General features: G+C 55.0%; 198 protein-coding genes and 1 pseudogene (1 of these 199 running past the window's edge). 114 read left to right on the top strand and 85 right to left on the bottom strand.

Going from position 1 to position 230,686, the window contains the following annotated elements:
• From cpaB to PVT68_RS11610, 10 genes and pseudogenes are all read left to right on the top strand, one after another.
• A protein-coding gene (gene cpaB / locus PVT68_RS11655; protein ID WP_280318232.1) for a Flp pilus assembly protein CpaB crosses the window boundary here: on the top strand, positions 1 to 222 show its 3' portion. Its footprint begins 681 nt before the window's first position; only the last 222 of its 903 coding nucleotides appear in the window; its start codon lies off the left edge, out of view; it ends in the stop codon at positions 220 to 222.
• Entirely contained in the window at positions 209 to 1,516 is a 1,308-nt protein-coding gene (locus PVT68_RS11650; RefSeq protein WP_280318230.1) for a pilus assembly protein N-terminal domain-containing protein, read from the top strand. Before cpaB ends, PVT68_RS11650 begins: the two co-directional genes overlap by 14 nt.
• Positions 1,517 to 1,518: 2 nt before the next feature.
• A complete protein-coding gene (locus PVT68_RS11645) occupies positions 1,519 to 3,231 on the top strand; it encodes an ATPase, T2SS/T4P/T4SS family (RefSeq protein ID WP_280318228.1) in 1,713 nt (570 codons plus the stop codon).
• Positions 3,228 to 4,079 (top strand): type II secretion system F family protein, encoded by an 852-nt coding sequence (locus PVT68_RS11640; protein ID WP_280318226.1) that lies wholly within the window; start codon positions 3,228 to 3,230, stop codon positions 4,077 to 4,079. Before PVT68_RS11645 ends, PVT68_RS11640 begins: the two co-directional genes overlap by 4 nt.
• Before the next feature lie 3 nt (positions 4,080 to 4,082).
• The gene (locus tag PVT68_RS11635; protein WP_280318224.1) at positions 4,083 to 4,961 is read left to right on the top strand and encodes a type II secretion system F family protein; all 879 of its coding nucleotides are present in this window, start codon (positions 4,083 to 4,085) and stop codon (positions 4,959 to 4,961) included.
• Between the two features lie 311 nt (positions 4,962 to 5,272).
• Positions 5,273 to 5,704 carry a tetratricopeptide repeat protein gene (locus PVT68_RS11630; RefSeq protein ID WP_280318222.1) on the top strand — a complete coding sequence of 144 codons (432 nt, stop codon included), beginning with the start codon at positions 5,273 to 5,275 and terminating at the stop codon, positions 5,702 to 5,704.
• A 2-nt stretch (positions 5,705 to 5,706) separates the two neighbouring features.
• A complete protein-coding gene (locus PVT68_RS11625; RefSeq protein ID WP_280318221.1) occupies positions 5,707 to 6,522 on the top strand; it encodes a TadE/TadG family type IV pilus assembly protein in 816 nt (271 codons plus the stop codon).
• Between the two features lie 48 nt (positions 6,523 to 6,570).
• Complete coding sequence (locus PVT68_RS11620) at positions 6,571 to 7,074, top strand: hypothetical protein (RefSeq protein WP_280318219.1); 504 nt, start codon at positions 6,571 to 6,573, stop codon at positions 7,072 to 7,074.
• Position 7,075: 1 nt separating this feature from the next.
• On the top strand, positions 7,076 to 8,011 hold the full coding sequence (locus PVT68_RS11615; protein WP_280318217.1) for an OmpA family protein: 936 nt from the start codon (positions 7,076 to 7,078) through the stop codon (positions 8,009 to 8,011).
• 864 nt (positions 8,012 to 8,875) lie between these two features.
• Positions 8,876 to 9,058, top strand: a pseudogene (locus PVT68_RS11610) (IS256 family transposase); the annotation flags it as partial.
• 37 nt (positions 9,059 to 9,095) lie between these two features.
• Here PVT68_RS11610 and PVT68_RS11605 read toward each other — a convergent pair.
• The 4 genes from PVT68_RS11605 to uvrD form a co-directional block, all read right to left on the bottom strand.
• Positions 9,096 to 9,578, bottom strand: a complete 483-nt coding sequence (locus PVT68_RS11605) for a hypothetical protein (RefSeq protein ID WP_280318215.1) — start codon at positions 9,576 to 9,578, stop codon at positions 9,096 to 9,098.
• Positions 9,579 to 9,594: 16 nt separating this feature from the next.
• A complete protein-coding gene (locus PVT68_RS11600) occupies positions 9,595 to 14,277 on the bottom strand; it encodes an RHS repeat-associated core domain-containing protein (protein WP_280318213.1) in 4,683 nt (1,560 codons plus the stop codon).
• Positions 14,278 to 14,515: 238 nt separating this feature from the next.
• Positions 14,516 to 15,664, bottom strand: a complete 1,149-nt coding sequence (locus tag PVT68_RS11595) for a TRAP transporter substrate-binding protein (RefSeq protein WP_280318211.1) — start codon at positions 15,662 to 15,664, stop codon at positions 14,516 to 14,518.
• Positions 15,665 to 15,833: 169 nt separating this feature from the next.
• Positions 15,834 to 18,062 carry a DNA helicase II gene (uvrD, locus tag PVT68_RS11590; protein WP_280318209.1) on the bottom strand — a complete coding sequence of 743 codons (2,229 nt, stop codon included), beginning with the start codon at positions 18,060 to 18,062 and terminating at the stop codon, positions 15,834 to 15,836.
• A gap of 337 nt (positions 18,063 to 18,399) precedes the next feature.
• On the opposite strand from uvrD, the gene hexR reads away from it, so the two are divergent.
• The 3 genes from hexR (at position 18,400) to PVT68_RS11575 (ending at position 22,468) form a co-directional block, all read left to right on the top strand.
• Complete coding sequence (gene hexR, locus PVT68_RS11585; RefSeq protein ID WP_280318207.1) at positions 18,400 to 19,254, top strand: transcriptional regulator HexR; 855 nt, start codon at positions 18,400 to 18,402, stop codon at positions 19,252 to 19,254.
• A 12-nt stretch (positions 19,255 to 19,266) separates the two neighbouring features.
• Positions 19,267 to 21,057 carry a DUF4153 domain-containing protein gene (locus PVT68_RS11580; protein ID WP_280318205.1) on the top strand — a complete coding sequence of 597 codons (1,791 nt, stop codon included), beginning with the start codon at positions 19,267 to 19,269 and terminating at the stop codon, positions 21,055 to 21,057.
• A gap of 157 nt (positions 21,058 to 21,214) precedes the next feature.
• Positions 21,215 to 22,468 carry a multidrug effflux MFS transporter gene (locus tag PVT68_RS11575; RefSeq protein ID WP_280318203.1) on the top strand — a complete coding sequence of 418 codons (1,254 nt, stop codon included), beginning with the start codon at positions 21,215 to 21,217 and terminating at the stop codon, positions 22,466 to 22,468.
• A 10-nt stretch (positions 22,469 to 22,478) separates the two neighbouring features.
• On the opposite strand, the gene gstA is transcribed toward PVT68_RS11575, so the two are convergent.
• Positions 22,479 to 23,078 carry a glutathione transferase GstA gene (gene gstA / locus PVT68_RS11570; RefSeq protein ID WP_280318201.1) on the bottom strand — a complete coding sequence of 200 codons (600 nt, stop codon included), beginning with the start codon at positions 23,076 to 23,078 and terminating at the stop codon, positions 22,479 to 22,481.
• Positions 23,079 to 23,229: 151 nt separating this feature from the next.
• Here gstA and PVT68_RS11565 point away from each other — a divergent pair, with 151 nt between their 5' ends.
• Positions 23,230 to 23,955, top strand: a complete 726-nt coding sequence (locus tag PVT68_RS11565) for a sulfotransferase family protein (protein ID WP_280318199.1) — start codon at positions 23,230 to 23,232, stop codon at positions 23,953 to 23,955.
• Positions 23,956 to 23,976: 21 nt separating this feature from the next.
• Here PVT68_RS11565 and PVT68_RS11560 read toward each other — a convergent pair whose 3' ends face one another.
• From PVT68_RS11560 to PVT68_RS11550, 3 genes are all read right to left on the bottom strand, one after another.
• A complete protein-coding gene (locus PVT68_RS11560; protein WP_280318198.1) occupies positions 23,977 to 24,960 on the bottom strand; it encodes a glutathione S-transferase family protein in 984 nt (327 codons plus the stop codon).
• 46 nt (positions 24,961 to 25,006) lie between these two features.
• Positions 25,007 to 25,435, bottom strand: a complete 429-nt coding sequence (locus PVT68_RS11555) for a DoxX family protein (protein ID WP_280318196.1) — start codon at positions 25,433 to 25,435, stop codon at positions 25,007 to 25,009.
• A gap of 188 nt (positions 25,436 to 25,623) precedes the next feature.
• Positions 25,624 to 26,511 carry a LysR family transcriptional regulator gene (locus tag PVT68_RS11550; RefSeq protein WP_280318194.1) on the bottom strand — a complete coding sequence of 296 codons (888 nt, stop codon included), beginning with the start codon at positions 26,509 to 26,511 and terminating at the stop codon, positions 25,624 to 25,626.
• Between the two features lie 164 nt (positions 26,512 to 26,675).
• Between PVT68_RS11550 and PVT68_RS11545 the strand changes: the two genes are divergently transcribed.
• From PVT68_RS11545 to PVT68_RS11535, 3 genes are all read left to right on the top strand, one after another.
• Entirely contained in the window at positions 26,676 to 27,599 is a 924-nt protein-coding gene (locus PVT68_RS11545; RefSeq protein WP_280318192.1) for a pirin family protein, read from the top strand.
• A gap of 130 nt (positions 27,600 to 27,729) precedes the next feature.
• On the top strand, positions 27,730 to 29,028 hold the full coding sequence (locus tag PVT68_RS11540) for a cation:proton antiporter (protein WP_280318190.1): 1,299 nt from the start codon (positions 27,730 to 27,732) through the stop codon (positions 29,026 to 29,028).
• 48 nt (positions 29,029 to 29,076) lie between these two features.
• Positions 29,077 to 30,978 carry a monovalent cation:proton antiporter-2 (CPA2) family protein gene (locus PVT68_RS11535; RefSeq protein WP_280318189.1) on the top strand — a complete coding sequence of 634 codons (1,902 nt, stop codon included), beginning with the start codon at positions 29,077 to 29,079 and terminating at the stop codon, positions 30,976 to 30,978.
• Positions 30,979 to 31,004: 26 nt separating this feature from the next.
• On the opposite strand, the gene PVT68_RS11530 is transcribed toward PVT68_RS11535, so the two are convergent.
• Together PVT68_RS11530 and PVT68_RS11525 are read right to left on the bottom strand one after the other, a co-directional pair.
• Positions 31,005 to 31,547 (bottom strand): lipocalin family protein, encoded by a 543-nt coding sequence (locus tag PVT68_RS11530; RefSeq protein ID WP_328517446.1) that lies wholly within the window; start codon positions 31,545 to 31,547, stop codon positions 31,005 to 31,007.
• Positions 31,548 to 31,568: 21 nt separating this feature from the next.
• Positions 31,569 to 31,808, bottom strand: coding sequence for a VF530 family protein (locus tag PVT68_RS11525; protein ID WP_280318187.1), 240 nt, complete (start codon positions 31,806 to 31,808; stop codon positions 31,569 to 31,571).
• Between the two features lie 137 nt (positions 31,809 to 31,945).
• Here PVT68_RS11525 and PVT68_RS11520 point away from each other — a divergent pair, with 137 nt between their 5' ends.
• From PVT68_RS11520 to PVT68_RS11510, 3 genes are all read left to right on the top strand, one after another.
• Positions 31,946 to 34,279, top strand: a complete 2,334-nt coding sequence (locus PVT68_RS11520) for a TonB-dependent receptor (protein ID WP_280318185.1) — start codon at positions 31,946 to 31,948, stop codon at positions 34,277 to 34,279.
• A 64-nt stretch (positions 34,280 to 34,343) separates the two neighbouring features.
• Positions 34,344 to 35,210: an oxygenase MpaB family protein gene (locus PVT68_RS11515; RefSeq protein ID WP_280318183.1), complete on the top strand. Its 867-nt coding sequence runs from the start codon at positions 34,344 to 34,346 to the stop codon at positions 35,208 to 35,210.
• A 24-nt stretch (positions 35,211 to 35,234) separates the two neighbouring features.
• A complete protein-coding gene (locus PVT68_RS11510) occupies positions 35,235 to 36,122 on the top strand; it encodes an oxygenase MpaB family protein (protein ID WP_280318181.1) in 888 nt (295 codons plus the stop codon).
• Here the strand turns inward: PVT68_RS11510 and PVT68_RS11505 are convergent.
• The 11 genes from PVT68_RS11505 to PVT68_RS11455 form a co-directional block, all read right to left on the bottom strand.
• Positions 36,119 to 37,108 (bottom strand): 2-hydroxyacid dehydrogenase, encoded by a 990-nt coding sequence (locus tag PVT68_RS11505; RefSeq protein ID WP_280318180.1) that lies wholly within the window; start codon positions 37,106 to 37,108, stop codon positions 36,119 to 36,121. The genes PVT68_RS11510 and PVT68_RS11505 overlap by 4 nt on opposite strands.
• Positions 37,109 to 37,318: 210 nt before the next feature.
• Positions 37,319 to 38,092: an alpha/beta hydrolase gene (locus PVT68_RS11500; protein WP_280318178.1), complete on the bottom strand. Its 774-nt coding sequence runs from the start codon at positions 38,090 to 38,092 to the stop codon at positions 37,319 to 37,321.
• Between the two features lie 152 nt (positions 38,093 to 38,244).
• The gene (gene glmS / locus PVT68_RS11495) at positions 38,245 to 40,074 is read right to left on the bottom strand and encodes a glutamine--fructose-6-phosphate transaminase (isomerizing) (RefSeq protein WP_280318177.1); all 1,830 of its coding nucleotides are present in this window, start codon (positions 40,072 to 40,074) and stop codon (positions 38,245 to 38,247) included.
• Positions 40,075 to 40,196: 122 nt separating this feature from the next.
• The gene (locus tag PVT68_RS11490) at positions 40,197 to 40,958 is read right to left on the bottom strand and encodes a DeoR/GlpR family DNA-binding transcription regulator (protein ID WP_280318175.1); all 762 of its coding nucleotides are present in this window, start codon (positions 40,956 to 40,958) and stop codon (positions 40,197 to 40,199) included.
• A gap of 207 nt (positions 40,959 to 41,165) precedes the next feature.
• Positions 41,166 to 42,335 carry a dihydrolipoamide acetyltransferase family protein gene (locus PVT68_RS11485; protein WP_280318173.1) on the bottom strand — a complete coding sequence of 390 codons (1,170 nt, stop codon included), beginning with the start codon at positions 42,333 to 42,335 and terminating at the stop codon, positions 41,166 to 41,168.
• On the bottom strand, positions 42,332 to 43,387 hold the full coding sequence (locus PVT68_RS11480; RefSeq protein ID WP_280318171.1) for an alpha-ketoacid dehydrogenase subunit beta: 1,056 nt from the start codon (positions 43,385 to 43,387) through the stop codon (positions 42,332 to 42,334). Before PVT68_RS11480 ends, PVT68_RS11485 begins: the two co-directional genes overlap by 4 nt.
• Positions 43,388 to 44,518 carry a pyruvate dehydrogenase (acetyl-transferring) E1 component subunit alpha gene (pdhA, locus tag PVT68_RS11475; RefSeq protein WP_280318169.1) on the bottom strand — a complete coding sequence of 377 codons (1,131 nt, stop codon included), beginning with the start codon at positions 44,516 to 44,518 and terminating at the stop codon, positions 43,388 to 43,390.
• Between the two features lie 129 nt (positions 44,519 to 44,647).
• Positions 44,648 to 46,009, bottom strand: a complete 1,362-nt coding sequence (glmU, locus tag PVT68_RS11470; protein WP_280318168.1) for a bifunctional UDP-N-acetylglucosamine diphosphorylase/glucosamine-1-phosphate N-acetyltransferase GlmU — start codon at positions 46,007 to 46,009, stop codon at positions 44,648 to 44,650.
• A gap of 142 nt (positions 46,010 to 46,151) precedes the next feature.
• Positions 46,152 to 48,104, bottom strand: a complete 1,953-nt coding sequence (locus PVT68_RS11465; RefSeq protein ID WP_280318166.1) for an alpha/beta hydrolase family protein — start codon at positions 48,102 to 48,104, stop codon at positions 46,152 to 46,154.
• Between the two features lie 84 nt (positions 48,105 to 48,188).
• On the bottom strand, positions 48,189 to 51,458 hold the full coding sequence (locus PVT68_RS11460; protein ID WP_280318164.1) for a TonB-dependent receptor domain-containing protein: 3,270 nt from the start codon (positions 51,456 to 51,458) through the stop codon (positions 48,189 to 48,191).
• A 552-nt stretch (positions 51,459 to 52,010) separates the two neighbouring features.
• Positions 52,011 to 52,808, bottom strand: coding sequence for a formate/nitrite transporter family protein (locus PVT68_RS11455; RefSeq protein ID WP_280318162.1), 798 nt, complete (start codon positions 52,806 to 52,808; stop codon positions 52,011 to 52,013).
• A 296-nt stretch (positions 52,809 to 53,104) separates the two neighbouring features.
• Between PVT68_RS11455 and PVT68_RS11450 the strand changes: the two genes are divergently transcribed.
• A complete protein-coding gene (locus PVT68_RS11450) occupies positions 53,105 to 56,431 on the top strand; it encodes an amidohydrolase family protein (protein ID WP_280318160.1) in 3,327 nt (1,108 codons plus the stop codon).
• Between the two features lie 79 nt (positions 56,432 to 56,510).
• On the opposite strand, the gene PVT68_RS11445 is transcribed toward PVT68_RS11450, so the two are convergent.
• From PVT68_RS11445 to rpmH, 20 genes are all read right to left on the bottom strand, one after another.
• On the bottom strand, positions 56,511 to 57,998 hold the full coding sequence (locus PVT68_RS11445; RefSeq protein ID WP_280318158.1) for a tetratricopeptide repeat protein: 1,488 nt from the start codon (positions 57,996 to 57,998) through the stop codon (positions 56,511 to 56,513).
• A 48-nt stretch (positions 57,999 to 58,046) separates the two neighbouring features.
• Positions 58,047 to 59,120: a patatin-like phospholipase family protein gene (locus tag PVT68_RS11440; RefSeq protein WP_280318156.1), complete on the bottom strand. Its 1,074-nt coding sequence runs from the start codon at positions 59,118 to 59,120 to the stop codon at positions 58,047 to 58,049.
• A gap of 135 nt (positions 59,121 to 59,255) precedes the next feature.
• The gene (locus PVT68_RS11435; RefSeq protein WP_280318154.1) at positions 59,256 to 59,675 is read right to left on the bottom strand and encodes a F0F1 ATP synthase subunit epsilon; all 420 of its coding nucleotides are present in this window, start codon (positions 59,673 to 59,675) and stop codon (positions 59,256 to 59,258) included.
• A gap of 65 nt (positions 59,676 to 59,740) precedes the next feature.
• Complete coding sequence (atpD, locus tag PVT68_RS11430; RefSeq protein WP_280318152.1) at positions 59,741 to 61,138, bottom strand: F0F1 ATP synthase subunit beta; 1,398 nt, start codon at positions 61,136 to 61,138, stop codon at positions 59,741 to 59,743.
• Positions 61,139 to 61,176: 38 nt separating this feature from the next.
• Positions 61,177 to 62,037 (bottom strand): F0F1 ATP synthase subunit gamma, encoded by an 861-nt coding sequence (atpG, locus tag PVT68_RS11425; RefSeq protein WP_280318150.1) that lies wholly within the window; start codon positions 62,035 to 62,037, stop codon positions 61,177 to 61,179.
• 89 nt (positions 62,038 to 62,126) lie between these two features.
• Positions 62,127 to 63,671, bottom strand: a complete 1,545-nt coding sequence (atpA, locus tag PVT68_RS11420; RefSeq protein WP_280318148.1) for a F0F1 ATP synthase subunit alpha — start codon at positions 63,669 to 63,671, stop codon at positions 62,127 to 62,129.
• A gap of 48 nt (positions 63,672 to 63,719) precedes the next feature.
• Positions 63,720 to 64,253 carry a F0F1 ATP synthase subunit delta gene (locus PVT68_RS11415; protein WP_280318146.1) on the bottom strand — a complete coding sequence of 178 codons (534 nt, stop codon included), beginning with the start codon at positions 64,251 to 64,253 and terminating at the stop codon, positions 63,720 to 63,722.
• A gap of 11 nt (positions 64,254 to 64,264) precedes the next feature.
• Positions 64,265 to 64,735 (bottom strand): F0F1 ATP synthase subunit B, encoded by a 471-nt coding sequence (locus tag PVT68_RS11410; protein ID WP_280318145.1) that lies wholly within the window; start codon positions 64,733 to 64,735, stop codon positions 64,265 to 64,267.
• 54 nt (positions 64,736 to 64,789) lie between these two features.
• Positions 64,790 to 65,038 (bottom strand): F0F1 ATP synthase subunit C, encoded by a 249-nt coding sequence (atpE, locus tag PVT68_RS11405; RefSeq protein ID WP_010131056.1) that lies wholly within the window; start codon positions 65,036 to 65,038, stop codon positions 64,790 to 64,792.
• A 100-nt stretch (positions 65,039 to 65,138) separates the two neighbouring features.
• Complete coding sequence (gene atpB / locus PVT68_RS11400) at positions 65,139 to 66,080, bottom strand: F0F1 ATP synthase subunit A (protein WP_280318140.1); 942 nt, start codon at positions 66,078 to 66,080, stop codon at positions 65,139 to 65,141.
• A gap of 104 nt (positions 66,081 to 66,184) precedes the next feature.
• Positions 66,185 to 66,667, bottom strand: coding sequence for an ATP synthase subunit I (locus PVT68_RS11395; RefSeq protein ID WP_280318139.1), 483 nt, complete (start codon positions 66,665 to 66,667; stop codon positions 66,185 to 66,187).
• A gap of 155 nt (positions 66,668 to 66,822) precedes the next feature.
• Positions 66,823 to 67,731 (bottom strand): ParB/RepB/Spo0J family partition protein, encoded by a 909-nt coding sequence (locus PVT68_RS11390; RefSeq protein ID WP_280318138.1) that lies wholly within the window; start codon positions 67,729 to 67,731, stop codon positions 66,823 to 66,825.
• An 18-nt stretch (positions 67,732 to 67,749) separates the two neighbouring features.
• On the bottom strand, positions 67,750 to 68,565 hold the full coding sequence (locus PVT68_RS11385; protein WP_280318136.1) for a ParA family protein: 816 nt from the start codon (positions 68,563 to 68,565) through the stop codon (positions 67,750 to 67,752).
• A gap of 194 nt (positions 68,566 to 68,759) precedes the next feature.
• Positions 68,760 to 69,404, bottom strand: a complete 645-nt coding sequence (rsmG, locus tag PVT68_RS11380; protein ID WP_280318134.1) for a 16S rRNA (guanine(527)-N(7))-methyltransferase RsmG — start codon at positions 69,402 to 69,404, stop codon at positions 68,760 to 68,762.
• 199 nt (positions 69,405 to 69,603) lie between these two features.
• The gene (gene mnmG, locus PVT68_RS11375) at positions 69,604 to 71,493 is read right to left on the bottom strand and encodes a tRNA uridine-5-carboxymethylaminomethyl(34) synthesis enzyme MnmG (RefSeq protein ID WP_280318132.1); all 1,890 of its coding nucleotides are present in this window, start codon (positions 71,491 to 71,493) and stop codon (positions 69,604 to 69,606) included.
• A gap of 797 nt (positions 71,494 to 72,290) precedes the next feature.
• On the bottom strand, positions 72,291 to 73,664 hold the full coding sequence (gene mnmE / locus PVT68_RS11370; RefSeq protein WP_280318130.1) for a tRNA uridine-5-carboxymethylaminomethyl(34) synthesis GTPase MnmE: 1,374 nt from the start codon (positions 73,662 to 73,664) through the stop codon (positions 72,291 to 72,293).
• Between the two features lie 79 nt (positions 73,665 to 73,743).
• On the bottom strand, positions 73,744 to 75,414 hold the full coding sequence (yidC, locus tag PVT68_RS11365; protein ID WP_280318128.1) for a membrane protein insertase YidC: 1,671 nt from the start codon (positions 75,412 to 75,414) through the stop codon (positions 73,744 to 73,746).
• 1 nt (position 75,415) lies between these two features.
• A complete protein-coding gene (gene yidD / locus PVT68_RS11360) occupies positions 75,416 to 75,691 on the bottom strand; it encodes a membrane protein insertion efficiency factor YidD (RefSeq protein WP_280318126.1) in 276 nt (91 codons plus the stop codon).
• A complete protein-coding gene (gene rnpA, locus PVT68_RS11355; RefSeq protein ID WP_280318124.1) occupies positions 75,688 to 76,179 on the bottom strand; it encodes a ribonuclease P protein component in 492 nt (163 codons plus the stop codon). Before rnpA ends, yidD begins: the two co-directional genes overlap by 4 nt.
• Before the next feature lie 45 nt (positions 76,180 to 76,224).
• The gene (gene rpmH, locus PVT68_RS11350) at positions 76,225 to 76,359 is read right to left on the bottom strand and encodes a 50S ribosomal protein L34 (protein ID WP_105102590.1); all 135 of its coding nucleotides are present in this window, start codon (positions 76,357 to 76,359) and stop codon (positions 76,225 to 76,227) included.
• Between the two features lie 546 nt (positions 76,360 to 76,905).
• Here rpmH and dnaA point away from each other — a divergent pair.
• The 4 genes from dnaA (at position 76,906) to gyrB (ending at position 83,563) form a co-directional block, all read left to right on the top strand.
• The gene (gene dnaA / locus PVT68_RS11345; protein WP_280318119.1) at positions 76,906 to 78,588 is read left to right on the top strand and encodes a chromosomal replication initiator protein DnaA; all 1,683 of its coding nucleotides are present in this window, start codon (positions 76,906 to 76,908) and stop codon (positions 78,586 to 78,588) included.
• Positions 78,589 to 78,673: 85 nt separating this feature from the next.
• Positions 78,674 to 79,783 (top strand): DNA polymerase III subunit beta, encoded by a 1,110-nt coding sequence (gene dnaN, locus PVT68_RS11340; protein WP_280318117.1) that lies wholly within the window; start codon positions 78,674 to 78,676, stop codon positions 79,781 to 79,783.
• Positions 79,784 to 79,934: 151 nt separating this feature from the next.
• Positions 79,935 to 81,041 (top strand): DNA replication/repair protein RecF, encoded by a 1,107-nt coding sequence (gene recF / locus PVT68_RS11335; RefSeq protein WP_280318115.1) that lies wholly within the window; start codon positions 79,935 to 79,937, stop codon positions 81,039 to 81,041.
• 101 nt (positions 81,042 to 81,142) lie between these two features.
• Positions 81,143 to 83,563 carry a DNA topoisomerase (ATP-hydrolyzing) subunit B gene (gene gyrB, locus PVT68_RS11330; RefSeq protein ID WP_280318113.1) on the top strand — a complete coding sequence of 807 codons (2,421 nt, stop codon included), beginning with the start codon at positions 81,143 to 81,145 and terminating at the stop codon, positions 83,561 to 83,563.
• An 88-nt stretch (positions 83,564 to 83,651) separates the two neighbouring features.
• Here the strand turns inward: gyrB and PVT68_RS11325 are convergent, their stop codons facing one another.
• Positions 83,652 to 84,140 (bottom strand): GNAT family N-acetyltransferase, encoded by a 489-nt coding sequence (locus tag PVT68_RS11325; protein WP_280318111.1) that lies wholly within the window; start codon positions 84,138 to 84,140, stop codon positions 83,652 to 83,654.
• Between the two features lie 186 nt (positions 84,141 to 84,326).
• Here PVT68_RS11325 and PVT68_RS11320 point away from each other — a divergent pair, with 186 nt between their 5' ends.
• Positions 84,327 to 84,767 carry a DUF1330 domain-containing protein gene (locus PVT68_RS11320; RefSeq protein WP_280318109.1) on the top strand — a complete coding sequence of 147 codons (441 nt, stop codon included), beginning with the start codon at positions 84,327 to 84,329 and terminating at the stop codon, positions 84,765 to 84,767.
• A gap of 45 nt (positions 84,768 to 84,812) precedes the next feature.
• On the opposite strand, the gene PVT68_RS11315 is transcribed toward PVT68_RS11320, so the two are convergent.
• Entirely contained in the window at positions 84,813 to 86,039 is a 1,227-nt protein-coding gene (locus PVT68_RS11315) for a class I SAM-dependent rRNA methyltransferase (protein ID WP_407666093.1), read from the bottom strand.
• A gap of 278 nt (positions 86,040 to 86,317) precedes the next feature.
• Between PVT68_RS11315 and rimO the strand changes: the two genes are divergently transcribed.
• On the top strand, positions 86,318 to 87,691 hold the full coding sequence (rimO, locus tag PVT68_RS11310; protein WP_280318107.1) for a 30S ribosomal protein S12 methylthiotransferase RimO: 1,374 nt from the start codon (positions 86,318 to 86,320) through the stop codon (positions 87,689 to 87,691).
• Positions 87,692 to 87,956: 265 nt separating this feature from the next.
• Positions 87,957 to 89,045 carry a hypothetical protein gene (locus PVT68_RS11305; RefSeq protein ID WP_280318105.1) on the top strand — a complete coding sequence of 363 codons (1,089 nt, stop codon included), beginning with the start codon at positions 87,957 to 87,959 and terminating at the stop codon, positions 89,043 to 89,045.
• A gap of 32 nt (positions 89,046 to 89,077) precedes the next feature.
• Here PVT68_RS11305 and gmhB read toward each other — a convergent pair whose 3' ends face one another.
• From gmhB to glyQ, 3 genes are all read right to left on the bottom strand, one after another.
• Positions 89,078 to 89,641: a D-glycero-beta-D-manno-heptose 1,7-bisphosphate 7-phosphatase gene (gene gmhB / locus PVT68_RS11300; protein WP_280318104.1), complete on the bottom strand. Its 564-nt coding sequence runs from the start codon at positions 89,639 to 89,641 to the stop codon at positions 89,078 to 89,080.
• A 132-nt stretch (positions 89,642 to 89,773) separates the two neighbouring features.
• A complete protein-coding gene (glyS, locus tag PVT68_RS11295; protein ID WP_280318102.1) occupies positions 89,774 to 91,855 on the bottom strand; it encodes a glycine--tRNA ligase subunit beta in 2,082 nt (693 codons plus the stop codon).
• Positions 91,855 to 92,847 (bottom strand): glycine--tRNA ligase subunit alpha, encoded by a 993-nt coding sequence (gene glyQ / locus PVT68_RS11290; RefSeq protein ID WP_280318101.1) that lies wholly within the window; start codon positions 92,845 to 92,847, stop codon positions 91,855 to 91,857. Before glyQ ends, glyS begins: the two co-directional genes overlap by 1 nt.
• Positions 92,848 to 92,957: 110 nt before the next feature.
• Here glyQ and PVT68_RS11285 point away from each other — a divergent pair, with 110 nt between their 5' ends.
• The gene (locus tag PVT68_RS11285; protein ID WP_280318099.1) at positions 92,958 to 93,890 is read left to right on the top strand and encodes a lysophospholipid acyltransferase family protein; all 933 of its coding nucleotides are present in this window, start codon (positions 92,958 to 92,960) and stop codon (positions 93,888 to 93,890) included.
• Between the two features lie 21 nt (positions 93,891 to 93,911).
• Here the strand turns inward: PVT68_RS11285 and PVT68_RS11280 are convergent, their stop codons facing one another.
• The 6 genes from PVT68_RS11280 to PVT68_RS11255 all read right to left on the bottom strand — a co-directional run bounded on the left by PVT68_RS11280 (position 93,912) and on the right by PVT68_RS11255 (position 102,231).
• Positions 93,912 to 94,634: a hypothetical protein gene (locus tag PVT68_RS11280; RefSeq protein ID WP_280318097.1), complete on the bottom strand. Its 723-nt coding sequence runs from the start codon at positions 94,632 to 94,634 to the stop codon at positions 93,912 to 93,914.
• 202 nt (positions 94,635 to 94,836) lie between these two features.
• A complete protein-coding gene (locus tag PVT68_RS11275; protein WP_280318095.1) occupies positions 94,837 to 97,650 on the bottom strand; it encodes a GlyGly-CTERM sorting domain-containing protein in 2,814 nt (937 codons plus the stop codon).
• A 350-nt stretch (positions 97,651 to 98,000) separates the two neighbouring features.
• Positions 98,001 to 99,191 (bottom strand): ABC transporter permease, encoded by a 1,191-nt coding sequence (locus PVT68_RS11270; RefSeq protein WP_280318094.1) that lies wholly within the window; start codon positions 99,189 to 99,191, stop codon positions 98,001 to 98,003.
• Between the two features lie 4 nt (positions 99,192 to 99,195).
• A complete protein-coding gene (locus tag PVT68_RS11265) occupies positions 99,196 to 100,353 on the bottom strand; it encodes an ABC transporter permease (protein ID WP_280318092.1) in 1,158 nt (385 codons plus the stop codon).
• The gene (locus PVT68_RS11260; RefSeq protein ID WP_280318090.1) at positions 100,350 to 101,048 is read right to left on the bottom strand and encodes an ABC transporter ATP-binding protein; all 699 of its coding nucleotides are present in this window, start codon (positions 101,046 to 101,048) and stop codon (positions 100,350 to 100,352) included. The genes PVT68_RS11265 and PVT68_RS11260 overlap by 4 nt, the downstream gene beginning before the upstream one ends.
• Positions 101,049 to 101,181: 133 nt before the next feature.
• Positions 101,182 to 102,231: an efflux RND transporter periplasmic adaptor subunit gene (locus PVT68_RS11255; RefSeq protein ID WP_280318089.1), complete on the bottom strand. Its 1,050-nt coding sequence runs from the start codon at positions 102,229 to 102,231 to the stop codon at positions 101,182 to 101,184.
• A 239-nt stretch (positions 102,232 to 102,470) separates the two neighbouring features.
• Between PVT68_RS11255 and PVT68_RS11250 the strand changes: the two genes are divergently transcribed.
• Entirely contained in the window at positions 102,471 to 103,115 is a 645-nt protein-coding gene (locus tag PVT68_RS11250) for a CDP-alcohol phosphatidyltransferase family protein (protein ID WP_280318088.1), read from the top strand.
• 33 nt (positions 103,116 to 103,148) lie between these two features.
• Here PVT68_RS11250 and PVT68_RS11245 read toward each other — a convergent pair whose 3' ends face one another.
• The 5 genes from PVT68_RS11245 to def form a co-directional block, all read right to left on the bottom strand.
• A complete protein-coding gene (locus PVT68_RS11245; RefSeq protein WP_280318086.1) occupies positions 103,149 to 104,600 on the bottom strand; it encodes a TrkH family potassium uptake protein in 1,452 nt (483 codons plus the stop codon).
• 14 nt (positions 104,601 to 104,614) lie between these two features.
• Positions 104,615 to 106,000, bottom strand: a complete 1,386-nt coding sequence (gene trkA, locus PVT68_RS11240) for a Trk system potassium transporter TrkA (RefSeq protein WP_280318084.1) — start codon at positions 105,998 to 106,000, stop codon at positions 104,615 to 104,617.
• 253 nt (positions 106,001 to 106,253) lie between these two features.
• On the bottom strand, positions 106,254 to 107,564 hold the full coding sequence (gene rsmB, locus PVT68_RS11235; protein WP_280318082.1) for a 16S rRNA (cytosine(967)-C(5))-methyltransferase RsmB: 1,311 nt from the start codon (positions 107,562 to 107,564) through the stop codon (positions 106,254 to 106,256).
• Positions 107,557 to 108,525, bottom strand: a complete 969-nt coding sequence (gene fmt, locus PVT68_RS11230; protein ID WP_280318080.1) for a methionyl-tRNA formyltransferase — start codon at positions 108,523 to 108,525, stop codon at positions 107,557 to 107,559. The genes rsmB and fmt overlap by 8 nt, the downstream gene beginning before the upstream one ends.
• 206 nt (positions 108,526 to 108,731) lie before the next feature.
• Positions 108,732 to 109,238, bottom strand: coding sequence for a peptide deformylase (gene def, locus PVT68_RS11225; protein ID WP_280318078.1), 507 nt, complete (start codon positions 109,236 to 109,238; stop codon positions 108,732 to 108,734).
• Positions 109,239 to 109,506: 268 nt separating this feature from the next.
• Between def and PVT68_RS11220 the strand changes: the two genes are divergently transcribed.
• The 3 genes from PVT68_RS11220 (at position 109,507) to PVT68_RS11210 (ending at position 113,048) form a co-directional block, all read left to right on the top strand.
• A complete protein-coding gene (locus PVT68_RS11220) occupies positions 109,507 to 110,574 on the top strand; it encodes a LysM peptidoglycan-binding domain-containing protein (protein WP_280318076.1) in 1,068 nt (355 codons plus the stop codon).
• A 97-nt stretch (positions 110,575 to 110,671) separates the two neighbouring features.
• Positions 110,672 to 111,829, top strand: coding sequence for a DNA-processing protein DprA (gene dprA / locus PVT68_RS11215; RefSeq protein WP_280318074.1), 1,158 nt, complete (start codon positions 110,672 to 110,674; stop codon positions 111,827 to 111,829).
• A 67-nt stretch (positions 111,830 to 111,896) separates the two neighbouring features.
• Positions 111,897 to 113,048, top strand: coding sequence for a PQQ-dependent sugar dehydrogenase (locus PVT68_RS11210; protein WP_280318073.1), 1,152 nt, complete (start codon positions 111,897 to 111,899; stop codon positions 113,046 to 113,048).
• Here PVT68_RS11210 and rrtA read toward each other — a convergent pair.
• Both rrtA and PVT68_RS11200 read right to left on the bottom strand, forming a co-directional pair.
• Positions 113,039 to 113,680: a rhombosortase gene (gene rrtA, locus PVT68_RS11205; protein WP_280318071.1), complete on the bottom strand. Its 642-nt coding sequence runs from the start codon at positions 113,678 to 113,680 to the stop codon at positions 113,039 to 113,041. The genes PVT68_RS11210 and rrtA overlap by 10 nt on opposite strands.
• Positions 113,681 to 113,701: 21 nt before the next feature.
• The gene (locus PVT68_RS11200) at positions 113,702 to 113,935 is read right to left on the bottom strand and encodes a hypothetical protein (protein ID WP_280318070.1); all 234 of its coding nucleotides are present in this window, start codon (positions 113,933 to 113,935) and stop codon (positions 113,702 to 113,704) included.
• A 63-nt stretch (positions 113,936 to 113,998) separates the two neighbouring features.
• Here PVT68_RS11200 and PVT68_RS11195 point away from each other — a divergent pair, with 63 nt between their 5' ends.
• The 8 genes from PVT68_RS11195 (at position 113,999) to PVT68_RS11160 (ending at position 120,051) form a co-directional block, all read left to right on the top strand.
• The gene (locus PVT68_RS11195) at positions 113,999 to 114,586 is read left to right on the top strand and encodes an L-threonylcarbamoyladenylate synthase (protein ID WP_280318068.1); all 588 of its coding nucleotides are present in this window, start codon (positions 113,999 to 114,001) and stop codon (positions 114,584 to 114,586) included.
• 112 nt (positions 114,587 to 114,698) lie between these two features.
• Positions 114,699 to 115,604, top strand: coding sequence for an oxygen-dependent coproporphyrinogen oxidase (hemF, locus tag PVT68_RS11190; protein ID WP_280318066.1), 906 nt, complete (start codon positions 114,699 to 114,701; stop codon positions 115,602 to 115,604).
• A 94-nt stretch (positions 115,605 to 115,698) separates the two neighbouring features.
• Positions 115,699 to 116,130: a hypothetical protein gene (locus tag PVT68_RS11185; RefSeq protein WP_280318064.1), complete on the top strand. Its 432-nt coding sequence runs from the start codon at positions 115,699 to 115,701 to the stop codon at positions 116,128 to 116,130.
• 21 nt (positions 116,131 to 116,151) lie between these two features.
• Positions 116,152 to 117,018 (top strand): shikimate dehydrogenase, encoded by an 867-nt coding sequence (aroE, locus tag PVT68_RS11180; protein ID WP_280318062.1) that lies wholly within the window; start codon positions 116,152 to 116,154, stop codon positions 117,016 to 117,018.
• Positions 117,019 to 117,369: 351 nt separating this feature from the next.
• Positions 117,370 to 117,861 (top strand): 5-(carboxyamino)imidazole ribonucleotide mutase, encoded by a 492-nt coding sequence (gene purE, locus PVT68_RS11175; protein WP_280318060.1) that lies wholly within the window; start codon positions 117,370 to 117,372, stop codon positions 117,859 to 117,861.
• 41 nt (positions 117,862 to 117,902) lie between these two features.
• A complete protein-coding gene (locus PVT68_RS11170) occupies positions 117,903 to 119,018 on the top strand; it encodes a 5-(carboxyamino)imidazole ribonucleotide synthase (RefSeq protein WP_280318058.1) in 1,116 nt (371 codons plus the stop codon).
• Between the two features lie 210 nt (positions 119,019 to 119,228).
• A complete protein-coding gene (locus PVT68_RS11165) occupies positions 119,229 to 119,630 on the top strand; it encodes a hypothetical protein (RefSeq protein WP_280318056.1) in 402 nt (133 codons plus the stop codon).
• A 31-nt stretch (positions 119,631 to 119,661) separates the two neighbouring features.
• Positions 119,662 to 120,051, top strand: coding sequence for a c-type cytochrome (locus PVT68_RS11160; RefSeq protein ID WP_280318055.1), 390 nt, complete (start codon positions 119,662 to 119,664; stop codon positions 120,049 to 120,051).
• Positions 120,052 to 120,140: 89 nt separating this feature from the next.
• On the opposite strand, the gene PVT68_RS11155 is transcribed toward PVT68_RS11160, so the two are convergent.
• Both PVT68_RS11155 and PVT68_RS11150 read right to left on the bottom strand, forming a co-directional pair.
• Positions 120,141 to 121,052 (bottom strand): dimethylarginine dimethylaminohydrolase family protein, encoded by a 912-nt coding sequence (locus PVT68_RS11155; RefSeq protein WP_280318053.1) that lies wholly within the window; start codon positions 121,050 to 121,052, stop codon positions 120,141 to 120,143.
• Positions 121,053 to 121,242: 190 nt separating this feature from the next.
• Positions 121,243 to 122,505 carry a Zn-dependent hydrolase gene (locus PVT68_RS11150; protein ID WP_280318051.1) on the bottom strand — a complete coding sequence of 421 codons (1,263 nt, stop codon included), beginning with the start codon at positions 122,503 to 122,505 and terminating at the stop codon, positions 121,243 to 121,245.
• Between the two features lie 134 nt (positions 122,506 to 122,639).
• On the opposite strand from PVT68_RS11150, the gene PVT68_RS11145 reads away from it, so the two are divergent.
• The 5 genes from PVT68_RS11145 to PVT68_RS11125 all read left to right on the top strand — a co-directional run bounded on the left by PVT68_RS11145 (position 122,640) and on the right by PVT68_RS11125 (position 130,814).
• A complete protein-coding gene (locus tag PVT68_RS11145; protein WP_280318049.1) occupies positions 122,640 to 123,617 on the top strand; it encodes a LysR family transcriptional regulator in 978 nt (325 codons plus the stop codon).
• Between the two features lie 326 nt (positions 123,618 to 123,943).
• A complete protein-coding gene (locus tag PVT68_RS11140) occupies positions 123,944 to 125,371 on the top strand; it encodes an aldehyde dehydrogenase family protein (RefSeq protein ID WP_280318047.1) in 1,428 nt (475 codons plus the stop codon).
• 69 nt (positions 125,372 to 125,440) lie between these two features.
• A complete protein-coding gene (locus PVT68_RS11135) occupies positions 125,441 to 126,844 on the top strand; it encodes an APC family permease (RefSeq protein WP_280318046.1) in 1,404 nt (467 codons plus the stop codon).
• A gap of 187 nt (positions 126,845 to 127,031) precedes the next feature.
• Positions 127,032 to 129,359 (top strand): TonB-dependent receptor, encoded by a 2,328-nt coding sequence (locus tag PVT68_RS11130; protein ID WP_280318044.1) that lies wholly within the window; start codon positions 127,032 to 127,034, stop codon positions 129,357 to 129,359.
• A gap of 39 nt (positions 129,360 to 129,398) precedes the next feature.
• Positions 129,399 to 130,814, top strand: a complete 1,416-nt coding sequence (locus PVT68_RS11125; protein WP_280318042.1) for an NAD(P)/FAD-dependent oxidoreductase — start codon at positions 129,399 to 129,401, stop codon at positions 130,812 to 130,814.
• A gap of 136 nt (positions 130,815 to 130,950) precedes the next feature.
• Here PVT68_RS11125 and PVT68_RS11120 read toward each other — a convergent pair whose 3' ends face one another.
• Entirely contained in the window at positions 130,951 to 131,799 is an 849-nt protein-coding gene (locus PVT68_RS11120; protein ID WP_280318040.1) for a helix-turn-helix transcriptional regulator, read from the bottom strand.
• Between the two features lie 206 nt (positions 131,800 to 132,005).
• The gene (locus PVT68_RS11115) at positions 132,006 to 132,476 is read right to left on the bottom strand and encodes a gamma carbonic anhydrase family protein (protein WP_407666150.1); all 471 of its coding nucleotides are present in this window, start codon (positions 132,474 to 132,476) and stop codon (positions 132,006 to 132,008) included.
• Between the two features lie 215 nt (positions 132,477 to 132,691).
• On the opposite strand from PVT68_RS11115, the gene PVT68_RS11110 reads away from it, so the two are divergent.
• The 3 genes from PVT68_RS11110 (at position 132,692) to PVT68_RS11100 (ending at position 135,959) form a co-directional block, all read left to right on the top strand.
• Entirely contained in the window at positions 132,692 to 134,788 is a 2,097-nt protein-coding gene (locus tag PVT68_RS11110; protein WP_280318039.1) for a M3 family metallopeptidase, read from the top strand.
• 70 nt (positions 134,789 to 134,858) lie between these two features.
• Positions 134,859 to 135,131, top strand: coding sequence for a YheV family putative zinc ribbon protein (locus PVT68_RS11105; RefSeq protein WP_407666092.1), 273 nt, complete (start codon positions 134,859 to 134,861; stop codon positions 135,129 to 135,131).
• A gap of 21 nt (positions 135,132 to 135,152) precedes the next feature.
• Positions 135,153 to 135,959, top strand: coding sequence for a hypothetical protein (locus PVT68_RS11100; RefSeq protein WP_280318038.1), 807 nt, complete (start codon positions 135,153 to 135,155; stop codon positions 135,957 to 135,959).
• Positions 135,960 to 135,980: 21 nt separating this feature from the next.
• Here the strand turns inward: PVT68_RS11100 and PVT68_RS11095 are convergent, their stop codons facing one another.
• Together PVT68_RS11095 and PVT68_RS11090 are read right to left on the bottom strand one after the other, a co-directional pair.
• Positions 135,981 to 136,649 (bottom strand): hypothetical protein, encoded by a 669-nt coding sequence (locus PVT68_RS11095; protein ID WP_280318036.1) that lies wholly within the window; start codon positions 136,647 to 136,649, stop codon positions 135,981 to 135,983.
• A gap of 150 nt (positions 136,650 to 136,799) precedes the next feature.
• Positions 136,800 to 138,074: an MATE family efflux transporter gene (locus tag PVT68_RS11090; RefSeq protein WP_280318035.1), complete on the bottom strand. Its 1,275-nt coding sequence runs from the start codon at positions 138,072 to 138,074 to the stop codon at positions 136,800 to 136,802.
• Positions 138,075 to 138,563: 489 nt separating this feature from the next.
• On the opposite strand from PVT68_RS11090, the gene coxB reads away from it, so the two are divergent.
• From coxB to PVT68_RS11070, 4 genes are read left to right on the top strand one after another with little or no spacing between them, the layout of a single operon-like run.
• On the top strand, positions 138,564 to 139,724 hold the full coding sequence (coxB, locus tag PVT68_RS11085; RefSeq protein ID WP_280318033.1) for a cytochrome c oxidase subunit II: 1,161 nt from the start codon (positions 138,564 to 138,566) through the stop codon (positions 139,722 to 139,724).
• 24 nt (positions 139,725 to 139,748) lie between these two features.
• Positions 139,749 to 141,299: a cytochrome c oxidase subunit I gene (gene ctaD, locus PVT68_RS11080; RefSeq protein WP_280318031.1), complete on the top strand. Its 1,551-nt coding sequence runs from the start codon at positions 139,749 to 139,751 to the stop codon at positions 141,297 to 141,299.
• A gap of 28 nt (positions 141,300 to 141,327) precedes the next feature.
• Positions 141,328 to 141,900, top strand: a complete 573-nt coding sequence (locus PVT68_RS11075) for a cytochrome c oxidase assembly protein (protein WP_280318029.1) — start codon at positions 141,328 to 141,330, stop codon at positions 141,898 to 141,900.
• A gap of 6 nt (positions 141,901 to 141,906) precedes the next feature.
• Positions 141,907 to 142,797, top strand: coding sequence for a cytochrome c oxidase subunit 3 (locus tag PVT68_RS11070; protein ID WP_280318027.1), 891 nt, complete (start codon positions 141,907 to 141,909; stop codon positions 142,795 to 142,797).
• Between the two features lie 100 nt (positions 142,798 to 142,897).
• Here PVT68_RS11070 and PVT68_RS11065 read toward each other — a convergent pair whose 3' ends face one another.
• Positions 142,898 to 143,122 (bottom strand): DUF2909 domain-containing protein, encoded by a 225-nt coding sequence (locus PVT68_RS11065; protein WP_280318025.1) that lies wholly within the window; start codon positions 143,120 to 143,122, stop codon positions 142,898 to 142,900.
• A gap of 32 nt (positions 143,123 to 143,154) precedes the next feature.
• Between PVT68_RS11065 and PVT68_RS11060 the strand changes: the two genes are divergently transcribed.
• The 5 genes from PVT68_RS11060 (at position 143,155) to PVT68_RS11040 (ending at position 147,493) form a co-directional block, all read left to right on the top strand.
• Positions 143,155 to 143,994: an SURF1 family protein gene (locus tag PVT68_RS11060; protein ID WP_280318024.1), complete on the top strand. Its 840-nt coding sequence runs from the start codon at positions 143,155 to 143,157 to the stop codon at positions 143,992 to 143,994.
• Between the two features lie 72 nt (positions 143,995 to 144,066).
• Positions 144,067 to 144,711 (top strand): hypothetical protein, encoded by a 645-nt coding sequence (locus PVT68_RS11055; protein ID WP_280318022.1) that lies wholly within the window; start codon positions 144,067 to 144,069, stop codon positions 144,709 to 144,711.
• Between the two features lie 18 nt (positions 144,712 to 144,729).
• A complete protein-coding gene (locus tag PVT68_RS11050) occupies positions 144,730 to 145,779 on the top strand; it encodes a COX15/CtaA family protein (RefSeq protein WP_280318020.1) in 1,050 nt (349 codons plus the stop codon).
• Between the two features lie 134 nt (positions 145,780 to 145,913).
• Positions 145,914 to 146,822, top strand: a complete 909-nt coding sequence (gene cyoE, locus PVT68_RS11045) for a heme o synthase (RefSeq protein WP_280318018.1) — start codon at positions 145,914 to 145,916, stop codon at positions 146,820 to 146,822.
• 2 nt (positions 146,823 to 146,824) lie between these two features.
• Positions 146,825 to 147,493 (top strand): SCO family protein, encoded by a 669-nt coding sequence (locus PVT68_RS11040; protein WP_280318016.1) that lies wholly within the window; start codon positions 146,825 to 146,827, stop codon positions 147,491 to 147,493.
• A 15-nt stretch (positions 147,494 to 147,508) separates the two neighbouring features.
• On the opposite strand, the gene PVT68_RS11035 is transcribed toward PVT68_RS11040, so the two are convergent.
• The gene (locus PVT68_RS11035; RefSeq protein ID WP_280318014.1) at positions 147,509 to 148,810 is read right to left on the bottom strand and encodes a hypothetical protein; all 1,302 of its coding nucleotides are present in this window, start codon (positions 148,808 to 148,810) and stop codon (positions 147,509 to 147,511) included.
• Between the two features lie 321 nt (positions 148,811 to 149,131).
• Between PVT68_RS11035 and PVT68_RS11030 the strand changes: the two genes are divergently transcribed.
• From PVT68_RS11030 to PVT68_RS11020, 3 genes are all read left to right on the top strand, one after another.
• The gene (locus tag PVT68_RS11030) at positions 149,132 to 150,586 is read left to right on the top strand and encodes a UbiA family prenyltransferase (protein ID WP_280318012.1); all 1,455 of its coding nucleotides are present in this window, start codon (positions 149,132 to 149,134) and stop codon (positions 150,584 to 150,586) included.
• The gene (locus PVT68_RS11025; protein WP_280318010.1) at positions 150,583 to 150,948 is read left to right on the top strand and encodes an EamA family transporter; all 366 of its coding nucleotides are present in this window, start codon (positions 150,583 to 150,585) and stop codon (positions 150,946 to 150,948) included. The genes PVT68_RS11030 and PVT68_RS11025 overlap by 4 nt, the downstream gene beginning before the upstream one ends.
• A 223-nt stretch (positions 150,949 to 151,171) precedes the next feature.
• Positions 151,172 to 151,744 (top strand): CPBP family intramembrane glutamic endopeptidase, encoded by a 573-nt coding sequence (locus tag PVT68_RS11020; protein ID WP_280318008.1) that lies wholly within the window; start codon positions 151,172 to 151,174, stop codon positions 151,742 to 151,744.
• A 12-nt stretch (positions 151,745 to 151,756) separates the two neighbouring features.
• Here PVT68_RS11020 and PVT68_RS11015 read toward each other — a convergent pair whose 3' ends face one another.
• Positions 151,757 to 152,569, bottom strand: a complete 813-nt coding sequence (locus PVT68_RS11015) for an iron chelate uptake ABC transporter family permease subunit (protein WP_280318006.1) — start codon at positions 152,567 to 152,569, stop codon at positions 151,757 to 151,759.
• The gene (znuC, locus tag PVT68_RS11010) at positions 152,566 to 153,372 is read right to left on the bottom strand and encodes a zinc ABC transporter ATP-binding protein ZnuC (protein ID WP_328517471.1); all 807 of its coding nucleotides are present in this window, start codon (positions 153,370 to 153,372) and stop codon (positions 152,566 to 152,568) included. The genes PVT68_RS11015 and znuC overlap by 4 nt, the downstream gene beginning before the upstream one ends.
• 185 nt (positions 153,373 to 153,557) lie before the next feature.
• Here znuC and PVT68_RS11005 point away from each other — a divergent pair, with 185 nt between their 5' ends.
• Entirely contained in the window at positions 153,558 to 154,466 is a 909-nt protein-coding gene (locus tag PVT68_RS11005) for a metal ABC transporter substrate-binding protein (RefSeq protein ID WP_280318004.1), read from the top strand.
• Positions 154,467 to 154,485: 19 nt separating this feature from the next.
• Here PVT68_RS11005 and PVT68_RS11000 read toward each other — a convergent pair whose 3' ends face one another.
• Positions 154,486 to 154,908, bottom strand: a complete 423-nt coding sequence (locus PVT68_RS11000) for a hypothetical protein (RefSeq protein WP_280318002.1) — start codon at positions 154,906 to 154,908, stop codon at positions 154,486 to 154,488.
• A gap of 196 nt (positions 154,909 to 155,104) precedes the next feature.
• Here PVT68_RS11000 and polA point away from each other — a divergent pair, with 196 nt between their 5' ends.
• The 3 genes from polA to PVT68_RS10985 all read left to right on the top strand — a co-directional run bounded on the left by polA (position 155,105) and on the right by PVT68_RS10985 (position 159,502).
• Entirely contained in the window at positions 155,105 to 157,873 is a 2,769-nt protein-coding gene (gene polA, locus PVT68_RS10995; protein WP_280318000.1) for a DNA polymerase I, read from the top strand.
• Between the two features lie 914 nt (positions 157,874 to 158,787).
• A complete protein-coding gene (locus PVT68_RS10990; RefSeq protein WP_280317998.1) occupies positions 158,788 to 159,255 on the top strand; it encodes a hypothetical protein in 468 nt (155 codons plus the stop codon).
• 67 nt (positions 159,256 to 159,322) lie between these two features.
• Positions 159,323 to 159,502, top strand: coding sequence for a hypothetical protein (locus PVT68_RS10985; protein WP_280317996.1), 180 nt, complete (start codon positions 159,323 to 159,325; stop codon positions 159,500 to 159,502).
• Here PVT68_RS10985 and yihA read toward each other — a convergent pair.
• A complete protein-coding gene (gene yihA, locus PVT68_RS10980; RefSeq protein WP_280317994.1) occupies positions 159,496 to 160,167 on the bottom strand; it encodes a ribosome biogenesis GTP-binding protein YihA/YsxC in 672 nt (223 codons plus the stop codon). The two genes, PVT68_RS10985 and yihA, sit on opposite strands and share 7 nt — an antisense overlap.
• 136 nt (positions 160,168 to 160,303) lie before the next feature.
• On the opposite strand from yihA, the gene PVT68_RS10975 reads away from it, so the two are divergent.
• The 26 genes from PVT68_RS10975 to PVT68_RS10850 all read left to right on the top strand — a co-directional run bounded on the left by PVT68_RS10975 (position 160,304) and on the right by PVT68_RS10850 (position 184,906).
• The gene (locus PVT68_RS10975; protein ID WP_280317992.1) at positions 160,304 to 160,954 is read left to right on the top strand and encodes a c-type cytochrome; all 651 of its coding nucleotides are present in this window, start codon (positions 160,304 to 160,306) and stop codon (positions 160,952 to 160,954) included.
• Between the two features lie 183 nt (positions 160,955 to 161,137).
• The gene (locus PVT68_RS10970) at positions 161,138 to 161,815 is read left to right on the top strand and encodes a thiol:disulfide interchange protein DsbA/DsbL (protein ID WP_280317990.1); all 678 of its coding nucleotides are present in this window, start codon (positions 161,138 to 161,140) and stop codon (positions 161,813 to 161,815) included.
• A 141-nt stretch (positions 161,816 to 161,956) separates the two neighbouring features.
• Complete coding sequence (locus PVT68_RS10965) at positions 161,957 to 163,174, top strand: hypothetical protein (RefSeq protein ID WP_280317988.1); 1,218 nt, start codon at positions 161,957 to 161,959, stop codon at positions 163,172 to 163,174.
• A gap of 140 nt (positions 163,175 to 163,314) precedes the next feature.
• Positions 163,315 to 163,860, top strand: coding sequence for a hypothetical protein (locus PVT68_RS10960; RefSeq protein WP_280317986.1), 546 nt, complete (start codon positions 163,315 to 163,317; stop codon positions 163,858 to 163,860).
• Between the two features lie 144 nt (positions 163,861 to 164,004).
• Complete coding sequence (locus tag PVT68_RS10955) at positions 164,005 to 164,898, top strand: hypothetical protein (RefSeq protein ID WP_280317985.1); 894 nt, start codon at positions 164,005 to 164,007, stop codon at positions 164,896 to 164,898.
• 47 nt (positions 164,899 to 164,945) lie between these two features.
• Positions 164,946 to 165,356, top strand: coding sequence for an ACT domain-containing protein (locus PVT68_RS10950; protein WP_280317983.1), 411 nt, complete (start codon positions 164,946 to 164,948; stop codon positions 165,354 to 165,356).
• A 61-nt stretch (positions 165,357 to 165,417) separates the two neighbouring features.
• Entirely contained in the window at positions 165,418 to 166,164 is a 747-nt protein-coding gene (locus PVT68_RS10945; protein ID WP_280317981.1) for a hypothetical protein, read from the top strand.
• A gap of 109 nt (positions 166,165 to 166,273) precedes the next feature.
• The gene (locus PVT68_RS10940) at positions 166,274 to 167,950 is read left to right on the top strand and encodes a M28 family metallopeptidase (RefSeq protein ID WP_280317979.1); all 1,677 of its coding nucleotides are present in this window, start codon (positions 166,274 to 166,276) and stop codon (positions 167,948 to 167,950) included.
• Between the two features lie 306 nt (positions 167,951 to 168,256).
• Positions 168,257 to 169,012: a beta-ketoacyl synthase chain length factor gene (locus PVT68_RS10935; protein WP_280317977.1), complete on the top strand. Its 756-nt coding sequence runs from the start codon at positions 168,257 to 168,259 to the stop codon at positions 169,010 to 169,012.
• Entirely contained in the window at positions 169,005 to 169,841 is an 837-nt protein-coding gene (locus PVT68_RS10930; protein WP_280317975.1) for a lysophospholipid acyltransferase family protein, read from the top strand. Before PVT68_RS10935 ends, PVT68_RS10930 begins: the two co-directional genes overlap by 8 nt.
• Positions 169,838 to 170,098, top strand: coding sequence for a phosphopantetheine-binding protein (locus PVT68_RS10925; RefSeq protein ID WP_280317973.1), 261 nt, complete (start codon positions 169,838 to 169,840; stop codon positions 170,096 to 170,098). The genes PVT68_RS10930 and PVT68_RS10925 overlap by 4 nt, the downstream gene beginning before the upstream one ends.
• 33 nt (positions 170,099 to 170,131) lie before the next feature.
• Positions 170,132 to 170,383 carry an acyl carrier protein gene (locus PVT68_RS10920; protein WP_280317971.1) on the top strand — a complete coding sequence of 84 codons (252 nt, stop codon included), beginning with the start codon at positions 170,132 to 170,134 and terminating at the stop codon, positions 170,381 to 170,383.
• Positions 170,383 to 170,964, top strand: a complete 582-nt coding sequence (locus PVT68_RS10915) for a COG4648 family protein (RefSeq protein ID WP_280317969.1) — start codon at positions 170,383 to 170,385, stop codon at positions 170,962 to 170,964. The genes PVT68_RS10920 and PVT68_RS10915 overlap by 1 nt, the downstream gene beginning before the upstream one ends.
• A 15-nt stretch (positions 170,965 to 170,979) precedes the next feature.
• The gene (locus tag PVT68_RS10910; protein ID WP_280317966.1) at positions 170,980 to 172,764 is read left to right on the top strand and encodes an ApeI family dehydratase; all 1,785 of its coding nucleotides are present in this window, start codon (positions 170,980 to 170,982) and stop codon (positions 172,762 to 172,764) included.
• Entirely contained in the window at positions 172,757 to 173,509 is a 753-nt protein-coding gene (locus tag PVT68_RS10905) for a glycosyltransferase family 2 protein (protein WP_280317964.1), read from the top strand. The genes PVT68_RS10910 and PVT68_RS10905 overlap by 8 nt, the downstream gene beginning before the upstream one ends.
• The gene (locus PVT68_RS10900; protein ID WP_280317962.1) at positions 173,506 to 174,432 is read left to right on the top strand and encodes an LpxL/LpxP family acyltransferase; all 927 of its coding nucleotides are present in this window, start codon (positions 173,506 to 173,508) and stop codon (positions 174,430 to 174,432) included. The genes PVT68_RS10905 and PVT68_RS10900 overlap by 4 nt, the downstream gene beginning before the upstream one ends.
• Positions 174,429 to 175,991 carry an HAL/PAL/TAL family ammonia-lyase gene (locus tag PVT68_RS10895; protein ID WP_280317959.1) on the top strand — a complete coding sequence of 521 codons (1,563 nt, stop codon included), beginning with the start codon at positions 174,429 to 174,431 and terminating at the stop codon, positions 175,989 to 175,991. Before PVT68_RS10900 ends, PVT68_RS10895 begins: the two co-directional genes overlap by 4 nt.
• On the top strand, positions 175,981 to 176,454 hold the full coding sequence (locus PVT68_RS10890) for an acyl-CoA thioesterase (RefSeq protein ID WP_407666091.1): 474 nt from the start codon (positions 175,981 to 175,983) through the stop codon (positions 176,452 to 176,454). Before PVT68_RS10895 ends, PVT68_RS10890 begins: the two co-directional genes overlap by 11 nt.
• A gap of 20 nt (positions 176,455 to 176,474) precedes the next feature.
• Positions 176,475 to 177,158, top strand: coding sequence for an outer membrane lipoprotein carrier protein LolA (locus PVT68_RS10885; RefSeq protein WP_280317957.1), 684 nt, complete (start codon positions 176,475 to 176,477; stop codon positions 177,156 to 177,158).
• Positions 177,159 to 177,167: 9 nt separating this feature from the next.
• On the top strand, positions 177,168 to 179,498 hold the full coding sequence (locus PVT68_RS10880; protein ID WP_280317955.1) for an MMPL family transporter: 2,331 nt from the start codon (positions 177,168 to 177,170) through the stop codon (positions 179,496 to 179,498).
• Complete coding sequence (locus PVT68_RS10875) at positions 179,495 to 180,724, top strand: NAD(P)/FAD-dependent oxidoreductase (protein ID WP_280317954.1); 1,230 nt, start codon at positions 179,495 to 179,497, stop codon at positions 180,722 to 180,724. The genes PVT68_RS10880 and PVT68_RS10875 overlap by 4 nt, the downstream gene beginning before the upstream one ends.
• 25 nt (positions 180,725 to 180,749) lie before the next feature.
• Positions 180,750 to 181,931 (top strand): beta-ketoacyl-ACP synthase, encoded by a 1,182-nt coding sequence (locus PVT68_RS10870; RefSeq protein WP_280317952.1) that lies wholly within the window; start codon positions 180,750 to 180,752, stop codon positions 181,929 to 181,931.
• Positions 181,931 to 182,401: a hotdog family protein gene (locus PVT68_RS10865; protein WP_280317950.1), complete on the top strand. Its 471-nt coding sequence runs from the start codon at positions 181,931 to 181,933 to the stop codon at positions 182,399 to 182,401. Before PVT68_RS10870 ends, PVT68_RS10865 begins: the two co-directional genes overlap by 1 nt.
• Positions 182,402 to 183,130 (top strand): 3-oxoacyl-ACP reductase FabG, encoded by a 729-nt coding sequence (gene fabG / locus PVT68_RS10860; protein ID WP_280317949.1) that lies wholly within the window; start codon positions 182,402 to 182,404, stop codon positions 183,128 to 183,130.
• Positions 183,130 to 184,356 carry a beta-ketoacyl-ACP synthase gene (locus PVT68_RS10855; protein ID WP_328517445.1) on the top strand — a complete coding sequence of 409 codons (1,227 nt, stop codon included), beginning with the start codon at positions 183,130 to 183,132 and terminating at the stop codon, positions 184,354 to 184,356. Before fabG ends, PVT68_RS10855 begins: the two co-directional genes overlap by 1 nt.
• 13 nt (positions 184,357 to 184,369) lie before the next feature.
• Positions 184,370 to 184,906 (top strand): acyloxyacyl hydrolase, encoded by a 537-nt coding sequence (locus PVT68_RS10850; protein WP_280317947.1) that lies wholly within the window; start codon positions 184,370 to 184,372, stop codon positions 184,904 to 184,906.
• A 236-nt stretch (positions 184,907 to 185,142) separates the two neighbouring features.
• Here PVT68_RS10850 and PVT68_RS10845 read toward each other — a convergent pair whose 3' ends face one another.
• The 5 genes from PVT68_RS10845 to PVT68_RS10825 all read right to left on the bottom strand — a co-directional run bounded on the left by PVT68_RS10845 (position 185,143) and on the right by PVT68_RS10825 (position 189,037).
• Positions 185,143 to 185,574 carry an excinuclease ABC subunit A gene (locus PVT68_RS10845; protein ID WP_280317946.1) on the bottom strand — a complete coding sequence of 144 codons (432 nt, stop codon included), beginning with the start codon at positions 185,572 to 185,574 and terminating at the stop codon, positions 185,143 to 185,145.
• 442 nt (positions 185,575 to 186,016) lie between these two features.
• Entirely contained in the window at positions 186,017 to 186,514 is a 498-nt protein-coding gene (locus tag PVT68_RS10840) for a hypothetical protein (RefSeq protein ID WP_280317945.1), read from the bottom strand.
• A gap of 242 nt (positions 186,515 to 186,756) precedes the next feature.
• Entirely contained in the window at positions 186,757 to 187,155 is a 399-nt protein-coding gene (locus tag PVT68_RS10835; RefSeq protein WP_280317944.1) for a hypothetical protein, read from the bottom strand.
• 28 nt (positions 187,156 to 187,183) lie between these two features.
• Entirely contained in the window at positions 187,184 to 187,789 is a 606-nt protein-coding gene (locus PVT68_RS10830) for a hypothetical protein (RefSeq protein ID WP_280317943.1), read from the bottom strand.
• A gap of 114 nt (positions 187,790 to 187,903) precedes the next feature.
• Positions 187,904 to 189,037: a GNAT family N-acetyltransferase/peptidase C39 family protein gene (locus PVT68_RS10825; protein WP_280317942.1), complete on the bottom strand. Its 1,134-nt coding sequence runs from the start codon at positions 189,035 to 189,037 to the stop codon at positions 187,904 to 187,906.
• A gap of 200 nt (positions 189,038 to 189,237) precedes the next feature.
• On the opposite strand from PVT68_RS10825, the gene PVT68_RS10820 reads away from it, so the two are divergent.
• On the top strand, positions 189,238 to 190,710 hold the full coding sequence (locus tag PVT68_RS10820) for a RimK family protein (protein WP_280317940.1): 1,473 nt from the start codon (positions 189,238 to 189,240) through the stop codon (positions 190,708 to 190,710).
• Here PVT68_RS10820 and PVT68_RS10815 read toward each other — a convergent pair whose 3' ends face one another.
• The 3 genes from PVT68_RS10815 to PVT68_RS10805 all read right to left on the bottom strand — a co-directional run bounded on the left by PVT68_RS10815 (position 190,711) and on the right by PVT68_RS10805 (position 193,901).
• On the bottom strand, positions 190,711 to 191,634 hold the full coding sequence (locus tag PVT68_RS10815; protein WP_280317939.1) for a hypothetical protein: 924 nt from the start codon (positions 191,632 to 191,634) through the stop codon (positions 190,711 to 190,713).
• A 1-nt stretch (position 191,635) separates the two neighbouring features.
• Entirely contained in the window at positions 191,636 to 192,814 is a 1,179-nt protein-coding gene (locus PVT68_RS10810; RefSeq protein WP_280317937.1) for a glycosyltransferase, read from the bottom strand.
• Between the two features lie 193 nt (positions 192,815 to 193,007).
• Positions 193,008 to 193,901, bottom strand: coding sequence for a LysR family transcriptional regulator (locus PVT68_RS10805; RefSeq protein ID WP_280317935.1), 894 nt, complete (start codon positions 193,899 to 193,901; stop codon positions 193,008 to 193,010).
• A 122-nt stretch (positions 193,902 to 194,023) separates the two neighbouring features.
• On the opposite strand from PVT68_RS10805, the gene PVT68_RS10800 reads away from it, so the two are divergent.
• The 10 genes from PVT68_RS10800 to PVT68_RS10755 all read left to right on the top strand — a co-directional run bounded on the left by PVT68_RS10800 (position 194,024) and on the right by PVT68_RS10755 (position 204,869).
• Complete coding sequence (locus PVT68_RS10800; RefSeq protein ID WP_280317933.1) at positions 194,024 to 194,800, top strand: ferredoxin--NADP reductase; 777 nt, start codon at positions 194,024 to 194,026, stop codon at positions 194,798 to 194,800.
• 465 nt (positions 194,801 to 195,265) lie between these two features.
• Complete coding sequence (locus tag PVT68_RS10795; protein ID WP_280317931.1) at positions 195,266 to 196,273, top strand: glycosyltransferase family 2 protein; 1,008 nt, start codon at positions 195,266 to 195,268, stop codon at positions 196,271 to 196,273.
• Positions 196,270 to 197,193: a sulfotransferase domain-containing protein gene (locus PVT68_RS10790; protein ID WP_280317930.1), complete on the top strand. Its 924-nt coding sequence runs from the start codon at positions 196,270 to 196,272 to the stop codon at positions 197,191 to 197,193. Before PVT68_RS10795 ends, PVT68_RS10790 begins: the two co-directional genes overlap by 4 nt.
• Complete coding sequence (locus tag PVT68_RS10785; RefSeq protein WP_280317928.1) at positions 197,183 to 198,271, top strand: glycosyltransferase; 1,089 nt, start codon at positions 197,183 to 197,185, stop codon at positions 198,269 to 198,271. Before PVT68_RS10790 ends, PVT68_RS10785 begins: the two co-directional genes overlap by 11 nt.
• A 10-nt stretch (positions 198,272 to 198,281) precedes the next feature.
• Positions 198,282 to 199,043, top strand: coding sequence for a WecB/TagA/CpsF family glycosyltransferase (locus tag PVT68_RS10780; protein ID WP_280317926.1), 762 nt, complete (start codon positions 198,282 to 198,284; stop codon positions 199,041 to 199,043).
• Positions 199,044 to 199,082: 39 nt separating this feature from the next.
• Positions 199,083 to 200,114, top strand: coding sequence for a glycosyltransferase family 2 protein (locus PVT68_RS10775; RefSeq protein WP_280317925.1), 1,032 nt, complete (start codon positions 199,083 to 199,085; stop codon positions 200,112 to 200,114).
• Positions 200,111 to 201,385: a glycosyltransferase gene (locus PVT68_RS10770; protein ID WP_280317923.1), complete on the top strand. Its 1,275-nt coding sequence runs from the start codon at positions 200,111 to 200,113 to the stop codon at positions 201,383 to 201,385. Before PVT68_RS10775 ends, PVT68_RS10770 begins: the two co-directional genes overlap by 4 nt.
• On the top strand, positions 201,361 to 202,725 hold the full coding sequence (locus tag PVT68_RS10765) for a hypothetical protein (RefSeq protein WP_280317921.1): 1,365 nt from the start codon (positions 201,361 to 201,363) through the stop codon (positions 202,723 to 202,725). The genes PVT68_RS10770 and PVT68_RS10765 overlap by 25 nt, the downstream gene beginning before the upstream one ends.
• 13 nt (positions 202,726 to 202,738) lie before the next feature.
• Complete coding sequence (locus PVT68_RS10760) at positions 202,739 to 203,482, top strand: hypothetical protein (protein ID WP_280317919.1); 744 nt, start codon at positions 202,739 to 202,741, stop codon at positions 203,480 to 203,482.
• Between the two features lie 13 nt (positions 203,483 to 203,495).
• The gene (locus tag PVT68_RS10755) at positions 203,496 to 204,869 is read left to right on the top strand and encodes a glycosyltransferase family 4 protein (protein ID WP_280317917.1); all 1,374 of its coding nucleotides are present in this window, start codon (positions 203,496 to 203,498) and stop codon (positions 204,867 to 204,869) included.
• Here PVT68_RS10755 and PVT68_RS10750 read toward each other — a convergent pair.
• Positions 204,847 to 206,046, bottom strand: a complete 1,200-nt coding sequence (locus tag PVT68_RS10750) for a glycosyltransferase family 4 protein (protein WP_280317915.1) — start codon at positions 206,044 to 206,046, stop codon at positions 204,847 to 204,849. The two genes, PVT68_RS10755 and PVT68_RS10750, sit on opposite strands and share 23 nt — an antisense overlap.
• A 677-nt stretch (positions 206,047 to 206,723) precedes the next feature.
• Here PVT68_RS10750 and PVT68_RS10745 point away from each other — a divergent pair.
• Complete coding sequence (locus PVT68_RS10745) at positions 206,724 to 208,592, top strand: immunoglobulin-like domain-containing protein (RefSeq protein WP_280317914.1); 1,869 nt, start codon at positions 206,724 to 206,726, stop codon at positions 208,590 to 208,592.
• A gap of 19 nt (positions 208,593 to 208,611) precedes the next feature.
• Here PVT68_RS10745 and PVT68_RS10740 read toward each other — a convergent pair whose 3' ends face one another.
• Positions 208,612 to 210,597: a PKD domain-containing protein gene (locus PVT68_RS10740; RefSeq protein ID WP_280317912.1), complete on the bottom strand. Its 1,986-nt coding sequence runs from the start codon at positions 210,595 to 210,597 to the stop codon at positions 208,612 to 208,614.
• A 325-nt stretch (positions 210,598 to 210,922) separates the two neighbouring features.
• Between PVT68_RS10740 and PVT68_RS10735 the strand changes: the two genes are divergently transcribed.
• From PVT68_RS10735 to PVT68_RS10725, 3 genes are read left to right on the top strand one after another with little or no spacing between them, the layout of a single operon-like run.
• Positions 210,923 to 211,285, top strand: coding sequence for a hypothetical protein (locus PVT68_RS10735; RefSeq protein ID WP_280317911.1), 363 nt, complete (start codon positions 210,923 to 210,925; stop codon positions 211,283 to 211,285).
• Positions 211,282 to 212,664, top strand: coding sequence for an oligosaccharide flippase family protein (locus tag PVT68_RS10730; protein WP_407666090.1), 1,383 nt, complete (start codon positions 211,282 to 211,284; stop codon positions 212,662 to 212,664). Before PVT68_RS10735 ends, PVT68_RS10730 begins: the two co-directional genes overlap by 4 nt.
• Positions 212,665 to 212,683: 19 nt before the next feature.
• Positions 212,684 to 213,898 (top strand): sulfotransferase family protein, encoded by a 1,215-nt coding sequence (locus PVT68_RS10725; RefSeq protein ID WP_280317907.1) that lies wholly within the window; start codon positions 212,684 to 212,686, stop codon positions 213,896 to 213,898.
• Here the strand turns inward: PVT68_RS10725 and PVT68_RS10720 are convergent.
• From PVT68_RS10720 to PVT68_RS10705, 4 genes are all read right to left on the bottom strand, one after another.
• On the bottom strand, positions 213,890 to 214,852 hold the full coding sequence (locus tag PVT68_RS10720; RefSeq protein ID WP_280317905.1) for a hypothetical protein: 963 nt from the start codon (positions 214,850 to 214,852) through the stop codon (positions 213,890 to 213,892). The two genes, PVT68_RS10725 and PVT68_RS10720, sit on opposite strands and share 9 nt — an antisense overlap.
• Before the next feature lie 53 nt (positions 214,853 to 214,905).
• Complete coding sequence (locus PVT68_RS10715) at positions 214,906 to 216,546, bottom strand: MBOAT family O-acyltransferase (RefSeq protein WP_280317903.1); 1,641 nt, start codon at positions 216,544 to 216,546, stop codon at positions 214,906 to 214,908.
• 61 nt (positions 216,547 to 216,607) lie between these two features.
• Positions 216,608 to 219,286, bottom strand: a complete 2,679-nt coding sequence (locus PVT68_RS10710) for an AMP-binding protein (protein WP_280317901.1) — start codon at positions 219,284 to 219,286, stop codon at positions 216,608 to 216,610.
• Positions 219,287 to 219,439: 153 nt separating this feature from the next.
• On the bottom strand, positions 219,440 to 220,102 hold the full coding sequence (locus tag PVT68_RS10705; RefSeq protein WP_280317899.1) for a VOC family protein: 663 nt from the start codon (positions 220,100 to 220,102) through the stop codon (positions 219,440 to 219,442).
• Between the two features lie 576 nt (positions 220,103 to 220,678).
• Between PVT68_RS10705 and PVT68_RS10700 the strand changes: the two genes are divergently transcribed.
• From PVT68_RS10700 to PVT68_RS10665, 8 genes are all read left to right on the top strand, one after another.
• Positions 220,679 to 222,091, top strand: coding sequence for an undecaprenyl-phosphate glucose phosphotransferase (locus PVT68_RS10700; RefSeq protein ID WP_280317874.1), 1,413 nt, complete (start codon positions 220,679 to 220,681; stop codon positions 222,089 to 222,091).
• 51 nt (positions 222,092 to 222,142) lie between these two features.
• Entirely contained in the window at positions 222,143 to 223,357 is a 1,215-nt protein-coding gene (locus tag PVT68_RS10695) for an outer membrane beta-barrel protein (RefSeq protein ID WP_280317872.1), read from the top strand.
• Positions 223,358 to 223,382: 25 nt separating this feature from the next.
• Positions 223,383 to 223,931, top strand: coding sequence for a polysaccharide biosynthesis/export family protein (locus tag PVT68_RS10690; RefSeq protein WP_280317870.1), 549 nt, complete (start codon positions 223,383 to 223,385; stop codon positions 223,929 to 223,931).
• An 8-nt stretch (positions 223,932 to 223,939) separates the two neighbouring features.
• Positions 223,940 to 226,123, top strand: a complete 2,184-nt coding sequence (locus PVT68_RS10685) for a GumC family protein (protein ID WP_280317869.1) — start codon at positions 223,940 to 223,942, stop codon at positions 226,121 to 226,123.
• A gap of 127 nt (positions 226,124 to 226,250) precedes the next feature.
• On the top strand, positions 226,251 to 226,988 hold the full coding sequence (locus PVT68_RS10680; protein ID WP_280317868.1) for a tyrosine-protein phosphatase: 738 nt from the start codon (positions 226,251 to 226,253) through the stop codon (positions 226,986 to 226,988).
• Positions 226,989 to 227,441: 453 nt separating this feature from the next.
• Positions 227,442 to 228,536, top strand: a complete 1,095-nt coding sequence (gene hppD / locus PVT68_RS10675; RefSeq protein WP_280317866.1) for a 4-hydroxyphenylpyruvate dioxygenase — start codon at positions 227,442 to 227,444, stop codon at positions 228,534 to 228,536.
• 25 nt (positions 228,537 to 228,561) lie between these two features.
• Complete coding sequence (locus PVT68_RS10670; RefSeq protein WP_280317864.1) at positions 228,562 to 229,110, top strand: VOC family protein; 549 nt, start codon at positions 228,562 to 228,564, stop codon at positions 229,108 to 229,110.
• A gap of 39 nt (positions 229,111 to 229,149) precedes the next feature.
• Positions 229,150 to 230,157, top strand: coding sequence for a fumarylacetoacetate hydrolase family protein (locus tag PVT68_RS10665; protein WP_280317862.1), 1,008 nt, complete (start codon positions 229,150 to 229,152; stop codon positions 230,155 to 230,157).
• The last annotated feature ends 529 nt before the right edge of the window (positions 230,158 to 230,686 follow it).

Genomic DNA, 230,686 nt, shown 5'->3' with positions numbered 1-230,686 from the left:
GAGCGGAATACTGTGACCGTTTACCAGGCAGGTAATGAAGATAATGGAGTACTTGTCGCGAAAGTGGAGAAAGCTTCTGTCAACGCTGTTCAGAACAACTCAGCAAAGATTGTTCGAAATTCCAACGGACGGCTTGCACAGATTGCACGAGACATACCGATTTCAATCGTAGCTGGACAAGAAGAAAGTATACCGGGAAGGGTAATAGATGAAAGCCTGTAGAAAATTTTATGCGGTAATTTTCTTGCTGTTGGCGTTCGTCTGCAGTGACGTGTTTGCGAAAAATGGAGCCAATAACCTCGCCTTGCATACAGGTGAAGTACACATATTGAACATCGAGGGTATTACCAGAGTAGCAATAGGTAGACCGGATGTGATCAGCTATAAGACCCTGGACAATGGTCAGATAATGATCATTGCGGGAAAGGCCGGCAGTACCAGCTTGCATCTGTGGAGAAATGGCGGGCGCGAGGTTCGCTACTGGGTAGACGTTGAGGATCGCTATGTCTCGGATGATGTCCGCATAGCGCAGATGCTTACCAAACACCTCCCGGCATTAAGGGCATATTCCCTGGATCACAGGCTGGTTGTCGAGGGGGAAATTGACCAGGGAGATATTCCTGTTATTGAAGCCATAAGAGCAATGGTACCCAATACCGTGTTTTTGTTACGTGAACGACCATTCGCCAAAAAGCCGCTGATACGTGTCGATGCATTACTCATCGAAATTGGTAGCAACGATGTCTCGAAGCTCGGCATTGACTGGAACACATCAATGTCGGGTCCAGCATGGGGATTCCATAAAACAATCACTCCGGGAGATTTTATTATTTATGAATCAGATCCAAACGATATCAACGAACAGATCGTCCAGACAGTGCCGATCGGCGATACAAGTTTTTTTCAGTATTTCGGCATCACCTCCCACTTGCTATCAACCATAAACTTCCTGGAAAGCTCGGGTCGAGCGCGCATACTTACCTCTCCAAAATTGACCTCAGCAAGCGGAGAACCTGCGACTTTCCACGTTGGTGGAAGCTTTCCTATACCCGTTATTAACGCCGTTGGCGCAGCGAGCGTACAACGGGAAGATTACGGTGTAATTCTCGAAGTCTTGCCAACTATGTTCGGCGATGACATCAATTTGGAAGTGTCCGTAGACTTGAGTGACATAGATCCTTCAGTTTCCGTCAACGGTGTTCCCGGAACCAAAAATCGGCGCACAGAAACCGTTGTACAACTAAAGCATAATCAGACCGTCGCAATATCCGGGCTATTTGCAACCGCCGATTCCCAGGCTAACAGTGGAATCTCATACCTGAGCCAAATGCCGGTATTGAAGTACCTCTTCGGCGTTGAAGACAGTGATATCGAAGACCGACAAGTGGTTGTGCTTTTGACGCCAAAAATAATCACACCCGGAGATAATGAAGATGTTTTTCTTAGTGATTTTGCCAGGGAAATGATCACAGAATATGAGGCAAAGCTAACCGTCGATGCGGCTCTCAAGGAGTAGCAATGAAGATCATTGTCGAGACACGTAAAGGTACATTAGTCGGTCGCTACCACAGTGAACGTGATCGGTTCATCATCGGAAAGGGTAAAGAAGCACTGATTGACTTGGCAGGCTGGCGTATCGCGAAGCAACATGCGGTGGTGTCAACAACAGATAACCGGATATTTATTGAGGCCGCCGACAAACGCGCCGAAGTTCAGGTAAATAATACCAGGATTAACCAGAAGTACGGGCCGCTCAAAGATGGCGAAAAAATTTCCATCGGTGACTATCTCGTTACCATTGAAGATAGCAGATTACTCGGGAATAACCCGATTTCACAGCCGGACCAGACCTGCAATACCGATGAATCCATTCCGCATGTAATCAATTCATCTTCGCCCGCCACAAATCAAGCCCAACCCCTCTCTACACCGTTGAATCTCGAAGTAGTAGCGTTGGCGAGAGAATGGAAACTAAAGCTACACGCAGGCTTGATAAAAACCATGGACCTCAGACGGACAAATATCTCGAATTTGTCCGTCGACGAGCTGAGAGATTTGTCCGCCGGAATCCTGAAAGAAGTATTGGATACAGAGCACGAATTCCCGGCGGAAAAACTTGATCGGGGAGACATTCTCAAGCAGGTTCTCGAGGAAGCAGTGGGTCTGGGACCACTGGAAGATTTACTGGCCGATCCTGACATCAGTGAAGTGATGGTGAATGCTTACGATGAAATCTATTTCGAGAAGTCCGGTACTCTCCAAAAATCGGAGATTTGCTTCTCCGATGACAGAGCTGTACTGAGCGCCATTGATCGTATCGTTTCTCCTCTTGGACGCAGGATCGACGAAAGTTCACCAATGGTGGACGCGCGTCTTCGTGACGGCTCTCGGGTAAATGCCATTATTCCACCACTGGCGATAAGAGGCCCCTCGATTACCATCCGGAAATTCATGCAGGAGAAGCTCACAATGGAGCACCTGAAGAATTTTGGATCAGTAAATCGAGCAATGATTGATTTTCTGGAGATGGCTGTTACCCAACACCTGAACATCATTATATCCGGCGGAACCGGCTCCGGAAAAACCACCCTGCTAAATGCATTATCAAATTTCATCCCCGATGACGAGCGTATTATTACCGTCGAAGATGCCGCAGAACTCAAGTTGAACAAACCTCATGTTGTCTCCCTGGAGGCGAGACCACCGAATCAGGAGGGTTCTGGAGCAGTGACCATCCGTGATCTGGTTAAAAACTGTCTTCGTATGCGGCCAGATCGAATCGTCGTTGGTGAGTGCCGTAGCGGTGAGGCACTCGACATGCTTCAGGCAATGAATACTGGCCATGACGGATCCCTGACCACAGTACACTCAAACTCCCCCCGCGATTGCATTTCACGCCTTGAAGTTCTGGTAATGATGTCTGGAATGGACCTTCCGGTTACCGCAATCAGAGAACAAATCGCTTCGGCAGTACATTTAGTTGTGCAACAGTCACGCTTTGCTTGCGGCGCCAGAAAGATCACTAGCATATCCGAGATCACGGGAGTAGAGGGAACTACCGTTCAGATTTCAGAAATATTCCGCTATCAAGAATTGGGGTTTGATGCCAACGGAAAAACCAAAGGCTATTTCGAAGCCACGGGTAATGTTCCTGAATTTTACGAGAAACTGGCAACACGCGGGATCCCGGTGGACATGTCGATTTTCAGAGTTCAGGAACGTACGCTGTGAATCCGCTTATTCTCATAAGCATATTGTGTGTCGCTGCGCTCGCAACTTTTTGCTACGCATTGTTCGGGTCCGCTAAAACCGCCGTAGAACAGTACAATAACGACATTAAACACACCGCCAGTAATTCTCTGGCGGAAATGTTTATATTTATCGATGATAAAAAGCTCAAATGGATCAGCTTTGGGGCATTTACATCAATCGTATTAATTTCATTTCTATTGTCCGAATCGGTGCTGATATCACTTGGATTCGGATCCGCGGTCTATTTTCTTCCTGGCATAGCGGTTTCAATTTTACGACGCCTTCGCTATCAGAAATTCAGTAAAGACCTTCCCGACGCTTTGCTGTCAATGTCGAACATGATGCGATCTGGCCTGAATCTATCGGGAGCACTCGGCCTGGTGGTCAAGGAAACGGGAGGGCCATTGAGCCAAGAGTTCGGAATGCTTTTGAACGAGTTAACAATGGGCCGAAATTTCGATGAAGCATTGGACGAAATATATCGCCGGGTTCCAATACCAGATCTCGAACTCGTTGTTGCGGGAATGAAAATATCGCGCGAAGTCGGAGGTAGTCTCGCGGATGTACTTGAGCGACTCGCAGATACAATCCGCAAACGTCTTGAAATGGAAGGGAAGATAAAAAGCCTTACGGCCATGGGCGTACTCCAAGGTTGGGTTATGACCTTGCTACCCATTATTGTAGGTGTGGGTATCTATGCGATTGAGCCAGAGACTATGTCCTTACTTTTTACCGATTGGCGCGGATGGATTGCTTGCTCTGCCGTAGTAATTCTTGAATTTGCAGGATACAAGTTCATAAAAAAGATCGTAACCATTGACGTATAAGTAATGAATCTTGAATTTTATAAATACTGGGTACTCATACTAATACCTATTTCCCTGGTGTTGCTTTATACGTCTATCAGGGGAATTAAAAATGAGATACCTGAGGAGGAACGAGAATACCTGGATCCAGTCCCCAGAAGACTGAGAAAAATATGGCCTCTTGTGAATCTGGTTTCGTTCTATATCGGCGAAAGACTTCCAGTGGAATGGCTGGTGCGCTATCAGAAATCTCTCGTTAAAGCGGGATTGAATTATGTAATGTCGCCCGCTCAGTATTTTAGTCTACAGCTTACGTCAGCCACGCTAATGGCATCGATGGCTACTTTTCTATCGATGATGCTCGGAGCATACGACTACCTATACACCGTATTTGGCGCCGCCATCGGTTACGTCATGCCGATGATGAGCGTGAGGGATATTCGTGTGAAGCGGCAAAAAGATCTTGTCCGCTCACTGCCAATTTATCTCGATTTTTTGACGCTATCGACACAAGCCGGGCTGAATATATCCGGTGCAATCATGCAATCGGTAGATAAAGGGCCAGAGTCACCAATGAAAGTAGAATTCAGGAAATATTTGCGTGACCTGCGCGCCGGAATGTCTCGTGATGACGGTCTTAGAACAATGGCTGAACGCCTCGATATCGCGGAAATTAACGCGTTTGTTTCTGCCGTAATTCAGGCAGAGAAGACCGGTGCGTCGGTGGGAAATACCCTGAAGATCCAGTCTGATCAGCGGAGAATCGAGCGGTTTCAAAAAGCAGAAAAGCTCGCGATGCAGGCACCTGTAAAACTTATCTTTCCGTTGGTCGTTTTTATTTTTCCGACCACTTTTATCGTTATTTTCTTTCCAATTGCGATGAAGTTAATGGAGGCACTATAAATTGAAGCGAATAGATAACAATGGTATTCCAGACCTCTATATCGCTGACACATTCTTTAAGCGCTTGCGTGGTATATTCCCTAAGGCCACTAAAACTTACGATGGTGTCTGGATCAAGCCTTGTAATTCAGTACATACGTTTGCGTTATCCGATTCGATAAACGTCTATTTTATTGATAACAACAATTTCGTTATAAAAGCTTTGATCCCAATGAAAATGAACCGGGCTGCGTTTTGTTTCGGCGCCAGTTCGGTGATAGAAGTCTACAGCGATAGATCTTCTCCAATATGGAAAGTAGGAGACAAAATTGATGTATAAATTACTAATTATCTTTACAACTATCCTCATCGTATCCGGTTGCGCAGGCAACAAGCACAAGACTCTGGCTGAAGATATGGAGCTTGCTGAACATTTTTACAATCGTGCGCTATATAGCGAAGCAGAACGAATTCTTTTGGGGCTTCGTGACACAATGCCAGAAAATTACGACATTCATTTTCGTCTCGGAAACATATATGTGAGGACAGGTCAATTTCCCGCAGCGGAATCAATGTATAGAAAGTGCATAGATTTGAACCCCGAAGAGCCCAAGGGTTGGTATAACCTGTCGCTTTTGCGTGTAAAGCAGGCTATCGCCATTTCAGAGCAGGGGAGTCGAAAAACAGCACTGACAGATGCCAACTACTCACGGCAATTTGTAATGCTGCGTGAGGGCCTTATTACGGCAATTACCGGCAAATAGCGATGCTACCTTTTTTACGTGACCAGAAAGGCCAGGCTCTGCCAGAAATGCTGATCGTATTTCCGATCGTTGTTATTCTCGTAATGGGAATTATACAGGTATCTCTTCTGTATAGAGGAAAGGCAACCCTAAATAGCGCGACTTTTCACGCTGCGCGCGCCGGAGCCCTTAACCACGCGTATCTTTCCTCCATGCGATCGGCATTTTTTCATCGGATGGCTGCGCTTGGTCATGTTGCTGACAGCCGTAAAACAGCAATCACTGAAGAAATGTATGATGATCCGGACCTTATTTCTTTAACCGCGATGCGCACAGCGGTGGAAACTTCGCATCTTTATGATCCTGTAAAACTGGAATGGCCCACAAAGGCTGTATTCGATCACTTCGCGGTACGCTATCGACAACTAGAGGCTTGCTCGGGAAACAACTGCCCGTTTTCAAATTTCGGCGGCCGCTTTCGGGTTAGCAATAGTAGTGGTGTGTTCCAAATCCCACACGAAAACCTCGATGCACGTATAAATACTGTACAAACTATAGACGGTGGAAATGTCGACCTCCAGGATGCAAACCTGTTGCGGATACGAAGTATGTATTGTTACGACCTGGAAGTTCCTGTGGCCAATTTTATTATCTGGCGTACATTGCGAATGAGCCAGTCTACTGATCCAGATTGGCAGGTCTGCGAGACTCTACGTCAAACTTATGGTAATTCGAAATACCTGATGCCTCTCCGAAGCTATAGTGTCGTGCGAATGCAATCAGGTATTCGCTGCGAGGGCGATGAGCAGCAAGGACGTAACTGCCAAAATTTACATTAAGTCATCTCATTCGGTCTCTCTTATCTCAGCACAAGAATCTTGATTGATATGAATATAGTTAAGCCTTCTATGCGATATCTGTTATTTCTTTTATTCATTAGTTCACATGCAGAGTCTTCCGGCATTTTGGAATCGGAAGATTTTATCGACCGCCAAACAAAGTTTGTTCGCGAATTAGAAAAGCTTGGCTCAGAAATGCAACAACATGTCCAGGAAGAATTCAATAGAGTAATGTCCATTCCCGACTACGTTATTGACTATAGAAATCCTTCGATCAGAGCGCGAACACATGTACTCATACTCAACGCCATTCGCTTCAAGGAGGAAACACTTAGTAAAGTTAAAAAAGACGATAATCGTCTATGCCAAAAAAAAATTAGCGAGTACCGAACTGGTGAACTATCGGATTTGAAAGAGATTCTCAATCGTTACATCGAAGATGAACATCATGTTTTGTTTCCAGTGCTGGTCGCTGGGTATGCGAAAAGCCAAGGCAGGCTTATTCATGCATTGACCACATGCGAATACTATAAAGAGATAACTTTAGATTAACATGCATATTTTCAACACATTTATCGCCATTTTACTTTACACATTCTCCACGTTGGCATACGCAAGCTCTGTTGAACATAGTTTACTAAAGCGTTTTCCGGCTTCAAAACTCTTTAGCACAAACCATCTCTATCATGCGGAACTCCCTCTACCTGCAGATTCGGTTTCGTATCGAGATAGCAAAGAAGATGATGAAGGTTACTATTCGGAAAAATTGCTTACGGTTTCCGGCGAGCTAACCACTTTCGTACATGACTTTAGTAAACAACACACGAGTGAGTATCTTTATAAAGAGTTTCTTGAATCACTTACCGACAGTAATTTCGAAGTCCTTTACAAATGCGAAGCGGAAGATTGCGGTGACATAACTGGCTGGAAGCTTTTTCTATCTGAACACGTTTTTGGTAGTGAATTGAGTCAAAAATATATTCTGTCACGGCGACAGGATTCTGACGGGAAGCACTGGCTTGTACAATTTTATGCGATTGATCTCGATGGGGAACCTCGTACCGTATTGAGGTTCATAGAGGTAGATTCCGTACCCGAGTTGGATATCGTATTTTCAAATGATATCGAAGGCGCTCCAAATTTTTCAGCGTTCAAGGCGTTGCCTCAGGAGATCGCTCCAATATACTTTGAATTTGATAAGGCCGATTTGACGGAGCAGAGTAGGTTTACAATTGGCAGCATGGCTGATGAAATCTTGAAATCTCGTGCAACGAAGATTCTTATCACCGGGTATGCCGACAAAAATGGGCCTAGTTGGTATAACAAACTTCTAGCGACCAGAAGGGCAGAAACACTTCGTGACGCTCTTAGACAATATCCTGAGTTATCTGCTCTTGATATATCAACGTATGGATATGGAGAGGTCGACAAGGAAAACGTGGTTTCTCCTGATTCGATGCAGCGACGAGCTAACGTATTTTTCAGATGACGGCTACTCACGTCGCTTTAAAACCCCCAACCAAGTGCGCCGCTCGCTTCGTCAAGTCAATTATTTTCAAATATTGTAGCGGCGTTCATGGCTATATTTTGACTCCTTTATAACTCCAACGCCCCACCGCAGTGCTTCGTCGGCAAACAAGAAGATAAATGCATACTGACTGTCACTCCGTCAACCGTTTATGGAATTCGTCAATTGGAATCTATCGAAAAATCTATTTTTGTATTGCTAGATATTGTTCCAATCTGGCTTAGGGGTATCCTAATTTTGTGTTGCGGAATTCTTGCCAAACGTAAAAGCAGAAATATATTTGTATGGTTAGCGCTTTCACTTATCAGTGGTGTTTTTGCATTCATTCTTATTGCGCTACTTCCTGCGCTTTGCCCTTTGTGTAAAAACAGGTTACGGGTTACTGACGGGAAGATTTGTCTAAAATGCGGACAACCCGTTCATTTGAATAGTTATGATTTGTAATTATTGTTTGAATACGAGAAATATGACCATTGAGTGATCTGGAGCTTTGACTCTATTTACGAGAACTTTCATCAGATTCTGTCAATGTTAAATAGATGACACAGAATTCTGAACACCCTCGTCAACGGCGGTGATGTAGAGGATTTCGCCTCAGTTGTTCTGCACTTCGCTGAGTTGGCGGGCGTCGTTGCAGTGGTAACACTGCCTTTTGCTTCGCCGAACTTAATTTAATGTCGCGTCTTGTTTGGTGTCAGAATGTTACTCCGACCCCGGTTTTAACCCCGGTTTTACCCCGGTTTTCTTACTCCGACCCCGGTTTTCCGGTTTTCCGGTTTTCCGGTTTTCCGGTTTTCCGGTTTTCCGGTTTTCCGGTTTTCCGGTTTTCGCAAGTTGACCAAAACCAAGGGCGGCTTCGCCAGCGAGAACGGCTTACTCAAGCTCCTGTACGCCGGTATACTCAAAGCCTCTGAGCGCTGGACGCACCCGATTCAGAACTGTAACCTGACGCTGTCGCGGCTCTCGATCCACTTCCCTGAGCGACTGGAAAAACACATTAACCTATGAGGCTATTGGCTGACACAGAGTTTTGAACACCCTCTGTTTATAGCTGGCTAAAATTAAAAATCGACTGAATAGTAAATTTAGTTGAATTTTCATTATTCTCATCCATCCCCTCTATTGCTAAAGTAGCGTGAATATCTCTATCTATGGGGAGAGTTTTCGGGCCTATTTCGTTCGTATAGTAAAGGCATGGATTTTTTCCATACAGAATTATATCTGGAAGTTTAGTAGGCTCCATCAGAGGGTCATCTTCAAATCCCAAGCAATTAACTTCCCAATATACGTCCTGAGACGAATCTGTACTCTTGAAGATTATTTTCCTAATAAGATATTTATCTTTCTTAAACATAAATTCCGACTCAATTTTTTTCTGCAAGTTGGTGATAGAAACTTCTCCATCCTCAATTTTTGCGTCAACGAGAATATATCCAGAAGAGGGCGGTATTTTATAGCAAGACACGAAAATGCAACCCAAGAATGGAAACAGCTTTTTCCATTTTTTTAGATTTAAAGCAATGTTCATACGATAATGTAATTTCTTAATCACGCTTTCCGTTTTTTTTCGCTAAATAGTTGGGATCATTCAAAAAGTCTTCCAGCGCGACCTCATAGTCAAATAGTGTGTACAACTGGAGGTAGGTCTGAGACCCCCAATCAGCTGTCAAGTATCCATTTCTCATGAAAAAAAAGTCCATTATCAGATTTCCTTGAGCCTCTAATGGCTGGTCATCAAATCGACCATCCTCAGTGCATATTCTGCTACCTATTACATATTCATAGTCTCTCTCAACCATACCTCGGCCTATAACACTTTCCCCACTCTGATACTGCCATACATGCGTCATTTCGTGGATAAATAGTCCTTGTAGCGACAGCCCAGATTTTGAAAAATCTTCCCTGTAGCTTTTATTTTCCGGATGAAAATATATTTTCCCAGAAGGGGCCATAGCTCTATTTCTTGGAACAGGTATTATTCCAGCAAATCGCTCTTGCCGTATTTCTACTTTTTCATATTCTATAGAATCACCAAAAATACTCTTGGCTAATGTAATCTCACCTTGAGTTAGGGCTCTCAGTCCCAGGTTATCAAAAAATGAGAGCGGGCTCGCCCCTACATAAGCGAATATATTTAGACCGCCATTTAACCCTATCGGATCACTCTGAATATAACGCCCCAAGCCAGGGTCGTAATCTCTGAAGTAGTTGTAATGTAGCCCGGATTCCTGATCGTAGTATTGCCCCGGGAATCTCAGGTTAATTGTGATTTGGTTTTCTTTGCTGGATGTTGATTTTTTCATCGGCACACCGAACGCATCACTTTCCCAGCGCCAGGTGATGTTATTGGTTTTGTCGGTTCCTGCTCGCGGTGTGTTTAGGTGGTCGGCATGGAGATAGGTGATCGCCTGATTTTCGTTACTATCTTTGATGTGTGCTATCGGAGTTGAACCCAACCAAAGATAGTGGGTTTCTTTTGTATCTACCGCTTCTTCTATTTCGATTTCCTGTGTCAGCTGGGTGGTGAGTAGGTACTGGTAGTAGATGCGTTTTGATTCTGTTTGCTTAACTGTGCGTTGACCATTCCCGGTATAGCGGTATTCGGCGATTTGCTTCCCATTCTTGAAATAGGCAGCCAGCCGGTTTTTCTGGTTATGCCGGTGCTCTTCCAGATCTCCTTCTTCATTTAGCTGCAATCTGACATTGGGAGACTGGAGCGGCGGGTTCTCAAAGCTTTCGCTTGCTGATGTCGGTACAGATTTCTTATTTTTGTATTCGCTTTGTTTGGGTTGATGTAGATATTTTACTTGGCCCCATTGTGTCAACCGGTTGCCAGTTTCGTATTGGTATTCTGTTAGTTCTCCGTTATGCGTCTTGGTGAGGCGGTTGCCGACACCATCATAGGTATAACCGGTGGTGTAGCTATTTTCTGGACTTGAGGCCTGGTGCTCCTCGCCGGTCAGTCGGTGCAGGTCGTCGTAATCGTAGTCGGTTTTCTGCCTCTGGCCCTGTTCGATTTTTTCAATCTGGGTGATGTTGTTGCTGGTATCGTGCTGGTATTTTTGTTGCCAGAGGATTTCCTCGTCATCGGTGAGCCGGATTTCGGTAATGCGTCCATCCAGGTCGCTTTCCCGGCGGTAGTTGAGGCCGTTACCGGTTTGCCATGCCTTGGGTCCGGCAAATGCTTGGTATTCGATGTCATCCAGGATGGGGTGTTTTTTACCGGTGTTGTCGATGTAGTCGACGGCGGTGATACGGTCTTTTTTATAGTGGTACCTTGCCTGGGCACCGTTGTTGTACTGGATATATTCGAGGGCGGCGGTGTCGTTGTAGCCGTAGCGCAGGATCTGGGTGTCACTTTCGCTGGGATTGTCGTTGAAGGTACGGATTTCGGCGGTGGTCTGGCCGTGGTCGTTGTACTGGTAGTCGGTCTGGCTGTGGTGATCGATCAGGCTGGTGAGTTTGCCGATGCCGTTGCCGTGGATGTCGTCGCGCTGGTCGTACCGGTACTGGCTGTCTTCGGTTTCCCCAGGATAGTCGGCGTGGGTGAGGCGGTTGAGGTGGTCGTAGTGCCAGAGGGTGTGGTTCGGGTTTTCGCCGCTCTGCTGGCGAATGATGTTGCCGGCAGGGTCGCGCCAGTAGGTGCTTTCGCCGGTGGAGTCGCTGCCGCGCCAGATGACTTCGCCGAAGCCGTTGTGGATATAGCGGGTTTTGCTGCCCTCGGCGTCGGTGACTTGGGCGACGGGGCCCTGGAGGCTGTATTCAATCTGGGTTTTGCCCTGCAGGGCGTCGATGCTGGTAACGAGTCGGTCGAGACTGTCGTAATGGCGCTCGCTGGGGTTGTCGATTCCTTGTTGAGTGACGGTTTTGATCTGGCCGGTGCGGGTGTAGCCGAATTCCGTGTGCTGGCCGTAGTTACCGATGATCTGGTGGACCCGCCCGAGGGCGTCGAGCATGCGCTGGGATTTGCGCACCAGCTGGCCGCTGGCATCGTAGATTTCCTGGGCGGTCCAGTTGCCACTGATGTCACCGGGGGTGATGTAGAGGGTTTCGCCCCAGTTGTTGTTGACTTCGGTGAGTTGGCGGGCGTCGTTGTACTGGTAGCGCTGCCAGCTGCCGTCGGCGAAGGTGATGCGCTCCAGGGTGCCGTTGGGGTTGTGTTGGAAGGTGGTGGTGATCTCTTTGTCTGAGCTCTGCTTGGTAAGGCTTTGCAGCCGACCCTGGTGGTCATAGCCGAGCAGGATGTTCAGGCCGTTGGCGAGTTGCGCGGAGGTGGGATTGCCCTGCGCGTCATAGCCGTCGATTTCGGTGGTGTGGCCGAGGGGGTTGGTGACGCGGGCGATCTGTCCCCGGTCGTTGAATGTGTAAACGTATAGATCGTCACGACCATCCGCGTCCGGCGCCCTTGGGCCATCAATCGTGAGACTGGCGAGCACTCCGGGGAGGTTCGGGTTTTCGGTGTAGTCGTAACTCCAGCTGCGGGTATCGCCGTAGGTACTGTAAGGAAAACTCTGCTGGCTGATGTCGGTTTGGGTGGTGCTGACACGGCGGCCGCTGGGGTCGTAGCGGTGGTCGACCTTGAGGTAGCTCTGCCATTGCCCTTCGTGAAAACGGCTGTGGGTCACTTCGGTCATCAGCGGCAGCTCCGGGTGCCACTGGCGATCGACACGGCGGCTGCCCTCTGTGGCGACCCACTGGCCCTGTTGTTGCACTAGGCCGTCTTCCTCCAGTTCCACTAGTCCCCGCGGGTTGCGCTGCAGGCGCAGGGCGTGGCCTTCACCATCGACCGACAGGGCGAGAAAGCCGTGCTCGTCGTATTGGTGATTTTCCCGCACGTCGGGACAGGTGGGGGTTGCCTTGCCGTCGACGCGCACCAAGCGGCGGTAGCCCGGGCGGGCCGGCTCCAGGTGATAGGTGGTCTGCAGGCCCATGGCGTTGGTGGTAGTGACGGTGCCGTCTTTGTTGTAGGCGATTTTTATCTGATTGGTGTTGTCCCCGTGGCGACTGAGGGTCGCGCGGCCGAGGGCGTCGTAATCCCAGGTGGCGAACCGTTTGTCGTCAGCGTCGGTGATGCCGGTCAGGGCGTGGGGGAATTTGGAGTGTTCGTAGTGGTAGGTGGCATCGCTGCCGGCCAGCACCCGCGAGAGGGATTGCCAGGCGCTGGTATCGGTTTTCCGGTACCCGCTCAGGTTGCCATGGGTATCGTAGTCAAAATACAGGCTCTGCTCGCCGGGGAGGGCGACGCGCTCGAGTGTTCGGGATGCGCCGTAGTAAAACTGGAGCGCCGGGCCGCGGTTATCCTCGACCCGCTGTAGCAGACCACCCTGATAGGTGAGGCTGTGCCTGGCACCGTCTATGTATTGCACCGACTGCAGGCGGCCGCCTGCATCGTAGTCTTCGGTGGCGCCTTGCAGGGTGGTGTATCGCCAGCCGTTGTCCGTTCGGGCAAGTCGGTCTACGACGCCCTCGGCCTGCCATTGCTGGTTGTCGAAGGTAAACCGGTAGTAGCTGCCGTCATCCCGGAAGGCGTGTACCACCTGCGTATCGCTGTCCTGCTGTTCACTATCCTGCTCGATATCCAGACGCCGCTGGAAGCTGTGTCCCCAGCCATGGCCCAGGGTGCGGGACTGATCTTGCTGCAGGCTGTTGTAATAGCGGGTAAAGACCAGCGGGTTGTTCAGGTAATGGCGATAATCGGTTTCCGCCTGATGCTTGTTGCCGTTGCCAAAGTTGATCGGGTTGCCGACAAAGGTGTTGGTGGGGGCAGCGCTCGGGAAGGCTCCGCCGTCGCCGCCACCGTCTGACATGCACATACCCAGGCCGCCGCCACCGGTGCCGGGGGGCAGGGGATTGCTGACGGGTGGCGGGGAAATCGGGTCCTCACCGGGGTCGAGGGGATTGCCCGGGTCTGCAGGATCTCCCGGTTGTGGGTTCGAGGGATCGCCGGGGTCTGCGGGGCCACTGGTAGGCGGATTGCCCGCGCCACCCCTGACCGGCGGAAGTGCTTCCTCCGCTTCCGGATAAAACCATCCCTTGTAATAGTTCGAGGCAATTTGCTCGGAGGCCTCGGCAATATGCTCCCGTACCACGCCGCCATACTGCTGCACGCCGATTGCGCCCATGAGTACGCCGATGGAAATAATGGGGAGATATTCTGCGAGGGCGGCACCGCGAATTTTTCGGAACGAAAAACGGAACCCTTTTGACAGAAAAGAGTAATTGCGCACGAACACATCCTTGTGTTTTCTAAACAGGTCGCGTTGTGTCACAGCGTGTGACAAAGAGGCTGCGAACTTAGAGAACTGGATGCCAGTCAGGTGTGCGCAGTTTCACATTCTCTGAGATTGGTACGTAACTAAAGACGAAGAAAATCTAATTGAGACGATCGTGTAACGTATTTTTGTTCAATTCAATACGCTAGTACAAAGTACCGTGAAATTAACCAGGTGCTCTGCGAGCATCCGTTTATTCGGCACTTATTTCTCGCGTCTCGTAATAGGCTTCTTCACTAATCCGATGGTAGGGAATCACCTGGGATTCAAATTCCAGGAAAGCGTTGTAGACACGCTTGAACTGGGGATCCTTCGCCGCCGTTTCCTGCATGATGTGTTGATTGATTTGTTTTAAATGTGCGATGACATCGTCCGGCAGCTTGCGCAGCTCTATTCCGTGTTCTTCCACCAGTTCTTTCAGCGCGCGGTTGTTGCGCGCGGTGTATTCGTCGAGCATGTCCTGGTTGGCGTCGCGAGCGGCGGTGCGGACGATGGCTTGCAGATCCTTCGGCAATTTTTCGAACGCGGTTTTGTTGATGATGATTTCGAGGATGGAACCCGGTTCATGCCAGCCTGGGTAATAGTAGTATCTGGCAATCTGGTGAAACCCAAACGCCAGGTCGTTGTAGGGTCCGACCCATTCGGTTGCGTCGATCACGCCGGTCTGTAGCGCGGTGTAGAGTTCGCCACCGGGAATCGTGACGGCGGTACCGCCGGCGCGGTTCAGAACCTCACCGCCCAGTCCCGGAATGCGCATTTTGAGGCCCTTCAGATCCTCGACGGAGTTAATTTCCTTATTGAACCAGCCGGCCATCTGCACGCCGGTAGAGCCGCCGGCCATCGGGATCAGATCAAACGGCTCGTACAATTCTTCCCACAGCGCCAGTCCGCCGCCGTAGTGCAGCCAGCCATTCATTTCCTGGGCGTTCAGGCCGAAGGGTACCGCGGTAAAAAACTGTGCAGCGGGGAGTTTTCCCTTCCAGTAATAGGCCGCGCCGTGGCCCACCTGCGCCGCGCCATCGGATACCGCGCCAAACACGCTCATCGCGGGTACCAGTTCACCGGCGCCGTAGACTTTGATCTTGAGGCGACCATCGGACATTTTTGCCACATTTTTTGCGAAACGTTCGGGGGCACTGCCGAGGCCGGGGAAATTTTTCGGCCAGGTGGTGACGAGTTTCCACTCGAAGATCTGCTGGCCTGAGCTTTTCAGCGACTGGTCTTTGAGGGTGGACACGGTTTGTTCCTGGTCGCTGCGCGAGACGACGAGGGCACCGAAGGTAAGGACCAGCAGGGCGAGCAGGCCGAGGATTACGGCGGGGTACCAGTTTATTTTTTTCATATCCGTTTGATTTTTATTCTTTGTTTTATTCCGTCATCCCGGTACCGGATCGAGTCCGGCATGACAAAAGCATCCGGGATCCAGTGGGAATGGCAGGGTATTTGAGGTTTCTGCCGATCCTGTGGTTTCTGGATCCCGGCCTTCGCCGGGATGACAGTGTCGATACTACTTACAGGGGCTGCAGTTTCGCCATGGATACTACCAACCATTTACTGCCGGCATCGTCGAAGTTGACTTGCACTCTTGCACGCGGGCCGCTGCCCTCGAACTGCACCACGGTGCCTTCACCGAACTTGGCGTGGTCGACGCGGCCACCCAGTGCCAACGGTGGCAGATCGTCGTCAAATTCCGGGGCGGCATCGGAATAAGGGTTGATACCTCCACCAAATTTACCGTAGTTCGGCTGAAATAGCGGCTTGGAAATTTCCGTCTTGAGTCGCACCTCATGGATATATTCCACCGGGATTTCACTCACAAACCGCGACGGTTTGTTGTAGGTCTCGCTGCCGAACAGGCGGCGGCTTTCCGCGTAGGTGATGTACAGCTTCTGCATGGCGCGAGTGATGCCCACGTAGCAGAGGCGGCGCTCCTCCTCCATACGCCCAGGCTCCTGGGCGGACATTTTGTGCGGGAAGAGGTTTTCTTCCACGCCGGCCATAAATACCAGCGGGAACTCCAGGCCCTTGGCGGAATGCAGAGTCATCAACTGCACCGCATCTTCAAATTCGTCCGCCTGGCCTTCACCGGCGTCCAGCGCGGCGCTATCGAGGAACTGGTTGATCAGCGGGATTTCTTCCTCATCCACTGCCTCACCATCGGGATCGACGGTAGGGATGCCGTCGAAACTGCGGCAGGCGCTCACCAGTTCCTGCAGGTTTTCCACCCGGGTCTGGCCCTTCTCACCTTTTTCTTTGCTGTGGAAATCGATCAGGCCGGTCTGCTCGATGGCCAGCTCGGCGATATGGTCGAGGGTTTTATCGGTGCTCTCTTCGTCGAGCGCGTCGATCAGGCTGAGGAAGTTGGCCAGCGCATTGCCGGCGCGGGCGGCGAGGACTTTCTGTTGCAGCATTTTGGCGGCCGCGTCCCACATGGAGCTACCGTGCTCTCGGGCGAATTCCCGCACAAGATCCACGGTGCGCGCGCCAATGCCGCGGGTCGGGGTATTCACCACACGTTCGAACGAGGTGTCGTCGTGGCGATTGGTGATCAGGCGCATATAGGACAGCGCGTTCTTGATCTCCATGCGCTCGTAGAAGCGCTGGCCACCGTAGATACGATAGGGGACCTGTTCTCGCAACAGTCCCTCTTCCAGCACCCGCGACTGGGCGTTGGAACGGTAAAGGATCGCGATGCTGTCGCGGCGGTTGCCGTCGCGCACCCAGTCCTGAATACGTTCGACGATAAAGCGCGCTTCGTCCTGTTCGTTGTAAGCGGAGTAAAGGGCAATCGGCTCGCCCTTGTCGCCTTCGGTCCACAGTTGCTTGCCGAGGCGGCCGGTGTTCTGCGCAATGACCGCGTTGGCGGCGTTGAGGATAGTGCTGGTGGAGCGGTAATTCTGCTCCAGGCGCACCGTCTGCACCTCCTTCAGATCCGCTTCGAAGTGCTGGATGTTCTCGATCCTGGCACCGCGCCAACCATAAATGGACTGGTCGTCGTCGCCCACCGCGGTGATATAGCACTGGTCGCCGGCCAGCAGGCGCAGCCAGGCGTATTGAATGGTGTTGGTATCCTGGAACTCGTCCACCAGGATATACGGGAAGCGGCGGCGATAGTGGGCGAGGATGCCGTCGTTGTTCAGCAGCAGTTCGTGAGCGCGCAGCAGCAGCTCGCCAAAGTCCACCACCCCGGCGCGCTGGCAGGCCTCTTCGTAGGCGCTGTAGATACGCACCATGGTCTGCAGCCAGGGGTCGCCGGTGAGCTGGATATACTGGGGGCGAATGCCCTCATCCTTCTGTGCGCCGATCCACCACTGGGTCTCCCGCGGAGACCACTTCTTGTCGTCCAGGCCCAGCTCGTTCTGCACCCGCTTGATCAGGCGCAGCTGGTCGTCACTGTCGAGAATCTGGAAATTCTGCGGCAGCTTGGCCTCCTGCCAATGGGCGCGCAGCAGGCGATGGGCTAGACCGTGGAAAGTGCCCACCCACATGCCGAAGGTATTTACCCCCAGCAGCTCCTCGATACGCCCGCGCATCTCGCGCGCGGCTTTGTTGGTAAAGGTCACTGCCATAATGGAGTAGGGCGACGCCCCCTCCACCTGCATCAGCCAGGCGATACGGTGCACCAGCACACGGGTCTTGCCCGAGCCGGCGCCGGCCAGAACCAGTTGATTGCCCGGCGGCGCCGCGACGGCTTCGCGCTGGGGGTCGTTGAGGGGGTCTAAGAGTTCAGATACGTCCATGGGGGCGGATTGTATCAGGGGTTGTGGGGAACTGTGGATATAAACAGGGGTTTCCTGGATTTGTTGGGCACGCTGCGCTTTGATTCGCGCCTTCCCTGGCGCTCACCCGATGGGCGCCTACGGCGTCCAAATCGGCGATCCTGCCGATTTGTGCCCAACTACCGGCGTCCCGGGGTTACCTCTAATGGTAGGAGCCTGCTTGCAGGCGAACAGCACGGGACTTTGCAAATGTTCGCCTGCAAGCAGGCTCCTACAAAGTCGGGGACAGAGCGGCAATGCTCGCCAGCACCCCGCCATGCCGCTAAACTGCACAGCTTGAACCACAGAAGGTGTAGTCGTGAAGCCAGCGGAAGTCACGCAGAAGATCAGCGAGCAGCTAAGCGCCATGCGCAAATCAGAGCGCAAGGTTGCGGAATATATCCTCGCCAATCCCGGTGAAATCATTCATATGCGCATTGTCGATCTGGCCACGGAAGCCCAGGTCAGCGAGCCGACCGTGGTGCGTTTCTGCCGCGCGGTAGGCTGTTCCGGGTTCCAGGAGTTCAAGCTCAACCTTGCCCAGCAGCTGGCCTCCAGCCCCAGTTTCGGCCAGATTGCGGTAACCGAAACCGATACCATCGCCGAGTACAAGCGCAAGGTGTTCGACTCCACCGTCGACACCCTGCTGAATGTACGCGACAAGATCGACAACCGTGCGCTGGAGGCGGCCATCACCGTCATCGCCGCGGCCAAACGCGTCGAATTCTTCGGTTTCGGCGCCTCCGGTGCCGTCGCCGCCGACGCCAAACACAAATTTTTCCGTCTGCAACTTGCCGCCGCTGCCCACTCCGATCACCATATGCAGAGCATGTCCGCGATGGGCATGGAGCCCGGGGATGTGGTAGTTGCCATCTCCCAGAGCGGGCGTACCTCATCACTGCTACGCTCGATGGAAATGGCCAAGGCCCAGGGCGCCACGGTAATCGGCCTGGGTCCCAGCGGCTCTCCGGTCACTCGCCAGGCCAGTATCCCCCTGGAGGTGGATGTGGAGGAAGACATCGAGCTCTACACCCCGCTGTCCTCCCGTATCGCCCACCTGGTAGTGATTGATGTCCTGGCCATCGGCGTCGCCCAACGCAAGGGGCCAAAACTGCAGGAGCACCTGCTGAAACTGAAGAAGGGGCTGTATAACCTTCGTGAGGAAAAGCACTAAACAGGACGTCAAATGCAGGGAAGCAGCGACGAACACGGGGAAAATCTTTCTGATTCAGAAAGTCTCGGCGCGACCGAAAAGCGCCTGATACTCGCCGCAGCCCTGATTCAGGGGCTCAGCCTCTACGCCCTCAAATATTTCGATGCCGTCGACGCCTGGTCGCCGGTGTGGCAATACCTCTGTTATACCCTCGCCGTTGCAATCCCGGCGCTGGTCATCGTTACCATCGCCCCGCGCCTCGCACGGGGTTACTGGCTGCTGGTGGCCGGGTATATGCTGCTGCTGGCACTGCTCGCCATGTACCGCGGCTACCAGTGCACCCCCGCCAGTCTGGTGTATTGCGGCTGGCCCCACGGTTATGAAACCGTCGTCGGCATCGCCACTTTTATTGTCGCTTTCCTGCTGCGCGCCTGCGCTACCGGCGTGGAACAGCTGCAACGGCCGCAGTATCCGGCGCTGTTTCACTTCTCCTGGGACAATGCTCTTACTATCGGCCTGACACTGGTGTTTACCGGCATCTTCTGGCTCATCCTTTTCCTGTGGCAGGCGTTGTTCAAGCTGGTGGGGGTCGGATTTTTTCGCGAGCTGTTTGAGAAGGACTGGTTCATTTATCCGGTGACCTGGCTGGTGGCTGGTTGCGGGGCGATACTGTTCCGCTCCCAGCCGAGCTTTGTGCTGACCCTGAAGCGGTTGTTGCGCACCATGCTGGTGGCGCTGCTGCCGTTACTCGCCGTTCTTACCATCGTGTTTCTCGCCACCCTGCCGTTTACCGGTCTGCAGCCCATCTGGGATACCGGGCGCGGCAGCGCTCTGCTGTTGTGGTTGCTGGCGCTGCTGCTGTTTTTTACCAACGGTGTTATCCAGGACGAATTTCCGTTTGCGCGCTACCCCACCTGGATCAACCGCATTCTGTTGCTGGCGCTGATCGTGGCGCCACTTTACGGTGCCTTTGCAGTGTACGGGCTGTGGCTGCGGATAGCCCAGTATGGCTGGACCCCCGAGCGGCTGTGGGGATTCGTCGTGGCGCTGACCCTGTTTATGCTGGCGGCGGCCTACTGTATTTCCATCCTGCGCACGGGCGGTCACTGGGCCGGATGGCTACGACGAATCAATACTGGACTGGCGTTGTGGGTTCTGGCGGTATGTATCGTCACCCACTCACCGCTGGCGAATTTCTGGCGCATCAGCGCCGACAGTCAGGTGGCGCGACTGCGGGACGGACGAATGGCGCTGGCGGATTTCGATTTCTATTTCCTGCGCCGGAATCTGGGGCGGGAAGGGCTGGAGGCCCTGCGGGAAGTGCAAACCCTGCCAGTCGTGAAGCAGAGCCCGGAGATTTCCGATTACGTCGACCGACTGCTGGCAGTAGATAAAAACTCCAGCCGGCAATTGCGCAAGCACCCGTTGTCCGACGAAAAAACGACGCGCAGGCTACACGACATCCCGGTGCTTCCGGACGGCAGTGTTCTTGTCACGGAATTTGATGCAAAACATGAAGCGCGCGACTGCGTACACGTCAATCGCAACTGCCTGTGGCTGATTCAGGATCTGGATGGAGACGGCACCAGTGAATACCTGCTGTTCCTGCATACCACACGACGGGACGACAACAACTGGCTAAAGGTCAGCGCATTCAGTAAAACCGAAGGCAAATGGCGCAACTTTGCCAGCGACAGTCGCGAAGTGACGCTGGGATTCACCGAACTGCAGCAACAACTTCGACAACAATCGCCGGAACTGCGTCCATCCCGCTGGCATAGCCTGTACCTCGGCCACGAGCTGCTTTTCGATCCCACGGAATAGGGTGGATTAACGCAAATATTCACCGCTTTCATGGAATCCGCCCTCGGCGCCCGCTAAGATGCCGGCGCACGCACACCGCAGACACCGGCAACTAAGCTTGCCGGGCTAATGGGCGTTTGCCCGCAGACGTAACAAGCTTCAATTTTTCTGAATCACTATGCCCCCGAATTTTTTTGATGCCGACGGTCAGCCACCGCGCTGGCTGGCCCCCTGTCTCGCCGCGCTGGTGGCTCTGACGCCCTTTGCCATCGACACCTACCTGCCGGCGATTCCCGCCATGGCGCAGGCCCTGGGGGTCGAGGTAGCACTCGTGCAGCACTCGGTATCGAGCTACCTGCTGGGCTTTGCGGTGGGGCAGATTTTCGGCGGACCGCTGTCCGACCGTCTGGGGCGGATTCTGATCGGCACCATCGGTCTCGCCATCTTTATTGCCAGCACCGCCATGATTCTGTTCACCAACAACGCCGAGCTGCTGGTGGCGCTGCGTTTCTGCCAGGCACTGGGGGGCGGTTTCGCGACGGTAATCTGCGGCGCCATTGTGCGCGACCTGTACCACGGGCGCGACGCCGCGCGGGTCATGTCGATGATCGCCACCATGATGCTGATCGCGCCCATGGTGGCACCGGTGATCGGCGCCACACTGCTCAACTTCGGCGACTGGCACGCGATCTTCATCTTCCTGTTGGTCTACAGCGCACTGATGATGGTATTGGTGCGCGGGGTGCTGCCGGAAACCGTATCAAAATTCCGCCGCGCACGCCGCCAGCGGGAATCCCGTACCGCGCTTGTGCGCAACTATGGGCAGATTTTCCGCTGTCCGCGGGCTCTTGGCTTCCTGTTCGGGCAGGCACTGGTGAGCGGCTGTATGTTCATCTACATCACCACCGCGCCCTTTGTGTTTATGGAGCACTTTGGCGTGTCTTCGGGGAGTTTTCCGCTGATGTTCGGCAGCTGTGTGCTGGGACTGGCGCTGATGATGCAGCTGAATATCCGCCTGCTGAGGGTGTTCGAACCGCGCCAGCTATTGCTGGCAGGAATGACGCTGCTGACCCTTGCCTGCGGACTGCTGCTGGCCAGTACCCTGTACTTTGGCAAAAGCCAGTCGCTGCTGGCGTGGATGGTACCGCTGGTCATGGCGATGGGCAGTATCGGTATCATTGCCCCCAATTCCGCGGCCTGTTACCTGGAGTTCTTCCCCAAGATCAGCGGCACGGCCAATGCGCTTTACGGCGCGTCGCTGTTTATTTCCGGCGGCCTGCTGGGCGGGCTGGTGAACGGTATCCACACCGGCACCCTGGTTCCCATCGCCGCCGGTATGCTGTGCTGCGCCGCCGCCGCGCTGGCCATGGCCCTGTTTCTGGCCAAAGCCCTGCAGCCAATCGAAATTCCACAGCGGGCTGCGCGGGCCTAGGGCTTCATGCTCAGATCAGCCCCTCGTCCTGCATCGCTTTCTGCACCCCCGGGCGCGCTGCCATGCGCTCGGCGAAGGCCTTGAGTTTCGGCCAGCCACCGGTATCCACACCCGCGTTGTCACACCAGCTGTACACGGTGAACAGGTAGGCATCGGCGATACAGAAATCGTCCCCGGTAAGGTAATCGCTGGCCATACGGTCTTCCACAAACTGGAAGCACCGGCTCACCTGCTTGCGGGCCTTTTCCTTTTCATCGCCGGAGCCGTCCCAAAACAGGGGCACGAAGGATTTGTGAATCTCGGTGGAGATGAAATTCAGCCATTCCAGCACCCGGTAGTGGGCCAGAGTTCCATACTCCGGCGCCAGTTTTGCGGTTGGCATCTGCTCCGCCAGGAACTGCACGATCGCCGGGCCCTCGGTAAGTACCTCGCCACCTTCCAGTTGCAGCGCCGGCACATAGCCCTTGGGGTTGATCTCGGTGTAGTCACCGCCGGTTTCGGTCTCCTTGGTCTTCAGGTTGACCCGGCAAAGTTCCAGATCGATGCCTGCCTCACAGGCGACGATGTGCGGGGACAGGGAACAGGCCCCGGGGGCATAATAAAGTTTCATGGCAGGGACTCCTGCTTGAGTTGCTGATATTTGGTTACTGGACTCTGGCTGGCGTCAGCGGCGGTCCGAAGCCTGCGCTCAACCAAGAGGGGCTATGTTAGAATTCGCGCCAACCAAACGCCCCGAATAACCGCCGATAGTGGCCCTCGACATGCATCAACTGCTCGACAAACTACTGTTCAACCGCGCCACGCTGCCCTTGCGCCCCTTCTACCGGCGCTATCCCTTCAGCTCTGCCGCTTCCATGCGCAGCGCCAATGACCGCGGCATCGTGGATATGGAGCTGGGTTTTTTCTACAACCGCATGCCCAAGGCGGCCAATTCCACCATGGTGACCAATCTGGTGCGCCTGAAGCTGGGCCACGATCTGCCGTCCCCACAGGCCAAGCGGGCCTTTCCCCATCCCGGCCGCCTGGGCAGCTCGGATATGGCGGCGTTCCCCGGCCTGTTCAAGTTCACCGTGGTACGCAACCCCTACAGCCGCCTCCTGTCCGCCTATCTGGACAAGGTGGTGCGCTTCTCTGATCGGCCGGGTAACGGCATTACCTTCGAACAGTTTGTAGAGAAGCTGGCGACAGACCGCAAATACCTCTACAGCAACGCCCACTGGGTTCCGCAATCTGACCTGCTGCTGCTCCCCGCCGCCGAACTGGACTTTGTCGGCAAGGTGGAATCTCTCGACCGGGATCTGACCGAAATCAAGCGCCGCTTGCAGCCGGGCAACAGCGACCAGATCACCAGTGCCGGTCCTCCCGCAACCGGCGCGTCCAACAAGTTGCGCCGTTACTACAGTAATGAAGCGCTGGTGAAGCAGGTAGCGCGTATCTATCGCGCAGATTTCGAGACCTTCGGTTACGACGTCGCATTCCCCAGCTGATCCGTACCAAACCCCACCGGCTCAACCGCGGCGGTGGGGTGCGGCGTAATCCAGCTCCGGCCCGAGGGGCACTATCCCGGTGGGATTGATATTGCGATGGCTGGCGTAGTAGTGGGTTTTGATATGGTGAAAATCCACCGTCTCCGCGACCCCGGGCCACTGGTATAGCTCGCGTACAAAGTCCCAGAGATTCGGGTAATCCGCCAGCCGCTGCTTGTTGCATTTAAAGTGGCCGTGATACACCGCGTCGAAGCGGATCAGCGTGGTAAACAGGCGCCAGTCCGCCTCGGTAATGACCGCACCGGTAAGATAGCGGCTCCCTCCATGCTGCTGTGCGAGCCGCCGCTCCAGTTGTTCCAGCACCTCGAACAGCCGGTGGTAGGCCGCCTCGTAGGCCTGTTTACTGGTGGCAAAACCCGCGCGATACACGCCGTTGTTGACGTTTTGATAGACGAGTTCATTGGTGGCGTCGATATCACCGCGCAGGGCCTGTGGATAGAAGTCCTGGTCATCTCCCGTCAGCGCATCGAACGCAGAGTTGAACATGCGGATGATCTCCGCGGATTCGTTGCTGACAATACATTCACGCTCCTTGTCCCACAGCACCGGCACGGTAACGCGGCCGCTGTAGTCCGGGCGGTTGCGGGTGTAGATCTGATGCAGAAACTCACTGTGGTAGATCCCGTCGCCGCTGCTGCCTTCCTGTTGATCGAAGGTCCAGCCGTTCTCCCGCATATAGGGGCTCACCACCGACACGCTGACATAGTCCTCGAGCTTTTTCAGCTTGCGGAAAATCAGCGTGCGGTGTGCCCATGGGCAGGCGAGGGAGACGTAAAGGTGGTAGCGGTCCTTCTCTGCGGCAAAGCCACCCTCGCCACTGGGACCGGGGGCGCCGTCGGCGGTAATCCAGTTGCGCAGCTGTGCCGCCTCGCGCTCGAACTCGCCACCGGATTTATCGGTGTCGTACCAGCGATCCTTCCACTCACCATCTATCAGCAATCCCATCGGCGCTCCATTTCTATAGTTGTACTTTTTACAGGCCTGTACCCGGTCAACGACGCTTCGCTTTAGCCATCGCGTGATCAAAGCTGAAGCGACCAGCCCCGGCACAGGCGAGGATCAGGAAACCGCCGGCGATGGTGATGTTTTTCATAAACAGGATCTGTTGCATCTGATCGCCTGGGACATTGTGGAACAACCAGGCCGCCGCCAGGCAAAAAGCCGCCAGCGCCACTGCCACCCAGCGAGTGCAGAAACCGAACAGGATCGCCAGGCCGCCGCCCAGCTCCAGCAGAATCACCAGCGGCAGGAGCACCCCGGGTAATCCGGCGGACGCCATATATTCCTGGGTGCCGGCATAGGCGCCGATCTTGCCGTAGCCGGCGACGATAAACATCACTGACATCAGAATGCGCGCCAGCAGTTTGCTGAAATCACACAGCACGCCGGGGGCGGCAGTGTCGTTCAGGGTGTGCTTCATGACAGAGTCCTCTGATCTGAGTTCCGGAATGGAAAGTGTATGCAGTGACGGTGACTTGCGGTAACCGCCCCGGAACAAGTGCAGAACAATGCATTCCGAACACCCATGCCATGCAGTCTAATTCGTATTTACGCAACTAAAACCGCATATTTTCGCTTGGAATGATCGAATTTATCGATTGAAAGGCACTATTCCAGCTCTGGCAGGCCTTCACGCAACGCCTGCAGCAGCGCACAGGCGGCGGGTCCGGCGCGGTCCTGATCCGCGTACACCAGATACACGGTCACCTCCCGCTCCCAGGGCTCATCGGTGCGCAGGGGCAACAACCGGTCGGCGGACAGGGAATCGCGAATGCGGGTCTGCGGCAGCCAGGCGAAACCCAGGCCGCGCTCGATCAGCTCGATGGAAGTGTGCACATTGCTGACGGTGATGCGCTGGTCCGAGCCGAGCCAGCCCGCATCCTGGCGGTTCTTCAGCGCCGAGTCCCGCATCACGATCTGCCGCGCGGCCTTGAGATCCTCGCGATTCACCGGGCGTCCCAGCTGGTGCAGCGGATGTTCGGGATGGGCTACCGGCACGAACTTGACCCGCGCGACGGGCTCGCCGACAAATCCCTGTGGCACCCGCGCAGAGAGAATAAAATCCACCTCCTGCTGCAGCAGCAGCTCTTCGCCACCGGAGAGTACCGTTTCGCGGATCTCCAGCCGGGTGTGGGGGAACTCTACGGCAAAGCGCTCCACCGCATTTAGCAGCGCCTCGTAATCGAACAGCACATCCACCGCCAGGCGCAGCCGCGCCTCGGTACCGGCCGCCAGACTCGCGGCCACGGATTCCAGCGCCTCGGCTTCGTCCAACAGGCCACCGGCACGATTCAGCAGCACGCGCCCCGCGTCGGTGAGCTCCGCCTTGCGCCCGCGCACTTCCAGCAGGGAAACGCCAAGGCTCTCCTGTAACTTGTGCACGGCGTGATTGATAGAAGACTGGCTCTTGTGCACGGCGTCCGCGGCCTGGGAAAAGCCCCCGTGCTCTACCACCGCCTGAAACATGCGCCACTGTTCCAGTGTTACCTTGGCCATAGACTGTCCCTTGTCTGATTTCGATGTCTGATTTCGAGTACTTGTGATTTTACGAGGTCGATGAGCTGCGAGATCTGTCGAGCTGATCGAATATTAGTTGCGATTATTTGCCATTTTCTGGCGATTTTATCGGCCTATACTGCCGGAAACAGAGGAGCAGAACCATGGACAACTTCACACACAAAGGTACAGAGAAGGTTACACAGAGCAGTAATTCCAGCACCGGTATCCGCCCTGCAGTACGGGTGATCGCGGGCCATCCGTCCGCCGACGGCGCCGGGGTGAAGATTCACCGGGTTGCGGGATTTCAGTCCGCGGATTTCAGCCCCTTCCTGATGGTGGACGAAATTCGCTCGGAAAATCCCGACGACTATATCGCCGGTTTCCCACCGCACCCGCACCGCGGCATCGAAACCCTGACCTACATGCTGAACGGCGAATTCGAGCACCGCGACCACCTCGGTAACCGCGGCGCCATCGCCCAGGGCGGGGCTCAGTGGATGCGCGCCGGGCGCGGCATCATCCACTCGGAAATGCCGTCCCAGTCCAGGGATGCCACGGGCATGCACGGCTTCCAGCTGTGGATCAACATGGCGGCGAAGGACAAGATGAGCAAACCCGGCTGGCGGGATATCCAGCCCGAACAGGTACGCGAAGTCGCACTGGATGATCACGGCTCGCTGATCCGCATGATTGCAGGCCAGTGGCAGGTGCATGGAAATCCCGAGTCAGCGCCGTTGCTGGATGCGGCGGCCGAAGCGTCAGTGGCGGATGTACGTTTAGTGGCGGGCGCGGAGGTCAATCTGCCACTGCCAGCGGACCACAGTGTGCTGGTGTACATCTATCGGGGTGCGTTGGATACCGGGCGCGGTGCGGTAAGTCGCGGCAATCTGGTGTTGTTTGGCGGCGGCGAATCGCTTAAATTGCGCGCGCCTGAGGATGCACCGGAACAGGGCACCGGGATGCTGGTACTGCACGGCAAGCCGCTCAATGAGCCGGTTGTGCACTATGGTCCCTTCGTCATGAACACCCGCGAACAGATCGAACAGGCCGTGCGCGACTACAATAACGGCACCCTCGCCGAGTAACAGCGCCTTCGCCACTGCTTTTTGTAGGAGCCTGCCTGCAGGCGAATTTCCCGCTACCGGGTGTTCGCCTGCAGGCAGGCTCCTACAGTTAGAGGTACCCCCGCACCGCACCGGAGACCCCGCGCCCACAATGGACGTCTATTACACCTTCTGCTTTCTCGCTGCCGTCTCCGTTTTCCTCGGTTTCCTCAATCAATATGTGCTGCGCACCCAGACCACCATCGCCATTACCGCCGGCTCGCTGGCGTTGTCGCTGATTGTCATCGGCCTTGGCAAGCTGGAAATCGTCGAACTGCGCGACTGGGCAGCGCAACTGCTGCCGGTGCTGAATCTCGAGGACCTGTTGCTGAAGGGCGTGCTGGGCTTCCTGCTGTTTGCCGGCAGCCTGCACATCGACCTGTTGATGCTGCGCAACCAGAAAGTGGAAATCACCTTGCTGGCCATTTTCGGCACCCTGATTTCCACATTTGCCATCGGCTATATGCTGTATTACTTCTTCGGGCTTATCGGCATGCCAGTGGAACTGGTGTACTGCCTGCTGTTCGGCGCGCTGATTTCTCCCACCGACCCCATCGCGGTGCTCGCCATCATCAAGAGCATGAAGGCGCCCGAGCAGATCTCTATTCAGGTGGAAGGGGAGTCACTGTTCAACGACGGCTTCGGTATTGTGGTGTTTGCGGTGATCTACGCGCTGGCATTCGAAGGGACCGAGCCAACGCTGCCCGCCATCAGCCACCTGTTTATGGTGGAGGCGCTCGGCGGTATCGCCCTTGGTCTCGCGATTGGCGGCCTGTTCCACTGGCTGATCTGCTCCACCAACGACCACAGCCTGGAACTGCTGCTGACCCTGGTGATCCCCACCGCGGGCTTCGCCACTGCCAATATACTCGGTGTTTCCGGCGCCCTGGCGATGGTGGTTTCCGGCATCATCATCGGTAACTACACCCGCGAACGCGGTTTCTCGCGGGTGAGCCAGCACGAGCTGGACCACTTCTGGACCATCACCGAGGAATTCCTCAACGGCATTCTGTTCCTGCTGGTTGGCCTGTTCCTGATCACCATCAATTTCCAGCCCATCGACTATGTACTGATTGTGGTCGCCATTGTGGTCGTGTTGCTGGCTCGTATCCTGGCAGTGAAAATCCCCTTCCTGCTCCTCAAGCGTCACCGCAAATACCACCCGTACACCGAGCGCATCCTGATCTGGGGCGGACTCCGCGGCGGCCTGGCGCTGGCACTGGCAATGTCGATTCCCGCCGGTTATACGGTGGTTGGCGATCACGATCTGCGCCACTTGTGGATTGTAATGACCTACGGCGTGGTACTCTTTTCCATTGTGATTCAGGGGTCCACCATTGCTCCGCTGATTCACCGCAGCCGCGCCGCCGTCTTCCCGGAAGGCGACCCCGCCACGCCACTGCCGGATTGATACCCGTCGGCGCGGCCAAAATACCCATAAACAAAATACAGACAGGCCATGCCCCACGATAACCCCCTGATCCAGGCTGTGATATTCCTCGCCGCGGCGGTAATTTCCGTACCGCTCGCCAAGCGTCTGGGCTTCGGCTCGGTGCTCGGCTACCTGGTGGCGGGGGTGCTGATCGGACCCCACGCCTTCGGCCTGGTGGGCGACACCAGCGACGAGCTGCACTTCGCGGAATTCGGTGTGGCGTTGATGCTGTTTCTGATCGGCCTGGAACTGCAGCCGCGCAAACTCTGGGCCCTGCGCGGCGCCATCTTTGGCACCGGCGGCGCCCAGGTGCTGCTGACTGCGGCCGTGGTATGCGGTTTTGCCATGGTACTGTTCGGCTTCAACTGGCGCACGGGCACCGCGGTGGGTCTGATCCTGGCGCTGTCTTCCACCGCCATCGTGTTGCAGTCCCTGTCGGAAAAGAACCTGCTGAAGACCGAGGGCGGGCGCAATGCGTTCAGTGTGCTGCTGTTCCAGGACATTGCGGTGATCCCGATCCTGGCACTGCTGCCGCTACTGGCGACGGTGGAAATTGCCACCGATCCCGACCGGTTGCAGGGCTGGGTCTACGCACTGGCAGTGCTCGGTGCCATCGCCGCACTGGTTCTGGCCGGGCGCTATCTGCTCACGCCGCTGCTGCGACTGGTGGTGGGCACCCGCACCCGCGAACTGTTTACCGCCTGTTCACTGCTGATTGTGCTGAGCGCCGCTGCGGTGATGACCTGGCTGAACCTGTCACCGGCACTCGGCACCTTTATCGCCGGTGTGGTACTGGCGGAGAGCGAGTTCCGCCACGAACTGGAAGCGGATATCGAGCCGTTCAAGGGCCTGCTGCTGGGGCTGTTTTTCCTCGCCGTCGGCGCCAACCTGGATCTCGCGCTGGTGATGCAAAAGCCGCTGCTGCTGCTCGGGTTGCTGGCAATGCTGGTACTGGTGAAATTCATCATCCTGTTTGCCCTGGCGCGGGTACGCGGTATGGCGCGCGGGGAAGACTGGCTGTTTGCGGTATCCCTGGCACAGGCGGGGGAATTCGGTTTCGTGCTGTTGGCCTACGCCAGCCAGAATGAGGTGCTGCCGAGCGACGTGAGCAGCCTGCTGATCGCGCTGATCGCCCTGTCCATGGCGTTCACACCGCTGCTGCTGATGTTCTATGAGCAGCTGATCCAGCCGCGCTTTTTTACTGGCCCCCGCACCCCGGATATTCCCGGCAGCGCTCCTCAGGACGACGGCACGCCGGTGATCATCATCGGTTACGGTCGCTACGGGCAGATTTCCGGACGCCTACTAAATGCCTGCGGCTTCGATACCACGCTGCTGGAACACAACGCCGAGCAGCTGGAGCTGGTGCGCCGCTACGGGATCAAGGCCTATTACGGGGACGCCTCGCGGGAAGACCTGTTGCATGCCGCCGGTGCCGAAAACGCCAGAATCGCCATCCTCACTTTGAGCGACCAGGCCGCATCACTGGAAATCGTCAGCCGCATCCAGAAGCACTTCCCGCACCTCACCATCCTCGCGCGTGCGCGCAATCGCATGCACCAGTACGCACTCATGGAAGCGGGGGTGCAGTACATCTATCGCGAGACCGTCGACAGCGCACTGGATATCGGCGCCGGCGCGCTGCAGGTGCTGGGCTGGTCCAAACACCGCGCGGCCCGCGCGGCGCGCAAATTCAAACAGCACGACCAGCGCATGCTGGAATCCCTGTTCCCATACTGGCGCGACGAGTCCCAGCATATTGCCCAGACCAGAATCTACCGCGAGCAATTGCTGCAGGCGCTGCGGGAAGACCGCCGCGACCCCGATCTGCACCTGGATCATCACTGGAGCGATCACGACAAGCAGCCAAATCGCAAATCGGGAGATCGCAAACAGAAGGCTGGAACGACCGCCAAGCCGGGGCTCTGAGGCCCGGTTAACGAACCTGACAGGGCTCAGTCAGTATCCAGCGGCGATTGCTCGACAAAAATGAGCGCCCCGGTGTCAAAACCGAGTTCATCCGCACGCTGCAGAAACCGTTTTTTCACGGATTCATCCACCGCAGGCGTGCGCGACAGCAGCCAAAGATAGGAGCGGTTCGGCCCGGACACCATCGCGTAGCGATAGTCCTTGTCCAGCTCGAAAATCACATAGGAACCGTAAAAGGGACCAAAGAACGACACTTTGAGGTGGCCCACGTCCGGCGTACCGATAAAGTACGCCTTGCCCACAGACTCCTTCCAGCTGGCGTGTTCCGCGTCGAAACCGCGATTGACCACCTTCACCCCGCCGTCGTCACGCAGGCTGTATTCCGCGGTGACCCGGCTCAGCCCGCGCTCGAACGAGTGGTCCAGGCGCGCAATTTCATACCACTTGCCCAGATAGCGCGGCAGCTCGAAATCATCGATGGGCTTCACGCCTTCCGGGATCCCGGTACAGGCCGCCAGTACGCCAGTGAACAGCAGCAGTAATGTTTTCAGAAATCGGTTGTGCAGCACTCGACCACCACCTTCACAGATTCACTTCTTCCAGGGATTGTTGTCACTGAAGGTCGAGATATACAGCGCCTCGACCTTTTCCCGGGCCCATGGGGTTTTACGCAAAAACTTCAGACTGGATTTCACCGACGGGTCATTGCGAAAACAGTTTGCCGGAATCCGCTGCGCGAGCCCGTCCCAACCGTAGTGTTGCTCCAGCTCGATGACGATGGTTTCCAGCTTGATGCCGTGCAGGGGATTATTGGGTTGTTCGTGGTGCATGGCTGTTGTTACTCCGATTAATCACGCGACAGGGTATTAGCCCACAATTCATCCAAACGGACGAATCAATTTTTCCCCACCTCTCCATACTGGCTCAACTCAAAAAAAATAATGCAACGATGAGAGGGAAACTCGCCATGGCAATCACTTCGCCCCAAAACAGCCATCCACTCCGCGGTATCTCCCTGGCCACCACCGCGCTCGCCTCGGTGATCGCCGCTGCACCCGCAACCGTATCCGCCCAGGAAGGGCCGCAGCTGGAAGAAGTCGTGGTTACCGCCCAGCGCCGGCAGGAAAACCTGCAGGACATTCCGGTGGCGGTCACCGCCATCACCGGCGATGCGCTGGCCGAGGCGCGCGTGGACAGTATCGAGAATGTGCAGCAGCTGTCATCCAGCGTGCGCTTCGCCGTGGTCAACAGCGCCGCCAACAGCGCCAATATCGTAATTCGCGGCATCGGCACCGTCGGTAACAGCCGCGCCTTCGAGGGTGCGGTGGGTGTGTTTGTGGACGGTGTCTACCGCACCCGTGCCGGCCAGGCGATGCAGAACTGGCTGGATATGGAGAGCCTGGAAATCCTGCGCGGCCCCCAGGGCACCCTGTTCGGCAAGAACACCTCCGCCGGGGCACTGATTCTCAACAGCAAGGCGCCCGATACCGAAGCGGTCAGCTTCGATTACGAAGTCGGCGTGGGCAACTACGGCAGCCAGATGGTACGCGGCGCCGCCAATCTGCCCCTGGGCGACAACGCCGCGGTGCGTGTGGCCGCGCTGTGGGGCAGTGAAGACGGCTATATCGAGGACCCCAACGGCGGCGACTACAATGGCCGCGAACCCCGCGGCGCCAAGGTCCAGTTCCTGTACGAGCCGTCGGACACCTTTTCCAGCCGCCTGATCCTCGACTGGTTCGACGAGCAGAACAACTGCTGTTACGGGCAGGTTAACGCCATCGACGGCCCCACCCAGCCGCTGATCAACGCGCTGGTACAAATGCAGGGCAAGGAACTGCCCTCGGACGACCTCAAAGACTACCAGCAGGTACTGAGCAACCCCACGGACCAGGCGATTGAAGACAAGGGCGCAGTGCTGCATATGACCTGGGCGCTGGATGGCGGGCGCACGTTCAAATCGGTGTCCAGCCTGCGCGACTGGCGCATCTCCCAGGAGGGCATGGATGGGGATTTCGTCGGCGCCAACATTCTCGGCATCAGTGAGTCCCTCAGGACCAAGATGCTCTCCCAGGAATTCACCCTGCACGGCGACCTGGAGCAGGTCGGCCCCTTCGCCGGCGCGGACTATGTGGTGGGGCTCTACTATGCGGATGAAGAAATCGACGCACACCACGAACTCTGGTGGGGCGACCAGGCCCAGTTCTACTGGGACACCCTGTTTTTCCAGCTTTACGGCGCTCCCGCCGGTTTCGTCGACGCCACCGAAGGTCAGTGGAGCGATGTGGATATGCCCGCAGACAGCGTGTCCTACGCGGCGTTTACCCACTGGAACCTGGATATCACCGAACAATTTGGGCTGACGATGGGCCTGCGCTACTCGCGGGATGAGAAAAACGGCGCCATGTTCCGCAATGACTTCACCACCGCACCCAACGCGGTGTTCCGGGTGCTCACCGCGCAGCCGGGGCCGGAATTTGACGACCACTACGAGGAAGACGCCTTCAGCGGCTCACTCGCCGCCCAGTACCAGTTTTCCGAGCGGGTAATGGGTTACGCCTCCTACAGCCGCGGCTACAAGTCCGGTGGCGTCAACATCGACAACAGCGGTGCCGGCACCAACCTGAACAACCCGGAAGAAACACCCGGGGCGATTCCCGAAGACCCGGTCTACCGCGCGGAATACATCGACGGCTACGAGCTCGGCCTCAAGTCCGAATACTGGGGCGGTCGCGCGCGCAGCAATCTGGCCCTGTTCTACAACGACATGACCGACCTGCAGCTGGCCCAGTTCCAGGGCACCCGCTTTAGTGTGGACAACGCGCCGGAGGCCACCGTCTACGGGCTCGAACTGGAGAACCAGTTCCTGCTGAGCGAGGTATTCGCACTCAACGTCGACCTCACCCACCTGGCGGAGGCCCGTTTTGGCGATGACCCGGTACTGGGTTTTCTGGCCGACCGTCGATTTGCCCTGGCCCCGGAGCTCTCAGCCAGTGTAGCGCTGAGCTTCGAGCAACCCCTCGGCAGCAGCCTCAACCTGTTCGGCCGTTTGGGGACGCTGTACAACTCCGAGGTCTACTCCAATACGTCCAATGACCTGAAGGTGAAAGGACAGAGCGAGTACACGGCCAGTGTCGGCCTGCGCCCGGACGCCGCCAACTGGTCGCTGTCCGCCTGGTGCCAGAATTGCGGCGATAACCGCTATGCCGCCGTTCACTTCGACTCGCCACTGCAGTCCGGAGACTACAATGCGTACGTATCTTACCCACGTACCTATGGTTTAACCCTGCGAGGCAATTTTTAAGGCCTGCCCCGCAGGGCGGGCCCTGGGGCCCAACCTTGCGAGGCGACTTCTGAGACTGATGGATTTGATTGAACAAGCAATAAACCGGCGGATGGGCGACGAGCGGTTCGACTTCCGCCAGCCCCGGGGGGAAGAAGCACTGATCCCCGCGAACTCCATCACCTGGCGCATTTTCAAGAACCCGGTTTCCATGTTTGTCGGCGGTATCACCGCCGTCATTCTGGAACTGGCGGAGCCGCGGGTGCGCGACGGGGTGTGGCACAACACTACCTTCCGTACCGACCCCATGGGGCGCCTGCGCCGCACCGGGCTCGCCGCCATGGTCACCGTGTACGGCCCACGCACTAAAGCAGAGGCCATGATCGCCGGCATCCGCGGCATGCACGGGAAAATTTCCGGCGTTACCGAGGAGGGGTTCACCTACAACGCCAACGACGTGGAGCTGCTGAACTGGGTGCAGGCAACCGCCAGTTATGGCTTTCTGGAGGCCTACAGCCAGCTGGTGAAACCCCTCTCCAGCGAGGAAAAGGACATCTTCTATGGCGAGAGCGGTATTCCTGCAGGGCTCTATGGCGCCAAGGGCTCACCGCGCTCACTGGCCGAGCAACAGGCCCTGTTCGAGGCTATGCAGCCGAAACTCAAGCCCACGGATGTCATCGATGAATTCCTCGAGCTGATGTTGCACACCCCGGTATTCCCGAGAATCCTGCGCCCTTACCAGTACCTGCTGGTACGCGCCGCCGTGCAAGTCCTACCGGACGATACCCGCGCGCACCTGAAACTCGACACCCGCCGCTGGCAACTGAAACGCTGGCAGCGCGCGCTGATCCGGTTGAGCGGGCGGCTGGCGGACCGGATTGTGATCAAGGCAAGTCCCGCCGTGCACGCCTGCCAGCGACTCGGCCTGCCGGATGGTTTTCTCTACAAATAAAAACCCAGCAAGGAAACCCGCCCGATGCCGGAAAGAAACAGGATTCGCAGAGAAATCGACCGGCTGAAGCTCCCGCAAGACCACGGCGAAATCGTCCGCCTGATCGTGTGCGACGGATTTCTGTGGGATTTCAACCGCTCCCTTGAGCTGGCCCTGTTCCGGACCTTTGCCTCGCCATCGATCGGCGGCCTGCTGGCACGCACCGGCGAGTTTGCCCGCAGTGGCCAGAAGCGCTATGACGATACCTCGCTGCTGATGCTGCAGCTATTGCGGTTTGGCTACGACAGCCCGCGGGGCAAAGCCGCACTGCAACGTATCAATCGCACCCACGCACATTTCTCCATCCGCAACGAAGACTACCTGTTCGTGCTCTCCACGTTCATGCTCGATCCGATCGACTGGATCCAGCGCTTTGGCTGGCGCACGCTGACGGACAAGGAACAGGACGCACTGTTTATTTTCTGGCGCAATGTCGGCAGGCGTATGGGGATAGAGCAGATCCCGACATCCCTGCCGGAAATGCGCGAGTACAGTGATGATTATGTGCGGGCGAAATTCGAATACAGCGATAGCAACCGGACCGTATCCGGCGCGACCTTCGGCGTGGTGGAATCCTGGCTTCCTGACCCGCTGCGCCGCTTCGTACGCCCGGTATCCGCGGTGCTGCTGGATGAGGCAACGCGCAGGGCGGTGCAACTGGAACCTCCGGGGCGCTTTTATTCCGCTGTAGTACCCCGGGTACTAAAGCTGCGCGCAACGTGGCTTTCCCTGTTTGGCAGATCCGGCGAACCGAAATGGCCCGATGGCTATCGCACTTATCCACAGGGTTATGCCATTGAAGACCTGGTCCCCGCAAAATTGCAGGAAGCGGAAAAGCGGCAAATCGAGCAGGCCGCGGATTTACCGGGCTAGCGCTCGATCCTCGTTGCCAGTGGCCGACCCTGCTCAAAATCGGTAAACGCCTGCAGGGTTGTTGTCGCGATATCCGCAAGGGCGTGGTCCGTCAGGAAGGCCATATGGGAAGTGACGATCACGTTCGGGAAGGTGAGCAGGCGGCAGAAGGTATCGTCCTGGAGAATGTCGGCAGAGCGGTCGGCGTGAAACAGGTTGGCCTCATCCTCGTACACATCAATCGCCGCGCCGCCGATATGACCGGATTTCAGCCCTTCCACTAACGCTCCGGTATCAATAAGCCCGCCGCGCCCGGTATTGATGATCAGCACACCCGGCTTGAGTTGTGGCACGCTACTGGCATTTATGGTGTGCCGGGTGTCCGGTGTCAGCGGCAGATTGAGCACCAGGATGTCACTCTCCCGGGTCAGTTCGGGTACCTCACAGCAGGTTGCTATGTCATCGAGTTCCGGCTGCCGGTGCAGGTCGTGGTAGAGAAGGCGGCAACCAAAGCCACTCAGCGCCTTGAGCACCAGCCCACCAATCTGGCCGGCGCCTAAAACGCCCACGGTCTTGTCTGAAAGCTGGGTGCCGGTCAGACCTTCAATACTGAAGTTGAATTCCCGACTGCGCAGGAAAGCGCGGTGGATTTTGCGTGTCAGCGACAGGATCAGCCCCACGGTGAATTCCGAAACCGAATGCGGGGAATAGTGCGGCACGCGCGCTACAGGAATCCCGGCTTTGTCGGCAGCATCGAGATCAATCTGATTGAAGCCGATGGAGCGGGTGACCAGAATCCTGCAGCCAATCTCTTTCAGTGCGACTATCGCTGCCCCATCCACCCCGTCATTCACAGAAACGCAAACACCGTCGCAGCCTTCCGCCAGTTCAACCGTGGCCGCTCCGAACAGTTCCTCAAAATAGAGAATCTCGTGTCCCAGCTCTTGGTTAATCGAGTCAAATGCGGTGCGCTCGCACTTGAGCGCACTGAATAGCGCTATTTTCATAAAGTCTTCCCTGAATTTTCAAAACGAATACCTGTGCTCAGTGCAGCTTAGCGAACCGGGGATGTGAAGAATTTCGATGCGTGGCGTACGTGCACCACCGGCAGCTCAGCAGCGGCAGCGTGTACAGAATCGGCTGCAAGCTTTCCGGAGTATCGGGCACTTCCACAAAAACTGGGGTCGGCTAATGGGTGACCCCAAATTTCGCAAATTTCATCGGGCCGGCGAGTGGGCGTCGAAGAACATCAGCATATCGTTCTTGACCGGCGCCTTATCTTTTAAAACCCAGCTCAGTGCGCCGATGATATCGATATGGTCAACTTCCTCATACAGGCGAGTTTCAACGATACCACCGGTGGCCTCAATCTTGGCTCGCAAACGGTTCAGGTTGCGCTGAATCACCTGTTCATCATCGGCGCCATGCAGTAACAGCATCGGGGGTTGCTTTCCATTTACAAAGGTTGGCACCTGCATATTGGGATAATTATCCGGTGGGCCAAAAATGTCTTTCAGGTCTGCCGCCTCGGGAACAAAATCATAGGGTCCGGCCAGCCCGGCAAAGGCGGCAATGATCGCCATCGGCTTCCCCTCGTTATTTAAGTAACTGGGATTCACGGAGATCAGTGCACCCATATGCGCACCCGAGGAATGACCGGATACATAAAGCCGCGCGCCATCGCCCCCGTACTCATGGATATGGTCATGGATCCAGGCGACGGCTTTGGCGGCATCTTCGATAAAGGTCGGAAACCTGACCTCGGGATACTTGGCGTAGTCCGGTAGGACAACCGTATATCCGGCATCTGCGAATGTTTTGCCGACAAATGCATACTGCTCTTTTTTTCCAAAGGTCCAGCGCCCTCCGTAAAAAAAGACCAGCACCGGGGCCGAGGTATTCGTTTTTTCCGGCAAGTAGATGTCCAGCTTCTGCCAGGGTTCCGGGCCATAGCTGATGTCCCGGTGGACCTTCTGGTGACTGATTTTCACCGGAAGATTTGCCAGGAAAAATGCTGTGGACGAGCATGCCGACATCAAGATCAGTGAAAGCCCTGTCAATAAAGTTACAGCCAGCTTTCGCATAGTTACTCGCTTTATCTCCCAACCTTTATAGATACCGGGACAAGCCCTCAACCCACAAGCTACTCCACGGTGACAGACTTGGCCAGATTCCTGGGTTGATCCACATCGGTGCCTTTCAACAGGGCGACGTGATAGCTCAGCAGTTGCAGCGGCACCGTGTACAGAATCGGCTGCAGGCTCTCCGGTGCATCGGGCACTTCCACCACCGTCAATCCCGCTTCGCTTTTGAAGCCCGCTTCGGGGCTGGCAAACACAAACAGTTCACCACCGCGTGCGCGCACTTCCTGCAGGTTGGATTTCAGTTTCTCCAGCAGTTCATTATTCGGTGCGACCACGATCACCGGCATATCTGCATCCACCAGCGCCAGCGGACCGTGCTTGAGTTCGCCGGCGGGGTAGGCTTCGGCGTGGATGTAGGAAATTTCTTTCAGTTTCAACGCGCCTTCCAGGGCAATCGGGTATTCCACGCCGCGCCCCAGAAACAGGGCGTGATTTTTTTCCGCAAAGGCTTCGCTGGTGGCCTGCACCAGTCGATCCAGACCGGTGAATTTTTCCATCAGCTTCGGCAGCTGGTGCAGGGCACTGACGAGCTCTGTTTCGCGCTCTGCGCTCAGACCGTTGGCCTTGGCGAGGGCGATACAGAAAATCTGCAGGGCGACCAGCTGGGTGGTGAAGGCTTTGGTGGAAGCGACACCGATTTCCGGGCCGGCTTCCGTCATCAGGTGCAGTTCGGATTCGCGTACCAGGGAGCTGTTGGGCACGTTGCAGATGGTCATGGAAGCGAGGTAGCCAAGTTCTTTGGCCTGGCGCAGTGCGGCGAGGGTATCGGCGGTTTCTCCGGACTGGGAGATGGTGACAAACAGGGTGCCCGGGCGCACCGCGGTTTTGCGGTAGCGGATTTCGCTGGCAACTTCGACGGAGCAGGGCACGCCGGCCCAGTCTTCGATCCAGTAGCGGGCTACAAGCCCGGCGTGATAGCTGGTGCCGCAGGCGACGATCTGCACCTGTTGTACCTGGGGCAGGATTTCGTTGGCGGCGGTGCCGAGTGCCTGGGACAGAACCGAGTGTTCGCCAATGCGGCCGGCCATGGTGGCTTCCACCACACTCGGTTGCTCGAAGATTTCCTTCTGCATGTAGTGACGGTATCGGCCCTTGTCGGCAGCGTCATGGCCACCCTGCAGTTTGTTCACCGGGCGGCTGACTTCTTCACCGGTTTTGTCCCACACGGCGATGCTGTCGCGGGTGACTTCGGCGATATCGCCTTCCTCCAAAAAGATAAAGCGGTCAGTGACCTGCTGCAGGGCCATGGGGTCTGAGGCGATAAAGTTTTCTTCGTAACCGACGCCGATCACCAGTGGGCTGCCGAGGCGGGCACATACAAGACGCTCCGGTTCGGTGGCGCAGACAACGCCGAGAGCGTAGGCGCCGTGGAGTTTTTTGGTGGCGGCGGCCACCGCCTGCAGCAGGTCGCGGTTATCTTTGGCGAGGTCGTGAATCAGGTGGACGACGACTTCGGTATCGGTTTCAGACTGGAATTCGTAGCCTTTGGCGATGAGCTGGTCGCGCAGCTCCTGGTAGTTTTCGATGATGCCGTTGTGCACCAGGGCGAAGTTGCCGGAGGTGTGCGGGTGGGAATTTTTGTCGGAGGGGACACCGTGGGTGGCCCAGCGGGTGTGGGCGATGCCCAGTTGACCGGCAGTGGGGTTGCTGTCGAGGGCGGACTCCAGGTCGGCGACCTTGCCCTGGGTTTTGCGCAGCTGCAGTTTGCCGTCGCCGTTGACCAGGCATACACCGGCGGAGTCATAGCCGCGGTATTCCAGTCGGCGCAGACCTTCCAGCAGGATTCCAGTTACATTGCGTTGGCCCAGGGCACCTACGATTCCACACATCTTTTCTTACCTCGGTTTTTTGGTCTGTGCCACTACAGTTTGGTTTAGTGGCATCGCCGCCTTCTCGTCATAGTTCAGAATGTTGAACACACTCCGTAACTTTTGTTATTTCAGTTCTGCCGTTATTTCACTTCGGCGCAAATGACTCGCAGTCCTCGGCTTTCCAGCTGCGCACAAACCTTGTCTTCTATTCCACTATCGGTCACCAGGGTGCCGAACATGTCCCAGCTCAATTCCAGGTTGGGAATTCTTCTGCCGACCTTGCTGGACTCGGCCATCACCACCACTTCCCGCGCCACTTCCGCCATCACCCGCGACAGGCCAATCTGTTCATTGAAGGTGCAGGTGCCGCGCTCGAGGTCGATGCCGTCGGCGCCGATAAACGCCTGGTCGAAGTCGTAGCCACGCAGGACCTGTTCGGCCACCTGGCCCTGAAAGGCTTCGAAGTGGGGATCCCAGGTGCCGCCGGTCATCAGCAGGGTGGGCTCGTTTTCCAGTTCCCGCAGCTGGTTGGCAACATGAAGGGAGTTGGTCATGACCACGAGGCCGCGCTTTTTATCCAGTTCCGGGATGAGTCCGGTAGTGGTGCGGCCGTAGTCGATGACGATGCGATGGTGGTCGCGAATGAGTTCGGCGGCGGCGCGGCCGATGGCGCGCTTGGTGCGTGAGAGGGGGTCTTCCGCCACCAGTTCCCGCGGCAAGGGGATGGCGCCACCGTGGCGGCGCAGCAGCAGGCCGCTGTCTTCCATCGCTCCCAGGTCCTTTCGGATCGTAACTTCCGAAGTTTCGAACATCCGCGCCAAGGCTTCGACGCTGGCCTCACCGGCGTCGTTGATCTGTTGCAGTATCTGGTGGCGACGTTGTTGGGTGTTACGTTTGGACATGGGACTATAAGTTTCGATTCGTAAGAAAATCATAGCAAACCGAAAGTTTAATTCACACCCTCCACTCGCAATCCCCCTGTAGGAGCCTGCTTGCAGGCGAAATATCCCCGGAGGTTAACCGCCCTGTGGAATTCGCCTGCAAGCAGGCTCCTACAGGGGGTTTTTCTCTCCTGTGCCACCCGTTGGGCACGCTCCGCTTTGCCCAACCTACGCTTGTGTCAGGTGGTTTTTCAGGGCGGCCAGGAATCTGGCCAGTTCGCCGCCGGTGACCGCCCGGTGGTCGGCGGTGATCGAGAGGGGCAGCAGACGGCGAATTTTGGCCTTGCCCTTGTGGGGAAGCACCGCTTCATGGCTGCGGCCGGCGCCGACGATACACACCAGTGGCGGAACCACCACCGGGGTGGCAAAGCGGCCGCCGAGACTGCCGAAGTTGGACAGATGAATGGTGGCACCCTGCAGATCCGGCTGCGGTATGGCGCCTGCCATCGCCTGCTTTCTGAAGCTCCGTACCGCATCCAGCAGCTGCTCGTCACTGTGACTGTCGACGTCTTTCAACACCGGCACAAACAGCCCTTTCGGCGCATCGACTGCGAGACCGATATTGACCGGGCTTTGTGGCGCCAGTGCGTCGTCAACAAAGTGCGCATTCAGATTGGGTACCTCTGCAGCGGCGGCGGCGATGGCGCGCAGCAGGCGCAGGGTGGCGGGTTCGCCCTTGGGCCATTTGCTGATATCGGCCTCGTCGCACAGTGTCATGGGGCACACCAGGTCCCGGGCACGGCTCATGGCCAGGGCCATGGCGCGGCGGGCAGGCTCTGTGTTGCCGGTATTTGTTGGCACCGGTCGCTTGCTGGTTTGTGGTTCCGGTGGTTTTGAGGAAGTCCGCGGTGCTGCAGCGCGCACTTCGGCCTCGGTAAAGCGGGCGCCGGCCGGGTGCAGTCCGGCGAGGTCTACCCGCAGCTGGCGGGCGAGGGCGCGGACCGCGGGGGTAGCGTTGCGCGGGCGGATCCGTATCGGCCGGCTCTCCGCGTGCAGCTGCTCGCTACCCTGATCGATCCTGCCCACCACGGTGCCCGAGTCCGTGGGCGGTTGGCCCGCTGAGGCGTCTCCGGGCTGGCTCGGTGCCGGCTCCGCGCTACCGGTGCGGTCTTTGAACCCCACCAGTGGTTGTCCGGTTTCCAGGGTATCGCCTTCGCCGGCAAACAGTTTCTCAACGCTGCCGCCCCAGGGGGCTGGCACTTCTACCAGTGCCTTGGCAGTTTCTACGGTTACCAGCGCCTGATCGGCAGCAATGCTGTCGCCCTCGCGCACATGCCACTGGCGGATTACCGCATCCGGCAACCCCTCTCCCAGATCCGGCAAACGGAACACCTTCACGCCGCACCTCCCCGCCGGTAATCCAGCGCCGCACGGGCGCCGTCGAGAATGCGCTCGACGCCCGGCAGATAGACATTTTCCAGCTGGTAGTAGGGCATTACCGTGTCGTAGCCGGTCACCCGCTGCACCGGTGCATCCAGCAGGTCGAAAGCGTACTCCTGGATCTGCGCGGCGATTTCCGCGCCCATGCCACCAAAGCGCGCGGCCTCGTGGACCACCACACAGCGGCGGGTCTTTTCCAGGGAGTCGATGATGGTGTGGATATCCAGAGGTTTGAGGGTGGCGGGGTCGATGACTTCCGCTTCGATGCCTTCGGCAGAGAGCTGCGCGGCGGCGGCAAGCGTCTCTTTGACGCTGGCGCCCCAGGCAATCAGGGTCAGGTCGCTCCCCTCACGCAGCACAAACGCGCTGTCCAGTGGCAGGGCCTCGCCGTTGTCCGGTACCGGCTGCCTCGCCGCGCGATAGATACGCTTCGGCTCCAGAAAAAGTACCGGATCCGGGTCGCGGATGGCGGCCAACAACAGGCCATACGCACGCGCAGGAGAGGAGGGCACCACCACCCGCAGCCCCGGGATATGGGTGAACAGCGCCTCGGTGCTTTCACTGTGATGCTCCGGCGCGTGAATGCCACCGCCATAGGGCGCGCGATACACGATCGGGCAGCTCAGCCGCCCGCGGGTGCGATTGCGCATGCGTGTGGCATGGCTGAGGATGTGGTCGAGTCCGGGGTAGATAAAGCCCATAAACTGGAACTCGGCGACGGGCCTGAGCCCCTGGGTCGCCATGCCCACGGCAATACCGGCAATCATGGTTTCCGCCAGCGGTGTATCCAGTACCCGCTGCGTACCGAACTGCTTCTGCAAGCCATCCGTTGCCCGGAATACGCCGCCGTTCGCGCCAATATCCTGACCAAAAACCACTACTTGCGGATCATTTGCCAGTGCATGGGCCAGCGCCTGGTTAACGGCTCCTACCAGGGTAATCGGCGCTGAGTCGCGCAATTCCGTGGCCTCCTGCCGCTCCCCCATTTCGTTGCCCGTCCGGTTTTCCATCTATTGCACCGCTCCCTCTTTTTCCCAGAGTTTTTCCCGGAGCTGCTCGTCACGCAGCTGGTCGTACTGCTCATAGAGCGATTCCGGCAACTGCGCATAAAGATGGTCGAAAATGGCGGTTGCGGGTTCCGGCGTGCGGGACTCCCAGTCGTTCAACGCGGTTTCCATCACCTGGGCCAGCTCGCGGTCCAGATCCTGCTGCTTGCCGTCGCTCCACAGGTTTTCACTGCGCAAATAGGTGTCCAGCCGTTTCAGCGGTTCCCACTGCCAGGCCTGCTCCAGCTCTTCTGCGCTGCGGTAGCGACTGGCGTCATCGGCGGTGGTGTGATCGCACAGCCGGTAGCTAATGGCCTCGATTAGTGCCGGACCTTCACCGCTGCGCGCCCGTTGCAGTGCATCCCGCACCGCCCAGGCCACCGCCAGGATGTCGTTACCATCTACCTGTAGCGCGGGAATACCGGCGGCAATCGCCTTCTGCGCGATCGTCTGGCTACCGGTCTGCGCAACGCGCGGCACCGAAATGGCCCACTGATTGTTATTCACCACGAACACCAGCGGCAGTTTCCACACCCCGGCTAGATTCATGGCCTCGTAAAAGTCCCCCTTGGAGGTGGCCCCCTCACCGGCGCTGGCGATGGCGACCTGTAGTGGGGAACCCTGTTGCTGATGGCGATATTTGAGGGCAAAGGCAACGCCGGCGGCGTGCAGCATCTGGGTGGCAATAGGAATACAGATGGGCAGATCCCGGGGCGCGTGCTGGTAATTCTGCCCGCGCTCGTCGCCACTCCAGTTGGCGAGAATTTCTTCGATCCGCACACCGCGCTCGAGAAAAGCACCGGTTTCCCGGTAATAGGGGCAATAGACGTCTTCCGCCATCAGCGCATTGCCGGTGGCAACACCGATGGCCTCCTGGCCGAGACTGGAAGGGTAGGTACCTAAACGTCCGGTGCGCTGCAGCTTTACCGCGCGATCGTCCACCAGCCGCGCCAGTTGCATCTGACGGTAGCAATGGGTGAGCCAATCGGGGCTGGCGAATTCCGGCAGGGGTTGGGTGGCGCGTCCTTGTTTGTCCAGATACTGCAGCCAGGCGATATCGAAAGACGCCTGGAGCTGCAGGCGGGGCTTGTGCATCGGCGGGTTTCCTTTTCTTTCCGATGCGATCAAGTGTAGTTCGAAAGGATGGTCTGTTTTGGGCGGGTACGAGTCTCCGGGCAGAAGAGTGGAAACGCCGCGGCGTTTCCATCCTCGGGTTATTGGCTGCTAGCTTTTCTTGGTCGGTCGCTGCCAGCCGGAGATGTTGCGCTGCTTGCCGCGGGCCACGGCCAGTTCGTCAGCACTCACTTCGCGGGTAATGGTGGAGCCAGCGCCAATCGTGGCACCGGCACCAATCTCCACCGGAGCTACCAGCGAAGAGTTAGAACCGATAAAGGCGCCATCACCAATGGACGTCTTGAACTTGTTCACGCCATCGTAATTACAGGTAATGGTACCGGCGCCGATATTTACGCCTTCGCCCACCTCGGCATCGCCGATGTAGGACAGATGGTTCACCTTACTGCCGAGCCCGATCTTCGCTTTCTTGGTTTCTACAAAATTGCCAACTTTTGCCCCGTGGGCGAGTTCGGTGCCGGGCCGCAGTCGCGCAAAAGGCCCGATGGTACAGGCTTCGCCGATGGTCGCTTCCTCAATGATGGAGTTGGCTTCAACCACGGTGCCCACAGCCAGCTCGCAGTTGCGCAGTACACAGTTCGGACCGATGCGCACATCGGCGCCCAGTTTCACATTGCCTTCAAACACGCAGTTGATGTCGATTTCCACATCGGTGCCACAGGTCAGGGTACCGCGGATATCAATGCGGGCCGGGTCTAGCAAGGTTACGCCGGCGTGCATCAGCGATAGCGCGCGGCTGTGCTGCAGGGCCCGCTCCATTTGCGCCTGTTGTGCGCGACTGTTGACGCCCGCCACTTCGAGAGGATCGCTGGCGCGTACACCGGTGACGGCGATTTGCTCACTGACCGAGCGCGCGATCACGTCGGTCAGGTAGTACTCGCCCTGGGCATTGTCGTTGGAGAGTTCCGGTAGCCACTTGGCCAGCAGATCTGCCGGTGCCGCGAGGATGCCGGTGTTCACTTCGCGGATGGCCAGTGTGTCCCCGTCGGCGTCTTTTTCTTCCACAATTGCCAGCACCCTTCCTGCCTCGTCGCGCACGATACGGCCGTAACCGGCGGGGTTGGCCATCTCCACCGACAGCAGGGCAGGGCCCCTGTCCGACGCGGAAAGCAGGGACTGCAGGGTGCCGGTTTTGACCAGCGGCACATCCCCATAGAGAATCAGTACCGTGGCGCCAGGGCGGAAATTCGGAATCGCCTGGGCCACGGCGTGCCCTGTGCCCAATTGTTCTTTCTGCTCCACGAATTCAACGCCGGTGCCGGCAAAGCGCTCTTCTACCAGCCCCGCGCCATGCCCCACCACCACGGTGATCCGCACGTCCCCCAGTTGCTGCGCAGCCTCGATCACGCGCCCCAACATAGGCACACCGCCAATAGGGTGCAGAACTTTGGGCAGGTCGGAGCGCATGCGGGTGCCTTTACCGGCGGCGAGGATGACAACGTCAATGGTCATGAGATATCCCATGTTCACGAAAATTTGGCGGGCAATTGTGTCGACCGCTGCCGATAAACTCAAGAGCCTTAAGGTTTGCAGAATACAGCTAACAAAAAACCCGGCAAATTGCCGGGTTTCCTGGTCACAGCAATTCAGCCCGTTAAAGACCGCCAGCGCCACAATCTGATTTCAAGTACGAAATCATAGACTCATATAGCGTTTTCTGGTGTTCATAAAACAGGGTATTGCTGAAATGGTCCGCGCCGTCCAATTCCACATACTTGTACTCTTTTCCGTACTTATCCAGCGCCTTGCGGTAGCGCTCAGCGTGCGCCGGCGGCACCCGCTGGTCCACACTTCCGTGAATCAGCAGAATGGGAACATTCACTTCGGCCGCGGTTTCTATCGGTGAAATACTGTCATCCCACATACCCAGTTGCTCGATTTTCTGAGCACCGCGCATCCGATCGCGGTAGTAGTTCACTTGCATTTGATTGTCAGAAACCGCCGCGCCGGCAATAACACACTGATAAATTTGGTCTTTGCGTGCCGCAGCCACCAGTGCCGCGTAACCGCCATAGGACCAACCAAACATTGCCAGCCTGTCCGGTTCAGCCCAGCCCTGCTCGACCAGATATTTCATGCCATCGTCTTTATCGTCCTGCATTTTGTAGCCGCCCTGGCCACCATCAATAAACGCGGACGTGTAGTGATCCAGCCCAAACCCCCTGGATCCGCGGTATTCCGGCTGCAAAACGATATAGCCATTGTTTGCCAGCATCTGGGCCCACTCGTCGTACAGCACCACTTCCGAAACAAAGGGACCTCCATGAGGCATAACAATCGCCGGAAACGGCGGCTTGCCGTTGGGTATGGTCAGGTAAGCGGGAATCGTACGGCCATCGCGGGCCTTGTATTCGATATACCGAACATCGGCCAAATTTTCCGGGTCCATCAAAGGCTGACGACTGCCGACCTTACTCAGTTTTCCCTTGTGCAAAAGATAATATGTGCCAGGATCCCTGGGTCCTACGTTATAAATTGTCAGGCTGCCACCATCGCGACTGCGACTGTTTATCCGCACATAGTGAGATTCGGGTATTATTTTCTCGAGCTGTTGAGTCGTTGCCATTTCCAGCTCGTCGAAATATTCAACTTCGACATTTTCCTTTGTGTATACCACACCAACGACGGTATCCAGGTTTTTCCATGGATTACTGTGATACCTGACACTGGCGACGTCGACATCGCCCCGACGATAGATCAGCTCACCAAATTTGCGTGTTTTGACGTTGAACTCCCACAATCCAACCTTATCGTCGCCCCGATTGGCTCGAACATAAAAAATATGCGGTTGCTTATCGTCAAAGCCCTCAACATCGAATGTTTCGAAGCTGTCCTCGCTTAAACGATGGAATTCATTCCAGTTTCGCTTGTCCGTGATGCGCTCATACCAGACATATTCACCTTTACCAATATCAAAGCCACGCGCCAACCAGGGATTACCGTCGATATCGAATTCGACTTGCCCCATATCCAGCTTGCCGTGAAGAATAAGTTTTTTAGCGCCGGATTTAATATCGAGCTCATAATAAGTCCGGGGACGAAACGCCTTATTCAGGCGATTGTCGTCACCACCAGGCAAGTAGGAAAAAATAATTCTCCGATCGTTATTCGGTAAAACATGTTCCAGATCAGCTCCAAGCTGATCGTACTTTTTCATTTTTTTGCGTTTGATATCCACCGAAGCAAGTAGGTATTCGTAAACACCTTCATTAAAGCCCTCAATTTTATTGCGAACCTTCTGACGCAGGTTCATACCGATAACATCATCACTGAGCCAGAAAAAACTCTGGATTTCCATCGGATCAGAGTTTATCCGGTATGGTTCGGCTTCGAGGTTATCCGAAGGGTAAACTTCAATGATGGGGTTGCCATCTTTGGTCGGAATTTTTAACAGCGCGAGATGCTTTCCATCTGGAGATATCTCTACGTTGCTGATGACGTCGCGAAGCGCCCAGTAATCCAGTGGATAAGGCTCGGCATTTTTAGAAAAAACATCAACACTTACTAATATGAGTAGTGATGTGACCAGAGTTTTGAGCATTCCCATCGCAGCACCCTAAAATACAACAAACGTGAAATTTTTTGTTTATGAAAAAAGCCCGTATAAATACGGGCTTTGTAGTCTATCAAATTAAAAGTTCTTTTGAACATTCATGAAAATGGTACGACCTTGGAGGTCATACCCATAGCCAATAGGAGTGTTGTTGATCGAAAGAATTTCATTTCCATCAACCTCGGGAGGTGCTTCGTTGAACACATTATTGACCCCCAATCCGGCTGTCCAGGTATCGGCGTAATAATACAAAGACGCATTGTGAACGAAGTAGTCATCTGCAAACCCTACGTCACGGCAATCCGTACCGCCATTTGCAGTACCTACACAGGTATCAGAGTAAAATCCGGTTCCATTGGTATCAAAAATATCACTGAATTCATCGATATACTCTTCTCCCTGTTCAACTGAACCAATATATCTGGTCGCCCAGGTCAGACGGTACTTATCGTATTCAACTCTAAATTCGCCTTGACCGGTCCATTTCGCGTACCCGAAATCACCGGTGTAATCCTCACGATCCTCCACGCCATTGTCATCAACGTATGTGAGAGAACGTTCAAGAACACGGTTAAGTCTCAAGTTCGCAGACAGATCCAGGGGAACGCCAAACAGATTGGCAGATTGTTCATACCGGATATTGTAGTCAAAGCCCCTCGCAACCTCGCTATCGCGGTTAACAAATCCTGCATCAATTCTGTTAATGAAACCTTCGCTATTGCGAGACACCAAAGAACAGAAAGCGCTGGGATTAGGACTTACATAACAATCATTAACAAGAAATTGGCCACTCGGCTCGATGATTGAATTGGATATGTCAATATCGTAGTAGGTCATGCCAATTGATAGACCAAAACTGTCAAAGAACGGTTGCTCCCAGGAGAAACCAGCAGTATACGAATCCGAGGTTTCCTCTAACAGCTCACGAGAACCCCCACGCGCTATTTCAACACTATAGAAACCATTATTATTTTCTAGCTGTGTTGGATCTACACCATTTGCAATACAGTTTTGCAATACTTCCGGGGAACGGTTATCCAAATCCGGGTTATAACCGGTCAGGTCATCAATTGCGTCAGCTGGGATCAAACATGGATCGGTGATGTTGTTAAATCCGCTCTGATTTTGCAGGAAGTTCTCACGCAAATTTGGGGCTCGATAAGAAGTGCCATAGGTCGTACGGAGCAATAATGAAGCTACCGGACGATAACCAATCTTTGCTGCCTTCGTCCATGCGCCACCGTAGAACTCGTCTTTTGTATAGCGGGCGGAAAGGTTGGTTGTCAGTTCCTCGGCAAGGAAAGCCCCGGATACGATCGGAATCTCGATTTCACCGAAAACTTCTTTGGTATCTTTATTACCGCTAGCACCACCATCAGTGAAAAACCCGAAGAACAAGCCATCGCGGGCGATATCGTCCGGAATAGATTTAATACGATCGTTTCGAAATTCGGCCCCCACACCCAATACAACATCGCCAGCAGGTAGACTCGCTACAGTACCGGACGCATAGGCTGAAAATATTTTTTGATAGTAATCGGTATCAAAATCTCGACTATCAAATAAGTAGTCGCGTTCAGCCTGGGTGGCAAAATCACCAACAACACCGTCATACAACGACGACGCGAACATATCGATCGGCACACAGGTCGACTCGCCCGGCAGAGGTTCACAAATATATGAACCAGGATTGTTCGGATCTTCGATAGTGGTTGCCAGTGACTGATCGAGGCGATCTTCTCGAATACCCAGGCGGCTAGAAGCACCACTGGACTTGCTGTAGGAAGCGGACAACTCAAATGACCAGTCCGACATCGTGCCGACGTTCAGCATCGGCAGATCGCCACGTGCTCCGGTAACAAACCGGAAGTGCTCGACCTCGGTATTGGCAGTATTGCGATCACCAAACACTGATACTACGGGCTGTACTGTGACCGCCCCGAGAGGGCCGGTAAGCAGTCCCGCTTGCTCTGGAGTGACGCCATATATTGCTGTGAAATCGGATACAAAATTTGGGTTGGTCAAAAGTGCGTCATTGGCAAGACCACAATCGACACCTCGCACCCCATCAGGATTACAAATACTGAACGGGTTGCTTCCCGGAACAAGGGGAAACAGTTGCGAAGCACCCGCATTAATAAAGGTTTCCCGTTTGGAATAAAGTGTTTCAAAAAACGGGGTCAGGTTCATATCCCCTTCAAAGGTATATTCACCAAATGCCATGTAGCTCATTCTTTCCTGCTCTGGCAGCAGGTGCGCAAACTGCTCGCGCCCATTCATATCCAGATCGCGATAGTTGACATCGGTTACGCCATCGCCATTACCATCAATGCCACTGACGTACTGGGCCATATCGGAGAAGTTGCCCCAGCCGCCGTTACTGTAACCGGGCGTATAGAAAATACTCCGTGCTCCGGGTACGCCGTTTACATACCCACCCAACCCGCCACTGAAGTTACACCCCCCAGAAAAATCCATTCCGTAGACGGTGCTGTAGTAGAGATCATCGCGGTAAATTTTTCCGTCTCGGCCAACTTCAATATTCTGGCGGCAACCTTGGGTCCACTCCCGATCATCCAGGGTAACCGCTTGCATATCGTAATATTCGGCACCCATGCCGATAAATCCGCGATCGAAGTTCTTACCCCAGCTCAGACTGAGAGTATTTTCTTCCCCGGCGTCCTGCTGCGGGTTACGGCTGAACATCTCAAAATCAAAGCCATCAAAATCCTTCTTGAGGATGATGTTTGTTACACCGGCCACGGCATCCGAACCATAGACGGATGAGGCACCGTCTAACAGCAGGTCGTATCGCTGAACCAGTGAAGCAGGAATCAGATTCAAATCGGGGGAGGTTGGCGCACCCTCAACCCCTGATGGCGCCAGTCGGCGGCCATTGAGCAACACAAGGGTGCGGCCAGCGCCGAGACCGCGGAGACTCACGGTAGATGCACCCGGGCCGTTATCCAGCACGTAACCGGAAAAGGTCAGGTCGATCTGCTGACCCGATGCCGCGCCGCTATTTTGCAGAATGGAGGAGGTATCGATAACTCCCGCCTCACGAGCACCCTCGGTGTCGATAATTTCTAGCGGAGCGATACTGGAAAAGCTATCGCGCTTCAGGCGAGAGCCCGTGACGGTGACCTCTTCTACCGAACCGTCTGCTTCGCTGCTCTTGGAAATGACTGCGGAAGCACTTTCTTCTGCAACGACATCCGACTCTGTAATTGCTCGGTCATCCTCTTGTGCAAAGGTAACCGGCGATAAAACAGCTGCAAGCACTGCCAAAGACACACTCGCCTTAAGCGGTGAGTGAGCGCTTCCAAACATTTTTGTTCGCTTTATCATTTGTGTAACCCCAAAGGTAGATCCCCAAGAAAAAGTTTATGGAGTAAATCCATACAGTTATGTAACGACTGACCTGCCTAACCCCTCATATATATTTCTTTATTTTTTCCACCCTCATAAATGAATCGTCTTTTGAGTTGGAATTTTTTGGTGCCAAATATCTGGATTTTTGTACCCCCTTTAAAACGTATCTATATTTCTTGCGCCCCTGATCTAAAAGATACTCATCCTTAAAAGTAGAAAAAATAATTAGAAATAATCTACGTTATCTGCGATATATAGTTAACCGCTCATTAAGCGCAGGTTGTTGCAACCCCATAAATCTTCTGCAAATTCAGAGCCAAAAAACAAAAAAATCAATGTAGGCGAAGGGCGTGTAGGGGGAGCGTTCGGATAGTTCTATCAGGAAGAGGATTCGTTGAGCGAAAAATTTCAGGGCACCCTGCAGACCAGTGGTACCAGGGCAAATGAAATGAAAGACTCTACGAGAATGCGGTATCCGCAAAACAACGGACACAGCAAGACCAGGTTGTGCCGGTCTTTGAGCAGTTTCTAGTGGCGATTACCGATAAAACTGTACTTCATTCGGCCCACAAATATCGAACCACCGATGGTATTGCCGATCGTGGCGACCACCAGAAACTGAGCAACATCCATAAAGCCTACGGTTGTACCCTCAGAAAACCAGGCGCAGAACATTCCGACGGCGCCGGCAATGCAGTGTGGCAATCCGCCGAGGCCGATAACAAAGGTGATCACCGCGACTGCCGCAATACGGCTGATGGTTTCGGTGGCTGAGGTGACCATCCAGGCCAGCAGTCCCATCAACCACCCGGCAAATATTGCCCCCAGAAACTGACCACCCACATAGTCAGCCATCATTTTTTCGCCGTAATAGGCAAACGCACCGCTGTCGAAGCGATCCGTCATTCCCACAAACTGCACGAACAGAGCACTGAACAATGCGGCCCCCAGCAGGTTTCCGGTGTAGATGAGGGCCCACACCCGCAGCAGTTGCCGCGGTGTCTTGCGGCCATCCAGGACCGGCAGTATGGCGAGGGTGGTATGTTCCGTGAACAGGTCCGAGCGACCGATAATTACCAAGATAAAACCGACGGGATAACTCAGTGCGGTGAGCAGGTACAGCAAATGATGCGAAATATTGGCGTGAAAATGACTGTAAAACGCGGCGATCAGGAAAATGCTGAAGCCAATTTCCATGCCCGCCGCCACTGACGAAAGTATCAGCGAGCGATTGTTGCGCTGGTATTCTCGCAGGCTCTCGTCGATCTGTTCCCACAGAATCTGACGATCACTCTTGGCCCGGTCGTGATCCTTGTGCTGGCTCACTTTTGCTGACTCATAAGTACACCGCCATTGAAGAGGTGTCCAATAGCGGCACCTTTAAACCAATTCCCTATTTCCAGTCTAGCCACTGCTTCCTGTGGAGCGTCGCCACTCCAGATGGGCCTGTGGCAGGCAAAAATCCGGCATTCACCGGATATCCGGAGTTTTCTCCCATTCCGTCCATATTCGTTGTGTTTTACCGACATTGCGGTAATTTGCCGTCATATTAATTTTCACTGGCACCGCCCTATCCGGGCCGTTGCGCAACCTGAAACAACTCCACTAACCCGGGAGCCCTAATGATAAATAGCAAAGTCAGAATACTGGCGCGCCTGATCGGCGGTGCCGGTCTCGCCCTGGCCCTCCCTCTCTCCGCCGCCGCGGAAGAAGTGAGCAAAAAAGCCGACAAGTGGGACGTTAACCAGCCGCCGTATGAGCTCAAGTCCGTTCCCCTGGACACCCGCGAGACAACCTGGAGCAACCTCGACATCAGCCCGGACGGCGCGACGATCATTTTCGACATGCTCGGGGATATCTACGAAATCCCCGTGGATGGCGGTGAGGCCCGCGCGCTAACCAGTGAAATCGCCTGGAATACCCAGCCGCGTTTCAGCCCCGATGGTAAATCCATCGTCTTCGTAAGCGACCGCGACGGCGCTGACAATATCTGGGTGATGGACCGCAATGGCGAAAACCTGCGCCAGCTGACCACCGAGAAAGAAAACCTGGTGCACGGTCCGAATTTCAGCCCGGACGGCCAGTATCTGGTGGCGCGCAAGGGTTTCATGTCCGGTCGCAGCATCCCCGCCGGGGAGATCTGGATGTATCACTACGGCGGTGGTGAAGGACGCCAGATCAAGGCGCGTCTGGGCGGCGACAGCGCCCAGAAAAACATCTCCGACGCCGCTTTCTCTCCGGACGGGCGTTACATCTACTACGCCATCGATACCACGCCGGGCACCCGCTGGGAGTACAACAAAAACTCCACACAACAGATCTTCGCCATCAACCGCTACGATCTGCAGGATGGCAAGGAAGAGACGTTCATCACCGGCCCCGGTGGCGCCATAGCCCCGGTACCGTCACCGGATGGCAAAAAACTGGCATTTATCCGCCGCCAGGATTTCAACACCTCGCTGTTCCTCAAGGACCTGAGCACCGGTCTGGAAGAGCCCATCTACACCGGCCTGGAGCGCGACCTGCAGGAAATCTTCGGGGTGCACGGCAACTACGTGCAATACGACTGGATGCCAGACAACAAGTCCCTGATTGTCTGGACCAAGGGCAAGTTCCTGCGTATTGCTGCCGACGGCAGCAGCCTGGAGCAGGGCGCGCGGGAAATCGTGGCGCATATCCAGACCGAGAAAAAAGTCGCCAACGCGGTGCGCTTCCCGGTGGATGTGGCGCCGGAACAGTTTGATGTGAAGATGATCCGCTGGGCGCAGAAGTCTCCGGACGGCAAGCAGATCGCCTTCCAGGCCCTGGGCAAGATCTACATTCAGGACGTGAACAGCGGCGAACGTCGCCGACTGACCCGCCAGGACGAACACTTTGAGTTCTATCCCAGCTGGTCCCGCGATGGCAAACAGATCACCTATGTGACCTGGGACGATGAATCGCTGGGGCAGGTGCGTGTCGTTTCTGCACGCAACGGCCGCGGCAAAACCGTCACCCGTGAACCCGGTCTGTATGTGGAGCCCGGCTTCTCGCCGGATGGTGAAACCGTCACCTTCCGGCGCTTCACCGGCGGTTATCTGCTGAGCCCGGAGTACTCCCTCGAACCCGGTGTTTACCTGGCGGACGCCTATGGCAACTGGCAGCGCCGCCTCACCAAGTCCGGTTACGAGCCGCACTTTGGTGCGGACAGCGACCGCATCTACTTCTCCGAGTATGACTACGCCGACGGTGGCAAGCGCGTGTTCAAGAGCGTTGATACCAACGGCAAGGACGAGCGCGAGCATTTGCACGGTGCGGAAATCACCTCTTTCCGCCTGTCTCCAGACGGCCGCTGGGTGGCCTTCACCCAGGACTTCAAGGCGTATGTGGCGCCCTTTATGCACACTGGCAAGTCCGAATCCATCGGCCCCAACGCCAGCGCTGTGGCCGTCTCGCAGGTGTCCAAACGCGCCGGTGAAAACCTGCACTGGTCCGCAGACAGCAAAACCCTGGGCTGGGCCCACGGCCCGAAACTCTATGCGCGCGAACTCAAAGACGCCTTCAGTTTTGTCATCGGCGCACCGGAGCAATTGCCGGAACCGGTAGCGGAAGGCATTGACCTCAGCTTCCCGCAGAAATTTGCTCACAGCGACAAGCTGGTGGCGCTCACCGGCGGTACCGTGGTCACCATGCGCGATGCGGAAAACACCCGGGAAGTGATCGAGAACGGCGTGGTGCTGTTCCGCGGTAATCGCATCCTGGCGGTGGGCGCGGCCGATGAAGTCGCCATTCCCGCCGGCACCCAGCGTATCGATGTCACCGGCAAGACGGTTTTGCCAGGCCTGGTGGACGTGCACGCGCACGGCGCCCAGGGTCGGGAGGAAATCATTCCGCAACAAAACTGGAACCTGTATTCCAGCCTGGCATTCGGCGTAACGACCATCCACGACCCGTCCAACGACAGCAGTGAAATCTTCTCCGCAGCAGAAATGCAGAAGGCCGGCGTCATCAACGGGCCGCGGATCTTTTCCACTGGAACCATCCTCTACGGCGCCAAGGGTCCGGGTTACAAGGCCAAGATCAACAGCCTGGAAGATGCTGAGTTCCACGTCGGCCGCCTGAAGGACATGGGCGCCATTTCAGTGAAGAGCTACAACCAGCCGAGAAGGGAGCAGCGCCAGCAGGTACTGGAAGCGGGCCGCAAGCACGGCATCATGGTGGTGCCGGAAGGTGGCGGTAAGTACCAGCACAATATGAATATGGTGGTAGACGGACATACCGGCATCGAGCACTCCCTGCCTATCGCCAATATCTATACCGATGTGGAACAGCTGTGGAGCCAGACCGAAGTGGGCTATACACCAACCTTCGTGGTGGCCTATGGCGGTCTGTGGGGTGAGGAGTACTGGTACGACCGCACCGAGGTGTGGAAAAACGAACGCCTAACCCGGTTTACCCCGGACTTTATCGTCAACCCGCGCTCCATCCGCCGTCCCACCGCGCCGGATCACCACTACAACCATGTCAGCGTCGCCGCACATGCCAAGCAACTGCGCGACAAGGGTGTCACTGTGCACATCGGCGCCCATGGCCAGCGCGAGGGCCTCGGCGCCCATTGGGAACTGTGGATGATGGAGCAGGGCGGATTTACCCCCTGGGAAGCCTACCGCGCCGGCACTATTGATGGTGCCCACTATCTGGGTATGGACAGGGATCTGGGCAGCCTGGAAGTCGGCAAGCTGGCAGACATCATTGTGGTAGACGGCAACCCACTGGAAAATCTGCGCCTATCGGAGAACATCAAGTACACCGTGATCAACGGCAAGGTGTTCGACGCCGCGACCATGAACGAAGTGGAAGGCGACGAGCGGCTGGCGTTCTTCCACGAGCGTTTGCCCGTAAGCGCCATGCCAACTCCCACCGCGGAGGCGATTCAGGAGAAGCAGGAGCGCCACCACTGGGTACACTGATTATTCCTGACGACTGAAACAGAAAACCCGCGGCTGTATTCGAAAAACTCAGACCGCGGGTTTTTTTATATCCCCAAATTCATTCCGTGCGCTGCAACAGCGTCTGCGCACTGGATCGGAGCTGATCGGAATGGCTCCAGGCAACCACCCGCTCGAGATATTCCCGGGCAACGGCGTTCCTGCCCAGGTGGGCAAGATAAAAGCCAATCGCCGCGTTCAGATTCAGGTGATTGGGTTCCTGCTGGTGGGCTGCAATCATGATCTGCAGCGCCGCTTCGCTTTCACCTTTCAACTGATATGCCATCCATAGCGTGCGATATCCGGGTAAATAGTCCGGTCCCATCTGCACGGCGAGTTTTCCGTATTTCACCGCCTGCTGGTAAAACTCATCATTCCACTCGCGGGTAACCGTCAGAGACTGCAACCGCAGCAGGTAGAATTGGGCGAGATTGGCCGCTGTAAGGTGGCTTATCTGTCCGTGCTCGCCAATTTCCTTGAGCGCTGCTTCGCCCGGCTTGTAGTTATTGTCCTCGGCTGCCAGGACAGCGAGCGCCGTCAGGTTTTCCTGCCAGCCCAGGCCAAACTGGTCGCTTTGCTTCAGGTAGTCCATGGCGAGTTTTGGTTTGCCAAAATCGGTGGCTTCGCTCGCCATAAGAAACAGGCGTTGATTGTTATTGAGCGCGCGACGGGGAATAGAATACTTGTATTCGGGAACGTTCAGTTTGTGGCGATGAATATCGTCACGCATGTAGGCAAGTATTTCCCGCTGTATTTCCGCAATCGCTTTGCCGAAATGCTCCTCGAAGATTTCCGCAGGGTCCTCTCCCGCCGCAACCGCCTTCAGGTAACTTTCCGTGGCGCTGCGGTAATCCGGGTTGCCGGCGTTGTAACCCAGCTGCAGGTAATGCGTCAGCAGCCAGGCGCTGGCATAGTAGTTGTTCCAGTAGCGACTGTTGTCCTCGCCGTGTTGCGCGGAGAGGGGCGGCGGAGCCAGCAGCTGGTCGATGGGGAGAGGATCGTCTTCCGCCCAGGCGCTCAATCGCCATTCCGGCAGGCCGCCGACAACGACTTCTTTTTGACGTAACTCGGCGCTGGCCAGCAATTCCGCAAAGCCCTCGGAGTACCAGCGCGGGTAGGTCATACCGCTGCGTTCGCGCATCAGGTGATGCACGTATTCGTGAAAAATCAGACCGGAACCGGAAATACCGTGGTCGCCGTCGCGGGAAAAGATAATCGGCCCCTCCCAGGTTTCCCGATACAGACCGGCAATCTTGCGGTCACCGGAAAATTTCTCGAACTCACCGGAATTGCGGAAGTGGAATACCCTCAGGTTTTTGTTTTCCGGGATTTCCTGTTGTCCGGTAAAGGAGAGGGCGGCACGGCGGAAGCGCTCCAGGTCGCGCATCAGACTATTGACCCGGTGCTGCGGCACATCGGAATAGACGGTGAAGTTTTCCGATTGGTATTCGTACCAGTCGGCGGCAGAGGAGCACAGACTGAACAGTGCGATGATTCCCAGCATGCCTGTTTGCAAAATACGCCGCATGCCGTTGCCGTAATTGCTCAATGGATGCTCCATTATCACCAACGGTGTTTATTGCCGGTTCTCAGGGTGTCACGCACGTTCAATCATATCCTCGATCCAGGTCCGCAGCCGGCGGGTTTCTATCTGGCCGGCTTCGATGGCTTGCGCGGCGTGAGCGTAATCGGTGCCGCTGATGGCGCCCACCTTGGGCATGATCAGTACGTCCGGCGGTGACCCCATCATGCGGGTACGTTTGTGGCGGCGCTCAAGTACTTCCATGGCCTTGCGCATGGTGTCGAACATACCGGGAGGGGTGCTCTTGTGATCGCGGCGGGAACGGATCTGGTTCAGTTGTTCCATGCCCTGTTCCATCAGGCGGCTGAAACCGGATACGCCCGGCGGGGCGCGGTCTTCCGCATTTTCTTTTACCGGTGGCCGGGGGAGATTGGCAGACGGATCCAGTTTATCCCCGCTCGCCGTCTCAGCAATTTCCTCACTCTCCCGCTCCAGCTCCGATTGCTGGGTATAGGTGGAGCGCTGACTGACGACCCGCTTGACCTCGCCGTGTTCGCGATCAATTTTCGGACGGCCATCTTCGGTGACGTCCACGGCAATCACCACCGTGGCGCCCATGGCGCGGCACACATCCACGGGCACCGGGTTTACCACCGCCCCATCGACCAGCCAGCGCCCGGCGAGGGACTTGGGAGAGAGCAGACCGGGAATTGAGCAGGAAGCGCTGACCGCATCCTGCAAGTTGCCCTCCTGTAACCATATTTCCTGGCCACTGTGCAGATCCGTGGCGACAGCAGTAAAAGGCAGGGGGAGATCCTCGATATTCTCGTAATCAAACCCTTCGAAAAATGCCCGAAAGGGTTTGATACCGCCGATAACCCCACCGTTCAAGGTCCAGTTGATATCCAGCAGGGAGAACACTTTCCAGTTGTCCAGCTGGCGCACCCAGCGTTCGAGTTTATCCAGGCAACCGGCGGAGTATGCCGCGCCGACAAACGCGCCCATCGATGTGCCCGCGATGACCTGGGGGCGAATGCCCATTTCGTCGAGTTCCTTCAGCACCCCGATATGCGCAAACCCCTTGGCCGCGCCACTGCCGAGAGCCAGGCCGATACAGGGTTCGCCGTTACTGCCTGTCATTTTATTCATGGTTTCATTTCATACGCCGCAGTTGACCAAACTATGATGGCGCCAGCGTTGGGGAAATGAAATAACGGGCACAAAAAAAGCAGCCGAAGCTGCTTTTTTCGATCGCCTGCGAGCAGGCACCTACAGAGTAGGGTATTACTTGCCTGCGGCCTTGCGGATCGCCTGCAGGGTACGCAGGCGCGCTTCGGCTTCGGCCAGTTGCGCGGAGATACGGACATAGTCGATATCCGCCGGGGCGCTGCGCAGGGCGTGTTCCGCCTCTTCGCGCGCCTTCTTGGCTGCTTCTTCGTCGATTTCGCGCTCGGCGATGTCGGCGAGGATGGTCACCATATTCGGCTGGATTTCGGCATAGCCACCGCTCAGGAACAGCACCTCTTCATCACCATTGTCCATGATGATGCGTACCGGACCGGGCTTGAGGGCGGTGAGCAGCTGCGCGTGACCGTAGGAGATACCCAGTTCCCCTTCGACGCCGCTGACGATCACCATCTTCACCAGACCGGAGAAGAGGGATTCCTCTGCGCTAACGATGTCGCAATGTACTGTCATAGCCATAAGGCTACCTCATTCTCAGCTGTTTGCCTTGAAGCGCCCGCAATACTGCGGGCGCCACGCGTGCCTTACTTCTTGGTGGCTTTCTCGACAGCTTCGTCGATGGTGCCGACCATGTAGAAGGCCTGCTCCGGCAGGTGATCGTAGTCGCCGTTCAGGATGCCCTGGAAGCCACGGATGGTTTCTTTCAGGGAAACGTATTTGCCCGGTGCACCGGTAAATACTTCAGCAACGTGGAACGGCTGAGACAGGTAACGCTCGATCTTACGCGCGCGGGCTACGATCTGCTTATCTTCTTCAGACAGCTCGTCCATACCCAGAATCGCGATGATGTCCTTCAGCTCTTTGTAGCGCTGCAGTACGGACTGTACGCCGCGGGCCACGCTGTAGTGCTCCTCGCCGATCACCTGCGGATCCAGCTGACGGGAAGTGGAGTCGAGCGGGTCAACAGCCGGGTAGATACCCTTGGCGGCGATGTCACGGCTCAGTACTACGGTGGAGTCCAAGTGCGCGAAGGTGGTTGCCGGAGACGGGTCGGTCAAGTCATCCGCCGGTACGTATACCGCCTGGATGGAGGTGATGGAGCCGGTCTTGGTGGAAGTAATACGCTCCTGCAGAACGCCCATCTCTTCCGCCAGGGTCGGCTGGTAACCTACCGCAGACGGCATACGGCCGAGCAGTGCGGATACTTCGGTACCGGCCAGGGTGTAGCGGTAGATGTTGTCGACGAACAGCAGTACGTCACGACCTTCGTCACGGAACTTCTCGGCCATAGTCAGGCCGGTCAGAGCGACGCGCAGACGGTTGCCAGGCGGCTCATTCATCTGGCCGTAAACCATCGCTACCTTGGACTTGGAGAACTCTTCGACGTTAACAACGCCAGCTTCCTGCATCTCGTGGTAGAAGTCGTTACCTTCACGAGTACGCTCACCAACACCTGCGAACACGGACAGACCGCTGTGCTCGGTGGCGATGTTGTTGATGAGTTCCATCATGTTTACGGTTTTACCTACACCGGCACCACCGAACAGACCAACCTTACCACCCTTGGCGAACGGGCAGACCAGGTCAATTACCTTGATGCCGGTTTCCAGCAGTTCGGTGGAGTTTGCCTGCTCTTCGTAGGTCGGTGCAGCGCGGTGGATAGAGGAACGCTCTTTCTCACCGATCGGGCCACACTCGTCGATGGGGTTACCCAGTACGTCCATGATGCGACCCAGGGTCTCAACACCAACCGGTACAGAAACCGGCGCACCGGTGTTCTTTACCTTCAGACCGCGGGAGATACCCTCGGAAGAACCCATGGCGATGGCACGCACGATGCCGTCGCCCAGCTGCTGCTGCACTTCCATGGTGAGGTTTTTGTCCTCAACCACCAGTGCATCGTATACATTCGGTACGGCGTCGCGCGGGAATTCCACGTCGATGACCGCGCCGATAACTTGCACAATTTGCCCGTTACTCATTTCCCGATCCTCAAAGTTCAAATCTTTCGGCGGTCTGATCAGACCGCTGCGGCGCCGCCAACAATCTCAGACAGCTCTTGCGTAATCGCTGCCTGGCGCGCCTTGTTGTAAACCAGCTGCAGCGCATCGATCAGCTCACCGGCGTTGTCGGTGGCGCTTTTCATCGCAATCATGCGCGCTGCCTGTTCACAGGCCTTGTTTTCAACGACCGCCTGATACACCTGGGATTCGATGTAGCGAGTCAGCAGACCGTCGAGAAGCTCGACCGGCTCAGGCTCGTACAGGTAGTCCCATTCGTGCTGCAGTTGCTCATCTTCGTCTTTCTTCAATGGCAACAGCTGCTGAACCTGCGGCTTTTGGGTCATGGTGTTCACGAATTCGTTGGACACCAGGAAGAGACGGTCGATTTCGCCACTGGCGAAACGATCGAGCATCACTTTAACCGAGCCGATCAGCTGCTTGGCCTGAGGCTGGTCGCCCAGGTCGCGCACTGCCGCTACGACGTTGCCGCCGATATTGTTGAAGAAGCTGGTCGCCTTGTTGCCGACTGCGCAGATGTCCACGCCTACACCCTGTTTGTCCCAGGAGTGCATGTCGCGGATCGCAGCCTTGAACACGTTGACGTTCAGGCCACCACAGAGACCGCGATCGGTGGATACCAGGATGTAACCCACGCGCTTAACTTCGCGCTCCTGCAGGTAGATATGCTGGTATTCCGCGTTGGCGTTGGCCACGTGGCCAATCACTGCGCGAATGCGGCTTGCGTAAGGGCGCCCCAGTGCCATGCGATCCTGAGCCTTGCGCATCTTGCTCGCCGCAACCATTTCCATGGCTGAGGTGATCTTCTGCGTGCTCTTGATGCTGGCAATTTTTGTGCGTACTTCTTTTCCGCCTGCCATAGTCAGTTACCTTTTTGCCGGAAGTTAACCTGCAGGAGCCTTGCTGCTCGCGAATGTTCGCCTGCAAGCAGGCTCCTACACATGGGTACTTACCAGCTACCGGTAGCGACGAATTTTTCGATCGCGGCCTTGAAGGCGCTGTCGATTTCGTCGTTGTAGTTACCGGTGCTGTTTACCTGCGCCATCAGCTCTGCGTGTTCGCTGTTCATGTAAGCGAGCAGGGCGGATTCGAAATCCAGCACTTTGTTAACTTCTACGTTGTTCAGGTAACCCTTGTCCGCGGCGTAAACGGAAACAGCCATCTCGGCGATGGACATCGGCGAGTACTGCTTCTGCTTCATCAGCTCCGTAACGCGCACACCGTGGTCCAGCTGGGCTTTGGTGGCTTCGTCCAGGTCGGAGGCGAACTGGGAGAAAGCCGCGAGCTCGCGGTACTGGGCCAGAGCGGTACGGATACCACCGGACAGCTTCTTGATGATCTTGGTCTGGGCGGAACCACCAACACGGGATACGGAAATACCCGGGTTGATCGCCGGACGTACGCCTGAGTTGAACAGGTCGGTTTCCAGGAAGATCTGACCATCGGTAATGGAGATTACGTTGGTCGGTACGAATGCGGAAACGTCACCCGCCTGGGTTTCGATGATCGGCAGCGCGGTCAGGGAGCCGGTTTTGCCTTTCACTTCGCCGTTGGTGAATTTCTCTACGTACTCGGCGTTTACACGCGCGGCGCGCTCCAGCAGACGGGAGTGCAAGTAGAAAACGTCACCGGGGTAGGCTTCACGGCCCGGGGGACGCTTCAGCAGCAGGGAGATCTGACGGTAGGCCCAGGCCTGCTTGGTCAGGTCATCGTAAATGATCAGGGCGTCTTCACCGCGGTCGCGGAAGTACTCGCCCATGGTGCAGCCTACGTAAGGCGCCAGGAACTGCATCGCAGCCGGGTCAGCAGCGCCAGCGGCAACCACGATGGTGTGGTCCATTGCGCCGTGCTCTTCCAGCTTGCGTACAACGTTGGCAATAGAGGACTGCTTCTGACCTACGGCAACGTAGATACACTTAATGCCGGTGCCTTTCTGGTTGATGATCGCATCGATCGCAACCGCAGTTTTACCGATCTGGCGGTCGCCGATGATCAGCTCGCGCTGGCCACGACCGATCGGGATCATGGTGTCGACCGCTTTAAGACCGGTCTGAACCGGCTGGTCAACGGACTGACGGGCGATTACGCCGGGGGCTACTTTCTCAACCGCGTCGGTCAGCTTGTTGTTGAGCGGACCTTTACCGTCGATCGGGTTGCCCAGGGCGTCAACCACACGACCCAGCAGTTCCGGACCTACCGGCGCTTCCAGGATGCGGCCGGTACAACGGCACTTCTGGCCTTCCGCCAGGGACTTGTAGTCACCGAGTACGATGGCACCAACGGAGTCGCGCTCCAGGTTCAGTGCCATACCGGTAACACCGCCTTCGAACTCGATCATCTCGCCGTACATCACATCGGCCAGGCCGTGGATGCGGATGATACCGTCGGATACGGAAACAATGGTGCCCTCGTTCTGGGCCTCAGTGCTCACATCGAGATTGTCGATGCGGCTCTTGATAATTTCACTGATCTCAGAGGGATTCAGTTGCTGCATGCTCTGTTCCTCGATTTCCCGGCAGGCTCTGCCCGCCGGGAAGATAATTTAGGAGTTCATCGCCTCGGCGAGTTTGGCCAGTCGACCGCGTACGGTTCCATCGATCACCGTATCGCCAGCGCGAATGATCGCGCCACCCAGCAGACTTTCGTCCACCGCGCTGTGCAGGTGCACCTCGCGAGAGAACTTCTTGCTGAGAGCCTGGGTGAGGCGCTGGGACTGTTCGTCGCTGAGCGGGCGGGCAGAGATAACTTCCACTTCCAGAGTGGCTTCTGCCTGGGCCTTCAGGTCTTCGAACAGTACGGAAATTTCCGACAGCAGCGGCAGGCGGTGGTTTTCCGCCAGCAGCTTGATGAAATTCTGTTGCGACGGGTTGAAATCGCCACAAACAGTCAGGAATTTTTCCGCGCGCACTTCACTGGTCAGCTGCGGGTTATCCAGCAGCTCGCCAACTTTTTCGTTCTGGCTGACCGCCGCTGCGGTTGCCAACGCCAGGCTCCAACCGGAAAGGTCGGAAGCTTGCTGGGCGTGGGCAAAAGCCGCTTTTGCGTAAGGCCGGGCCAGAGTGCTGAGTTCCGCCATGGGTTCCTCGCTTACAGCTCGGCTGCCAGTTTCTCGATCATGTCATCGTGCACTTTGGCATCGATGTTGACTGAGAGGATTTTCTCGGCGCCGGCAACAGACAGGGCAGCGACTCGACTGCGAAGTTGTTCCTTCGCGCGGTTCACTTCCTGTTCGATTTCCGCCTGGGCGGCAGCTTTCAGGCGATCGCCTTCACTGCGCGCAGCCTCTTTGGCTTCATCAACGATCTGGTTGGCGCGCTTGTTGGCGCCCTCGATGATTTCTGCAGCCTGGGCCTTGGCTTCTTTCAGTTGCTCGGCAGCTTTGCGCTGCGCCAGTTCAAGATCTTTCTCCGCGCGCTCGGCTTCCTGCAGACCGGTAGCAATTTTTTGCTCACGTTCCTGCATGACACCCAGCAAGGCCGGCCAGACATACTTCCAGCAGAACCATACAAAGGCGAGAAAGGTGATCGACTGGCCGATCAGAGTCAGGTTGATATTCACACCGACACCTCTTGCTCTTTCAAAAATGGGTTAAAGGGCAATTGGAACGGGGAATTAACCAGCCAGACCAGGAGCAACCGCGAAAATCAGGTACATAGCGATACCAACACCGATCATCGGTACGGCGTCGAGCAGACCAGCCATCAGGAACATTTTGCCCTGCAGAGCCGGAGCCTGTTCAGGCTGACGAGCAGAACCTTCCAGCAGTTTGCCACCCAGGGTGCCGAAACCGATAGCAGTACCCAGTGCGCCCAGACCGATCAGCAGTGCAGCAGCTACGTAAACCAGACCTAATGCTTCCATTGTTTTCTCCAAAAGTAAGTTGAGAGTTGTTGAAGTTGAAAGTGAATGAAAAATTTAAAGTACGAACGAAATCTTTTCTTCCGGCAATCGCAGAACGACCTCAGTGGTCGTTCTCGTGCTCATCTTCCCGGTTGTGCGCCATGGCCATGTACACAGTGGTCAGCACCATGAACACGAACGCCTGCAGCGTAATAACCAGGATGTGGAAGATAGCCCAACCCATCTGCAGCAGGCCGGCGCCAATAAAGCCCAGCACGCCCACGCCAAACACGATGGCGATCAGGATGAAGATCATTTCACCGGCGTAGAGGTTGCCGAACAGACGCAGACCGAGTGATACGGGTTTGGCAATCAGGGATACCGCTTCCAGCAGGAAGTTGAACGGGATCAGGAAAATGTCCACATACCATTTGCCGGAGTGGAAGGGGTGCAGGGTCAGCTCTTTGACAAAGCCCAGCGCGCCTTTTTCCTTGATGCTGAAGAAGATCATCAGTACGAATACCGCCAGTGCCATCCCCAGGGTGGCGTTCAGGTCGGTGGTCGGTACAACCTTGAAGAACACGTGATGCGGATCCGCACCAGTGACGGCGGAGGTGCCATGGGCAAAGGCCAGAGGCAGCCAGTCAACCGGGATCAGGTCCATCAGGTTCATCAGGAACACCCACACGAAGATGGTCAGCGCCATCGGGGCGACCATGCTGTTGCGGTGGGGAAAGGTGTCTTTAACGGTCTTGTCGATAAAGTCGACAATCACTTCGACAAAGCTCTGGAAACCCGTGGGAACTCCGGCGGTCGCTTTCTTCGCGGCGCGCGCGAACAGCAGGCAGAAGATCAGACCCAGGCCGATGGACCACCCCAGGGTGTCCAAATGCACAGCCCAGAAACCCATGTCCGCCGCTTCCTGCGGGCTGTGGGCAATGGTCCAGGTGGAGTCGCTCAGCACAGTTCCGTCGGCACGGGTGTAACCCGCCGGAAGTTTACCGTAAGCAAGATTTTGCAGGTGGTGCTGGATATAACCCGTCGCGGTTTGTTCGGCAGCCATAGTTCCTCAACACGTTCTAAGATTAAAAACTTTTCTGGAACCCCCTGCCTGCGCGGCATTCACTATCCTGACGCAGCCACTCTTCAGGGGCTCCGGGGCCGCCGCTACTTCGTTGTATGCAGGCGCGCCACGAGAATCCATTGCAAAATCACGCACAAGCCGTAGCTGATAAACAGCGCCGCCGGATTCAGGGTTTTCACCATGGTAAACACCAGGGCAAACCCCACCAGGGTCATAGCGAACTTGCCGGTTTCGGCGCGGTAGAAACTCCCCACCGCGCGCTGGCTTGCGCGCGCTCCGCGTAACTTGCCGCGGTTCGGCCCCAAAAGCTCAAAGGCGCGCACACCGAAATACAAATTGGGCAGCACACACAGAAGGCTGCCGAGCAGGGCGGAGAGGGCAATCGTCCGCCCCAGAGTCACGTCGAGCGCGACCGCAACCAGCACTACAACGGCCAGCTGAATCAGCGAAATCTTGATTACCGGGGGATTGCGCATAGGCGGGAACAGACCGGCCAGATTTTGATCTCCGCCCAAAATTTGGGCGTGCGAATTATGTCGGAACGGGGCCGCCGATTCAACTGGCAAATCCCGTCAGATCCCATGTCTTTCGCGGGCTTTGGCCGCAGGAAGCCCTGAAAGTGAGCGCCCACTTGCTGTCGAGGTGGGCGCCATTTTGGTGCACTGGATTGATGCGGATATGACGAAACCGTTGCAAAGGCAACGAATCCCGGGGGTTTCGCTCAGTCTTCGCGGTAACCGAGGTGGGCGAGAATTCCGTCCAGTTCATCCAGACTGGTGTACTTGAGCACCAGCTTGCCAGCGCCTTTGTCGCCGTGGTCGATGGTAACCGGCACGCCAATTTTTTCTGCCAGACGCTCGCTCAGGCGGCGGATATTCGGATCCACCGCAGGTTTCGCTGCCGCTGGCTTACCCGCTTGCTCTTGAATGCGGCGCACCAGGGCCTCGGTCTGGCGCACCGTAAGACCTCGTTCAACCACCTGGCGAGCAGCCGCTTTCTGGTCTTCGCCGGCGAGTCCCAGCAGGGCCTTGGCATGGCCGGTCTCGATATCGCCGCGCTCGAGAAAGGTTCGCACCTCTTCGGTGAGGCTCAGCAGGCGCAGCAAGTTAGTCACCGCGGTACGGGATTTACCCACCGCTTCAGCAACCTGCTGCTGGGTCAATTCAAACTCGTCCTGCAGACGCTTGAGCGCCACCGCTTCCTCGACCGGATTGAGGTCTTCACGCTGGATATTCTCAATCAGCGCCATGGCGATGGCGGCTTCGTCGGGGACTTCTCGTATCAGAGCCGGGATTTTGTCCAGTTCCGCCAGCTGGGCAGCTCGCCAGCGTCGCTCACCGGCAATGATTTCGTACTTGTGCTGCCCGATCGGGCGCACCACGATCGGCTGCATGATGCCCTGGGCACGGATCGAATCCGCCAGCTCTTGTAGCGACTCCTGAGGAAAATCTCGGCGCGGCTGGTAGCGACCGCGCTGCAGGAATTCGATGGGTAGCTCTTTCAGCTCACCATCCACGCGCTCCGCGATATCGCCGTTGCGTTCACCGGTAGCCACCGCGATGGCTTCGCTGGCATTGTTGCTGATCAGATGGGAAAGTCCTTTCCCGAGGCCCTTGCGTTTCGCGGCCATAAGTCTCTTACCTCAGTCTCAAACCGCTTCCGCTACCGGGCGGGGACCACTATTGTGATTGTCGTGCTTGGCCGTACTTTCGCGACGGGTGATCTCGCCGGCAAGGGCGAGATAGGCGATGGCACCTTTGGAAGTGCGGTCGTATTCCAGCGCCGGCTTGCCGAAGCTGGGCGCTTCCGCCAGGCGCACATTGCGGGGAATGCACGTACGGTAGAGGCGGTCGCCGAAGTATTCATTGAGCTGATCGGACACATCGCCGGTAAGGCTGTTGCGCGGATCGTACATGGTGCGCAGTATGCCCTCGATCTTGAGACCCGGATTGGCGGCCTTCTGGATCTGGGTGATGGTATCAATCAGTGCCGACAGCCCCTCGAGTGCGTAATACTCACACTGCATGGGGATCAACACACTGCCAGCGGCACACAGTGCGTTGACGGTGAGCATGTTGAGAGACGGCGGGCAGTCGATGATGATGTAGTCATAATCGTCACTGATCTCCACCAGCGCCTGGCGCAGGCGGGATTCGCGACCGTCCATTTCCAGCAATTCCACCTCGGCGGCCGAGAGGTCGATGTTGGCCGGCATCAGGTCATAGCCACTGGAAGTCTGGACAATGGCCTTGCGCGGCGGCAGCAGGCTGGCAAGCACGTCATAACTCGATAGCTGCAGCTCACTCTTGTCGACACCGCTGCCCATGGTGGCGTTACCCTGGGGATCGAGGTCGATCAGCAACACCCGCCGCTTGCTGGCGACAAGGGAGGCCGACAGGTTGACGCAGGTGGTGGTTTTGCCAACGCCGCCTTTCTGGTTCGCTACCGCAAAAATCTTGCTCAAGGTTCTGATCCTGTTATTCCCGGGAGGGCAGCTTCCTCTGTCCTTCCGGGCTCGCCGCTAGGCCGGGTTCACCGGAAGACGCGGCAGCTAAGCGCACCCAGGGACGTTGGCCCGGTGCGCAGGTGTTGAATTCACGCCCTGTCTCGATGACGCCTGACTGTGCATTCCGCAGAAGCTGTCGGCGATTCGCCGGTTCACGCCTCGCGGGAAAGGACGATCAGGTGGCGCTCTGCATCGCAGCCCGGCACTTGCAGGGTGTGCAGCTCGACGACCTTAATCCCTTTTGGCAATGCACTCAACTCATCTTCCGGGATCTTGCCTTTCATCGCATAAAACCGCCCTCCAGGGGCAAGCAAGTGCTCACTGCCGCTCACCATATCCTGAAGCGAAGCAAAGGCTCTGGAGACCACACCGGCGTAGGGGGTCTCGGGCTTGTAGGCCTCCACCCGCTGGTTTACCACGTTGATATTGGCAAGCTTGAGCTGGCTGGCGACCTGGAACTGGAAACGGGATTTCTTGCCGTTGCTGTCAAGCAGGCTTATAGGCCTCTCAGGGTGCACGATGGCCAGGGGAATCCCCGGCAGACCGCCTCCAGAACCGACATCGATCAGGGGGGACTGGTCTTCGGCGCTGGTGCCGCACAGGTTTACCACGCTCAGGCTGTCGATGATATGGCGCTCGAGCATCTCCGCGGGATTGCGTACGGCGGAGAGGTTGTAGGCGGAGTTCCAGCGGGCAAACAGGTCCAGGTAGTCCAGCAGTTTGTCCTGCTGTTCCTCGGTCAGATCCAGGTTTAACTGTTCTGCGGCTTGGTTCAATCGGGAGCGGAAATGTTCCATTGGGATTTCGAGGTTCCAGGCCCTATAGATCGGGCTTCGTCGCTGGTTCTGTAGCGGCTCAGCTATGGGTGATGGTTTCCGAGACACGCCGTGAACCCATCCATGGGGGCTCTTCCGCGAGGTCCCTCTCGCGGAAGGTCTCGGAAACCATTACCGGCAGCTGAGCCTTCCGTTCAAATTTCAGTGGTCTGCCGCTGGCTCAGACTGCCTTCTTGCGAGTGAGCAAGCCGCGCTTCTTCAGCTGGATCAACAACAGCGAGACCGCTGCGGGGGTTACCCCGGGCACACGACCGGCGCGCGCTAGGGTGTCCGGGCGCGCGTCGGACAGTTTCTGGATCACCTCGTTGGAAAGCCCGGAAACCGCGGCATAATCAAAATCGACGGGCAAGGGCGTGTCTTCGTAGGCCTGCAGGCGCTCGATTTCATCCCGCTGGCGGTCGATATAACCAGCATATTTGACCGATATTTCAACCTGCTCCGCAACCTGCTCGTCCGTCACCGGCTCACCTCTGAGGCTCGCGACATCGGCGTACTCCAGCTCCGGGCGCTTCAACAGGTCTATCAGGCTGTATTCCCGACCCAGTGCCTGGGGCAATTTCTGCTCGACAATTTTGGCGGCGTCACTACCGGGCTGAATCCAGGTCTCTTTCAACCGCTGCTGTTCACGCTCGATGGTTTCGCGTTTCTCGCAGAACGCCTGCCAGCGTACATCGTCCACCAGCCCCAGCGCGCGACCGGTCTCGGTCAGGCGCAGGTCCGCGTTGTCTTCGCGCAGCAGCAGGCGATATTCCGCACGGCTGGTGAACATGCGGTAAGGCTCTTTGGTGCCACTGGTGATCAGGTCATCCACGAGCACGCCGAGATAGGCCTCGTCGCGGCGCGGGGACCAGGCGTCTTTGTCCTGGGCGAGCAGCGCAGCATTGGCGCCCGCCAGCAGTCCCTGGGCCGCTGCTTCTTCGTAGCCGGTGGTGCCATTGATCTGTCCGGCGAAGAACAACCCGGCAATGAATTTGGTTTCCAGCGACGGCAACAGGTCCCGCGGGTCGAAGAAATCGTACTCGATAGCGTAACCCGGGCGGGTGATATGCGCGTTTTCAAAGCCCTTGATGGAGCGCACGAGATTCATCTGCACGTCGAAGGGCAGGCTGGTGGAGATGCCATTGGGGTAGAGCTCGTGGGTGCTCAGGCCCTCTGGCTCGATAAAGATCTGGTGGCTGTTCTTGTCCGCGAAGCGGTGCACCTTGTCCTCGATGGACGGGCAATAGCGCGGGCCTATGCCCTCGATTACCCCGGAGTACATGGGCGATCGGTCCAGGCCGCCGTGGATGATCTCGTGAGTCCGCTCATTGGTGTGCGTGATCCAGCAACACACCTGGCGCGGGTGCTGGGCGCGATTGCCCAGGTAGGACATCACCGGCAGAGGCGCATCACCCCACTGCTCCTCAAGGCCGGAGAAATCCACCGAGCGCGCATCGATACGCGGCGGAGTACCGGTTTTCAGACGCTCCACACGGAACGGCAGCGCGCGCAGGCGCTCGGCCAGGGCAATGGAGGGGGGATCGCCGGCGCGGCCGCCAGAGTGGTTTTCCAGGCCGATATGGATACGCCCGCCAAGGAACGTACCCGCGGTGATCACCACCGTGTTGCCGCGGAAGCGGATGCCGGCATTGGTTATCACACCGCGGACACGGTCGTTTTCGACGATCAGATCGTCCGCAGCCTGCTGAAAGATATCCAGGTTCGGCTGGTTCTCGAGAATATTGCGAATCGCCGCCTTGTACAGCGCGCGGTCGGCTTGGGCGCGGGTGGCGCGGACCGCCGGTCCCTTGCGGGCATTCAGAACCCGGAACTGGATACCGCCGAGATCGGTGGCGGTGGCCATGGCGCCGCCCAGGGCATCCACCTCTTTGACCAGGTGGCTTTTGCCAATACCGCCGATGGCAGGGTTGCAGGACATCTGCCCCAGCGTCTCGATGTTGTGCGTCAGCAGCAGGGTGCGTACCCCCATGCGCGCAGCTGCCAGGCACGCTTCGGTACCGGCATGGCCGCCGCCTATGACGATGACATCGTACTGTGTGGGGTAGTCCATAAGATTCCAGCTCTGGGATAGCGACACGCAAATTTGGATTTTCGAGAGCAGCAGTACGCTGTGGCCTCGATGGGTAACCAGATGATATGGGTTACCTCAGTGGGACAAGTAAAAATTCGGCCGCACATTATAGGCACCTTACGCTGTGCAAAAAAGCGGCACAGTGAATTTTCCTTTCGATCTGTTTTCTTATTCATAAATAAAGTTATACATACCTAGGTATATGTATGTGTTTATATTTATTGTAATTATTAGGGGCGGCCATTTTATGTATAAGGATAAAAATCTCTTATAAAACAACATCTTATGATGATGACAACTGGTGCAGTAACCCCTGCATCGGAGCAGGGATAAGCGTTGTAGAGGGATGTGGACAGACGGGATAACTTTGGGCAGATATCCGTGATTGCCAACTTATCCCCGGCGCCGTACCCGGAATCCCCTGCTTTTCTCCCCCAGTTTATCCACACACCTTAAAAAGCAGGCACTTTCCTCGCTGTGTTGTGCATAACCATGTGGGTTTCCGGGATAACTAACTGTTAATGGGTGCCACACAGGGCGGCCATCTGGATAACCTTGTGGATTTGTGTGGGCAACTCCTGTGGTGTTGCGGGGGAGTGGATGTAGACGGTTTCAGCACGTGACAGTCGTTCTGGTGATCGCGTAATTGGTATCGCGTGACACAGGGGTAAGAGGTGTCTTATGAGGCGTTGTAGTCGGGCGTGGCCAGCGAGGCGGAAGGGGGCCGGTGCAGGTTTGTTTGGGGGTAGACCAAACGGTCCACCCCAAAGTGGGGATTACTTGCCGATGCAGAAGCTGCCGAAAATCTTCCCCAGCAGCTCGTCTGCGGACATGGCACCGGTAATTTCTCCCAGGGCCTGCTGGGCCTGGCGCAGATCTTCCGCCAAAAGCTCGCCTGCGCCGCTGGCGGTTAACTGCGCCTGGCCTTCGAGGATGTAGGCGCGGGCTCTGGCCAGCGCGTCGAGATGGCGCCGGCGTGCGCTAAAGCTTCCCTCGGTACCGGCCTGATATCCCATACATTGTTTCAGGTGCTGTTGCAGTGCTTCGATTCCCGCACCGGTCTTGGCGCTGATGGCAACCGTTGGCACGCCGTCACTGTGCGCCTGCAGGCCTGGCGTGTAGTCCGTCAGATCGATCTTGTTCACCACCAGGGTGAGCTTCTCCAGGTCCGGTAGCTGACGGGTGAAGTCCGGCCAGGCGGCGTCTGGATCCAGGCTGTGCAGCTCGGCGGCATCCACCACCAGCAGTACTCTGTCCGCATGGCGTATTTCCTCCCAGGCCCGCTGCATACCAATCTGCTCCACCTGGTCCGGTGATTCCCGCAATCCCGCGGTATCGGCGATATGCAGCGGCATTCCCTCGATATGAATGTGCTCTCGCAGTACGTCCCGGGTGGTGCCCGCGATATCGGTGACGATGGCGGTGTCTTTGCCGGCGAGTGCATTGAGCAGGCTGGACTTGCCGGCGTTGGGTTTACCGGCAATCGCCACCTGCATCCCCTCGCGCATGATGGTTCCCTGGCGGGCCTGGGCTTCCACCCGGTCCAGTTGTACAAGGAGCGCTTCAATATCTGCCGCCACCTTGCCGTCAGCGAGGAAATCGATTTCCTCTTCCGGAAAATCAATCGATGCTTCGACGTAGATGCGCAAATGGGTAAGTTGAGTGGCTAATTCTTCGATTTTTTCGGAAAAAACACCCTGTAGGGAGCGCAGTGCGTTTTGCGCCGCCTGAGCGCTGCCGGCGTCAATCAGGTCCGCAATCGCCTCGGCCTGGGCCAGATCCAGCTTGTCGTTGAGAAACGCGCGCTCGGAAAATTCTCCGGGTCGGGCCTGGCGTGCACCCATGTTCAGCAGGGCGGAAATCAGCGTGTCCAGAATCACCGGGCCACCGTGACCCTGCAATTCCACCACGTCTTCACCGGTAAACGAGTTGGGCCCTGGGAAGTACAGCGCCAGCCCCTGATCCAGGAGTTGCCCGGCGTGGGTGAAGTCGCAGTAGTGGGCAAAGCGGGGTTTGAAGGTTTTGCCACACAGCTGCTCGCCGATTTCCCGGGCCCGTGGGCCGGACAGGCGGATCACACCAATGCCCCCGCGCCCGGGCGGGGTGGCAACGGCGGCGATGGTGTCTTTGTTGAGGCTTTGCTGGGACATGTTCTGAGTTTATCCAAAAGTCAGATAGAAGAAGGGCCGCTTGTTGCGGCCCTGGGGAATCTTCCTGAAATGAAGTGATTTACTTGCTCGCCGCCTCAACCTGCTTGTTGATAAACCACGTCTGTGCAATCGAGATCAGGTTGTTCGCGATCCAGTAGAGTACCAGGCCAGCCGGGAACCACAGGAAGAAGAAGGTCATCATGACCGGCATCAGCTGCATGATCTTCGCCTGGGTTGGGTCGGTGGGCTGCGGATTCAGCTTCTGCATAAACCACATACTCGCCCCCATGATCACCGGCAGGATGAAGTAGGGGTCTTTTACCGACAGGTCATGGATCCAGCCGATCCAGGGTGCATGACGCAGTTCAACCGTCTCCATCAGCATCCAGTACAGACCGATAAAGACCGGCATCTGCAGCAACAGTGGCAGACAGCCGCCCACCGGATTGATCTTCTCCCGGCGGTACAGCTTCATGGTTTCTTCCGCCAGCTTCTGGCGGTTGTCCTTGTACTGCTCCTGCAGTTTCTTCATCTGCGGAGCAAACTTGCGCATACGCGCCATGGACCGGAGGCCTGCGGCGGACAGCGGGAACAGTAGCGCCTTGATGAACACGGTCAGCAGAATGATTGACCAGCCCCAGTTATCCACAATGTGTTCGTGGATCCAGTTGAGCACCCGGAACATCGGCTTCGCCAGCCACCACAGCCACCCGTAATCGACGGTCAGGTCCAGATAGGGGGAAATTTCCTCCAGGCGGTAGACGTCCTTGGGGCCAACGTAAAAGGAGGCTTCAACGGTACCCTGCTGACCCGGCTCGACGCGCAGCTGGGGGCTGGTAAAGCCCATGTTGTACAGGCCGTTGCCGGCGGAGCGAAGCTCAAAAGTATTCTGTTCCTGCTGATTCGGAACCCAGGCGCTCAGGAAATAATGCTGCACCATGGCGACCCAGCCGCCCTCAATCGTCTCGGTGGTGGGTTTCTTGGTGATGTCCTCGAAATCCTGCTTGTAGTAATTCTCTTCGCTGGTATGCAGGGCTGCGCCGAGGAATGGCGATACGCCGATGCCCACGTCGACCGGCGGCTCAAGGCTGTCCCGAACGATCTCACCACAGATGCCGGCGAGCAGAGGTTTGCTGCGGCCGTTGTCCACAAGATAGGAGACCTTCACCAGGTAATCACCGCGGGTGAACGTGAAGCGCTTGGTGAAGCTGATGTCGTTTTGCGTCTGCTTCAGGTCCACGGTGAGTGTGTCCTTGCCTTCCTGCAGCGCGTATTCGGAGGCATCGCTGCTGAACAGCGGGCGTCCGGCAGTACAGCTACCGTTACCGCCAACCAGGCCACTTTTGGCGATGTAGGTATGGCTGCGGGTTTGGTTAAGCAGGATCAGCGGTCGGTCCGGCGTGTTGAGCTTTTCGTAATACTTGCGCAGCGCGACTTTAACGATGTCACCGCCATTGGGGTCGATCAGCAGGCTCAGGGTATCGGTATTTACCGCGATCAGTTTCGCCTGCACACCAGCGCCAACTTCCGGCACGGAGTTACCTTCCGGCAGAGCACCGCCGGTACCACTGGTGGTGATCGTCGGGGATTGGCTGCTGGGCAGAGTGTCGGTAGCGTCTGCCTGGTGGCGCACTACGGTTTTCTGATCCAGAGCGGGGGTGTGCTGTTCCTTGAAATCGTTCCACTGGTAAACCAGCGCCAGTAGAACTGCGGCGATTCCGCCGACCAGCGTATAGCGTTGCCAATCCATTCTATTTGTTAGCCTTGTTGCAGGGCGGTGTTTGTTCTGCCGCCGTGGTTTTTTGTTGGTGCGGTGCGGAGGGAACATAATCCAGCCCCCCCGGGTGCCAAGGGTGGCATTTTATAAGCCGACGCACGGTTAAATAACCCCCTTTACAGAATCCGTGGGTATTTAGTGCATCTTCGGCATAGCGGGAGCAAGTGGGATAAAAGCGACACTGGTTGCCCACCCAGGGACTGGCAATCAGTCTGTAGAGGTGGATCAACTTGATCGCTAGCCAGGTCACTGGGTGCCTCCAGGCTGTTCGGGGGTTGGCTGAGGGGCCGGTGCCGGAGACGTCTTCTTTTTGTCCCGGCGGGCCTTGCCGCGGGATGGCTGGGGTGGCCTCGCATTTTCCGGTTGCGGGTTGCGGGCCCGCTGATCCAGTTTTCGCCACAGCTTGTTGAAGATTTTGCCCAGCGCGGCATTGTCCAGTTCGCCGGCACCGCCACGGGCGAGAACTACAGCGTCCAACGGAAAGAGTTCATGCTGGCGCAGACGAAAGGTTTCCCGCGCAATACGCTTGATGCGATTGCGGTCGCAGGCGTTGCGAACGTGTTTTTTGGCAATAACCAGACCGAGTCTCGGATGATCGAGATCGTTGGGGCGGGCGAGGATCAGGAATTGGGGCTGTGCTGCGCGTACGGGAGCACAGTCAAAAACGGCGCGATATTGCGCCGCATTGAGCAGCCGCAGCGGCTTGGCGAAGGCGAAGTCGCTGCGTGGGCACTGCATAAGGATTCAGATGCGGTATTTAAGCTTGCTCGCGGAGCGGCAATCTTAGGCGCACAGAACCTTGCGGCCTTTGGCGCGACGACGAGCCAGTACTTTACGGCCGTTCTTGGTGGCCATACGAGCACGGAAACCGTGGGTGCGCTTGCGCTTCAAGTTGCTGGGCTGAAATGTACGTTTCATGTTGTTACTACCTGGAGGTTGGTCCCGGAGTTAATGTCCTGGATGTTTGCGTAATCTGGACCGCGTGCGGCAATAGCCCGTTGCGGTGTGCCCTTTGGGCAGACTTCGGAGCGGGCTATGCGCTGCGAAGGCGGCGGATTGTATAGAAAGAAACCAGCTAAAGCAATGCAATCGGTGGATTGTGATGCAGGAAATGCCCCTTTATCTGATTGGGTTTGGTTGCTTCCTTTATAAGGTACGGAAGCTGGAAGTTGGCAACACTTTCGTAAACTGTTGTTAATACGTGGGTATTCGTGACGGTTCACCGGTTTACCCCAAGATATCCACAGCTGCTTGTGGATAATCCATTGTGGTTATCCGCACCGCTTGCTCGCTTTTTGTTCAAGTGTTTGAAATTGCAAGGCTTTCTGTCGAAAAAGTTGTCCCCATTTTCTGAAAAATTGTGGATAACCCAGGGTGCAACCGATATACTGTCGGCCACTTTTTCGGGGGTGGTTGCGGTTTTTTGCGCAATTTTTGCACTCCGATTCATCGTTAGGGGGTTCCTTGTCTGATTCCGTCTGGAAGCAGTGTGCTGCCTGTTTACAGGATGAGCTGCCGCCGCAGCAGTTCAATACCTGGATTCGGCCGCTGCGCGTCAGCGACGACAGTTCCGAGGCGGAGCTGCGTCTGGTGGCGCCAAATCGCTTTATCCTCAACTGGGTGAGCGATAAGTTTCTTGATCGCATTCGCGAGCTTACCCAGCAATTTGCCGGGCGTGCCCTGTTGGTTGAAGTGATTGCGCTGGATCGTCGCGCGTCCCGTTTTCGCCGCAATCTGGGTGCGGTCGATCAGTCTGGAGGAGCTTTCTCGCCTGAAGGGCCTGGCTATACGGGTTATGGCAATGGGCGCAGTGATTACGCTGCACCCGCGGCGGCATCGCAGCGTGGTCACGGTGGTGGCAATTCCTTTTCATCTTCGCATGCATCCTATCCCGTGTCGGGCAATGGCTTTGGCGGTGGTATGGGCGGCTCTGGTGGATCGATTTCCGCAGAAGTCCGGAACGAAGTGCGTAATCTCGCCGCAGAAGAGGCGGGCGTTGATTCGCTGACGCCCGCAGAGCGCCTTCCTGCAGATTTACAGACCGGTAGTGATGTGGTCTCGACGCCGATGCAGACAATTCTGCCCGTGCCACAGCGCAAGGTTGAGGTGGAGGGGGCGATCAAGCATGGCAGCTCCCTCAATCGCGGCTTCACGTTTGCTTCTTTTGTAGAGGGCAAGTCCAACCAGTTGGGATTGGCCGCTGCGCAGCAGATTTCCGATAACCCGGGTGGCGCTTACAATCCACTATTCATCTATGGCGGTGTGGGCCTGGGTAAAACCCACCTGATGCACGCGGTGGGCAACGCGCTGGTGGATCGTAACCCCAACGCGAAGGTGGTGTATCTGCACTCCGAGCGCTTTGTGGCGGATATGGTCAAGGCGTTGCAGCTAAACGCGATCAGCGACTTCAAGCGCTATTACCGTTCGGTAGACGCACTGTTGATCGACGATATCCAGTTCTTTGCCGGCAAGGAGCGCTCCCAGGAAGAGTTCTTCCATACCTTCAATGCACTGCTGGAAGGCGGGCAGCAGATCATCCTCACCTGTGACCGCTATCCCAAGGAAATCGATGGACTCGAGGAGCGGCTCAAATCCCGTTTCGGCTGGGGGCTCACGGTGGCCGTTGAGCCGCCGGAGCTGGAAACCCGGGTCGCCATCCTGATGAAAAAAGCGGAGCAGGTGGGTGTCGATTTACCTCATGATTCCGCTTTCTTTATCGCTCAGCGGATCCGTTCCAACGTGCGGGAACTTGAGGGTGCGCTGCGCCGGGTGATCGCGAATGCCCAGTTCACCGGTCGCGCGATTGACGATATTCTGGTACGCGAGGCACTAAAAGACCTGCTCGCCCTGCAGGACCGGTTGGTGAGTATCGATAATATTCAGCGGGTAACGGCAGAGTATTACAAGATCAAAGTGGCGGACCTGCTCTCCAAGCGGCGCAGCCGCTCTGTGGCGCGGCCGCGACAGGTGGCGATGGCGTTGGCGAAAGAGTTGACCAACCACAGTCTGCCGGAAATCGGTGATGCCTTTGGTGGTCGGGACCACACTACCGTGTTGCACGCGTGCCGCAAGATTAAGGAGCTGCAGGAGTCTGATGGTGATATTCGCGAAGATGTTCGCCTGTTGACCCGCTCCCTCACTACCTGATTAACGAAACTTTGTATTGGCTTCTGCGGGTAGCGGGGGCCGTTGCTAAACGATTAAAGACCAGAACAAGATCAAGGCAATAATTATGAAATTTAGCGTAAGCCGTGATGCCCTGTTGAAGCCACTGCAGCTGGTTGCCGGCGTGGTGGAAAAACGTCAGACATTACCGGTACTGGCTAACGTGCTCCTGCAGCTTCAGGGGCAGGAGCTTTCGCTGACCGGCACCGATCTGGAAGTGGAGATTGTCGGTCGTCTACCGCTTGAGCAACCGGTAGAAATGGAAGGCGAGGTTACGGTTCCGGCGCGCAAGCTGCTGGACATCTGTCGCTCGCTGCCAGATGGCGCCGAACTCAAGTTCGAGCGCGACGGCGAGCGCCTGGTATTGCGCAGTGGTCGCAGCCGCTTTCAGTTGTCGACACTGCCGGCCAGTGATTTCCCCAATCAGGATGAAACCACCGCGCAGAGCCGTTTTTCCATTTCCCAGCGGGAGATTCGTCGCCTGATCGAGGCCACCGGCTTTGCCATGGCGCAGCAGGATGTGCGTTATTACCTGAACGGCCTGCTGCTTGAATGTCGTCCGCAGCAATTGCGTGCGGTAGCCACCGATGGCCACCGGCTGGCGCTTTGCGATCGCGATGCGCCGGGGTTGAATGTAGAAGCGCCGGTTCAGGCCATCGTGCCCCGCAAGGGCGTACTGGAGCTGGCCAGACTGCTGGAGGATACTGATACCAGTGCCGAGGTGGTCCTGGGTAACAACCACATTCGTGTGAACAGTGGCCCCTTCACGTTTACCTCCAAGCTGGTGGATGGCAAGTTCCCGGATTATGAGCGGGTATTGCCAAGGGGCGCGGGCAATGAAATTTTTGCCGACCGATTGGCTCTGCGGCAGGCGTTTCAGCGTGCTGCTATCCTGTCCAATGAAAAATACCGCGGCGTGCGTCTGCAGGTCTCCGAGGGTTTGCTGCAGATCGTGGCCAATAACCCGGAACAGGAAGAAGCGGAAGAGCAGCTGGTTGTGGATTATCACGGAGAGCCACTGGAAATCGGTTTCAACGTCGGGTATCTGCTGGACGTAACCGGTGCTATTCACAGCGATCAGATCCGTATTGGCCTGGGTGATGCCAACAGCAGTGCGCTGCTGCAGCAACCAGAGAACGGAGACTCTGTCTACGTCATCATGCCTATGCGGCTCTGATGACGCCAATGGGTGTTTTTCTGGCTGGCTGGCGGCTGTTTGTGCTGATTTTTCGCAATAATCGAGCCGCCTACAGGCCTGGATTTAAAACCGCCGCCCCGTAAGGGTGGCGGTTTTTTTATGTCGAATTCTTGTAGATCAGGGGTTGCCAATGGCATTGAGCCGGTTGGTGCTGAGTAACTTTCGTAATATTTCTGCCGCAGATCTGCAGCTCGCACCGGCGGTGAATCTGTTTTGTGGTGCCAACGGTGAGGGTAAGACTTCATTGCTGGAGGCGGTTCATATGCTTGCCAGTGGTCGTTCATTCCGTTCCCGGCAGGCGCAAGCGGTCATCACTCATGGCGCTGACGCGCTCGCAGTTTTCGGACGGCTTTACAGTGGCGTGACCATGGGTGTGGAGAAACGTCGAGATGGTCAGGGGCGTATCCGGATCAACCAGTCACCGGCAGAAACCAGCTCACAGCTGGCGGCCTGCCTGCCGCTACAGGTTATCGACAGCGAAAGTTTTGCGGCATTGGATGGTGGTCCCGGCGTGCGCCGGCAGTTGCTGGATTGGACAGTGTTCCACGTGGAACATTCGTTTGCTTTGCACTGGAAGGTGTACCAAAGCGCATTGAAGCAGCGCAATGCACTGCTTCGTCGTGGTAAAATCGACACCAATTTGCTTGCCCCCTGGGACCAGCAGTTGGTTGCCAGTGGAGAGCAGGTAGACGGTCTTCGCCGTGGTGTATTTGACCGTCTGGCCGATCTATTTCGCGAGCGCCTGGAGGACCTTCCTGGGGCCGTATTTGGCGATCTCGAACTGCATTATCGCAGTGGTTGGAAAAAGGGTACCGGTTTACAGGCTGCCTTGTCCGAGTCTTTGTCCGGGGATGTTGCGCAGGGATTTACGCGGTCCGGGCCGCACCGTGCAGATCTGCGATTCGTGATTCATGGTCAGCCAGCGCATGCGGTTCTTTCGCGGGGGCAGCAAAAAATGGCCGTCTGCGCATTGCGAACGGCGATGGCGGCGGTAGTAGTCAGCGGTGACAACAAGCCGGTTTTTCTTGTCGATGACCTGCCTGCAGAGCTCGATCAGCACAATCAGCAGCTGTTCGCCCGCTGGGTAAGTGATTGTGCCAGCCAGGTGCTGGTAACCGGGATTGAGGCTCAGGTGACGGTGCAGCCTTGGCTAGCGTTGCCGCCCCCCTGGGATACCCCAAAAATGTTCCACGTGGAACATGGAAAGATACGAACAGTAGATGATCTGACGGAATAAACGGATTCGGCGTGACTTGGGGACTGCGGACCTTGAGACTCACCTGAGAGAATATTTAAGACTGAATGGCCTGGCAGTGCCGGCGTTAATGGAGCAACAGAATGTCGCAAGAGAATAACTACGATTCCAGTAGCATCAAGGTGCTGAAAGGCCTGGATGCGGTGCGCAAGCGCCCGGGAATGTATATCGGCGATACCGATGACGGCACTGGCCTCCACCATATGGTGTTTGAGGTCGTGGACAACTCCATTGATGAGGCCCTGGCGGGACACTGCGACGAAATTCGCGTGATTATCCATCCGGACGAATCCGTCAGCGTTTCAGACAACGGTCGTGGAATTCCTACGGAACTGCATCCGGAGGAGGGGGTTTCCGCCGCGGAAGTGATCATGACTGTACTCCATGCCGGTGGTAAGTTTGATGACAATACCTATAAGGTGTCTGGTGGCCTGCATGGGGTGGGCGTATCGGTAGTGAACGCCCTGTCCGCAGATCTCAAGCTGACCATTCGTCGCGGCGGCAAGATCCATGAGCAAGTCTATCGGCACGGTGTGCCTCAGGCGCCACTGGCGGTCGTTGGGGACAGCGAGAGCACCGGTACCACCGTTCACTTTAAGCCTTCCGCGGAAACCTTCTCCAATATCGAGTTCCACTTCGAGCAACTGGCCAAACGCTTGCGTGAGCTTTCCTTCCTGAACTCCGGCGTCCGTATCGTGCTGCGGGATGAGCGCAGTGGCAAAGAGGAAGTGTACGAATACGAGGGCGGTCTGCGTGCATTTGTGGAATTCCTGAATCAGAACAAGACCCCTATCAACAAGGTTCTCCATTTCCAGAATCAGCGCGAAGACGGTATCTCCGTCGAAGTTGCCCTGCAGTGGAATGATTCCTTCCAGGAAAATATTTTCTGTTATACCAACAATATCCCCCAGCGCGATGGTGGTACCCACCTGGCAGGATTCCGCGCCGCGTTGACCCGGGGTTTGAACAACTACATCGAAAAAGAGGGTGTTGGTAAAAAAGACAAGGTTGCCACGACCGGCGACGATGCCCGTGAGGGCCTGACCGCGATTATTTCAGTCAAGGTCCCGGATCCCAAATTCTCTTCCCAGACCAAAGACAAGCTGGTTTCCTCAGAAGTGAAGGCTGCGGTGGAGCAGGAGATGGGGCAGTCGTTTAACGACTATCTGCTGGAAAATCCCCAGGAAGCGAAGGCGGTTGTCGGCAAGATGATCGATGCCGCGCGCGCCCGTGAAGCCGCGCGCAAAGCCCGTGAGATGACCCGCCGCAAGGGCGCCCTGGACATTGCCGGACTGCCTGGCAAGCTGGCGGACTGCCAGCAGAAGGATCCCGCGCTGTCCGAACTTTACCTGGTGGAGGGTGACTCCGCCGGTGGTTCCGCCAAGCAGGGGCGTGATCGCCGCACCCAGGCGATTCTACCGCTGAAGGGTAAGATCCTGAACGTGGAAAAGGCCCGTTTCGACAAAATGCTGTCCAGTGCCGAAGTGGGCACACTGATTACCGCGCTGGGCTGTGGCATCGGCAAAAGCGAGTTCAATCCGGACAAGTTGCGCTATCACTCCATCATTATCATGACGGATGCTGACGTCGACGGTGCCCACATTCGTACACTGCTGCTGACTTTCTTCTTCCGGCAGATGCCTGAGCTGATCGAGCGCGGACATATTTATATCGCCCAGCCACCCCTGTACAAGATTGGCAAAGGCAAGCAGGAGCAGTACCTGAAGGATGAGGCGGCACTGACGCAGTTCCTGACCAATGCTGCCCTGGAAAGCGCCACGCTGTTCGTCAATCCGGAAGCGCCGGGCCTTTCCGGCACCGCACTGGAATCTCTGGTCAAAGAGTACCGCTCGGTAATGGCGACCATTGATCGCCTGTCCCGCCTGTACCCACAGGAAGTGCTGCAGAGCATGGTTTACCTGCCCGCTGTGAAGCCGGAGGAGCTGCAGTCAGAGGTCGGGATACAACAGTGGACCCAACAGCTGCAGGAGCTCCTGGAGCGTCAGGGAGAGGGTGGTGGTCGCCGCCATCAGGTCTCGGTGACCCTGGATACTGAACGCAATCTGTACCTGCCTACGGTGGATATCGTTGCCCACGGTGTCAGCAGTAAATACACCGTCAGCCATGAATTCTTCGAATCCGCTGAGTACCGGGCCATCTGCCAGCTGGGCGAAAAAATGCAGGATCTGCTGGAAGAGGGCGCCTATATCCAGCGCGGTGAAAAGCAGCAGCCGGTCACCAGCTTCCCGGAAGCCCTGTTCTGGCTGATGAGCGAGAGCCGCCGCGGGTACAGTATCCAGCGCTATAAAGGATTGGGTGAAATGAACCCGGAGCAGTTGTGGGATACCACCATGAATCCGGAAACCCGTCGTATGCTGCAGGTAACCGTGGAGGATGCCATTGCTGCCGACCAGATCTTTACCTGCCTCATGGGGGACCAGGTCGAGCCGCGCCGGGAGTTTATCGAGAGCAATGCCTTGGCGGTGGAAAACCTGGACGTGTAACCCGGTTTTCTGTCTGCGCTGAAAAACCCGGTGGGTCTTGGCCTATCGGGTTTTTTTATACCTGAAAATTGGGTGGCAATGGTGCAGGTCAGGCGACCGCAGGAATGGAAATCTTACAGTTCATCCATATTTCGTGCTGTCCTGCATCTGTGCTGAAGCGGCGCTCGGTTTCCGTGAACCCGTGCTGCTGCAGGAAATAGCGGCCGTGCAGGTTTTCCTCGAGTACCCGGGTTTCCAACTGTAGCCGCCCGAACTTGGCCTGCGCCATCAGTTCACTGCCCACGCCACAGCGCTGTACTGCGGGAGAAACAAAAATGGTTTGGATCAGAACGTTGTCAGTAATGGTCACCATTCCTTCCGCGATATTGCTTCCGGCGCGGGTATATACCCAGTGGTTGCTACCTGTTGATTCACCCAACAGCCGCTGGTTTCGGCACTGGGTCACCAGCTGCCGACGAAACGCGCGGCCCTGTAGTGTCCAGAACCTGACTGGCAGGCTGGGGTGGCTGCCGCAGGCCAGATGCAGCCACAACTGTGAAAGGCGCTCGATATCTGCTTCCTGAAGCGGTCTCAGCATGGGTACTCCGCAGTGTTCACGGACAAGGAATCGTAGCTTGCCGGCGATCTACCCCCAAACCCGGATCGTGAAGCAGCGTACTTGTTGAACCCGAAGTCCGGGGTTATGGCCAACGCAGTGAGCCGGTGTAACCATCTTGAAGCAACCACAGTCCCCGCCCCTGATGGAGAGAATGGATACAACGACATGACGCATACGCAAGAAGATGAAAGCTATTTGCACCCTAAGCCGGAGGCTGATGAAGTGCTACGTGCTTCGGAGGCCGATGGCCCGGTGGTGATGTTGAACCTGTTGCGCTTTCGCGAAATTGCCGACTACCGGGGGAATCCGGATCTCGCGCCCGACGTGCCTGTGTCAGGTGCAGTGGCCTACAAACGCTATATGGCGCACAGTGGTCCGATTCTGGCGCGGTATGGTGGCGAAGTGATTTTTATGGGGGAGGGGGGCGCGATGTATATCGGCCCCGATAATGAGCATTGGCACCTGATGATGCTGGTGCGGTACCCATCCCGCCAGGATTTTCTCGCCTTCACCAGTGATGCAGAGTATCTGGCGGGGCTGGGGCACCGGGTCGCCGCGCTGGCGGATTCGCGGTTGCTGCCCCTGAACCCGAAGCTGGGTCAGTAGCAACTCGGGTTAATAGCAACTCAGGTTTATAGAATCAGCGTCAGGTCAGAAATTGCCACCTGCTGCCAGATGGACAAAGTGCGCCTTGAGGTAGCGGGTTTCCGGAATCGCCGGATGTACCGGATGATCGGCGCCCTGGCCGCCGCTGCCGAGAATACTGATATTTTTGTCCAGGTGACGACCCGCACCGCGCAGGATCTCGAGCAGTGTGTCGGATTCCAGATGCATGGAGCAGGAAGCACTCACTAACAAGCCGTTCTTCTCCAGCAGGCGCAGCGCGAGTTCGTTAATGTGGCGGTAAGCGGCCTCCCCGGATTTCTGGTCCTTGCGGCGCTTGATGAATGCCGGTGGGTCCAGAACGATGGCGTCGAACCGCTGGCCCTCGGCGATGAGCTGTTTCATGGCATCCACTGCCTTGCCCTGGATGGTTACCAGGTCATCCTTGCGGCCATTTAGTGCCGCATTTTCCTCACACCAGTCCAGTGCCTGGCCGGAGGCATCCACACAGGTAACCTGCGCTGCCCCGTTAGCAAGTGCTTGCACACCCCAGCCACCGGCGTAGCTGAAGAGGTCCAGGACGTTCAGTCCGTTTACCCACTGATTGAGACGGGCACGGTTGTCGCGGTGGTCGTAGAACCAGCCGGTCTTTTGGCCCTGGTACACCGGTGCCAGCAGCGCTACTCCGTTTTCCTCGAAGGGCACCATCTGCGGTACGTCTCCGTGCGCCACCTCGCATACTTCCGGCAGTTCCTCCACCTTGCGACCCTGGTGATCGTTGCGCAGCAGGATGCCTTTTGGGTTAACCAGTGCCACCAGTGCGTCGACAATATTGCCGAGCATGCGCTCCATGCCCCAGCTGCTGACCTGTACCACCAGGTAATCCCCGAAGCGGTCCACCACCAGGCCGGGCAAACCGTCGGAATCACCGTAGACCATGCGGTAGCTGGGATGGGGGAAGTAGCGCTGACGCAACGCCAGCGCTGCTTCCAGGCGGCGCTTGAGTTGCTTGGCGGTAAAGGGATCCTTACGGGATACCAGACGCCCGCAGATCAGCTGGTTGGGATTCACCAGCGCGTAACCCAGACCCTTGCCACTACTGTCTAAAATCTCGCACTGCTCCCCGGGTTCCAGACCCTTGAGCGGGCTGCGCTTGGTATCCACCTCATTGCTGTAGATCCACAGATGGCCCATCTTGAGGCGGCGTTCGGCACGGGGATTCAGTATCAGTTGGTTCACGGCGAGGGCTCCGGTGGTTAAGGCGGGGGGCGCCATTGTTGTTATCCGAACCGGGGAACACAAGTAGCAATTGCACCGTCGGTCGGGTATTCATGACTGCGCGTACCTGAAGAGACTATCCCCGCGCTATCCCCGCGCTATCCCCGCAACGATAACCCCTATAAAAAAGAACCATAGACCCGCATCCGCCGTTTTCCCCCGATTGCAGAGATGTCGCGCGACGGCGCGCTATGCAAGGCCACGGCCTGCCGTTAGAATTGCCCGCTTTTTAAACAATGTTGTCGGCTGCCAAATGGCACCGCTAGAGGACGCTCATGAGCAGTGCAGATAAATCAGTGACTGGTGGCGCGACCGTCGTAGAGCCGGGGAAAACCGGACCGGGTAAAGTGGGTTTCGTATCCCTCGGCTGCCCCAAGGCGACGGTGGACTCCGAGCGCATCCTTACCCAGCTGCGCATGGAAGGTTACGAGGTGGTGCCCTCCTACGAAGACGCCGATGTGGTGGTGGTAAATACCTGCGGCTTTATCGACAGTGCGAAGCAGGAGTCCCTCGATGCGATCGGTGAGGCGCTGCACGAAAACGGCAAGGTGATCGTCACCGGCTGCATGGGTGTGGAAGAAGACACCATTCGCCAGGCGCACCCCAGTGTGTTGTCCGTTACCGGACCGCAACAGTACGAGCAGGTGGTGAACGCAGTACACGAGGTGGTGGCGCCGAAGACCGATCACGACCCGTTTATTGATCTGGTACCGCCCCAGGGCGTGAAGCTGACGCCGCGCCACTATGCCTATCTGAAAATTTCCGAGGGCTGTAATCACTCCTGTGCGTTCTGCATCATCCCGAGCATGCGCGGCAAACTCGTGAGTCGTCCGGTGGGTGAAGTACTGGGCGAGGCCGAGCGTCTGGTTAACGCCGGTGTGCAGGAGCTGCTGGTCATTTCCCAGGACACCAGCGCCTACGGCGTGGACCTGAAATACAAGCTGGATTTCTGGGATGGGCGTCCGGTGAAGACCCGTATGCTGGAGTTGTGCGAGGCGCTGTCTTCCATGGGCGTATGGGTGCGCCTGCACTATGTATATCCGTATCCGAACGTGGACGATGTGATCCCACTGATGGCCGAAGGCAAACTGCTGCCCTATCTGGATATTCCGTTCCAGCACGCCAGCCCGAAGGTGCTCAAGGCCATGAAGCGCCCGGCGTTTGAAGACAAGACGTTGGCGCGGATCAAAAAATGGCGCGAGATCTGCCCGGAACTCACTATCCGCTCCACCTTTATCGTCGGTTTCCCCGGCGAGACCGAGGAAGATTTCCAGTACCTGCTGGACTGGCTGAGTGAGGCCCAGCTGGACCGGGTTGGCTGCTTCAAATACTCCGCGGTAGACGGTGCTCCGGCCAATGAACTGGAAGGCGCAGTTCCCGAAGACGTCAAACAGGCGCGCTGGGAGCGCTTTATGGCCCACCAGCAGCAGATCAGTGCCGCGCGCCTGCAGCAGAAAATCGGCCGCAAGATCGAAGTGCTGATCGACGAAGTAGACGAGGAAGGCGCTATTGGCCGCTCCTGGGCAGACGCCCCGGAAATTGATGGCATGGTATACCTGAACGGCGAGACATCACTGGCTCCGGGCGACAAGGTATGGGCCGAAGTCACCCACGCCGATGAATACGATCTGTGGGCCGAGCTGTTATAACCTCAGCATACAGCCCGAAAAGAAGAAGCCCGGAGATCGCACGATCTCCGGGCTTTTTTTATGGCTCGGGTGCGGCTTAAAGGGTGTCGATCATCGATGCGCTCTTGGCGAGCGCTTGGCGAGAGAGCCTCTCCCATTTCCGCAAAAAGTAGTCCGCCCATTTCGTCGTACCATCGACCTCAGATCCGGAAAACCGATCAACCAGCCAATCCTTGTGGACTAAAGTAGATGCGACGACCCCAATCAGTGTGACAGGAAACCGGTGATGAATCCCCGAATAGCCCTCATGATACTGTTGACGATGTGGATAAATGCGTCGGCATTTGCCGGAACAATTATCGATCGAAGAAATCACGAGGTATACATCGGCGACCTGAACGACGATGGTCGCGCAGATCTGTATATCCGGCAGTTTGATGTGGAATTTGTACTGGAAGGTCAGGGCGATGAGATCTATGAAACCACCATGCAATCCATGGTGCTGATACAGGGTGAAGATGGAAATTTCCACGCAACGGCGGATCTGGCCGAATGGCAGTGGCAAAGCCTGAAAACCTGGCAAAAAACCACCATTCATATGACGTCCCTCGACTTCAATGAAAACGGGTTGTTTGACTATCTGCTGAAAGACATCGACAACTTTATCGAGGGTGCTCCCAATCAGCTATTGATCGCAAAGGCGGACGGTCCGGGATTACCGTCCAAAATCATTCCATTCAACAAAGGTGTCCGAAGATTTTTTGCTGAGTACTACGCAGCAAATTATGACGAAAGTTACTTCCACCAGTACGGCCTACCGGTTTTCGAAACAGTGTCGATGAAGGAAGTCTTCCGTATCCCGATCACCTGCGGCAATTCGGCAACGAATATGGAGCCTGAGTTGAGAGCGTTGACGGCCGATCTTACGGACAGGCCCAGCATCGATAAACTCCTTGAGCAGGAAGTAACCTCCTGCGTAGCGACACTCGGCGTGACTGCAGAAATTGATTACCGTGAAAAAGAAATTGCATGGCAAGAAAGGAAACAGATCGGTGTGGACACATCCATGTTCAGCCGCGACGCGATGGACTTGTCCATGGTATTGAATACTGCAACCAAAAAGTGGTCATTCGAAAAGGAAGATCCGGATCGCCTGATTGTAAAAATGATTCTGGAACGCGTCTTCGGTATAAAAATGCTGGAAGGTCCCCAGCAGGGAACAACAGAAGAACTCATCGGGATCAACACCACATTGGGTTATCTGGGCCGAATATACAAATTTACCGAATCGGTCGGGTTCTATGAGTGCCCATGGGAATACAAGGGGCAACTGGTGAACAGGTGCTACCAGGAAAAAATAGCCGCTGATAAATAAATGAATGAAAACAGAAGGGGGAGGGAACGAGGCTAAATTTTCGGCGAATGCTCGAGAATGAACGCGGCAAACTCAGCGAGGTCTGACATCAGCAGGGTTTCTGACAGCATTGGATCGGGCTCGCGGATAATTCCGGCGAGCGTTGTTTCACCCAGCCCGGTTTTTACCAGCACGGGTTTACACCCTTTTGCCACGGCGCATTGCAGATCCGGGATTCGGTCGCCGACAAAATAGCAGTCGTGCAGGCTGGTATCGAACTCGGCCTCAATGGCGTCCAACAGACCGGTTTTCGGTTTGCGGCAGCGACAGTTGTCTTCGTCGCTGTGGGGACAGTAAAAAATCGCGGCTATCTCGCCGCCCGCATCTTCCACCAGCGCGCGCATTTTTGCGTGCATGGCTTCCAGGTCGTCGAGATCGAAATGGCCGAGAGCAAGGCCGCTCTGGTTGGTAGCGATGACCAGCTGGTGGCCGGCCTGGCTGAGTTGTGCCATGGCTTCGATACTGCCGGCGATAGGAATCCATTCCTCGGCACTGCGGACGTGGTACTCCGAGTGCTGATTGATGACGCCGTCGCGGTCGAGAATGATGATGGCCATGGGATTGTGTTGCTCAAAAGGTAAATCCGACCTTGTAGGAGCTTACCGGTAAGCGAACCGATCTCTACTACGAAACCGTTCGCTTGCAGGCAAGCTCCTACAAAGAGGGTGCCAGATATGGGAAGTGACGATTTACTTGGCCGGTGCCAGCAGCGAGATATCTGCTACTTCCAGGAAGAGGCCGCGCAATTGCGCCAGCAGTGCCAGGCGGTTGTTGCGCAGCTGTTCGTCGTCCGCCATTACCATCACGCCGTCGAAGAAGTTGTCGACCGTTTCCCGCAAACCGGAGAGGCCGGCGAGACCTTCCTCAAATCGAGCTTCCGCATACAGTGGCGCCACCGCGCCCTGCGCATCTGTCAGCGCTGCGTAAAGGGCTTTCTCTGCATCTTCCTGCAGCAGTGCCTGATCCACCTGGTTCGGCGCCGGGCCCTCCAGTTTGGCGAGAATATTCGACACCCGCTTGTTGGCCGCGGCCAGTGCTTCCGCCTCCGGGAGTTGGCTGAAGCTGTGTACCGCGTTTACCCGGTTGTCGATATCCAGCGGGCGAGACAGTTTGCGCGCGGACACCGCCAGGAATACTTCAGCCTTGATACCGGCATCTTCATAACGCGCGCGGAAGCGCTCGATCATATAGGCCAGGGTCTGCTCAACCACCGTGTCGTATTCGGCAAGCGCGGTGCGCGGGTAGCCATCGCGGGCGAGCGTCAGCAGTTCGCGCAGATCCAGGTCGATATTTTTTTCCACCAGCAGGCGCAGTACCCCGAGGCTTGCCCGGCGCAATGCAAACGGATCGCGAGAGCCGCTCGGCGGCTGGCCGATTCCGAAAATACCGACCAGCGTATCGATACGGTCGGCCAGGGCGATAATGGTGCCTGTTTCGGTGGCCGGCAATTCGTCACCGGCGAATTTCGGCATGTACTGCTCGTACATGGCTTTGGCCACGTCCAGCGGTTCGCCGTCATTTTCCGCATAGTAGTAACCGGCAATTCCCTGCATGTCGGCAAACTCGAACACCATTTCGGTGACGAGGTCGGACTTACACAGTTGCGAGGCGCGTTGCGCCAGTGCGGAATCGCCATTCATTTTTTCGGCAATCGCCGCCGCCAGTTTGGCCAGGCGCTCAGTCTTGTCGTAGACGGTACCGAGTTTCTGCTGGAACACGATGGACTTGAGTTTTTCCCGGCGCGCTTCGAGACTGGTTTTCTTGTCGGTCTCGAAGAAGAAGGCGGCGTCCGAAAGACGCGGGCGGATTACCCGCTCGTTGCCCTCGATAACCTGTTTGGCATCGGTACTTTCAATGTTGGATACGGTAATGAAGAACGGCATCAGGTTGCCGTCTTCGTCCACCACGTGAAAGTATTTCTGGTGCTCTTTCATGGAAGAGATCAGCGCTTCCGCCGGTACATCCAGGAAGCGTTTTTCGAAGCGCCCGGTGAGCGCCACCGGCCATTCCACCAGCGCAGTAACTTCGTTCAGCAGCTCGTCATCGATCACTGCTTCGCCGTTCACATTGTTGGCTTCCGCCTGGACCTGCTCGCGAATCATTTCGCGGCGCTCGGCAAAGTCGACAACCACATAGCCCGGATCACGCAGCTGCTGTACATAGTCGTTGGCCGAGGCCACGGTGAGTTCGCGATTGCAATGGAAGCGGTGACCACGGGTGATATTGCCGGCTTGCAGGCCCAGCACTTCCGCGTCTACTACCTTGTTGCCGAACAGCATTACCAGCCAGTGCACCGGGCGCACGAACTCTTCCTTGCGCGCACCCCAGCGCATGCGCTTGGGAATCGGCAGCTGCGCGAGGGACTTGCTGACGATATCGCCGAGCAGTTTTTCGGTGGCTTCACCTTTCTGCTCACTGATAAACGCCAGGCGCTCACCCTTGTCGGTTTGTACCCGCGCCAGCTGGTCGACGGTCACGCCGTTGCCGCGGGCAAAACCCTCAGCGGCTTTGGACGGATTGCCGTCTTTATCAAAGGCAGCGGCCACGGCGGGGCCGTGTTTTTCGATCTGTTTATCCTGCTGTTGCTCGGCGAGGTCGTTTACCGCAACCGCGAGGCGACGTGGGCTGGCAAACGCGCTGACCGAACCGTAGGAGAGTTCGGCGTCCTTGAGACCCTGCTCAATACCATCCGCGAATGCCTGCATCAGAGTGGAAAGCGCTTTCGGGGGCAGCTCTTCGGTGCCCAGCTCAACCAGAAAATCCTGAGCCATTACTTCTTCTCCTTCTGCGCGTCCTGCTTTTCATTTAAGTGAGCGAGTACGTCGTTGCGAGCCTGCTCGGTCGCCAGCGGGAAGCCGAGGGCGTGGCGCGCGTCAAAATAGGCCTGGGCCACGGCACGGGCAAGGGTGCGTACACGCAGGATGAAACGCTGGCGCTCGGTGACGGAAATTGCATGGCGCGCGTCCAGTAGGTTGAACGCGTGGGACGCTTTCATCACCTGCTCGTAGGCCGGCAGCGGCAGCCCCAGTTCGATCAGGCGCTGGCTCTCGCGCTCACAGTGATCGAAGGTGTGGAACAGGAATTCCACGTCCGCGTGCTCGAAGTTGTAGTGGGACATCTCCACTTCGTTCTGGTGGAACACGTCGCCGTAGGTCACCGGGGTGCCGTCGGCATTGCGGGTCCACACCAGGTCGTAGATGGACTGCACATTCTGCAGGTACATGGCGATGCGCTCGATACCGTAGGTGATCTCGCCGGTGACCGGGTAGCACTCCAGGCCGCCCACTTGCTGGAAGTAGGTGAACTGGGTCACTTCCATACCGTTCAGCCAGACTTCCCAGCCCAGACCCCAGGCACCCAGGGTAGGGGATTCCCAGTTGTCTTCCACAAAGCGGATGTCATGCACCGCCGGGTCGATCCCCAGGGCGCGCAGGCTGTCCAGGTACAGGTCCTGGATATTGGCCGGCGAAGGCTTCATGACTACCTGATACTGATAGTAGTGCTGCAGTCGGTTCGGATTTTCGCCGTAGCGGCCGTCGGTGGGGCGGCGGCAGGGCTGTACATAGGCGGCGTTCCAGGTTTCCGGGCCGATGGCGCGCAGGAAGGTGGCAGGGTGAAAGGTGCCGGCACCCACTTCCATATCCAGAGGCTGTAGAATGACGCACCCTTGGCGCGCCCAGTATTCCTGCAGGGTAAAAATCAGTCCCTGAAAGGTGCTCAGATCCTGCGCTGGGGCAGAACTGCTGGTTTGTTGCTCGGACACCGCTATCTCCGGTTTCAGCTGGGTGAAAAGACAAGGGGCGCAATTATAGCGGCAGGCGGTTGCGCACTAAACAGCGGGCGCGACAAAAGCTCTATATAAAGAGCACGATCATGAAATTTCGCAACAGCGATGGATTTGAGAAGGAAGTACCGATTTTGGATATCAAAGGGCAACTGGCAGCGGGTGCGCTGAAGCTGGTGGGCAGGCTGCCACTGCGCTGGTCGCGCCGCCTTGGCAGTGCGGCGGGCCGTATGGCGGTGTGGTGCCGCAGCGATAACCTGCGTGTAAGCCGCATCAATCTGCAGCGCTGCTATCCAGAAATGCCCGCGGCCGAGCGCGAAACGCTCGCTCGCAGCAGCGTGGTCAACACCGTCATCACCGGTTTCGAGGTGGCGACCCTGTGGCGTCAGCCCTGGAGTGCTTCGGAAGACAGTATCGTGCGGGTGCGCAACCAGCAACTGCTCAGCGATGGTGTGGAAGACGGGCGCGGTGTACTGGTACTGGCGCCACATATCGGTAACTGGGAAATTTTCGGCCAGTTTCTGGCCACCGTCGGCCCCACTACCAGCCTCTACGCGCCACCGAAGATTACCGCACTCGACCCCCTGATTCGCGCCGGCCGCGAAAAAACCGGTGCCCATCTGGTACCAACCAATGTGCGCGGTGTGCGCGCCCTGCTCAAGGCCCTGAAAGAGGGAGGTATTGTCGGTGTACTGCCGGACCAGGAACCGGACCTCTCCGGTGGCGATTATGCGCCCTTCTTCGGCCAGCCCACCCTGACCATGACCCTCGCCTATAACCTGATCCAGCGCACCGGTTGCAAGGTGGTCTTCGGATTTGGCAAGCGACAGGAAGAAGGCTTCGAGCTGGTATTCCTGCCGGCCGAACAGGCCATCTTCAGTGATGAGATCAAGGTGTCACTGGCGGCGTTGAACCGCGGGGTAGAGTCCTGTATCGCGGAAGCGCCCGCGCAGTACCAGTGGGAGTACAAACGCTTCCGCCGGGTGCCGGAGGGGAAAAGCGGGATCTATCGCAAAAACTGATCCGCAAGTGGCTCACCTCGGCTACAGCACTTCCGTCGCCTTTATTTCACCACCGAGATAATAAATGGTCGTGGTGCCCATGAATCCGGAATCGGTACCGAACAAGATCCACAGATCTCCGCTATCGTTTGTTTCTACAAAAAAGGAATCGTCGTCGTTGTGGAGAACTTTTACCTCGTAGGAAAAATCTCCGCTTTCGCAGGTTTTTGAATTGGCAAAATTGCCAATGGCGATCGCGTCGCTGCCGCTGGACACCTGACTACCCTTGTCCAGATTCATGTAGAAATCACCGGCGCCATTATCGATCACCGCGGGTTTAAAGGTGGTGGCGCCGGCCTTGATGGTCACACCTTCACCGGGGGAGGCGCTGGCATCCAGGCAACCGGACGGGACATTGGAGGCAAACATGATCTCCATCGCGAGTTCATAGCGGGTATTTGGCTCGAAGCCGGAAAAGCGTTTGGTGATGTACATGAACAGATCGGAGCTGCGGTTATCTCCCGAGACCCGGAGGCCGCTGAGGTCATCCCGGGTCGGAGGAAGCTGCTCGAAACCGTAGCTCAACAGGTCTGGGGATACCGTTTCGCTGTCGTAGTCTGCAAAACCCACTTCCCAGCCGTGTTCCGCGTTGTCGATGTCAAAGAAGATGTATTCACTCTTATCTTCTGGCGGAGTGTTAACCCATTCCCCATCGCAAGAAGCCAGCAGCAAAGCGGCTACCGCGATACTCAAAACCTTGTACATATACTGCAATTCCAATTTTTAAAATCAAAAGCGTTCATGTTACGGCACGAAACGCGAGGATTACCGGCAATCGGCCCGAGGAAATTTCGAAACTGAATACCACCTGGGTAAAGCAGCCTCCGAGGGTTGAGCCACTGAGACCGCCAAAAATAGGTACGCTACACGAGGAAGCGTGATGTGCGTACTCCCTGCTGATGCCCTGTCAACCAGCGCGTTGGGCAAAAAATTGCCGTCGGCTCCCATACAACAGGGCCAACAGTATAAGCAGTGGCCAGTTAATAGCGCCTCCGCTGCCTTTTTGGGAGCCACTGCTTTCCTGGTCAGGTACTTTTGCAGGCGGAGGTGGTGCAGACAATGGATCGGTATTTGCCTGATACTCGCTCAGGTTTGATGCCCCATCGCCATCGGGGTCTCCCGATGCATCCGCGGGGTTGAGCGGATCCAGTCCGTAGCTCAGCTCCCACTCATCGTCCATTCCGTCATTGTCATCGTCTTCGTCGGCGTTATTGCCGATACCATCATCGTCGGAATCCACTGACTCAGTCGCATCTTTCGGGAATGTATCCTGGTCATCATTGACACCATCGTTATCATCATCTGGATCAACCTCATCGCTGAGGCCGTCGGCATCAAAATCCTCTAGTTTCCAGCGCGATCCATCGAGTGGATAGTCGTCCACGATATCTAAATAACCATCTCCGTCGTCATCGCTATCGAGAAGGTTGCCAAGGCCATCGTTATCAGGGTCAAAATCGGTGTACACATCAACACCAGTGATGGAGCCGAAGAAGAAGCTGAATTTTCCTTCCCTTAGACGATAGGCTGCTGGTGACAGCGTAATATATTTATCTGTGGTTGTAGTCCAATCGCTGTGGTTAGTTTTAAGGTCGTACACACCAATAGATTCCCTGCAGGTAAACAGGATCTTGCCGGTTTCCGTTTGGTCCGAAAAGATCGGTATCAGGTCGTCTACTAAATCACGTTCTTCTTCAGCGTGCCTTTTACGGGTGCAAATCTGCGCAAGCTGTTCAATTTCATTATTTTCAAGGTCGATTCGATAAAGATAACCATCACTGCTACCCGCGAGTAGTTGTGCCGAGCCGTCGATGGATACAGGTGCTATAGCTGAAATACCGCCGTTGACTAGTAGCTGCGGTGCCGTATTGAGGTTAGAAATTTTGTATAACGCACCACTAGTAAGAAAGAAAATTTCGGGTTGCTTACCGTCTTTCGATGGCAATAGCTCGACATCGTAAACGGAATCAAACGTTGTCGGACTCGACCCGGTATTAAACTGATAAAGAATTTCGCCTGACTGAGAATCCTGAATAAAGAACCCTGGACTTCCGGCACTGGTCCCGATTCGATGAGTTCCCAGTAAAAATTCCTTAACGCCGTCATTATTAATGTCTTGTGCTTTCAGTAGAGATATAGGGAATGTCTCATTGTTTGGGATAACCTGAACGAATGGCTCGAGCGTGTGATCGTGAAGTAATTCGCTAGTTTGGGGATCAATGATTGCAACCTTGGTTCCTTCATAAGTTGCTGTCCGGGTGACAATCAGTTCATTGTTACCATCATTATCAAGATCATCAAATAGAGCCGCGTCTGATCCCGTGGAAGCTACATATTCGTCAGCAAAAATTTCCTCGAGATCGAAGCGATGTTTTTCTCGCAGTGTTTCACTATCGAGTACAAAAACATAACCAACTTTGAAATTACTCCCATCTCGTGAGGCGGAACTGACAACAAGTTCATTGCTTGTCGATTCATGAGAAATCACGCGGTAGGGTGGGTTTGCTTCCCGGCTTTCCCATTTTTTCTCGTGTGTAATAAGGTCGTATACAAGATAACGGTAGCGCGCAGACGAATTTTGACCTTCACCAAAGAGTAGTTCACGTTGACCATCGCCATCTAGATCTTCAATGATCATGCCAGAACCGCCACTATCATTGTCGACATACTCGAAAATAAGAGATCCGGTGGCGGTATCGTATGAGCGAACACCTCCATAAAGATGGGTTAGGAACAGCTCTTTCTGTCCGTCACCTTCAATGTCATGAAGAATAAACGACAGTGTGTTTAGTCCCGTTTTAATTGACAACTTAGCGGAAAAATCTTTTCCGTTAAAAATATTGATTGTATCTGCAGGACTATCGGTAACATCCTGAAACAATACTTCATTCTGCTGATCACCATCGATATCTTCTATAACAATGCGTCGCTCATTAAGAACAGGGTCTACTGGAAATTTCCCCTTAAAAATGGCTTTATCATTCTTTCCCAAAGAGAAAGTGCTTCCATCACTAAAAATAATTTCATTCTGGCCATCGTTATCGGCGTCGCCAAGCGTAAAAAAAGTACTTGTGGTGTCTTTAAACTCGCGAAAGCCACTGGTCAAATCATCTATCTTGCGATAGTTGTTCCAGTCATTCGGGTCGAGAACCCAAATTGTCAGCCCGGATTGTAGGATCAGGTCCTCTTTGCCGTCGTTATCGATGTCAGAAAAGTGCAAGGACTCGAAATAGACAGCGTAACCGGGATCATTAACTTTAAAGGTGTTTTTTAGCTTGAGGGTTTCTATATCGAATTCCATCAGGCTACCGTCATCGACTGTCCCCTCTGATAAGTGTGTATCAACGGCGTTGATGGCAAAAAGGCGTTGTTCGGTTTTGCCTTCTTGAACAATATGGAAAAGTTTAAGGTCGTTAAAGTAGCCGGGAAAAAATTTTGACGTCTTGTCGATATAGTAGCTATGGTCGGAATTGTTGAATCGAATAAGAACAAGATGATTCATCCCCGCATGAATCAAATCGGTAGATCCACTAATTATTGCCTTTTCACCCGTCGATAGCGTCACAGGATATGCATAATTATCTTTGTGGCGGAAGGCCATGTAGCCGATGTTTTTTCCAAAAAAACCCTTACTTTGAACTCGATCCATAAATAGATCAGAAGCACCAAAGACACAGGCAAATGGAAGGAGCAGCAAAGATAAACTAGCCAATATACGCATGATTTGATATCAATTTTTAGAGTAATTTCGTAATCATAATCCTTTAAAATTTAACAGCCTGTCAATTTGTCCCGTTTTTAAACCCTGAATCGAAGATACATTACAGATAGGCGGGAACTGCGTTAGCTGGATCTCAATAGCGATACTCAGTATTTCCAGTTTGACGGCGTCAGTAGTGCCGATTGAGTGAAATTTTCCAGCGGAACCACCGGCATTGCCATCATCGGGAAACCTTTGGCGACTTCATACACTGGGGCGCAGTAGGCTATTGCGGCTCTTTTGCCGCAGCTCGAACGGTAGGAAAAAGCGAGATCTACCGTTAAAACAGAGTAGATCCCCGCAGTACAAAATCAGGTCGCCGCTCGGAACGCGACGATGACTGGCAATCGGGCCGCCCGCCAGGCAGGGAAGAAGCCGCTGACGAAGCCGATCAATAGCGCCAGCTTGGCGCCCTGGGCGAACAGGTCCGGGGACATCTCGAAGCTGAACACCACCTGGGTAAAACTGCCGCCCAGAGTCGAAGCACTGAGACCGTCAAAAAACAGAAACGCAGCCACCGAACCGAGCAAGCCGCCGGTCGCCGCCAGCACCAGCGCCTCGATCAGTGTGCCGCAGAACGCGGAAAAATTGCTGAAACCCAGGGTGCGCAATGTAGCTATTTCCCGCGCGCGATCGGCCACCGAGGTGTACATGGTATTGAGGGCGCCGGCGAGGGCGCCGAGGGCCATGATGGCACTGATCACGCGGCCGAAAATCGCCATGTATTGCAGCTGTTTGCCCTGGCCAGCGAAATAGGCACTCTCGGTCTGCACCTCAAGATTGAGGCGAGGTTCCTGTTCGATGGTTTTTTCCAGGTCGCTGATATCCCCCGGGGTCGCCAGCTGCGCGCGAATGATCTGGTAACTGCTGCCGCGGTCGTAGTGACTCTGGATCACCGTGACATCTGCCCAGAGCTCACTTTCGAACACATTACCGCCGGTAGAAAAAACACCGACCACGGTCCATACATTTTTGCCGAAACGCACCTCCTCGCCGATGGCGAAGCCATCGAATTCCCGCAGTACGCCGGCGCCGACAATCAGCTCATTGGTGCCCGGTGTGAACATGCGGCCTTCAATCAGCTGCATGTTTTCCCGCATCGCCATACCTTCGGCATTGATTCCACGCAGGGGTATATTGGCTTCCGTAGCCGAGGATTTCTTCAGCCCGTCGACCACTACATAGAGCTCAGGCGATACCAGCGGCGTATTGTTTCCATCGCGGGCGATACCGGGAGATTCCGCGATCAGGTTGACTTGTTCGCGGCTCACCACACTGTTGAGTTCCGCTGCCGATCCTTCGCGCATCAGCACGGCAACGCGATCGGAGCCGGCACCATTCATGGTGGATTCAAAACCTTCGGCCATGGCGAGAAATGCCAGCAGGATGGCTACTACCACCGCGGAGGCGAGCACCATCGCCAGCGACATCCACAGCCGTTGCGGCAGGCTGCGGATATTCATCATTGTTACGGTGATGATTTGGGCTAAGAGTGAAGTCATGGTATCAGCTCCGGTTGAACGCGGTGATGATGTTGAGGCGCAGGGCGTTGTAGGCGGGAATCAATCCGGTGACCAATCCCAGCAAAATCATGTACAGCAGGGCCTGGCCGACAATGTCACCGCCGACGGCGAGATTTGGCAGGAACTGCGCCATGGAAGACTTGGCACCTTCGATAATTACCCAGCCTACGGCGAGACCGAGAAAGCCACCAATTAACGCGATCAGCATGGATTCCGTAAGCACCATGGCGAAAACCCGCTTCGCCGAAAAGCCGAGGGTTTTCAGCACCGCAATTTCGCCGGTGCGTTCTCGTACCGCCAGTGCCATGGTGTTGCCGACCACCACCAGAATGGTGAAAAACGCCATAAACACTACCCCGAAAATAATTAGCCCGATATTGCCGATCTGCTCGATAAACGCTTTGTTAAAGGCTTTTTCTGTGCTCGTATCCGTTTCGTTCTGGGAATTGGCGAAGGAATTATCGATGGCGTCAGCCACCTGCTGATTCAATGACGGGTCTTCCGTAACCAGGGTCATCCAGCCGATCCAGTCGCCGCCGAACGTCTGGGTTTCAATAAAATATTTGTAGTGGATCAGGGCGTAGCGGGTATCATAATGCTCATCGATGCCGTCAAAAATACCGCTCACCACAAAGTCCCAGCTGTGGCCGCCATCCTTATTGGAAAAAATATTCGATGACAGAGGAATTTTGTCGCCGATTTTCCAGCCTTGGGCCTCTGCCAGTTTTCGGCCGAGCAAAATGCCCTGGCGGGCTTGTAACCAGCTTGCCTTCTGTTCCGGCTCTAACACCACTTCCTCGTAGACCCGCAGATAGGATTCCGGATCCACTGCCATGGTCACTATCTGGTTTTTCGCATCCTGATAATAACCACCGAACCAGTTTACGTGGGTGACATCTTTGACCCCTTCGATGGCAGCTACCTTGCGGTGGTAAGCGATGGGTAGGGACTTGGTAAAGTTGATGCGATTGACTACCACCAGACGATCATCTGCAGCGAGGTCAATCCCGGAATTCAAAGCGCTTTTCAGCGTGGTTACTGCGGTGAAAATCAGAAAGGCAATAAAAATTGCAAAACAGGTGAGAAACAGGCGCAGAGGCTTGCGCGTCATGTTTTTGTAAATAAGGTAGAGATTATTCATGCGGCTACTTCCTTATGCACAAATTTACCCTTGTCGAGTTGCAGGGTTTGTTTCGCATAGGAAGCGGCCGCCGGATCGTGGGTGACCATGACGATGGTTTTGCCATGTTCGCGATTGAGCAGCTGCAACATTTCCAGAATTTCATCCGCAGTGGTTCGGTCCAGGTCACCGGTGGGCTCGTCACACAAGATCAATTTCGGGTCTGAGACGATGGCGCGGGCGATGGCTACGCGCTGTTGCTGGCCGCCAGACATTTCACTGGTCATGTGTTTGGCGCGGTCGGAAAGGCCCACCAGCGCCAACGCTGCCTCCACACTGCGTTTGCGCTGGGCACGGGACAGTTTGGTAAGCAGCAGAGGCAGTTCCACATTGCGCGCGGCGTTGAGCATCGGCATCAGGTTATAAAACTGGAAAATAAAACCGATATTGTGGGCGCGCCACTGGGTAAGCTTGCTCTCGCTCAGGTTGTCTATGCGTGCGCCGTCAAACCAGATTTCACCGCCGGTGGGCTGGTCGACACCGCCGAGCATATTCAGCAGGGTAGTTTTTCCGGAGCCGGAAGGACCCATGATGGCGAGAAATTCGCCGCGGTTGATTGTCATATTGAGGTCATCGAAAATGGAGATGGTTTCCTTACCTTTAACGAATTTTTTCTCCACCTGCTTCAATTCAAACAGCGCTTCCTGTGACATCATCAATCCCTCGATTATTTATCTGTTTTTGAAATGACTTAATTACTATGCCTAAGCAGCTTGTGTGAAATGGTGGTCAGTCCTGTTGCCCACCACCAGCTGCGCATACTGGTTTTTATAGGCTTGTAAGTTGCAATCAGTTGTTTTTAAGAAATGCCACCTTTACACCCATGTCCGGCAAAATTCGCGCATCCAGGGTGTCGATACCGATACGCACCTGCACCGTTGCCTTGGCGCGGTCGGCGGTGGGTATGATGGCAATAACGGTGGCGGGAATATCCCAGTCCGGATAGGCGTCGAGGTTTGCGCGGACTTTCTGCCCGGCCTGCACGCGACCGATAAAGGCCTCGTTGACGTCCACTTCAATTTCCAGGGAATCCATATCCACGATGGTACAAATACCGGTACGGGTGTAGCCGCCACCGGCGGAACTGGGCGCAACAATTTCACCGGGCTGGGCATTTTTCTGGGTGACGACGCCGGTAAAGGGCGCGCGAATGGTGTGGTCGTCCAGTCGTTCCTGCTGGCGGCGCACCTCGAGTTTTGCCACCTGAATATCCGCCTGCGCGCTGACCAGATTGGCATTAAGGCTTTCCACGTTCGCCTGTGACTGCGACAGTTCGGCGCGGCTCGAATAATTGCGATCGATCAGTCCGGCGTAGCGCACCTCCTGACGCTGGGCCTCGGCGAGATTGGCCTTGATGCCGGCGACGCGGGCCTCCAGCACCTGCACCTGGGCGAGGGCAAAATCCCGGTTCACCGTGGCCACTGCCGCGTCCAGTGTCGCGAGAACCTGACCCTGCTCCACCCGCATGCCTTCCTCTACGTTCACACTGGTGATCAGGCCCATGATTTCTGCGGAAACCGTCGCCATGCGCCGTGGGGTAATGTAGCCAGAGGCATTGAGAACCGCTTCTGCGGCGTGTGTCCGGGTCGGTGCCGGCAGATCGATGGCGGGGCTAGGGGAGGAAGTGACGGCGGTCTCTCCCGATACGGCCCGGGTAGAGGGGGGGAACGTGTTGTCGGCTTCGTGATTGCCGGCAAACAGCAGACCGGCAAGCAGCCCCGCGCCGATGACCCCGACAATCAGGGTGACGATGACGCCTGTGTTGAATTTCCCCTCGGGAGCTGGCGCACTGCGGTCTATCTTTAGCTGATCCAGCAGCTCACTGGTATTTCTGGCCATAGCGGGATTGTTCTTATGTTCTCTTCCATGAGCGGACAACTTTGGCAGAAATAGTCAGGGCTGACTATCGCGGGAAGGAGGGGATGTGGTGGTTTGGCGTGTAATACCACCAGTACCAAAGATAAGAGGCTCGCAGGAATCCGCGCGCTGGAAAGCAGGTGTCCGCAGCCTCCTGGTCTATGGTTGATAGAGCCCGGACGATCGCCGGTGTTTTGCCCTGGACTGACTGCTTCGCTTGAATGATGACCCGCAAAAAAAACGTCACCGAGACCGTCACTCCTGCTGCTCAAAGGTCGCCCTGGCGCCATCTCCCGAATATCCTGTCGCTGTCCCGGCTGGCACTGGTTCCTCTCATTTTCTGGCTGTCGCTGAGCGGCGCTAACTTTCTTGCGCTGCTGGTGTTTTTACTTGGGCCAATTACCGACCTGCTGGATGGTTACCTGGCTCGCCGCTTTGGTTGGGAATCCGATTTCGGCTCCAGGGTGGACCCCATTGCGGATCGCGTATTCGTCCTCTGTCTGATGCCCCTGCTTTGGTACTACGGCGCCATAGCGCCGCTGTATGCGGCACTGGTGGTGATGCGCTACGCCATTCAGCTCAGTGTGATTCCGGTACTGAGGCTGTGGTTGAAAAAGCCGTTCCGGGTGGCACCGGACTGGATTTCGAAGCTGGCCGCGCTGGTGGTGTTTGTGGTGCTGGGGATGGGGTTTGCGGATCAGGTGGCAATAGAACTGTTCCCGGATACCTCCTCGGAGGAAGTTCTGTTTCAACGCAGTATGACGGCGTTGGCAGTGACCGGAACTCTGCTCGAGATCTGGATATTGTGCCGCTTCGTGCCGCGCTACCGGCAGATCGTTCGCGGCACCCACGATACGTTTGAATAGCCGGGAAGACCGGGTTACATAGGATGCTGGCGCTCAGTGGCGCCAGAAAGCCGGGGTGAGCAGTACCAGCAGGGTGAAGATCTCCAGGCGCCCGGCCAGCATTGCCAGAATCAGGAAGCATTTGGCGACTTCGTTCACTTCCGCATAGTGCGCGGCAGCGTCCCCCAGCGCGGGGCCGATATTACTCAGGCAGGAAGCCACGGTGGAAAACGAGGTAACGAAATTTTCACCGGTAGCCATCACCACGATGGTGAGCACGAAAAACGACAGGATATAGACCGCAAAAAATCCCCACACCGCATCAGTTACCCGCGGCGGTACGATTTTGCTGTTGACCTTAATCGGCACCACCGCGTTGGGGTGCACCAGTCGGTTCAGTTCCCGCAGCCCGGACTTCACAATCAGCATCACCCGCACCACTTTGATACCGCCGGAAGTGGACGCCGCACAGGCACCCATGATGCCGAGCATCAGCAGCAGGTACGGCAGGAACGCCGGCCACAGGGCGAAGCTCTCGGAAGCAAAACCGGCGGTGGTGCCAATGGAAACCACCTGGAATATCCCGTGCAAAAAGCTTTCGCGCATGCTGAAAGTACCGGACATATACAGGTAGCCGACGATCACCGCGCAAGCGGCTGCCGTGGTCCAGATGTAAAAGCGGAATTCAGAATCTTTCCAGTAGTGTTTAAAGCTGCGGTTGTGGAAGGCAAAGAAATGCAGGCCGAAGTTAATCGCCGCGGTAAGCATGAAAACCACGGCGATGACCATGATTGCGGTGTTGTGGGCGTAGAAGCCCATGCTGGCATCATGGGTGGAAAATCCGCCGTTGGCGACGGTGGAGAAGGCGTGACCGACGGCGTCGAATATGGTCATGCCTGCCCACCAGTAGCCGATGCCACAGAGTACGGTGAGCGCAATATAAATGACGAACAGCGCGCGCGCGGTTTCCGCGATACGCGGAGTCAGCTTGGTGTCTTTGATTGGCCCCGGCATTTCAGCCTTGTACAGCTGCATACCACCGATACCGAGCATCGGCAGGATGGCCAGTGCGATCACGATTACGCCGATGCCGCCCACCCACTGCAGCTGTTGGCGGTAATACAGAATGGCCGGCGGCAGCGTATCCAGGCCGGTAATGGTTGTGGCTCCGGTGGTGGTGAGTCCGGAGATGGACTCAAAAATCGAGTCCACCACTCCCAGATCTGGTTCCGGGCTGATGATCAGTGGCAGCGAGCCGAAACTGCCGAGAATCAGCCAGAACAGGGAGGTCACCACGAAGCCGTCGCGGGTGCGCAGATCCTGTTTCAGGTCGTGCACCGGCAGCCACATCACCAGGCCGGTAATCAGGGTGATGCCGAAGGCCACGGCAAAGGCGATGTGGGTGCCGTCGTCGTATAACAGGGACACGCCAATTGGCGGCAGCAGGGTAAGGCTGAACACTGTCAGCAGAATACCGAATACCCGCGCTATGACTGCTAATCGCATTTATCGTCCCGCCATCAGAAGAACCCAAAGCCCACCTGGAACAGCTGTTCCACGTGGCGGGTGTGGCGGCGATTGACCAGGAATACGATCACGTGATCGTCGCTCTCGACGACGATGTCATCGTGGGCGATCAGCACCTGACTTTCGCCATCCCGCTCGCGCACAATGGCGCCGATGGCGGCACCTTCCGGCAGGTCGATGTCCTCGATTTTCTTGCCCACCACTTTGGAGGTGCGGTTGTCGCCGTGGGCGATGACTTCAATCGCTTCGGCGGCGCCACGGCGCAGGGAGTGTACGTTGACCATGTCCCCGCGGCGCACATGGGTAAGCAGGCTGCCGATGGTGTTCTGTTGCGGCGAGATGGCGATGTCGATTTCGCCGCCCTGTACCAGATCGACATAGGCGCGATTGTTGATCAGCGCCATCACCTTGCGGGTACCGAGACGCTTGGCCAGCAGCGACGACATGATGTTAGCTTCGTCGTCGTTAGTGAGCGCGAGGAATACGTCGGTATCCTCGATATTTTCTTCCAGCAGCAGGTCCTGATCCGAGGCACTGCCGTGCAGTACGATACTGTTGCTGAGCTGCTCGGACAGGAATATGCAGCGATCGTGGTCCTGTTCGATGATTTTTACCGAGTAGCGGTTTTCCAGTTTGGTGGCGAGGCGCAGGCCGATGTTGCCGCCACCGGCGATGGTGATGCGCTTGTAGCCCTGCTCGAGTCGGCGCAGTTCGCTCATAACGGCGCGGATGTCCTGGCGGGCAGCAATAAAAAACACTTCGTCGCCGGCTTCGATGATGGTGGAGCCCTGGGGGATGATGGGGCTGTTGCGGCGGTAGATGGCGGCGACGCGGGTGTCTACCTTGGGCATATGTTCGCGCAGGTAGCGCAGCTGGTGGCCAACCAGGGGGCCGCCCTGTACCGCGCGCACGGCGACGAGCTGCACGCGGCCGTCGGCGAAGTCGAGTACCTGCAGGGCGCCGGGGTGTTCGATGAGTCGCGCGATGTATTCGGAAACAATCTGCTCGGGACTGATGAGGACATCGATGGGGATGGATTCGGTCGAGAACAGCTCCGGGTATTGCAGGTAGGCGGCGGCGCGCACGCGGGCAATTTTGGTGGTCACCCGGAACAGGGAGTGGGCGATCTGGCAGGCCGCCATATTGGTTTCGTCGTTGTTGGTGACGGCAACCAGTATGTCGGCGTCTTCAATGCCGGCTTCCTGCAGTACGTCCGGGTGCGAGGCATGACCGATGACCACGCCGATATCGATCTTGTCGCGCAACTCGCGCAGGGTCTTCTCGTCGCTGTCGACCAGCACAATGTCGTTGCGTTCCGAGGCCAGGCTTTCCGCCAGAGAGCCGCCGACCTGGCCGGCGCCGAGAATGATGATTTTCATAGTTGGTGTATTCGGGCCTTTGTTATCTGGCCTTTGTGCCTTGCCCGCTGGAGCTCTGTTGCTATAGCGGTGGCGTCAGGACACCGGGTGAGGGTTTTCAGGACCGAGCTAGGCGCCCCCCTGGGAACCCATCCCTGGGCGCTGCGGCGCAAACATCCTGTTTGCGACGCTCCTGAAAACGCTCACCCGGCACCCCGACTTCGATTCTTACTTTTGTGCTTCGTAAGCGGATCGTGAAAGTCCGAAAAACCGTTTAGTTGTCGTCGGCCTTAACGAGCTTCGCGTAATAAAACCCATCGCCCCCATGGATGCCCGGCAACAGCTGCATACCCGCATCCTGCGGCAGTCCCCAGGGCTGCTCATTCAGCAATTGCGGCGTATTGTCCCTCGCATCGGGTGTCTCCGCAATGAAGCGCGCCACTTGCAGGCTGTTTTCCTCCGGCAGAATCGAGCAGGTGGCGTAGAGCAGGGTACCGCCAGGTTTCAAAAGGCGCCACAGGTTGCGCAGGATGCGGCCCTGGAGCTCGGCGAGTTCGGGGATGTCTTCGGCGCGTCGCAGCAGCTTGATGTCCGGGTTGCGGCGGATGACGCCGGTGGCGGAGCAGGGAGCGTCGAGGAGGATGCGGTCGTACTGTTCGCCGTCCCACCAGTGCTCGGGCTCGGCGGCGTCGGCGCAAATCAGCTGGGCGCTGACACCGAGCCGTTCGAGGTTTTCGATGACGCGGTCGAGGCGCTCCTCTTCGATGTCGAGGGCAGTGAGGTCGAGATCCGGTTGCAGTTCCAGCAGGTGACAGGTCTTGCCGCCGGGAGCGGCACAGGCGTCGAGAATTTTCTCTCCGGGCTGCGGCGCCAGTAATTGGGCGGCGAGCTGTGCGGACTGGTCCTGAACACTGACGAAGCCGTCTTCGAAACCGGGCAGGCGGGTAACCGGGACGGGGTTTTCGAGTGCCACCCCGGCAACGGAAAATTCGCAGGGCTGCGCAGCAAAACCTGCGTCGCTGAGCTGTTTGAGATAGTCGTCGCGGCTGCCCCTGGCCAGATTCACCCGCAGGGTCATGGGCGGGTTGCTGTTGTTGGCGGTGAAGATGGTTCTGGCTTCACTGCCCCAGGCGCTCTTGATCGCCTGTTGCAGCCACTCGGGGTGAGCAGAGCTGAACTGGGGGTTGCCGGAGAGCTTGCGAGTAAGCGCTTCCTTATCCCGCAGAGCATTGCGCAGTACGCCGTTGACCACGCCGCTGGCATGTCCGAGCTTGAGCGCGCGCGCGGCCTCGACGGTGGCGCTGATGGCGGCGTGGTCGGGGATACGGGTGTATTCGAGCTGGTACAGACCAACCAGCATCAGCGCCTGCAGCTCTTCATCTTTTACCGGCTTGCGCAGCAGTTTGCCGAGCATCAGCTCCAGGCGCGGGGCAAAGCGGGCGCTGCCGTAACAGAGCTCGCGCAGCAACGCGCGGTCTTTCTCGTCTACCTGCTTTTCTGCCCACGGCAGCAACCGCTGCAGGGAGCCGCGGTCCTGATACAGGCGACTGATAACGCGCGCCGCCAGCGCTCTCGGATCATTCATGGCCTGTACCCAGTGTGGTCCCGGTGGCGAACAGATCGCGGTAGCCTTTCAATATCTCCGCCACCGGCAAGGTCTTTTTGCCCGGCAATTGTAGTTGAGTCAGGCGCAGTGCCTCGCGACCGCAGGCCACCAGGATACCCTCGTCATCGGCAGACAGAATGGTGCCCGGTTGATCGGTATGGCAGCCCTGTTCCAGTTTCGCCGCATAAATACGCAGGCGCTGGGGTTTGCCCTTGGTGTCGACAAAGTCGGTCCAGCATACCGGGAATGGGTTGAATGCGCGCACCAGTCGCTCAAGCTCGCTGGCGGGGCGGGTCCAGTCGATACGCGCTTCTTCTTTGGAGATTTTGCCGGCGTAATTCGCGAGTTCGTCGTCCTGCACCCGGGGCTGCGCACAACCGGACTCCAGCAGTGCCAGCGACTCCAGCAGCGCCGGACCACCCAGCTGCGCCAGCTTATCGTGCAGGCTGCCGCCGGTCTCATTCGCAGCAATGGGCGTGCGCGCCTCGACCAGCACTGGTCCGGTATCCAGTCCGGCTTCCATCTGCATGATTGCTACACCGCTCTCGGCATCGCCCGCTTCCACCGCCCTCTGGATCGGCGCCGCACCGCGCCAGCGTGGCAGCAGCGACGCGTGCACGTTCACGCAGCCCAGCCGCGGTGTATCCAGCACCACCTGAGGCAGGATCAAGCCATAGGCCACCACCACCATCAGGTCCGCATTCACTGCCGTCAGTTCTTTCTGTGCCTCTTCGTCCCGCAGGGACAGCGGCTGGTAAACCGGAATATCGTGTTCCAGTGCCAGCTGTTTCACCGGACTCGCCAGCAGTTTTTTGCCACGCCCGGCGGGTCTGTCCGGCTGGCTGTAGACGGCGATCACATTGTGTTCACTGTCGAGCAGTGTTTTCAGGTGTACGGCGGCAAAGTCGGGAGTGCCGGCAAAGATGATATTCAGGCTCATGAAAATTCTTTCAGATAAGGAGGGGCGGACTCGAGTCGAAGTCCAGAAATCGATGCGAAGTCGGGGTGCCGGGTATGGGTTTTGAGGATCGTCGCAAACAGGATGTTCGCGCCGAAGCGCCCAGGGATGGGTTCCCAGGGGGGCGCCTAGCTCGGTCCTGAAAACCCATACCCGGTACCCCGACGCCACCGGGCCGTATAAAGAACTTACGCTCTTTGGCGATGCGCCTTCTCAAGCTTGGAGCGAATACGATTGCGTTTGAGAGGCGAGATGTAATCTACAAACAGCTTGCCGTCGAGGTGGTCGATCTCATGCTGAATACATACCGCCAGCAGCCCCTCGGCCTCCAGCGCGTAGGCTTCGCCATTGCGGTCCAGCGCCTTCAGGCGGATCTTGCGCGGGCGTTGCACCGTTTCGTAGAAACCGGGCACCGACAGGCAGCCCTCATCGTACTTGTGGATCTCCGGATCCAGTACCTCAACCTCCGGGTTGATCAACACCAGCGGCTCGCTCTGATCTTCGGACACATCAATGACCACAATGCGCTCGTGCACATTGATCTGCGTCGCCGCCAGGCCCACGCCGGGTGCGTCGTACATGGTTTCGAACATATCGTCGATCAGCACCCGGTGCTGATCGGTCACTTCCGAAACGGATTCCGCCACCGTGCGCAAACGGGGATCGGGAAATTCTAGGATTTCGAGTTTGGCCATAACACCTGTGACAAACTTCTAGTCTTAGTGGAACTTGCGCTGATAACATAATGATCGCGCTTGAAATTTGCTGAATTGGGGGGCTGTATCCGCACCTTGGCAATTCTGCCAACTGGCGTTTTTTCGCTCCTCCCACCGGCGGCATCAGCCATCACCGGTTCAGCGCTGTGAGATTATAGCGATATAACACCGCAGCGATAGCGATATAGCGGATCAGCAAAAAAGAAGGCCGACAGCGTTAGCGACAAAAAAGCATAGGAATGCTTCCATGAAAAAAATAATTCTGGCCGCCGCCGCAACCCTGCTGGTGACCTTCGGCCTGCAGGCGCAAGACGTGCGCCTAAAGCCTGACCATCCGGACACCTACGTTGTCGAGAAGGGTGACACCCTGTGGGACATCTCCGGACGCTTCCTCTCCCAGCCCTGGTACTGGCCGGAAATCTGGCAGGTGAACCCCCAGGTAGAAAACCCCCACCTTATCTATCCCGGCGACCGCCTGAACCTGGTGTATGTCGACGGCCAGCCCCGCCTGGAACTGGAGCGTGGACCCACCGCTTATAAACTGTCCCCCGCCAGTAACAACCGCCTCGGCCCCGCCGTGCGCAGTGAACCGCTCGACACCGCCATTCCCGCGATTCCGCTGGATGCGATCAATGCGTTCCTGTCCCGTACCCGTATCGTCGGGCCCGGCGCCTTCAAGGGCGTGCCTTACGTGATCTCCGGCCAGGACCAGCGCATCCTGATGGGCGCCGGTGAGAAAATATACGCCCGCGGCGACTTCACCCAGCCGCTGCCGTCCTACGGTATCTACCGCCCGGGTCCCATTTACGCCGATCCCTATACCGGTGAAACGCTCGGTCAGCAGGCGCTGGACGTCGGCTCCGTCAATCTCCGTCAGCTGGATGTGGACAACGCCAATACCAATTTCGCGGTCGCCACCCTGGACGTTACCCGCACCAGCCGCGACATTCGCCTCGAAGACCGCCTGCTGCCAGTGGAAGAGCGCGCGATTGCCGCCCTGTTCCAGCCGAGTGCGCCCCAGGTACCCGTGGATGGGATCATTCTCGGTGTCGAAGAGGGGGTGACCCAGGTGGCCAAGTACGATGTGGTTGCCATCAACCGCGGTCTGCGCGAAGGGCTCGAGCCGGGTCATGTACTGGCGATCTACAAGCGCGGCGCCACCGTGCGCGACCGCCTGGCACGGGAGACCGTGAAACTGCCGGACGAGCGCGCCGGCGTACTGATGGTGTTCCGCAGCTTCGAAAAAATGAGCCTCGGCCTGGTACTGGAAGCAGACAAGCCGCTGGAAGTGTTCGATTTGGTGCGCAACCCCTGACCGGATCATGAGACATTGCGCCGTGATTCGACGAGTAATCATCGCGGTGCAATTCCCGCCCCTGATATTCTGTTGACCAATACATACAGGACTACGCATGGACGCGTTGACCGCCTCGCTGGCACTGCTGCGCCTGGAGGGCCTTGGCCCCGGCAGCTACTGGCAACTGGTGGAGCGATTCGGCTCCGCTTTCGCCGCGCTGCAGCAACCGCCGCACACGCTTACCCGCAAGCTCCCCGATCGCGCCCGCACACAGCTGGCTGAATTCCAGCGCACGGGCCTGGAAAGCGAGCTGGGCCAATGGGCCCAAGCCGAGCGCCAGCGCTGTGCCGAGGCCTGCATTTATCTCCTGCACTGTGACGATGACAACTATCCCGCACTGCTGAAGGAAATCCACCGGCCACCGCCGGTACTCTACATCAGTGGAAATCCGGCGACTCTGACACTGCCACAGATCGCCGTGGTCGGTGCGCGCAGGGCGAGCCGCGCGGGCCTCGACAATGCCCGGGATTTTTCCGCGGATCTGGCCGCGGCGGGCTTTGCGATTACCTCCGGTCTCGCCCTGGGAGTAGATGCCGCCGCGCACCGCGGTGCTCTGAAAGGCGCAGGTAAAACCGTGGCGGTGCTGGGTACCGGGGTGGATCGAATATATCCGCTGCGCAACGGCGTACTTGCGGAGGAAATTCTCGCTGCAGACGGCGCCATCGTCAGCGAACTGCCCCTGGGCAGCGCGCCGGAGGCGGGCAATTTTCCCCGCCGCAACCGGATCATATCCGGACTCAGTCTCGGTATTCTGCTGGTGGAAGCGGCAGTGCGCTCCGGTTCACTGATCACTGCGCGCCTGGCGCTGGAACAGAATCGCGAGGTCTTCGCCATTCCCGGCTCCATTCACAATCCCATGAGCCGCGGCTGTCACCATATGATCAAGCACGGCGCGCATCTGGTGGAAACCAGCGGCGATATCGTTGAACAGCTGGGCGGCCTGCTCTCCGGCATGGCGCAACAACCGGGGCTGTTCGAGGCGTTGCCAGCGTCCACCGAGGAGATACCACCACATCATCGGCGGCTGATTCTGGCACTGGGTGGCGACCCTCGCAGTATCGAGCAGTTGGCCGAGGACACTGGCGGTGAAACCGGCGATCTGATGGCGAGCCTGCTGCATCTGGAGCTGGAAGGTCTGGTCGAACAACTGCCCGGTGGCTATCAACTCACCGGCGATGGCGCCCGCACCCTGGGGGCGCTGGCAGATCATTGAGGGCGCTGGCCGAAGCGGCAAAAAATCGCTAGGGTCACCGGGGAAAATTATAAGGAGTGTCCCAACCATGGTTCCTAGCAAACACTTGCGATCGCTTTCCTCGGTGGTTGCCGCCCTAGCAGTGTTACTGACCGCCAATACCGCCTGCGCGGAAAAAGGCGATATTTATCTCGACAAACTGAACCTGCCAGCGGGCTTTAAAATCGAGGTGTATGCCGAGGGTGTCACCCAGGCGCGTCACATGACGCGGGGCGACAAGGGCACCCTGTTCGTCGGCTCCACCCGCGAGGGCAAGGTGTACGCGATTGTCGACAAGGACGGTGACCACAAGGCGGATGAGGTGAAGGTCATCGCCGAGGGACTCAAGCTGCCCACCGGCGTGGCATTCAAAGATGGCGACCTCTATGTCAGCGCACTGACCAGTATTCTGCGTTTCGATGATATCGAGTCACGTCTGGACAACCCGCCCGCGCCCGTCACCATCACCAGTCAGTTTCCGGACAAGTACCATCACGGCTGGAAGTACATCGCGTTCGGCCCCGATGGCTGGTTATACGTACCCCTGGGCGCGCCCTGCAACATCTGTGAAGAACCGGGCTACGCCAATATCCAGCGTCTCAAGATCGAGGGCGACAAGGTGGTGAAGAGCGAAACCTGGGCCGAGGGCGTGCGCAACACGGTCGGGTTCACCTGGCACCCGGTGACCAAACACCTGTGGTTTACCGACAATGGTCGCGACATGCTCGGAGATGATATCCCCCCCTGTGAATTGAATACCGCGCCAGTGGCGGGTAAGCATTTCGGTTACCCCTACTGCCACGGTGGCGACATACTCGACCCGGAGTTTGGCGATGGCAAAAGCTGCAGCAATTATGTGCCCCCGGTGCAGAAGCTCGGTCCCCACGTGGCACCACTGGGTGTGAAGTTTTACACCGGCACTCAGTTCCCGGCCGAGTACCGGAATCAGGTGCTGATTGCGGAGCACGGTTCCTGGAATCGCAGTAACAAGATCGGTTACCGGGTAACCAAAGTGACCCTGAACGACAAAGGCGAGGCCACCTCCTACCAGCCGTTTATCGACGGCTGGCTGCAGGGAGAAGAGGTCTGGGGGCGTCCGGTAGACGTGCTGGTGATGCCGGATGGTGCGCTGCTGATTTCCGATGACTACGCCGGCGCCATTTACCGGGTTACCTATCCGGGCATATCAGATCAGGGCTGATTGCCGATCCCGGAGCGATCAGCGGCGACCTGTTGTGGGGCTGCCGCCGATCTCTTTTTCGGCCGTGGCGAAATCGTCGCCAGTACAATGGCACCCAGTAGCGAGCCTGCCACGGCACCCCACAGGTGCGCATCCAGCGCCACTTGCGCGTCGATCAGGCGCGCGGTGGCGGCACTGGCGCCGCACACCTGTTCCCAGCCCACCTTGAGCCAGGTCCCCGCCACCAGCAGATAACCGCTGCGCCAGCGCGCGCGGATATCCAGGCAGCCCCCCCATATAATCAACCCGTGCAGTACCCCGGAAAGCCCGAGATACAGGTCGATATGCGGGCTAAACAGGTGCAGCGACACGCCGGTCCACAGGGCGGTGGCGACGGTGACGGCGAGGAACGTCACCGCGCGGTAATGCTGGCGATGCAAAATCCACAGCAGTGCCAGTCCCGCGAGATTGAGCGCCCAGTGATGCAGATTGGTATGGGTGATATGACCACTGAGCAGGCGCCAGAGTTCTCCGTGATCTACCAGGGTGCGGTCATAGCGCAGAAGCGGTTCGAGTTGGGGCGCAAACAGCAATGCAATGGCGCTGAGCAGGGCCAGGGTGAGGGGGCCTGTAATACCGCGGAGACGGGACATGGTAGCTTGTGCCGTTGTAATTTATTGTTGGTGAATATCTGTGCAATTGTCCCACACCCAGGCTGTGCGGGCGACACCGGTGCGGCACTTGTCTAGGCTTTTACTATTCGCTAAATTGCCGCGCTTCCCGAACAGATTGATCAACGCAGGCGTGCGGGAATGCGGCAAGTCCTCCGTTGTCATCATCACGGCTTCGCAGTTGTCGCTGTAATCGCCAACGTTGCCATCGCCGAAGACGCGCATCTGTAGAAGCATTTGCGGAATTGCCAGGCCCAATTGCGACCTGAATCCGAATAAGACCTGAAAGAGTTCCGACCCTTGCCAGAAAAGCATCACCCAAGCCTGCGTAGCGCACACCTGTCGATTGCCACCGCGGTGCGGGTATTGGCCGCCGGTGGCGTGATTGCCCACCCGACGGAATCCGTGTGGGGCCTCGCCTGTGATCCCTTCAATCCGGACGCCGTTGCGCGCCTGCTGCGTCTCAAGAATCGCCCCCTGGAAAAAGGGATGATTCTGGTCTCCGGAGATCAGCACCATTTTGATGACCTGCTGCACAATCTGAGCGGCGATCAGCGTGCGCGCATCGATGAAACCTGGCCCGGTCCGGTAACCTGGCTGGTGCCTCATTTCGACCAGGTGCCACCCTGGGTATCCGGTATCCACCACAGTGTCGCGTTGCGCCACACCGAGCACCCGTTTACCGCGGCGTTAACCCGCGCGTTTGGCGGTGCTATCGTATCCACCTCTGCCAATCCAGCGGGCTGCCAGCCGGCGCGACACAAGTTTCAGGTGCTGCGCTATTTTGGCGACAGTCTCGACTTTGTCGGCGGCGGCAATACCGGCGGCCGCAAGGCCCCCAGTGAAATCCGCGAGTTGGTGAGCGGCCGCGTGGTACGCGCCGGCTGAGTGCCGCATACGGCGAATTGGCGCCCCCAAGGTGCGCGATCGCCAGTTGCTTGCAGTCTGTCACTTACCGTCGCCTTCTTCATTGACCCAGCCACAACAAGAAACAGCACCCATGACCGAAGTAAACATTCAGGCCGTTAAAGATTATCTGCTCGACCTGCAGGATCGCATCTGCGCTGCACTGGAAGCGGTGGATGGTTGCGCGTTTGTCGAGGACGCCTGGCAGCGCGAGGCTGGTGGCGGTGGTCGCACCCGGGTGCTGGAAAATGGCAATGTGATTGAGAAGGGTGGCGTCAATTTTTCCCATGTATATGGGGATAAGTTACCGCCCTCCGCCACAGCAGCGCGCCCGGAACTTGCCGGGCGCTCATTTGAGGCGATGGGCGTGAGCCTGGTGATTCATCCTCGCAATCCTTACGCACCTACCAGCCACGCGAACGTGCGTCTGTTTGTGGCGCAAAAGGAAGGCGCCGAGCCTGTATGGTGGTTTGGCGGTGGTTTCGATCTGACGCCCTACTACGGCTTTGAGGAAGATGTGGTGCACTGGCACCAGACGGCGAAACAGGCCTGTGTACCTTTTGGCGAGGATATCTATCCGCGCTTCAAAAAGTGGTGCGATGAGTACTTTTACCTGAAGCATCGGGATGAGGCGCGCGGTGTGGGCGGACTCTTTTTTGATGATTTCAGTGAGGGCGGCTTTGAAAACGCATTTGCGTTTATGCGGGCGGTGGGTGATTCCTACATTGACGCGTATCTGCCGATTCTGAACAAGCGCAAAGATACCGAATACGGGGAACGCGAGCGTGATTTCCAGCTTTACCGTCGCGGCCGTTATGTGGAGTTCAACCTGGTGTTTGACCGCGGTACTCTGTTTGGTTTGCAAAGTGGCGGCCGCACCGAATCCATTCTGATGTCGCTGCCACCGGAAGTGCGCTGGCGCTATGACTGGCAGCCGCAAGAAGGTAGTGCAGAAGCCAAATTGTATTCTGACTTTCTGCCACATCGGGACTGGATTTAATTAGAGCTTGTGGCGGTGCCCGGCATCGACACCTTCGCGGAAATTTCAGTGGTTATTAGTTAAAGTGGCGTGAGCTACTTGAAAGGAATTTGCCATGCACAAGGCACGTCTGGAAGACATCAACAAATTGTTTCTGGAATACCGTCGTCTGTTCGAGGCCCGTGATGCCGAACAGATTGCGGCTTTTTACCGCTTTCCGATCCACTACTATTTTTCCGATGGCAAAAAATCCGAACTGAGCCGCGAGTATTTTATCGGTCGGGTAAAAAAACTGTTGAAGCTTTATGAAAGGCTCGGTGTGAGCCAGATCGTCGGTGCGGTGACGGATGTGATCGAGCTGAATGAAAATGCCAGCCTGGCCACCCTGAACTGGGTACTCCTGGATACCTCCGGTGACAAACCCAGACAGATATACAGCGCATTTACGCGCTATCTGGTTAGTGAGTTTGCGGGGGAATTGAAAATCGACGGGCTTATCGGTGTCAATGAAACGGCTCAGTTACGCAATGCGCTGCGCGCAGGTTAAATAACCACAAGTAAAATAAGAATGAAGTCAGGTATGGGCGATATTGTCATGGATAGATATGCGGTTATCGGCAATCCGATCAAGCAGTCTATGTCCCCGGTGATTCACCGCGCATTTGCACGGGAGACGAACCAGAATCTGGAATACGACAAGCTGTTTGCGGAAGTGGATGGCTTCAAACCGGTTGTGGATGCATTTTTTGCTGCGGGCGCGAAGGGGTTGAATGTCACCGCGCCGTTCAAGCTGGATGCGTTTGCGTATGCGGACAGCCTGACCGAGCGCGCGCGCACCGCTGGTGCGGTGAACACCCTGGCATTGCAGGACGATGGTCGTTTGCTGGGGGACAATACCGATGGCCCGGGTCTGGTGTCGGACATCCGCGATCGCCTGGGGTGGCGTATCGAGGGTCAAAGAGTGCTGGTACTGGGGGCCGGCGGCGCGACGCGGGGCACCTTGTTGCCGCTGCTGAACGAGTGCCCGGCGCTGCTGCATATCGCCAATCGCACCGCGTCCAAGGCGGTGCAACTGGCCGAGGATTTCGCGGCTTATGGCGACCTGAGCGCAAGTGGCCTCGACAAGATTCCGCAGGCGTTTGATCTGGTTATCAACGCCAGTGCCGCAGGTCTGTCCGGTGAGCGGCCGCAGATCGATCCTTCGGTGATGGGGACCGGCAGCTGTGCCTACGACATGGTCTACGGCGCGGAACCCACCGCATTTTTGCGCTGGGCCGAGCCCCTGAGTGCCAGCACTGCCGATGGCCTGGGTATGCTGGTCGGGCAGGCGGCGGAGGCGTTTTACCTGTGGCGCGGCGTGCGCCCATCGGTGGAGCCGGTTCTGTCGATGCTGCGTGAAGCGCTGCGCAACAAGGTCGAGGCCGCGGCCAGGTAAACCCAGCTGGCACTTCCTGAATGCTTTGTTACTACTTCATTACTCAGCGGTCACAGCAGGTGCCGTGACCGTCTCGCCACCCTATGGTTAGTCATGGATTAACCGCGTATTGATGCGGAGAACCCTTGCCGGAATCCCGGATTCCGGTGGCAATGGCTCTGAGCACCGCAGAAAAACGCTGAAACTGGCCGGAAAACGCCGTACAGCCTACTTTTCCGTCCGACTTTTGGTATCCTCTCGCCCCTAATTTTTGGGCCGGTCGGCGTTACCACTTCTGACGAGGCCTGTTCCTTCCTGATGCCGGCGGTAAATATCGATTGGCCGGCGTCCGCGAACACTGGAGTAATCCGCGTGAATGAGCTTCCGTTTGAAAAAGTCACCATTGTGATGGGCTCCCAGTCTGACTGGCCAACCATGGAAATGGCCACCAAGCCCCTCACCGAGCTGGGCGTGCCTTTCGCCACTGCGGTGGTCTCCGCACACCGCACACCCCAGCGTATGGTGGAGTTCGCCACCACTGCCCACGAGCGCGGAACCCAGGTGATCATCGCCGGTGCCGGTGGCTCCGCGCACCTGCCGGGCATGATCGCGGCCATGACCCCGCTGCCGGTGATCGGTGTGCCGGTGGCGAGCAAGTTCATGACCGGCATGGACAGCCTGCTGTCCATCGTACAGATGCCCAAGGGCGTTGCTGTGGCCACTCAGGCCGTGGGTGCCTCCGGTGCCTACAACGCAGGCCTGATGGCGGCACAGATGTTGTCCCTGACCGATCCGGAACTGCAGAAACGCCTGATCGCCTGGCGCGAGAAGCAGAGCGCCAGCGTGCCGTTTGAAGTGGAATAAGCCAGTTTGAGATTGCTGAACGTTTACGAGGTGTAGTGCAAATGACGGTCAGACGTGTAGGTATTGTCGGCTGTGGCCAGTTGGCGCAGATGATGGCCCAGGAGGCCCGTCCGCTGGGTATCGAGTTCAGTTTCCTCGCCGAGGGCGATGAGAACACCACCTGTGTGGAAGGCCTCGGTACCATCGTGCACGCCGGTGAAGGCGATGATATCGCATCGCTCTATCAGGCCATGGGCAGCCCCGAGGTGATTACCGCCGAGCGCGAAGGTGTGCCGGTGGAACTGCTGCGCGCACTGGAACAGTGCTGCCCGGTGTACCCGCGCCCGGATGCGTTCGAAAAAACCCAGCACCGCCTGCGCGAAAAGACCGCGATTACTGCTGCAGGTCTGCCGGTTGCGCCTTTCCTGCCGGCCAACAATTACGACGAGATCTGCGCGGCGGTGAAACAGCTGGGTTATCCGTCGTTTATCAAAAGCTGTGAACACGGCTACGACGGCAAGAACCAGTGGCGGGTCAACAGCGATGAAGATCTCGCCGCCATCGCCAATGATGTGCCGGAGTCTGAATACGTGGTGGAGAAGGGGATTCACTTCTCCCGCGAGGTTTCCCTGATCGGTGCGCGTACCGCGGACGGCAAGGTGGTTACCTATCCGCTGGCGGAAAACGACCACTACAACGGCACCCTGCTGGTTTCCACCGCACCGGCGCCGCATGTCAGTGAAGCGCTGCAGCACACCGCGGAGACCTACCTGGCAACCCTGATGAACGCCTGGGATTACGTAGGCGTGCTGGCGATGGAGTGCTTCGTCACCGACGACGGCCTGCTGATCAACGAGCTGGCGCCGCGGGTGCACAACAGTGGTCACTGGACTTTAGCGGGCGCGAAGACCAGCCAGTTTGCCAACCACGTGCGTGCGATTCTGGGCATGGAGCTGGGCGATACCGCAGCGGCGCGCCCGGCGGTGATGATCAATATGCTCGGCGTGGACAAGAAGCCGGCGCTGCAGAATGAGGGTGTCTGGTCTTACGGCAAGGGCCTGCGCCCGGGCCGCAAGATGGGCCACGTGATCCTGCTGGACGATTCACAGGACGCGCTGGCCGAGCGTATCGATTCCATGCTGGAAGAGCTGTACGGCGAAACCAAGCGCCCCGCCTGAAACTGAATATTCCTTTCTGAACGCACTGCCTCTGATTTTTTCTAGCTGTCAGGGCCGTGCGTTGTTTATTTCTGTGCTTTTTCACCTCCACATTACCCGGTAAAAGTGAACATCGGTCTGCGATTCGATGTTGTGGTTCTGGCATACTCCTCCCCAATCAGTTCCTGATTTGTACATCGTTTTTGCGGACACCATTTGTGGAGGTAGTAAGTGCGAGAATTTCTGAGAAACCTGTCCTTCTGTTTTGCCGCCGGCTGCTTTGCCGGACTCGCTTATGCCATCGGTCTGTGGGCCATGGGGCATTACGGTTTTACCCGGTTTCTGCACGTGGATATCGCGCCCTATCTTTCCAACGCCTATATCTACCAGCGCGTGGTGTGGGGCGGTGTATGCGGTCTGATTTTTATGCTGCCGTGGCAGAAAAGCTGGGTTACCCGCGGTTTCCTGCTCTCGCTGATTCCCGCAGGTATCATGTTGCTGGTGTTGTTGCCGATGCGCGGTTACGGCGTGGGTGCGCTGGCGCTCGGCACGCTGACGCCGCTGGTGATTATTCTGGCCTGTGCGGCCGGTGGTATCGCCGGTTCCGGTTTGTTACGGGCGCAGGGAAAATAAAAAAGCTGTTATCTGCCACAGGATACCTTGCATGAAATTCAGAGTATTGACCGCTCTTTTACTCGCTGTTTTTTCACTTGAAAGCGCTGCCTCGGGGCAGGAGACCCGGGACTTGGTTGGGTTTGGTGCGCTTACCTTTGCCGACAACTGCAAGAAGTGTCATCAGATTGATGGGTATGGTGAGGAGGCGTTGTACCCCTCTCTGCGTGATCCCGCGTTACTGGCGAATAAAAAGCTGCTGATCGAGACGCTGCTGCACGGGCGCTCGGCACCGCGTCGCAATGGCGGTGAAGAGGACCTGATGCCGGCGCTGGAATTTCTGACCGACCGCGAAATTTCAGCGATCATCGCGTTTATTAGCAATACTTGGGGCGATGAGGTGTTGCTGGTGAGTGAAGAGGAAATCAAGGCGGCGCGCTGAATCGGCTGCGCGAAATGGCGGGGAACGAGAAAGTCGCCTGCAATGAAAAAGGTCGGCCATTGGGCGACCTTTTTTATGTGCGGTAAAACTTATGCAGGTTTTCTCGCCAGCGGCTGGCACATACAGTGCACGCCGCCGCCGCCGGCGGTGATCATGGAGATGTCCGGGTCGATCACTTGCAGGCCGTGCGCGCGGCACTTTTCTTTCAGTTCGGTGTTATCGGACGGCAGCATCACGCGATCGCTACCCAGCGCCACGACGTTTACGCCCAGCTCCATGACCTGCGGGTAGGAGATGTCGATGATGTCGAAGTTGCGGGCTTTGAACCACTGCACCAGTTCCGGTTCCACGGCGTCCACGCAGACGGCTACTAATTTGTCCGCGAGTGCGGCCACCAGCACGTCGATGTGCAGGAAGTAGGGGTCGAACTCGTAACCTTTCACTTCCCAGCCTTCTTTTTCGATCCAGCTTTTCATCTGCTTGAAGCCTTGGGGTGAGGTGCGCTCGCCGCTGTAGCCGCACAGGATGACGCCGGGTTCCAGCACCATAAAGTCGCCGCCTTCCAGGCTGCCGGCGGTGATGATGTCGTAAATGGGGATGTCGAGTTTCTGGTAGGTCTTCACGACGTCCACCCATTCGCCGCGGCGCCAGGGGGAGTACATCTGGGTGACGATGGGGCCCCAGGGGGTCATGACGCTGCTGTCGCGGGCGTAGAGCTGGTAGGGGAGGTTGGCGTCGGCGGGCAGCAGGTGGGTGGTGACGCCGGCGTGTTTGTACGCGTCGAGCATTTCCCGATGCTGGCGTTTGGCGACGGCGGCGTCGAACTGGCGGCCGAGGCGCACGGAGCGGCGGGAGGCGGCGTTGCCCATCTGCCAGGTGTAGTGGTCGATGGGGCCGACGAGCAGGTCGGTGAGCACACCGTATTCGGAGTCGATACCCCAGTTGTCCAGGCGCGCGGTGTTGCCGTTGTCGTTGCGGTGTTTGTAGGTAAATTCAGTCATCGTCTTTCTCGAATTCTGTTCGGAGTCGGTGGTACCGCTCAGGCGGTTCCGTGGCGCCGCCGCTACCGGTAAACCTTCGCGAGACACGCCGTGCACCCATCCCTGGGGGCTCTGCGAAAACATCCCTGTTTTCGAAGGTCTCGCGAAGGTTTACCGGCATCGTCGGCTTCGCATTAAGTGATGAGCCTTGTTAGCTGGCTTTGTTTGCCATTTTCAGCATCGCGTGCAGCAGCACGTTTGCACCGGCTTCGAGATCTTCTGGCTCTGCATTTTCCGCTTCGTTGTGGCTCAGGCCTTTTTCGCAGGGCACGAAGATCATGCTGGTGGGCGCCACGCGGGAGATGTACACGGAGTCGTGGCCGGCGCCGGAGACCATTTCCTTGTTGCTGTAGCCGAGCTCGGCCACAGAGCTGCGCACGGCCTCCACGCAGTTCGCATCGAAGGCGACGGCGGGGGAGCGCCATTCGTCGCGGATCTGGTGTTCGAGGCCGATGTCGTCGGCGACGCGGGCGGCGATTTCGCGGAAGCGCTGGTCCATGGCGTCGAGGATGTTCTGGTCCGGGTGGCGCAGGTCGACGGCGAGGACGAGTTTTTCCGGCACGGTGTTGCGGCTGCCGGGTTCGACGCGGATGTCGCCGAAGGTGGCGCGGGCCCAGGGGGCGTGTTCGGCGGCGAGTTTGTAGAGTGCGTCGAGGATGCGGTGCAGGCCCATAAAGGGATCGCGACGGGTTTCCATGAGGCTGGGGCCGGCGTGGCAGGGCTGGCCGATGAGGGTGAGGTCGTACCAGTTCATACCCTGTACGCCGCTCAACACGCCGATGGTTTTCTCTTCGGCTTCCAGAATGGGGCCCTGTTCGATGTGCACTTCAAATGCGGCGGCCAGGGGGCGCGGCTTGGCCGGGGTTTTGCCCTGGTAGCCGATGCGCGCGAGTTCTTCGCCGAAGGTTTTGCCTTCCTTGTCGGTGCGGGCGTAGGCGTAGTCGAGATCGAACTCGCCGCTCCACACGCCGGAGCCGATCATGGCGGGGGAAAAGCGGGCGCCTTCCTCGTTGGTCCACACCGCGACTTCCAGCGGGGCTTCGGTTTCGACGCCGGCATCGTTCAGACTGCGCACCACTTCGAGACCGGCGAGCACGCCGTAGACACCGTCAAACTTGCCGCCGGTGGGCTGGGTGTCCAGGTGGGAGCCGGTGAGGACCGGGGGAAGATCCGGGTTTTTACCCGCGCGTTGGGCGAAGATATTCCCCATTTCATCGAAAGTGACGCTGCAGCCGGCGTCTTCGCACCACTGTACGAAGAGGTCGCGGCCCTGCTTGTCGAGGTCGGTGAGGGCCTGGCGGTTGCAGCCGCCCTTGTCGGTGGCGCCGATGGCGGCCATCTCCATCAGGGAGTCCCACAGGCGCTGGCCATTGATGCGGACTTGAGGGATTTGGACTTGGCGGGTATCGGTCATGGCATGCATCCGGACTTTTATTGTGTGATTGGATGTATAGGGTTTAGCACAAGTCTATGGTTTGATTTTGCGAACACAATTAACTATTAATTGCCATTTTGGTGCCCTCAGGGCACCGTGATAAGAGTTAACCCATGGCCGCCGAGCTCCGAAACCTGTCCCTCACCTCCCTGCGCAGTTTCTACGCGGTGGGGCGCCACTGCCATCTGCGACGGGCGGCGGAGGAGCTGCATGTGTCGCACCCGGCGCTCAGCCGCCAGATCCGCGAGCTGGAGGAGCGGTTGGGTACGCCGCTGTTTCTGCGCGCCGGTAACCGTCTGTCGCTGACCGCGGCGGGGGAGCGCCTGCACCGGGCGGTCAGTGAGGCCTTCGGCCGCCTGGAGCAGGGCCTGCTGACCCTCGACCCCGGCAATCTCTCCGGGGAGGTAGTGATTGCCGCGACCGCGACCATCACTACCCGCTGGTTGCTGCGAATTCTGTCGGAGGTGCAACAGCGCTATCCGGAAATCCGCCTGCGGGTGACCACTATCGAACCACGGGTACAGCGCCTCGACGGCGAGGTGGATATGGCCATTTGCCTGGGGGAGCCGGATGCGCCGGGCCGGCAGGTAATCCCGCTGTATCAGGAACACTATCTGCCGGTGGCGAGCCCCCAGCTGTTGCAGGCACGGGGCAATTCGGGGCGGGCGCTGCGGCCCGCTGACTTGCTGGCGTTGCCGCTGCTGCATGACCGCCAGCAGCAGTGGCCGGGCTGGTTTACCGCCCAGGACGTGGACTATGCACCGGCGGTCAACGGGGTGTCGGTGGATTACGCCTATCAGGCGATCGAGGGCGCGCGCCTCGGTATGGGCTTGGCGCTGGCGGATCGTCTTGAAGTCAGTGAGGATCTCAAGAGCGGGCGTCTGTCTACGGTAATTGAGCGCCCGTATACGATTGGACAATCGCTGTATCTGGTCAGCGACCACAGCGGTGCCATCAATGATCGCACGCGGCTGGTGCTGGAGCGGGTGTTCCAGTGGCTGGAAAGTCGCGGAGCACCGCTGGCTACGGAGGCGCAGACATTGCGCCAGTCGCTGTTGTCGGCGGGTTCAGATAGACAGGTTCCGTCTTAACGGCGGCGGATTTGGTTCCCTGTTGCACACGCTCAGGTATTCTCTTGTCGTTCTCAACTGTTCGGGTCTCTCTGCCTGGTATCGCCTGTTCAGGTTCTCTTTGCCAGGTATCACCTGTTCAGGTGCTCTTTACCAGTTATCACCTATTCAGGTGATACAGGGGCACTTGACCTTCCCGCATACTGAATAATCATTCGAATAAGGCTAACTATTGCGCAGATTGTCCGTTTGTTAGACGATGTCGCGTCAGTTTCTGTGGTTGAAAATAGCGCCAGGCGCTTCGGACGCTGGCATGCCGTACATCAGTAGTAAGCAGGTCGAGCAAGATGGAAAACCATAACAAGATCTATATCGATGGCCAGTGGACCGCGTCCACCTCCGGCGAATGGCTGGAAACTATCAATCCCGCGACCGAATCCCTCATTACCCGCGTGCCAGCGGGCAGCGTGTCCGATGTGGACCGCGCCGTGCAGGCCGCCGCCCGCGCGTTTGACGCCTGGGCAAATACCCCCGCCAGTGAGCGTCGCGCACTGTTGTTGCGCGCGGCCGACCTGATGGAAGCCCGCCGGGACGAGCTGTTGGCGGCAGTATCCGACAGCCTGGGGTGTCCCCGTCATATCACCGGTTGGCTGCATGTGGATGGACCCATCGAGGCCATGCGTCTGTTCGCCGAGCACACCGGGATTACCGAAGAGACCGCAGAACATGGCCACTCCTTGGTATGGCGTGAAGCGGTGGGTGTGTGTGGCTTTATCAACCCCTGGAACTACCCGTTGCACCAGTTCGTGGGCAAGGTAGGCGCGGCGCTAGCCGCAGGCTGCACCATGGTGGTCAAGCCGTCCGAACAGACGCCGCTGCAGGATTACCTGATGGCAGAAATTTTCCACGAGGCGGGACTGCCGGCGGGTGTGTTCAATCTGGTGCCCGGTCGCGGCCCGGTGGTCGGCCAGGCTCTGTGCGAGCACCCGCTGGTGGACATGCTGTCGTTCACCGGCTCCACCCGCGCCGGTATCGAAATTGCCAAAGCCTGTGCGCCGACGGTAAAGCGCGTGACCCAGGAGCTGGGCGGCAAGTCTCCCTACATCATCACTGCCGACAGCGACTTCGAGACTGCGGTCCGCTACGGCGTCGATGACGTGATGATCAACAGCGGCCAGACCTGCACGGCGCTTACCCGCATGCTGGTACCCCAGAGCCGCTACGACGAGGCACTGGAAATCATCCGCGCGCGCGTGGCCGAGATTGAAGTGGGAATGGGTGAAAACGCGTTTATGGGCCCGCTGTCGTCCCGGCGCCAGTGGCAACAGGTGCAGGACTATATCCGGATCGGCATCGACGAGGGTGCGACCCTGGTGTGCGGCGGCCTGGGCAATCCGCAAGGACTGGCGCTGGGCTTCTACGCGCGTCCGACGGTGTTCGCGCAGGTGAACAACGAGATGCGCATCGCCCGCGAAGAGATTTTTGGCCCGGTACTGTGTGTGATCGCCTACGAGGATCTCGATCAGGCGGTGGCCATCGCCAACGATACCCCTTACGGACTGTCATCCGGTGTTTACGCAAAAGACCATAAAGACGCGCTGGCGATTGCGCGCCGCATTCGCGCCGGGCTGTGTTTCGTCAACGGGGGCGAATTCAACTATCAGGCGCCGTTTGGCGGCTTCAAGCAGAGTGGTAATGGCCGTGAGTTTTCCGTTCACGGCGTGGAAGAATTTACCGAAATCAAATCTGCACAACTGGGTGTGCACGCAGAGTAATCCGCGGCGCACCGGCTGAAACTGAAAAAGACAAACTAAAAAACAAAATAAGTAACGCGGGAGAGTCTCGTGACCGAAGTTGCCGTCAAAAAGAATCTGGGTAAGCGGGATATGATCCTGTTTACTGTATCCGCCATTTTACTGGTGGATACCCTTGCCGCTACCGCGGCGATCGGCACCTCCAGTATTTTCTGGTGGCTGTTCCTCGGCCTGTTTTTCTTTGTGCCTTTTGCCCTTGTCTCTGCGGAACTCGGTTGCGCCTATCCGGAGAAGGGCGGTATTTACGCCTGGGTGCGGGATGCATTTGGCGGCCGCTGGGCGTCGCGTATCAGCTGGAGTTACTGGGTCAATGTGGCGATCTGGATGCCGGCGATTTTTATCCTGTTTGCCGGTGTGGCGAAACAGCTGTTCTGGCCGGAAATGGGCGTCACCGGGCAGATTGGCCTCGGCATAGTGCTCACCTGGATTGCGGTGATCGCCAATGTGGTGACACTCAATGTGGGCAAGTGGGTACCGAACATAGGTGCCATCTTCAAGATCATTATCTTTACCGCAATCATCGCCGGTGCCGTGGTTTACGCCAGTGAAAACGGACTCGCCAACCCGATCAATTTTGACAGCATCAAGCCGAACCTGGGTGACAGTCTGCAGTACATTCCGGCGATCATCTACGGCATGCTCGGTTTCGAGCTGATCAGCGCCAGCAGCGAGGAAATGCGCAATCCGCAGAAGGACGTACCCCGTTCCATTCTGGTGTCCGGCGCGATCATTCTCGCGTTGTATACCCTCGGTACCACCGCGATTCTGGCGGCCATCCCGGCCGGGGAAATCGATCTGGTCGAGGGCCTGGTGGATACCCTGCGACTATTCTTCGCGCAACTGCCGTTTGGCAACGCGCTGGTGACGGCACTGGGCATTGCTGCGCTGTATACCTTTTTCTCCAATGGCGTCACCTGGGCCATCGGCGGCAACCGCGCGGCGGCGGAAGCGGCGGAAGAGGGCGAATTGCCGCAGGCCTTTGCGATCAAGAGCCGCAGCCGCAATACGCCGGTGGGTGCCGCGGTATTGATGGGTGTGATGAGCACACTCGTGCTGGTGCTGTACGGCTTGCTGGTGAACTCCAACGAAGACCTGTTCTGGTCGCTGTTTGCCTTTAGCGGGGTGATCTTCCTGCTGCCCTATGTGGGTATGTTCCTGGCGTTCCTGAAAATGCGCCGTGTCGATGGTGCGCGTGCGCGCCCCTTCCGGGTGCCCGGAGGTGATGGTTTTGCGCGCGCGCTTACCTACTTCTGCGTGGCGATTCTTGCCGGCAGTATCTTCCTGTTTATCTACACCCCCGGTGAGGGCGTGCAGTGGCCGGTACTGATTGGTTCCATTGTCACCCTGTTGCTGGGTGAGTTGGCGATCCTGTGGGCGGAGAAGCAGGGCGGCAAGCCGGCTACCGAAGTCCCGGCGGTATTCGCTACCCAATAAGCAATCTGCGGGGTATCTCCCGCGAACAAGCCGTTAACTAACCCGCGCAATGCGGGTTTTTGTGTTTGTTGATAAACCTGAATAAAAATTCGGTTTTCTCACCCAATGGGGTGATACCTGAATCCTTATTCGGTTTTTATAGTCTCCCTCACGATAAGACAGATAAAAGAACCACAGGGAGCTCGTCATGGAATTACCAGCCCGCGCCAGCCGGCGCTTCGCGAAAAACTCGCTTGCGGTTGCTATTGCCGGTGCGTTTTTGTCCGCGCTGGGAATCACCCAAAGTGCCTTCGCCAACCAGATCGAAGAAGTCGCGGTGACTGCGCACAAGCGCGAGCAGTCGGTAAATGACATCGGCGTGTCCGCCAATGCGTTCAGCGGTGAGATGATGCAGAACCTGGGTATCGACAGTGCTGTGGAACTGGGTGCGCACACGCCGGGCCTGGTTACCGTCAACAGCACCTCCGGTGGCACGCCGGTATTCGCCATCCGCGGTATCGGCCTGGATGACTTCAGCCCCAACAACAGCAGCGGCATGGGCATCTACACCGACGAAGTGTTTGCCAGCAACCCGTCCTTCCTCGCCGGTCAGCTGTTCGATATCGAGCGGGTGGAAGTACTAAAGGGCCCCCAGGGCACTCTCTACGGCAAGAACACCACCGGCGGCGCAATCAATTTCATCAGTGCCAAACCTACCAGTGAAATCGAAGCGTTTGTGGATGCCGGTGTCGGCAACTTCGGTTCCCGCGAATTGACTGGTGTGGTCAGTGGCGAGATCAGCGGCGAAGTATTGGGCCGCCTGAGTCTGAATACGTCCAAAGCAGACGGCTGGCAGAAAGACCCCGAGACCGGGCGCGAATTTGGCAGCGTCGATCGCGCCGCCGGCCGTGGCCAGATCCTGTTCCCATTTGCGGGCAACGGCGAGGCGCTGGCCAAGGTCTATTTCAGCAGCGACAAATCCACCCCGGTTTCCCCGCAGGTCAGCGGACTTGGCGACGCATTCGGCGACGCCTCGTTTGACGTGCTCAACAGCAGTGATGACGCAACCATCGTCAACGTCGGTGATCTGAACGTGAGGCGCGACGAATCCGGCTACGGTGCGTCCCTGAATCTGGGTTACGGCTTGGAGACCGTCGACTTTGTCTCCATCACCGCGTTCGATGCCTACGATCGCAAGGTCGTGGATAACTATGGCGGCTCTTCCGCGGCGATCCTCGACCTGTACCAGGACAACGACATCAGCCAGTGGTCCCAGGAGTTCCGCCTGGTCAGTAATGGCGAGTCCCCAGTGACCTGGGTGGCCGGTGTGAACGTTTCCCAAGACACAGTGAAGGTGCGCGATGTGTTCGACGATTCCTTCTTCGTCACCGACTCCGTGGCCAGCACTTTTGTGCTCGATCCAGAAGATGTGTCCGTCCAGGGCTGGGATCTGCTGACCGCTGAATACGAACAGGTTACCCACTCCTGGGGCGCCTACCTGCATACCGAAACCGCGCTCAACGACACGTTGAACCTGATCGCGGGTATCCGCTTTAGCGCCGATGAGCGCACCTTCGACGGACTCTCCACCAATCACGATGATATCTACTCGTTCAACGACACCATTGCCGAACTGAACGACCGCAGCAGCGAAGATGCGGTGACCGGCAAGCTGGGCCTCGACTGGCAGCTGCACGATGACTTGCTGCTCTACGCCAATGTGGCCAACAGCTACAAGGCCGGCGCTTACTACGGCGCAGCGATTCTCGACGATGTCAGCTGGGCCTATGTGGAGCCGGAAAAAGTGGTGTCTTTTGAAGCGGGCTTCAAGGCCACCCTGTTCGACGCCTCATTGCAGCTGAACGGTGCACTGTTCAGCCTCGACTACACCGATCGCCAGTCTCTGGTGACCATTATCGTCGACGACTTCAGCAATTTCCTGGAATTCCCGGTGGCGGATACCACCCTGGTCAACGTACCGGAATCCAAAACCACCGGCTTCGAACTCGACCTGCATTGGCTGCCCACCGATAACCTGACGGTGATGGCCGGTGTTGCCTTCCTCGACAGTGAAGTGACCAAGGCACCGAGTACCGCCGACATGCGCGGCATCGCCGCCGACCCGTCAGTGAACGACAACGCCGATGGTGTAAACCAGCTGTTCGTGGATGCCCTGGCCGCACCACTGCCCGTGGGCGCTTCCCTGTCGCAGGCACCGGAGTGGAGCTACAACAGCCTGGTCGCGTACGACCTGCCGCTCGCCGACTACAACCTGCGTTTGCAGACCAGCTACACCTACAGCGATGAGATGACCGCTCAGCTGGCGGACGACAACGCCCTGTCCGGCCCAGTGCATTCGTGGGACGCGGAAGCGGCCCTGACTGATAACGGCGAGCGCTGGGAGCTCAGTGGCTGGATCAAAAACATTGAGGACAGCAGCGCGGAGACCTACGCCTTCTCCAGCTTTGCTGGCCGTTCCTATTATCGCCAGGCGCCGACCACCTTCGGGATATCGGTTCGCTACAACATTTTCTAATGAATGCGCCGGCGATAACGCGATGATGAAGAGGTAATCATGTGTGACGAACAGACCAGGGTTGATGCTCTGGAAGCACTACAAAAAACAACCTTTTTTCCCTACTGGCTGGATATACCGCAGCGCCCGCGGGACGAACCTGCGTTGCAGCGTCCGTTGGAATGTGACCTGCTGATTGTTGGCGGTGGCTTTACCGGTCTGTGGGCCGCGGTACAGGCCAAGGAAGCCGATCCACAGCGCGACATTGTGCTGATTGAAGCCAACAGCATCGCCATCGGCGCCTCCGGACGCCCGGCGGCGATCCTGTCCACGTCCGTGATGCATGGACTGGCCAATGCGCAGCGTCTGTTCCCGGAGGATATGGAAACGCTGGAACAACTGGGCAAGGAAAATCTGGATGGTTTCCGCGAGACTATCGAGCGCTACGGGATCGAATGCGAGTTGGAATGGGGCGGTGAGCTGACCGTGGCCGTCGGTGATGACGGTCTCGATGATATCGAAAAAGAATACGCACTGTATCGCCACTACGGCCACGACGCACACCTGCTGGATAGAGACACGGTGCAGCGGGAAGTAAATTCGCCGTTGTTCAACGGCGGCCTGTGGTCGAAACAGCGCAGCGGCACCGTGCACCCGGCGAAACTTGCCTGGGGTCTAAAACAGGTGGCGCTGGAACTGGGCGTAAAGATTTACGAAAACACACCCATGGTCAGCAACACCAGAAACCGCAAAGGTATACTGGTGAAAACGCCCAAGGGTCGTGTACAGGCGAACAAGGTTTTACTTGCGACCAACGCGTTTGCTTCCGGTAACAAGAAAATTCGCAACCGCGTTGCCGCGATTCGCGACCGTATTGTGGTCACCGATCCACTTAGCGATGAGCAGCTCGCATCCATTGGCTGGAAAAATCGTCAGGGTATTTACGATACCCGCACCCAGCTGAATTACATGCGCCTGACCGCCGACAACCGCATTCTTTTCGGCGGCCGACTGGACTACTTCTTCGGTAACAACACCGACCCGGAAGATGACAAGGCGCCGGAACCCTATGTGCGCCTGATCGATAATTTTTACCGTACCTTTCCGCAACTGCGGGGTATCCGTTTCAGCCACGCCTGGAGCGGCCCGATTGCACTGACCACGCGTATGGCGGTGCACTATCAGCACTACCACGGCGGCAAGATGTTATACGCCGGTGGCTACTCCGGCTTCGGTGTGACTGCCACACGTTTCGGTGCGCGAGTCGCGTTGGCGATTCTCGACGATATAAAAGTTCCGGAGCGTTCACTGAATTTTGCCTGCTCCCAACCAGCCTATATTCCGCCAGAACCTTTCCGTTGGATCGGTGCAAAGATCACCATGTATGCGCTGGACACCCTGGATGAAAAGCGCGGTTGGCGTATTCCCTGGGTGCGCATGGTGGAGAAAATGGGCTTTCCCATTACACAGAAATAAATCCGCTGTGACGGAAGTATTCCTGTTGCGAATGTGACTTGGTCCTGATTCCTGTTTAGTGGACCTTTGCCCGCACCGCTGTTCCGATACCTGCCTCGTCGGAACAATAGATTGCGGGCTTTTTTGTGCCTGCTATTTATCTTTCCAGGCTGGTGAGGGGGTCCAGATCCGTACCGGAATGGTGGCGCAGGGCGCTGATAAACAGATAGAACAACTCGGATTGGGAAGTGACGTCGAGTTTGGAATAAATGTGTTTCCGGTGGGTTTTGATGGTGTCCACGCTGGCGTCGAGCTTTTCTGCCATCGACTTGATGGAGTGCCCGCGCATGGTCATATGCAGCACTTCGCATTCGCGATTGGTGAGAAGTGAACGGCCAAAATTATTCAGTGCACTTTCGAGGCGGTTGCCAAAAGATTCAAGCTGGGCCCCACACCCATTATGGTTGTGAATCCATTTGCGCAGGATATTTTCGACCACGGGAAGAAGTGATTTCAAACGTGAAACTTCCAGCGGTGAAAATCGTCCACCGCCCAGGTCAGAAGCGCGTCCGATGGATAAACTGGCAATGACTCCGTCTGCACCGCGCACAAGGAAACAGGCTTCATCGCCGAGGTTCGCTTCGCGATAGTAACGGCGGAAGTATTCGGTTTGACCGAAGGCATCCGGTGCGACTTCGCGCAGCAGGTAAAACCCTTCCCTGTTGTCATCCACGGCGGCGCGATAGAAAGGATCGAAAAGATAAGCGCCTTCTATGTAGCGATCTACCTGAGTGCTGAGCCGCTCATTGGCGAGCAGGCGATGGTGGGTAATTTGTGGCGGACCATCTGTGGGATAGATGATCGCCATACTGCTGTTGCCTCGAACCAGCGATTCAGCTCCACGCAAAAGTTCGTAGATACGCTGGGAGTCTGACTCGCTGTCCAGCATATTCGCCACGCACTGATGCCAGAGGGTGAGGTCGGAGTCCGTGCTTATCGTTTTCATCGGCAATGTACAGTATTAAGGTGCTTCACCAACGCAGGTTTGTGGCACTTTCATGCGGTCGCTCTACGAGCAAATTTTTCAAAAAAACCAAGGGGAAATATTAACAAAAAAGCCCGCTTTAATTGTCGTTAAAGCGGGCCAAAGGATAATGTATTTTCGCTGTGTTTTGGGGTGTGAGGTGAATGACTTTGCGCTAACGTGGCGCCCTATTTTTGTGCGAGATATTCGTCCTTGAGCTTGACGTAATTTCCTGCGGTATAAGTAAAGAATTTTTTTTCCTTTTCCGACAGCGGACGCGCTTTTTTTGCCGGTGATCCAACGTACAGGTAGCCGCTTTCCAGCGTTTTCCCCGGAGGCACCAAGGCACCGGCGGCGAGCACGACTTCGTCCTCAATCACGGCGCCGTCGAGTACGATGGAACCGATTCCGATCAACACCCGGTTGCCGACTGTGCACCCGTGCAGACAGGCTTTGTGGCCTATGGTTACGTCGTCGCCGATGGTCAGCGGCCAGCCGCCTTCGTTGAAGGCGCTGGCGTGGGTGATGTGTAGTACCGAGCCGTCCTGCACACTGGTGCGGGCGCCGATACGGACACGGTGCATATCGCCACGGATTACTGCCATCGGCCACACGGAGCTGTCATCGCCAAGTTCCACGTCGCCAATTACTGTGCTCATCGGGTCAATAAACACCCGGGCGGCGAGCTTGGGGGCTTGGCCGCGATGCTCGCGCAGGTGGGGGGACGGGGTTTCGGCGGGGGTGTTTGTGGACAAGGCTGACCTCCGGAATGGCAATCCACTAAAATACAGCGCATATGTTAACCCCGTCTGCCGCATTAGCGGCCATCCCCGGGGCGATTGTTTTTGTATCCGCTTACCGACAAGGAATGCCCATGTCCGACACGCTGTGGTCCAACCCGCTGTTAGAGTCCCACGTACTGCCGCCATTCGATCGAATCCAGCCACAATTTGCGGAGCCCGCAATTGTCGAGTTGGTCACTAAATGTCGCGAACAGCTTCGATCAAGTATGGAAAACGCCGGAGAACATCCGGTTTGGGAAGAGACACTGGCGCCGCTCGAAGAGGTGCAGGACAAGCTGGGCAAGGCGTTCAATCCAGTGTCGCATCTCAACAGTGTCCTGAGCGGCGACTGGCGAGCCCCCTATGAAGCCTGCCTGGCAAAGGTGACCGAGTACTGGACCGAAGTAGGGCAGGACCCGGCGCTTTACGCAGTTTATCGCTCTCTTGCCAAGGCGCCGGAATTCGCCAGCTGGCCACAGGCTCGCCAGCAGGCGGTGCGCCACGGTCTGCGGGACATGCACCTCGGCGGCGTGAGCCTGCAAGGCGCGGCGCGGGAACGTTTTGCGACCATCAGCAAACGCCTCGCGGAACTGAAAAGCACCTTTGCCAACAATGTCCTTGATGCGACCAACGCCTGGACGCTCAATATCGAAGATGAGTCCGAGCTGGCCGGTATTCCGCAGACCGCGCTCGACAGTGCCAAGGCCCTTGCAGAGTCCAAAGGCAAGAAAGGCTGGTTGCTGACGCTGGATGGGCCCTGTTTTCTGGCGGTGATGACCCATGCCGACAACCGCGATCTGCGCCACCAAATGTCCACGGCTTATATCACCCGCGCTTCCGATGTGGGTCCCAACGGCGGTGAGTTCGACAACACGAACGTGATGGCGGAAATTCTCGCACTGCGCGCCGAGCAGGCCCATCTGCTGGGGATGAAAAATTACGCCGAACGCTCCCTCGCCAGCAAGATGGCGCGGGACCCCGAGGAGGTGGAAAACTTCCTGTGGGACCTGGCCAAGCGCGCCCGCCCGGCGGCGGTAAGAGAGTTCGCCGAATTGCAGGCATTTGCTGCCGAGCAACTGGACATAGAGCAATTGCGGCCCTGGGATACTGCTTGGGCCGCGGAAAAACTCAAGCAGTCCCGCTATGCGGTCAGCCAGGAAGAGCTTCGACCGTATTTCCCCTATCCGAAAGTACTTCAAGGGCTGTTCGCGGTGGCGGAAAAGCTTTTCGGGGTGACGGCTGAAGAAGACCCCACCATTGCCACCTACCACCCCGACGTGCATTTTTACTGGCTGAAGCGTGGAGAAGAGCCGATCGCCGGATTTTATCTCGACCCCTATGCCCGGGAGAACAAGCGCGGCGGAGCCTGGATGGATGACGCGCGGGTAAGGCGCCAGTGCGTCGCCGGATTACAATTGCCGGTAGCCTATCTGGTGTGTAACTTTAGTTCTCCCACCGCCGCAGGCGCTTCTTCACTTACCGCCGCAGACGCCAGGTCATCATCAAAAGGCACTCCGGCGCTGCTGACCCACTACGAAGTCACCACACTGTTTCATGAATTCGGCCACGGGCTGCACCACATGCTGACACAGGTGGATGTTGCTGCTGTTTCAGGTATCAATGGGGTGGCCTGGGATGCGGTGGAATTACCGAGCCAGTTTCTGGAAAACTGGTGCTGGGAACCGGAGGCACTGGCGATGATTTCCGGGCACTATCAGTCTGGTGAGCCATTGCCACAAGCGTTGCTGGATAAAATGCTCGCGGCAAAAAATTTCCAGTCTGCCATGTTCACCACGCGTCAGCTGGAATTTGCGCTGTTCGACTTCCTGCTCCATTCTCGACCAGAGGGCGCCAATGGATTGGAAATCCAGCGCCTGATCAACGAGGTGCGGGAAAAGGTGTCGGTGGTTCCGGTATCCCCGGAAAATCGTTTTCAGCACAGTTTCAGCCACATATTTGCCGGTGGTTACGCCGCGGGATATTACAGCTATAAATGGGCGGAAGTGCTCAGTGCGGATGCCTTTTCCCTGTTCGAGGAGAAAGGTATTTTCGATTCTGAAACCGGCAGGAAATTTCTTGCCACGGTATTGGAGCAGGGAGGCAGTCGCGATGCTCAGGAGCTGTTTGCCGAGTTTCGTGGCCGCGCGCCGAAGATCGATGCGTTGCTGCGCCATTCGGGTATAGAGTAGAGATAAATAGAGTAGTTCGGTTTTAGTCTCGCCGGGCATTGATGGATTCAGGTTATTTAAGAGGTAAACCTTGAGCGAAGAATTTGAAAAACCGGTAAAACGCCGGTTTATTGCCGGTGCGGTTTGTCCGCGCTGCAGTGAAATGGACAAGATAGTCAATTACAAACTGGGCGATAAAAATTATCGTGAGTGTGTTGCCTGTGGATTCAAGGACGAAATTCGCCTGCAGTCTTCCAGACCGCGGGAACTCGATACGCGGGTGAATCAGACGCAGGACAGGGAAGTGGAAGAAACCGCGGTTAAAATATTGCAGCCGCCCACTGGTCCGGCCGATAAAAAATAATCCACAGAAAGCCGGCTCCATTTGAAAAAATTCTACCCCCTGATTGCACTGATCATTGTTCTGGCAATAGCCGGTACTTATGGCCTTGATCACTATCGCAAGCAACGAGAGTACCAACAGGCCCAGACGGCGCACCTGATCACCCGCTGCGTAAATCAGGGGTTGCTGTCGCTGTTCGCGCTGCAGGGGAATGACTGGGAAAAGAATCCGGACTTTCTCGACAAAGAGGAAAAGCGATTAGAGCAGCGGATTGCAGCGTCGCCCGATGCAGTACTGGATGGAAAACCGTTTTCCGACTGGCAGGGTGCGTTGGAAATTTGTGATCGGCTAAAGGTCAATACCACTCGTCAGCACAGGACAATTTTCCGGTCGCTGACAGAAATGGCAAAAAAAGAAATATGGAGTCTGGATACTGCGAGGAGTGAGCCATTCCAGAAGCGGCGTATAAGCGCAATCTACCGTACTAAAGTCGCCGCGGAAGCGGCGGCACAGTATATAGATGATCTCGAAGCAGATATAAGCAGACTGCTGCCGGTCGGCAGATTTTCGCCGGAGACGCTCGCGCTGGTGGAACAGCAATTACAGGAATTTATCTTTGCTAAATACCGCAAAGGGGGGTTCAGTAAGCGCAGGGTACAGCAATACCTGGAGCGCCAGCAGGCATTTTACCAGTTGCTGAAGGACAACCCGAACGGCTTCACCCTGCGCGGCGGCAGTCTGTTTTTCTACGATAAAAAATTGCACCGTGAGGCGGATGAACTCAATCGCGCGCTGCTTCAAGGAGAAGCGGAATTTTTCTCCAGTTGGCGTCAGATCGTGAAGCAATAATCGCGAGCCTGTGGGCAAGTTTCAGTGCGCAGGGTCGAATTGGCGGGCGAGTGCCGCCAGTGATGGCGAGCACAGTTCTATCTGCATATGACGCGCGAAGTCTGGCCACTCCCCGGGCACATCTTCATAGCGCTGTTTGTACAGAATCATCGATATCAGGTGTGCAGGATCCAGTTCCACGGGCTCGAAGCGCTGTAGCAATATGTCGGTGAGACCATCCAACTGACCCGCGAGGGTTTCCCCGAGCAGTTCCCGCACCACCAGGTTCGCCACCATGGAATCCATGGGCAGTAGCGGTGTGCCGCAAAGTGGCTGCAGAATTTCGTTAATTTCCTCCATGGTGCGGTGAGCCAGGTAGGCTTCGTCGAGTATCGAACCAAGGCCGTGTTCGTGGGGCTGATTTTCTGGAATCTCACTGAAACTGTGAAGAATCAGTTCCCGGATAGGGCGAAAATCCAGTCCACCGGCCTGGCATATTTGATCCAGGCGTTCCAGCCAGGAGGGGATTACCTGAATATAGCGGATCACAAAGCAGGTGATATGCAGGGGTGCATCCCGCTGTGGCAGCTGGATACTGCGATGCAGATTCCGCAGGGTATCGTGTAACGAGCGCCGGAAGCGGCTGCGCGCCTGCTCTGCGGTGACTGCGCGGTCGATACACTGTTGAATCAATTGATAATGGTCAGACATATAAAAACGAAAACAGCATGACCCGCTCCCCGTTTCTTTGTCTGCAAACCCCCGTTTTGCCCCTGGATCAGGGCGACTCTCTACAGAGTACGCAAAGAGAGCGGACAAGACTGCTTAACGTTGGAGTAGGCCTGGGTGCCGTACCTCCAGTTACATCCAATATTTTTTGTTAGTGTAGATGTAAAAGTAGACTAATAGCCCAGAGGAGCGTGCGCCAAACCACAAAAAAAGGCTGAACCAGATGCCGGCATTGTTATATTGGCGGGTAAACCACCAACAAGGTAAAAACACGATCACAGTCGCGATGAACATGGTGTCACGCATCTGGCGGCTTTTCCCCGCGCCGATAAATACTCCATCCAGCTGGTAGCTCCAAACTGCCACCAGTGGCAACGCACACAACCAGGGGTAATAGGCATCACTGGCGGCCAAAACCGCGGGAATGTCCGTGAACAGCGGCAGAATCCAGTCTTTCCCCAATAGCAGTATCAGCGTAATCAACAGTGCGGAACCCAGCGCCAGGACGCCGGCTGCGGTCGTGGTGCGCTGGAATTGGGGTGCCGACCGGGCGCGGACAGCGCGTCCTACCAGGGCCTCTGTGGCGTGAGCAAATCCGTCCAGTGCGTAAGAGGTCATCATCAGCAGTTGCAGCAGTATGGCATTGGCGGCCAGTAGGGTGTCGCCCTGACCGGCGCTCTGAGCGGTAAAAAATGTCAGGGTAAACAGCAGCAGGCAGGTACGGACAAACAGGTCGGAATTGATCCGCAGCAGCTCCATCCAGGGGGCCGCCTGCTGCCAGGGCCAGAAGTTTCTTGCCGCCCGGAATTTGCCGATTTCCTCCAGTGCCGCTGGATGGCGGGTTACCAGCAGCCGCCATCCGAGGATAAAGCCACCAAGATCCGCACACACCGAGGCCCAGGCCGCGCCCCGGGCCCCCATGTCCAAGCCCAGGATCAAGACCAGGTCCAGCAGGATATTGAGCAGATTGGCGGCAACCAGGATCGCCAGTGGCGTGCGGCTGTCACCGCGGCCGATAAAAAATCCCAGCAGGGCAAAATTGGCCAGCGCCAGTGGTGCGCTTAGCAGACGGATCTGCAGGTAGCTGTGGGCGTGAGGCGCGGCATCCGCACTGGCGTTCATCCCCTGGGTGATCAGGGGCAGCAATGGTGAGGCGAGCAGCAGTAGCAGTATTCCAAGGGCGAAGGCCAGACCCAGGGCCCGCAACAGCCAGGCCGCGCCACTGTCCACGGAGCGCGCGACAAGCCCGGTAGTACCCATCCGCAAAAAGCCGAATGCCCACAACAGCATGGAAATCACACTGGCTCCGATGGCGACACCGGAAAGATATTCCGCACTCGGCAAGTGCCCGAGAACCGCAGTGTCTACAGCACCCAGCAGGGGCACGGTAATGTTGCTCACGATCATGGGCCAGGCGAGATGCCAGACCCGCAAATATGGGGTGCTGAAGCGGCCTGTGCGCGGGGATCTTGTGGGGTTAATCAGCGTTTCCTCAATTGACTTTACGGTTGCGATGTGTTTCTTTTGCTCAGAGCTAGATGCGACAAAAAGACACAGGTAGTTGGTTGTACCTTCCGGGCGACGACATCTGAAGTAAAAAATAACAAGTTGCACTGACAGCAGTAACGCGCAGCTGAGGTCTCCCCCGGTTCGCGTACAGTGTATGTAGTCTTGCTTTACTACAGCATGTCCACATGAATGTGTGGATACCTTCCCGTCTGATGATGCGGGCAGACTCCAGTTCTCGGAACAGCCAATCGCTGTTACAGGGTTTTGCTATCTTGATGGTTGCAGAGCCGCGACCGCACACAGCGCAGTATCTGTGTGGCAGGGCCGCCGCAATGTGATCGCAGGAAAGCGACTCGCGAGAATAACAAACATGGAGATCTGCAGGCGATGTTGATGGGCTTCAAACGGCTGTTCGCCTTTCTGACCCTCTCTGCGATTGCGCCCGGTATTTTTGCCCAGGAAACTGCGCAAAATTCCGCTCAGGGTGCAGAGCGCTGGGGGGTCAATATGACCCAGGGGGTAACCGAAGTTTCCCGTACCACCTACGATCTGCACATGCTGATTTTCTGGATCTGCGTGGCAATTGGCATCGTGGTTTTCGGGGTGATGTTCTACAGCATGTGGCGTCACCGCAAAAGTAAGGGATACCAGGCCTCGCAGTTTCACGAGAGTACCCTTGTTGAACTGGCCTGGACCATTGTCCCCACCCTGATTCTTATCGGCATGGCGATTCCCGCCACCAAAACCCTCTACGATATCTACGACACCAAGGAAGCCGATCTCAATATCATGATCACCGGCTACCAGTGGAAGTGGAAATACGATTATCTGGGCTCCGACGTTTCCTATTTCTCCAATCTTGCTACCCCGCATTCCCAAATCAACAACCAGCAACCCAAAGGTGATCACTACCTGCTGGAGGTGGACGAGCCATTGGTCGTGCCGGTGAACAAAAAAATCCGCTTCCTGATTACCGCCAACGACGTGATCCACGCTTGGTGGGTGCCGGATCTGGCAGTGAAGAAGGATGCAATTCCCGGCTTCGTCAACGAATCCTGGACCCGTATCGACGAGCCCGGTATTTATCGCGGTCAGTGTGCGGAACTCTGCGGCAAGGACCACGGTTTTATGCCCATTGTGGTCAAGGCGGTACCGGAAGACGAATACCACGCATGGCTTGGCGAGCGCGCCGAACAGGCCGCACTGATCAAGGAGTTGACCAACAAGACGTTCACCTTCGACGAGCTTTACGAGCGCGGCAAAAAAGTTTACGCAAGTACCTGTGCGGCTTGCCACCAGCCCAATGGACAGGGGGTGCCCGGTGCATTCCCGGCCATTGCCGGTTCCAAGGTTGCCACTGGCGGTATGGATGGCCACCTGAGCATGGTGGTAAATGGATCGCAGAAAAACCCGGCGATGCAGGCCTTCGGTGCGCAGCTCAATGAAGTGGATCTCGCCGCGGTCATCACCTACCAGCGCAATGCCTTCGGTAACAATATGGGCGACACCGTGCAGCCCATCGACATTCTCAATTTCAAGAATAAGTAAGCAGGAGCCGAAAGGAGTTTAGTTATGGCACACGGTCCGAAATCCGGTTTTACCCGCTGGCTCTATACCACGAACCACAAAGATATCGGTTCGATGTATCTGTGGTTCAGTTTTGCGATGTTCCTGCTTGGCGGATGTATGGCGCTGGTGATCCGCGCCGAACTGTTTCAGCCCGGCCTGCAGATTGTGCAGCCGGCATTTTTCAACCAGATGACCACCATGCACGGACTGATCATGGTGTTTGGCGCAGTGATGCCGGCCTTTGTTGGTCTTGCCAACTGGATGGTGCCGATGATGATCGGCGCTCCGGATATGGCGCTGCCGCGCATGAACAACTGGAGTTTCTGGATCCTTCCATTCGCCTTCGCGATGCTGGCTTCCACGCTGTTCATGGAAGGTGGCGCGCCCAACTTCGGCTGGACTTTCTATGCACCACTGTCCACCGAATACGCACCGCCGAGTGTGACCTTCTTTATCTTCTCCATTCACATCATGGGTGCGTCGTCCATCATGGGGGCAATCAATATTGTCGCCACCATCCTGAACATGCGCGCGCCCGGCATGACACTGATGAAGATGCCACTGTTCGTATGGACCTGGCTGATTACCGCCTATCTGCTGATTGCGGTGATGCCAGTGCTTGCGGGCGTGGTCACCATGATGTTGATGGATATCCATTTCGGCACCAGCTTCTTCAGCGCCGCTGGCGGAGGTGACCCGGTATTGTTCCAGCATGTGTTCTGGTTCTTCGGCCACCCCGAGGTATACATCATGATCCTGCCGGCGTTCGGAATCGTGTCGGCGATCATTCCCACCTTCGCACGCAAACCGCTGTTCGGCTACAGCTCCATGGTGTATGCCACTGCGTCGATTGCGTTCCTGAGTTTTATCGTATGGGCACACCACATGTTTACCGTCGGCATGCCTGTCGCCGGTGAACTGTTCTTCATGTATGCCACCATGCTGATCGCCGTACCCACGGGGGTAAAAGTATTCAACTGGGTCACCACCATGTTCCGGGGATCAATGACATTCGAGACGCCAATGCTGTTCTCAATAGCCTTCGTGATCCTGTTTACCCTTGGGGGCTTCTCCGGCCTGATGCTGGCGATTGCCCCGGCGGACTTCCAGTACCACGACACCTACTTTGTGGTAGCACATTTTCACTATGTGCTGGTGCCCGGAGCCATTTTCTCCATTACCGCAGGGGTGTATTACTGGCTGCCGAAATGGACCGGCAACATGTACAACGAAACCATGGGCAAGGTGCACTTCTGGCTTGCGTTTATTGGCCTGAACGTCACCTTCTTCCCGATGCACTTCGTTGGTCTCGCGGGCATGCCGCGACGTATTCCGGATTATGCGCTGCAGTTTGCGGACTTCAACCAGATCGCAAGTATTGGTGCTTTCCTGTTTGGTGCCGCGCAAATCGTATTTCTGTTCAACGTGATTCGCACCGTTCGCGGTGGTCGCAAAGCCTCCGACGAGGTATGGGAGAACCCGCAGGGACTGGAGTGGACCGTGCCTTCTCCTGCACCGTATCACACGTTCAGCGTTCCGCCGGTTGTTCGTTGAGCTGACAAAAGTAAAGCGGATAGTAAGGATGTCGTTGAGCGCAAACGCGAAAACTTCGGTCTTGTTGCTGGGCTTAGCGGTCAGCATGCTTGGATTTGCGATTTTCGTCATGCCACCGTTGTATGACGCTTTCTGTGAAATCACCGGCCTCAATGGCAAAACCGGAAGCCGCTACGAAGCGGTTCCCGCCGCGGTGGACACTAGGCGAACGGTAAATGTGCAGTTTGTTGCCAGCAATAACGAAAATATGCCCTGGGAATTCAAGCCGGCAGTCGTTGAGATGCGCGTGCATCCTGGCGAAGCAGTGGATACGGTATTCCATGCCCGTAACCCGACCGATCGCGATATGGTTGGGCAGGCGATTCCCAGTCTTGTGCCGTTCAAGGCGGCAAACTATTTTCATAAAACCGAGTGTTTCTGTTTCAACCAGCAAATACTGGCGGCCGGCGAAGCCGCTGAACTGGGCCTGCGGTTTATCGTGGACCCGGATCTGCCCGCAGGGGTAAAAACCATAACGCTTTCCTACACTTTGTTTGACGTGACGGAAAGAATTGCCAAGCAGGCAAACAACAAAAATACCGACTCCGAGCGAGAGGGATAAATAATCATGGCTACCGAAAGCAGCTACTATGTGCCCGAGCAGTCCCGGCTGCCGATCTTCGCTACCACAGGTCTTTTTCTTACCGCCTTCGGTGCTGCCAATTGGGTGAATGGCGGCACCTCCTATATTTTCTTCGCTGGCGCGCTGTCGTTGGCCACGGTGCTATGGTTCTGGTTTTCTGCGGTCATTCGCGAAAATATGCAGGGCTTAAACAGTGACCAGCTGAAGCGCTCCTATGTATGGGGTATGGGGTGGTTTATTTTTTCTGAGGTGATGTTCTTTGCAGCCTTCTTCGGTGCTCTTTATTACATTCGTACGTTTACCTTGCCATGGTTGGGTGGCGAGGGCGACCGTGGCAGTTCAAATATGCTGTGGGAAGGTTTCCAGAATACCTGGCCGCTGATGGTAACGCCGGAGCAGGCTGTGAGTGGCGATGCGGCGAAAGTTGTCGGACCCAAAGGCATTATTGATCCCTGGCACCTGCCGCTGCTGAATACCTTTCTGTTGTTGGCTTCCAGTGTTACCGTGCATATTGCCCATGTTTTTCTGAAAAAGAACAAGCGTCAGGGCTTCAATCTGTGGCTCGGTGTTACTATCGTATTGGGTGCTTCCTTCCTCTTCTTTCAGGTGGAAGAGTACATGGAGGCATACCAGGATCTTGGTTTGACGCTGGAATCCGGCATTTATGGTACAACGTTCTTTATGTTGACCGGGTTTCACGGCGCTCACGTAACGATGGGCACCATCATGTTACTGATCATGCTGTTGCGTTCGGTAATCGCCCAGCACTTCAAACCGGATGATCATTTTGGTTTCGAAGCGGCCAGCTGGTACTGGCACTTTGTGGATGTCGTTTGGGTGGGGCTGTTTATCTTCGTTTACGTATTGGGTGCCTAGCTGATCGCCTCAATCAATAAGCCCGAATAGCGGCCTCTATTAAATATGTATCCAGCATAGAGAAACGCATCGAGGGAAGCAGCGGGGCCGCAAGAATCGATCAATACTTGTTGGCCCAGGGGGCAGTATTGGACAGGATTCCGCTGTAAAACCCATACCAGATGGCGAGCAATAGCAGTGCAGCGAGGGAAATACGAATACCCAGTGCATAGAGCGTGCGCTTCGATTCGGGTGCACCCATATCGCGCAGAAGAAAAACAAGGGCGCTGGTCAGGCTGGCCAGCACGGCGAGAAACAACAATACAATTATTGCTTTAAGCCACATAATAAACGCCATTTATAGAAGTATTTATTGGCATGACAGCTCCCAACAGGTCGCCCACAGAATACGACGACGCATTCGTTACCGGGACAGGTATAGTCTCCACCAAAAATCGGGAACCATCACGAGAAACCAGTGTAGCATTTATCCGCAACTGGCCACTCACAATCCTTTGTCTATGTTTATTGCCCGCATTGATTGTGCTCGGCAACTGGCAGTTGTATCGGGCAGGTCAAAAACAGCAAATACTGGACGACATTGATGCCCGTCTCGCCGCTCAGCCAAAGAAAATCGATCAAATACAAGAGCTGAAAACGTACATCCCGGTACGATTGACCGGCTTTTATACCGATGAATTCTTCTACCTCGACAATCGCACCCGCAACGGACGGGTGGGCTATGAAATTCTACAGGTGTTCGAAACCGGAAACAGTTCACAGGGCGAGGCTCGTTGGCTGATTAATCGTGGTTGGTTACCCGCGGGCAGTGACCGCACAAAGGTTCCTGCGGTTGCCTATCCGCTGGCAGCCAAAGTCATTACCGGATTTCTGTATCCGAGTATCACCAATGACCAGGCTCAAACTCGACAAGTACGGCTGGCACCACACAGCCGAATTCAGCAGCTGGGTCCGTCCTTCAATGAAAGTCTGAATCTAAACCATGCGTCCTGGCACATTCGTCTGAGTGCTGATTCGGATACGGCTTTTTTGACCAACTGGCAGTTGGTCAATATCAGGCCGCAGAAGCATATCGCCTATGCAGTACAGTGGTTTTCCATGGCCGTTGCCTTGCTGGTACTCTGGCTACTCGCAGCCACCAATCTAAAGCAAATAGTGCGAGAAAAGTGGTTTAAAAGACCGTCGGAAAGGACATAATCAAACCATAAAAATAACGAGCACCCGAGCCGCACTTTTTGGGTCGTAACGGTGCAACAGCGAGGTGGAAACGTGGCTGAGAATCTTCCCATCGAAACCGTGGTAGCCTCAAACCGATCCGAGACGCAACCAGCGAGGTTGAATCGCTTCGCCGGTATCGGCGTACTTGCGGCTGTGGCGCTACCCATTATTGCCGCCTACATCGTGTTTTACACCGGTGTCGGCATGCCCATGGGGAAAGTTAATCAGGGAGAGCTCCTGAGTCCGCCGCTCAGTATTTCGGATATCGAACTCCTGTCGAGTGGTGGGAAAAGGGTAGATCTCTCTTTGGAATCCCCCAAGTGGCGTTATCTGATTGTGACGGATGACAAGTGCGCGGGCGAATGCGAAAAGCTGCTCTATACCACACGCCAAGTACATATCCGCCTAGGTGAAAAGGCCAGTCGGGTAGAGCGGTTACTTATTACGAGTGAGCCTCTTAGTGCAGCGTACCAGGGGGAACTTGCCAGCCAGCATCCTCGCTTGCATTTTGCCACCGTGGATTCGCAACAGATCGATTTGTGGCTGGCAAATAGTGACCACGCGAATTTAAAACGTCCCAGCACATTGCTGCTGGACCAGCGAGGGTTCGCGATGATGGTTTACGACAACCGCCACAGCGGAAACCAGCTACTCAAAGATATCAAACGTCTACTGAAGTACTCCTACGAACAGTAAGGAGCAGGGAAGGTGCTAATGCGCGTAGAATCTGACATTACTGAACTGCGTAAAAACTACAAAAATGACTGGCGTTTCCGTCTTGCCCTGGTCGGTACCTTTCTCGCGCTGGTCGTTGTGGTATTGGGGGCATTCACCCGTCTGTCTCACGCAGGTCTCGGATGCCCCGACTGGCCCGGTTGTTATGGCCATTTGTTGTGGCCGAACGAGAGCCATGAAATCGAAGCGGCCAACCTTGCGTATCCCGATGCTCCAGTGGAGACGGACAAGACCTGGCCGGAAATGGTTCACCGTTACTTTGCCGGGACGTTGTTATTACTCGTTGTCGGACTCACCTACATGTTCTGGCGTCGCCGGGGACATCGCGGCTTTGTTCAGAGCCACATACTCCTCGGCTTGATCCTGTTGCAGGCGGTATTTGGCATGTGGACTGTCACCCTGAAGCTTTGGCCTCAAGTGGTTACCGCCCATCTACTTGGGGGAATGTCTACCCTTGCGGTTCTGTGGATGTTGGCGGAACGCTTGCGCTATCGCCGGCGCCTGATATCCCCCAGAGAATTTACCGCGCTGCAAAAGCTTCGGCCACTGGCCATTGTAGCGGTGATTGCGGTAGGTCTGCAGATCGCGCTCGGTGGCTGGACCAGTGCGAATTACGCCGCGCTGGCCTGTCCAGATTTTCCCACTTGTCATAACCAGTGGTGGCCGGCGGCAGACTTCAGTGAAGGCTTTAATGTGGCTCAGCATATCGGTCCTAATTATCTGGGCGGAGCCCTGGAAAACGATGCGCGTACGGCCATTCATCTGACGCATCGGCTGGGCGCGATTATCGTCAGCTTGCTGGTGTGTCTGGTGGCGTTTAGGGCCTGGCGGGCCGGGTCGCGTCGCTGGGCAAAGGGACTGCTTGCAGTGTTGTGCTTGCAAGTGAGTTTGGGAATTGCGAACGTGGTGATGTCACTGCCGTTGCCGATAGCGGTAGCGCACAACGCCGGCGCGGCTCTGTTGCTGTTGTGCCTGCTGACATTCTGTTACCGGATAAACACCGTGCAACCAGATATTGGGAAGATGTAATGTGTTAGGGATGTTTGGTTTCCTATAACACCACGGGTGGTTGCGCCATCACAAAGCGTGATTCATATCCCCTAATGTCGAATACCCCATCGAAAGGACTTCGATAACATAATAATGACAATGAGGTGGTGACCATGAGTACTCAGGCAGTAAATGTTCACAGCGCAGGTTGGCGCGATTACTACGAACTCACCAAACCGCGGGTGGTGATGCTGATGATCCTTACCTCGGTGATCGGCATGCTGCTGGCTACTCCGGGCATGGTGCCACTGGATGTGCTGATCCTGGGTAATCTCGGTATAGCCCTGTGCGCGGGCGCGGCTGCAACGGTCAACCATGTCGTCGATCGTCATATCGATGTCAAAATGGCTCGCACCAACAACCGTCCCGTGGCGCGTGGTCGGGTCGAGCCGCAAAAGGCCCTGGGATTTGCGCTGTTCCTGGGCTGCATCGGCATGACAATACTACTCGGGTTTATCAATGCGCTTACCGCATGGCTGACGCTATTCTCGCTGCTGGGATACGCAGTGATCTACACCATGTTCCTTAAACGCGCGACACCACAGAATATTGTGATCGGAGGTCTTGCCGGTGCAGCGCCGCCGCTATTGGGGTGGGTTGCGGTTACCGGTGATATCCATGGTCATGGCCTGCTACTGGCGCTGATTATTTTTGCCTGGACACCACCTCATTTCTGGGCGCTCGCCGTGCATCGTCGGGATGAATACGCGAAAGCAGAAATTCCCATGTTGCCGATTACCCATGGTGAGCACTACACCAAAGTTCATATTCTCCTGTATACCTTTATGCTGCTCGCCGTCAGTCTGCTGCCTTTTGCTACGGCGATGCTGGGTTGGATCTACCTTCTGGGGGCTGTGATATTAGGTCTTGGATTTCTCTACTGGGCGGTGGAAATGCTGCGGGGCAAAAATCCCAAAGCAGGCATGGAAACTTTCAAGTATTCGATCATCTACCTGATGGCACTTTTCTGCATCATGCTGCTGGATCACTATCTGGTGGCATTGCCAACAAGTGGGGTTTGATCATGGGTGGGAATGTGCAGCATACACCGGAACAGAAGCGCGGAATTTTGTTGACGGTGTTGGTAATCGTCATATTCATTATTGCAGTGCTTGTGGGGTTTGTGCACAAACTGAAGCAACCGCGGGTTATTTCAGACACCGAATTACAAATAAATGGTGCGATAAAATTAGAGCGTCCGCGTATTCTGGATGAATTCGAATTGCTAGCGGATTCCGGCGAGGTATTCACAACGTCGCAATTCGAGGGGCGCTGGACGCTGGTGTTTTTTGGGTTTACGCACTGTCCGGATGTATGCCCTGGTACCCTCGCTACACTGAATAATTTTTACAAGACTCTGGATGAAGTGACCCGCGTTGACACCGATATTGTACTGGTTTCAGTAGACCCCCAGCGGGACAAGCCCAAGCAATTGGGCGATTATGTTCGCTACTTTAACCCGAATTTTTACGGAGTGACCGGTGAATTTCTGAGTCTCAAGCGTTTTGCTACCCAGCTGAATGTGCCCTTTAACAAGGTGCCGTTGGAAAATGGTGACTACACCATAGATCACGGCTCGCAGGTAGTACTGATCAATCCCCGAGGACACTATCACGGGTTTTTCAAGGCGCCCCTCGATCCGGCAAAAATGAAACTGACCTATCGCTCAATACGTGCGACATATCGGGGTTGATACGAACGTGAATTTTTAGCGACTGCCTGGTGAAATATTGTCGACGGCTCTCATTCTTTGACGTTGCAACCGCGCTTGGTAAAAATCAAAAAGCCAGACGAGGGTAATAGCTGCGAAGGCCGCTACGAATGGCACCGTAGGCAGGTGATAGCGGTCCTGGGAAACAATTATGGCGTGGATACCTGCGCTGCTTGCCCAGCTGAGAGTAAAGGGGTGGCACGCCAGCTTCCAAAGTGTAAAGTTTCTCCACATCAGTAACATACCGACAAATCCGCAAGCCACCAGAATGAGCCAGTAAAACTGTGTCAACGCCTTGAGGGGCAACAGTGCACGCTGTCCCAGTGTTTTTTCAATCCCCTCTCTATTCCAGCTGACTCCGATAGTTTCATAACTGTGAAACCTGTAAAGCTTGTAAAAACTGCGTTTAACAAAGGCGACTGGCTCGGCAGCGATATACTCCAGAGCCTGTTGTTTGAGAATCTTACTTTGCTCATAAGTATTGCCGGCCTGGTCTTTTACATTTTTTGGGATATTTGCATAACCACCATCGGTATCGGGGGAGTTCCCCATCCAGAAAACAGAGCCACCGTTTGACGAATTCGGCACAAAATCGTGATAGAGCTGGTAGTTTCGATAGGCCCAAGGTGCCACCATGATTACGATTACAGCCAGGGCACACAGGGTTCGGCCGCAAACCTGGGAAAAGCGTTGTGTCGAGTACAGAACGCAGGAAATGGCAAACATCAAGATTGCAACGGTGATTAGTGGCCGTACATAGTAGGCCGCCGCGAAAAGCAGCCCCGCGGTTAAGGTGAAGCGACTAATGGTTGCCGGTGCTGTGACAAAATAATAAAAGCCGGCCATGGACAAAAACATATAGGGCAATTCGCTGGCCAGTACTGTCACATAGAGGATGCCTGTGGGCCAAAAAGTGAGTAGGTAAGCGGTGAGAATTGGCGCGCGAGAATACGGTAGAAAAACTTCGCACAGCCGATAAGAAAAATAGATGATTCCCACAGAGAGCAGAATATTGATAAATACAATTGGCCAGTAACTGTGGCCAAACAGCATATACAGGCTGGCATACAGCGCCGAAGTTCCCACCGCCCAATAACTTTCCGGGGTTTCAGGTGACCAGCCATATGTCCCGTGCTGCCAGATATTTAGCGCGAATATGTCGTAGGCATGACTGTCAGACAGAGGAACGACCGGAATCAATAGAGCCCAAAGCAAACGCAGGCCAGTGGCGAGGGTGAGCACAAAGCTCAATTTTGGTAACAGAGCGCTTAATCGTTCCATGATTTCCTGCTTGGTCATCCTTGTGTATATTGCAACACTATAAGCTAACTGTATTTCGATTTAAAAATATTCTGAACAGGATTGTCAGTGAACAGAATGGTATATTTGTTGCTGTCGATTGTTATATCGTTTGTTAAATATCGGCGCGGATGCGATATCCTTGCCGGAAATTTACCGGATCGTATAGTGGATTAATTTATTTCGACACGATTATCGGTAAATTTGATGGATCTTTCCGACGATTGATCACCTTTGGCCATGGAGGTCAGGCACACTGTTGTGTCTGGAAGGGGCGGTCCCGATACCGCCGAACATATTATTGCTTATGGAGTGAGCAAAGTGACTAATAATTCGTCACCCATGATTGTGGATCTCGATGGGAGCCTGATCAATACCGACCTTCTGTATGAGTCCTTCGTACGCAATATTTTCGTCCGCCCCTGGGATATTTTTCTGCTGCCGCTGTGGCTTATGCGAGGTATTGCTTATCTCAAATACCGCCTGGCTCAGAAAGTCATGATTGACGCAGGCTGCCTACCCTACAACGATCAACTGATTCAGTACCTGAAAGAGCAGAAAAAAGCGGGGCGCAGGTTGATTCTATGTACTGGTGCCAGTGAAAGATTTGCCCATGCCATCACCGAACACCTTGGGTTATTCGATGAGGTATATGCGACGAATATCGATACAAATCTCACGGGTTCAAAAAAAGCGAATTTGTTAAAAGATAAGTTTGGCGAGCGAGGTTTTTCTTACGTAGGTAATGAAGCCAAAGACCTTAAGGTTTGGAAGTTTGCCGACTCTGCCGTTGTTGTAGGTCCATCTGACAAATTGCCGTCACAAGTGGCGAAAATTTGCCAAATAGAGACATTGGTGCCAACCAAGAAACTATCGATCGGCACGATATTGGCGCAAATGCGGATCCATCAGTGGGCAAAAAATGTATTGCTGCTTGTCCCATTGCTGACGTCACACAAGCTGTTCGATCAGGCTTCATTTTCAAATATTATTGTTGCTTTTTTTTGCTTCGGCTTGTGCGCGTCAGCTACTTACATCATTAATGATATATCAGATCTTGATTCTGATCGGATACACTGGAAAAAGAAGACCCGGCCGCTGGCTTCCGGGGTGATGCCAATAAAAACGGGATTGTTGTTGTGCTTAGTCCTTTTTTTGGGTTCGGGAACATTGCTTGCACTATTACCGGTTTGGTTTGCAGCAACATTGTGCATATATGTCGTATTAACCTTGGGTTACAGTTTCCTTTTCAAACGATTACAGACTGTAGACATCGTTGTACTCGCCGGCCTGTATACCTTACGAATTATCGCAGGAGCAGCTGCTATTGATGTCCCGCTATCCTATTGGTTACTAGCTTTCTCGATGTTCGTATTTCTGTGTCTGGCGTTGGTGAAACGAATTTCAGAGATTCATAAAAAAATAAACGCGGATACGGCTGTTGATAAAGTTTCTGGTAGAGGATATTTCGTTTCCGATCTGAGTGTTTTGACGAGTCTCGCATCTTCTGCCGGTATGGTATCCATACTGGTATTTGCGATGTATGTGAACAGTAATGAAGTGGTGCAGATGTATCACAGCCCGCTGGTTCTCTGGCTGGCTTGTCCTCTATTTGCTTACTGGATCATCCGCATACTGATTATGGCCTCACGCGGGGAAATCGATGAGGATCCCATTGCATTTGCCATCAAAGACAAACGTAGCTGGGCAACCGGTATATTACTTGCAGGGGTCCTCGCGGCAGCCTGGATGCCATCTATGGAGGTGTTGGCATGAATACGATGAACCTATCGGTTATTTTGGTGACCGTATTTATGTCTGCTTGTGCACAGTTATTGCTCAAGCTGGGTATGCAGCGTGCAGGTGTTGATTTTATGCAGGGCGGGGTCGCAGGAATTTTGCGGGTGCTATTTAGTCCTCATGTATTTTCAGGGATTTTCGTCTATGCGGTGAGTGTGCTTGTGTGGCTTTGGGTGTTATCCAGGGTAGACCTAAGTATTGCCTATCCGTTTGTGGGACTCAGCTTTATTTTTACATTGTTGTTTGGCTACGCCTTCCTGGGCGAGTCAGTGAATGCGATGCGGATTGGGGGGTCTCTATTGATAGCCGCTGGCTGTATTTTTGTCGCTAAATCATAATCCAATGTATACGCTGAAGCTCGAATCTGGTGCGCCCGTCGTTCGCGATGAACGTACCATGGAACAAAAATATATCTGGTTGCCTGCGGCGTTATTGTGTCTGCTAATAATACCCTTCGGTTGGATTGGCGTTTTTGCGCCAGCCATCTGGATGGGGCTGGTAGCAATAGAGAATGTTCGGGGCTGGAAGAGGGCCGTCAGTTTTGTTATCACGGCGCTGTTGATGTACACCGTTTCCAGCGGAAAAATTCCCGGTAATCAGCACATTCCTTTGTTATCCCCCTATGTCGATTCTGATGGCAATACGATTTATGCCAGTTTTCGGCCGGGCAAAGCGGTAGTTGCTATTACCATCGTTCTGCTATTGCTGATACGGCCGCAACCGTTCAGCCGGCATGACTTGCCGGTAATGGGGCTTGCCATAGGTGTGCCCATTGTTGCCGGCGCCTTTCTGATTGGATTCTATCCCAAGCTTACGGCGACCATTGCTATCGCGGCACTGATCAATTTGCTGGTGGTGTGCATTGCCGAGGAAGGGTTTTTCCGCTGGGTGTTGCAACGGGGGTTGGCAGAGTGGCTAACAAAATGGCCGTGGCTGCCAACGATTGTTGTAACGCTGCTCTTTACCACTGCGCACACGGGCTGGGCCGCATCACCGGTTTTGCTGGCATTGGTGGGTGTTGCCGGCCTCGGTTACGCACTGGTGTGGCAATTGCGAGGTAGCTTCTGGGCCTGTGTGCTTACTCACTGGGGCGTCAATCTGTTGCACATGACGCTACTCAAATACCCGGGTTGATTACGGACAAACTCAGTTTACCTGTTCACGGTATAAAAACTGTCCCAGCAAAAAGAGTAGCCCCGCCGCGAGTACGATAGAGGGGCCTGCGGGACTGTCCCAGATGATTGATGCGCTCAGTCCGAGCAAAACCGCGATACAACCAATGAGTGACGCGAAACCGGCCATCTGTTCCGGGGTCCTGGAGAGTCGCCGCGCAGTGGCCGCCGGAATGATCAGGAGTGCAGTAATCAGCAGTACCCCAACCACCTTCATGGCGATGGCAATCAGCAGCGCCAGCATCAGCATCAGTGCCAGCCGAACTCCTTCAATTTTCACACCTTCTACGGCGGCTAGCTCTTCGTGCAGGGTAAACGCGAGCAGTTTCGGCCACAGCAAAAAGAGCAGCACGGCAATTCCCGCCGCTGCTGCTGCCATCAGCATCAGGTCATTGGAGGAAACCGCCAGCAGATCACCGAGTAGCAACGACAGCAGGTCTACATTGATCTCCAGCAGGCTGACGGTGACGATACCCAATGCCAGCATGGAGTGGGAGAGGATACCGAGCAGGGTGTCCACGGATAGGTTCTGATGACGGTGGAAGTACACCAGTAATAGCGCTAGCAGGCAGCTGCTTGCACCCACAGCGAGGGTTGGCTGGATATGCAGTACAAACCCGAGGGTGACACCGAGTAGCGCCGAGTGGGCGAGGGTATCGCCGAAATAGGCCATGCGGCGCCACACCGCAAAGCAGCCGAGAGGACCGCTGACCAGGGCCACCAGCAGGCCGGCGCCGAGGGCGTACCAGAGAAAAGTGCTGTTCAGTATCTGGGAGACGTCGTTCACTGGTCGTCGCTGCTCTTGGGTTCAAGCTGGTGGGAAGGCGGAGGGGTGACTGCGTGTACGTGATTGTGGTCGCAGCACTCATCCACGACATCGCCACTCAGGTCGTGATGATGGTTGTGTTGATGGGTGTACAGCGCGAGCTTGTCGCCAAACATTTCCAGATAGGCGGGGTCGCGGCTGACCTGTTCCGGGTGGCCGTGGCAGCAGATGTGTTGATTTACACAGAGCACCCGGTCGGTGGCCGCCATCACCAGGTGCAGATCGTGGGAAACCAGTAATACTCCACAGTGCAGCTCATCGCGTAGTTGCGCAATCAATTGGTACACCTCCGCCTGGCCTCCGAGGTCGACCCCCTGGGTGGGTTCGTCCAGCACCAGTAGTTGCGGCTTGCGCGCGGCGGCGCGAGCCAGCAGAACCCGCTGCATTTCGCCCCCGGACAGGTCCGCCAGGCGCGCGTTGGCCAGATGCGGGGCGGCGACGCGCGCCAGTGCCTGGGCGACGTCTACGTTGTCGATACCCAGCTGCAGGAACCGCCCCACTGTCATTGGCATGGTGCCGTCAATTTGCAGACGTTGCGGCATGTAGCCCAGGCGCAGCGCGGGCATGCGCTCCACCGTGCCGCTGGTTGGCCTGGTCAAACCCAGTAACAGGCGCAGCAGAGTAGTTTTGCCGGCGCCGTTGGGGCCAATCACGGTGACGATTTCGCCGCCGTACAGATCCAGGGAGATGTCCCGCAGCAGCTGCCGTCCAGCGACTTCCAGGCCGAGATTGCGTGCGCGGATAAGCGGTGTGGAAGTGCTCAGGGGGTACTCCTGGTCAGCTGAATTGATACCGGGACGGGTGAATGGTTGGCGAGTGTAAGCCTGGTGTGATTATATCGCACCCCCTTTGAGGGGCGGCGTTCGTCTCGGTGTCGCGACCTGGCGCCGAATCGTCAGCCTTTGATATTGCCTCTGTTACTGGAAATTTGCCGCAGGACAGCTTGTACATGCCCAGCCGATTTTGCCGATCACTTACCGCCCTGTTTATTGTCTGCGCCCTTGTCCTCAGCGGCTGTGGCAAGGCCCCCGAACCCGAGAAACGCGATCAACCGCCAACCGATGGCCTGACGTTGCTCGCCAGCATTGGCCCCGTTGCCATGATTGCCAGGGCGGTGGCTGGAGACAACGTGGTGGTTCGGCAGTTGATCGCCAATGCGGATCCTCACCACTATGCGCCGAAAGTTACCGATCGCATGGCGATGGAATCGGCACAGCTGGTGGTGTGGATGGGGCCTGAGATGGAGACGGTACTCGCGCGGCAGATGGCGCTGGTACCTGCGGCGCGGCAGTTGCGGTTGTTACAGGACAAAACGGGTTATGAGTTCGAGGGCGCCGATCCTGCGGATCCCCATTTGTGGTTGCGCCCGCGCAACGCGGCGGTGATGGCAGCCCAGATTGCCTCCCGGTTGGTAGTGCTGGATGCCGTGAACGCGGAAGGTTATCAGCAGCGGGCGCGAGATTTTTCCCGCGCCATGGCGAATCTTCAGAAAGTGCAGGACAGGGCGTTGTGGGCCTACAAGGAAGTGCCCATCGTCACTACCCACCAGGCGTACAGCCAGTTTTTTGGACCTGCCGGGGTGCAGGTGAAAAGCCTGAGCGGCGCGGCCAGTCACCAGCACGGTGCCCGCACAATGCTGGAACAACACCGCCGCGGACAGGCTGGCGCTACACGTGGATGCCTGTTCGGGGAGGTCCCGGCGAATGAACGTGACCGCCAGACCGCAGAGCATCTCAATCTGGGCTATCAGGCGCTGGACCCGTTGGGCACCAGGATGCCGGCAAACGCGCGTTATCCTCAGCTGATGGAGCAATTGCTCGCGGATGCGCGCAAGTGCCTGGGCGAGATCCCTGACTGAGGCTGGCTGAGATGGGGGATCAGGAGGGTTCCTGCGCCTGGGTCTCTTCCGCCAGCGTCTCCTCACTCTGGGACTCCAGTGGCGGTTCGCCGGATTCCTGCTTTAGTTCCAGAAGCGAATCCCCGCTCTCTTCGACCTGCTCTTGCTGCTGTGCCAGCGCATCAGCCGTCAGGCGCTCACCTTCCAGACGAAAGGTTTCCAGTTGTTGCAGCTGATCGTCGCGAGCAGCCTTTAACAGTTCCTGGCGTTGTTGTTGGCGCAACTGTTCAGCCAGTTGCTCGGGGTCGCTATCGGCGGCCTGCGTGGCCAGTGGCGCCGGATAGCCAATGACTTCCACATGCTCCATGGCTTGATTGTCGACAACACTGGTATCTTCCGTAGCCAGGGCGGCACTGGCTGCTGCGGCTCCCAGCAGCGCCGCGACCATCATGCGGGGTTTCATCGCGTTACCTCTTCGAAATTCCGTTGTTCCCATCACTTATCAAAGCCTAGAAGCCGACAGCGTGGCTGGGGTGACTGTGCGATGACTGGCGTCGAGCTGACGACGGGATGAATGCCTGCGAGCGAAATAATGCGATCGCGGTTATCCTGTCGCCCTGCAAACGAATTTCCCCATATCCGACATCTCCCGATTTTTTATGAGTGACAACAAGACCAATTCTGCGCCGTTGATCCTTGTGGACGGTTCTTCTTACCTCTACCGGGCTTTCCACGCCCTGCCACCGCTAGCGACAAGTAATGGCCAGCCCACCGGCGCGGTGCGCGGGGTTATTTCCATGCTGCGCAAACACCTGAAGGAGCACCCGGATAGTCCGGTGGTCGTGGTGTTTGACGCCAAGGGCAAAACCTTCCGTGACGAACTGTTTGAGGAGTACAAATCCCACCGCCCTCCGATGCCCGACGATCTGCGTGCGCAGATACAGCCGATCCACGACATCATTGATGCCATGGGGTTGCCGCGTCTGGTGATTGACGGCGTGGAAGCGGACGACGTGATCGGCACCCTGGCGCTACAGGGCGCAGAGCAGGGCATGGAAGTGATCATCTCCACTGGCGACAAGGACATGGCCCAGCTCGTGCGGCCGGGGGTGACCCTGGTAAACACCATGTCCAACACGGTGATGGATGTGGACGGGGTAAAAGACAAATTCGGTGTGGGTCCTGAACTGATCATCGACTTCCTCGCGCTGATGGGCGACAAGGTGGACAACATCCCCGGTGTTCCCGGCGTGGGAGAAAAGACGGCGTTGGCGCTACTGCAGGGGCTGGGCAGCCTGAAAGAGATTTATGCCAACCTCGATGGGATTGCGCCACTGGGCTTCCGCGGTTCGAAAACCCTGGCCAAGAAAATGGCAGAGCACAAAGACGCGGCAGATATGTCCTATGTGCTCGCCACCATCAAGACCGACGTGGATATGGACTATCAGCCACAGACCTTGGTCAACAGTGCTCCGGATACCGATAAACTGCGCGAGTTATTTACTGAACTGGAATTCCGCAGCTGGGTGGAAGAGCTGGCCGGGAAAGGTGATGGCGAGGGTGATCGAGAGGGCGATGCCGAGTCTGCCGCCGAGGCCATGACCGTCGAGCGCAACTACAGCATTATTCTCGACGAGAAAGAGCTGGATCTTTGGCTGGATAAACTAAAACAAGCCGACCTCTTCGCTTTCGATACCGAAACCACCAGCCTCAACTATATGCAGGCCAAACTGGTGGGCGTGAGTTTTGCGGTGGAAGCCGGCGAAGCCGCCTACCTGCCTCTGGCTCACGACTATATGGGCGCACCGGCACAGGTCGATTTTGACCAGGCGCTGGCGAAACTGAAGCCGCTGCTCGAAGACGAAAGCTGTAAAAAGGTCGGCCAGAACCTCAAGTACGACAGCCACATCCTGGCCAACTACGATATCGAGCTGCGTGGTATCGCGTGGGACACCATGCTCGAATCCTACGTGCTGAACAGCACCGGGAGTCGTCACGATATGGACACCTTGGCGCTGAAATATCTCGGCGAAACCACGATCAAGTTCGAGGATATTGCCGGCAAGGGCGCCAAGCAGCTTACCTTCAACCAGATCGAACTGGACAAGGCCGGCCCTTACGCAGCAGAAGATGCCGACATCACCCTGCGCCTGCACCGCGAGCTGAGTGGCCGCCTCGCTAAAGAGCCGAGCCTGGAAAAAGTCCTCGATGACATCGAAATGCCACTGGTGCCGGTACTCACCCGCATCGAGCGTAACGGGGCCTATATCGACGCGGCCATGCTGGGCAAGCAATCCGGCGAGCTGGAGCTGAAAATGCGCGAGCTGGAGCAGCAGGCCTACGACGAGGCGGGGGAGGAATTCAATCTCGGCTCCACCAAACAACTGGGCACGATTCTGTTTGAGAAGCTGCAAATTCCGGTGATCAAGAAAACCCCGAAAGGGGCACCTTCCACTGCGGAGCCGGTGCTGCAGGAACTGGCCCTGACCCACAAGCTGCCGGCGTTGATCATGCAGTACCGGGGTATGGCCAAGCTGAAAAACACCTACACCGATAAACTGCCGCTGATGATTGATCCGGCCACAGGCCGGGTGCACACCTCCTACCACCAGGCGGTGGCGGCCACCGGGCGACTCTCATCCTCCGACCCGAATCTGCAGAATATTCCGATCCGCACTGAAGAGGGGCGCCGCATCCGCCAGGCGTTTGTGGCTGATCCGAGAATCAATGGTGGCAGCGTCATTGTGGCCGCGGACTATTCCCAGATCGAGCTGCGTATCATGGCCCACCTGTCCGGCGACAAGGGCCTGCTGGACGCCTTTGCCGAGGGGGCGGACATTCACCGTGCGACCGCAGCGGAAGTCTTCGATGTAGCGGCGGATGAGGTCACCGACGAGCAACGCCGCCGCGCCAAGGCGATCAATTTCGGCCTGATTTACGGCATGAGCGCTTTCGGTCTCGCGAAGCAGCTGGATATCCCGCGTGCCGACGCACAGACCTATATCGATCGCTACTTTGAGCGCTACCCCGGTGTGCTGGCGTATATGGAAAACACCCGCAAGCAGGCCGCGGACAAAGGATATGTGGAAACCCTGTTCGGCCGTCGCCTGTACCTGCCGGAAATCAATTCCCGCAACGGCATGCAGCGTCAGGCCGCGGAGCGCACCGCCATCAATGCGCCGATGCAAGGTACTGCGGCAGACATCATCAAGCGTGCGATGATTGCGGTGGATGCCTGGTTGCGGACGGAGAGGCTCAAGACCCGGCTGATCATGCAGGTGCACGATGAACTGGTGCTGGAGGTACCGGCGGATGAGCGTGAACTGGTCGTGCAGCGTATTCCCGAGCTGATGCAGGCCGCGGCAGAACTGGATGTGCCGCTGATTGCCGAACTGGGGGAGGGGGCTAACTGGGATGAGGCGCACTGAGTGATGACTTATTGATATTGTCATCCCGGGCTCGCCCCGGGATCCACAAACAACGGTGTGTGGAGTCGTGTCGGTTGCGTATGGCCTCACAAAGAATTTGCGAAAACTTTAAAAATTTTCGCAGCGGACGGAACTACCCAATCAAGGGCCCCTCTAACTAAACAAGATCGTTGGATTTCAACATCATCCCCAAAGCTTAGTCAGAAGCCCCTCGCCCCGAGATACCCCCATCGGGGCTTTTTTTTGACCAAAATTTCCCAGCGTTGCTTCCAGACAGCGCGCTAGCGAATCGGAGTTGTACTGCGAGCGATGTGGCAAGCAATGGTATTGCCCGTATGGAAAACATACTGATTGGTTGTTTGTTGTTCGGTCGAAAGGGGGGTTGTAAGAATGTTTGGAATAAAGTCTCAGAAATAGAATTTTTTACCCGCAAGTTTGGATGACGTGGGATACAGTTTTGATATCCAAAGCCGCGAAATAAAGTGGGGAACCATCGCGGCTCAGCTTAGTCTTTGTACTGTGGAAAGCGCATTGGATGCAGTGGAATTTGGGTGAGAACCCAAGAGCGTGCCCGTCCCCCTGGGCACGTTCCCCTAAGTGCCCATCCCCAAGGGCACTGACCCCTGGCCGGCAGCTGCAATCTGCCGGCTTTTTTTTGCCCGATGTTCCTGTCTGGTGCACCCGGCTTTCGTCTCTATTCGCCTTTAATTGTGCCCCTGTTTCATATCTGCCTCCGAATAGCACGTCGACCGATCGTGATATCCGCGGCCTATTTTCAGTTTAGTCGAATTCTGGCGGCGCAATTCACCTTCGGCATCAGAAACCATGCGCCTACAATTGCAAATGATAATTCTTCGCATTAGCATGGGTTCAATGTTGCCATATGCGCAGTTGCGCTGATTTCGGGAGTCCCTGTGAATTTACGTTTTCTTTGTGCTAATCACCGCCAGTGGCTGATGAGTGACATCCGCCGCGCGGAACAGGCGTGGCTTGAATGGACCGAGCGCGGTGCGCTGCTGTGTGAGGAGGGGGATTATCCGCAGGCTATCCCGCTTCTCGGGTGTGCGTTCGAGCTATCGGATTTTCTGCTGAGTGCCAGGGAGCCAGGCTATACGGTGGCCGCGCGGCGTTTTACCGACGGTGCACGAATGCTTATCGAAGCGTACCGGCAGTGGGGGGAGACTGGTCATGCCAAGCATGTCCTGGTGTTGGCGAGTTCCCGCCTGGCGCGGGAACTGGAAGACAGGGCAAATCACCAGTTCACTACCGGTTGTATTCGTATGCTTTACAGCGTCGAGGTTAGTGTGGCGGATACCTGGCAGGGCCAGGTCATCCGTAGTGAACCGGGTAGCATGAGCCAGAAGGTGCCGATGCTACATTAACCGAAGATATGTCAGGCACAGGTCGAGTATCGGGTCAGCCTGGAAAATCTACCCAGCGGGTCGACTCATGTCATCCACAGACCACTATGTGAAAATTCAGATCAGTCAGCAGGTCCTGACCAACCTGATTGCCGGGCGTCATTTGACCGCCGAGCAACTGCGGGGGCTGAGCCCCTATACCCGGCGGCTGTTGCGGCGAATTCTGCTCGACAGCCTCAACGTGGAGGCGACCAGTGGCGGTCACTGATCTTCTTCAGGGGCAATCTCGTCAGGGGGCATTTCACCCTCACTCGGTAGTGTCAGCCACTGATTCAGACGCTGCTCCAGTTTTTCCAGCCCCTTGCGCTTGGGGGCAGAAAACAACTGGACGGTGACGCCGCGATCCAATTCCAGCTCCTTGAGCGCTTTTTCCACCGCAAAACGGGCATTGTTGGCCGGGCCGTTCTTCAGCTTATCGGCTTTGGTCAGCAGTACATGGGCAGGCAGCCCGGAAGTCACCGCCCAGCTCAGCATTTGCAGGTCGAATTCCTTCAGTGGCTGGCGAATATCCATCAGCAACACCAGTCCTTTCAGGCAGCGGCGTTGCTCCAGGTAAAACGCCAGGTGCCGCTGCCATTCGTCCTTCATCGACCGCGCTACCTTGGCATAGCCGTAGCCGGGCAGGTCCACCAGGCGCTGCTGTTCGCCCAGGCTGAAGAAGTTGATCAGCTGGGTGCGACCTGGAGTCTTGGACGTCCTTGCCAGTTTGCCGTTGTCGGTGAGGGCATTAATGGCACTGGATTTGCCGGCATTGGAGCGCCCGGCAAAAGCCACTTCAGCGCCGGAATCCTCCGGACACTCCGCTAAAGTGGGCGCGCTGACGAGATATTGCGCGCGGCGAAAGTTGATTCGTTCTACATTGGGTTCAGACATGATCCTTCCCGGTACACTCAGATGGCGCGCAAGTATATAATGCCGCGGTTTTATCGTCGCTGATGGCTGCCGGGCGTAAGGTTGCTGCCAGCAACGAGTACCGGATGCAAAATTTCAGCGCGCAACAGGACGACGTATGAACAGCATTATAAAGAAAGCCACTCTGGCTTTGGGGATGGTGGCATTTGCCCAGTTCGGGCACGCTGCCGGTGATGCCAGTGCAGGGCAAGCCAAAGCCGCAGCCTGCGCAGCCTGTCACGGCGCCGATGGCAATAGTCCGGCACCGACCTTTCCGAAAATTGCCGGGTTGGGTGAAAAGTACCTGCTCAAACAGATTCACGACATCAAAAGCGGTGCTCGCCAGGTGCCGGAAATGATCGGCCAGCTCGACAATATGAGCGATCAGGACATGGCGGACATCGCCGCCTATTTCGCCTCGCAGAACATCCAGCTCGCGGGCTCCGAAGCTTTCTCGGTGATGCTGAACAACGGTGACAACGTGGATGGCCTGGCGCTGGGACGCAAGGTCTTCCGTGCTGGCAATGGCGCGACGGGCGTGCCTGCCTGTATGGGTTGCCACTCACCAACCGGTCAGGGTAACGCACCTGCGGGCTATCCGAGACTTTCCGGTCAGTACGCGGAGTATGTGGAGAAGCAGCTCAAGGCCTTCCGCTCCGGCACCCGCGCCAACGACGGTGATACCCGGATAATGCGTACTGTCGCCCAGCAGCTGTCCGATGCCGAAATCAAGGCCGTAGCCAACTATGTAGCGGGTCTCACCGAGTAATTGGCACCCCCTGCCGCACAAAAAGCCGGTCGTTGACCGGCTTTTTCGTTTGTGACCGTGGCGCCGGGTTGCACCCGGCGCGGGGAACTTGAATAATTTGCGCGGTCTATATTCAGCCTGGCGTCAGTTGGCGGGACCTACTCTGACACCGGAACCCAGAATAACTGTTTGGAGTACAACCCTATGAGAGCCGTCGTCGCACTATTTACCCTGCTGCTGAGCCTGACAGCCTGCGCGCAGGAGGCCCCGGCTACGTTCAAAGCTGGCGAACATTACGAAGTACTGCCTCAGGCGGTAGTCCAGGATGATGACAGCAAGATCGAAGTCACCGAACTGTTCTGGTACGGCTGCGGCCACTGTTACCATTTCGAGGCGCCGCTCAAAAAGTGGCAGAAGACCATGCCTGCGGACGTGGCCCTGAAAAAAATTCCGGCCATCTGGCAGCCGGTAATGGAAGTGCATGCGCGTATGTACTATGTGGCTGACGCACTGGGTGCGCTGGACAAGGTGCATGATCCCATCTTTGGTGCCATTGCCCAGCAGCGCAAAATGTTCGCCGATCGCGACGGTAGCGAGTGGAAGGCGGACCAGGCTTCCATTGCTGCGCTGTTCAGCGCCAATGGCGCGGATGGCGAAAAAGCGGCCAAGCTGCTGAATTCCTTTGCCATCAACAGCAAGGTCAAGCAGGGGCAGGCCAAGCAGCGCGCATACAAGCTGAGCGGCACGCCGGAAATGGTGGTCGCTGGCAAATACCGCGTCAGCACCTCTCTGCCGGGGCTGAAGGGCAAGTCCAATGGCCAGCAGCTGATGCTGGAGGTGGTGGACTTCCTGATCGAAAAAGAGCGCGCGGATAAAGGTTGATCTCTGTCCCGCTCGAAAAAACCCCGCAACTGCGGGGTTTTTTTGTATCTGCGCCAGGGATTGCGGCGTTTGTCGAAGGGTATTGGCGCAGCCTGTTGCTAGGCTAAACAGGGGTATTGCAAAAAAATCCGCCAGCACCGTATGTCCAGACCGCGCCTGATCATCCTCCTGCTCACCGCTCTGCTGTTGTCAGGGCCCGCGGTTCTGTGGGCGCAGTCCAGCGCTGAGGCGGACAACTACCGGGAAATTGGCGCCAAGGCCATCAACCTGCTTTCCTACGTGGCCAGCGACTACCCGGATGCGGTCAGAGACGGTGTGGTCCGCGATCCCGGCCTTTATCGCCAGCTACAGCGCAACGTAGCCACGGCGGGGGAGCTGTTGCAGCAATTGCCAGAGCGGCCGGGCAGGGCGCAACTGGCTGATCGACTGCAGGAGCTGGCGGCCGCCATCCGCGACAAGCGGCATGCGGATCAGGTGCGTCGCAGCGCCAATACCGCCGCCGACCGCCTGGCGGCGCTCTATCAGGTGCCGCGGGCACCGACGGAAAAACTGCCCTCCGGAGAGACCGCCGTCGCGTTGTACCAGGACCGCTGCAGCCAGTGCCACGGTGTGCAGGGCGCGGCGCCGCGCTCGGAACGCCGGCTGGATGATCCCGCGCGCATGGCCGGTTTCAGCCTTTACGATTTCTACAATGCCCTGGAGCCCAGCAGAGATGACGCGCACGACCGGGATGTGGATGGCGACCTGAGCAGCCGCGAGCGCTGGGCGCTGGCGGTGCTGGTGGCCGGGTTTTCGGCGCCCGCGGTGGCGCCCAATACTGCGCTTGCAGAGAAATACCCCGCGCTGGTGGGACTGCCGGGGGTGGCCATAGTACGTCCCGGTATGCTGCCGGAAGAGGCCCGCGAAGCGCTGTTGTGGTGGCGGGCCCACCCGCAGCATACCGCCCACCTGCAGCACCCTCTGGCGCGTGCCGCCGGCTTGCTGTTTACCGCGCAGACGGCCTATCGGGGTGGTGACGACGCCGGAGCCTACCACCAGTTGATACTGGCCCTGCGGGAAGGTTTTGTTCCCGCCCGTGCCGCACTGCAGCAGCGCAACCCGGCGCTGGCGGCACAGTTGCAGCAGCAGTGGGACGAATTGCGCCAGGCTATTCTCGATCAGGCCCCCAGCAACGAAGTGATCGAAAAATTCCAGCGCCTGCAGACCAATGTGGTGCGCGCCCGGGAGCAATTGCAACCAACCGCCGGACGCGCGATTTATGTGTGGGCCGGTTTGCTGTTTGCCGTCGCACTTGGGCTTGGCGTGCTGCTCTGGTATCGCCTGCGCAAGCGCCATGTGGCTGGCCGCAGCGACCGGTAGGCGCTAACACGTATTGTGGCGTGGCGCCATTTCAAAGAATTTTGTCGCATCCGCTGCCACTGTTGAGATTTACGACTAGGCTTTTAATTAGACGGTTCAAATAACCGCCAGTCGTAGAATCCAACAGAGAAGTGTGCCGCATGAAGTTGTTGCGTCAGTTGTCCTTCCGTCCCGTTCTACTGTCCCTGCTGCAGGCCTACGTCCTGGTGCTGGCAGTATTTTTTCTCCTCCCCGCGCTCGCATCCGCCCAGGAGCAAACCTCAGATCAGGCGATCGCCCATCGGTGGGCCGGTAACTGGCTGGTGGTAGGGCAGGGTGACGAACAGCTGGTGTGGCAGCTCAAGGCCGATGGCACCGGGTTTGCCCACGGTTTTCGGGCGGATGGCCAGCTTACCCACGGATTTGCTATTTCCTGGCGTATCGAGGGCGACACGGTGCGTATCCGCACTGGCGGTACCCTGCACTGCAACAGCGGTATGGTGTATGCGCAATTTACTGGTTGGAGCCCCGTAACCCTAGACTTCAACGTGATAGATGGTCGTCACTGGCGCCAGCACAATGGCGGCATTCTGGCTTTCCAGCGCCGCCTGCCAAATTGGCAAACCCCCAACCACGGTGCCGAGTGCCCCAACCTTTACCGGGGGGAACGCAAAGAATCCCAGCAGACGGCCTCTGCGGATAACTGAGCAACGACCACCGCAGTGAGAGATTTCCCTGTGACTTCAGGTGCGGATCTTCTCTTGGTAGGGCGTCGTTGGTGGAGCCAGGATTGGCGTAGCGGCGGCGCAGTAACTGAGTTTCTTCAGGGACGAATAAAGCGGAGATCGGCTGTGACCCAGCAACGCTTTATTCCAGTGCGAACACATCGTCTGTTACTGGTGGCCATAGGCTGTATGGTACTGATGGTAAACGTTGCACTGGGTGCCCAGAGCGAAGACCGCACCGCTGACAGCGCGGACGCGGAAAATAGTGATTCTTCTGCGGCAGGCGAGCGGCAACCGGATCTGCAGTACCCGGGCTGGCACGTGAAGTCCCGCCTGGGACCCGACCAGTGGGTGGGTAGCTGGCTGATTTCCCGCGACGGCGAAGCACAGCACGTGTGGAGTCTCAACCGGGATGGTACCGGGCGTTCCTATGCATTCACGCAGCACGGCGACAAAATGCAATTCGCCTACGGCTACGATATCCGCTGGTATTTCGACCCATTCACCCAGATGGCCAACATAAAGACCGAACGCCGTATCGTGTGCCGGGGCGGTCGCATGTATCCCTACTTTCTCACCCTCAAATCCTACGAAAGTGACTACGCGGTAAAAGGCAAATATGCGTGGCAGACCACCTGGACCGAAGCCAGTATTGGCCGCAACTATCTGCACAAATCCCTGGTGGTTTTTCTCGCACCGCTATCCGCCTGGCACAACCCGAAAAAGGACGAGCCCTGCCCGCAGTTCCCGCGTATGGACATCGAAAAGGATATCGATACCGCACTGGACAAATGGGATGCGGAAGCGGCACGGGACGAGCAGCTGGTAGACACCAGCCCGGCGGAGGGCGAGCCCGAGTTTGTAGGTGAAGAATTTGGGCCGGCGGCGAAAGGGGCCGGCACTGCCGCGAGCAGTACCGCTCAAGGCAAGTTGCCAAAACAGCGCAAGGGCAGTGCCAAGGCGCGGGTGAAAGATCGCTCCGCAGCTGCGGCCAAACCCAAAAAGCGCCGGGCCAACTGAGTTTCCGGAATCGAGTTTCACGGCTTTCTGCGATCGGGAGTGGTTTCATGAACGCACAGGTAAAAATCGATCGGCTTCTGCAGTGCCTGACACCGCTGCTCAACCGCGAGCAGCTGGCGATGTGTCTGCTGGACGAGAGGCAACTGCAGGCCCGACTGCAGGACTGCCTGTGTATCTTCCGCGAGCCGGAGGGAATCTGTGCGCTGCTGCCGCGGGAGATTGCAGACCGCGAACAATTCACCCGGGTGGGCGACTTTCGCCAGATAACCCTGCAGGTTTCTGCCAGCCTGCTGGTGCCCGGGTTCACCGCGAGAATCGTTTGTGAGCTGGCGGATGCGGGGATTCACAGCAATGTGATATCCGCGCGTTGCCACGAACATATTCTGGTCAGCGAGCGCGACGCGCAACTGGCCATGCAGGTGTTACACGGTATCAGCAATCGCCTGCAGTACAGCTGAAGCCGGTCCATCCCGGTGATACAGACGGCAGGGATCGCCATCCGGGAGCGTCCTGCCCACCATGCATATCGAATATCCAGCACCCCAGCCCCACGGCCGCATCCGCCAGCTACTGCCGGATTTTTTTGTGGTACGCGGGACCGCCAGGATTGCACCGGGGGTGGTGGTCAACCGCAACATGGGCATAGTGCGCAGTGGTGAAGACCTGTTGCTGGTCAATCCGGTGCGCCTTTGCCCCGCAGGGGAGGAGCGGTTGTGCGACCTCGGGCGTGTTCGTCAGGCGGTGCGGTTGGGTTACTACCACGGCTGTGACGACCTCTACTATCGCGATCGCTTCAATGTATTCTTCTGGCGCCAGGAGCATTCAAACCACTACCCGGTGCCACCGGCAGACCAGTTTCTGGTCGACGGCGGCACCTGCCCGGTTAGCGGCGGCCGGGTGTTTGAATTCAGTAACAGCCGGGTGCCGGAAGCGGCGCTGCTGGTGCCCCAGGCCGGCGGCCTGCTGCTTACCTGTGACGCGCTGCAATACTGGCGCGACTGGACCGGGTGCAGCTGGGCGGGAAAGTGGCTGCTGCGCTTTGGCGGCGTGCATCGCGGTATGCAGGTGGTGCAAAGCTGGCGCAGTCGCGCCACCCCGGGCGACGAGAACAGCCAGCGCTGGCTTGCCGCGGACTTCCAGCGCCTGTTGAATCTGCCGTTTTTCCACCTGTTGGCCGCGCACGGTGACTTCTGTGCCGACAATGCCCATGAACTCACAGAGCGGGCCGTATCCGGCAGCTTTCTGCTGCCAGCGCCACGCCCCTGACCACCACCAATTGCCGGTTTCCCCGGGACCGATCGTGATAAGCTCGTCGCCGATCTCACCTGAGGTTTCAGGTCTGGATGCTTGAACCGAATTTTTGACGAGCCCGCCGATGAAAATAACCCAACTGGCCCTGGCCGGCGCACTCTGCGCCCTGTTGACCGCCTGTAGTGGCGGCTACGGGCGTTTGCCGATCCCCGCGGCTGACGGCGAAAAGATGCGCCGCGACGTCGAATTTCTTGCGGCCGACGCACTGCAGGGACGCCGCACCGGTAGCCGTGGCTATCGCGAGGCCGCGGAGTATGTGGCCTCCCGTTTCGCTGCGCTGGGGCTGGAACCGGTAACCGGTGACGATTACCTGCAGCCGGTGCCGTTTCGCGAGGCCCTCTGGCAGAATCATCAGGCGACCATGATGCTGCACGGCCGCGACGGTGATATCACCTTCGAACTGGGGTCGGACTTTATCGCCTCCCCGCCCACCATTGCCGAGGACACCGCGGTGTCCGCCGGACTGGTGTTCGTTGGCTATGGAATCCAGGCGCCAGAGTTTGGTCTCGACGATTACGCGGGTCTCGATGTTCGCGGCAAAATCGTGGTGGTGCTGGATGGACGCCCACAGCGACTGCCAAGTGAAGTGGGTGCTCACTACGCTTCGTCGCGCAGCAAGCGTGACACCGCGGTGCGCCACGGTGCAGTCGGTTACATTGCCCTGAATACCCCTGCGCGGGAAGCCCGCCGACCTTTCGCCCGTTCCGCCGAACATGTTGCCGATCCCGGCTTTGACTGGTTGCGCGCGGACCGCACACCCGGCAATGGTGAGCCCCGCATGCACCCGGGGGTGTTGCTGGGTATGCCCGCCGCCAAGCAGCTGTTTATGGGGGCGTCGCGCAGCCTCGATACCATTTTTACCGAGATCGAAAATGGTGTGGTGCCGACCGGGTTTCCGCTACCGTATACCGCTTCCCTGAGCAGCGGTGCCGAGCACCGGGACATCGTCAGCCCCAATGTGGTGGGCCTGCTGCCGGGGAGTGATCCCAAGCTGAAGCACGAGTACGTGATTTTCTCCGCACACCTGGACCACGTGGGGATAAGTCCGCAGGCAGGGGGCCAGCTAGCCGACGGTATCGATCGCGAAGTTATCCACGATGTTATCAACAACGGCGCCCAGGACAACGCTGCGGGTATTGCGGTGATGCTGGAAGTGGCGCGTCTGTTCGTCGAGTCCGGCCGTGCGCCGCGGCGCTCGATCCTGTTTGTGGCGGTGGCCGCGGAGGAAGAGGGCCTGCTGGGCTCGGACTATTTCGCCCAGCACCCGCCGGTACCGCCGCGGGCGATGGTAGCGAATATCAACCTGGATATGCCGATGCTGTTGTATCCGTTCCGGGATGTGATCGCGTTTGGCGCCGAACATTCCAGTCTGGGTGACACCGCGGCGCGCGCTGTCGAGCGCGCCGGCCTGAAACTGAGTCCGGACCCGATGCCGGAGCAGGTAATTTTCGTGCGCAGCGACCACTACAGTTTTGTGCGCCGGGGCGTGCCCGCGATCTACCTGATCAGTGGCCGCGAAGCGCTCGACAGGAATATCGATGGCACCAACGCGCAGACCCAATTTCTTAAAACCCGCTATCACCGGCCTTCTGACCAGGCCGACGGGCAGGTGAACTATGTTGCGGCGCAGCAGTTTGCGGAAGTGAACTATGCGATTGCACGGGCGGTGAGCGACGACGATAAAAAACCGCGCTGGCACAAGGGAGACTTCTTCGGGGAGCTCTACAGCAATGAGCGGTGAACGGTACAAAAAAATGTGACCAACGGTGCGCTTATATTTCCGGAAAAGACCGAAATCGCGGTAGAGTCTGCAGTCGCGACCAATTGTCCGGAACCGGCATCGGGATCACAGTCGGAATTACTTCAAAATTGGTCTGTGCGGCTGGTAGAAATTGGTCAGTTTGTGTACCATTTCGGGCCGCGTTGGCGGCGGGGTAGGATTTTCCGCCAGTACGTTCAATATTTTGCTGCAGGCGCGTGGTAACCAGGGCTCGAACCGCCGCGTGCATTTATCAGAGGGGTGGGGCTCGTCTCCATTGAGTAGCCGGTGTCTGAATTCACGATTTCCGCATGGCGCGCCTGGGCGCCAGGCCTCAGCGATGCTGTCGATTGGCAGCGCTGGCGCGACGGCGAGCTGAATTTCGCCGATCAGGCCATTCCCGACATCAGCTTTCTGCCCGCGATGCAGCGCCGGCGCCTGAGCGCGCTGGCCAAAGCGGCGATGGCCACCGCGCATGCCTTGCTGGATGGGCGCGATATGCCCGTCCTCTGCTGTTCCGTTCACGGCGAAGCACAGCGCACCTATACCCTGTTGCAGGACGTGGCGGCGGGGGAGCCCCTTTCGCCCACGGCATTCGGCCTGTCGGTGCACAATGCCATCGTCGGCCAGCTATCCATCTCTCTCGGTATCCATTCCCCGGCGCTCGCGCTGGCGGGGGGAGATTTTCCCCTGCACAGCGGATTTATCGAGGCGGCCGCCATGCTCGCTGAAGGGGCACCGGAGATGCTGCTGCAATTTTACGAAGAGCCGCTGCCGGAACTTTATCTGCACAACACCGAAAGCCCGCAGCGCATCTGCGCCACAACTCTGCACCTGAGAGCCTCGAACAACCCGGGCGAAGGTCCTCGGGAAGGAGAGTATCGCGCTGAGTTGCGATATAACCCGGAGGCTAACGCCGCGGTGTCCGCGTTTGAGTGGGCGGAATATCAGTTGCCGCTGATTACTGCGCTGGTGGACGGTAGTGGCAGCTTGCCTCTGGGACAGGGCTGGGAATTGCTTATCGGAAGGAATAGTGATGCCTGATTTGGTGGATTCTACAGTAGCCGCTTCTACAGCCGATGGAATAACCGTGGCGGCGGCGCCCGCCGGCAAGCGCCGCGACCGCTATTGGCTGCGTCTGCTGGCAACCGCCACGGCGTTCAGTCTGTTTGGCGTGGGCGGACTGGTGCTGCGTTTTGTCCTGTTTCCCCCGTTGAAATTCCTTTACCGGGACCCGGCGCTGCGTCAGCGCAAAGCGCGGGATATGGTTCAGGGCGCGTTCAAAACCTTTATCGGTTTTATGCATATCACCGGAATATATACCTATCGTATGCACGGTGAGGAAAAGCTGCGCGAGCCGGGCCAGTTGGTGCTGGCCAATCACCCGTCGCTGATCGATGTGGTGTTCCTGATTTCGCGTATTCCCAACGCTAACTGTATCGTCAAGGCGAGTCTGTTCCGCAATCCGTTTATGCGCGGCGCGGTGACCACCGCAGGGTATATCCCCAATGATGACCCGGAAAAAATCATCGCCATGGCTGCCGCTTCCCTGGCGCGAGGCGAGAGTGTGGTGCTGTTTCCGGAAGGCACGCGCACGGTGCCGGGCAAAGAACTTCGTTTGCAGCGCGGTGCCGCCTATATGGCCCTGCGTGCCGGCGTGAGGCCGACCCTGGTCACCATCCGCTGCAACCCCCCGATGCTGATGAAAAATGTTCCCTGGTACAGTATCCCTGATTCCAGACCGCATTTTGAATTTGTGATTTCCAATGGTGAGCAGCTGATCCCGCTCGAGGATATGCAGGAAACGCCGCTTGCCGCGAGAAAAATTACCAACCAATTAAAAGTGTATTTCACTGAGGAGCGCGCGGCGTGAGCAATCTGGTAGAAGAGCTCAAGGTTCTGATTATCGATGTACTGAACCTTGAAGATGTAACTCCGGAAGATATCCAGGCAGAAGAGCCCCTGTTCGGCGAGGGCCTGGGTCTGGATTCCATTGATGCGCTGGAGCTCGGCCTGGCGTTGCAGAAGAAATACAATATCAGCATCGATGCGGAAAACGAAAACACCAAAACGCACTTTGCCAGCGTGAATAACCTGGCGAAATTTGTTGCGGAAAGCCAGAGCGCCTGATTTTTCAGACACTGGCCACAGAGAGAAAGAACGATGTTTGAAAACAGAGAAGCGATTTTTACTCAGCTGAAAGACATCCTGGTTGAGATGTTTGAAGTGGAGCCGGAAGATGTGCGCGAAGACGCCCATCTTTCCGATGATCTGGATATCGACAGTATCGATGCGGTAGACCTTATCGTGCGCCTGAAAGAACTCACCGGCAAAAAAATTGCCCCGGAAGAGTTCAAAAATGTGCGCACCGTAGGTGACGTAATGAGCGCGATTGAAAAGGTGGTGGCCGAGTAATGTCCCGGCTGGCGCAGGTCATTCTGGTACTGGTGGTTACCGCGTATCCGCTGGCGGTGTACTTCGGTATCCAGTACCTGTCCCTCGGCGCTCTGCTGGCCCTGCTGCTGGCGGTGGCGGGGCTGCGCCTGCTGCTGATATCGTCGGAAAAGCACAGCGTTGGCGGTCGCATTGGCGCCGGCGCTCTGGCGGCTATTCTCGCCGCGGTCGCCGCCACCAGCTGGTTGCGCGGCGACAGCCAGGGCCTGCTCTGGTACCCGGTCTTTTGCAACCTGTTGATGCTGGGAATTTTTGTCCACAGTCTGTTGTTCCAGTCGCAGACGGTCATTGAGCGGCTGGCGCGCCTGCGCGAACCAAACCTGCCGCCAAGCGGCATTGCCTATACACGCCGGGTAACCCAGGTGTGGTGCGGATTTTTTATTGCCAACGGCGCCATTGCCGCGGGCACTGCGGTAAATGGTGACCTGTCGTTGTGGACCCTGTACAACGGCCTGATTTCCTACCTGTTGATGGGCCTGCTGCTGGCCGGCGAATGGCTGCTGCGCAGCCGCGTCCGTCGCAGTACCGGTACCACGACCTGAATAGCGGTGCGCAACATGCAGTGGCAACAGTTATTCGGGCACACCGGCGACCAGGCACTTTTCTGTGTCGCCGCCGATGGCGGTGAAATATCTCTCGCCGAATTCAAGCGCGACCTCGCCCGCGCTCACGCCCTGGTAGAAAGGCAGCTGAACGAATTGCCGCGCACGGAATCCTTGCGCCGCACCGCGCTCTACTGCACGGATACCTACGAGTTCTGCGTGTGGCTGTTTGCCGGCCTCGCCGCAGACCTGCAGCTGGTCATTCCCGCCAATAACAAGCGGGCGACCCGCGAGGCGCTGGCAGATATCGACCTGTGGCTGGGGGAGTGGCCCGCTGGCAATGGTCGGCAACGGGCATTCCGGTTGTCGGCAGTTCACTCTGCTGGTGCCGGTGGCGAATTACCGCAACATTTTGCCGGAGAGCTGCAGTTGTTTACTTCCGGTAGCAGCGGCGAACCCCAGAGTATCCACAAACAGTTGCCGCAATTGATGGCAGAAATCGCCGCGCAGCAACAACAGTGGGGATCACTTGTCGCCGACTGTAGCGTGCTGGCGACGGTCAGCCACCAGCATATTTATGGGATGCTGTTCAGACTGCTGTGGCCCCTGAGCAGCGGGCGCGCGTTTGTCAGCAAGACCTACGTGGACGTCGCCGCGCTGTTGCGCGATGCACAAAACCTGGCTCCCGCCCTGTGGGTGGCGAGTCCCGCACAGCTGAGCCGCCGCAACGATGCCTGGCCCTGGCAGCAGGCGCGCTTCCTGAGCGCGATTTTCTCTTCCGGCGGCCCTCTTGCTGCGCAGGACGCCGCGGCTATCGCCGAGCTGGCCGGGCACTGGCCGTTGGAAATCTACGGCAGCACCGAAACCGGAGGTATCGGTTGGCGGCAGCAGCGGGACGGCAATAGCCTGTGGAGCCCACTGCAGGATGTCCAGGTCGGTGTTCAGGTCACTGCATCGACGGAAGAGCCGCCACTGTTGCAGGTGCAGTCACCCTGGATCGCAGAGGGGTTTGCCACCCAGGACCGGGTGCGGATGGTCGGCGAGCGGTTTGAGTTACTCGGGCGCGCGGACCAGATCGCGAAAATCGAGGAAAAGCGCATCTCCCTTACCCAGGTCGAGCGACTGCTGAGTGCGTCGCCACTGGTGACAACAGCCAGAGTTCTGGTGCTGCCCAAGGGCCCGCGGCGCAGTCGCGATCTGCTGGGTGCTTTGGTGGTGCCCAGCGACGAGGGGCGTGCGCAATTGAATATCTGTGGCAAGTCCGCGCTGGTGCGCCAGCTGCGCGCCATGCTCGCGCCGGATCTGGACGGGGTGGCGCTGCCCCGCTCCTGGCGCATGGTCGCCGCCATCCCGGTCAACCAACAGGGCAAGAGCCCCAGAGAGTTGCTGATGAACGTGTTTGAAACCGATTCCGAAACGGCATTTGCCACGCCTGCTTCGATGTTGCCGGAAGTGGACGCGACCGAGGTAGAAGCGGCTGTGGATAGCGCGCGCAAGAGTGCGAAAGTCTCCCTGCGTATACCGCGCAACCTGCCGTGTCTACCCGGCCATTTTGAAACCGCGCCGGTTGTACCCGGTGTGGTGCAGATCGACTGGGCAGTGCACTTTGGCAAAACATTGCTGCAGATTCCCGGCGAATTTGCCGGTATGGAAAATATCAAATTCAAACAGCTGCTGGTACCGGAAGAGCGGGCAGAGCTGGAGCTGACCTTCGACCCGGAAAAGCAGAAATTGCACTATCGCTTTTTCTGGGGAAGCGAAGAGTTCAGCAGTGGCAAGTTGAGTTTTCGCCATGGCTGATAGCACTGTGAAGCCCTGTTTTGTGATCCCTGTGTACAACCACGAGGGGGCCATCGCCGCCACCGTGGAATCTCTGCGGGAATTCGGCCTGCCCTGCGTACTGGTCGACGACGGTTGCGATGCGCCGTGCCGAGAGACGCTGCAGCGTATTGCTGACGCTGAGCCGGAGTGGGTTCACCTGCAGGTGCGCGAGCACAACGGCGGCAAGGGCGCCGCGGTAAAAACCGGTTTGCGCGCGGCGCTGGCACTGGGCTACAGCCACGGTATCCAGGTGGATGCCGACGGCCAGCACAATCCGCTGGATATCCCCCAGTTTATCCAGCACAGCGCGGCGAATCCCGGCGCGCTGGTATGTGGCTATCCGGTGTATGACCAGTCTGTGCCCATGGGCCGCTTTATCGCCCGCTACCTGACCCACGTGTGGGTTTGGATCAATTCCCGCTCGCTGGAAATCCGCGATTCCATGTGTGGTCTGCGCAGTTATCCGCTGGCGCGGACGGTGGCGCTGCTGGATGAGGAGTACACCGGCGACCGCATGGACTTCGACCCGGAGGTGCTGGTGCGCTGGCACTGGCGCCGCTACGGCCTGATCCAGTTGCCGGTAAAGGTGCGCTACCCGGTAGACGGGGTTTCCCACTTCCGCGGGCTGCAGGACAACTGGCTGATTTCCGCCATGCACACGCGGCTGTTTTTCGGTATGTTGTTGCGACTGTTTCGCCGGCCGCGCAAGCAGGTGGCGGCATGAGCGCGCTGCACTGGTCCCGCTACCGCGAGCAGGGGTTCTTCCTCGGGATCAAATTCCTGTTTCTGCTGCACCATCGACTTGGGCCGATTGCTTTCAAGATCGCCGTGTATCCGGTGGTGTTGTGCTATTTCCTGAAAAATGGCGCGGGCCGGCGATCGATTCGCGAGTACCTGGCATTGTTTGCCGAGCGCTATCCCGATAGTGGCATCCGCTCCGACTGGTTCACCGCATTTCGGGTATTTCTGAATTTTGCCGACAGCGCGCGGGAGAAGCTGGAAGCCTGGTTTGTGGGCATTCCCCGCAGCTGCATGAATTTTCCCAATCAGGCGTATCTGCACAGTCTGGGTGAACAGGGCCGTGGCGGTATCCTGATCGGTTCTCACCTCGGTAATCTGGAAGTGTGCCGGGCGCTGGGCAGTTTCCACTCCAGCATGAAGGTGAATGTGCTGGTACACACCAAGCATGCGAAAAAATTCAATCGCATGATGAAACTGCTCAACCCCAACAGCCAGTTGCGTCTGACCCAGGTTACGGAAATTTCCCCGGCACTGGCGATGCAGTTGTCGGAATCGGTGGAGCGTGGTGAGTTTGTCGTCATCGTGGGTGACCGCACACCGGTGGATTCTGTTGGGCGTACCGCTCTGGCGGATTTTCTCGGCCGCCCCGCGGCTTTTCCGCAGGGGCCGTATATTCTCGGTGCGCTGTTGCGCTGCCCGGTATATACCCTGTTTTGCCTGCGCAGTGATGCGGGCTACGACATTTATCTGGAAAAGCTCTGTGACAAAGTGGTGATGGAGCGGGGCAATCGCGAAGCCCATATTCGCGAACTGATCGCGACCTACGCAGCGCGCCTTGAACACTATTGCCACAAGGCGCCCCTGCAGTGGTACAACTTTTATCCTTTCTGGAATCAAGCCTTATGAACAGCGCAGTCATGCAGCGTACTCCGGTTGTGTTCGACGGCACTGCATTGAGTGTCGAGCAGATCAATGCCATAGCGCGCGGCAAAGCAGACGTGAAACTTTCCACCGACGAGCAGTTTATTGCGCGTATCGAAAAGGGCGTTCAGTTTCTCGACCAGCTGTGGCAGCAGGAAGGGGTCATTTACGGGGTAACCACCGGCTATGGGGATTCCTGCACGGTGAATATTCCCGGTGATCTGGTGGAAGAGTTGCCGCGGCATCTGTACACCTTCCACGGCTGTGGCCTCGGCGACGTGTTTTCCCTGGAGCAGAGTCGTGCCATCGTCGGTGCGCGTATGGCGAGCCTGGCCCGCGGCAGCTCCGGTGTGCGCTACGAGCTGTTGCAACAGCTGGAGTTGCTGCTGCAGAAAGACATTATTCCAGTGATTCCCCAGGAGGGCAGTGTCGGTGCCAGCGGCGACCTGACCCCGCTGTCCTACGTCGCGGCAGTTCTCGCTGGTGGGCGCAAGGTCTGGTATCGCGGTGAACAGTGCAATACCGCGGAAGTGTTTGCGGAGCTGCAAATAACCCCGCTGAAACTGCGCCCGAAAGAGGGCCTGGCGATCATGAACGGCACCGCCGCCATGACCGGGCTTGCCTGCCTGGCCTACAGCCGCGCGGAATACCTGTGCCAGTTGAGCGCGCGCATTACCGCGCTGATGAGTGTCGCCCTGCAGGGCAACGCCTACCACTTCGACAACGCGCTGTTTGCAGTAAAACCCCATCCGGGACAAAACCAGATTGCACGCTGGATCCACGACGATCTGAACGTGGGCGACGCGCCCCGTCAGTGCAGTCGCCTGCAGGACCGCTATTCCCTGCGCTGCGCGCCCCATGTCATCGGCGTGTTGCAGGACTCGCTGCCGTGGTTGCGTCAGTTTATCGAGAACGAACTGAATAGCGCCAACGACAATCCCATCATCGATGGCGAAAACGAGCAGGTGCTGCACGGTGGTCACTTCTACGGCGGCCACATCGCTTTCGCCATGGACAGCCTGAAAAATGCGGTGGCGAACCTCGCGGACCTGCTGGACCGGCAGATTGCGCAGCTCGCGGATATCAAATTCAACAACGGCCTGCCGGCCAACCTGACCGGCGCTACCGGTGTGCGCCGCCCGCTCAACCACGGTTTCAAGGCGGTGCAGATCGGCGCCAGTGCCTGGACCGCGGAAGCACTCAAGCAGACCATGCCGGCCAGCGTCTTCTCCCGATCCACCGAGTGCCACAACCAGGACAAGGTGAGCATGGGCACCATTGCCGCACGGGACTGTATGCGTGTATTGCAACTCACCGAGCAGGTAACCGCGGCCGCACTGCTGATGTCCTGGCAGGGAATACAGCTGCGCCTGCGCGCCAACGAAGTGAGTGAGGACAGCCTTTCCAGCGGTGTACACACCACCCTGCAACAGGTGGCGGCGTCGTTTGAATTCCTGGAGCAGGACCGCGAACTGGAGCAGGACCTGCGCCACTGCATCGGCCTGATCCAGCAGCGTCACTGGAGGCTGTACGGTGACCGCTAAACAGAATCTTCCCGCCCTGTGGCAGGCGGAAGTGGAACTGCAGGTGCCGTTCCACGACGTGGACATGATGGAAATCGCCTGGCATGGCCACTACGTCAAATATTTTGAAATCGCCCGCTGCGCCCTGCTGGACCAGCTGGATTACAACTATCGCCAGATGCGCGATTCCGGTTACGCCTGGCCGGTGATCGACCTGCACGTGCGCTACGTCAAACCCCTGCGCTTCGGTCAATGGGTCAGGGTGCGCGCGCAGATTGCGGAGTATGAAAACCGCCTCAAGGTCAGCTATCAGGTATTCGACCGCGATAGCGGTGAGCGCCTTACCAAGGGGCACACCATGCAGGTGGCGGTGGACATGGGCAGTGGTGAAATGCTGTTTGCGTCGCCGACAATTTTGCTGCAAAAGCTGGGCATCGACACCGCTTCTGCTCCGACCGCGCAGACTGCGGAGCCAGTTGCATGACCTGCGTCACTAGGCGGTGCATGAGGCAGGGCAAATTGCTGAGTCTGCTGGCAACGACGGCAATACTGCTGGGCGGCACCGTGCCCGCAGTTTCTGTAGAGATTGAAGGCAGTGCCAGCGCCAGTGCGCAACAACTGGACTCCCTGTCCGCGGTAGAAGTCACCGCGGCGGCGCTGGAGCAGATTTCCCGGCAACTGAACCAGCCGGCACAGATGCGCGGGGAATTCCGGCAACACAAACTCCTGCCGAATCTGCCGCGGCCGCTGCAATCCCACGGGCACATTGCCCTGTCCCAGGAGCGCGGTATCAGCTGGCGTACGCTGCAGCCAGTGCCGTCCCATATCGTGATGGGGGGTGAGGGTGAAGGCGACTCCGCGAATGCCTTTTCCCGGCAGCTGGCGGAGCCCATGATGAATATTCTGCGTGGCAATTTTGCCGCGCTGGAGCAGATGTTTTATGTGGATGCGGGCTACGAAGTAAATCTCGCAGATGCCAGCGCCGACGACAACTGGAAAATGTCCCTGCGCCCGCGTTCTGCGCGGTTGCAGAAATATCTCAATGCCATCGAAATTTTTGGTGGTGATTCCATACGTCGCATCCGCCTGCTCGAGGGCAACCAATCGGTAACGGATATCGAGTTTCTCAATATGCAGCCGGTGGCCGCGCAGGACGCGCAGTTTCTCGCTGAATTTGACGCTGACTGAGCCTGACGAATGATGGGGCGAGTGTTGCTGTGGTTGTTGCTGAGTGGTGTGCTGGCTGCGGTCACTGCACTCCGCTTTCATGACGGCTGGTTGCAAACCGACATCGTTGCCCTGGCGGAACAGGAGCTGGCCGCTGGCCTGGATCGGGGAACCGCGACGGCGGTGAAAAAAGCCAATCACCAGTTTCAACAGAGCCTGGTGTGGCTGCTGGCGCTGGAAATTCCGGATACCGGGGATGCATCGGCGCGGGCCGCACCGCAGCTCGCCACCGCCACCGCGCAACTGGCGCAGCAGCTAGCGTCGAGTAGCGCGGTCACGGATACCACCTACCGCTGGGGCGACGACCGCGAGCGCGCCGCGCTCTGGCAGTTTCTGCAGCCCCTGCGCGGTCAGCTGCTGACGGCCGCGGATCGCCAACAGTTGCAGCAGGATTCGCCGTTGCTGGCGCAACAGCAGCTGCAGTTTATCTTCAGCCCGCAAAGCGCCGGTATTCAGCTGGATCTGGAGCGGGATCCCTTTTTCACCTTTCAACATTTCCTCACCGCGGAAAATGCCGCGCTGAGCGAGCGGGTGAGCGCGCTGCTCGACAATATTCCGGTGTATCAACAGGGCAACGTCCTGTTTACCCTGGTGCGCAGCCAGGCATCGCCACTGGAAATGCGCGGCAGTATCCACACTCCGCTGCTGCAGTTGCGGGAACAACTGCAACAGTGGGCAGCCGCCCGCGACATGCAGCTGCTGGTTGCCGGCGCACCACTGCATTCGGAATACGCCGCCGCCGGTGCCCAGCGCGAAATTCGCACTATCGGCGGCTTCTCGTTACTGGCGATCCTGCTGTTGTGCCTGTTCACCTTCCGTTCACTACGTCCGTTACTGTTGTGTCTGTTCGCGATCGCCAGTGGTATCGCCAGCGGTGTTGCGGCGGTGATCGTGCTGCTGGGACAGATGCATATTCTGGCATTTGTGTTTGGCACCACGGTGACCGGACTCGCGATCGACTACGCCTTCCACTTTATCTGCAACCGGCTGCGACCGGGCCCGGCCCGGGACCAGGACATCATGCCGGGGCTGCTGCTGGGGCTGCTGTCCAGCTGCCTCGCATTTTTCGCACTGGCACTGACGCCCTTCCCGCTGCTGCAGCAGATGGGGGTATTTGTGGGCTTTGGTCTGCTGGGTGCCTGGCTGACGGTGGTGCTGCTGTTCCCGGCGCTGCTCAGGATTCGTCCCCGCCCGGTGGATTTTTCCCGGGTTTATCCGCGGCTGCCGCGCTGGAGTTATCCGCTGGCGGTGACACTGATGGTGGCGGCGGGGGCTGTGGGCATGGTGGTGGCGACGCCGGCGAATGATCTGCGCCTGTTTTACCAGCCACCGCCCTCATTGCAGTCCGACGAGCAGCAGATCAATGCGCTGTTGCCGGTGCGGCCGGCATCGTCCTATTTCCTGGTGCGCGGCAGCGATGAAAATGCGGTGCTGGAACGGGAGGCGGCGCTCGCTGCCCGTTTACAAGGCGCGCGTGCGCGCGGCGCACTGGGCGGCTATTCCGCGCTCTCGGAGCTGTTGCCGGCGGAATCTGTGCAGCAGCAAAACCATGCGCTGCTTGACGATTTTTACCGCTCGTCCCAGGTGCGGGATTTTTACCTGCAACTGGGGTACCCGGCGCCGGAAGTGGACCGGCTGCTGGAGGGGCTTCGCCGCCCGCTGGAAACCGTGGCGTTTTCACAGTGGCTTTCGCAGCTGCCGGAAACCCAGCGCCAGCTGTGGCTGGGGTGCGAGGTGGCGGAATGCCGGTCGCTGGTGCGTATTTTCGGGGTGACGGCGGACTTTGATGGCACTGCCCTGGCGGACGGTTTGTCCGGGACAAGTTTTCACAATCCGCCCGCAACCATCGCCGCGGTACTGGAAAAGCAGCGTGACCAGTTGTTGCTGCTGTTGCCACTGGTGTTGCTGATCGCCACCGCGGTGATCGCGCTGCGCGCCGGCTGGCGCGGCGCACTGGCGATTGCCGGGTTGCCGCTGGCGGCGGTGTCCTGCGCGTTTGCGGCGGCGGCGATCTTTGGTGCGGGGATCAATCTGTTTCATGTGGCCGCACTGCTGCTGGTGTTCGGCATCGGCGTGGATTACGCGGTATTTGGCTATTTCAGCCATCGGCAGGAGGCCAGCTACACCCTGCTGGCGATCGCCCTCGCCGGTGTTACCACGCTGCTGGGTTTCGGTTTGCTGGCGTTGTCGCAGACGCCGGCGATTGCGGATTTTGGATTTACCCTGGCGGTGGGCACGGTGGCGACACTGGTGCTGGCCGCATTGATTTTTTCATCGGGAATTTTTGGAGGTAACAGGTGAAGGAGTGCCAGGCTGATGTACTGGTGATTGGTGCGGGCCCGTCGGGTGCCATTGCCAGTGCACTATTGGTTCGCCAGGGCTGGAAGGTAGCGGTGATCGAGCGACAGGAATTTCCGCGCTTTTCCATCGGCGAAAGCCTGCTGCCCCAGTGCATGGCGTTTATCGAGCAGGCGGGGATGCTGGACGCGGTCAATGCCGCCGGCTTCCAGTTCAAGAACGGCGCCGCTTTCGAATGGGATGGAGCGCGCACCGCGTTCGATTTCACCGACAAGTTCTCGCCGGGCCACGGCACCACCTTTCAGGTACAGCGCGGCAACTTCGACAAGTTGCTGGCGGATGAGGCGGCCAGGCAGGGGGCGGCTATCTACTACCGCCACACGATTGTGTCTGCGGAAATTGAACCGGGCCGCGCGCGCCTGATCGCCGAGTGCGACGGCGAGCAGGTGGCCTTTACCGGCAAGTTTGTGCTGGACGCCAGTGGTTTCGGCCGCGTGCTGCCGCGCCTGCTGGACCTGAATCAGCCGTCTGATTTCCCTGTGCGCCAATCGGTGTTCACCCACATCCAGGACAATATCGGCGAAGCCGGTTTCGACCGCGAAAAGATCCTGATCACCGTGCACCCCGAACAGCGGGACATCTGGTACTGGCTGATTCCGTTTGCCGGGGGCCGCGCATCCCTCGGGGTTGTGGGCAAGCAGGAACAGATCGAAGCTCTGGGCAACACGCCGGAAGAAATCCTGCGGGCGGCGGTCGATGCCTCGCCAAACCTGGCGAAAACCCTGGCAGGCGCCCAGTTCGATACCCCGGTACAGCGCATTACCGGTTACGCCAGTGATGTAAAATCCCTCACCGGACCCGGCTTCGCACTGCTGGGCAACGCCGGCGAGTTCCTCGATCCAGTGTTTTCCTCCGGTGTCACCATCGCGATGAAATCCGCCCAGCTCGCCAGCGAATGCCTGCACCGCCAGCTGCGCGGTGAAACCGTAGACTGGCAGTCCGAATTCGCCGCACCGCTGAAGGCCGGGGTGGATGTGTTCAAGGTGTATGTCACCGCCTGGTATGAGGGGACTTTCCAGGATGTGATCTTCCATCCCAACCCCCAGCCTGAGATCAAGCGCATGATCTGCTCGATCCTTGCGGGCTACGCCTGGGACAAGGACAACCCCTATGTGAACGCTGCCGAACGCCGCCTGCGTACGCTGGCGGAAATTTGTGCCCGCGACTGACAACGCAAGACCCCGAATCAGCGATATGCCCGATTACTATCTCAACCATATGAGCCTGGCCTGCGCACTGGGTATTACTGCTCAAGGTACGGCAGGCAAAGATGCCGATATCGTCAGCGAGCGCCTGTTTCGCGCCGATGTATCCGCCATGGAACAGGGCAGTTCCTGGCTCGGTCCGCTATACAGCCGTTTTGGCAGGGTAGCGACGGAACTGCCTCAGGTCCCGGAGCATCTGGCGGAGTACGATTGCCGCAACAACCGCCTGGCGCAACAGGTAGCGACCAGCCTGCAGTCGCCCATCGCTGAACTGGTGGCGCGTTATGGCAGTGCGCGTATCGGCGTGGTGATGGGCACCTCCACCTCGGGTATTGCCAGCGGCGAACAGCGTCTGGCAGGGGAGGGGGAGAAAAATTATCGCTACCGCTATCAACAACAGATGGCGGCGCTGGCAGAATACGTCGCCCGCTTTCTGCAACTGACGGACGGGCCGCGACTTACCGTCTCCACCGCCTGCTCTTCGAGTGCCAATGCCTTCGCCAGCGCGCGCCGGCTGTTGGCCATGAATGTGTGCGACGCGGTTGTAGTCGGCGGCGTGGACACCCTGTGCGGGATGACGGTGACCGGCTTCAACGGCCTCGGTGCCCTGAGTGGGGGGCACACCCGCCCGTTCTGCGGCGATCGCGACGGCATCAACTTGGGCGAAGCGGGAGCCATGTTTATCATGAGCCGCGAACCGGGCCCGGTGCGACTGTGCGGCGTGGCGGCGAGTTCCGATGCCCACCATATGTCAGCACCGGATCCCGAGGGACGCGGCGCCGAGGCGGCGATGCGCGGGGCGCTGCGGGATGCCGGGCTGGCACCTGCGGATATTGGCTATCTCAATCTGCACGGCACCGGCACGCCACAGAACGATGTGATGGAGGCACGGGCGGTGAGTCGCCTGTTCGGGACAGCGGTACCCTGTTCCTCCACCAAGCCTCTCACCGGGCATACCCTGGGGGCGGCGGGAGCACTGGAAGCGGCATTCTGCTGGCTGGCACTGACCCGCGGGCAGCTGCCGCCCCACTGCAACGCAGATGGCTTCGACCCCGAACTGCCGCCACTGAACCTGGTGCGCGAGGGCGCGACATCGCCCTCGCCGCGATATGTAATGAGCAACTCCTTCGCATTCGGCGGGAGTAACTGTTCACTGATACTGGGAAATTAATGGAACAGAATCCATCCTCCCCGCTGCAGCGTTACAGCGCTGAAGAGCTGGTGCCCCACAGTGGTGAAATGTCGCTGCTGGATGAATTACTGGAAGTAACCGAGGAAACCCTCAGCGCCCGCCTGACGGTGCGCGACGACGGCATTTTCAGCCGCGAGCAGCAGGTTCCGGCCTATGTGGGTATCGAATATATGGCGCAGGCGGTGGCGGCTTTTTCCGGCTACCATGCGCGCCAGGCCGGGCAGCCGGTGCAGCTGGGCTTCCTGCTGGGCACCCGTCGTTTTACCAGCAATGTGTCCCGGTTTACGTGCGGTAGCTCTGTGCAGATCTCTGTGGAGCGGCTGTTGCAGGCGGATAATGGCATGGCTACCTTCGAATGCCGCCTCACCGGCGAGGGCATAGAGCAAGCCGCGCGGCTGAATGTGTTTCAGCCGGACAATATCGAAGAATACCTGAAGGAAAAACGCTGAATGTCTGATTGGGTACTGGTTACCGGCTCCAGCCGCGGCATCGGGCGCGCCATCGCCCTACGCCTGGCCAAAGACGGATTCAATATCGTATTGCACTGCCGCAGTCGCCGCGAAGAAGCCGAGCAGGTGGCTGCGGAGCTCACCGCACTGGGCCGCGAGAGCCGTATTTTACAGTTCGATATTCTCGACCGCGATGCTGCGCGCAACGCGCTGGAGGCCGATGTGGAAGCCCACGGTGCCTATTACGGTGTGGTGTGTAATGCCGGCCTCACCGCCGACAACGCCTTCCCCGCGATGCCCGCGGAAGACTGGGATCGGGTGGTGCACACCAACCTGGACGGTTTCTACAATGTGCTGCACCCGCTCACCATGCCCATGGTGCGGCGCAGAAGTAGCGGTCGCATCGTGGTGATGACCTCGGTTTCCGGTATTGCCGGCAACCGCGGCCAGGTGAATTACTCCGCCTCCAAGGCGGGCCTGATTGGTGCCAGCAAGGCGCTGGCGCTGGAGCTGGCCAAGCGCAAGATCACGGTCAATTGTGTGGCCCCGGGCCTGATTGACACCGATATGGTGAGCGACGAACTGCCGCTGGATGAAATCCTGAAAATGATTCCCGCCCGCCGCCTGGGCAAGCCGGAAGAAGTTGCGGCCGCCGTCTCTTTCCTGATGGGCGAACATGCAGGTTATATCACCCGCCAGGTGATCTCAGTGAACGGTGGGCTCTGCTGATGAAACGGGTTGTGGTAACCGGCATGGCCGGCCTGTCTCCCATCGGACAGGGTTGGGAAGCGGTGGAATCCTCCCTGCGCGGGCGTCAGTCCGGTGTGGTGTATATGCAGGACTGGGACAAGTACGAAGGGTTGAATACCCGCCTGGGAGCACCGGTCAAAGACTTTGACAGACCCGCGCACTACAACCGCAAGCGTGTGCGCAGTATGGGTCGTGTGTCCCTGCTGGCGGTGCGCGCCACCGAGCTTGCGCTGGAAGACGCCGGCCTGCTGGAAGATCCAATCATCACCAGTGGTATGGCCGGCATTGCCTATGGGTCCTCCGCGGGCACCCCTGCGGCCATGGGGGATTTCGGTAATATGCTGCTGAACCACCGCACCGATGGCCTCAATGCCACCAGCTATATCAAGATGATGGCCCACACGGCACCGGTCAATATTGGTGTCTTTTTCGGTATGTGCGGGCGCATTTACACCACCAGTTCCGCCTGCACCTCCGGAAGCCAGGGCGTGGGTTACGCCTACGAGGCCATCCGCAATGGCAGTCAGACGGTAATGGTGGCCGGTGGTGCTGAAGAGCTGTGCGCCACCGAGGCGGCGGTGTTCGATACTCTGTTCGCGACTTCTACCAGCAACGATGCCCCTGGTACCACACCGCGCCCGTTCGATCGCCATCGCGATGGCCTGGTGATTGGCGAAGGCGCTGGCACATTGATCCTGGAGGAGTACGAACACGCGAAGGCGCGCGGTGCGCGTATCTATGCAGAAATCGTCGGTTTCGGTACCAATTCCGATGGTCAGCATGTGACCCAGCCCCAGGCGCAGACTATGCAGATCGCCCTCAAGCAGGCCATGGCCCAGGCGGGTATCGACGGCAGTGCCATCGGCTATGTCAGCGCCCACGGCACTGCCACCGACCGCGGCGATGTGGCCGAGACCCGCGCCACCCGCGAAGCCTTCGGGCGCGCGGTGCCGATCAGTTCCATGAAAAGTTACACCGGCCACACCCTCGGTGCCTGCGGCGCGCTGGAGGCCTGGGTCAGTATCCAGATGATGCACGGCGGCTGGTTTCATCCCACCATCAACCTGCAGGACGTCGATCCCGAATGCGCGGATCTGGACTACATTCAGGGGACTGGCCGTGAGATTGATACTGAATACGTGATGAGCAATAACTTTGCGTTCGGCGGTATCAACACCTCGCTGATCTTCAGGAAACCGGAATAAAAGGTAAAAAACATTGGCTTCCCGTCTGCTTGTACTTATCGCGTCGATCGTATTTTTTCAGCAGGCGGCAGCCAATGAACTGTTGATCAACGCCGGCGGTGGCCCGCAACCGGATTCGCCGCAGACCAACCGTACCTACGGTATCGATTACTCGTTCAAGAAATTTGAAAAAAGTGTTCGCCAACATATCCACCTGGGGGTGAGCTATACCCGGGTGGAAACCGATGCGGATACGCACAAGTCCTTCGACGCCTATTCCATCTATCCCCAGCTGAATTTATACCCGCGCAAGCAGAGCTGGGGCCAGCCTTACTTCTTTGTGCGCGCACTCGGTCCCAGCTATATCAGCAGTAACCAGCTGGGGGACCGTCACCAGGACAACCATTTCGCCTTCCAGGCCCAGGTCGGCTACGCCGCGCGCATCAACTGGCAATCCCGGGAAGATCTGGTGGTGATGGTTTCCTGGAAACACTTCTCCAATGCCAACCTGTTCAGTGATAACGACGGTATCGATATGCCGTTCGTAATTACACTCGGCCTGAATTTTTAACGTCTCACAGCCAAAGCCTTTCAACTGGGTGATGACCGTCTGGGGTGAGTATTTCAGAGGGGGAATCGTGCCGTGGGGATTGTGACTTTGAATGACCGACCTGGCATGGGAGTGCTAGAGGAACAGGAGGAGGGTGGGAACCTGCTCACGCCCGCGAGCGAATGCACAGCCGGCGCCAATCCTGGAAATCGTCATTTCCGGAAAGATTTGAGCAGGTCTCAGGTATGAAAGGCGGCTTACTGGGTAACGACCGTCGATCCAGTCAGCGCCACACCGGCAATCACGTTTCCGGCACCACACTGGAATTCGTTGGTGCTGGAGTAACGATTGTGCTTGTAGTTCGACTCAATGTTGACCACAGCATTGGCGCCGCTCTGACGGGCTTGTTCCTGCAGGCTTATCAGCGCAGACAGCAGTGCCCACTCACAGGCCACGCGATCGGACTTGTTGAACGCGTTGGTCTTTTTGCTGGTTGAAACCTGGCCAACCTTCCGTGTTACCTCAGGGTGGGCAGTCTCACCAAAATACAATTTGATGTCGTCCCCGAGACGGCTTTTGAAGTCTTCGCGCTGCATCGCGTTTTCCAGAGAAAAGTTCTGGATGGATTCGCGGGCACTGGCTTCCAGGGCAACAACGCTGAGCACGACGGCCAAGATAACTTTTTTCATAGTAACTCCTTTTTGTTTTCGGGTTTCAGACCGCGTCTCTATACATTCTGATGACGGGAAACCTCGGACCTAAAAATACATTGTCTATTCCCGATACCGCTGCGGACACCTACTAGTTAGCACCACAGTACCGGAAAACAATTCACGATACCGCCTCGCAATATCTGCGTGACGGAGTGCACAGAATAAACAGCAGAAAAGCTCAAGGCAAAAAAAACTGTGCAGTACCGGTTGATCCTGAATTTCAGGCGGTAGCCTCGACTGCGGGAGCGGGGCAGCTAGCTAGAAGCAATTAGCTAATTGGGGCTACTTCACACCCAGGGAGGTCGTGTTACCGTCTGAAGCTGGTCACCAGCGATAATCGAAGGTTTGAAATATTCCAGGGAAGGAAAAACCCGTCGCTGGATTCCGACGGGTTTTTAGCGGTGAATGCAGCGGAGATTCACCCTTTGTGATTTTTGGCCATCCAGCTGGCTACGTCTTTACCCAGAGTGTGGGCGCAGCGATGCAGAACGGTGCAGGAGCCTTTGAAGCCGGCACCAAAGCCGCCGCCAGAGTTACGGGTGCGGGTGAAGGTATCCAGCAACTCACCGTCCTTGAATAGCTGGGCTTCGATGGATACGGACTTGTTGTGGCCTATAAAGGCGTTGCCTGCGCTCACCGCATTGATAATCGTCAGCTTCAGGCTCATGCCTTCGGTCTGCTCGGAGATGTCACTGGCGGTGCTGACCGCAAAACCTTGCTTCTGCAAAAACTGTCGGGTGGAATCGGAAAATTTAAAACCGAGGTTGGAACATTCACCGACGATGTTACTGGCGATGATCCGTTCATCGTGGTAGCCGGCCTTCTCGCTGAGTACAAGAGCATTGGCGTCGCTGGCGAAACCGAAAGCGCTCCAGGTCAAGGCGAAAAGAAAAGTAGTAAATTTTAAATACGACACGTCCGTGTTCCTTGTGCTGATATCAATATTTTGTTGTAAAAATGAGCGCGATGAATTGCGCCGCACAAACCTAGCAGATTGGTCCCCTATTGGGAACTCTCCAGTGGCATACCCGGTGTGTAGCTAAGGTGTGTTTACTGTGCGAATTCAGCCGTTTGGGATGACTGGATTTCCCCGGTGAAAATACCTGGAAAATAAAAAAGGGCCCTGAAAAGGGCCCTTTAGACTGGAAGGTATAGAAACTACCTCACAAGATTTTTCGCAATCGTATGGTCAAGATTATTTACCCAGCGATTGTAATTTCTGTGGATGGTGTTTCTCCTGTCGTTGTAGTCCAGCAAATAGCTGTCTTTATACTCGATACTGTAGCGCTCCGCAGAGTAGTTGATCCTGGCACTGGCCCGGTGCTTGCGCACAGTAATCGAGGCATCAATTACCCCTGGTTCCGTTTCCCGGCAAACCCATCCCTTGTCTACACAACTTGTCAGGATCGCCTTCGCTACGGTTTGCGCGGACTGAGTGGTACCGTCGTACCGTTCGGATACGGCTCTATCGTATACGTTCATCACCGGGTGGCTAGTACAGGCTGCCAGGGTGGTGGATAAACCGGCGATCAAAAACAGTTTGTAGAATTTGTGCATGAGTACTCCAGAAATTCGAGTTTATGGATCAGATGCCATCGCTGGCCTTGAGGCTCTGGCGCGCTTGCTCGTCAGCGTCTTTCGCCTGCCACTTGGTGTAATAAGCTTCCTTTTTCTTACTTACACTCGCCGCATTGTTTTCCGCCCACTGCAGGGATTGCGGCGTGTTCTCCACCAGCTTGGTGCCAGCAACCCAATCACCGAATTTTGGCGATGAGGTGCTGAACTCGTCCTCGCCGTCTTTGCTCAGGGGCTGGAAGCTGAAACGGGCTTTCCAGGCACCCATACGCGGCGTCACCATGGCGTAATAGGTCTTGCCGGCTTGCAGATCGGCGCGCATAAAGTCTGCCGCCTCGGACACCACCATAAAGGTATGTTCACCGGGCTCAACTTCGTGGGAAATCTTGGTGCCGTTGGCCATGATACCGATAAATTCATTGCCTTCGCCGGTCACTTCAAACAGTGAGGCATTGATCGCGGACCCGACAAAGGAAGAGCGCATGAACACCACTTGCGCCTTGTTGGGATCCGGTGCGGTGAGGGTCTGGTCGGCGCTGGTGAGCATGGGATTGCCGGCGCAGGCGGCCAGCCACAGTGATGAAAAAACGAGCAGTATTTTGACGAAGCGGAACATCCTTATCTCTCCTTATTATTGAGTGGATGAATCCGCAGTTTGACAAAACTCCTCAGGAAAAAACAGCGTTGAAAACGTCCCAATTGATTGGTGTGACCGAGCGCCAAATTCAGGTCAATCTTTCCTGCGGACAATCACCGCAGTACGCAGCTTTTCGCGCCCGAAAATCGACATGCGGGAAATATCCTCCCGCGCAATGGGCAGGTACTGACTGTCTAACGGATTGTCCTCATCATCCACATCCGGGTCGTGTAAATAGAAGCACTCGTCGTCCATGCCGGTAAGGGTCACCCAGTGTGGGACTTTTTTTCCGTCCAGGCGAAAGGTGCTGATCAGTAATAGGACGAGCGCGCCTTCGGTCAGCCACTGCTCGCACTGTTGCTGGGTGAAATCCTGTTCGATTACCGACAGTCCGCTGCGAGTGGCACAGGACCTGAAATCTCCATCGACCTGCTCGATCACCCGCTTCTTTTTCTCACTGCGTACACTGCTGATAAACAGTGGCCCTCTTTGATTCAGGTAAACCTCACACTCGAACCCGCGCTTCTGCATAGCGAGGGCGAGGCCGATAGGGTGGCAGCCGCCGGTGCCCGAGGTCATGAAGATGGTGGTGGCTTCCCGCCACAGGGCCAGCTCGTCACTGCCGCTGGGCTCGTACTGTGGGTCCAATCCCGCCATGGCCATCATGGCGGCGGCCGGGCCGCAGGTGAATTCAGTGCGCTGACCGTACCAGGGCACCTCTGCGGTGTGCAGATTCTCCGGTCGATAACGGATGCGCTTTTGCATACGCAGGGCATTGCCGGCGTCTTCATAGTAATTGGCGTAACTGCCGAAGGTGCGGTAACCCAGCTGCTGGTAGAGGGCGATGGCTGGAGAATTTTGCTCGGCTACCTCGAGGCGCATATAAAGGCGGCCACTGCGACTGCTGGCATCTTCCGCACTGGTGAGCAGTGCTTTGCCGATACCCTTGCCACGCCCGGCGGGGCCGACCGCCAGGGAATAGAGACGCGCCAGGCGGGTGCCACGGCGCAGCAGCACAAGGACGTAGCCCAGCAACTGGTGGTCCTGTTCAGCGACCAGGAATACCCGATTGTCCGCGCGCACCCAGTGGCGAAAACGGCGGCGGCTAAGGCGATCGCCGGAGAAACTTGCCTGCTCCAGTGCATAGAGCGCGTCTATGTCCCGCTCGTTCGCGGGTCGGATCTGCGGGGCGTTGGCGTGATTTTGGGGGGTGGGATGGTCTGGCATCTGGGAGTAAGTCACCGGGAAAGGTCGCCGCCAGGTTGCGGCCCGGGAAAATTAGCAAACCGGCAGGAAAAAACTAGTACTCTGGCAAAAAAATTATTAGGCGCCGGGTGAATTTTCTTCTATCTTTCGCACATTCAAAGGGCCTTTTCTGGTCCCTGTATACCTGTCTCATCACTCCCACCGAGGCGCCTCCTTTATTCATGTCCCAGGTCCTTATTGTGATCGACGAGCCCGACGATTGGGCTCCCTACTACCCGAGTGAACGGGTCATTACCTTCGCCGACTACCTTGCATTGCCGGCGCGCCAGCAGCGGGTGCGGGTGATCAACCTCTGTGCCAATTACGATTATCGCAGCGAGGGCTATTACTGTTCATTGCTGGCGGAGGCGCGCAGCCACAATGTGTTGCCCAGCGTTCGCACACTCAACGACCTGGCGTTGCCTCAGTTGTACAAGCTGCAACTGGCACAGGCCATGCCGGCGCTGGCAAAGCTGCCTGTGGGGCAAGCCGGTGTTGAACGGGTGGTGAAAACCTATTTTGGTCGCTGCAACGAGCCGGCGCTGCAACCCCTGGCTCGGGCGCTGTTCGACCGCTTTGCCTGTCCAGTGCTGGAGATTCATCTGCGCGCGGACCCGCAGTGGGAGATCGTCGAACTGAAGATCTGCTCCCACCGGGACCTGAATGAGGTGGAGGAAACCGAGTTCGCCGAGGCGCTGGACAACTTCAGTAACAAGGTATGGCGCCAGCACAAGAAGCCCAGCAACAGTCGCTATGACCTTGCGATCCTGGTCAATCCGGAAGAGAAGCTGCCGCCGTCAGACGCCAGCGCTATCAAGAAGTTCGTCAGTGCAGGCCGTGAACTTGGCTTGTCAGTTGAGCTGATTGGCCCTGGGGACTACATGCGCTTATCGGAGTTTGACGCGCTGTTTATCCGGGAAACTACCGCCATCGACCACCACACCTATCGCTTTGCGAAGAAGGCGGAAGCCGAAGGGCTGGTGGTGCTGGACGACCCTACCAGTATCTTGCGCTGTACCAACAAGATATACCTTGCGGATTTGTTTACAAACAACAAGGTTCCTGCACCGCGCACCCGCATCCTGCGTCGCGGTGATGAGGCCAGTTTGAAGAGCGCACTCGCGGAGCTGGGTTTGCCAATGGTGGTGAAAATTCCGGATGGCTCATTCTCCCGCGGCGTGGTCAAAGTAAATTCTGAAGCAGAGTTGCATTCAAAGCTGGAAGAGCTGTTTGAGGAGTCTAGCCTCTTGCTGGCCCAGGAATTCCTGTATACGGAATTTGACTGGCGTATCGGCGTGCTGGACAACAAACCGCTCTACGCCTGCCGCTACTATATGGCGAAGAATCACTGGCAGATATACAACCACGGCAACAAAAAGACCGTGAGCGGGGGCTTCAGTACTCTGCCCACCTTTGAAGTACCAAAGCCGGTACTGCAAGCCGCCCTGAAGGCTACCAAGCCCATCGGTCGCGGGTTTTACGGGGTGGATGTGAAAGAATCTGGGGGCAAGGGCTATGTGATAGAAGTGAATGACAACCCTTCTATCGATAGTGGGGTGGAGGACCAGTATCTCGGTAAAGAACTCTACCGGCTGATCCTGCAGGAATTCGTACGCAGACTGGATGCAAAACGTCAGGGAAAAGTAGAGTCTTGACTAGGTGTCATAGCCAAGCTGATCCAGGGGTAGTCCAGTAATCGCCATAAGATTCCGGTTGCTGTTGACGAAGGAATGTTTATATCGGTTGCTGATAGTTTGCCTAAATTTTTCAAATTTTCGGTTGCTCTGCTGCATTCCGGGCAACCGGTTCAGATGAAAAAGTACTCGGTTGAATGTTTTTCTGTATCCTGAATTAACCGGTTTACACGGATCTTTAGGGAATAAAGGATTGAGTTTTCGTCGTAGCTGGAAAGTGAAATAGTTTTCTGCCGCATGGTCGCGGTTTGCATATTTTGGTGCGGAAAAGCTCTTGCCAGTAAAATTTGAGAAAAGTTGGTAATAGGTATCGGGTTCAGAGTTCAGTAGTTCCTGGGGAAGAACAAGAACCCGGTCTTCCCCAAAAAGCTGAATGTAGTGACCAACCGCTCTATCGAAGTGTAGGAATTCCGCGCGCAAAAGAGGGGAGTAAGACAGTGACTCGTCACCTGTACCAATAAACTGCTCCAGTTGAAGATTACCGCCACCTAGCACGTACTCTCGATAAATTGACAGAACGATATCCTGCTGCTTGCGGACAGTGATCAGAATGCGGGCATTGGGATAGCAGGCCTTTATTTTCCTCGCATTCAGATATCCATCGTAGCGGCTCGATGGAGGGTTCCCGAGCAATGTTTCCTCCGACCACACCGGCAAACATCCCCGCTGCTGAATATCATGATTGAAAGCGGCGAGTCTCTCGCGCGGCAATTGCGCATCAAACTCAAAATCGTCCGCCAAAATAAAGTTTGCGACAAGCTGTGCTCTGGTTTCTTTGCCGGCTCCCAGTGCGAGTCCAGGCAGTGATCCATTCTGTATTTGATTTTGTAGATAGGTGGTGGCGGTTTTGATATAGCCAACGTGAAAGAGGATATCGTCTGACACGTTATGCCCTCACTGTGTGCAATGTGTCCATCAGGTGCTGTATACGGCGTTGAAATTCATGCTCAAAACTATGGGCGCGAGCATAGCTATGCGCGCTCTGGGCCGTACGGAATATACGATCGGGATCTGATGCCATTTCTGCGATCAACGTTGCGAGTGCTTCTGGGTTCCCGAGAGGCGCAGTATGCCCGCCTTGAGAGGCTTCGCTTAACGCCTTCCACATCCGATTGTCATACCCGGCGATAGCCACACCACATCCCATATTTTCCAGATAGGAGCATGAGGGGTCAGATTGGCGGTGGCAACAAAGAAAAATGTGCGCATTCTCGCGTGCGAATGGGACCAGTTCATTTTCAAAATCTACCGCGCCGTGCAGATATACATTGTTAGTGAGTTCAAGAGCCCGAATCCCTTGCTGAATTTCTTTTTCGAGACTGCCTGCACCGAATATATGCAGTTCGAAATTCACTGATTTTTCATTCAGGGATCTCAATATAGGAACAATATCCTGTGATCCTTTCATCGGTTCCAGTCGCCCCGAATGTATCAATTTGAGGGGTGCGCCAGCCTTCAAATTTTCAAATTTTTTAGTCACCTCATCGTTGGATGCCTGCATGCAATCACGAATACGATTATCCAGGTAAAGTAATGTATTTTGATTTAGCGAAAGGTAAGCATTCCTTGCGGGAAATCCATTAGCCTGCAATCCATCAGAAAGCCGAAAAGCGCGGCGCCGACGTATTTCTGTAAGTAGCGCGCTTCCCATGGCATAGAGTTTCTTTACCAGACTTCGGCCCCGCTGCAAAAGTATGGCCTGTATTCTCGTTTCGAAAATATACTCAATGATGTAAACAATTTTTACAGAATTTTTTCTGCAAAGTTCCGAAACGTGGAGGTAGTCCTGATTATCGCCACTGCAGAGAACAAGATCGTATCCCTCTATATCCTGTTTTCGAATCTGCGCACCTTTTTCTTTGAAAATGGGGTGAAACGGTAACTCAGGTTCGCGAAAAATCTTGCCGAAAGGAAACGATGCATCTCGCTTGCGGAGAATACAGCTCACTTCACCATCCCAGGCGTCGCAATAAAACCGCATACCTTCGACAAACTTTACGTCCAGGTAAGGTGTCCCTTCGATAAAACCTGCGGGCGCGGATGAAATAACTAACAACTTTTTCATAGCTAACTTCCGTGTCAATTGACGTAGCCTGAATACAGGGTGGTAACGCGCGAAAAATTGGGTTAATTCATTCGCGATAACATGAATGGGTGGAGGCACACGACTTCTGCCACTCCCTAAGCACTGATTAGAGGTCGATGATATGCAGAGGAGGTTGGCAAGGCAAGCGTTGCCACGCTTGGTGCCAAAGTCGTTAGGTTGACCGTTCTGGTAGTGAATTGCACAGTTCAAGCCAGCGCTTCACACTGGTACTCAAGTATTTCTGTCGATGCAGGACAAAGTAAAATTCTCTATCGAAACTCCGGTGGGGAACTGGCAGCTCAACCAGTGCTCCTCTGGCGAATGCGTCGGATAGGGACACCCGGGACAGGCAGCTGATTCCCAGTCCGGCCTCTACTGCACGCTTGATAGCCTCCGTATGTTGCAGTTCAAGCAATATATTCAATTCGGGCACTAGCCCGGACAGCGCGCGCTCGAAGGTCTGGCGTGTACCTGATCCCGTCTCCCGTAGTATCCAGGTGGCCGAGCGAAGTTCGTCGTCACTCAACCCTGAGGCTTTCGTCAGCGGATGATCTGGAGCGGCGAATACTACTAGTTCATCACTCCTCCACGGGATCATTTCCAGGTCTGGGTGGTTTAGTTCTCCTTCAATCAATCCCAAGTCGAGTTCAAAATTCAGCACTCCTTGCGCGATGGCCGCGGTGTTGGCTACTTCCAACTCAACACGTGCCCCGGGTTGTTCCGCCATGTAACGGGCCATGATGCCAGCTGCGAGGTAGTTGCCGATAGTCAGCGTTGCTCCGACCTTGAGACGTCCCAGGTCGCCATGGGCCTGTAGGGTAGCCTCTAGTTCACGGGCGCGTTCCAGTAACTCTTCTGCCCGTGGCCACAGCTGCCGCCCCAACTCATTCAGTCGCAGACGTTTGCCTGTTCGCTCGAACAGGCGTACATCAAATTGCTGCTCGAATTCCTTTAGGGCGGTAGACGCGGCTGACTGCGACATGCTCAGACTTTCCGCCGCACGGCTTACATTTTGGAAATGAGCACAAGCTAGAAATACTTCCAGCTGGCGCAGTGAATAGCGCATGAGTTACTTCTTTAATATTGACTAAATAGATAAGTGATATCCAAATATCCCACTTTTTCTATAGGTTAGCTAGGGCTAAAATTCATTCAGCAAGGTATTTAGGAATAAGCGAATATATTGTTATGTCAAATTTGAATAAAGAGACGGTGCTGGAAGTTCACCATTGGAACGACACACTGTTCAGTTTCAAAACCAGTCGTGATCCGGGATTTCGCTTTGAAAACGGCCATTTCACCATGATTGGCCTGGAACAGCCGAACGGTCGCCCACTACTGCGTGCTTACTCCATCGCCAGCGCAAACTATGAGGATGAACTGGAATTTTTCAGTATTAAAGTTCCTGACGGGCCCCTTACCTCTCAGCTGCAAAAAATTAAACCTGGTGACGAGATATTTGTCAGTCGTAAGCCCACCGGGACTCTGGTAGCAGACCACTTACTACCGGGTAAGCGGCTCTGGTTGCTTTCTACTGGAACAGGCCTTGCGCCGTTTATGAGCATTATCAAGGATCCCGCTGTATATGATCGTTTCGACCAGGTGATCCTGACTCACGGTGTGCGCTTCAAGTCCGAGCTGGCCTATCAGGATTACATTGAGAATGAGTTACCTGAGCATGAGTATTTTGGTGAAATGGTGAAGCAGGGGCTGCACTACTATCCCACAGTCACGCGAGAAGCATACCGAAATAACGGCCGTCTGACTGACTTGATGTTGTCAGGAAAAATTTTCAGTGATCTCGGCCTGCCCAAACCAAATGTTGAAGAAGATCGCTTTATGTTGTGTGGCTCCCCGGCCATGCTAAAGGAACTCACCAGAATACTGGACGACTGGGGGTTTCGTGAAACACGCGCGGGTGTTCCGAGGGAGTTTGTTATCGAAAGAGCATTTGTGGAAAAGTAATTATAAAATCCGGCTGTTAATCGATAGTCTGTAGCAGCATTTGCGCTGCGGGATTTGAGTCTTTAAATGTTGTGGCGCCACAAGTTGGCGCCTATTTCATTTTATAGGCGCAGTTATTTTTTGAAATGTCAGGAATCCTTGATAAAGTGCGTTGGGTAACCCGCCTAGTTCGCGAAATTCAACAGTGAGTAGGCACTGACTGGTTACAGTCTCCGTTTTTTGGGAAAACGAATATTTTCATGTCTTTCAAGGCTCTGATGTGTGATCGTTAGAGCTTGTGTCATCGAGTTAATACACAGCATTCATTTGGACCAGGGAGTGTCGGGTCGAAGATTGAAACGCGCCAGTATCTTTAGGGTAGACATGGCACATAGTTTGCGTGCAGAGAAACTTGAGACCGTAAAAATTTAACAATGGATTTCCGTTCATTTCGCAATGAGATGACGGTAAAAATAGAAGCAGACAATGGATGGTCATGCCCCCCTACAATTGGCGGTAGTTATCGTTAACTACCGAACGCCTGCTCTTGTGCAGGACTGTCTGGAAAGCCTGTTACCAGAACTGGCATCCTTGAACGCTGAAGCGATCGTTGTTGACAACGCATCGGGTGACGAATCTCTCAAAATACTCAGAAGTTGGCTTGCGGACTGCCCTCAAGAATATTCAGAAAAAGTTCGTCTAGTAGCTTCTCCCATTAATGGTGGGTTTTCCGCAGGTAATAACCTGGGGGTTGCGCAAGCGGATGCCCATTTTTATCTACTTCTAAATAGCGACACCATTGTTAGACCAGGTGCAATTAGTTCATTGCTTGAAGCCATGGAAGCTGATCCGAATATCGGCGCTCTGGGGCCGCGTCTCGAGTACCTGGACGGAAGAGCGCAGGTAAGTCGCTTTCGCCGCAGGGGAATCACCAGTGAACTGATTCGTGGTGCGCAAATTGATCTAATTACTCGACTATTCCATTCCAAAAACACACCTATAGAGCTTAGCGAGCCTGATCAGGATATAGATTGGATCAGCTTTGCCTGTGTACTGCTCCGATCTGACGCGATCCGAAAAATCGGTGTTATGGACGAAGCATTTTTTATGTATTTTGAAGACATTGAATACTGCCTTCGAATAAAGGAAGCCGGCTACCTGGTGAAGCAGCACCTTGACGCTCGTGTAATACATTTGCGTGGCGGCACTTCGAGTGTAAAGAAAAACGGAAATAACCAGAAAAGAATTCCGGCATACTTTTATCGCTCTCGTTCCCGGTATTTCACCATAAGGGGTGGGAAAGCAGTGTTACTGGCAGCGAATATTGCTTGGTGTGTGGGGCGAGTTTTGAGGTCCGTAAAGCGCATCGGAGGGCGTGGAGCAGGACGCTCAATTCCTTCTGAGTGGAAGGATCTTTGGTTGGGCTTCTTTGCGCGGCAAGAGCAGAAATCATCAAAGATTATTAAAGGCAGCAGCCAGGCAAAGGAAGCATGAATAGTTCAGCGGGAGTGAAATTACCGCACTTTGTCATTATTGGAGCTATGAAATCTGCGACCACTACTATCTATGAGCAATTACGCTTGTTGGATGGGGTGTATATGCCAGAATTGAAAGAGCCTAACTTTTTTAGTGACGACTCCCAATATCAGCAAGGCTTAAATTGGTACTTGAAGCTATTCGAGCCGGCAAAAGACACTGATATTATCGGTGAAGCCAGCACCCATTACACCAAAATACCAATATATCCAAATACACTAAAGCGCATGTCTGAGGTTCTTCCAAGTGTAAAGATTATTTACATTATGCGAGACCCCATCGATCGGTTGATATCGCAATATATACATGAGTGGAGCTGCAACAACATCCACGATGAGATCAACCGCGCTGTCAATAAATTTCCAGAATTAATAAGGTACAGTTGTTACGCAGAGCAGCTAAAACCATTCATAGATCAATACGGTGTCGAAAATATTCTCCCTGTGTTTTTCGAAAGGATAAAAAAATTTCCTGAGGATGAGCTCGTCCGCATAGCCAAATTTATAGGCTATAAAGGTCACGCGCAATGGCGGGAATCTGTTTCCCGCGCCAATGTATCTTCGGAACGGCTGAGAACAAACAAGTTCACCAATTTTTTGATTACAAATCCAATTCTAGCAGCGATAAGAAACTCGTTAATCCCACATTTTATTAGAGATTCGGTGAAGTCAAAGATGCGAATGAATAATCGCCCAGAATTAACGAAAACTACTAAAAGCAAGCTAGAAATAATTTTTAATGATGATCTGTCGAAGCTAGGAACGCTGTTGGGGATTACGTTAACTTCTGACAACTATAAATCACAAGTTATAACCCAATCGCTAGAGTGGAAAATAAAAAAAGAACAGAAAATGGCGGCTCGAAAATATGAGTATTAATGAAGCTCAAAAAAAATTTGGTAGCGTACCAGAAATAGGGTTCGTAGTTATCGGCAGAAATGAGGGCGAGCGCCTCCATCGCTGCCTTAATTCCATATTAGAACAGTGCGTTGCTCTACAAAGAAGTAGAGGTATAGTAGAGCATCAAGAAATAAAGCGTAAAACAAAATCATTACCTATGCCCATCATATATGTTGATTCTGGTTCAACAGATGGAAGCGTAGAGTATGCATTAACATTGGGCTGTGAAACAGTGCAACTAGACAGCACTGTTCCATTTACTGCCGCCAGGGCGAGAAATACTGGATTCAAACGCTTAATCCTCAAAAATCCTAATGTCGAATGGGTACATTTTGTGGATGGGGACTGTGCGTTACAGCCGGCATGGTTGTCAAAGGCGGCTGCGTTTTTATCGATTAACCCACGCGCTGCCATTGTTTGTGGCAGGCGAAGAGAAGTATATCCTCAAAAAACAATCTATAACGCCCTCTGTGACATGGAATGGGATACCCCGATAGGAGAAAGTAATGCCTGCGGTGGTGATTTTCTTGCAAGACGCACAGCGTTGGAATCCGTAAATGCATTTAATCCAACAATGATTGCCGGCGAGGAGCCTGAAATGTGTTTCCGGCTACGCAAAGAAAATTGGAGTATATGGCGAATTGATGAAGAGATGACTTCTCATGATGCGGCCATTACAAGTTTCATCCAGTTCTGGTTGAGAAATCGGCGTGCAGGATATGCTTATGCTGAACGTTGCTCGATACATGCGACCGCGAAGCAACCATATTGTGTTAGAGAATTGATTAGCATCCTATTCTGGGCATTGGTAATCCCTACCGTTGCGCTCTTATTCACTGCAGTTATACCACTGATTTCAGTATTGCTGATATTTTTTTATCCCGCACTTATGTTACGACTTTTTTTCCGCCGATTAAAATTGCGGAATTCGATACGTCGTTCGCTAATTTATGCCGTACTCATACCAGTCGGTAAGTTTCCACAATTTATTGGTGCCGCAAACTACGTTTTCGCACGATTAAATGGAAAAAAACAGCCGATTATCGAGTATAAATAAAGGAAACGTTATGGGCCACGATCACTCTTCTCTGGATATCGGCCTTTGCCGAATTGATCTTGCGAGTATGGATGAAGTGAGATCTACCATACGCGCTATGCGAAAAACCAACTCTCCAGGATACGTAGTAACACCGAACATAGATCATCTAGTGCGTCTTTCCGGGAGCAAAGAGGAAGAAGACCTCAAATCGCTGTATTACAGTGCAACGCTATCTTTATGTGACAGTCGTATCCTTGAATTAATGTTGAAACGACATGGCTTCAATATACCGGAGGTTGTTACCGGGAGCGACCTAACGGCGAAACTTTTTGAGCGAGATCTGGGTGCTGATGATTACGTATACATACTTGGTGGCGAGGACAGCCTTATAGTGGAAATCCGACAGCGTTTCCCTGAAATTACAATAGAACACCATAATCCTACGATGGGTTTTATTAAAAAGAATGCAGAAGTAGGTCAAGTCGTCGATCTAATAGTGGCTAAGAAACCTAACTATGTTTTCTTAGCCGTCGGTTCTCCACAACAAGAAATTATCGCAAAAAAATTATGCGATCAGCCAGAATTTAAAGGTATTGCATTGTGCGTGGGCGCCTCGATGTTATTTCTTGCGGGTGCGGAAAAGCGAGCTCCCGGCTGGATACAGAAAGCAAGGCTGGAATGGCTATATCGGCTCAGTCAAAACCCATCCAGATTAGCCATACGTTATTTAAAAAATGCACTGGCAATACCGGCCATAAATCGCGAAATGATGTCACGACTGGGTCCGTGAATCGATTCAGAGTGCAAGTGAATTGTAGGAAAAACTTCAGTGGATAATCGAGATTACCTAATAATTTCACCATGCCGTGACGAAGCTGAATATATGGAGCGTACGCTGAATAGTGTTGTTTCTCAGTCAGTCTTACCTAAATTGTGGTTAATCGTTGATGATGGATCGACAGATGATTCGCCGGAAATTCTGAAGCGCTACAGCTCTAGATATCCTTTCATAAAAATTCTCACACGTAAAAATCGAGGATTTCGCAGTGTTGGCCCCGGCGTCGTTGATACATTTTATGCAGGCTATCGGACAATAAACTTAAAAGACTATAGCTATATTTGCAAATTAGATCTGGATCTTGAATTACCGCATCGCTACTTTGAGATACTGATTAAAAAAATGGAAGACGATGCTCGTATCGGGACCTGTAGTGGAAAGCCGTACAACCTAAGGAAAGGTCGGTTAATAAGTGAACGACGCGGTGATGAAATGTCAGTGGGAATGACAAAGTTCTATCGTACGAGCTGCTTTGAACAAATCGGCGGATTCGTGCGGGAAGTGATGTGGGACGCTATCGACTGCCATAAATGTCGGCAACTTGGATGGCGTGCAATCAGTTGGGACGAACCGGAACTAAAGTTCATACATTTAAGAGTAATGGGGTCAAGTCATCAAGGCGTACTGACAGGCCGAGCCAGGCATGGATTCGGACAGTATTTCATGGGTACCGGCTGGTTATATATGTTAACAACCTGTGCATTTCGTGCGGTTGAATATCCAATAATAGTAGGTGGCTTCGCAATGTTTTTCGGGTACTTAAGAGCTGCCTTCCAAAGTAGTCCAACATTGGATGATGAACATTTGGTTCGTGAAATTAAGCAGTTTCAATGGAAGTCGCTATTTGCAGGAAAAAAAGCAGCCACTAAATATATAGAAAAGAAAAACAGTTCAAAATGGTTCCCGAAAAATTTAGAAGCTGGTCGAAAATTGTTGAAGTTGAGGGCTGAACCTGAAGTCGAAATTAATGAGTTTTCGGTTTCAAAATCTGAAGCATTAGACGCAAATGTAAACCAAAAATGAAAGCTAGTAATCTCGAAATAGTTATTGCTTATTTAGCCCCTGAAATACCTGGTGCATCTAGCACCTTTGTATACAACGAAATTCTAGAATTGGAAAAACTGGGTATTGAAATTCATCCATATTCATTACACACAGTGGCCAAAAACTCGGAAAATAAGAATATTCAGAAAATTGCCAATAGTTGTGAATATCTATACGAAAAATCACTGATAGCCATTGCTTTTGGAAATATTATTAGTATTTTCCAGTCGCCATTGCGTTACTTTGACGCATTCGGGACTTGTTTACTAGACACTTTTAGGTGTTTTAAGCAGCCCCGGGTTGCAGCGGGACTACTTTACCGATTCTTTGTTGGTGGAAGCATGGCGGTATCCCTAAGAGAAAATGGAATCAATCACCTACATTGCCATTTTTCGCACATTGCAACTGATGTGGGAATGTATGCTGCTTTACAAACAGGTATACCGTTTAGTTTTACTGCTCACGCCAATGACATTTTCGAACGCGGATATTTGCTGAAAGAAAAAGGCAGGCGAGCCAAATTTATCGCTACAATTTCAAATTACAATATATCAATTTTATCAAATGTCGGAATAAAACGAGAAAAGCTGAAATTAGTTCGATGTGGAGTAGATACTGAAAAATTTATCCCTAGAAAAAAAACAGAGCCCACAGCGTATATGCAGACTATTGGGTTCCTTGGGCGACTTGTAGAAAAGAAAGGCGTTGACCTACTAATTTTTGCGATGCGAAAACTAATAAATGAGGGACTAAAGGTCCGATTAGAAATCATGGGCTCGGGACCACTAGAAAATGATTTACATGCGTTGGTGGTCGAACTTGAACTTGAAGAGCATGTAATTTTCGGTGGGGGGCTACACCACGATCAGGTTGCTGAATGGTTTGAAACAATTGATTATTTTGCCTTCGCTGGGAAAAAAGACAAGAACGGTGATATGGATGGAATACCCGTCGTAATTATGGAAGCGATGATGCGAGGTGTACCCGTAATCGCAACATCCATTTCAGGAATTCCCGAGTTAGTAAGGAAAAATGAAACTGGTAGATTAGCTAAACCAACATCGGAAAGCTTAGCTGACGAAATGATGACGTTATTGACCGAGCCAGAGTCAGAAAGGAACAGGCGAGTACGCCGCGCTATTATCGTTGTGTCCGAAGAGTTCAATCTTGCAAAAAACACGAAACAATTATTGACGCATATGTCCGTTAATGGGACTGATTATCCATGCCCAATATATTCGCACAATTAGCTGTTCTTTGTTGGCCGATTGTGGCGCTATTTTTATATCGGAAGTATACAGCGCTAACAGCGACCTTTTGGACGATTTTCGGCGCATACATGTTTTTGCCTTTAAAAGTTTCTTATGAATTTCCTTTGATACCTAATATCGAAAAAGAAAATGTAGCCGTCTATTCCGCATTGATTGGTTGCTTTGCGATAAAAAAAATTCCGTTTAAATTTATACCTGGATCGTTTGGTGCCAGAGCTCTAGTCTTTATAGGGTTAACTATATGTACATTTACGGTGCTCACTAATCTGGACCCTGTATTTACTGGTATGACGTTAAAACCAGGGTTGCAGCCAAAAGATCTTATTTCGATGACGTTCCAGACTGTATTTACGCTCGTGCCCTTCATTCTTGGCGCGATGCTTGTAAGAAATATAGATGAAGCTGTTTCGGTGCTCAGACTTATAGTGATAGCAGGAATTATTTATTCCCCGTTTATGGTTATTGAAGTTATGCTTAGCCCGCAGTTACATACCTGGATATACGGTTTTTTCCCTCGATCATTTAATCAGCAAGTTCGTTTCGACGGATACAGGCCCGTAGTATTTATGGGCCACGGGCTATTGGTTGCGATCTTTACGATGGCAGTGCTCATTGCAACAACCGGGTTGTGGAAGGCCAAACAAAAAATATTTTTACTGCCAAATACAGTCTATGTGATTTATATGCTAGCGATGCTTGTTATTTGCAAATCTGTCGGAGCATGGTTGCTGGGATTTCTTGGCTTTATAATTTTGTTTGTTGCTCCTATATCAGTCGCGTCAACCATAGCCTTTGCAATTGCTGTTGCAGTTTTTTCGTATCCTATCTTATCTATATTTAATATTATCCCACACGATTCACTTTTGGATTTGGCTGCGATGTTCGGGCCTGAAAAGGTCGGCTCACTTGCTTTCCGATTTGAACATGAAGAAGTTTTGCTTGCTCATGGACAAGAAAAAATGCTTTTCGGTTGGGGAGGTTGGGGGCGAAATAGAATCGATGGCGCGATCACTGATGGATTCTGGATAATCAGGTTTACGCAATTCGGGCTGTTGGGATATCTCGTGTCATTTGGAATTCCTCTACTAGCCGTTAAAAATGGGCAGAAATATATATTTAACAGCCGTACAAAACTTGAGAAGAGAGTGGCATTGGCATACTGCATGTTAATCGCATTGATAATGGTTGATCAAATACCTAATGCATCTCTAAAAAATTGGGTTTGGTTTATCTACGGAGCAGCTACTGGGCTGTTTGCAGCTAGCACTGTTAGAGTAGGTAATGTACATCCTATTCATTTGAGAGAGATGAAAACGTGATAACAGAATCTACGTGTGTATCAATGGACTAGTGGCATATCAAAAAATGATACGATATCTGGTAAATTATTTTGGAAAATATTTCCTTTCATTTAAAAATCCACGAGTGGTTTGTCCGCCAGGCAATCTTCCCAGCGTTGAGGGGAAACCCATTATTGTGGCATCGGTAATGCGATCTGGTACGCATTTAGCTATTGATCTGTTGCTTAATAATTTCCAATCAATTCCGAAGACGCCGCTTTACGTTGATGGCGATCAATATTTTCGTAGCGAAGTTAATCGTACCGGCTATTTGAGTGAAGGCGTAAAAATTGGAAAATGTGTGCTTAAGACGCATTACCCGCAACGGTTACCGGCAGGTAAAAGAGAAATTTTTCAACGCCTAGCAAGTGAATCTCATGTAATCGTTTTACGCCGACCGATAGAAGAAACGTATAGATCTTTGTCGGCATGGGGAGTTTCGATTGAGTATCCTCAATACTTGGATATTGTTAGTGATTTCTACTCGTTTTGGGAAGAAGCTGCACCACACAGAATAGAAATTGATTTTTCGCAATTAACCAATAAGAAACGATTTGAGGACTTGGTAAGGCGGATTGAATCAGAGACAGGGATTGTTTCAAGGAAAAAAATAAAGTATCCAATAAATCCCAAACATGTTGGAAAAATCGCTCTGACCAAGTTCGCCACCAGGCTTATGGGAAAGTATGCCCCGACAATTAATACAGGTATTCGGACAGGAATGAGTGGTGCATAGGGAAAATTTGTATATGAGAAATAAAGTACTGCTTGTTGTTGAAAGTTGTAACCCCGAACTTAGTTCGGTGCCGTTGGTGGGGTATAATTTTGCGCGGATTATTCAAAGGTTTTCAGATGTCCATCTGGTGACTCACTGTAGGAACAGAGAGGCGTTAAAAAGAGATGGACTAATAGAGAATATCACTTACTACGAGCAAAGCTGGCTTGAAGTAATTTATTACAAATTTTTGGTGTTCTTTTCGACTTACAGGGGCCAGGTAATATGGCCGCTGAGGCATGCACTACAGTATCCAATTTATTTCTTCTTTAACCGATTTGTATATCGAAAATTTTCATTAGCTGTTATGCGTGGAGAATACGACATAGTTCACGCCATGACTCCAATGATGCCACGATTCCCGTACAAGATCGTAAATGCATGTAAGCGTGGGAAACAAAAAACTATTTTTATACTTGGGCCTGTAAACGGCGGCGTACCATTCCCAAAAGCGTTTAAACATGTAGCTAGGAAAGAATTCAGTTTTTTAAATTGGTTGCGGTCGGTGGGCGGATGGATAATTCCTGGTTACAGAAAGACATATTTATCTGCGGATGCAATTCTTACTGGTTCTAAATATACGAATACGTGGATAAAGGATACGTTTAAAATCTCAAAAAGCAGACTAATTCCGGTGTATGAAAATGGCGTGTCAGACGAGTTTTACTCAAATATTGACGTGACATCATTCACAAATGACCAAAATCCATACGACACTCATGAAGTATCCATTCGTGATGTGAGTGAAGAAAATTCCGTTTTGAGTTTGTTATTTATTGGTCGCCTGGAGCCCTACAAAGGATGCGATATGCTTTTGCAGGCGGTACAGCGCGTACGGGACCGAAAACCCGGTCGAATTAAACTTACCATTGTTGGTGATGGTTCTCAGCGAAAACAATTAGAGCATTTCGTTCAAGTTAACGACTTGACTAATGATGTGTTATTTAGAGGTTGGATTCCGCATTCCGCTGTACCGCAAGAGTATGCTTCGGCAGAATTGTTCTGCTTTCCTTCTGTTAGAGAGTTCGGTGGCGCGGTAGTAATGGAGGCGATGGCATCAGGTCTGCCGTGTATTGTTGTAGATAATGGAGGGATTGGGGAATACGTTACTGAGAGCTCCGGTGTGAAGATAGCTCCTATAAGTCGTGAACATGTTATCGAAGAATTGATGGCATCGATACTTGAATTCACAGAAAATCGAAAATTACTAAAAGAACTATCTAACGGTGCGAGAGCGCGCGCAGTTGATTTTTCCTGGAGTAGCAAGCGCACAGCTCTCGAAAAAATATACAACGAATTATCAATTCAGCTAGAGAGCGGTGAGGCTACGCTAGCTGGTTCTGGCTAATGTATTGAAGCAAAGTGCTTGCTGACTGTTTATGGCTAAACTTTTCTTCCGCAGTTTTCCGGGCATTTGCCCCGATTGTGGCTAGCCTTTTACGATCGGACAGCAAGAATAAAACTGCTTGCTTAATATCATGAATGTTTTTTTGTTGGACAAGCATCCCGTCATGCTGATTAGTAATCATATCTTTAGTGCCGCCAATAATCGAACAAATTGATGCGACACCACAAGCCATTGCCTCCATGATTGCAACGGGCGCAGCTTCCCCGAATCCAAAACTGGTTAACATAAAAATGTCAGTGTTCATTAATGTATTGTATACCTCGCCTTCTTTTTGGAAGCCTAGGAAGGTAACTCTATCATTTAGTCCCAAAGTTTGAACTTCATTTTCTAATTCAGATCGTAACTCCCCATCGCCAACAATTTGGTATAAGAAATTGATCTCAGATGGTAGCTGGGCTAGAGCTTGTAGGGCAAATTTGTGGCCCTTTACATGCACAAGTCGGCTAACGGAGGTTATAACAAATTGTTTTTCAAGGATTTCGGGGTATTTTCTAGGCAAAAATTTGGTAACGTCCACACCCATCGCCAGTACGTGAACTCTATCCTTCGGGTACTGGGGGATTGTAGAATAGATCTCCTCTTGTAGCGGTTTTGTTACAGTTACTATAAATTTTGCAGAGGAGAGCTTTGCTTTATGGTTATCTCCATATTGATTGAGATTGCCATGGATACATACGCTGTATGTAAACTTTTTGCAAAGCGAAGCTAGGGCAGTAATATGCGAGGCATCTGCTGAGGAGTGAACGTGTACGTGATGTATAGAATGCTCTGTACAGTACGCGGCAAGATTAGCGGCGACAGGAATAAAGAGAAGTGTCCGAAAACGCAATTTCAGGCTGCATTTTAATGAAAAACAATATGCTAGTGTTGATGCAAACCAGCGCGGATTGCGCAGACAGAAGAGGATGCTCGTAAAATAGCGTAACGGTGTTAGATAAAATGTCTCGTCGATCTCACTGCAAAACTCATGGAAGTTTCTCGTCTTGGGTGCGCGAGTCGATATGATTTTAACACTAGCTCCATCGAGCCTAAGCGCCTGAATTTCTCTCCAAAAAAATATATGAGTTTGACCTGGAAATTCTGGTATAAGAACCGCCAGGCTACCTGAATTTGTCATTTATACATATCCCTATGAGTCAATAAACATTTTTGAATTGCCAATAATAACATATGTGTATATGAAAAATGTTTTCATCCTATGAAATTCAGGTGTTACTTGTAGGCCTAGAGCGGAGTGTAAGATAGCGGTATTCCCCAGTGAAATGTATTGCTTTCATTGGGAATTAAATCTGGATCTATAGGTGGTGCTTAGAGTTAGCAACGTCATGGTCGAATAAGTTTATCTGAATGTACAAGGACCCCGATGCTTTTGATTTCGCATCAGCCCTGGTCATCTCAATAGGTGAGCTTATAGACTTCACTCGGTGAAGATCGCTAGTAAATCTATTTAAAAACTCCTTTTCTGAAAATACCAATTTTTAGCTCTAGTATTGACCAGAATTTAGGCGAAGTGATAAGCCTATATTCTCCGCAGTATGACTAAGGCTTACAATACAAAGCTATTTTCTTGTTTCAAGATCGATGTTGAAACTGCGTTGGCGTATGGTAGTAGTAACTTCTTCTCAAAAAATGAATAAACGAATGACCGGATAGACTAGATTTTCACATAATTCGGTCGACAAATTGATAAACGCCCTCGATTTGTGGAAAACAGCAACTGCTAACCCATACTTTTGCTGATTTTTTCCACCAAATTCGAGGTATCAAATGGTTAGGTTCACAATGTATGCACTAATGTTGGTCATCTGTACAGCTTGCGGGGGCGGAGGGAACCCATCACAGACATTACCTGAACCTGCTCCGGAAAAAAATACGCCACCTAAGGTGGAATTATTGGGAGCACGTAGAATTCAGTTGCTTCATGGAGCCAACTATGAAGATGCCGGTGCAGTTGCACATGACAAACAAGACGGCGATATAACCGACAAAATCGTCACTGAAGGGCTGCCGATTAATACCTCTGTCGCGGGTGACTACGAAATTAGATATACCGTCACCGATAGTGAAAGCGCTGTTGCAGAGGTGGCTCGGCGAGTGATTGTTTCAGAAAACGAATCACCAACGATTACGTTGTTGGGGGCGAATGAAATAAGTGTGAATGAAGGAGCTCGATTCGTGGATCCGGGCGCCGAAGCAAGCGATATTGAAGATGGAGAACTTACATCAAAAATTGAAGTAGAAAATGGCGTCAACACAGAAGTACCCGGTAATTATAAAGTATTTTATAGAGTTTCAGATTCCGCGGGGGCAACCGCATCCGTTGAACGAGATATATCTGTCATTGGAAAACCATCGGAATATTCCCACATCCCCATTACTATAGACAAAGAAGGGTTCTCCAGCTTTCAACCTCAGTCTGACTCAAAATTGATATATGTAAGCAGTAGTTCCGGAGATGATTTTAATGACGGGCTTTCGCCTAAGACAGCGGTCAAGAGTATTGCAAAAGGCAAAGAGTTACTTAGAGACGGGTTTCCTGACTGGTTACTGCTAAAAATCGGCGATGAGTGGTCGGAAGGCTTGGGAAGATGGGTCAAAAGTGGTCGTTCAGCAAAGCAGCCGATGATTGTAACTTCTTACGGCACCGGTTTAACACGCCCTTTATTATTGACCGGTGCACGTTCGGGGATTCGTGCGTCTGGAGGCGGCGGCTCGCCTAAGCAAGTCGATTACCTGGTATTTAGTGGATTGCACTTCTATGCAGAGACTCGTGACCCCGACTCTGACTCGTTTTCAAATACCGACGGTGCGTCGGGAATAGTATGGCTTCGAGGATCTACCTATTTGTTAATAGAAGATAACTGCTTCGATCACTATCAAACTGGCATTGCGATAATGGACATTAGTGATCTGAATGTCAGTGGCGTTGAGATTAGAAAAAACGTCATTGTTGATTCCTTCTCCACGGATGGTCATTCTCAGGGAATTTATATACAGGAAACAGAGGGTGTCACGATAGAAGAAAATATTTTCGACCATAACGGCTGGCATGAATCTCTTTCCGGAGCACAAGCTACTAAATTCAATCATTCGATCTATATTCAGGGAGATAACCTAGATGTACAGATCAAGAACAACATAATAAGTCGAAGCTCTAGTCACGGTATGCAGCTTCGCCCAGGTGGTTTGATTGAAGGAAATTTTCTAATTCGAAACCCCATATCGATATTGTTAGGAATGTCCGACGTTAGTGATGATGATGGGGTTGTCGTAAACAATGTTATTTTAAATGGAAATGATATTGGGTCAGAACCACGAGGCTGGGGGATCGATTTTAAACCAGAGAATAATGGTGTGATTAAAAACAATATCGTGGCGCACGTCTTGACCGACTCTGGAAATAGATTCGGGATAAAAACATCCGATTATGCGACTTATTCGGGAAATGTTGTGTACGACTGGGAAGAGATCAGGGGTGCTCAAGAGAATTACGTAGATCCGAAAAGGACGATCGAAGAGTATAACGTTTTGATGGGGGGGGAAGCCACGTTTGATTCATTTGTCGAAAAAATCCGGGCCCAATCGCGGCTGGATTGGAATCCGGATTATTCAACTGAAAGTTTAAACCGGTTCTTTCGAGAGGGATTTAGCCCGAAAGAATAATTAAACTTTACGTCAGACACTATTGAGCAATTTTAAATCCATCTTGGAAATAGTGTCTGATGTAATCAACATCGTACTTAGATTCAGAGTGTGTACTAGGATCTCTAAGTGATTTTTTCCTGATATTCTCGTAGAAAGATTCAAGCGTACCGCTGCCACCAGCTTGAAGATCCAGGTCAGCAATAGTGATCGAGGGGTTTACAAAAATCTCTTCACTCTGTGACTGGCTTCCCCATTCATAGATGGCGTTACCTGATTCGGTTGAAAGTGTGTGCTCTTTAATTGCCCTTGGGTCACTCGCCATTGAATTCTCATGTGCAACAATGTTGTTGCGTACTTCTGCGGACACGATATTCGCAGTTAAGTCTATACCCCAACCCCTGTATTCCTCATCTGATAGATCGCTTCCATGAAGAATCACATTATCCTGAATAATACCTGGTTCGCCTTCCATGGAGTCTCCGCCCAACATAAGGCTGATCGCATTCTCTACTAGGACGTTTCCTTGCATCAACCCGCCTGGGCGAAGTTGAATACCGTGGCTTGAACTACGGGCAATTATGTTATCTACGATTTCAACTCCCCGATTGGATGATTGAACATAGATCGAATGATTGAACTTTGTTTTGTTGGCACCTTCTATTTGTTCGTTCCAGCCTACATGATCAAATACGTTTCGCTCGATACGTACATTATCGGTTGATTGAATATATATACCTTGTGAATGGCTACCTACACCATATGAATCAGTGATGACATTGTTTTTAATGAGGACGTTTTTGATATCAATATCACCAGTTTCCTGCAAAACAATAGCGGTGGTGAAATATTGGAACATATTGTCTTCAATTAAGAGACTGTTAGTGCCACGGAGCCAGACGATACCGGTACTGTTTGATGTTTCACTGGTAAAGTCAGGAGACCCGGGTTCACGTGATGCCGCGAAAAAGTGTAAGCCGTGAATTACGAGATAATCTACGTATGCAGGACTACCGCTGCCCCCCTGATATCGGAGGGCGTCCTGGTCATGAGTGCGTAAAAGAGGTCGAGCATCGCCGGAACCATAGCTCGTAATTACCATAGGTTCGTCAGCGCTGCGCCCGGATTTCCGCCAGCCGCCAATACCTGTCTCCCAGGTATCTCCCGCTTTAAGTGCGAGCCAATCTGGAAATCCGTCACGAAGCAGGGAAGCTCCATGCTGAATGGTTTGTACCGGGGTTTCTGAAGAAAGACCGTCATTGGCGTCATCCCCAGTCTGGCTGCTAACGTAGATTATACGGGTATCATCAGCTGGCAAAATTTGAGTGTAGTTCTCAGCTTTGGTCATGATCGGTAGGTAGTCCAACACTAGAACAGTGGCAATATCTGTTGCAGTGCTTCCATCGTCGGAAGTAACGGTTAGTTCAACTTCGTAGCTACCAACAGAGGTCGATTCTAGAGTTGGGGTCGCAGAGTTGGCATCAACCAGCATTGTTGTGGAGCTAGAAGGCGCCGACACGATTTTCCAGCTATAAGTCAGCGAACTATTGTCCGCAGCGGTACTAGCGCTTCCATCCAGTTGGATTTGAAATCCCTCGGAAGCTGAATAGCCACTTCCGGCATTTGCAACGAGCGATGGATTAGATGCTCCAGTCACGGTTATGGTTATTGTGTCGGAAGAGGAAATCGAGCCATCACTTACGGTGAGTTCAATTTCATAACTACCGGCAGTATCTGCAGTGAAATTTGCTTCCACCTGTGAGCCGGATGAAATAATGGGATTTGAATTACCTGGTGACGAGGAGATGCTCCAGCTGTAAGTCAGTGAATCACCGTCGGGGTCGGAACTTGCCGCACCACTCAAGTTAACGGATTGCCCGAGGTCTGTACTCAGATTGTTTCCTGCAACGGCTATAGGAGCTCTATTCTGGGGCGCGACCGCACCATCTCCGCCATCACTACCACCACTGCCACCGCAGCCGATTAACAGTGTTGATAGAATACAAATAGGGAAAAAGTTTTTCATTGTAATTAATCCGTACTATTAATTTCTTGCCAAAGAGCAAAAAATTCCAAAAGCGACAAAGCTTCGTGTGTTAAATACCGCATTGGCGTGATATTCATCGATAGCAGTAGACAACCCTGAGCGCGAAAAGTTGTCGATAAGGTTACGAAAAATTGATGAATTGCTGATGATGATAAACCAGAAGACAAGACGGATAAATCAGCAAAAATGTGACCAATGTGTGATATTGGGAAAATGATCTATAAAAAACGAAACAATAACGATGATTTACACCTTGTTACCAAGGGCGATAAAATTACTGTTCAGTCAAAAGGTGAAATCACGGATGAACATCACTTTCGCACTTCCACTGCCCTCTCTTAAGGGCCGCTGCCAGGTTGCCGCTACTTCTGCAAAAGTGCTGCCAAACACCGTCCATACGGTCACTAACGTATCCTCTACTAAGTGTATGAACCAAGCTGGTGCAAGAGAAGTCGTTAGTCGGCTGCGGATAAATCATGCCTTACCAAGGGCAAAGTTATTGAAAACCCGCTTTCGTGACCCCAAAGCAGTCAATATTGCCATAATGGCTTTTTCCCGTGTTCGCCCATTAGTCGACATGACTATTCGATACACTCGTGAACACATCGAAAATGGAATAAATGGATTTGTTTATAACGTCGATCATTTTGAAGGTGTAGTTAGATGAGCTCGGTTGCAGAAGTTGGCGCTGTCCAGAGCTCCGAATTTAGTAGCCGTAGGCTACGTCACGCCTCTATTCTGGTCTTTGCTGGTTACGCTGCCGGGCAGATACTTCGACTCGGAAGTAACCTTGTGATGACCAGGTTACTGGCCCCGGAAATGTTTGGTTTGATGGCTCTAGCTAATGTAGTGGTGGCTGGGGTGCAGATGCTCACGGATATGGGTATCAACAAGAGTATTATTCAAAATAAGGATGGCGTAGAGCAGCCTTTTTTGAACACGGCCTGGGCATTGCAAATACTACGAGGAGTATCACTTGCGGCCATTGTATGGGGATTCGCCCTTACATTGTGGATAGTAGGGCCAAATGGATCGTCCACTAATGTGTATTCTCACCCTGACCTACCTATAGTGCTTGCTATTCTGGCGAGCAGTTTGGTTATTAGTGGATTTCGACCAACAAAAACGGCTGTCGCTAACCGTGATTTGCAGCTGGGTAGAATTACAGCAATTGATTTGATGACTCAAATCATCGGAATTGTTGCCATGATTTTATGGGCTAGCTACTCACCCAGTGTGTGGGCGCTTGTCGCTGGTACGGTCATCTCCAGTGTTGTGCGAATTACAGCTGAGAACATTTGTTTATCGGGTGTAGGAAACTCTTGGCAGTGGGATAGAGGATATGCGAAGCAGATTTTTCACTTTGGTAAATGGATTTTTTTCACGTCGCTGTTGAGCTATTGGGTGCTTAACGGTGACAGAATTATTCTCGGTTTCGATATCAATGCTCACGAAATGGGGATCTACTCAATAGCGGTATTTATCGTGGGTTCAGTCAGAGGAGCGCTGAATACAATCATGCAAAAAGTGATGTATCCGGCGATGAGTCGAAAATTGCGTGAAAGCAGCGACTGCACCGATATGTATTACCGTTTCCGTTTGCCGCTAGATTTTGTTATCTGTAGCCTTTGCGGCTTTCTGGTTGTTTCGGGCGATCAAATTGTTCGACTGTTGTACGATGAACGGTACAGTCAGGCCGGGATATTTTTATCTTTTCTGTCTCTCGGGCTAATAGCAGATCGATATAGAGGCCTAGGTCTTTACTATCAAGCTGAAGGTGAGCCAAAGAAAATGATGTCAGTTGCATTGTCCCGAGCACTACTGTTAACGATTGGCCTTCCATTTGCATTGTTTAGCTACGACCTTATTGGAGCCGTGGTATTTCTTGGTGTATACCCAATTTTTATTATTCCTTTGCAGCTGTACTTAAAATATAAGGCGGGCTTGATGAGTGTATATCGAGAGATTGCGTATACTTCTTTCATAGTGCCCGGCGTTGCAGCAGGATACTTTTTTACATGGCTGACTAGCTATGTTGTCAACTAAGTATTAATCAGTAGTAGTTATGGATATAAATGATACGGATTTTTCTTCCCCTATATTTATTGTTGGCCCACCGCGATCTGGTACGTCGTTGCTTTCAGCTATTATTGGTAGTCACAGTCGAATTGCGTGTGGACCGGAAACCGATCTTTTTCGGGCAATACCGGTAGAGCAAGCTGAAGGAATTGCTTCGAATAAAGAGTGGGCGAGCCTGGCAGTAGAGCGACTGGAATGCATAAAATATCCAGATGGAAAAAGTCTTGCGAGTCATTTTGGTTTAACAAGTGATTTATTGCATGCTCAATTACTAGCGCAGGGCTCGTCTGTGAGGTCCATTTATTCTGCTTTACCTGGAGCACTTGCAAATGCGAGGGGCAAGGCGCGCTGGGCGGAAAAAACTCCTAGGCATCTGTTTTATGTCGAATTAATTCGAGAATTATTTCCAAAGGCAAAAATACTTAGAATTGTTAGAGATCCGCGAGATTCAGTACCATCCGTAATAAAAAATATCGGCTTATCTGAGTCGATGATCGGTGAGTTTTATCGCTGGGCAGCAGTGTATTCAAAAACTGACCATTTTTTCGGGACGGATGTAGATAGTATGACCGTTCGATATGAAGATCTAGTGCTCCAGCCGCGTCAAGAGGTCGAGACTATATGTAAGTTTATAGGAGAAGAGTTTGAGCCTTCAATGCTTGATCGTTCAAATGCGAACGATGTAAGGGTTGCTTCGGAAACCTGGAAAAAGGATATTGATAAAAAAATTACCGCTGAAAATATTTACTCATGGCGTTCAAGTCTTGATTTAGATTTGGCTCGAACAGCTTCATTGATTTGCTGGGAGGCTTTAGAGGACTTAGGTTATCCTGCTCCAGTAAAGCCAGTGCGAGACATTAAAGTATTTCCATTAGGAGAAAATTTTGGGGTTGCTAACGAATCACATGTAATTAGCTGCGCTAAAAAAGGTATTAGATACAGTGCTAGTCCGGAGCCCTACCCAGCGTCAATAGGTGACGCCTTTAAGTTATGTCCTGATGTGGTATTGGGGGATATACCCCTTGGGAAAAAGCCATCTAAGCGAATCGAAAACTTCCTAGAGGCAATCGGAAGAATTGTATTAAGGTTTTTCCGAGGTAAGCCTGTGACCGTAGATCCTGATCTTAAACTGGGTGTTGGCGTGTTAAATCGTATGGTTGGAAAAATTGCATTGATATTGGGTAATCGAAGATCAATTTAACAGTAAACCGCCTCCAGCCAGTTTCTCACCTGGTTGTAAATTGCAGAGCGCTGACAAATTTTCTCCAAGATCGGATATGGTCAATTGGGTGCGCAATGCAACCCCTTTTTTATTCAAATGATATTCAGTATCGAAAAAAAAGTCTCTGGAAAACAGGTAGTCATTGTGATCCCCCGAGAACGTAACATTTTCTTCGTTATAGAATTTTTTAACATTTTCAAAGAAAAATACAAATTCCTCAGAGTTATACTCGTCAAACTTCATTAGATTTGGAGGGGCTCCAATAATACAAATATTATTTTCTTTGGCCCATTCAAAATATTCATGCAGAATCTCTCTTGAGTATTTTGAAATCTCTCCGTTACCTATATCCTTGGGTGTTAGGCGGCTTAGCTTTTCTGTGAAAGCCGCGGCGTCTTCGACGGAATTGTTTGTCTGATTTCCGGACGTGTCGACGTTACTTACATTGTAAATTTTCGAAGAGCGCCCTTGATACGTGTTACTACCACCACGCAGTCCTTCGAATAATCGCTCAAAAGAAACATTAGCATACCCCAATATTTGCTGTGTTAACGGTAGGGAGTGAAGGTATGTAGGGTCGCGTGCAATAAGAAAGTCCATTAATTGCGCAGATGGTGAATAATCATCCTGATAGAGGGCGTATTCCAAGGGAAGGTACACGATATCGCCCTTGTCTAGAGAGCGCTTACTGCGTTCCAAAAGGTAGCGTAAACCGAGACCCGCATGAATTCCGAAATTTGTCGTTGGTAAATTAAAGTTTTCTTCGAGCTCATTGGAAAAAATGCCAAAAAGACTATTGGATCCCGCAACGATCAATAACTTGGGCGAATCGCTTTGTGCTGCATGTAGTTCCTTAACTTGATATAGGTCGAATGCCCATTTCGAACTCGACGTTGGGGTTCCCTCTTGTATCAAAAACAGTAGTACAAGCAATACAATACCTAGGGTAACGCCTAAAGAAAAAGCACCGATATGTCGCATATTTATTAGAAATTAAAGTAGAGGAATTCACTGTCCGGAGAAACTGCAATTATTTTAACGCAAACCAAAAATAGGACTCCGGTAACCACCATGACTACGAGCGAGAGCGGGGCAGTGTATTTAGAGCTGTCCCGATTCTCTTGCGCTGGGAATATCCAATCGGATAACTGGTTTGAATTTGGTGTAAAAAATGCCAATAACATGGCCAGAAAAATAACGCCGAATCCACTGATGTGAGGAAAGGCCCCTATTGACATGTTGGGCGATGTTTGAGCGAACTCCGAAATTATGTCAGGAGCGATATTAAAAATCTGATTTGGCAGCACTAGTCCATGAAGCCCTGAAACACCTCCAAGCATGGACAATGCCCCATCCAGGGATGCAGAGCGAAAAAATATCCATGCTAAGGATACTGCGATAAAAGTTGTAATTATTCCCGGAGTATCGGCAATAAATGAGGGTAGGGTGAATCGAGTTCTGGATTGCTGCTTTATATTCTCATCACTGGATTGATACGGTAGGTAAGGGGCTGGGGCGGAAAAGCCTCCTGAGTTTGAGAAACCGGAAAAGCGCGCCAAAAAAAACGAACTTATTAATGATTTGACATATAGCCACTGATGATTTATTACGAGAAAAGCTCCGTGCAACCCGCCCCAAATCACAAAATTCCACCCCGCACCATGCCATAAACCGCCCAGCAGCATCGTAATCAAAAGGTTTAGGTTTTTTGATCCACTTCGGCTTCCACCTAAGGGAATATATAGATAGTCCCTTAAAAAATGCGATAGGGTAATGTGCCAACGACGCCAAAAATCAATTATATTCTTTGATTTATAAGGCGAGTTAAAGTTAATGGGTAATTCAACCCCAAACATTTTGGCAAGCCCAACTGCCATGTCCGCGTATCCGCTGAAATCAAAATATAACTGGAATGAATAGGCAAGTAATCCTCCCCAGGCTTCCAGAAATGATGGGTATGACCCGGCGTCCGCGGCTGAAAACACAGGTGTTGCATATGGGGCCAGCTGATCTGCTATAAGTACTTTTTTGGCTAGCCCAATAACAAACAAAAATATACCAGCGTTTATTTTTTCAACATGAACGTTACCAATGGCCAATTGGTTAAACTGTTGGGATACTTCCCTATGATGAACAATTGGTCCGGCAATTAGCTGTGGAAAAAATGAGATAAACAATAAGTATTTGTCGAATTGTTTTTCTGCACGTCCTGTCCGATGAGTGTCTACGAGATAAGCAATTTGCTGGAATGTAAAAAAGGAAATCGCTAAGGGCAATATAAGATCGGGAATGGAAATTGAAGTTCCGGTCAGATACGAAACGCTGACAGCAAAAAAGCCAAGGTATTTATATATCGCAATCGCAAATAAATTACCTACAATGCCGGTGATTAAAAAAAATCTTTTGTGAGGTGATGATGCAATTAGATTTCCAAGGAAAAAGTTTGCAATAATCGAGAATAGAAGCAGAAATAAGTATTTTGGATTCCACCAAGCGTAAAAAAATAGTGAGACGACAGAAAGCCAAGCAAGAGATATGCGGAATAAATCCAATCTCCGCAGTGCATAGAATCCGATGAGCGCCGCGGGCAAAAACACTAAGATAAATGGGATAGAATTGAAAAGCACTTAAGATAAACGCCGTATTTAAGTTTTAGTTATTCTGCAGAATTAGCATTTCCCGGCATCCTTAAATGTGTGCTTCAATATGCCGGGCAACTTTGTCTACATGTGAAGCCATCAAAATTGAATGGTGATCGCCGGGTACTTCGTAGACAGTAAGTTGACTGCTGTATTTCGTCCATCCTAGATCTTTAGATGGCTGTTCACCGTATAGATATTTTCTATCGCGCGCTTTGATAAGCGTTAGCGGCGTCTTAACTGGAGATAACCGCGTAGTTAAAATCGCGTTTTTCCGCACTTTATGACGGACGCGTACATTGTCAAGCCCATCATTTTTCGCCTGGAATGTATCGAGTGAAGAGCCTTTATGTTTATTGCGGCCGAAATAGCGTAGTTTGATTCGCGACACCAAATAACTAGGCCCTTCGTGTAAAGTGCACTTAATATGGTTGAGTACTCGAAATGCAATTTTTTTATGGGAAGTAAAAGCTTCCGGCACAACCGTATCGAGTAATCCAGTAAAAGCTACACTGTGTCCCTGGCTTTCGAGTTCTCTTCCAACTTCAATGGCGATGATCCCGCCATAAGATTTTCCTGCCAGAAAATAGGGGCCGGTAGGTTGTAGCGTAGTTATAATTGATAGATATAGCTTTGTTATATCTTTAATAGAGCTGGTTCGAGCAATGGCATTGGACTTTGCACCATTAACTATGAGATCAACTTCTTCAGGTAAATAAACTGCGTAAACTGATCTATCGGTACGCAGTTCTTTCACCAGGTCTAGATACTCGACTACACCATTTATTAACAAAAGTGGAGGAAGATTTGAGTGACCCTTTTTGAGTAATTGACATCCTGGTATATCGTTGCTCTTATCGTCATGCGGTGAATTAGGAGTTGATAATTGCTGGGATACTTTGGATGCAAGGGCTCTTACCGTAGTATTTTTGACGATATCTGCTATCGTCAGGCGACAACCTAGATCTTCTGAAATCCTTGCCATAGCCCTAACTGCAGTAATGGAGTCTCCACCTAGTTCAAAGAAGTCGCTGTTCGCGTGGATTGAAGATCCTGCCAGCAGGTTTTCCCAGGTGTTGGCGATACTTTGTTCGACGGATCCTTGAAGAGGTTCATCTTCGCTGGATTGGAGAATTTCGCAATTTCCTGGATCGGGAAGATTTGCTCGATCAACTTTACCATTATGATTTGTTGGTATCTTGGAAAGTTCAAGATAGAGAGATGGAACCATATAGCTGGGTAGGAGATCTTTTACAAAAGTCTTAATTTCATTTAGCGATGGGCGGCTCTGGTTACTTGGTACAACGAAAGCTGTTAAGGTTGGCGTTTTTATGTTGCCGATATTCTTGACTGCAACTACACAGTCTTTAATTCCAGAAACTTGTTTAATAATGCTTTCAACCTCAAGTAGCTCTATCCGGTTGCCATTGAGTTGTATCTGAAAGTCTTCTCGACCAAGCATTTCATATAAGCCGTTTTCGTCTACTCGGACCATATCTCCAGTTGCAAAGAAGCGACTTCCTTCTCGTATTAAAAACTTTTCTTGATTCAGGTCTTCGCGATGCATGTATCCCATAATAACGCCAGGGCTATCCACATATAGTTCTCCAATATTGCCCGGAGATACCTCTTTATATTTTTTGTTAAGCACAAGAAGATTTACGTTTTTTTGAGGGATGCCAATTTTGGTCTTGCCGATAGTTTTTTCCTGCACGGGCCAATATGTAACCATGCAATTGGTTTCGCTTGCGCCGTAGTTAACGTATAACTTTACTTCGGGAAGGAGAAGTCGGATTTTACTGAGTAGATCGGGTGGAACATTGTCACCACCGGTTAATATACGCTGGAGGTTATTGAGCGCTGAAACCCTTTCGGGTGTTTGCTCTATGTATTCAATTAGTCTCGCAAGTAAGGTGGGGACAAAATGCCATACGGAAGCTTGTCGAGCGGACTCGAATAACTTTTCAATATCGAGAATATCCGATCTTTGTGCGATAGCCGTATAACCACCGCAGGCCAGCAAGCTAAGCAACTCAAAAGTACTAATACTAAAGGACGATCCCGCAACGGAAAAAATTCCATGCTCACTTGTGAACTCAAAACAGGCAGCGGAAGATGACATGCCATGAGCCAAGTTTCTATGTGTTGAAATAGCTCCTTTTGGGCGTCCAGTAGTCCCGGAGGTGAAGAAGATATGAGACTCATCTTCAAGTTCTACCGGATACGGGACAAATTTGTCGATTTGACCTTGTTCTATCTTTTTTGAAAAATTAGAAGGATAAAGAAGGCGTCGATATGGGTCTGGGAGCACAGACCTAAGAGTAGATAGGTTCTCTTTGGTGCAAATAATCGCTGCAGGTTCTACATCTTCGAGAATCATCCTGATTCTTGTAACGGGAAATCCAGGGTCAATCGGGACATAAGTCCCACCCAGCATATGGATTCCTAAAAGGCTCCAAATCAGATCTGGTGCCGGATGCATCAATACTGCTACGCGCGAACCCCGTACTACACCGAATTCCTTTAATTCTAGAGCCGATCGTTTCGCAAAAGATATTAGAGATGCATAAGAAACTTGTTTTCTGCCATAAAAAACTGCAATTTTATCTGGTGTTTTCTTGGCTTGGTGCTCTATGCGTCTGATTACCGGAATTTCGGAATCATGAAGTGCGAGTTTATCGTGCACAAATTTAGTACTTTGCGCTCTTGGTTCCTGTACGTTATTCACCGGTGTACCTTTCACATATCTTTTGACTATATGCGATGCGTTTATTGCGTCATCTTGAATTGAGGCGCCGATGCCCCGTGTCTGATCGGAACATGGCATTGGGTTTTGCAAAATTAAAGCTATATAGTGTCGACGCTACTCGTAAGACGTTGGTTATGCTGGAGTCGCTTCTTCGTGTTTTATGGGCTTGGAAGAGCTGCTTTTTTTAACACCTTGGCTTGATTCTGGTATCCAGTCCGAAGGCATTAGCGAGAAATCGATGAGTGTAGATTGGTCGCCAGTATTGCGTGCGTGTTCGATCCGTTGATAAAAGTTTTTACCGGTATTTTGGGGCACGCTAGTGCTCATGCTGACGCCTTGCTTTGGGCGTTCAACGTATTCAGGAAAAGACATTACTGCAGCGTTTTGTTTTGCGTATCCTTTTCCGAACAACTGCTTAAGTTCCCCAAACCCATCATTATTGACGAGCTGCTTACCCCGCAGATTTACGCCTTTTGAAATCGCGTGAGAAACGAACTGTTCTAGGTTCATTGTATCAAAAGCGATATGCTGGACGCTGTGGTCACCGTGGCAATCGGCGAAGGCAGTTACCTGACTTTTCTTATTTCTATCTATGCCCTCGACTAATACCACGCCAAAAGATTCGAAATCGATACACCAGAGCTTCATGCTGCTATCGGGATCATCCGGACGCACATCATCTACGCGCTTGGTGAGTTTTCCACCCTCGACTTCTATGTGATACCAGGCCCACTTCTCGATCATCCCTTCCGCGACGGCATACGCAATATGGTCAACTCTGCTGACTTTCGACATTCCCTGTCTCCCCCAAAGTAGAAAAATTAGCCCCTGTTCCGCGAACTATGCGGCAAACGGGAACCAATATGGCAGCGCTCAAAATAATGTCAACAAAAAAATACCGAGACCCAATACACAAAAGTTAGTGGATTTTGAAACGTATGATCAAAAGTGTGCACGATGCACTCTATAGTGTTCCGCAATGGTGAGCTAAATGCTCAAGACTGGCGGAAATTTCATTTATCGATATATCGAGGTCTATATTTAGTGTTTTTTTGCGCCAATAAAGGATTAGTTGAGACTCACGTTGAGAAATGCGACAAATTTAGTTGAGTAGCTTCACATTTTGGGCGGATAATCATTGTTCGCTGGATTGTTTCAGTAAAAGGCTTTAGCCCCATTACAAAAAAACCGCAACGCATGGAAAGTCGGCCCAGTATATGCATTGTCATTATAAGGTCGCAGTTGTAGGGGTGTAATAAGCAAGCAATGGAATTATTGCGTCACTCTGAAGGCCTTTGGCCCGAATTGCGATACGGGGTATTACAAGGAATAGTTTAAGGCCGCTAGGCCTTGCCTAATGAGGGGGTTCTCGTGGAACAGGGATGGATCCGCAGTCGTCAGAGCGGAATAACGGCGCTGTATCGCTTGTTCGATGTGCTGCTTATTCTGGGTATTCTTTATGCAAGTCTTACTTATTTTGAGGTAAATCCAGGTAAAGATTGGGTGATAGCGGGGCTGTTGGCCGCGGTCGGCTTCGCATTTATTGCTGAGTCCGTTGAGTTGTATCGGTCGTGGCGAGGTGAAACTTACCTTCGAATTTTTGGAACTGTGACTGTAGCTTGGGTTGCGGTTTGTATATTTTTAATTCTTCTTGAATTTTCTTTTAATACTTTTGCTACCGATTATATGCGACCTGCAGCGGTAGCATGGCTGACATTTACTTTATTCGGTCTGGCATTCTGGCGTTTTTGTATGCGGCAGATATTGTTTTCGATTCGACTCAGAGGCCGCAATACGCGTAGTGCTGTCATTATCGGCTGCACTGAATCTGGGTATAAGCTTGCCAGAGATCTCGCATCGAACCCACAGCTGGGTATCCATGTAAATGGGTTTTATAGCGTTGAGGGATTTCACGACCATACTTCTCACTTGGATGATACAAGCAAATTTCCTGTCCTTGGGACGGTTGATGAGGCGGTTTCTAAAGGGCGCGCGGGTGAGCTTGATGTTGTGTTCATAGCATTGCCGATGCGGGCAGAAGACATCATTAGCGAAACTCTCGATAAATTTTCCGATACAACAGCCACCGTTCATATCCTCCCTAACTTCTTTGTAGCGAAAATGCTTCATGCGCGCTGGCACCAAGTGGGAAGTAGCAGCCTTCTCAGTGTATTTGATACTCCGATACAGGGGTTTGACGGTTGGTTAAAGCGCCTCGAAGATCTAGTGCTGGCATCTGTCATTCTTGCATTGATTTCTCCGATAATGTTGCTTGTAGCGGTAGCAGTTAAGTGCTCTTCCCCTGGACCGGTTATCTTCAAGCAGAGGCGCTATGGCTTGGATGGTCGCACCATTTATGTATGGAAGTTCCGCAGTATGACCGTTATGGACGATGGCGATAAAGTTGTACAGGCCAAAGATGGAGATCAGAGGGTCACGGTCTTAGGTAACATATTACGTCGAACTTCCCTCGACGAGCTGCCACAGTTTTTTAATGTATTGCAGGGAACTATGTCGATAGTGGGACCGAGACCGCATGCGGTTGCTCACAATGAAGAGTATCGAAGTCTGGTTAATGGCTACATGCTTCGGCATAAAGTTAAACCAGGTATTACGGGCTTGGCGCAGATCAAAGGCTTCAGGGGCGCAACCGATACGCTGGATAAAATGAGTCGCCGGGTTGAGTACGATCTTGAGTATATCCGTCGCTGGTCAATACTTCTTGATCTGCGTATTGTGTTTTTGACCATTTGTCGTGGTTTTTATCATAAGAATGCTTATTAGCCGTCATTCCTAGTCAAATATGACAAGCGAGAAAGAGAGCGGTATATAAATATGAAAGTGGAAGCCGCTAAAGTGTTATCTTCAGGGCTCGACAGTAGAAAAAGTGTTCTCTGGACCGGGTCCGCGATTTTATGTGTATTTTCAATGATGGGGCAGTCCGCAAATGCCATCACAATTGATTTGCCTGGTAATATCGAACTTACGAGCAGTGCCAGGGTTGAAGCTCAGTATGATGATAATGTTTTCCTTGCCGCAGAAAACGGACAAGGCGACTGGGTCACTCGAATTTCTCCGAATGTGAGATGGGAGCGAGAGGGAAGAGCCTCAAGTCTGTCTGGCAGTTTTTTGATGACGCGTGGCTACTATCGGAACGGCACACGACAATCCTTTAGTGATTACGCAGTGAATCTTGATTGGCAGTGGCGAGCACTTTCTTTCCTTGAAGTACAGATTTCCGGCAGTTATTTGAACCTGGCTCAGTCTGTTTCAGGAGCTGCCGACGGTAGTTTGGACCCGATTTTGATCGAGGCTGATAGAACTCGCCAACCGAGTGCAGAGGTTGCGTTGATGTTTGGACGCCAGGGTGGGAGGTTACAGGCAGCGGTCCGTCAGGGGCAGCGGAACTATGAGTTTCAGGATCCTAGCCGCGAGTTTACCGACGTATATTCTATATTCAGCTCCAATTATTCACTGAACGATCAGTTTATTCTTGGTTTGCAGGTTACTGAGCGGGCCCTTGATTACGCTGATGTCGCGACTACAACACCTAACCGCGATAGTGACGAATGGACTGTATTGGCCACAGGAGAGTACCGGCTGCCAAAAACTCGTGTATTGCTTAGGGCGGGCCGTCTGAATAGGGCGTTCGCTGCTGGTGAGCGCGAGGATTTTGAAGGGCCCCGCTGGGATTTGACAGCTTCATGGAGTCCAAAGAGCTATAGTACTTTGTCGGTAACGACAGGGAAAAACGTTCAGGAGTCTTTTGGAGTTGCAGATTTTATTGATGTAAAAAGTAACGTATTTTCCTGGTCTCATCAGTGGGTGGGGAATTTAAACAGTGTTCTCTCGTATAGTCGGACTACGGGTGAGTTCGTTGGCGAAGATCGTTTGGATGAAGTGTTTCGTTCCAGTTTCACTATTGAGTACCTACCTGTGGACTGGCTTAGGCTCAGTCTTGGTGTATCTAAGCTTGAAAACCATTCGTCAGCAACCGGTGCCGATCTGGAAAATAATCGCTATATTCTTGGAATAGAGGCACCGCTTTAGTGCGCAATGATTTAAGAAGAAAAATATGTTGATGAATATCTTTAAGTTGCCTGCGCAGATTTTTACTCTAATTTTTTTCGCCGTCTTAATAATTGGAGAAGCTGTTGCTGATAGCACAGAGTACCGTATGAATGCTGGTGATAGGATTTCGATTCGCGTTTACGGCGAAAATGATCTAAATTTTGATGTTATGCTGGCTGAATCGGGGAACATCAATTATCCATTTTTGGGTGAAATAAAAATTAGTGGCCTAACGCCATCCGAGCTTGAAGCATTAATAGTAAAAGGGCTTAAGGACGATTATCTTATCAATCCGAATGTCACAGTTTCTGTCACGCAGTATCGCCCTGTATTTATATATGGCGAGGTACAGTCGCCTGGTGGCTACACTTATCAACCTGGGCTTACCGTAGGAAAAATTGCTGCCCTGGCTCAAGGAATGACTGAGCGTGGTTCGGAAAATAGGATATTCCTTATCCGAGAAGGTGAATCTGAAGACAAAAGAAAAAGGGCCAGTATGTCAACCAAGCTTAGGCCCGGCGACGTAGTAACCATAGAGCAGGGGTTCTTCTGAGCATAAGTATGGAGAAGCACACGCATGCCACAGACGAGGCTGAGACCTCGCCATTTGGCAATATTGATTTTGTCGCTCTGTTTTTCGCTGTATATGCAAAAAAGTGGTACATAGCAATATTTGCAATAGCGGTTACCACCGCAGCATATTTCTCAGTTCAAAATATCCAGAACCGATATCAAGCTACCTCTACCCTATTACTGGGTGCAGGGCAGGCTAATCTCGTGTCCATTCGGGATGTATATGAAGCCGGAGCGCAGCGTCGCGAATTTTTGATGACGCAAGTGGAGATGTTGCAGTCACGCGGCATCGCTGAGCGTGTTGTGTATGCTTTGGATCTTGAAAATCATCCGGTCTTCAATCGTCCGCGAATACCAACGTTAACGGAAAAGGTAAAAAGTTGGGCTGGTTTGGAGACTGAAAGACCCGAAATAGACCCAGAAATACGGTCCCGTCAAAAGCGTGAGGGAATTGTCAACCTTATCGCGAATAGTATAAGGGTATCACCTGTCCGAAATACTCAGTTAATCAAGCTAACCTATGAGAGCTATTCTCCGGAACTGGCAGCTTCGATTCCGAACGCGGTCGCCGATGCTTATATTGCTGAGCAAAATAGTGTACGTAAGGATGTTACGGAAAAGGCGACTAGTTGGCTGAGTGAGCGGCTTGAGGGTTTGAGAGGAAAATTAGAGTCTTCCGAGCGAGCACTTAATGATTTTCAGCAACAGGAGGATCTGGTGGATCTCCAGGGGGTTCGCGGGCTAGCTTCACAGGAGCTCAATGAAACCATGGATCAATTGTTGGAGGCGAAGAGGGAGCTTAAAGAACTCAGGTTGTTGTATGACCAAGTTCGCAGAAAAGACCTTCCGGAAGCGTCATTGCTGAATCAACCAGAAGTTCTCAATCACCCTTTGATTCAAACAGCTCGACAGGCGGAAACAAGTGCGCGGCTAGGGGTCACCGAGCTGGCCCGACGTTATGGTCCCAAACACCCAACGATGCAGGCTGCGCAAGATGAGCTGGAAAGGGCTCAAGCGCAATTGAGTAGCGAATTGAGAAAGCTTGTCGCAAGTATCGAGATTGATTACCGGCAGGGCAGAGAAAAAGTTCTTACGCTTGAAGCTGAGCTCACGGGAGCTAAGTCTGATTTACAAGTAGTTGCGCAAAAAGAAATTCGATACGATGAATTAAAGCGAGAGGTTGAAGTCAATCGACAACTCTACAATACCTTCCTTACACGGTTTAAAGAAACCAGGGAAGTTTCTGGTTATGATGCAGAGACGGCGCGTCTAGTAGATCCCGCTGTTACGCCGCGCCGCCCCTTGGCGACTAAAAAGCGTCTATTGGTATTATTTGCATGCGTCATGAGCGCTGGCCTCGGTGTGGCGGTCGTCGTGCTGTTAGAGCTTTTAAAGAGCGGCATACGTGATCCGCAGGACGTTGGTCGGAAATTGGGATTACCACTTTTGGGGATCGTACCCGAAGTGTCATCGGTGGATGACAATGGCTTACCCTTGTATAGTTATTTTGATGGAGCCCATGGGCAATTTTCAGAAGCGATCCGGTCATTACGTACCGGTGTGGTGTTATCTAGGTTTGATAATAAAGCCGAGGTGATTTGCATTACCTCTTCGGCACCTTCAGAGGGAAAAACCACAATATCCATCAATTTGTCGTTTTCTTTGGGGCAACTTGAGAAGGTGCTCTTGATTGATGCTGATATGCGACGTCCTTCCCTTGGTCGCAGATTTGAAGTGGCCCCTAGTCGGCCTGGATTAGCGGATCTTTTGTCTGGTCGTTTTTCCATCGAAGAATGTATTCTTCGGGACAAAAAAAGTGGTGTCGATATTATACCGGCGGGAATCCGACCAGAAGACCCCCAGCGACTTCTTGGTTCGTCACAGTTTCAGAATGTCATGAAGGAACTACGACAAAAATACGATCGTATTATTATCGATACTCCTCCGGTTCAGGCGGTAAGCGACGTGCTGGTTATTTCAAAAATAGCCTGCTCTTTATTGTATGTAGTGCGTGCTGAAGATACGAGGATAGGGGTGATTCGTGCGGGGATTTCCCGGCTGATGAGCCTGGGTGTAAAACCTGAAGGTGTAATCCTAAACAGTGTCGCAATGAAGCGGAGAGGGGGCTATGCAGATCAATATTACGGTTATTATCCTGAGTACACCCAATAAAATCTGGTTTTGTTTTCTAATAAATATGGTGAAAGGGCGTAACCTGTAACCGAATCAATGTCGCGTAATAGGCAAATTAATTGGCAGTAAAAGCTAAAGCTGGCGAACTATGCTATAGAATTCGTCCATGATTGACCTGCATAGCCATATTCTCCCCGGGATAGATGACGGTCCCAAATCGTTTGAGCAGAGTCTGGAGCTTGTTCAGGCTGCGGCGGCAAATGGGATTACTCACATGCTGGCAACGCCACATATTCATCCGGGACGCTATTCAAATACCTCCACTTCCATACAACAAGCTTTTCGGAGTTTCCTTGAGCGCTTGAAAGCCAAGGAAAAAATTGGAATCCAATTTGCCCTGGCTGCAGAGGTGCGGATCTCTGATGAGGTAATATACTTCGCATCAACAAATCAGTTGCCTGCACTGGGGTACTGGGAGGGAGATCTTCTCGTATTGTTGGAAATGCCCCACAGCCACATACCTGCGGGACTGATCAAATTGCTTCGCTGGCTCGTTAAGCAGAATATTCGCCCTATGATTGCTCACCCAGAGCGTAACAAAGACATTATAAGAGACCTTGATCAGATAAAACCACTGGTTCAAGCAGGCTGTTTGTTCCAGGTTACAGCCGGCGCGTTGGTTGGCCGGTTTGGTGAGCAAGCTCGCGTGCGCGCTCAGGAAATTCTCAAGCGTGGACTGGCTACCGTGCTTGCTACCGACACTCATCACATACAGCGGCGCCCTCCTGATCTCGCTGAAGGCCGGCGCGCGGCTGAGCGGCTAATCGGCGAGAAAGGATCCTGGGAATTGGTTCGAGAGAACCCGGAAAAGATTGTTCGCGATCGCGTTTTTCAGCTGGCTTAAGTCGGGGCTAGTTAATAGCATGATGCGAAAGGTTGCAGAGAAGTAAGGGCAGATGAATACAAAGCTCGCAACATCTATCTTTTTTGCTTTTTTGCTTTTTTGCTAAAAGCTAATTTTCTGGCCTGGGGGGGCTGCCGTTTCGCATTTATTGTATCTATATATTGGTCCTGGTGATCTTGTGATTGGGCCCTTCCCGCTGCCGTCTTTCGCACACGATTAGCCTCTCCCCTTTCTAGCTTTGGACCTGAAGGCCACATTTGGTCATCAATTCAGCCATCGATTCGTCTTTCCCGTCCTATCACTTCATCTACAAGGGGTGCCTCGCCCTTGACATTGGTTACATGCGAAACTAAATTTCGTTGCGAATGTAACCATTTCAATCCAGCAAGACCGCCGTTGCGAACTACGGCATTGCTGAGTCATCTATAAAGAATCCCATTAATGGAGGATTACATGGCCGACTTGTTTGAGAACCCCATGGGCCTGGACGGCTTCGAGTTCGTTGAATTCACTGCGCCGGAGAAAGGCATCCTGGAGACCGTTTTCGAGGCCATGGGCTTCACCAAGGTGGCTCGTCACCGCACTAAAGATGTGGCGTTGTGGCGTCAGGGTGACATCAACTTCGTCACCAATTATGAAAAGGGTAGCCACGCAGATTACTACGCCCGCGAGCACGGGCCGTCCGCCTGTGGATTGGCGTTCAGGGTGAAAGACGCCACGCTTGCCTACAATGAGGCGGTCAAAAAGGGCGCGCAGCCTGTAGAAGTGGCAACTGGTCCGATGGAGCTGCGTTTGCCTGCCATCAAAGGGATCGGCGGTGCCACCCTTTATCTGATTGACCGCTATAAAGAAGGTGAGAGCATCTATGATATCGACTTCCACTGGCTGGAAGGCGTAGACAAGCACCCCGAGGGCTGCGGTTTCCACACCCTGGATCACCTGACCCACAACGTCTATCGCGGCCGTATGGATTACTGGGCCAAGTACTACGAAGACCTGTTCAACTTCCGTGAGATCCGCTACTTCGACATCAAGGGCGAGTACACCGGCTTGCTGTCCAAAGCGATGACGGCACCAGATGGCAAGATCCGTATTCCGCTGAATGAAGAGGCAGCCGGTGGCGGTGGTCAGATTGAAGAGTTCCTGATGAAGTACAACGGCGAGGGCATTCAGCACATCGCGTTTGCCTGTGACGACCTTGTCGCCTGCTGGGATCGGTTGAAAGCACAGGGCATGCAGTTCATGACCCCGCCGCCCGAAACCTATTACGAAATGCTGGAAGAGCGCCTGCCGGGTCATGGTGAGCCCACCGCAGAACTGAAATCCCGTGGCATCCTGCTGGACGGCACCACTGATGGCGACCAGCCACGCCTGCTGCTGCAGATTTTCTCTGCCAACATGCTGGGTCCGGTGTTTTTCGAGTTTATCCAGCGCAAAGAGGATGAGGGCTTCGGTGAAGGCAACTTCAAAGCATTATTCGAGTCTATTGAGCGCGACCAGTTGCAGCGCGGTGTGATCGGCAGCAAAGGCAAAGAAGACGCGGCCTGATTGGGCGCGCATCCGGAGGCCTGATATGGCTATCAAACGCATTCACCACGTGGCCTACCGTTGCCGCGACGCCAAGGAGACCGTCGAGTTTTATCGCGATCTCCTCGGCATGGAGTTCCAGCTCGCCATCGCCGAAGACAAGGTGCCCTCTACCGGGGCACCGGATCCCTACATGCATGTATTTCTCGATGCAGGGCAGGGCAATGTGCTGGCGTTTTTCGAGCTGCCCAATTCGCCGGATATGGGCCGCGATGAAAACACCCCGCAATGGGTGCAGCACATTGCGCTGGAAGTGGAGAGCATGGACGAGCTGCTGGCGATGAAGCAGGCGCTCGAGGGTGCCGGTATCGACGTGCTCGGCCCCACCGACCATACCATTTTCAAATCCATCTACTTCTTCGACCCCAACGGGCATCGCATCGAGCTGGCCGCGAATACCGCGAAGCCAGGGATGCACAAGGAGCTCAAGCGGGTGGCCGAAGGCATGCTGGAAGAATGGGCGCGCACCAAGAAGGCACCTCGCCACGCGGCGTGGATGCACGGCGACCAAGAATTCAAACCTTTAGACCCTTGATTCATCAGGGGGACGTGAATTGAAAAAGAGGAAGGCACAGTGAAGTTAGCCAGCCTGAAATCCGGTCGTGACGGCCATCTAGTGGTGGTCAGTGACGACCTGACACGTATGACGTCCGCGGCAGAAATAGCCCCGACGCTACAGAGCGCGTTGGACAACTGGGCGGAAACGTCCGCGCAGCTGGAAGATCTGCACGCAAAACTTAACAGCGGAGAAATCGCGGGCGAAGCCTTCGATCAGACGCAATGCCATTCGCCGCTGCCGCGTGCTTATCACTGGGCGGACGGCAGTGCCTACGTCAACCATGTCGAGCTGGTGCGCAAGGCGCGCAACGCGGAAATGCCGGAAAGCTTCTGGACCGACCCGCTGATGTATCAGGGCGGCTCCGATACCTTCCTGGCGCCGCGCGAGGCGGTAAAGATGCCGCAGAGCGAAGGCTTCGGTATCGACTTCGAAGCGGAAATCGCGGTGATTACCGATGATGTGCCCATGGGGGTTTCCCCGGAAGATGCCCTCGGCTACATCCGCCTGGTGATGCTGGTGAACGACGTGTCCCTGCGCGGCCTGATTCCGAACGAGCTGGCCAAGGGCTTCGGCTTCTACCAGTCCAAGCCATCCAGCGCCTTCTCCCCGGTGTGCGTCACCCCGGCACAGCTGGGCGAGCACTGGCAGGCCGGCAAGCTGCACCTGCCGCTGGTGTCCGAGCTGAACGGTGAGAAATTCGGTGAACCCAATGCGGGTATCGACATGACCTTTCACTTCGGCCAGCTGATAGCGCATGCGGCCAAGACCCGTCCGCTGGGCGCCGGTACCATCATTGGTTCCGGTACTGTGTCCAACAAGCTCGACGGCGGTCCCGGTAAGCCGGTGGCAGCAGGTGGTGTTGGTTACAGCTGTATCGCCGAGATCCGTATGATCGAGACCATCCAGAATGGCCAGCCGAGTACGGTATTCATGCAGTTTGGCGACAAGATTGCGATCGAGATGCGGGACGACAAAGGCCAGTCTGTTTTCGGGCGCATCGAACAGGTGGTTGAACAGGCTTAAATTGCTATTACCCTCGGAAGAAGTCAGTCGTCCACCAGCTATTTGGGTGAATCAGGCGAAACCTGAAATATTGTTCCTGGTTTTCCGGCAATAAGTCGGGTTTTGTTCTGGTTCGGGGACTGACCGAGGGGGTAAAAACTTTTTGTAAAAAAGAGCTTGCGCCCCACTGACTGCCTACGTATAGTTCGCGCCCTCACCGCTGCAGAGGCGGCGAGGTTGGCAGGATAAGTTGTTGATTTTCAAAGGGTTTTCCCTGAAAAAGAAATTCAAAAAACAGCTTGCCAAGGTCGGGGAGGTCGCTATAATGCGCGCCACTTCGACGGGGTCGCCAAGGCGACACCGCAGGGCTCCGGCAGCCCTTCAGGAGTTGAAAGTCAGCGCTGTTTAGCCTGGTTTCAAGCCTGAAAAAAGCTCTAAAAAAAGAGCTTGCCAAGCGAGAAGAGCTCGATATAATGCGCGCCCTTCTCGAGATCACCGAGAGGTGGTTGAGGCTTTCGGAACACCTTGATTTGTAAGGGTTTCGGAGCGG

The sequence above is a fragment of the Microbulbifer bruguierae genome, assembly GCF_029869925.1.
Classification (GTDB): Bacteria; Pseudomonadota; Gammaproteobacteria; order Pseudomonadales; family Cellvibrionaceae; genus Microbulbifer; species Microbulbifer bruguierae.
Note: the sequence above shows the minus strand (reverse complement) of the source record. Positions and strands in the feature narration are given on the sequence as shown.

What these genes read in the sequence shown, in the direction of transcription:
- PVT68_RS11465 (WP_280318166.1), bottom strand. Translation starts at nt 48,104, where the DNA reads ATGGGAATGCTCAAAACTCTGGTCACATCACTACTCATATTAGTAAGT.
- gyrB (WP_280318113.1), top strand. Translation starts at nt 81,143, where the DNA reads ATGTCGCAAGAGAATAACTACGATTCCAGTAGCATCAAGGTGCTGAAA.
- PVT68_RS10920 (WP_280317971.1), top strand. Translation starts at nt 170,132, where the DNA reads ATGTTTGAAAACAGAGAAGCGATTTTTACTCAGCTGAAAGACATCCTG.
- PVT68_RS10790 (WP_280317930.1), top strand. Translation starts at nt 196,270, where the DNA reads ATGAATAGTTCAGCGGGAGTGAAATTACCGCACTTTGTCATTATTGGA.
- atpE (WP_010131056.1), bottom strand. Translation starts at nt 65,038, where the DNA reads ATGGAAGCATTAGGTCTGGTTTACGTAGCTGCTGCACTGCTGATCGGT.
- rsmG (WP_280318134.1), bottom strand. Translation starts at nt 69,404, where the DNA reads ATGGAACATTTCCGCTCCCGATTGAACCAAGCCGCAGAACAGTTAAAC.
- PVT68_RS11110 (WP_280318039.1), top strand. Translation starts at nt 132,692, where the DNA reads ATGTCCGACACGCTGTGGTCCAACCCGCTGTTAGAGTCCCACGTACTG.
- PVT68_RS11415 (WP_280318146.1), bottom strand. Translation starts at nt 64,253, where the DNA reads ATGGCGGAACTCAGCACTCTGGCCCGGCCTTACGCAAAAGCGGCTTTT.
- rnpA (WP_280318124.1), bottom strand. Translation starts at nt 76,179, where the DNA reads ATGCAGTGCCCACGCAGCGACTTCGCCTTCGCCAAGCCGCTGCGGCTG.
- PVT68_RS10960 (WP_280317986.1), top strand. Translation starts at nt 163,315, where the DNA reads ATGAAGTTGTTGCGTCAGTTGTCCTTCCGTCCCGTTCTACTGTCCCTG.
- glmS (WP_280318177.1), bottom strand. Translation starts at nt 40,074, where the DNA reads ATGTGTGGAATCGTAGGTGCCCTGGGCCAACGCAATGTAACTGGAATC.
- PVT68_RS11060 (WP_280318024.1), top strand. Translation starts at nt 143,155, where the DNA reads ATGACAGCTCCCAACAGGTCGCCCACAGAATACGACGACGCATTCGTT.
- PVT68_RS11450 (WP_280318160.1), top strand. Translation starts at nt 53,105, where the DNA reads ATGATAAATAGCAAAGTCAGAATACTGGCGCGCCTGATCGGCGGTGCC.
- PVT68_RS11170 (WP_280318058.1), top strand. Translation starts at nt 117,903, where the DNA reads ATGACGGTCAGACGTGTAGGTATTGTCGGCTGTGGCCAGTTGGCGCAG.
- PVT68_RS11210 (WP_280318073.1), top strand. Translation starts at nt 111,897, where the DNA reads ATGGTTCCTAGCAAACACTTGCGATCGCTTTCCTCGGTGGTTGCCGCC.
- PVT68_RS11535 (WP_280318189.1), top strand. Translation starts at nt 29,077, where the DNA reads ATGCCCCACGATAACCCCCTGATCCAGGCTGTGATATTCCTCGCCGCG.
- PVT68_RS11575 (WP_280318203.1), top strand. Translation starts at nt 21,215, where the DNA reads ATGCCCCCGAATTTTTTTGATGCCGACGGTCAGCCACCGCGCTGGCTG.
- glmU (WP_280318168.1), bottom strand. Translation starts at nt 46,009, where the DNA reads ATGACCATTGACGTTGTCATCCTCGCCGCCGGTAAAGGCACCCGCATG.
- PVT68_RS11115 (WP_407666150.1), bottom strand. Translation starts at nt 132,476, where the DNA reads ATGAGCACAGTAATTGGCGACGTGGAACTTGGCGATGACAGCTCCGTG.
- cyoE (WP_280318018.1), top strand. Translation starts at nt 145,914, where the DNA reads ATGAGTACTCAGGCAGTAAATGTTCACAGCGCAGGTTGGCGCGATTAC.
- PVT68_RS10820 (WP_280317940.1), top strand. Translation starts at nt 189,238, where the DNA reads ATGTCCCAGGTCCTTATTGTGATCGACGAGCCCGACGATTGGGCTCCC.
- PVT68_RS10765 (WP_280317921.1), top strand. Translation starts at nt 201,361, where the DNA reads ATGCCCAATATATTCGCACAATTAGCTGTTCTTTGTTGGCCGATTGTG.
- PVT68_RS11305 (WP_280318105.1), top strand. Translation starts at nt 87,957, where the DNA reads ATGAATCCCCGAATAGCCCTCATGATACTGTTGACGATGTGGATAAAT.
- fabG (WP_280317949.1), top strand. Translation starts at nt 182,402, where the DNA reads ATGTCTGATTGGGTACTGGTTACCGGCTCCAGCCGCGGCATCGGGCGC.
- PVT68_RS11200 (WP_280318070.1), bottom strand. Translation starts at nt 113,935, where the DNA reads ATGCTTCTACAGATGCGCGTCTTCGGCGATGGCAACGTTGGCGATTAC.
- PVT68_RS11250 (WP_280318088.1), top strand. Translation starts at nt 102,471, where the DNA reads ATGATGACCCGCAAAAAAAACGTCACCGAGACCGTCACTCCTGCTGCT.
- PVT68_RS11460 (WP_280318164.1), bottom strand. Translation starts at nt 51,458, where the DNA reads ATGATAAAGCGAACAAAAATGTTTGGAAGCGCTCACTCACCGCTTAAG.
- PVT68_RS11525 (WP_280318187.1), bottom strand. Translation starts at nt 31,808, where the DNA reads ATGCACCACGAACAACCCAATAATCCCCTGCACGGCATCAAGCTGGAA.
- glyS (WP_280318102.1), bottom strand. Translation starts at nt 91,855, where the DNA reads ATGGCTCAGGATTTTCTGGTTGAGCTGGGCACCGAAGAGCTGCCCCCG.
- rpmH (WP_105102590.1), bottom strand. Translation starts at nt 76,359, where the DNA reads ATGAAACGTACATTTCAGCCCAGCAACTTGAAGCGCAAGCGCACCCAC.
- PVT68_RS11150 (WP_280318051.1), bottom strand. Translation starts at nt 122,505, where the DNA reads ATGACCGATACCCGCCAAGTCCAAATCCCTCAAGTCCGCATCAATGGC.
- PVT68_RS10780 (WP_280317926.1), top strand. Translation starts at nt 198,282, where the DNA reads ATGGGCCACGATCACTCTTCTCTGGATATCGGCCTTTGCCGAATTGAT.
- hemF (WP_280318066.1), top strand. Translation starts at nt 114,699, where the DNA reads ATGACCGAAGTAAACATTCAGGCCGTTAAAGATTATCTGCTCGACCTG.
- PVT68_RS10735 (WP_280317911.1), top strand. Translation starts at nt 210,923, where the DNA reads ATGAACATCACTTTCGCACTTCCACTGCCCTCTCTTAAGGGCCGCTGC.
- PVT68_RS10845 (WP_280317946.1), bottom strand. Translation starts at nt 185,574, where the DNA reads ATGAAAAAAGTTATCTTGGCCGTCGTGCTCAGCGTTGTTGCCCTGGAA.
- PVT68_RS10965 (WP_280317988.1), top strand. Translation starts at nt 161,957, where the DNA reads ATGTCCAGACCGCGCCTGATCATCCTCCTGCTCACCGCTCTGCTGTTG.
- PVT68_RS10880 (WP_280317955.1), top strand. Translation starts at nt 177,168, where the DNA reads ATGATGGGGCGAGTGTTGCTGTGGTTGTTGCTGAGTGGTGTGCTGGCT.
- PVT68_RS11065 (WP_280318025.1), bottom strand. Translation starts at nt 143,122, where the DNA reads ATGTGGCTTAAAGCAATAATTGTATTGTTGTTTCTCGCCGTGCTGGCC.
- PVT68_RS10805 (WP_280317935.1), bottom strand. Translation starts at nt 193,901, where the DNA reads ATGCGCTATTCACTGCGCCAGCTGGAAGTATTTCTAGCTTGTGCTCAT.
- PVT68_RS11160 (WP_280318055.1), top strand. Translation starts at nt 119,662, where the DNA reads ATGAAATTCAGAGTATTGACCGCTCTTTTACTCGCTGTTTTTTCACTT.
- aroE (WP_280318062.1), top strand. Translation starts at nt 116,152, where the DNA reads ATGAAGTCAGGTATGGGCGATATTGTCATGGATAGATATGCGGTTATC.
- yihA (WP_280317994.1), bottom strand. Translation starts at nt 160,167, where the DNA reads ATGTCTGAACCCAATGTAGAACGAATCAACTTTCGCCGCGCGCAATAT.
- PVT68_RS10900 (WP_280317962.1), top strand. Translation starts at nt 173,506, where the DNA reads ATGAGCGCGCTGCACTGGTCCCGCTACCGCGAGCAGGGGTTCTTCCTC.
- PVT68_RS11095 (WP_280318036.1), bottom strand. Translation starts at nt 136,649, where the DNA reads ATGTCTGACCATTATCAATTGATTCAACAGTGTATCGACCGCGCAGTC.
- PVT68_RS11560 (WP_280318198.1), bottom strand. Translation starts at nt 24,960, where the DNA reads ATGGGATTGCTGATAGATGGTGAGTGGAAGGATCGCTGGTACGACACC.
- atpB (WP_280318140.1), bottom strand. Translation starts at nt 66,080, where the DNA reads ATGGCTGCCGAACAAACCGCGACGGGTTATATCCAGCACCACCTGCAA.
- def (WP_280318078.1), bottom strand. Translation starts at nt 109,238, where the DNA reads ATGGCCAAACTCGAAATCCTAGAATTTCCCGATCCCCGTTTGCGCACG.
- PVT68_RS11620 (WP_280318219.1), top strand. Translation starts at nt 6,571, where the DNA reads ATGAATATAGTTAAGCCTTCTATGCGATATCTGTTATTTCTTTTATTC.
- PVT68_RS10885 (WP_280317957.1), top strand. Translation starts at nt 176,475, where the DNA reads ATGAGGCAGGGCAAATTGCTGAGTCTGCTGGCAACGACGGCAATACTG.
- PVT68_RS11285 (WP_280318099.1), top strand. Translation starts at nt 92,958, where the DNA reads ATGAAATTTCGCAACAGCGATGGATTTGAGAAGGAAGTACCGATTTTG.
- PVT68_RS10895 (WP_280317959.1), top strand. Translation starts at nt 174,429, where the DNA reads ATGAACAGCGCAGTCATGCAGCGTACTCCGGTTGTGTTCGACGGCACT.
- uvrD (WP_280318209.1), bottom strand. Translation starts at nt 18,062, where the DNA reads ATGGACGTATCTGAACTCTTAGACCCCCTCAACGACCCCCAGCGCGAA.
- PVT68_RS10705 (WP_280317899.1), bottom strand. Translation starts at nt 220,102, where the DNA reads ATGTCGAAAGTCAGCAGAGTTGACCATATTGCGTATGCCGTCGCGGAA.
- PVT68_RS11120 (WP_280318040.1), bottom strand. Translation starts at nt 131,799, where the DNA reads ATGAAAACGATAAGCACGGACTCCGACCTCACCCTCTGGCATCAGTGC.
- PVT68_RS10835 (WP_280317944.1), bottom strand. Translation starts at nt 187,155, where the DNA reads ATGCACAAATTCTACAAACTGTTTTTGATCGCCGGTTTATCCACCACC.
- PVT68_RS10940 (WP_280317979.1), top strand. Translation starts at nt 166,274, where the DNA reads ATGAAAATAACCCAACTGGCCCTGGCCGGCGCACTCTGCGCCCTGTTG.
- PVT68_RS11270 (WP_280318094.1), bottom strand. Translation starts at nt 99,191, where the DNA reads ATGACTTCACTCTTAGCCCAAATCATCACCGTAACAATGATGAATATC.
- mnmG (WP_280318132.1), bottom strand. Translation starts at nt 71,493, where the DNA reads ATGGACTACCCCACACAGTACGATGTCATCGTCATAGGCGGCGGCCAT.
- PVT68_RS10755 (WP_280317917.1), top strand. Translation starts at nt 203,496, where the DNA reads ATGAGAAATAAAGTACTGCTTGTTGTTGAAAGTTGTAACCCCGAACTT.
- PVT68_RS11505 (WP_280318180.1), bottom strand. Translation starts at nt 37,108, where the DNA reads ATGAAAATAGCGCTATTCAGTGCGCTCAAGTGCGAGCGCACCGCATTT.
- PVT68_RS10865 (WP_280317950.1), top strand. Translation starts at nt 181,931, where the DNA reads ATGGAACAGAATCCATCCTCCCCGCTGCAGCGTTACAGCGCTGAAGAG.
- rimO (WP_280318107.1), top strand. Translation starts at nt 86,318, where the DNA reads ATGAGCAGTGCAGATAAATCAGTGACTGGTGGCGCGACCGTCGTAGAG.
- PVT68_RS11490 (WP_280318175.1), bottom strand. Translation starts at nt 40,958, where the DNA reads ATGTCCAAACGTAACACCCAACAACGTCGCCACCAGATACTGCAACAG.
- PVT68_RS11145 (WP_280318049.1), top strand. Translation starts at nt 122,640, where the DNA reads ATGGCCGCCGAGCTCCGAAACCTGTCCCTCACCTCCCTGCGCAGTTTC.
- PVT68_RS11255 (WP_280318089.1), bottom strand. Translation starts at nt 102,231, where the DNA reads ATGGCCAGAAATACCAGTGAGCTGCTGGATCAGCTAAAGATAGACCGC.
- atpG (WP_280318150.1), bottom strand. Translation starts at nt 62,037, where the DNA reads ATGGCAGGCGGAAAAGAAGTACGCACAAAAATTGCCAGCATCAAGAGC.
- PVT68_RS11595 (WP_280318211.1), bottom strand. Translation starts at nt 15,664, where the DNA reads ATGAAAAAAATAAACTGGTACCCCGCCGTAATCCTCGGCCTGCTCGCC.
- PVT68_RS11615 (WP_280318217.1), top strand. Translation starts at nt 7,076, where the DNA reads ATGCATATTTTCAACACATTTATCGCCATTTTACTTTACACATTCTCC.
- PVT68_RS11390 (WP_280318138.1), bottom strand. Translation starts at nt 67,731, where the DNA reads ATGGCCGCGAAACGCAAGGGCCTCGGGAAAGGACTTTCCCATCTGATC.
- pdhA (WP_280318169.1), bottom strand. Translation starts at nt 44,518, where the DNA reads ATGCACAAGCCCCGCCTGCAGCTCCAGGCGTCTTTCGATATCGCCTGG.
- PVT68_RS11510 (WP_280318181.1), top strand. Translation starts at nt 35,235, where the DNA reads ATGCCGGAAAGAAACAGGATTCGCAGAGAAATCGACCGGCTGAAGCTC.
- PVT68_RS11325 (WP_280318111.1), bottom strand. Translation starts at nt 84,140, where the DNA reads ATGCTGAGACCGCTTCAGGAAGCAGATATCGAGCGCCTTTCACAGTTG.
- dnaN (WP_280318117.1), top strand. Translation starts at nt 78,674, where the DNA reads ATGAAATTTAGCGTAAGCCGTGATGCCCTGTTGAAGCCACTGCAGCTG.
- recF (WP_280318115.1), top strand. Translation starts at nt 79,935, where the DNA reads ATGGCATTGAGCCGGTTGGTGCTGAGTAACTTTCGTAATATTTCTGCC.
- PVT68_RS11070 (WP_280318027.1), top strand. Translation starts at nt 141,907, where the DNA reads ATGGCTACCGAAAGCAGCTACTATGTGCCCGAGCAGTCCCGGCTGCCG.
- PVT68_RS10870 (WP_280317952.1), top strand. Translation starts at nt 180,750, where the DNA reads ATGCCCGATTACTATCTCAACCATATGAGCCTGGCCTGCGCACTGGGT.
- atpD (WP_280318152.1), bottom strand. Translation starts at nt 61,138, where the DNA reads ATGAGTAACGGGCAAATTGTGCAAGTTATCGGCGCGGTCATCGACGTG.
- PVT68_RS10730 (WP_407666090.1), top strand. Translation starts at nt 211,282, where the DNA reads ATGAGCTCGGTTGCAGAAGTTGGCGCTGTCCAGAGCTCCGAATTTAGT.
- PVT68_RS11075 (WP_280318029.1), top strand. Translation starts at nt 141,328, where the DNA reads ATGTCGTTGAGCGCAAACGCGAAAACTTCGGTCTTGTTGCTGGGCTTA.
- PVT68_RS11090 (WP_280318035.1), bottom strand. Translation starts at nt 138,074, where the DNA reads ATGATCGTGAGCAACATTACCGTGCCCCTGCTGGGTGCTGTAGACACT.
- PVT68_RS10785 (WP_280317928.1), top strand. Translation starts at nt 197,183, where the DNA reads ATGAGTATTAATGAAGCTCAAAAAAAATTTGGTAGCGTACCAGAAATA.
- PVT68_RS11625 (WP_280318221.1), top strand. Translation starts at nt 5,707, where the DNA reads ATGCTACCTTTTTTACGTGACCAGAAAGGCCAGGCTCTGCCAGAAATG.
- dprA (WP_280318074.1), top strand. Translation starts at nt 110,672, where the DNA reads ATGGACGCGTTGACCGCCTCGCTGGCACTGCTGCGCCTGGAGGGCCTT.
- PVT68_RS11125 (WP_280318042.1), top strand. Translation starts at nt 129,399, where the DNA reads ATGTGTGACGAACAGACCAGGGTTGATGCTCTGGAAGCACTACAAAAA.
- PVT68_RS11435 (WP_280318154.1), bottom strand. Translation starts at nt 59,675, where the DNA reads ATGGCTATGACAGTACATTGCGACATCGTTAGCGCAGAGGAATCCCTC.
- PVT68_RS10910 (WP_280317966.1), top strand. Translation starts at nt 170,980, where the DNA reads ATGCAGTGGCAACAGTTATTCGGGCACACCGGCGACCAGGCACTTTTC.
- PVT68_RS11035 (WP_280318014.1), bottom strand. Translation starts at nt 148,810, where the DNA reads ATGACCAAGCAGGAAATCATGGAACGATTAAGCGCTCTGTTACCAAAA.
- PVT68_RS11155 (WP_280318053.1), bottom strand. Translation starts at nt 121,052, where the DNA reads ATGACTGAATTTACCTACAAACACCGCAACGACAACGGCAACACCGCG.
- PVT68_RS10680 (WP_280317868.1), top strand. Translation starts at nt 226,251, where the DNA reads ATGATTGACCTGCATAGCCATATTCTCCCCGGGATAGATGACGGTCCC.
- PVT68_RS10855 (WP_328517445.1), top strand. Translation starts at nt 183,130, where the DNA reads ATGAAACGGGTTGTGGTAACCGGCATGGCCGGCCTGTCTCCCATCGGA.
- PVT68_RS11025 (WP_280318010.1), top strand. Translation starts at nt 150,583, where the DNA reads ATGAATACGATGAACCTATCGGTTATTTTGGTGACCGTATTTATGTCT.
- PVT68_RS11280 (WP_280318097.1), bottom strand. Translation starts at nt 94,634, where the DNA reads ATGTACAAGGTTTTGAGTATCGCGGTAGCCGCTTTGCTGCTGGCTTCT.
- gmhB (WP_280318104.1), bottom strand. Translation starts at nt 89,641, where the DNA reads ATGGCCATCATCATTCTCGACCGCGACGGCGTCATCAATCAGCACTCG.
- PVT68_RS10930 (WP_280317975.1), top strand. Translation starts at nt 169,005, where the DNA reads ATGCCTGATTTGGTGGATTCTACAGTAGCCGCTTCTACAGCCGATGGA.
- PVT68_RS11580 (WP_280318205.1), top strand. Translation starts at nt 19,267, where the DNA reads ATGCAGGGAAGCAGCGACGAACACGGGGAAAATCTTTCTGATTCAGAA.
- yidC (WP_280318128.1), bottom strand. Translation starts at nt 75,414, where the DNA reads ATGGATTGGCAACGCTATACGCTGGTCGGCGGAATCGCCGCAGTTCTA.
- PVT68_RS10905 (WP_280317964.1), top strand. Translation starts at nt 172,757, where the DNA reads ATGGCTGATAGCACTGTGAAGCCCTGTTTTGTGATCCCTGTGTACAAC.
- coxB (WP_280318033.1), top strand. Translation starts at nt 138,564, where the DNA reads ATGTTGATGGGCTTCAAACGGCTGTTCGCCTTTCTGACCCTCTCTGCG.
- PVT68_RS11020 (WP_280318008.1), top strand. Translation starts at nt 151,172, where the DNA reads ATGTACACCGTTTCCAGCGGAAAAATTCCCGGTAATCAGCACATTCCT.
- PVT68_RS10695 (WP_280317872.1), top strand. Translation starts at nt 222,143, where the DNA reads ATGAAAGTGGAAGCCGCTAAAGTGTTATCTTCAGGGCTCGACAGTAGA.
- PVT68_RS11645 (WP_280318228.1), top strand. Translation starts at nt 1,519, where the DNA reads ATGAAGATCATTGTCGAGACACGTAAAGGTACATTAGTCGGTCGCTAC.
- rrtA (WP_280318071.1), bottom strand. Translation starts at nt 113,680, where the DNA reads ATGTCCCGTCTCCGCGGTATTACAGGCCCCCTCACCCTGGCCCTGCTC.
- PVT68_RS10670 (WP_280317864.1), top strand. Translation starts at nt 228,562, where the DNA reads ATGGCTATCAAACGCATTCACCACGTGGCCTACCGTTGCCGCGACGCC.
- PVT68_RS10975 (WP_280317992.1), top strand. Translation starts at nt 160,304, where the DNA reads ATGAACAGCATTATAAAGAAAGCCACTCTGGCTTTGGGGATGGTGGCA.
- PVT68_RS11260 (WP_280318090.1), bottom strand. Translation starts at nt 101,048, where the DNA reads ATGATGTCACAGGAAGCGCTGTTTGAATTGAAGCAGGTGGAGAAAAAA.
- PVT68_RS11555 (WP_280318196.1), bottom strand. Translation starts at nt 25,435, where the DNA reads ATGAAGCACACCCTGAACGACACTGCCGCCCCCGGCGTGCTGTGTGAT.
- PVT68_RS11050 (WP_280318020.1), top strand. Translation starts at nt 144,730, where the DNA reads ATGCGCGTAGAATCTGACATTACTGAACTGCGTAAAAACTACAAAAAT.
- PVT68_RS11480 (WP_280318171.1), bottom strand. Translation starts at nt 43,387, where the DNA reads ATGGAAAACCGGACGGGCAACGAAATGGGGGAGCGGCAGGAGGCCACG.
- PVT68_RS10770 (WP_280317923.1), top strand. Translation starts at nt 200,111, where the DNA reads ATGAAAGCTAGTAATCTCGAAATAGTTATTGCTTATTTAGCCCCTGAA.
- PVT68_RS10800 (WP_280317933.1), top strand. Translation starts at nt 194,024, where the DNA reads ATGTCAAATTTGAATAAAGAGACGGTGCTGGAAGTTCACCATTGGAAC.
- ctaD (WP_280318031.1), top strand. Translation starts at nt 139,749, where the DNA reads ATGGCACACGGTCCGAAATCCGGTTTTACCCGCTGGCTCTATACCACG.
- PVT68_RS11545 (WP_280318192.1), top strand. Translation starts at nt 26,676, where the DNA reads ATGGACAACTTCACACACAAAGGTACAGAGAAGGTTACACAGAGCAGT.
- PVT68_RS10740 (WP_280317912.1), bottom strand. Translation starts at nt 210,597, where the DNA reads ATGAAAAACTTTTTCCCTATTTGTATTCTATCAACACTGTTAATCGGC.
- PVT68_RS11520 (WP_280318185.1), top strand. Translation starts at nt 31,946, where the DNA reads ATGGCAATCACTTCGCCCCAAAACAGCCATCCACTCCGCGGTATCTCC.
- PVT68_RS10690 (WP_280317870.1), top strand. Translation starts at nt 223,383, where the DNA reads ATGTTGATGAATATCTTTAAGTTGCCTGCGCAGATTTTTACTCTAATT.
- PVT68_RS11220 (WP_280318076.1), top strand. Translation starts at nt 109,507, where the DNA reads ATGAAAAAAATAATTCTGGCCGCCGCCGCAACCCTGCTGGTGACCTTC.
- PVT68_RS10750 (WP_280317915.1), bottom strand. Translation starts at nt 206,046, where the DNA reads ATGACAAATTCAGGTAGCCTGGCGGTTCTTATACCAGAATTTCCAGGT.
- rsmB (WP_280318082.1), bottom strand. Translation starts at nt 107,564, where the DNA reads ATGAATGATCCGAGAGCGCTGGCGGCGCGCGTTATCAGTCGCCTGTAT.
- PVT68_RS11635 (WP_280318224.1), top strand. Translation starts at nt 4,083, where the DNA reads ATGAATCTTGAATTTTATAAATACTGGGTACTCATACTAATACCTATT.
- PVT68_RS11275 (WP_280318095.1), bottom strand. Translation starts at nt 97,650, where the DNA reads ATGCGTATATTGGCTAGTTTATCTTTGCTGCTCCTTCCATTTGCCTGT.
- PVT68_RS11550 (WP_280318194.1), bottom strand. Translation starts at nt 26,511, where the DNA reads ATGGCCAAGGTAACACTGGAACAGTGGCGCATGTTTCAGGCGGTGGTA.
- PVT68_RS11130 (WP_280318044.1), top strand. Translation starts at nt 127,032, where the DNA reads ATGGAATTACCAGCCCGCGCCAGCCGGCGCTTCGCGAAAAACTCGCTT.
- PVT68_RS10950 (WP_280317983.1), top strand. Translation starts at nt 164,946, where the DNA reads ATGAACGCACAGGTAAAAATCGATCGGCTTCTGCAGTGCCTGACACCG.
- polA (WP_280318000.1), top strand. Translation starts at nt 155,105, where the DNA reads ATGAGTGACAACAAGACCAATTCTGCGCCGTTGATCCTTGTGGACGGT.
- PVT68_RS11605 (WP_280318215.1), bottom strand. Translation starts at nt 9,578, where the DNA reads ATGAACATTGCTTTAAATCTAAAAAAATGGAAAAAGCTGTTTCCATTC.
- PVT68_RS10825 (WP_280317942.1), bottom strand. Translation starts at nt 189,037, where the DNA reads ATGCCAGACCATCCCACCCCCCAAAATCACGCCAACGCCCCGCAGATC.
- PVT68_RS11005 (WP_280318004.1), top strand. Translation starts at nt 153,558, where the DNA reads ATGCCCAGCCGATTTTGCCGATCACTTACCGCCCTGTTTATTGTCTGC.
- PVT68_RS10985 (WP_280317996.1), top strand. Translation starts at nt 159,323, where the DNA reads ATGTCATCCACAGACCACTATGTGAAAATTCAGATCAGTCAGCAGGTC.
- PVT68_RS11040 (WP_280318016.1), top strand. Translation starts at nt 146,825, where the DNA reads ATGGGTGGGAATGTGCAGCATACACCGGAACAGAAGCGCGGAATTTTG.
- PVT68_RS10945 (WP_280317981.1), top strand. Translation starts at nt 165,418, where the DNA reads ATGCATATCGAATATCCAGCACCCCAGCCCCACGGCCGCATCCGCCAG.
- PVT68_RS10725 (WP_280317907.1), top strand. Translation starts at nt 212,684, where the DNA reads ATGGATATAAATGATACGGATTTTTCTTCCCCTATATTTATTGTTGGC.
- PVT68_RS11320 (WP_280318109.1), top strand. Translation starts at nt 84,327, where the DNA reads ATGACGCATACGCAAGAAGATGAAAGCTATTTGCACCCTAAGCCGGAG.
- PVT68_RS10970 (WP_280317990.1), top strand. Translation starts at nt 161,138, where the DNA reads ATGAGAGCCGTCGTCGCACTATTTACCCTGCTGCTGAGCCTGACAGCC.
- PVT68_RS11265 (WP_280318092.1), bottom strand. Translation starts at nt 100,353, where the DNA reads ATGAATAATCTCTACCTTATTTACAAAAACATGACGCGCAAGCCTCTG.
- PVT68_RS11185 (WP_280318064.1), top strand. Translation starts at nt 115,699, where the DNA reads ATGCACAAGGCACGTCTGGAAGACATCAACAAATTGTTTCTGGAATAC.
- PVT68_RS10685 (WP_280317869.1), top strand. Translation starts at nt 223,940, where the DNA reads ATGGAGAAGCACACGCATGCCACAGACGAGGCTGAGACCTCGCCATTT.
- PVT68_RS11630 (WP_280318222.1), top strand. Translation starts at nt 5,273, where the DNA reads ATGTATAAATTACTAATTATCTTTACAACTATCCTCATCGTATCCGGT.
- PVT68_RS11245 (WP_280318086.1), bottom strand. Translation starts at nt 104,600, where the DNA reads ATGCGATTAGCAGTCATAGCGCGGGTATTCGGTATTCTGCTGACAGTG.
- trkA (WP_280318084.1), bottom strand. Translation starts at nt 106,000, where the DNA reads ATGAAAATCATCATTCTCGGCGCCGGCCAGGTCGGCGGCTCTCTGGCG.
- PVT68_RS11650 (WP_280318230.1), top strand. Translation starts at nt 209, where the DNA reads ATGAAAGCCTGTAGAAAATTTTATGCGGTAATTTTCTTGCTGTTGGCG.
- mnmE (WP_280318130.1), bottom strand. Translation starts at nt 73,664, where the DNA reads ATGTCCCAGCAAAGCCTCAACAAAGACACCATCGCCGCCGTTGCCACC.
- PVT68_RS11140 (WP_280318047.1), top strand. Translation starts at nt 123,944, where the DNA reads ATGGAAAACCATAACAAGATCTATATCGATGGCCAGTGGACCGCGTCC.
- atpA (WP_280318148.1), bottom strand. Translation starts at nt 63,671, where the DNA reads ATGCAGCAACTGAATCCCTCTGAGATCAGTGAAATTATCAAGAGCCGC.
- hppD (WP_280317866.1), top strand. Translation starts at nt 227,442, where the DNA reads ATGGCCGACTTGTTTGAGAACCCCATGGGCCTGGACGGCTTCGAGTTC.
- PVT68_RS11315 (WP_407666093.1), bottom strand. Translation starts at nt 86,039, where the DNA reads ATGGCGCCCCCCGCCTTAACCACCGGAGCCCTCGCCGTGAACCAACTG.
- PVT68_RS10810 (WP_280317937.1), bottom strand. Translation starts at nt 192,814, where the DNA reads ATGAAAAAGTTGTTAGTTATTTCATCCGCGCCCGCAGGTTTTATCGAA.
- PVT68_RS11000 (WP_280318002.1), bottom strand. Translation starts at nt 154,908, where the DNA reads ATGAAACCCCGCATGATGGTCGCGGCGCTGCTGGGAGCCGCAGCAGCC.
- PVT68_RS11565 (WP_280318199.1), top strand. Translation starts at nt 23,230, where the DNA reads ATGCATCAACTGCTCGACAAACTACTGTTCAACCGCGCCACGCTGCCC.
- PVT68_RS10830 (WP_280317943.1), bottom strand. Translation starts at nt 187,789, where the DNA reads ATGTTCCGCTTCGTCAAAATACTGCTCGTTTTTTCATCACTGTGGCTG.
- PVT68_RS10915 (WP_280317969.1), top strand. Translation starts at nt 170,383, where the DNA reads ATGTCCCGGCTGGCGCAGGTCATTCTGGTACTGGTGGTTACCGCGTAT.
- PVT68_RS10795 (WP_280317931.1), top strand. Translation starts at nt 195,266, where the DNA reads ATGGATGGTCATGCCCCCCTACAATTGGCGGTAGTTATCGTTAACTAC.
- PVT68_RS11440 (WP_280318156.1), bottom strand. Translation starts at nt 59,120, where the DNA reads ATGAATAAAATGACAGGCAGTAACGGCGAACCCTGTATCGGCCTGGCT.
- PVT68_RS10745 (WP_280317914.1), top strand. Translation starts at nt 206,724, where the DNA reads ATGTTGGTCATCTGTACAGCTTGCGGGGGCGGAGGGAACCCATCACAG.
- gstA (WP_280318201.1), bottom strand. Translation starts at nt 23,078, where the DNA reads ATGAAACTTTATTATGCCCCCGGGGCCTGTTCCCTGTCCCCGCACATC.
- fmt (WP_280318080.1), bottom strand. Translation starts at nt 108,525, where the DNA reads ATGAGCCTGAATATCATCTTTGCCGGCACTCCCGACTTTGCCGCCGTA.
- PVT68_RS11540 (WP_280318190.1), top strand. Translation starts at nt 27,730, where the DNA reads ATGGACGTCTATTACACCTTCTGCTTTCTCGCTGCCGTCTCCGTTTTC.